The sequence below is a fragment of the Amycolatopsis benzoatilytica AK 16/65 genome (genome assembly GCF_000383915.1).
GTDB lineage: Bacteria > Actinomycetota > Actinomycetes > Mycobacteriales > Pseudonocardiaceae > Amycolatopsis > Amycolatopsis benzoatilytica.
The window spans coordinates 606061-832621 of the sequence record NZ_KB912942.1; the positions used below are offsets into that span (position 1 = coordinate 606061).

The window sequence follows — 226561 nt, forward strand, 5'->3', positions numbered from 1 at the left end:
CGGGCTATCAGGTCAGCCGCGCGATCGAGGAAGGCGTGCTGCACCTCGAATTCGACATCGACCCGACTGAGGAGTCGCTCGCGGTGGCGCGGTCGCGGGAGCAGGCGGCCGAGGCGCGCAGCGTGCACAACCTGCTCCATCCGCAGACCGTCGCGGTGATCGGGGCGTCCGCGGATCCGACGAAGGTCGGGCACGTCGCGTTCGCCAACCTGCTCGCGGCCGACTTCGCGGGCGCGGTCTATCCGGTCAATCCGGAGCACCGGTCGGTGCGCGGGGTGCGGGCGTATCCGTCTGTGCTCGACATCCCGGACCCGGTCGATCTCGCGCTGGTCGCGGTGCCCGCGGAAGCGGTGGAATCGGTGCTGGACGCGTGCCTGGCGAAGGGCGTCAAGACGCTGGTGATCGTGTCCGGCGGGTTCGCGGAGTCCGGTCCGCTCGGACTGCACGCCGAGCTGCGGCTGGTCGGCGAGGCGCGAGCGCACGGGATGCGCGTGGTCGGCCCGAACGCGCTGGGCGTGCTCAACACGGCGAAGGACGTCCGGCTCAACGCGACGCTCGCGCCGAGGCTGCCCAAGCGCGGGCGGACGGGGTTCTTCTGCCAGTCGGGCGCGCTGGGCACCGCGATTCTCGCCGACGCCGGGTCGCGCGGGCTCGGGTTGTCGACGTTCGTCTCGGCGGGTAACCGGGCGGACGTGTCCGGCAACGATCTCCTGCAGTACTGGGAGACGGATCCAGACACCGATCTCGTGCTCCTGTATCTCGAATCGTTCGGCAATCCGCGCAAGTTCGCCCGGCTCGCGCGGCGGCTGGCGCGGTCGAAGCCGATCGTCGCGGTGAAATCCGGGCGGCACGCGGTGCGGCCGCAGCTGGCGGCGACGTCGGCGGAGGTCGACGAGGCCAGCGTGCAGGCCCTGTTCGAGCAGGCGGGCGTCGTCCGGGTCGATTCGCTGGCGCAGCTGTTCGACACGGCGCTGGTGTTCGCGCATCAGCCGCTGCCTGCCGGGCCGCGGATCGGGATTGTCGGGAACTCCAGCGCGATCGGGCTGCTCGCGGCGGACACCGCGCGGGCGGACGGGCTCCGGCTGGCGTTCGATCCGGTCGACATCGGGCCGCAGGCCGGGCCGGACGAGTTCGCCACCGCGGTGCGGGACGCGCTGGCTTCGCCGGAGACGGACGCGTTGATCGCCGTCTTCGCGCCGCCGGTTGCGATCCCGGGTACTGCGTACGCGCGGGCGTTGCGTGAAGCGGTCATAGAGATGGAGCAGTCGAAGCCGGTCGTATCGACGTTCCTCGCCGCGGAAGGCGTTCCGCACGAGCTGGCCGTGCTGTCCGAAGACGGGGTGCCGACACGGGGGTCGATTCCGTCCTATTCGAGCCCGGAGCGCGCGGTGAACGCGTTGGCGCGCGTCGTGCGGTACGCGGCGTGGCGGCAGCGGCCACAGGGCACGTTGATGCGGCCTGGCGGGCTGCACGTGGAGCACGCGCAGGAGATCGTCCGTGAACTGCTGCCGGAGGACGGCGTCTCGACGCTGTTGTCCGACGAAGACGTGGTGCGGCTGCTTCGCTGCTACGGCGTCGATGTCGTGCCGTTCCGGGTTGCGTCCAGTGAGGCCAGCGCCGTCGCGGCGGCGACTGAGCTGGGCTATCCGGTCGCGCTGAAAGCGGTGGACGAGCGGCTGCGGGGAAGGCCGGACCTCGCGGGCGTACGGCTGGACCTTACGTCTGAAGACGCCGTACGGGTCGCATACCGGGACCTGAAGGCGATATCTGGCGATGAAGACCTGTATGTGCAGCAAATGGCGCCGAAGGGCCTGTCGTGCGCCATCGGTCTGCAGGATGACCCGTCGTTCGGCACGCTCGTCTCGTTCGGGCTGTCGGGCTTGGTGAGCACTCTGCTCGGTGACCGCGCGTACCGGGCCGTCCCGTTGACGGACGTCGACGCGGCGACGCTGATTCGTGAGCCGCGCACGTCGCCGTTGTTGACCGGCTACCGAGGCGACGAGCCGGCGGACCTGGCTGCGTTGCAGGACATGGTGTTGCGGGTGGCAGCGCTGGCTGAAGACAACCCCGAGGTGCGCTCGATGTCGTTGGACCCGATCCTGGCCTCGCCGGACGGTGCGTTCGTCGCGAACGCGAGGCTTGTCCTCGGTGCTCCGCCGACGCGACCCGACACCGGGCCGCGTCGGCTAAGGCACATCACGCCGTTGGACTGACCACTAGTTCGCCGAGGTCCAGCAGTTGCGCGGTAGCGCCGCCGCCAACGAATTCCAGCCGTTTCGCAGCGGCGAAGTAGCGATGCACGGGATGCTCCACGTCGATGCCGACGCCGCCGTGAAGGTGCACGGCGGTGTGCGCGACGCGGTGCCCGGCTTCGGCAGCCCAGTACTTCGCCGTGGCCACCTCGGCGGCTGCGGGCAGTCCTTCGGACAGCCTCCACGCGGCCTGCCACAGCGTCAGCCGTACGGCTTCGACGTCGATGTACGCGTCCGCAAGCCGGTGTCGGACGGCTTGGAAGCTGCCCAGCACCTTGTCGAACTGCTTCCGCTCGCGTGTGTAGCCAGCAGTCAGCTCCAGTGCGCGTTCCAGCACGCCCAACTGCTGCGCGCAAGCACCTAGGGCACCGCGTACGCGAAGCTGTTCGGCGACATCGCCGAGCGCGATGCCAGGAGTGTCCGAGAGCGTGACAAGCGCGGCGTCAGCATGGTCAGTCGTCGCCTGCGCCGCTATCGACACGCCAGGCGCGTCTGCGGCGACGATGTACACGCTGTCCGAAGCTTCGACGAGCAAGGCGTCCGCGAAGGCGGCGAAGGGCACTGCGGTCTGCGTACCGGTGAGGCGGCCGTCCGTCGCGACGAAGGAACCGCCCAACGCGACTGCGAGGACACTCTCGCCGCGAGAGACCGGGAGGAGCCAGCGTTCGGCCAGCAGCGGATCGGTCAGCACTGAACCGGCTTGGACGACGGACGGCAAGTACGGCGCCGGTGCGACCGCACGGCCGATCTCGATCAGCACCGAGCACTGTTCCAGCAAACCGAATCCGCCCCCGCCCACGGCTGTGGGCAGTGCGGCGTCCAGTACGCCGGACCGCGCCAAAACTTTCCATAGTGGAGCGTCGAAGCCACCGGAACCGTGGGGTCCCAACGTGTCCGCGGTGACCTGGTCGGCGAGGATCCGGCGGGTCAGTGCGGAAAGGTCTTGCTGTGCTTCGGTGAGGGAGAAATCCACCGGGACTCCTAACGCGTCACGGGCTGGCCGAGGGCGGTCGCGGCGACGATGTCGCGCTGCACCTCGTTGGTGCCGCCGCCGAAGGTGAGGATCAACGCCGAACGGTGCAGCCGCTCCAGTCGTCCGGACAGCACCGCGCCGGGGGAGCCGTCGCGGACCACGGCGGCCGCGCCGACCACCTCCATCAGCAGCCGGTACGCCTCGATCGCCATTTCGGTGCCGTAGATCTTGGTCGCCGACGCCTCGGCCGGGCCGAGTTCGCTCGCGGCCGCGGCCCAGGCGATCTTCCAGTTCCGCAGCTTCAGGTACTCGGCGTACGCGTGCACTCGCGCGAGGTGCGTCCGGACCCATTCGCGCTCGGCCAGCCCCTCCGCGCGAACCCATTCCGTGACGTCGTGCAGGGCTTTCCGCACCGGCGCGGCCGAGGTCAGCGCGACGCGTTCGTGGTTGAGCTGGTTGGTGATCAGCGGCCAGCCGGCGTTCTCGCCGGCGATCCGCGACGAAACCGGCACCCGGACGTCGTCGTAGTAAGTCGCGCTGGTGCCCGGGCCGGCCACCGTGTGCACCTTCGTCCAGGAGAACCCCGGCGCGGAGGTCGGCACGATCAGGATGGACAGGCCCTTGTGCTTGCGCGCCTCCGGATCGGTGCGCGCGGCCAGCCACACGCAGTCGGCGTACTCGATCAGGCTGGTCCACATCTTCTGCCCGTTGACCACGTACTCGTCGCCGTCGCGCGTCGCACGCGTGCGGAGCGAGGCCAGGTCGGTGCCCGCGCCCGGTTCGGAGTACCCGATCGAGAAGTGCAGCTCGCCGGCAGCGATCTTCGGCAGGTAGAACGCCTTCTGATCCGGGGTGCCGAAGCGCATGATCGTCGGGCCGACCGTGTTCACCGTCAGGAACGGCACCGGCACCCCGGCGGCGGCCGCCTCGTCAGTGAAGATCAGCTGGTCGAGCATGCTTCGGCCCTGGCCGCCGTACTCGCGCGGCCAGCCCAGCGCCAGCCAGCCGTCCTTGCCCAGTTGCCGGACAATCTCCTTATACGCCAAGCCGTCGCCGTACTCGCCGCCGGCCGCGGCGAGGCTCTCCCGCCGCGCCGGGGTCATCAGCTCGGCGAAGTACTCCCGCAGTTCCCCGGCCAGCGCCCGCTGCTCGCTGGTGTAGTCGATCCGCACCCGTCACCTCCGACCCGCCGGTCTCGTTGTGGTGTCGTACCGGGCCCCGGCGGTAAGCTAGAACCTGTTCTAGTTGTACCAGGAGCGGCGGGCAGGAGGAAGCATGGAGGTCAGTGTCGACCGGGAGCTGTGCGAGGCGAACGCGGTCTGCGTCGGGTTCGCGCCGGCGGTCTTCGATCTGGACGACGACGAGAACCTGGTGATCGGGCCGATTCCGGAGGAAGAAGTAGAACGTGTTTCGCAAGCGGTGCTGAGCTGTCCGAAGAATGCCCTGTTCACAACCGGTTGATCGGGGCTTGCTCAATACGAGAACAGATTCTAGTCTGTGGTCCGTCAAGCTGGCTTCGACGAGGAGGCGCGCGGCAGTGCTGAACACGAGCGACGACCGGGCTGGTGCGGTCCGATGACACTCGAGGGCAAGGTCGCGGTCGTCACCGGGGCGGGCGCCGGGCTGGGCCGGGCCGAGGCGCTCGCGCTGGCCCGGGAAGGCGCGTCGGTCGTGGTCAACGACATCGCCGAGGCGACCGAGGTCGTCGCGGCGATCGAAGGCGCCGGCGGGAAGGCGCTCGCGGTGGCCGGGGACGTTTCCGAGTCGAGCACCGCTGCCGAGCTGCTGTCCGCGGCGGTGGACCACTTCGGCGGCCTCGACATCGTGGTGAACAACGCCGGCGTGCTCCGCGACCGGATGCTGTTCTCGATGTCCGACGAGGACTGGGACAAGGTCATCGCGGTGCATCTGCGCGGACACTTCCTGTTGTCCCGCAACGCGGCCCGCTACTGGCGCGAGCGCTCCAAAGTGGAGGGACAGCCGGTATACGGCCGGTTGGTGAACACCGCTTCCGAGGCGTTCCTGGTCGGTTCGCCGGGCCAGCCGAACTACTCCGCGGCCAAGGCCGGGATCGCGGCGCTCACCCTGTCCGCCGCGCGCGGCTTGGCGAAATACGGCGTGCGCGCCAATACGATCTGTCCGCGCGCTCGCACCGCGATGACTTCGGGCGTTTTCGGCGAAGCGCCCGCGGATGGCCTGGATCCGTTGTCTGTCGAGCACGTTGCCCCGTTTGTCGCATTCCTCGCCTCGCCGGAGGCGGACGCGATCAACGGTCAGGTGTTCGTCGTGCACGGCGGCATGGTCGCGCTCCTGCGGCCGCCGTCGGTGGAGCAGCGGTTCGACACCGCGAACGGTTCCTGGACCGCCGGAGAACTCGCCGCGACGGTCGGCGCGCACTTCGCCGATCGCGATCCGGAGCGGATGTTCGCCGCGACCGACCTGCTTTCGCTGCCCTGAACCGGAGGACGCATGACGGGAAACCGGCTGGCCGGCAAGGTCGCCCTGATCACCGGCGCCGCCCGGGGCCAGGGCGCGGCGGCGGCACGTGCTTTCGTGGCGCAAGGCGCGCAGGTGGTGATCGCCGACGTGCTCCGCGCCGAGGGCGAGGAACTCGCCGCCGAACTCGGCGACGCGGCGGTGTTCTGTCCGCTCGACGTGAGCGACGAGGACGCCTGGACGGCCGCGGTGGACCGCACGGTCGCCGCGTTCGGGCCGCCGACGGTGCTGGTCAACAACGCCGGGGTGCTGTACTTTTCGGAGCTCGCGAAGACCCCGCTCGCCGAATACGAGCGGGTCGTGCGGGTGAACCAGATCGGGGCGTTTCTCGGGATGCGGTCGGTCGTTGAACCGATGGCGGGGGCCGGTGGCGGCTCCATCGTCAACGTGTCCTCTGTGGAGGGTTTGGCCGGGATGCCGTTCCTGATCGCCTACACCGCGACCAAGTTCGCGATCCGGGGGATGACCAAGGTCGCCGCGCTGGAGCTGGGCGCGCGCGGGATCCGGGTCAACTCGGTGCACCCCGGCATGATCGACACGAAAATGGTGTCCGACGCGGCCGGCGCGGACGTCGACGTGTCCTGGGTGGGCAAGAAGGTGGCGCTGGGCCGGGTCGGCCGGGCCGACGAGATCGCGCCGCTGCTGGTGTTCCTCGGCAGCGACGAGAGCTCCTACTGCACCGGCGGCGAGTTCGTCGCCGACGGCGGGGCGACAGCGACGCACGCGTTGAAACTATGAGCACTCCGGTGCTGGTGCGCCTAGGGTGACCGCAGGGGGCTGAAGGGACAGGAGTGAACACCGCTAACCGAAATCGGCGAGCGGGGATCGGCAACACTCGGGGGTGACTACTGGGAGGTGTGGTGGGCGGCAGCGGCTCGATCACCCTCCCGGGCACCGCGGCGCTGACTCAGGTCGGCAGACTCGCCACGCTGTCCTGGGAGGTGCTGCGGGCGATTTTCAAGCGTCCGTTCCAGTTTCGCGAATGGATCCAGCAGTGCTGGTTCTTCGCCAGCGTCACCATTCTGCCGACCGCGCTGGTCGCGATCCCGTTCGGCGCGGTCATCGCGCTGCAGCTGGGTTCGCTGACCACGCAGATCGGCGCGCAGTCCTTCACCGGCGCGGCCAGCGCGCTGGCGATCGTGCAGCAGGCGAGCCCGCTGATCACCGCGTTGCTGGTGGCCGGCGCCGGCGGAAGCGCGGTCTGTGCCGACATCGGCGCACGCAAGATCCGCGAGGAAATCGACGCCATGGAAGTGCTCGGCGTGAACCCGGTGCAGCGCCTCGTGGTGCCCCGGGTGCTCGCCGCGATCGTGGTGTCGGTGCTGCTCAACGGCCTGGTCAGCGTGGTCGGCGTACTCGGCGGCTACTTCTTCAACGTGGTCCTGCAAGGCGGCACGCCGGGCGCGTACCTGGCCAGCTTCAACGCGCTCGCGCAGGTGCCGGACCTGTGGATCAGCGAGATCAAGGCATTCCTGTACGGCTTCGTGGCCGGCGTGGTCGCGGCGTTCCGCGGCCTGAATCCGGCGGGCGGGCCGAAGGGCGTCGGCGACGCGGTGAACCAGGCCGTGGTGATCACGTTCCTGTTGCTGTTCCTCATCAACGTCGTGCTGACCGCGGTGTACCTCAAAATCGTCCCGGCGAAGGCGCTCTGACATGACCGCCGAGCCGATCGAGCAGCCGCGCACGTCCGACCGGACGCTGGAGATCATCGCGCGCCCCGGCGCGAGTCTCGAAGGACTCGGCAAGCAACTCTCGTTCTACGGCCGGGCGCTCGCCTGGTCGCCGCGCACGATCCGCCGCTACGGCAGGGAAACCACCCGGCTGCTCACCGAAGTCTGCTTCGGCACCGGCGGTCTCGCGGTGATCGGCGGGACGCTCGGCGTGATGATCGGCATGACCCTGTTCACCGGCCTGATCGTGGGCCTGCAGGGGTATGCCGCGCTGAACCAGCTCGGCACCGCCGCGCTCACCGGGTTCATTTCCGCGTACTTCAACACTCGCGAGGTCGCCCCGCTCTCGGCCGGGCTGGCGTTGTCGGCCACGGTCGGCTGCGGGTTCACCGCACAGCTCGGCGCGATGCGGATCTCCGAAGAGATCGACGCGCTCGAAGTGATGGCCGTGCCGAGCATGCCCTACCTCGTCACCACGCGAGTGCTCGCCGGCGTGGCCGCGGTGATCCCGCTGTACGCGGTGGGCCTGCTGTCCTCGTATCTCGCGTCGCGGCAGATCACCGTCTGGCTCTACGGCCAGTCCGCCGGCACCTACGACCACTACTTCACGCTGTTCCTGCCACCGGAGGACGTGCTCTGGTCGTTCGCCAAGGTGATCGTGTTCAGCGTGCTGGTGATCCTTTCCCATTGCTACTACGGCTATACCGCGTCCGGCGGCCCGGCGGGCGTGGGCGTCGCGGTCGGCCGGGCGGTGCGGACGTCGATCGTGCTGATCTCGGTGCTGGACTTCTTCCTCAGCCTGGCGATCTGGGGCGCGAACACGACAGTGCGGATTTCCGGATGAGCACGCGACGGGAGATCCGCAAACGGCTGCAGTACCAGGTGCTGGGCCTCGTTTTCCTGCTCGTGGCCGGACTGTTCTTCACCTTCACCATCGCCGCGTACCGCAAGGCGTTCACGCCGGTCACCATGGTCAAGCTGGAAACCGACCACGTCGGCAGCCAGCTGCGCGTCGGCGGCGACGTGAAGGTGCGCGGGATGCTGGTCGGCGAGATCCGCGCGGTGCGCTCGGCCGGCGACCACGCCGAGCTCGACCTGGCGCTGCAGCCGGACAAGACCGGGGTGATCCCGGCGAACGTGTCCGCGCGGCTGCTGCCGAAGACGCTCTTCGGCGAGCGGTACGTCGCGCTCCAGCTGCCGGCGCAGCCGCAGGCCCCGATCAAGGCCGGCGACGTGATCCCGCAGGACCGCACCAGCAGCGCGATCGAGCTGGAGCAGGTGCTCGACCACGTCATGCCGCTTTTGCAGGCGGTGCAGCCGGAGAAGCTCGCCAGCACGCTCAACGCGGTGTCCACCGCGCTGGACGGGCGGGGCAAGAAACTCGGCGAAACGCTCGGCCAGCTGTCGGACTACCTCGGCAAGCTCAACCCGTCGCTGCCCGACCTCAAGGCCGACATCACCGGGCTGGCCAACGTTTCCGGCATCTACGACCAGGCCGCGCCGGACGTGCTGCAGGCGCTGTCCGATCTCACCACGGCCACCCAGACCATCGTGCAGAAGCAGCAGGGACTGTCCGATCTGTACGCGGCGGTCACCAACGCCTCCACCGACCTGACGAGCTTCCTGGACGTGAACAAGGACAACCTGATCCGCCTCACCACCGCGGTGCAGCCGACGCTGGACGTGCTCGCGAAGTACGCGCCGGAGTACCCGTGCCTGCTCAAACAGCTGGCCGGTTCGGTGCCGACCGCCGAGCTCGCGTTCGGCAAGGGCACCGCGCATCCGGAGGTCAGCCGCGTGACGATCGAGTTCGCCGCGAGCCGCGGCAAGTACCTGCCCGGCGTCGACGAGCCGAAGTACACCGACAAGCGCGGGCCGCGCTGCTATCCGCAGGTGCCCAAGCCCGGGCACTGGCCGCAGTACCCGCCGGACGGCGCGGTGCAGGACGGGGCGAGCAAGCCCCCGCCGCCGCACCAGCCGGACGGCACGCTGCCCGGCCCGGTCACCGACGGCCCGCTGCCCGGCGGCTCCACCTCGACCGGCGGCAGCGTCGTCGGCTCGGCCGACGAGCAGCGGCTGATCGACCTGCTGGCTTCGCCGACGCTGAACGTTACGCCGGACCAGGTGCCCGGCTGGGCCGGGCTGCTGGTCGGGCCGCTGTATCGCGGATCGGAGGTGGAGCTGAAGTGAGGTCGTTCGTTCCGGCCCTGGTCAAGATCCTCGCCTTCGCGGTGGTCACCGTGCTGCTCACCGGAGTGCTCGCGACGACGATCGCGAATACGAACTTCGGCGCGACCAAGGGCTATCTCGCGAAGTTCACCGACGCGTCCGGCCTGCAGGCGGGCGACGACGTGCGGATCTCCGGCGTGAAGGTCGGCCAGGTCGCGCGGATCGGCGTCGACCAGGGCGAGCAGAACTACGCCGAGGTCCAGTTCGTGGTGGAGTCCGGCTACCAGCTGCCGTCGCTGGCCACCGCCACCATCAAGTACCGGAACCTGGTCGGGCAGCGGTACCTCTCGCTCGGCACCGACGTCAGCACCGGCGGCGTGCTCGCCCCCGGCGACACCATCCCGCCGGAGCGGACCAAGCCGGCACTCAACCTGACCGTGCTGTTCAACGGGTTCAAGCCGCTGTTCCAGGCGCTGAACCCGAAGGAGGTCAACCAGCTCTCCGCCGAGATCGTGCAGGTGTTCCAGGGCGAGGGCGGCACGATCACCAGCCTGCTGTCGCACACCGCGTCGATCACCTCGTCGATCGCGGGCAAGGACAAGGTGATCGGCGAGGTCGTCGACAACCTCAACCAGGTGCTGAACACAGTCAACGCGCGCGGCCCGCAGCTGGGCGACCTGATCGACCAGACCCAGCGGCTGGTGAGCGGGCTGTCCGAACAGCGCAAGCCGATCGGCGACGCGGTGGCCGCGCTCGGCGACCTCACCAACGCCACCGCCGGCCTGCTCTCCGACGCCCGGCCCGTCGTCCAGCAGGATGTCGCGGAGCTCGGGAAGCTCTCGAACAACCTCAACGACGCGCAGCCGCTGATCGAGCATCTGCTGCAGGTGCTGCCGGGCAACCTGGAGAAGTTCACCCGGACCCTCAGCTACGGCAGCTGGTTCAACTACTACCTGTGCGGGATCGAAGGCACCGTCGGGATTTCCTCGCTCGACATCACGCTGCCGCTGGTGCCGGTCCCGGGTACGCAACGCGCGCCGAGGTGCGGACCGTGAAACGACTGAAGGAACGGAACCAGGCCAGCGTCGGCGCGGTGACGCTGGTGCTGCTCGTGCTGGTGACCGCGACGACGTACTTCTCGGACAGCATCCCGATGTTCGGCAACGGGACCACCTATTCCGCCGCGTTCGCCGAGTCCGCCGGGCTCGCGCCGGACAACGAGGTGCAGGTGGCCGGGGTCAAGGTCGGCCAGGTGACGTCGGTGGAACTCGGGCACAAGCAGGTGCTGGTGAAGTTCCGGGTGAAGGGCGTGCGGGTCGGCGACGCGTCCACCGCGTCGATCGAGATCAAGACGCTGCTGGGAGAGAAGTACCTCGCGCTGGACACGAAGGGCGGCGGCACCCAGTCGCCGGACGCCACCATCCCGGTGCAGCGCACCCGTACGCCGTTCCAGCTGCAGGACGCGTTCAACCAGCTGTCCACGACGGTCGGCGACATCGACACCAAACAGCTGGCGCAGAGCTTCACGACGCTTTCGGATTCGCTGAAAGACAGTCCGCAGTACTTGAAGGACACGTTGTCCGGGCTGTCGGCGCTGTCGAAGACGGTGTCCTCGCGGGACGCCGATCTGCACGCGTTGCTGGCCAACACCAGCAAGATCTCGAAGACGCTGTCCGATCGCAACGCCCAGGTGCAGCAAGTCATCGGCGACGGCAACCTGCTGCTTTCCGAGCTGCAGCAACGCCGCGACCAGATCAGCGCACTGCTCAAGGGAACCCAGCAGATCTCGCAGCAGCTGTCCGGTCTGGTCGCGGACAACCGCACCCAGATCGGGCCGACGCTCGCCGCGCTCGGGAAGGTCACCGATGTGCTGCAACGCAATCAGGGCAATCTCGACCGGAGCCTGGCTCTGATGGCCCCGTTCGCGCGGGTCGGCGCGAACGCGACCGGCAACGGGCGCTGGTTCGAGGGGTACCTGTGCGGTCTGCTGCCGCCGACCATCACCGCGGCCGGGCTGTCGATCAACCCGGAGGGCTGCACGCCGCCGATCGCCGCGCCGAACCAGGGGGTGGGCGGACGATGACCGCCGCCGACGTACGTTCTCCCGCGGAGGCGTCATGACTGTCGACACGAAAGCCGGCCGGAGCCTGGTCACCTGGCTCGGGATCGCCTGCGTGGCAGTGCTTCTGCTCACCGCCGGCATTTACCTCGTGCTGCGCGACACCGGCGGGACGAAGCTGTCCGCCTACTTCGGCAAGACCGTCGGCCTCTATGCCGGTTCGTCGGTGCGAGTGCTGGGCGTGTCGGTCGGCCAGGTCACCGCGGTGACGCCGGAGGGCCAGGCCGTGCGGGTGGACATGACGGTGAACACCGACGTCCCGATCCCCAAGGACGTCGGTGCGGTCGTCGTCGCGCCCAGCCTGGTCAGCGACCGGTACGTGCAGCTGACCCCCGCCTACGACAGCGGTCCGACGCTGGCGAGCGGCACCGTCCTGGCGCGCGACAAGACCGCGACGCCGGTCGAGCTGGACGACCTCTACGCCAGCCTCGACAAGCTGTCCACCGCGCTCGGACCCAACGGAGCCAACAAGAACGGCGCGTTCTCCGACCTGCTGGACACCGCGGCCGCCAACCTCAAGGGCAACGGCAAGAACCTGAACTCGACGGTCGGGCGCCTCGCCGATCTCGCCGGGACGCTCGACGATTCGAAGGACGACCTGTTTTCGACGGTCAAGAACCTGAACTCGTTCACGTCCGCGCTCTCGGCGAGCGACAGCCAGCTGAACGAGTTCTTCCAGCGGCTCGCCGACGTGAGCGGCTTCCTCGCCGACGATTCGAAGGACGTCGGCGCCGCGCTCGCTTCGCTGTCCACCTCGCTCGGCGACGTGAAACAGTTCGTGTCGGACAACAAGACCCAACTGTCCGCCAACGTCTCGAAGCTCGCGTCGCTGACCAAGGTGCTGGTGGACCAGCGGGCCGCGCTCGCCGAGGTGCTCGACATCGCGCCGACCGGGGCGACGAACTTCATCAACACCTACGACGCGGCGTCCGGCACGATCGCGGTGCGCGACAACCTCAACGAGATCACGAACCCGCCGATCCTGACCGTCTGCCGGCTGATCAGCGCGGGCACGCCGAAGCAGGTCCCGGACACGCTGGGGAACATCTGCAAGAAGCTCGCGCCGGTGCTCGACGGAACGCTCAAGCTGCCGTCCATTCCGCAGGCGCTGAACTCGCTGCAGAACGGCCAGCTGCCGCCGTTGCCGCTGCCGCTGTCCGACGTGCTGACCCAGGGCGGCGGAAAATGAAGCGGCTCCGCAAAACCCTGGCCGGCTCGCTCGCCGGGGTGCTCGTGCTCGCCGGATGCAGCGACGGCGGGTTCAACGGCCTGTACTCGACGCCGCTGCCCGGCGGCCCGGACGTCGGCGACCACCCGTACCACGTGACCGCGTTGTTCACCGACGTGCTGGACCTGGTGCCGCAGGCGAACGTGAAGGTGAACGACGTCCCGGTCGGCCGGATCGACCGGATCTCGCTCACCCCGGACACCCGGTCGGCGCTGGTGTCGATGACCGTGAACGGCGATGTCGCGCTGCCCGCGAATGCGCGCGCCGAGCTGCGCCAGTCGAGCCTGCTCGGCGAGAAGTTCGTGGAGCTGAGCGAGCCGACCGGGGAGAAGCCTGCGGGGAAGCTCGCCGACGGCGCGCAGATCCCGCTGGGCCGCACGAACCGCAATCCGGAGATCGAGGAGGTGCTGGGCGCGTTGTCGCTGCTGCTCAACGGCGGTGGCATCGACCAGCTGCAGAACATCAGCCACGAGCTCAACGACGCGTTGTCCGGCAACGAACCGCAGATGCGCGCGCTGCTGTCCCGAGTGGACGATCTGGCCACCCAGCTGGACGGGCACAAGGCGGAGATCCTGCGCGCGATCGACGGGCTCGGGAAGCTGTCCGCGACGCTCGCCGGGCAGCAGCAGAACCTCGCCACCGCGCTGGACAAGCTGTCGCCCGGGCTGAAGATCGTGGCAGACCAGCGCGAGCAGCTGGTGGGCATGCTGAACGCGTTGAACAAGCTGTCGTCGACGGCGGTGGACACCGTGCACCGCAGCCGCGACCAGCTCGTCGCGAACCTCAAGGCACTGGAACCGACGCTGCGCCAGCTCGGCGCCGCGGGCAAGGACCTGCCGAACGCGCTGCAGATCCTGCTGACCTATCCCTTCCCGGACTACGCGGGCAACGTGATCAAGGGCGACTACGCGAACGTCGACGCGCGCGTCGATCTGGACCTGGACAAACTGGTGCAGAATTTCGCGAACTCGTCGCAGCCGCCGTTCCAGCTGCCGACGCCTTCGCTGCCCGGGGCGAACCCGCCGGCCGCGGGCAACGGCGCGCCACCGCTCTCGCTGCCGCTGCCGGCGAACGGCTCCGGGCCGAGCAAACCGAGCATGGGCGGACCACTGGGCGGATTGCTCGGCGGTCTGGTAGGAGGCGGCGGATGAGGACGCGCAAAACCCGGATCCAGCTGCTGGCGTTCCTGCTGATCGCGGTGGTGTCGGTCGGGTACGCGGGCGGCCACTACGCCGGTCTCGACCGGCTGTTCGGCAATCGCGGCTACCACGTCACGCTGAAGCTGCCCGATTCCGGCGGGATCTTCGTGAACTCCGAGGTGGCCTACCGCGGCGTGACCATCGGCCGGGTCGGGGACCTGACGCTCACCGGGCACGGCATCGACGTCCGGCTCGACATCGACTCCGGCGGCCCGGACATCCCGGCCGCGCTGCACGCGCAGGTCGCGAACCGGTCGGCGGTCGGGGAGCAGTTCGTGGACCTGCTGCCGGACCGCGAGACCGGCCCGTACCTGCGGGACGGTGCGGTGATCACGCAGGATCGGGCTTCGCTGCCCGCGACGCCGGACTCGGTGCTGACGCATCTCGACGGCCTGGTGTCGAGCGTCCGGCCGGAGTCGTTGAAGACCGTGGTGGACGAGACGTACAACGCGTTCGCCGGTGCCGGACCGGAGCTGCAGAAACTGTTGGACAGCACCAGTTCGCTCACCGCGACGGCGGCTCAGTACGTGCCGGACACGCAGGCGCTGCTGGCGAACTCGCGGACCGTGTTCGCCACCCAGGAGCGGCAGGCGCAGAACATCACGTCGTTCGCGTCCGGGCTCAAGACGATCAGCGCGCAGCTGAAATCGTCGGATCCGGCGCTGCGCCAGGTGATCGACGAGGCTCCGCAGGTGAGCCGGCAGATCAGCGACCTGCTGGCGGTCTCCGGGACCGATCTCGGGGTGCTGTTCGCGAACTCGCTCACGACCGCGCAGGTCACCTCGATGCGCACCGACGCGCTTGAGGAACTGCTGGTGGCGTACCCGGTGATCTCGGCCTTCTCGCCGACGACGTCGCCGGACGGCACCGGGCACCTCGGCGTGGTGTTCAACTTCTTCGACCCGCATTCGTGCACGAAGGGCTACGAGGGCACGAAGCAGCGCCCGGCCAACGACACCAGCGAAGCACCGGTCAACATGAACGCCTACTGCGCGGAACCGCCGGGCGGCCCGGTCGAGGTGCGCGGTGCGCAGAACGCGCCGTACGCCGGCAAGCCGCCGGCGATTCCCGCTGCGCCCAAGGCGACCGGGACCGCGGACGGGTCTTCGGCGCAGCAGCTGCCCGGTTTGCTGGGCCAGCTGGGGACGCCGTCGAAGGGCGGGCTCGGCGCGCTGCTGGGCGGTTCGTGATGAACCCGGTCCGCACCGGACGGCTGCTCGGAGTGCTGGCCGTCGTCGCGGTGCTGGCCGCGGCGTGGTTCGGCTGGTCGTGGTGGAACGCCGCGCACGACGACAGCCTGGCGCGCGGCCGCGCCCGGGACGCGGTGCTGGCGGCCGCGAGCGCCGATCTGGTCGCGCTCAACACCATCGACTACCGCACGAGTTCCGCGGACGTGGACAGGTGGATCGCCGCTACCACCGGCCAGTACGGCAAGGACCTCTCCGGCGACCGGCAGATGCAGATCGACCGGGCGAAGACCACGAAGACAGTGTCGACGGCTTCGCTGGTCCAAGCCGCGGTCACGGAACTGGACCCGGCCCCGGGCACGGCGCGGCTGATCGCGGTGCTGAACGTCCGGGTGAGCACCGGGGGCGGCCCCTCGATGGAGAAACAAGCGCGGCTGACGGTGGACTTCGCGCGCGCTGGTGACGAGTGGAAAATCAGCGCGGTGCAGGCGGTGGGCTCGTGAGGTCGCGGACTGTCGCGATGGGAATCGGCGGCGTCGCGGCCGCCTGTGCGGTGTGGTTCGGCGTGCAAGCGTCGCTGCTGCAGCCCGAGGACGACGAAGCGTTGGTCGACCAGGCTGCGACGGCTCAGGTGACGCAGCAGGTGAGCGCTGCGGTGAAGGCGGTTTTCTCTTACGACTACGCGAATCTGGACCGTACCGAGCGCGCCGCGTCGGAGGTGCTGACCGGCGACGCGGTGCGGCAGTACCAGGGCCAGTTCGCGGCGGCGCGGAAGCGGGCGACCGACGAGAAGCTGGTCCGGACGACGACCGTCCGCTCGATCGGAGTCCGCTCGCTGCGCGGGGACGACGCGAGCCTGCTGGTCTTCCTTGACCAGCAAACGATCCTGCCGGGCGGGGGCGTGCCGAAGTCGTCGGTGGGGCAGCTTTCGGTGACGGCGCACCGGGTGGACGGGCAATGGCGGATCACCGGGCTGGATCCGCTGTAGCCCGGCGGGCCGCTATCCGGAGAACGGCCCGCCGTCCCCGAACACCGTGTCCGCGAACCGCTCGCCCACCAGCCGATGCGTCGCCGCGTCCGGGTGCAGCGCGTCCGGCAACGGGTGCGCCGCGAAGTCCTTTTCTCCGTAAAGCGAAAGGCCGTCGACATAGAACAGCGCGGCGTCCCCTCGCGCGGCCACGATCCGCGCCAGTTCCTGCCGGATCACCCGCAGCGTCAGCTTGCCCTCCGCGACCGCGCGAGGATCCCCGGTCGCCCGGAACCGCAGCGATCCGTCGCGGAAGTCCGGTGCTCCCGGCCCGGGAGTGTCCTCGTGGATCGGGCACAGCAGCGGCGAAATCACCGCAAGCGGCGCCTCCGGATGTCCTTCCCGGATGGTGTCGAGGAACCCGTGCACCGCGGGCCCGAAAGCCCGCAGCCGGATCAGGTCCGCGTTCACCAGGTTGATGCCGAGCTTCACGCTCACCAGGTCGGCCGGCGTGTCCCGCATCGCCCGCGAGGTGAACGGGTCCAGCAGGGCGCTCCCGCTGAACCCCAGGTTGACCAGTTCCACTCCGGCGCGCGCGGCGGCCAGCGCCGCCCACGTCGACGCCGGACCGGCCGCACCGGTCCCGTGGCTGATCGAACTGCCGTGGTGCAGCCAGACTCGCCGGGTGACCGGCACCGCCGAAACCGGAGCGTTGGTGCGCAGCGCGAGCAGCCGGGTGGTTTCGTTGTACGGCAGCCAGATCTCGACGTTCTTGTCCCCGGCGGGCAGATCGGAGAACCGGACCGTGCCGGGGGCGCCGGGCTGGGTCGAGCCGGTCCCGGACATCATGTCGAGCGTCAGCACGTCGCCGCCGGAGACGGTGCCGGCGCCGGCGGGCACGCCGTCGAGGATGAGGTCGTAGCTGCCGTCCGGAAGCGGCGGCAGGCCCTCGTAGCCGACTTTCGTGCGGTGCGTGTCCAGCTCGATCACCGTCGCGGAAGTGCGGAACGCCAGCCGCACCCCGGAAGGCTGGGTTTCCGCCATCGCGAGCCGGCTGTCGGTGTTCTGCGCCCTGGCACGGGCGGGCAGCCGGTGCGGCAGCAGCCCTTGCCGGGTGGGTTCCAGTTCCAGCGCTCCGCGCACCAGCTCTTCGCCGACCGGCGTGATGATCCACTGCATGGCGGCGAGTCTGCCAGCGGCGGTCAGCCGTCCCACACCTCGGCGCCCTGCCGGACCACCTCGACCGGGGCGGCCGCCGAAACCGGCCACAGGTCCAGCACGTACCGGAAGTGCTCGCCGAATTCGTGGTCGTGCCACTCCGCGTCCGGCGGACCGCTTTCCACATAGGACACTCGGACTCGGTACCGCCCGGGCGGTACCGCGATCCGGTGCTCGTACCCGGCGTAGTCGGCCGGCCCGGCCAGCGCCGCTTCGCCGCCGGGCAGGTCGAGGTCGGCCTCCACGACGTGGGACGCCTCCGCCCGCAGCGGCGGGGCGGCGGGCCCGATCGTCACGTCCGTCTCGACCCAGTCCGATCGCGCGGTCGCCACGGAGAGCGACGAGGGCTCCACCGCGACGCGCCACCGGGCCACCGCGTCCTCGGTCCACCCGCCGTCGCCGCGACGCCAGGCGCTCTTGTCCCGCAACGAGAACTGCCGCTGATCCGCATGCACCAGGTACCGCACGGAGGTTACGTTAGCCGACCTGAGCCGGGGGTCACCCGAAATGGTTTGCGAGAGCGGTTTAGCGTGGTGGTATGACCACAGCTCCTGTCGACGTCGACACCGCCCGTCGCGACTACGCTGCGCTGGTCGAGCGCGGCCTGTCCCTGGACATCACCCGGGGCAAGCCGTCGCCCCGGCAGCTCGACCTCTCCGCGGATCTCCTCACCCTGCCGAACGGCCAGTACAAGGCCGAGGACGGCACGGACACCCGCAATTACGGCGGGCTCAAGGGGCTGCCGGAGCTGCGCCGCATCTTCGCCGGCGCGCTGCAGGTGCCGGTCGAGCAGCTGTTCGCGGCGGGCAACTCCAGCCTGGAGCTGATGCACGACACCATCGCCCAGGCGATGCTCAGCACGCTGCCGGGCGCGGAGCGCCGCTGGGCCGACGAGCCGCGGATCGCGATGCTGTGCCCGGTGCCCGGCTATGACCGGCACTTCGCGCTCGCCGAGCGGTTCGGCATCGAGCTGATCCCGGTCCCGATGACCGAGGACGGCCCGGACATGGACGTCGTCGAGCGCCTCGTCGCCGAGGACGCCGCGGTCAAGGGCATCTGGTGCGTGCCGAAGTACTCGAACCCGACCGGCGTGACCTTCACCGACGAGGTCGCCCGCCGGCTCGCGACGATGCCGACCGCCGCGCCGGACTTCCGGATCATCTGGGACAACGCGTACGCGGTGCACCACCTCACCGACACCGAGACCCCGGTGGCCGACATCCTCGCGCTCTGCGCCGAGGCCGGGAACCCGGACCGCGTCTTCGTGTACGGCTCCACCTCGAAGATCACCTTCGCGGGTGCCGGCGTCGGGTTCTTCGGGGCGTCCGAGGCCAACCTCGCCTGGTGGCAGGGCGTCCTCGGCAAGCGCACCATCGGCCCGGACAAGGTCAACCAGCTGCGGCACGCGATGTTTCTCAAGGACGCCGACGGCGTCCGCGCGCTCATGCGCAAGCACGCCGAGCTGATCGCGCCGAAGTTCGAGGCGGTCGAGCGCATCCTCTCCGAGGAGATCTCCGACCTCGCCACCTGGACCAAGCCGACCGGCGGCTACTTCATTTCGCTGACCGTGCCCGACGGCACCGCGAAGGAGGTCGTGCGGCTGGCCAAGGAGGCGGGCATCGCGCTCACTCCGGCCGGCGCCACCCACCCGCACGGCGACGACCCGGCCGACGCGGTCATCCGCATCGCGCCGACTTTCCCGGACCTGCCCGAGGTGGAGGAAGCCGTCCGCGGCCTCGCCGTCTGCGTGCGGCTCGCGGTCGCGCAGCGCGCCTGATCATCCCTGGCCCCGTGCCGCCGCCACCCGCTACGGTGGCGGCGGCACGGTCGTATCCAGGGGGGGCACGATGCGGGTTCTGATCGCCGGCGGCGGAGTCGCCGGCACCGTCACGGCGATGGCGCTGCAGCTGGCCGGGCACGAACCGGTGGTGTTCGAAGCGCATCCCAGCGGGGGAGCGGACGCCGGTGCTTTCCTGACCGTCATGCACAACGGGATGGACGCGTTGCGAGCCATCGGCGCCGACACTCCGGTGATCGACGCGTCCTTCGCCGCGCTCGGCGTCGAGGCCATCGGCCCGGATGGCGCCACGGTCGGCACCCGCACCTTCGACAGCGGTCTCGACGGTCCGCGCACTCTCACCCGCGCGGTGTTTTACCGCGTGCTCCAACAAGAAGCGGAACGCCGCGGCATCCAGCTGGTGCACGGCCGCCGTCTCACCGGGGCGACCGGGACCGACCGCGTCACCGCGAGCTTCGCCGATGGCACCACCGAATCGGGTGATCTGCTCATCGGTGCGGACGGTCTGCACTCCGTCGTTCGAACGCTCATCGACCCGCGGGCCGAGCCGCCGCGCTACACCGGCCTCACGGTGGTCTACGGCTACACCCGGGCCGAAGGCCTGCCCGCCGCCCCCGGCGTCTACCGGATGATCCGCGGCAGCCGTGCCGCGTTCGGCTACACCACCGCTCCGGACGGCGCGACTTTCTGGTTCGCTCGCGTCCCGGACGTCGAACGTTCCCGGGACGAGCTAGCCGCCGTCACCCCGGCCGGCTGGCGTGAGTTCACTCACGCCGCGTTCGCCGGCGACCCGTTGCCGTGCGCCGAAATCGTGGCCGCGACCGGTGACGACGTGTACGGCGGGCACTCCTACGACCTGCCGACCACGCGCGTCTGGTCGACCCCGACGATGGCTCTCGTCGGCGACGCCGCCCACGCCGCGTCGCCTGCCGCGGGGCAGGGTGCGTCGATGGCACTGGAGGACTCAGTGGTCCTCGGCCAGTGCCTGCGCGACCTGCCGGACGCACCCGCCGCGTTCGCCGCCTACGAGCGGCTGCGCCGGGCGCGGGTGGAGAAACTGGTCGCGGTCAGCGCGGGCAACGACACCGGCGCGGACCGAGGCTGGGCATACCGGCATCATCTGGACTGGCGAGCGCGAATCACGGCGTGAGCGGGGCACGGACGATACGATCCGCGCATGACTCAAGCTGCCCCACCGCAACAGGCGCACCAGCAGTTCCCCATCCTGCTGTCGACGATGAACGATCTGCCCGGGTACCGGGTGGTCCGCGTGTTCGGCGAGGTCTTCGGCCTCACCGTCCGCAGCCGCAACATGTTCTCCAACATCGGGTCCGGTTTCAAGGCGATGGGCGGCGGCGAGCTCAAGGGCCTGACCAAGCTGCTGTCCGACTCCCGGTACGAGGCGCTCTTCCGCCTGTGCCAGGAAGCCATGAACCACGGCGCCAACGCGGTCCTCGCGCTCCGCTTCGACTGCAACGAGATCGCCGGCACCGCCAGCGAGATCGCCGCTTACGGCACCGCGGTGTACGTGGTCCCGGACGGCGCTCAGCAGGCTCCGCAACAGCAGGCACCGCAACAGCAGCAGGCACCCCAGCAGCAGTACGCGCAGCAGGGCCAGCAGCAGTTCCAGGCCCCGCCGCAGGGCTGACGCCGCCGCCCGCGAGCCCGTGCGTCCGAAGATGTCGTGAAGGACCCCTTGAGGGAATGAGATTCCGGCAAGGGGCCCTTCACGGACGGTCGATCCTGGGCCAGGGCAATAGGCTCCCGGCCGACGAAACGGGCCCGCACCGGAAAAGGCGCGGGCCCGTATTCGCGGAATCCGGGAATCACTTCCGGTACAGCGCCTCGATATCGGACGCGTAGTTCTTGTTCACCACGTTGCGCTTCAGCTTCAGGCTGGGCGTGATCTCGCCGCCCGCCTCGGTGAAGTCGTTGGCCAGCACGGTGAACTTCTTGATCGCCTCGGCGTGCGACACCTGCTTGTTCGCTTCGTCCACCGCCGCCTGGATCTCCGCGCGCAGGTCGGCGTCGTCGGCCAGTTCGGACACCGTCGCGCCGGCCGGCTTGCCGTGCTGGGTCTTCCACGACGGGAAGTACTCCTCGTCCACGGTCACCAGTGCGGCGATGAACGGCCGCTGGTCGCCGACCACCATCACCTGGCTGACCAGCGGCGAGGACTTGATGGTGTCCTCCAGGCCGGACGGGGCGACGTTCTTGCCGCCCGCCGTCACGATGATCTCCTTCTTGCGGCCGGTGATCTTGAGGAAGCCGTCGGCGTCCAGTTCGCCGATGTCGCCGGTGTGGAACCAGCCGTCGGTGAGCGCTTCCGCGCTCGCCTCGGGGTTGTTGTAGTACCGGCCGAACACGACGTCGCCCTTGAGCAGCACCTCGCCGTCGTCGGCGATCCGCACCGAGGTGCCCGCGACCGGGCGGCCGACGGTGCCGACGCGGAACGCCGCGGTGGTGTTCACGTTCGCCGCCGCGGACGTCTCGGTGAGGCCGTAGCCCTCGAACACCGGCACGCCGATGCCGCGGAAGAAGTGCGCCAGCCGCGCGCCGAGCGGGGCCCCGCCGGACACCGCGGCGATGCAGCGGCCGCCGAGCGCGGCGCGGAGCTTGCCGTAAACGAGCTTGTCGAAAACCAGGTGCTTCGCCTTCAAAGCGAACCCGGCGCCGCCGTTCTCCTGCGCCTCGCTGTAGGCCACCGCGGTCGCCTCGGCGGCGTCGAAGATCTTGCCCTTGCCGTCGCTGTGCGCCTTCTGCTTCGCGGTGTTGTAGACCTTCTCGAACACGCGCGGCACGGCCACCACGAACGTCGGCCGGAAGGTGCCGAGGTCGGGCACCAGGTTCTTCACGTCCGGCGTGTGGCCGAGCGTGACCCGGGCGCTGAGCGCGGTGATGGCGATCGCGCGGGCGAGGATGTGCGCCAGCGGCAGGAAGCACAGCAGCGAGTTGCCCTGCTCCATCAGCTCCGGGAACGCCTCGATGTCCGCGCGGATCTCGGCCAGCAGGTTCCGGTGGGTCAGCTCGACGCCCTTGGGCCGCCCGGTGGTGCCCGAGGTGTAGACGATGGTGGCCGTCTCGTTCGCGGTGACGCCGCGGCGGCGGGCGTGCAGGTCCTCGTCGGAGACCTCGGTGCCCAGCGCGGTCAGCCGGTCGACGGCGGGGGAGTCGCCCTCGATCCGCCAGGTGTTCTCCAGCGCGCTCAGCCGCGAGCCGATCTCCTCGACCGCCTTCTGGTGCGTGGCGGTCTCCACGAACACGGCCTTGGCCGCCGAGTCCGACAGGATCCAGTACACCTGCTCGGGCGAGGACGTCTCGTAGATCGGGACGGTCACCGCGCCGGCGGCCCAGATCGCGAAGTCGATCAGAGTCCACTCGTAGCGGGTCTTGGACATCAATGCGACCCGGTCGCCGTGGCCGACGCCGGCCGCGATCAGGCCCTTCGCCACGGCCGCGACCTGGTCCGCGAAGTCCTTCGCGGTCACGTCCAGCCAGGTGCCCTCGACCTGCCGCCGGAAGCTGACCACGTCGGAGAAACGCTCCGCGTTCGCCCAGACGACATCAGCCAGGTTCTCGTCGTCGCTCACCGGCTTGCCGGCGGGGGCGCTGTATTCGCGCACGTGGACCTCCGTGTTCGACGCTGCGATGCGTGCGGTTACCCGCCAGTCAACTTAGCTTGCCGTAGACCTTAAGACCATGCTGGCACGGGTCGCGCGCCGAGGTCGTGACATCGTGTCCGGGTGCACGCACCGCCCGCTCTCGATCTTGTCGACGAGACCTTCCTCGTCGTGCCTCCGTCCACCGTCGCCGCCGCCTTCGCGGACCCGCGCTCCTGGCGCCGGTACTGGCCCGACCTGGAGTTGCAGGTCTACACCGACCGCGGCGACCGGGGCCTGCGCTGGACCGTCACCGGCGCGCTGGTCGGTACCATGGAGGTCTGGCTGGAACCGGTTCTCGACGGCACCGTGCTGCATTACTTCCTCCGCGCCACCCCCGCCGGCCCTGGCGGCGTCCCGCGCGAGCTGAGCCCGCGCGAACTGCGCCGCGAGTTCGACCGGCGGGCGCGCTCGGCGAAGGACGTGGCGCTCGGGCTCAAGGCGATCCTCGAGGACGGGCGCGAGCCGGGGGTGCCGCCCCGGACCGTGTCCGAGCCGGGCGAGTCGGTCGAGTCCGTCGAGTAGGAGGCTCTTGTGCGGGTTCACGTCGTTTCGGACGTGCACGGCAATGCGGACGCGCTGAAGCGGGCGGGGGAGGGGGCGGACGCGCTGGTCGTCCTGGGCGACCTGCTCGACTTCGTCGACTACCACGACCACGACAAAGGCATCATGGGCACGCTGTTCGGCGCGGAGAAGGTCGGCGAGTTCGCGCGTCTGCGCCGCGAAGGCACCCGGGACCAGACTGTCGCCTACTCGCGCTCCCTGTGGGCCACCCTGGACGATCCGGCCGCAGCGGTGCACGAGGCGGTCCACGAGCAGTATTCGACACTGTTCGCCTCGATGACCGCGCCCACCTACGCGATCCCCGGCAACGTCGACGAGCCGTCGGTGTGGCCGGAGTTCGCCGGTGCCGGCGTGCGGCTCGTGGACGGCGAGGTGGTCGTCATCGGCGGCCTGCGGTTCGGCTTCGCCGGCGGCGCGGTGCTGCCGGACGGCGTGGTTCCGCGGCCTCGCAAGGGCGCGGCCTGGCGGCCGTACCTGCGCACGCGTGCGGAGTTCGACGCCGCGGTGGCGCAGTTGGAGCAGGTCGAGGTGCTGTGCACGCACATTCCGCCCGCGGTGCCCGAACTGACCTACGACGTGATCGCGCGACGCTCCGAGGTCGGTTCGGCGGCGTTGGTCGAGCTGATCCGCGAACAGCGCCCGCGCTGGTCGGTGTTCGGGCACGTGCACCAGCCGCTGGCCGCGCGACGGCGGGTCGGCCGGACCGAATGCCGTAACGTCGGTCACTTCAAGGAGACCGGGCAGCCCTACGTGCTGCGCTGGTGACCGCACTGTCCGGCTACGCTTCAGCCCATGGCGGAGCAGTCCACGCAGTCCATCGAGGTCGACGCCGAGCCCGCACGGGTGATGTCGGTGATCTCCGATTTCCCCGCGTACCCGGAATGGGCCAAGGCGGTCCGGGAGACCGAGGTCCTCGCGACCTGCGACGACGGCCGGGCGAAGCAGGTGAAACTGACCCTCGACGCGGGTCCGATCAAGGACGTGTACACGCTCGAGTACGACTGGGACGCCTCCGGCCTCGGCGTCAGCTGGCACCTGGTCAGGGGCCAGATGCAGAAGGCGCAGAACGGCCGGTACGCCCTGGAGCCGCTGGACGGCGGCCGCACCCGGGTCACCTACACGCTGTCGGTGGAGCTGGCGTTGCCGATGATCGGCCTGCTGCGGCGCAAGGCCGAGAAGATGGTCATGGACACCGCGCTGAAGGAGCTCAAGCGCAGGGCTGAGGGCTGAATGCGGATCCTGCTGTTCACCGGCAAGGGGGGTGTCGGGAAGACCACGCTCGCCGCGGCAACCGGCGCCGCCTTGGCAGGCCGCGGCAGGAAAACCCTGGTGGTTTCGACCGACCCGGCCCATTCGCTGGCGGACGCCTTCGGCACGCCGCTGGGCACCGACCCGGCCGAGGTCGAGGGCACCGCCGGGTTGTGGGCCGCGCAGGTGGACTCGCGCACGCTGGCCGACCGGACCTGGCACGAGTTGCGCGGCGAGCTGCGCAAGGTGCTGACCGGAGCTGGTCTGGACATTCTGGACGCTGAAGAGCTGACCGTCCTGCCAGGCGTCGACGAGCTCCTGGCGTTGAGCGAGGTCCAGCGGCTGGCTTCGCACGGGCCGTGGGACACCGTGGTGGTCGATTGCGGCCCGACCGCGGAAACCCTTCGGCTGTTGTCGCTGCCGGAAGCGGTGTCCGGCTACCTGACCCGGATGTATGGCACCCGCCGGGTCGCGGCGTCGATCCGCCGTCTGGGCACGCACCTGGACGCCCTCCGTTCTCTGCTCACCGATCCGGCCGTGACGACCGTGCGGCTGGTGCTGACCCCGGAACGCCTGGTGGTGGCCGAAGCCCGGCGCACCCTCACCTCGCTGGCGCTGCGCGGGATCGCGGTGGACGGCCTGATCGCGAACCGTTTGATGCCCGCGCCCGGGCTCTGGCGCGGCTCGGCGGCGAAGTGGCTGCGGACCCGCCGCGACCAGCAGGACGCGGTGCTGGCCGAGCTGGCGGCGGCCGGCTTCCGCCCCGCGCTCGTGGAACACCGCGCGAGCGAACCCGTGGGCACGACAGCGCTCGCCGAACTGGCCCGCGAGCTGTACGGCAGCCGGGATCCGTTGGCGGGCAACGGAAAACCGGTGACTCCGCTGCTGACAGTGACGGCGGGGACGGCGGGGACGGCAGCGACCTCCCCGGGCGGCGGATTCCGGCTGCGCGTCGCACTGCCGCTGGAGCGGGATTCGGTGCTCGACCTGGCCCGGGTGGACGACGATCTGGCGATCACCGTGGACGGGTTCCGCCGGCTGGTCGCGCTGCCGGAGACGCTGCGGCCCTGCCGGATCACCGGCGCGGAGTCCGACGCGGACGGGCTGACGATCACTTTGGCGGAGGAGCGGGGGCCCGAGTGACCGAAACGGACGAATCCGGCAGTCATGCCGACGGGCTGAAGCTGGCCGAGGAAATCCGGCTGCTGGTCGAGATGGTGATCGAGCGGGCCGCGCCGTGGCTGGAAGGCGTGCTGGCGGCCGGGCACGGCGAGCACCCGGGAGCCGCCGAGCCGGGCGGGTCCGGTGTGGAGGACAGCACTTCGGGATGCGGCTGGTGCCCGCTGTGTGCGATCGTCGCCGTCGTGCGCGGCGAGCGGCCGGAGTTCGTGGCCCGGGTCCTGGACCAGGCGGCCCAGCTCGTCGCGCTGCTGCGGGCAGTGCTCGCGGACCGGTGGGAGCCGGACGAGGGCGTGCACATGCCCGGGTTCCGGCCGGCCGCGCGTCCGCCCGCGTCCGAACCCGCCGCGGCCGCGCCGGCGCCGTCGCGGGTCCAGCACATCGCCGTCCGCAAGCGTGCGGACTGGCGGCCGGAGCGGGAGATCTGATTGCTGACCGTAGGGGTGGACGTCGGCGGCACCAGCGTGCGCGCCGGAGTCGTGGACGAGCGCGGCTCGGTGCTCGACACGGCGCGAGTCGGGACGCCGGGCGAAGAGAACGCGCTCGAGGACGCCATCGCCGGCGTCGTCGAGGACCTGCGCAACCGGCACGACGTCGCGGCGGTCGGCCTGGCCGTCGCCGGGTTCGTGACCCGCGACCGCCGGTCGGTGATGTTCGCCCCGCACCTGGCCTGGCGAGACGCGCCGGTGGCGGACCGGATCGCCAAACGCGTCGGCCTGCCGGTGACGCTGGAACACGACGTCAACTCGGCGGTCGTGGCCGAGCACCGGTTCGGCGCGGCCCGCGGGGCGGGTGTCGCGGCGCTGGTCGCGCTGGGCACCGGAATCGGCGCGGGCCTGCTGCTGGACGGCGAAATCTATCGCGGCGCGTACGGCGTCGCCCCGGAACTCGGCCACCTCACCGTGGTGCGGGACGGCCGCGCCTGCCCGTGCGGCAAATACGGCTGCTGGGAGCGCTACTGCAGCGGCACCGCGCTGGCGGCGACCGCGGTCGAGCTGCTGGCCCGCTACCCTGGCCGCTCGACGGTGCTGTCCCGCGAAATCGCCGGCGACCCGGGTTCGGTCACCGGCCGCCGGGTGGCGCGTGCCGCCCGCGACGGGGACCCGATCGCGCTGCGCGCGATGGCTGAGCTGGCCAAGTGGCTCGGCGAGGGACTCGCCTTGGTCGCGGACGTTTTCGATCCGGAGATCATCGTCATCGGCGGCGGGGTGTCGGAGTCCGCGCCGCTGTTCCTGGACGAGGCTCGCGAGCACTACGCCGGCGCGATCACCGGCGCCCGGCACCGTCCGCTCGCCCGGATCCGGACCGCGCACCTGGGCGACGACACGGCGATCGTCGGGGCAGCGGCGTTGGCGATGGACACGCTGTAGGCCGTTTCGGCAGGCATAGGCGCGAGCCAGGTTGTGTGGAAGGCTTGGTCAGGTGACGCCGATGACTGCCAATCGCTTCGTGCGGTGCTCGTGCGGCAGGCAGCACTGGGGCACCTACGGCGCGGCGGGTCTGCTGCTGTGCGATCCGCGTCGCGGGGTGTTGCTGCAGCGGCGTGCTTGGTGGGTGCACAACGGCAGAACGTGGGCGCTGCCGGGCGGTGCGCTGGAAGCCCGTGAGTCGGTGCGCGACGCGGCCGCCCGGGAAGCGTGGGAAGAGGCCGCGATCCCGTCGTCGGCCTTCCAGGCTCGGTCGGCGTCGGTGCTGGACCACGGGGTTTGGCGGTACACGACGGTGCTCGGCGTCGCGGACAGCGCGGTGCAGGCGCAGGTCGCGAACGCGGAGAGCGCGGAGATGCGCTGGGTGCCGCTGGACGAGGTGGCCGGGCTCGAGTTGCATCGGGATTTCGCCGCCGCCTGGCCGGGTTTGCGCGAACAACTGGGCCGTGAACTGGTCCTCGTGGTCGACGCGGCGAACGTGATGGGCTCGCGTCCGGACGGCTGGTGGCGCGACCGACATGGCGCCGCGGAACGCCTGCGCGACCAGCTGACTGGTCCGGCCGCCCGCGGCCTGCGCGACGACGTGGTGGGCCTCGGCACCGGTTCGACCTGGTCGTGGTGGCCGCGGGTGGTGCTCGTGGTGGAGGGCAAGGCCAGGGGAGTGGAGCCGGTCCCGGGTGTCGAGGTGGTGCCCGCGGAGACCGACGGCGACTCGAAGATCGTCGAGGTCGCCGCCGCCGCGCGGCAGCGGCCGGACGATCACGTCGTGGTGGTGACCGCCGACCGGGAACTGCGCGGCCGCGTCGCGGACCTGGGCGCGCGGGTGCTCGGCCCGGGGGCGTTGCTCCGCGAACTCAACGGCTGAACCATCCGGCCGAACGGACTTGCTTCACTGCCCAGCCAGCTCCGCCACGATCTTCGCGATCCGCCGCTCCCGGGTCTCCGTTCGCTTCGCCGACGTGACCGCCTCCGCCCGTTCTCGTTGAGCGGTGAACGAAAGCCGGTCGAACACCGCGCGCACGCCCGCCTGTTCCATCGCGGCCGCAAGCTCCGCGGGCACCTCGACGGTCCGCTCCGCGAGGTCGGCTTCAAGCGTGACCGCGACCGTCTCCCCGGCGCTGACTCCTGCCGCCTCCCGATTCGCCGCGCTCAGCGGCAGCATGAACTCGCCGCCGTAGACCGCGACGGTGCTGCGATAGGTGTGCGCGCCGATCGTCACCCGGACTTTCGGTTTCCGGCCCTGGCCCAGCGCCTCGACGACCTCGGCGGGCACCCGGAGCCCGGTCGCCGTCTTGCCGTTCAGCTCGACGACAGCGGTGAACGTGTGCGCCATAGCCGCCGAGGCTAGCCGTGCAGGACCCCGTCGCGCATCTCGGTGACCAGCGCGGCGACCACCGCTTTCAGCGATCCGTTGTACTGCTTCGCGACCGCTCGCTGCCGCTGATAGCTGGCCCCGACCTGGAGGATCGTCTCGACATCGCGCAGTTCCCGCACGCAGTCCAGCTTGCGCGCGACTGGTTCCAGCCGGTCCAGCAGTTCGACCAGGTCGTCGGTGACGAGGCGCTCGCGGCCGGCCGCGTCGAGGATGACGATCGCGTCCAGGCCGTAGCGCGCGGCGCGCCACTTGTTCTCCTGCACATGCCACGGCGGCAGCACCGGCAGCTGTTCGCCGTCGTCGAGGCGGGAGCTGAAGTCCTCCACCAGGCACTGGGTGAGCGCCGAAATAGCGCCGACCTCCTGCAGCGTGGGCAATCCGTCGCAAACCCGCATTTCCAGTGTGCCGAAATGCGGTGCGGGCCGAATATCCCAGCGGATTTCGGAAAACTGGTCGATCACGCCGGTGGTGAACATGTCCTCGACGTAACCCTCCAGTTCCGCCCATTCGCGGAACTGGAACGGCAGCCCGGCTGTCGGCAGCTGCTGGAACATCAGCGCCCGGTTCGACGCGTACCCGGTGTCCTCGCCCGCCCAGTACGGCGACGAGGCGGAGAGCGCCTGCAGGTGCGGCGCGTACCGGAGCAGACCGTCGAGCACGGGCAGCACCTTGTCCCGGTGATCGAGACCGACGTGGACGTGCACGCCGTAGATCAGCATCTGCCTGCCCCACCACTGCGTGCGGTCGATCAGCTTCGCGTAGCGCTCCTTGTCGGTTACCTTCTGCCGGTACCACGACGAGAACGGATGCGAACCGGCCGAGAACAGTTCGACGCCCAGCGGGTCGGCGACCCGGTGCACCTCGTCGAGCGCCTCGCTCAGATCGGCCTTCACCTCGCCGACCGTGCGGCAGACGCCACTGACCACTTCGATCGTGTTGAGCAGCAGTTCCTGCTTGATCCGCGGGTGCTCGTCCGCGCCGTCCGGCCGGACGGCGGCGAGCAATTCCTCCGCGACCGATCGCAGTTCGCCGCTGCGCCGGTCCACCAAAGCCAGTTCCCATTCCGCGCCGACGGTGGAGCGACGCGACGCCTGGAACTCGATCCGCATGCCGTCCGGTCAGACTTGGGCGCCGTTGCTGGGGTCCGCGCCGGGCGGAGGGCCCTGGCGCACGCGCAGCAGCAGCAACGCGATGCCGGTGGCGAGTGCGAGGATGCCGAGCGGGGTGGCCAGCGCCGGGCCGACCCCGATCAGATTCGGCACGATCAGCAGCAGGAGGCCGACCACGAAGAACAGCAGCACGATGAAAGCGCCCTTGCGCCAGCGCGGCAGCGGCGGCGGCTCCGGCGGTTCGTAGTGCTCGTCGTCCTCGGCCGGGTCGGCGGAGAAGATGGTGGTGTCCCAGTCGGTGCCGCCGGTGCGCCAGCCCTCGGACGCCGGCTCGGCGGGCTTGGCCGAGGGTTTGCCGTCGCCGGATTTCTCCGGTTTGGCGGGCGATTCGGGCGTACCGGTTCCGGCGTCCGCGGGTCCGGCGCCCGCGAACGGGTCCTCGTCCAGGAACACGCCCACGCCTTCGGCCCGCAGGTCGGCCACGATCTCGGCGAACGTAGCGTCGACGTTTTCAGGTCCGTCCGCGCCTTTCCCCCGGGTCATCCGGCACCCACCTGTCCCGCCCGCAGCTCGCGGGCAAACTCGGCACTGCGGCTGAAGATGAGCTCCGCGTCGAAGTCCTGCGTCGCGACGTGGAAGCTCTTCTCCAGCACCACCTCGGTCACGTTCGAGCTCGCGATCGCGTCGAGAATGATCCGCGAGTTCTCCGGCTCCACGACGTGGTCGACCCGAGAGTGCAGCAGCAGCACCGGCTGCGTCACCTTCGGCAGGTCGGCCCGCACGATCTTCCACAGCTTGGCCAGGCTCGCCGCGGCGCGCACCGGCGTGCGCGGATAGGCCAGTTCGGTCTCGCCCGGCTTCGCGATGTCGTTCCCGATCGCGCGCACAGACGGCACGACGCGGGAGAACAGCGGCAGGATCTTCGCGTCCAGGCTGAGCCGGGTGACCGACGGGTTGACCAGCACGATCCCGGAAAGCTCCGAGCCGAACTCCTCGGCGAGCCGCAGCGCGAGCGTCCCGCCCATCGACATCCCGCCAACGAACACCTGGTCGCATTCCGCGCGCAGCGCCAGCAGCGCTTCGCGGACCGTTCCGTACCAGTCTTGCCAGGTCGTCCGGTTCAGGTCGCGCCACTGCGTGCCATGGCCGGGCAGCAGCGGGCAGCGCACCGCGAAGCCCTCCTGCGCCAGGTGCTCCCCCCAGCCGCGCATGCCGGCCGGCGTCGCGGTGAAACCGTGGCAGAGCAGGAAGCCGGCCCCGGAGGAGCCCGGGAAGGAGAACGGTTCCGCGCCGGCGAGCACGCCCATGACGAACGCCTTCCGATCGAAACGGTGGAGTCCTCCCATGCTCTCACGACGGAGCCGGGTTGTGGGGACGGCTCTGCGAAGCCGGACGCCGCCCGTCCCGCTGTGAGATCGGTCGCTGCCCCCGGGTGACCGCGCGTTCTCGCGTTGTGCCGGCCGGTGCTTGTTCCGTACCCTGACCTGCCGGGGCCCGCTCGGGCAGGAAAGGACTGGAACCCGGTGCTGTACTGGCTGATGAAGTGGGTGTTCATCGGACCGCTGCTGAAGACGCTGTGGCCCACGAAGGTCGTCGGGGCGGAGAACATCCCCGAGACCGGCGGCGCGATCCTCGCCGGCAATCACCTGGCGGTGGCGGACTCGTTCTTCATGCCGCTGCGGGTGAAGCGGAAGGTCACCTTCCCGGCGAAGTCCGAGTACTTCACCGAGCCCGGGTTCAAGGGCCTGCTCAAGAAGTGGTTCTTCACCGGCGTCGGCCAGTTCCCGATCGACCGCTCCGGCGGCAACGCCGCGCAGGCCGCGCTCGACACCGCCACCCGGCTGGTCAAGGAAGGCCACCTGCTCGGCATCTACCCGGAGGGCACCCGCTCCCCGGACGGCAGGCTGTACAAGGGCAAGACCGGCGTCGCCCGGATCATCCTCGACTCGGGCGGCATCGTCGTGCCGGTCGCGATGATCGGCACCGACAAGGTCAACCCGATCGGCTCCAAGATGTGGTGGCCGCGCCGGCTTGAGGTGCGCTTCGGCACACCGCTCGACTTCTCCCGCTACGACGGGCTGGCCGGGGACCGGTTCATCGAGCGCTCGATCACCGACGAAATCATGTACGCGCTGATGGAACTGTCCGGCCAGGAGTACGTGGACATTTACGCGGCGAAGGCGAAGGAACTGCTCGCCGCGGAAGCGGCCGGGGTAAAACCGGCGGTGCCGCCGCAGACCTCGGCGCGCGACGCTGACCGGGTGCCCGAAACGAAGGCGAGCTAGCCGCTCGGCCGGTCCGCCGAGCGGCGCTGATACCTTCTCTCGGTGCGTTTTTTCTACGACACCGAATTCATCGAGGACGGCGTGACGATCGACCTGGTGTCGATCGGTGTCGTTGACGAACGCGGCCGCGAGTTCTACGCCGTGTCCACCGATTTCGACCCTGGCCGGGCCGGGGCTTGGGTACGCGAGAACGTGCTGCCGAAGCTGCCCTCGCCGGCCGACCCGGCCTGGCGCAGCCGGGAACGGATCCGGGCCGACCTGCTGGAGTTCTTCGGCAAGCCGCCGGGCGGGATCGAGCTGTGGGCCTGGTTCGCCGCCTACGACCACGTCGCGCTCGCGCAGCTGTGGGGACCGATGCCCGCGTTGCCCCGGCAGTTGCCGCGGTTCACCCGGGATCTGCGCCAGCGGTGGGAGGACGCGGGGAAGCCCAAGCTGCCGGCCGCGCCTACCGACCAGCATGACGCGCTGGCCGACGCGAAGCACAACCTGCAGCGGTGGGACGTCATCGAGGCGGCTTTTCGGCGGCGGTGACGGCCGGTTCCCGGCCGCCGCGTGGCCGCGGGCTCGGTCCGTGGCCCGGCCTCCGCGCTCCGTGGCAGGTGGTCTGTGAAGGGCCCCTTGAGGGAATCAGATTCCCTCAAGCGGCCATTCACGGACTTGCCGGGATCGGCCGCCGCGTGGCCACGGCCCGTGGGGTCGCCGCCTACGGCGCTGCCCGGCCCCGCGACGGGCGCAACCACTGCCTCGGACGGCCCGGGCCCTTACCGGCGTGCCCGCACCGCCCCGGCCAGCGTGTCCAGCAGGTCCCCGGTCGCGTCCCAGTCCAGGCAGGCGTCGGTGATCGACTGCCCGTAGGTCAGCTCGTCCGCCCGCCCCAGCACCAGGTCCTGCCGTCCGGCCACCAGGTTGCTCTCCATCATCAGCCCGGCGATCCCGCGTTCCCCGGCGGCGATCCGCCCGGCCAGTTCCCGCACGACCTCGCCCTGGCGGACGTGGTCCTTGCCGCTGTTCCCGTGGCTCGCGTCGATGACCAGGCGCTCCGGCAGGCCGGACTTCGCGAGCCGGCCGAGGGTCTCCGCGACCGATGCCGGGTCGTGGTTCGGGCCGGCCGAGCTGCCGCGCAGGATGACGTGGCAGTCCGGGTTTCCGGCGGTCGTCATCAGTGCCGCGAGGCCGTCGGTGTTGATGCCCGGGAACACGTGCGACGCGGCGGCCGCGCGGGTGGCGTCCACGGCCACCTGGATGTCGCCCTCGGTCGAGTTCTTGATGCCGACCGGCATCGACAGCGCGCTGCACAGCTGCCGGTGCACCTGGCTGGCCGCGGTGCGCGCACCGATCGAACCCCAGGTGACGATGTCGGCGATGAACTGCGGGGTGATCGGGTCGAGGAATTCGCAACCCACCGGCAGTCCGAGCGCGGACACGTCGAGAAGCAGCTTTCGCGCCATCCGCAGGCCCTTGTTGACGGCGAACGTGCCGTCCAGGTCCGGGTCGTTGATCAGGCCCTTCCAGCCCAGCGTGGTGCGCGGCTTTTCGAAGTACACCCGCATCACGATGTGCAGGTCGTCGCGCAGCGCCTCGGCCTTGGCGGCGAGGCGGCGGGCGTAGTCGAGCGCGGCTTCGGGGTCGTGCACCGAGCACGGGCCCACGATGACGGCGAGGCGGTCGTCGCGGCCGTCGAGGATGTCGACGGTTTCGGCGCGGCCGTTCTGCACGACCTTCGCGACCGCGGCGTCGACCGGATGGTCTTCGCGCAGCAGCGCGGGCGAAATCAGCGGACTGACCGACGTAGTGCGGCGGTGGTCGAGAGTGCTCGTGTCGGCGGGGGCGGCGACGAGACGGGAGGTCATGGCGCGGGGGTTCCTTTCTGAGGGAAACCGACCCGCGGGGGATTCGCCGAGCCGGTGCGATATCCGGCTCGGGTGGGGGTCAGCGCAGGTTCACGCCGCCGGGCCCACCCGGGGCCGGCTTCGTAAACCAGAAATAGCGCTGCACGCCGCCACCGTAGCACAGCCCGTGCCGGCCCCTGTCCGGACCGATTGGGCAGGTGGTCCGGCCTGCACCGATCCAGATGAAAACCGCTACGCTTGGCGCGGAGCTGTGATCCCTGTAACGAAGACGGAGGAAGCAGATGCGTGTCGGTGTGCTGACGGGTGGCGGTGACTGCCCCGGCCTGAACGCGGTGATCCGCGCGGTGGTCCGCAAAGGCATCGAGGTGCACGACTGGGAGTTCGTCGGTTTCCGCAACGGGTGGCAGGGTCCGCTGACCGGCGACAGCCGGCCGCTCGGCCTCGCCGACGTCGAGGACATCCTCACCCGCGGCGGCACCATCCTCCGGTCGTCGCGCACGAACCCGTACAAGGTCGAGGGCGGGGTGGAGAAGATCCGCCAGGTGCTCGCCGATCAGGGTGTCGACGCGCTGATCGCGATCGGCGGCGAGGACACCCTGGGCGTCGCGAAGCGGCTGACCGACGACGGCATCGGCGTGGTCGGCGTGCCCAAGACGATCGACAACGACCTCGGCGCGACCGACTACACGTTCGGCTTCGACACCGCGGTGTCCATCGCCACCGAAGCGATCGACCGGTTGCACACTACGGCCGAATCGCACCACCGCGCGCTCGTCATCGAGGTCATGGGCCGCCACGCCGGCTGGATCGCGCTGCACTCCGGCCTGGCCGGCGGCGCGAGCGTGATCCTGGTTCCGGAGCGGCAGTTCTCCGTCGACCAGGTCGTGCAGTGGGTCGAGCGCCGGTTCGAGAAGGAGTACGCGCCGATCATCGTGGTCGCCGAGGGCGCGCTGCCCGAGGGCGGCGAGGAGAAGCTCCTGACCGGCGAGAAGGACGCGTTCGGTCACGTGCGGCTCGGCGGCATCGGCAACTGGCTCGCCGACGAGATCTCCGCGCGCACTGGCAAGGAATCGCGGGCTGTCGTGCTCGGCCACGTGCAGCGCGGCGGCACCCCGACCGCGTACGACCGGGTCCTCGCCACTCGCTTCGGCCTGCACGCGGTGGACGCGGTCGCCGACGGCGACTTCGGGGTGATGGTCGCGTTGAAGGGCACTGACATCGTCCGCGTGAAGCTTTCCGAGGCGACCGCCGAGCTGAAGACGGTTCCGCTGGAGCGCTACCAGGAAGCCGAAGTCTTCTTCGGCTGAGAGTTCTCCCGGGAGGTGGGGCTGTCCCCACCGCGCTGCCGGGGGCGTGCGGTATTCCGTGCGCCCCCGGCTCTTTTTAGGCTCGCGGGGTGCGAATCCTCCTGGCCGGACTGGCCCTGCTCTCCACTGTCGCGCTGCCTCACTCCACTGTGGACGGAGTATGGCGCACTGTCGGATACGGGCAGCTCGTCCAAGTGTCCGGCGGAAAACTGAGTACTTACGACGTCACCAAAGTCAGCTGCCTGCCCGGTTCGCTGTCCGGCACCGGCGACGGCACGACCTTCGCGACCAACGAGGGCTCCGTCGTCACGATCCGCCCCGGCGCGATGACGTTCGACGACAATCTGGGCGTGCGATCGCTTCGCCGGGTCCCCGGCGGATTGCCGCGCGAGTGCCGGGTTCCGGCGAATGAGCTGTCCACTTTCGACGTCTTCTGGCACACCTTCGCCGAGAACTATCCGTTCTTCCGCGCGAAAGGCGTCGACTGGCAGTCCGAAGGGGACGCTGCCCGCCGCGAGGTCGCCGCGCACCCAGACCGGCTTTACGACGTTCTTTGCGGGCTGATCCGCCCGCTGCACGATGCTCACGTCGCCTTGTCCGCTCCGGGCCAGCACTGCGCCTCGCCGCGTCCCGGCACCCCGGACCCGGGCAAGACCGTCCCGCGCGCGATCGCCGTCGCCGACGCCAATCTGGGTGTTCCGACGCGAACCTGGGCCGGCGGCGCCCTCGCCTACGCCGATCTGCCCGGCGGTCTCGGGTATCTGCGGATCACCGGTTTCCACGACTACGCCGGCACATTCGCCGAGAGCAGCAAGATCCTGGCCAAGGCGCTGGACGAAATCTTCACGCCGGGCCATCAGCGGTCCGGTTTGATACTCGACTTGCGCGTCAACGGCGGCGGCGACGACCCGCTCGGGCTGCAGGTCGCGGCCCGGCTGACGGACGTCCCGCACTACGCCTATGCCAAACGGGCCCGCAACGACCCGGACGACCCGTCCCGGTTCACCGTTGCGCAGCCGTTTTTCGTCCAGCCCGCCGTCGCACCCCGGTACCGCGGTCCGCTCGCGGTGCTCACCGGCAACCTGGATGTCTCGGCGGGGGAGACCTTCCTGCAGGCACTGCTGAACCGGCAGCCGCGGCCAGTCCTCATCGGACAGTCCACACAGGGCGCCTTCTCGGACACTTTGGACCGGGCGTTGCCGAAACCGGGCTGGACCGTGTCGCTGCCGAACGAGGAGTACCTCGATCCGCACGGGCGCACCTACGACGGCACCGGGATCGGCCCGGACCTCCCGGTCCCGGTGTTCGCCCCGGACGACCTCGCCGCCGGGCGCGATCCAGCACTCGCTCTCGCGCGGCGGGTGCTGGGTCGCTGACCGAGCCGCGATCAGGAGGGCCGCTTTCGCTGCCCCGTCCGCCGGTGGCACCGAGGATCGCGACCGCGGGAAGCGGAAGGGCACGGCGGTTCCGCCCGCCCTTGTTCGCGCCGACTGAGGAGAACGCGGCGGTCCGGCCGTCCGCTCGGATCACCGCGTCCTCCTCAGTCGGCTTCATCGAGCCGTCGTTCCAGCGCGTCGAGGCGGTCTGCCCAGAACTGCCGGTACGGGGCGAGCCAAGCGTCTACTTCGGCCAGTGGTTCGGCGCGCAGCCGGTAGCAGCGCCGCTGCGCGGATACGCGCACCGTCACCAGGCCGGCTTCCCGCAGCACCCGCAGGTGCTTGGACACTGCGGGCTGGCTGAGCTGCAGCTCGGCCACCAGTTCGCCGACCGACCGCTCGCCCTCGAGCAGCAGGTCGAGAAGGGCGCGGCGGCGGGGCTCGGCCAGCACGTCGAAGGTCTGCATCACTCCGGGAATTTGCCCCGCCCCGCATATGCCTGTCAAGGCATGCGGGTACCGACGAATGTCCGTTTTATGGTCTGAACCATTGACCTAGTGGTCTAGTCCATTTACGGTGAGTGCGTCCCGCTCTGTTACCGATCCGTCACCTGTCGTGACTCTTCGAAAGGGAGCCGAAATGCTTCGCTTGCGCAGAAAACGCCTGCTGGCACTGGCCGGGCTGGCGACCGCGGCGTTCGCCGCCGCGGCCGCGCTCGTTCCGGCCGCTTCGACGGCCGCGCCCGCGAGACCGGAGGCGGCGGCCGGGAAGGTGGTCGGGTACTTCACCGACTGGGGCGTCTACGACCGCAACTACCACGTCAAGAACATCGAGACCTCCGGCTCGGCGAGCAAGCTGACGCACATCAACTACGCGTTCGGCAACGTCACCGGCGGCGGCTGCGCGATCGGCGACGCCTGGGCCGACTACCAGAAGACCTATGACGCGGCGGGCAGCGTCGACGGCGTCGCCGATACCTGGGACCAGCCGCTCGCCGGCAGCTTCAACCAGCTGAAGAAGCTGAAGGCCAAGCATCCCGGCCTGAAGATCATCTGGTCGTTCGGCGGCTGGACCTGGTCCGGCGGGTTCGGGCAGGCCGCGAAGAACCCGGCGGCGTTCGCCGACTCCTGCTACAACCTGGTCAACGACCCGAAGTGGGCCGGTCTGTTCGACGGCATCGACCTCGATTGGGAGTACCCGAACGCGTGCGGCCTCACCTGCGACACCAGCGGCCCGGACGCGTTCAAGAAGCTGCTGGCCGCGGTGCGCGCGAAGTTCGGCCCGTCGAAGCTCGTGACCGCCGCGATCACCGCGGACGGCAGCGCCGGAGGCAAGATCGACGCGACTGACTACGCGGGCGCCTCGCAGTACGTCGACTGGTACAACGTGATGACCTACGACTTCTTCGGCGGCTGGGCGGCGCAGGGGCCGACCGCGCCGCACTCGCCGCTTACGTCCTACGACGGCATCCCGGTCAAGGGCTTCTCCAGCGACGACGCGATCCAGAAGCTGAAGACCAAGGGTGTTCCGCCGGCGAAACTGCTGCTGGGCATCGGCTTCTACGGCCGAGGCTGGACCGGGGTGACCCAGTCCGCGCCGGGCGGCGCCGCGACCGGACCGGCACCGGGCAAGTACGAGCAGGGCATCGAGGACTACAAGATCCTCAAGGCGAGCTGTCCGGTCACCGGCACCGTCGCGGGCACCGCGTATGCCAAGTGCGGCTCGAACTGGTGGAGCTACGACACCCCGTCGACCATCGCGGGCAAGACGTCGTATGCGAAGGCGCAGGGTCTCGGCGGCACCTTCTTCTGGGAGCTGTCCGGGGACACCGCGAACGGCGAGCTGATCAGCGCGCTCGCGAAGTAGGTCCGGTGCGGCCGGGGCGCCGATTCTGTCGGCGCCCCGGTTTATCGTGCTGGGGGTGAAGTTCAGCGGATTCGGAGAGCACGCCGTCGAGTTCTACGACGGGCTGCTCGCGGACAACACCAAGGCGTACTGGGACGACCACGTCGAGATCTACCGGGAGCACGTCCGGGATCCGATGACGGCGCTGCTCGGCGAGCTGGAACCGGAGTTCAGCGAGGGCTTCGGCGAGCCGAAGGTGTTCCGCCCGTACCGCGACGTCCGGTTCGCCCGCGACAAGACGCCGTACAAGACCCACTGCGGCGGCGTGATCGAATCCGGCCGCGGCGGCGGCGCGTACTACGTCGAGGTGGGCCCGGCCGGCCTGCGCGTCGGCGGCGGCTGCTTCCACCTGGCATCGGACCAGCTGGCCCGCTACCGCACCGCGGTGGACACCGAGCTGCACGGGCCGGAGCTGGAGAAGATCCTGGCGAGCCTGCGCAAAGCAGGCTGGGAAATCCTCGGCGACCGGCTGAAGTCCCGCCCGCGCGGCTACGCCGAGGACCACCCCCGCATCGACCTGCTGCGCCACCGCTCGGTGTACGCGGCGCGGTCCTGGGAACCGGACGACTTCCTGCACGAACGCGAGGCGCTGGACCGGGTCCGCAAGCACTGGCGGCAGCTGCGGAAGTTCAACGAGTGGGCACGCGACCACGTCGGGATCAGCGAGCAGCCTCGCCGCTGAGGCGGTGGCGGGCGCCGGTGGTGCCGGGCCGGCGACGGGCGGCGGTGGTGCTGAGGCAGTGAAGGGCGGCCGCGGAGCCGGGACGGTGGGCAGGCCCGGAATCGGCGCGCGTGCTCACCCCCTCGGGTGGTTCTCCTTCCCGGTTTCCGTCACCGCCGTACTCGCTGTGCCGGTTACCCCGCACTGAATCCTTCCCGTCCTCTTCCCCGGGAGTTTCGGGATCGGTACAGACGCGAGCGCGTCGAGCGACTAGGCTCCCGGACGTGAGCCGACGCGCGAAGATCGTTTGTACGCTGGGTCCCGCAACGAACACACCGGAAAAGATGCGGGCACTCGTCGACGCCGGAATGGACGTCGCGAGGATGAACTTCAGCCACGGCAGCCACAGCGACCACAAGCAGGTCTATGACCTGGTCCGGTCCGCGGCCGCCGAGGCTGGCCGGGCGGTGGGGATTCTCGCCGACCTGCAGGGACCGAAGATCCGGCTGGGCACGTTCGCCAGCGGATCGGCCGAATGGCACACCGGGGACGTCGTCCGGATCACCGTCGAGGACGTCGCCGACACCCATGACCGGGTCTCCACCACCTACAAGGGCCTCGCCAAGGACGCCAAGCCGGGCGACCGGCTGCTGGTCGACGACGGCAAGGTCGGCCTGGTGGTCAAGGCTGTCGAGGGCCAAGACGTGGTCTGCGAGGTGACCGAGGGCGGTCCGGTCAGCAACAACAAGGGCGTGTCGCTGCCAGGCATGGACGTCTCGGTGCCCGCGCTGTCCGAGAAGGACATCGAGGACCTCGAGTTCGCCCTGCAGCTGGGCGTCGACTTCATCGCGCTGTCCTTCGTCCGCTCGCCGGCCGACATCGACCTGGTGCATCAGGTGATGGACCGGGTCGGCAGGGGCCGGCTGCCGGTCGTCGCGAAGATCGAGAAGCCCGAGGCGGTCTACAACCTCGAGGCCATCGTGCTCGCCTTCGACGCGGTGATGGTCGCCCGCGGCGACCTCGGCGTCGAGCTGCCGCTCGAGCAGGTCCCGCTGGTGCAGAAGCGCGCCATCCAGATCTGCCGCGAGAACGCGAAGCCGGTCATCGTCGCCACCCAGATGCTGGAGTCGATGATCAGCAACTCCCGGCCGACCCGCGCCGAGGCGTCCGACGTCGCGAACGCGGTTCTCGACGGCGCGGACGCGGTGATGCTGTCCGGCGAGACGAGCGTCGGCCGCTACCCGATCGAGACGGTCCAGACGATGGGCCGGATCGTCGAAGCGGTCGAGACCGATTCGCCGGTCGTGCCGCCGCTGTCGCACGTGCCGCGCACCAAGCGGGGTGTCATCTCCTACGCCGCTCGCGACATCGGCGAGCGGCTCAACGCCAAGGCGCTGGTGGCGTTCACGCAGTCCGGCGACACCGTGCGCCGCCTCGCGCGGCTGCACACCCGGCTGCCGCTGATGGCGTTCACGCCGGAGCAGAGCGTGCGCAGCCAGCTGGCGCTCACCTGGGGCACCACGACCCAGATCGTGCCGCGAGTGGACTCCACCGACCAGATGATCCAGCAGGTCGACCACGCGATGCTGGAAATGGGCAAGTACCAGCGCGGCGACCTCGTGGTGATCGTGGCGGGCTCCCCGCCCGGGACGGTCGGCTCGACCAACCTGATCCACGTCCACCGGCTCGGTGAAGACGACCACGCATAAAGGACGTGCCGGAACCCTTGCGCATACAGTTCCGGCATGACTGAGATGGCCAGGAAAGCCGCCACCGGACTCGACACGAGCCCCGGTGGCGGCGGGCAGCCGGTGCTGGACAAGCTCGTCGCGCTGCTCGACCTGGAGAAGATCGAGGAGAACATCTACCGCGGCGTCTCGCCCGCGCATTCGCCGGTGCGGGTGTTCGGCGGGCAGGTCGCCGGGCAGGCGCTCGTCGCCGCCGGGCGGACCGTGCCGGAGGAGCGACGGGTTCATTCTCTGCACGCGTACTTCATCCGCGGCGGCGACCCGAGCGTCCCGATCGTGTACGAGGTGGACCGGATCCGTGACGGCCGCTCGTTCACCACCCGCCGCGTCGTCGCGGTCCAGCACGGCAAGGCGATCTTCTCGCTGTCCGCGTCGTTCCAGAAGGACGAGCGGGGCATCGAGCACTCCGAGACGATGCCGGACGTGCCCGCTCCGGAGACGCTGCCGACCTTCCCGGAACGCACCGCGGGCTACGGCCTGCGCTTCGCTGACCACCCGCGGCCGATCGACATCCGCTACATCAGCGAGCCGCCGTGGGTCACCCGCACCACCGGCGCGCCCCCGGCGAACAACCGGGTCTGGATGCGCGCCGACGGCACGCTGCCGTCCGAGCAGTTGCTGCACGTCTGCGTGCTCACCTACGCCTCGGACATGACGCTGCTCGATTCGGTGCTGGCCCGCCACGGCGTGTACTGGGACGTCGACCAGGTGCTGGGCGCCAGCCTGGACCACGCGCTGTGGTTCCACCGCCCGTTCCGCGCCGACGAATGGTTCCTCTACGACAGCACCTCGCCGAACGCCTCGGGCGCCCGCGGGCTGGCGACCGGCCGGTTCTTCACCCGCGACGGGCTGCACGTCGCCACGGTCGTCCAAGAAGGACTGCTGCGGGTCCGATGAGGGCGCGAGGGGCCACGGAGAGTGGTGATCCGCGCGGGAATGGCCGGAAATCACCCCGCCGCCGAGGCGGAATTGCGCGGGGAAAACACGTCTGAGTAATACTCGGTGCCGGGAGGAAGGTGCCCGGGACCGGTCGGGGGGCGGCCCCGGACACCCTGCCGGCCGGTTTCCCGCGATCCCGCGAAAGGCTCCGGACGGCCGTCGTCTACCCTGCTCAGGGCCGTCGGCGCGGCTTGATTCGCGCGTCGGCCCGCAAGATGCCAGAGTACAAGCGCACTCTGCATAATGCAGGTCGGAAGCAGGCAACGGCACCGTCCGCCCGGGCCGGCGGGAATACCCGGTGTTAATACTCCACTGACTAGCCGATCTGCTGGTTAGATATGCAGTGCGGGCAACAATACGGACCGGAGGTGCTGTCGTGGCGAGAGGCCAGGGACCGACCGTTCGCCGCCGGCGCCTCGCGAGCGAGCTGCGGAGGCTGCGCGAAGCCGCCGACCTCACGATCGACGAGGTCGGCGAAAAGCTGGAGTGCTCGGCGTCGAAGGTGAGCCGGATCGAGACCGGTCACGTCGGCGTCACCCCGCGCGACGCACGGGACATGCTGGCGCTCTACGGCATCATCGGCGACGAGCAGGAGGCGCTCGTCCAGCTGGCGCGCGAAGCCCGCAAACGCGGCTGGTGGCACGCCTACAACGAGGTGTTCACCGGCACGTTCGTCGGTCTGGAGGCGGACGCGAGCTCGCTGCGGGCGTTCCAGGCGCTGCTCGTGCCCGGGCTGCTGCAGACCGAGCGGTACGCGTTCGCGGTGATCCGCGCGCTGCGCCCGGACGCCGAGGAGGCCGAGATCCGCCGCCGCGTGGCCGCGCGGATGGCCCGCCAGCAGCTGCTGAACGAGAATCCTCCGCCGGAGTACTGGGCGGTGATCGACGAGGCGGTGCTGCACCGAGTGGTCGACAGCCCCGAGGTGATGGCCGAGCAGCTGTACCGGATCACCGCCATGGCGGAGAAGCCGAACGTGACCGTTCAGGTCGTGCCGTTCGGCGCCGGAGCGCATCCCGGCATGGAGGGACCGTTCCTCATCATGGGCTTCCCCGAGCAGGCAGACCCCGATGTCGTCTACGTCGACGACAGCACTTCCAGCGGCCTGTACCTCGAACAGCCCGAAGACGTCCGGCGCTACGCGCTGATGTTCGACCACCTGCGCGCAGCCGCGCTCAAACCGGACGATTCGGTGGCTCTGATCACCGACGCGGCCGGCCGGTTCGCCGAACTGGCCGCCGCGGCCGACCAGTAACCGGGGACACTCGCCCCGAGACAGTGAGGATGTGGGGAGCATGAGGCCGGACCTTTCCGGAGCCCAGTGGCGCAAGAGCAGCTACAGCGGCGGAGGCAACGACTGCGTCGAGGTCGCCTTTGTTGACGGCGGTGCCGCGGTGCGCGATTCGAAAGACCCCGAAGGCGGTGCCTTCCGGCTGCCCGCGGCCGGCTGGCAGGGACTGCTCGACGCGGTGCGCGCCGACGCCCCTGGCGAGTCCTGAGCAGTTCGCTCAGCTGAGACCCCTTACCCAGCTCGACCTGGAGATCTCCGGTCGGCTGCGCGGGTAAGGGGTCTTTTCGCGTCCAGGGGTAGGTGATCACCTGATGTCCGGGGCGGCCCCTCAGCACGAAAGTAGACGTCGACAGAGAACGACGCCCGAGCTGGGGAGACAACGATGAGCGACTACAACTGGGACGCGACTCGCGCCGAGGTGGACTACCGGATGGCCGAGCTGCGCCGCAGCGCCCGCCAGGCCCGGCTGAGCCGCGGCAACCGCGTGGTGCGCTGGGTGCGCACGCACCGCACGACGCAGGTCGAGGTGCCGCGTCAGCAACGACGAACCGCGGCGGTGCCGGTCGGGGATCAGCGGACAGCGGCGGTACCGGAGGCGCGCGCCCGACAACACGCGTAAGCCGGGGCTCGCAATGATCGGGGTCGGGACCAGATCGGCCGCTCGCTCCGCCCCATCGTCGGTGAAAGGCCCCTTGAGGGACTTGGGTTCCCGCAAGGGGCCCTGCACGGACCGCGGAGCGGACTGGTCACGGAGATCACGGTCCGAACCGCACATCGCCCGGAAATCCATGCCGGAACTGTCAGAGGGGTAGGCGAGAATGCATCTTGTGCCTCGTCTCGGATCCGGTATCCCGCTCGTAGCCCGCACTCATGAGATGCGGCGGCTGCGTGCCGCCTTCGCGCGCGCGGAGCGCGGGGAAGCAGGGGCGGTACTGATCGCGGGCGACGCCGGCGTCGGCAAAACCCGCCTGCTCACCGCGCTCGGCGAGCACGCCGCGGGATGCGGCGCGCTGGTGCTCACCGGCCGCTGCATCGACGTGCGCGACGGCGGTCTGCCCTACCTGCCGTTCGCCGAGGCGCTCTCGCCGCTCGGGGCGTCGTCCGATCCGGCGGTGGCCGCCGCGGTGCGGGCGCGGACCGCGCTCAGCATGCTGCTGCCGCAAAGCGGCGAGCCGAAGCCGGTGGCGGGGGACCAAGGGCAGGTTTCCGAGGGGGAGCGAGAGGGCGTCCGCCGGATCCGTCCGGAGCAAGATCTCGGTCAGCTCCAGCTGTTCGACGCGGTACTGGGGGTGCTGACCGAGGTCGGCCAGGAGCAGCCGGTGGTGCTGCTGCTGGAAGACCTGCACTGGGCCGATTCCTCTACGCGCAACCTGCTGTCCTTCCTGCTGAGCCGGCTGCGCGCGCAGCGGCTGCTGGTGGTCGTCAGCTATCGCGAGGAAGACGTGCACCGCCGGCATCCGCTGCGCGGCACGTTGTCCGAACTGGTTCGGCTGGCCACTGTGGAGCAGGTGGCGCTGGCCCCGTTGGCACCGGCCGACGCACGCGCGTTCGTGGCGGCGCTCGCCGAGGAACCGCTGTCGCCGGACGTGATCGCGGACATCGCCGAGCGGTCCGAGGGCAATCCGTTCTTCGTGGAGGAGCTCCTCGCCACCGGAACTGACTGCCAAGACCTGCCAGCCGGGCTCGCCGAGGTGCTGCTCGCCCGGCTGGAGCGCTTCCCGGCCGAGACCCGCCGCGTGCTGCGGGTCATCTCGGTGGCGAACGAAACGGTGTCGCACGCGGCGCTCGCGCAGGTCGCCGGCATCGGCGAGCTGGAACTGGACGAAGCGCTGCGCGAAGCCGTGCAACACCACCTGCTGGTGATCGAGGACGGTTTCTACGCTTTCCGCCACGCCCTGCTGCAGGAAGCGGTCTACGCGGACCTGCTGCCCGGCGAGCGCACGCGGATGCACGCTGGTTACGCGGCGCGGATCAAGTCGACGCCGCAAGGTCGCGGGCACGACGCGAAGCTGGCTTTCCACAGCCTGGAGAGCCGGGATTTCGACACCGCTCTTCCCGCTTTGCTGCGAGCTGCCTGCGAGGCGGAGAAGCTGGGCGCCCCCGGTGCCGCGTTGCGGCACATCGAGCAGGCACAGTCCATTTGGGACGCCGTCGCTCCGGAGAACCGCCCCGAAGGCACGAACGAGCTGAAACTGCTCAACGAAGCTTCCTATTTCGCGGGTACGTCGGGCGAGCCGGAACGAGCGGTGGCGTACGCGCGGTCGGCCACCGAGGCGCTGACGCCGGACACCGCGCCGGAGGTGGCGGCGAAGGTCTGGCGTCGGCTGGCAGAGACGTTGCTCGCGCTGGAAGGCACCTTCGACGAGGCAGTACGGTCGATCGACCGGGCGTGGGAGCTGGTCGCCGAGCGGGAGCCGAGTGCCGCGCGCGCCTGGGTGCTGGCGTCGCGTGCCGGGTTCCAGCGGGTGCGGGATCTGCCGGAGGAGGCGATGGACAGCGCGCTCACCGCGGTCGCGGATGCGCGGGCGGTAGGTGCGGTCGGGCCGGAAGCGTCGGCGCTGATCACGATTGGCACGCTCGCGGACAGCGCGGGCGATACGGTGGAGGCTCGCGAACGCTTGCGCGAGGCCGAACGCAAGGCGCGCGAGGCTGGAGCGTTGAACGTAGAGCTCCGCGCGATGTACTTCCTCGCGCTCAGCTATGACGATCAGGCCGAAATGGACTCGGCGCGCGTCCACGCGGCACGGGGCGTCGCGCGGGCGGAGGAGACCGGGCTCACCTGGAGCACCTACGGGTTGGAGTTGCGGGCCCGGCTGCTGTACCTGCGTTATCTCAGCGGGGATTGGCCGAAGGAAGACGCTGCCGGTCGTGCCGGACGCGGGGTGTCGAGCGCGGTCGCCGCCCGGATTATCGCCAACTGGGCGCTGTTCCTGGTGGCGCGCGGCCGGTTCGACGACGTGGCCAAGGCATTGCCTGGCCTTCGGCAGCAGTGGATGGCCGACATCCAGATCGCGACGGCCGCTGGGGACGCGGCGATCGAGCTGGCGGCGTGGCGCGGCGAGCACGTCGAGGCGCTGCGGGTCACCGAGGAGTTGCTGCGGTGGCTGGAGAAGATCGAGCCGATGCTGCTCGGCGGGATCCGGATCGCGGCGCTGGGGCTGCCGTCGGCCGCGACGCTGGCCGCGGAGGCGCGGGCCAAGGGCGACCGGGAGGCGGCGGACGGATTTGTCGCGGCCGGACGGCGGCTGCTGGAGCATGCGCGGCGCTGTGCGGCGGAGGGACATCCGCGGTCGGGGACGATGGGGCCGGAAGGACGGGCGTGGCTGGCCCGGGCGGAAGCGGCGGCGTCCGCGCTGGAAGGGACGGCTGATCCGGCGCTGTGGGGCCAGGCGGCGGAGGCGTTTTCCTACGGTGCGGTGTACGAGCAGGCGGTGTGCCGGTGGCGGCAAGGGGAGGCGTTGCTGGCGGCGGGACAGCCCGGCGCGGCGGAGGTGCTGGAGGCGGCGCATTCGGTCGCGATGACGCTGGACGCGGTGCCGCTGCGGGACGCGGTGCGTGCGCTGGCGCGGCGGGCTCGGGTGGAGCTGGTCGGCGTGGAGGCGGTGCCGCCGGTGCGCGCCGCGGTGAATCCGCTGACCGACCGGGAGCGGGACGTGCTGGAGCGGGTCGCGCTGGGGCGGACGAACCGGCAGGTGGGAGAGGAGCTCTACATCAGCGAGAAGACGGTGAGCGTGCACCTGTCTCGGGTGATGGCGAAGCTCGGGGCCAGCCGGCGGGCGGAGGCCGTGGCCATCGCTTACGACCGGGGGTTGCTGACTGCTCCGCACTGAGGCCGCACTGAGGCCGCATTGTGGGCCGCCAACCGCGCCCATCCAGCTCAGCTTCGGGGTGCCTGACCGGGTCAGGCACCCCGAGTCGTCACCGCCCGGGCAGCCGCCGCAGCAGCTTCATGCTCGCCGTCATCAGCCGAGCCCACAGCGACCCCGAAACACCCTTCGGCGGCCGCAGCCCGATGCCGCGCTGCATGGCGATCGACTGCGGCTCCGTGTACTTGAGCAGGCCCTCCGCGCCGTTGCGCCGTCCAGCACCGGATTCCTTCATGCCGCCCATCGGCACGCCGACGGTTCCGAACGTGGCCGCGTAGCCCTCGTTGACGTTGACCGTGCCTGCCTTGAGCCGCGCTCCGATTTCCCAGCCCGCCCGGCCGTTGCGTGTCCAGACGCTGGCGTTCAACCCGAACGGTGTGTCGTTCGCCCGCTCGATCGCCTCGTTGACATCGGTGAACCCGTAGATCGACACCACCGGCCCGAACGTCTCCGAAGCGAACGCGGTCATCTCGGCGCTCACCTCGGTCAGCACGGTCGGCTCGTAGAACAGCGGCCCGAGATCCGCCCGCGGCCGTCCGCCGGTGAGCACCTTCGCGCCCTTGGCGCGGGCATCTTCCACGTGCGCCGACACCGTCTTCAGCTGGCTGGCTGAGGTCAACGACCCCATTACGGCGCGATAGTCCAACGAACCGCCCAGCCGAAGCGCTGCCGTCCGCGAGACGAACTCCCGGGTGAACTCCTCGCGCACGCTCTCGTGCACGTAGATCCGTTCCACCGACACGCAGAGTTGCCCAGCCGACGAGAAGCACGCCGTCACCGCGCCTGCCGCTGCCTTCGCGATGTCCGCGTCGGGCAGGACCAGCATCGGGTTCTTCCCGCCCAGCTCCAGCGAATAACTGGTCAGCCGTTGCGCGATCCGGCCGGCCAGGTTCTTGCCGGTCGGGGTGGAGCCGGTGAAGCAGAGGTAGTCGCATTCCTCCAGCAGGGCGTCGCCGATCTCCGAACCCCGGCCCAGCACGATCTGCCACAGTCCGGCGGGCAATCCGGCCTTCTCGGCCAGTTCCTGCAGCCACAAGGCGGACAGCGCGGTCTGGTTGTCCGGCTTCTGCACGACCGCGTTCCCGGCCACCAGCGCGGGGAACACGTCCATCGCGGTGAGCGCGAGCGGGTAGTTCCACGGCGAGATGATCCCGACGACGCCCTTGGGATGGCGCAGTTCGCCGGCGCGCGTCAGCCCGGGGATGACGCCGGGCGCGCGCCGGGGGGAGAGGATCTTGGCGCTGTGCTTGCCGTAGTAAGCCGCGACCAGGACGGTGGCGCTGACCTCGTCGAATGCGTCGATCCGGGCCTTTCCGGCCTCGACCTGCACCAGATCGAGCACCTCGGCCTGACGTTCGAGGACCAGGTCGTGCAGCTTCAGCAGGAACTGCTGACGGCGCGACACCGGCAGCGCCGCCCATTCCCGCTGTGCGTCGCGGGCGGACGCGAAGGCAGCGCGCACCTCGGCGTCGCCGGCCTGGGGGAGCGAGGCGATCGCCTCGCCGGTGAACGGCGCCGCCATCCGCACGGGCGCGGAGTCGGCACCGCCGGTCACCCGGGCTACGAGGGCGGCCGCGCGGGCTGCGGACGGCGCGCCGGGAACGCCGCCGACAGTCGAGGGCAGGGGCGGCTCGGTCAGCTTCGCCGGGGTCGTACTCGTCACTGAGCGCACCTTCTTCCATGCGGGCCGGGTGTTACCGACGAGTACACCATACCGGCGGTATGGAAACTAGTCGCCCGAATACAGCAGCACGGCGATCCGCTTCCACTCCTCCAGCAGCTGGCGGCGCCGGCGCGGGTCGCCGCCCAGCTCGGCGTCCAGGGCGAGGCCGCGGGTGAGGTTGACGGTCAGCCAGAACAGCATCTCCGCGCGTTCTTTCGGCAGGTCGCCGGCGACGGTGCTGATGTGCTCCAGCGTCGCCCGGCCCAGCGCGCGGTCGACCGGCCGGATCGCGGAGCGCAGCTCCGGGTCGGTGCGAGCGGCGACCCACAGTTCGGTGACGGCGGTGGAGAGGGTGCCCGAGTAGCCCTCCCAGAGCAGGTCGATCGCTGCCGCGACCCCGGACGCGCCGCCGGGCAGATCGACGAGCGAAGCGGCGAGCTGGGTGCGCAGCTTCGTGGTCAGGTGCTCGACCGCGGCCGCCATCAGCTCGGCCTTGGCGGCGAAGTAGTGCTGCACAGCGCCCTTCGACACGCCTGCGCGGCCGCAGATTTCCTGCACCGACGTGCGCGCGTACCCGATGTCGACCAGGCAGTCGATCGTCGCGTCCAGCAGGGCGGTGCGCGTCTGCTCCCGGCGTTCGGCCTGGGTGCGGTGTCCCCGGGCGACCTCAGTCATCGCGGCTCCTGCTTTACGTACCGGACGGCTCGGATGTACATTCCGGTTAGAACTTACCTGCCAAGCGTCATGTTTTCCAGTCAGCAGGAGGCGTCGCCGTGCCGTTGCAGATCCAGAAGAGCTCGTGGAGCAGCACTACCGAACTCGAGGACCTCCGGGAACTCGCCCGGTCGTTCCTCCAGAAGGAGTTCATGCCGAACCAGGAGCGCTGGGCGGCTGAGAAGAAACTGGACCGGGAGATCTGGAACAAGGCGGGCGAACTCGGCCTGCTCTGCCTTTCCATCCCGGAGGAGTACGGCGGAGGCGGCGGCACTTTCGCCCACGAAGCCGTGCTGTACGAGGAACAGGCTCGGGCCGGGGACAGCGCCTGGGGCGTCACCGTCCACAGTGGAATCGTCGCGCATTACCTGCTGGCGTATGCGTCGGAGGCGAAAAAGCGCGAGTGGCTGCCGAAGATGGCCACCGGCGAGCTGGTCGGCGCGGTCGCGATGACCGAGCCGGGTACTGGTTCAGACCTTCAGGGCATCACCACCCGCGCGGTCCGCGACGGCGACCACTACGTGATCAACGGCGCGAAAACGTTCATCACCAACGGTTTCCACGCCGGCCTGGTGGTGGTCGCGTGCAAGACCGACCCGAACGCCGGCGCGCAGGGCGTGTCTCTGATCGTGGTCGAGACCGACACGCCGGGCTTCCGCCGCGGTCGCGTGCTCGACAAGGTCGGGCTCAAGGGACAGGACACCGCCGAGCTGTTCTTCGACGACGTCCGGGTGCCCGCCGCGAACCTGCTCGGCGACGCCGAGGGCCAGGGCTTCGTCCAGCTGATGCTGCAGCTGCCGCAGGAGCGGCTGATCATCGCGGTGACCGCGGTCGCCGGTCTCGAATCCGCCGTCAACCTGACCATCGACTACACCAAGGAACGCACCGCGTTCGGCCGGCCGATCTTCACCTTCCAGAACACGAAGTTCAAGCTCGCCGAGGCGGCGACCGAAGCCGCGGTCTCCCGCGCCTTCCTCGACCAGTGCATCGAACGGCATCTCCGAGGCGAACTCGACGTGCAGGGCGCGGCGATGGCGAAGCTGTGGACCACCGAGCGGGTGAACAAGGTGGTGGACGACTGCGTCCAGCTCTTCGGCGGCTACGGCTACATGACCGAGTACCCCATCGCGCGGGCCTGGACCGACGTGCGGATCTCCCGGATCTTCGGCGGCACCAGCGAGATCATGAAGGAAATCATCTCCCGCACGCTCTGACCCTCGTCGCTGCCGCGAAAGGACTTTCCCGTGAAGCAAGGTCCGCTTGCCGGGCTGCGGGTGGTGGAGCTGGCCGGTCTCGCGCCCGCCCCGTTCGCCTGCATGATCCTCGCCGACCTCGGCGCCGACGTGATCCGGATCGACCGGGCCACTCCCGGCGCCGACGTGCTCGGCATCCCGAACGACCCGCTCGCCCGGGGCCGCCGGTCCATCGGCGTCAACACGAAAACGCCGGAAGGCGTCGAGCTGGTGCTGCGGCTGGCCGACCGCGCCGATGTGCTCGTCGAAGGCTTCCGGCCCGGCGTCGCGGAACGCATGGGCATCGGCCCGGAGCAGGTGCACGCGCGCAACCCGCGGCTCGTGTACGGCCGGATGACCGGCTGGGGCCAGGACGGCCCGCTCGCCTCGGCTGCCGGGCACGACATCAACTACCTCAGCGTCGCCGGCGCGCTCGACCCGATCGGGCGGGCCGGCGAGCGGCCGGTGCCGCCGCTCAACCTGGTCGGCGACTTCGGCGGCGGCGGCCTGCTGCTCGCCATGGGCCTGCTGGCCGCGCTGCACGAACGCACGACGTCCGGGCGCGGCCAGGTGGTGGACGCGTCGATGGTGGAAGGCGCGGCGCTGCTCACCACGAGCCTGCACGGGATGCGGGCGGCCGGCGTGTGGCCGGGGGAGCGGGGCACGAACCTGCTCGACGGCGGCGCGCCGTTCTACGACACCTACGAGACTGCGGACGGCAAGTACGTCGCCCTCGGCGCGATCGAGATGCGGTTCTGGGCCGACCTGGTCAAGGTGCTCGGGCTGGAGAACGAGGACCTGCCAGTGCACCTCGACCAGAGCCAATGGCCGCGGCTGCGCAAGATCCTGGCCGATGCGGTCAGCCGGTTCACCCGTGCCGAACTGGTCGCCCGCGCGGAAGGCACCGACGCGTGCCTGACCGCGGTCCTGTCGCCGTGGGAAGCCGCCGAACACCCGCAGAACGCGGCGCGCGGCACGTTCGTCGACATCGGCGGCACCGTGCAGCCCGCGCCGGCCCCGCGATTCGACCGGACGCCCCCGGCGACTCCGGAAGCACCGCACGAGAAGGGCTCGGACACCGCGGAGGTACTGGCGGAGCTGGGCTACGACGCGGAAGGAGTGGCCGCGCTGCGGACCGCTGGCGCGATCGCTTGAGCGGCGGGTGAGTGCCGCACCGCCGGGAGATGCCGTGAAGGGAACATTGAGGGACTCAGAGTCCCTCAATGTTCCCTTCACGGACCCGGCCTGCGGGGGCGCGAGGTTCGCGCTCACCCGGGCAGATCGGAGCGGACCACCGAGTAGAGCACGTGGTCGCGCCAAAGCCCGTCGCGGAAGTCGAACCCGCGGAGGACCCCTTCGCGGGTGAACCCCGCTTTTTCGAGCGACCGCTGCCCGGCCCGGTTGCCGACCTCGGTGCTCGCCTCGACGCGGTTGAACTGGGTGTGCGCGAACAGGTAGCGCACCAGCTGCTGCTGTGCCTGAGCGCCGAGGCCGTGTCCGCGCGCCTCCGGCAGCAGGACCATGCCGATGTTCCAGCAGTAGGTGTGCGGGCCGGTCCGGGTGCGGTGCCACGAGACGATGCCGAGCGGGCGCTCGCCGAGCGTCGGGACGAGCATGCCGTGGTCAGTGGTCAGCATGCCGTTGTCGCGCCACTGGCGGCGCAGATAGCCGGGATCGTGCCAGCCGAACCATTGGTGCTCGCCGACCGTTTCCGGGTCGTTGGTGACCGCTTCGAGCAGATCGAGGTCGGACTCGCGCACCGGGCGGAGAGTCACTGCGCCGTCGTCCATCGCGGGAGCTTATCCAGGCCGCTTCCGGTCGCGGTGTCACCCGATGGTGCGCGCCCTCACCCGGGAGTGATCTTTCCGGTGGGTTCTGCGCCGGCGACGGGCCATCCGGTCAGGTGCTCACTAGAGTGGGAGAGGACTCTGCGGGGGCAGGGCCGGCGTCCCGCCCGGGGCCCCGGGGGAGCGGACGGGGATGGAGCCATGTCGAGCGGGCTGAAGAAGATCGTCATCATCGGAGTGGTCGTCCTCGTGCTGTTCTTCCTGATCACGCAGCCGACCCACTCCGCGGACCTGGTGCACCGGCTGCTCGGCTGGCTGAAGGACGGCGCCGAAGCGATCATCACCTTCTTCAAGAGTCTCTTCGCCTGACCTCGGAATTCGATGCCCGCCGGGAGATCTCCCGGCGGGTTTGTCACGCTCGGTCACCTAGTCCTGGGATGCGGCCGTTTCGCTCGACCATCCGGGTGGATTGCCCCCTGAAATCGCCTGGTCATGGAATTTGTCGGGTCCGGGGTATGGCGGAGAAACCCGGTGCCGCCCTACGGTGCTCACATTGCGTGATCAATCGGTTCTCCGATCCCCCGGGAACCGGGTCACGGCGGGCCTTCCGCCTGGTCACGCGTGGGGTGCCAGTCGTGGACGCGCAACGGGGCAGACAGTCGAGGTCTGCCCGTCGGGGACCGATGAGGAGGCAGGGATGACCGGAGATCCCGGAGTGGACGCGTTGATCCGGCAGTGGTCGGCCGAGCGCGAGAAGACCCCCGAGGAGCAGGAGGTCGATCGCATCGCTTCCGCCTGGCTCGCCGACGCGCCGGCCGCTCCGCCCGGCATCCCCGGCCAGCGCGCCCGGTCCGGACCCGCCCGCTGGGCGCCGGTCGAGGCCGCCGACCCCGGCTACCTGGACGCGATGCGCGCCCGGCTGCCGGAGGTCCCGGAAGACCTGCTCGTCGCCGCTGCCGGATGGTGGCAGATGGTCGGCGACGTCGCCGAAGCCGAACAATGGTGGGACGCCGGGATCAGCCCGCTGGACCAGCGAGCCCTGGATTACCGTGCGGCCGGCCTCGCCCCGTCCGACCTGGCCCGTCGGCTCGGTCCGATGACTGTTCTGCAGCACCTGCGCCGCGGCAGCGCGCCGGCCTGGTGTGTCGCCCGGCTCGCCCGCCAGCAGAAACCGGCCTGACGAAGTCGCCTCCGCCCCAGCCGGGGCGGAGGTTTCTTTTCGGAAGTGCGGCTTTCGTTGCGGGGCAGCGGGAATCCGCTCGGCTGGCTGAGGATCTCGGCCTGGCTGAGCCAGGTCGAGCCGAGCGCGATGCCGCGGCGGAGGCTGCCTGGCTGGCGCGGGCCGAGCCGGATTGGCTGGGCGGATGGCTTCCACCTCAGCGCGGCTGAGCGGCGGATGGCGTCGATCCCGGCTCATCTGAGCGGCGGGACAGCGGAAGTTCTCGCGCTTGCGGAATCGGACGGCGCTGCCGCCCATCCGCGGAATTTCTCTCGGGGTGCTCGCCGGAGGCGGGACCGCCGGCCGGTGCCTGTCGATGGCCGAACAGGCGGATCAGCCGAAAAGCCGCGACACCCCGCCAAGCGGATCGATCGGCGCATACCGGGCCGGGTAACCCGGCCGGGTGAGTCCTCTCGGCGGACGGTGCGTCGTTCGAGGCAGGGCAAGCCTGGCTGGCGAGGCCGGATTACTCGGTCGAGTGAACCAGCGTGGCGAGCGACATCGCAGCGCGCGCGTAACGCTAACCTGCGCGGGCTCGTTGAGTGTTGCGAACCCCCACCACGCTGGAGACCGGAGTTTCGTGCCCGCCACCGGACAGACCCCTGACACCGCGCAGGACGCCGACCCGGCGCAGGCCGAGGCCGTCGTACCGGCCGCGGTCGTGTCGCCTGCCGAACCGTCGCCTGCCCGCAAGCGCGGGCCGGGTGCCGCGCTCGCGGTGCGGCTGGCCGTGGTGGTCGCGGTGCTCGCGGTCGCGGGCGGCGGGATCTGGATCGTGACCAGGGCGGCGGCTCCGACCGCCAGCCCCACCACGACCGACATTCCGGCGCTCAGCGTCAAGGCCGTGGACGTGCGGCCGGGCTCGGTCGCACCGGTCAAGGCGATCGTCGCCGGGAACGCGACCGATCAGGGCACCGCGCCGCAGGCCGCGCACTCCGGCGGCGGTGACCCGCTGGAAGGCTGGGCGGCCAAGGTCGCGACGGTGACCGGCATCCCGGCGCGGGCGGTACGCGCGTACGGCAACGCCGAACTCGCGATGCGCCAGGCGGACGCCGGCTGCCGCATCTCCTGGGCGACGCTGGCCGGCATCGGCCGCATCGAGTCCAATCACGGCCAGTACGGCGGCGCGGTCCTGCAGCCCGACGGCCGCCCGTCGAAGCCGATCATCGGCGTCCCGCTCGACGGTTCCCCCGGCGTCCGTGCGATCGGCGACACCGACGGCGGCCAGCTCGACGGCGACCCGTACGCGGATCACGCGGTCGGCCCTATGCAGTTCATCCCGAGCACCTGGCGCAAGTGGGCGGCGGACGGGAACGGGGACGGCCTCGCCGATCCGCAGCAGATCGACGACGCCGCCCTCACCGCGGCCCGCTACCTCTGCGCCGGCGGCCGCGACATGTCGAGCCCGTCGGGCTGGTGGGCGGGGATCCTGTCGTACAACAACTCGACCGAGTACGCGCAGAAGGTCTTCGGCCTGGCCGACGGCTACGCCAAGTCGGCGCAGAAAGTCCAAGCCGGCTGATCACTCCGGACCAGCTCGCGTGAGGCCCCTCGCCGACATCCGATTCCGGCAAGCGGCCCTTCCCGGACCTGGCGAGCCGGGACGCAGGTCACGACCTCGCTGCCTCTCAGGAACCCTCCGCCTGGCCAGTGCTAGCGTCGATGTCGTGCCAGCAGATGTGTCCCCGCTCGGGCGCCGGCTCCTGATCGTCGCCACCAGCGTCGTGAGCCTCGCGCTGTGCTGCGGGCTGGCCTGGTGGCAGTGGGACCGGTTCACCTCGGCCACCGGCACCTTCCAGAACCTGGGCTACGTGCTGCAGTGGCCGCTGTTCGGGCTCTTCCCGGCGTTCATGTTCTGGCGCATCAAGAAGCTGCGCGAACGCGAGGAAGCCGCCGTCGCGGCGGGCGAGACCGTGGACGAAGCTCCGGTCAGCGTGCCCGCGCCGCGCCCGGCCGTGCCCGCGCCGCCCGTCGAAGAGGACGATGAGCTCGCCGCCTACAACCGCTACCTGCGCGAGCTCAACGCCCGCGACCAGCAGTCCTGAACGCCCGCGGAAGTGAGGACGCTCCTATGACCACCAGCACCGACGGTGCCCCGACCAGCCAGACGAAGGTGTCCGGCTCGCTGACCCGGTTCCGGGCCAGCGCGTACGTGACCGGTGTCGGCCTGCTCGCTCTCTGCGCGACGATGGTCATCGAGTACGGCTTCGGCAACGCCACGCCGGCCGCTGTCTACTCGCCGATCCACGGCGTGCTGTACATGATCTACCTGGTCCTCACCATCGACCTCGCGATCAAGGCCCGCTGGTCGATCAAGAGCACGGTGCTGGTCCTGCTGGCCGGGTGCGTCCCGTTCGTGTCGTTCGTCGTCGAGCGCCGGGTGACTCACCGGGTGCAGGCCGGACGCGACATTTTCTGAGCACGAAAAAACCGCGGCACCCGGATTTTCCCGGTACCGCGGTTTTTTCGTGCCAGGGGTCAGGAGCCGAAGCCGATGCCGGTCAGCGACCGGACCTCCATCTCCGCGTGCTTGGCCGGGTCGCCCTTCGCGCGGCCGGCGAACGTGCCGATGGCACCGCACAGGAACGACACCGGGATCGACACCAGGCCCGGGTTCTTCAGCGGGAACCAGTGGAAGTCGACGCTCGGGAAGATCGAGTCCGGCGCACCCGACACCACCGGCGAGAACAGCACCAGCACGACGCATGCGATGAGCCCGCCGTAGATGCTCCACAACGTCCCGGCGGTGTTGAACCGTTTCCAGAACAGCGAGTACAGCAGAGTCGACAGGTTCGCCGATGCCGCCACGGCGAGCGCGAGCGCGACGAGGAACGCGATGTTCTGGCCGTTGGCGAGGATGCCGCCGACGATGGCGAACCCGCCGATCACGACCGCGGTCAGCCGGGCGACCCGGACCTCGTCCTCCGGCTCCGCCTTGCCGCGCTTGATGACGTTCGCGTAGACGTCGTGCGCGAACGAGGCGGACGCGGTCAGCGTCAGCCCGGCCACCACGGCGAGGATCGTCGCGAACGCGACCGCGGAGATCACGCCGAGCAGCACCGTCCCGCCCACGTGGAGGGCCAGCAGCGGCGCGGCCGAGTTCTCGCCGCCGGGCGCGGCCTTGATCTCGGCCGGGCCGACGATCGCCGCCGCGCCGAAGCCGATCACCAGCGTGCACAGGTAGAACACGAACATGCACGCGGTCGCCCACACCACCGAGCGGCGCGCCTCGCGGGCGTTCGGCACGGTGTAGAAGCGCATCAGCACGTGCGGCAGCGAAGCGACGCCGAGCACCAGGGCCAGCGACAGCGACACGAAGTCGAGCTTCGTGGTCCCGCTCTTGCCGTAGGCACCGCCAGGAGAGAGCAAGTCCTTGCCCATCGGACTGTGGTCGGTGGCCGCGCGGAGCAGGCTCGAGAAGCTGAAGCCGTACTTGCCCATCAGGAACACCGTGATCAGTGAGGCCGCGGTGAGCAGGATGGTGGCCTTGATGATCTGCACCCAGGTGGTGCCCTTCATGCCGCCGAGCAGCACGTAGGAGATCATCACCAGCCCGACTACGGTGATCACCAGTGCCTGGCCCCACTTGGAGTGGACGTCCAGCAGCAGTGCGACCAGGCCGCCCGCGCCCGCCATCTGCGCGAGCATGTAAAAGAAGGAGATCACCAGCGTCGACGTGGCCGACGCGGCGCGCACCGGACGCTGCTTCATCCGGAAGCTGAGCACGTCGCCCATGGTGAAGCGGCCGGTGTTGCGCAGCAGTTCCGCGAGCAGCAGCAGGTCGACGAGCCACGCGACGAGGAAGCCGATGGAGTAGAGGAAGCCGTCGTAGCCGTTGATCGCGATCGCGCCGGCGATGCCGAGGAACGACGCCGCGGACAGGAAGTCACCGGACAGCGCGATGCCGTTCTGTCGTCCGGTGAAGGCGCTGTCGGCGGTGTAGTAGCCCGAGGTGGAAGACCGGCGGTTGCCCGCGCGGTAGACCACGAAAAGGGTGATCGCGACGAACAGAGCGAATACCCCGGTGTTGATCAACGGGTTGCTTGCCGAAGCTCCTTCGGCGAGCGAAGTGGTGGTCACTGAGGGGTTCCTTCCGGGACGGCGTTTTGCGCGCGGATCTCGGCCGCGCGCGGGTCCATCTCGCGGTCGGCGAAGCGGACGTACAGCGCGGTGATCGCCGCAGTGGTGACGAACTGGCTGAGGCCGAGCAGCATGCCGACGTTGACCAGGCCGAAGACCGGGGTGCTCATGAAGCCGCTGGCGTAGGCGGCGAGCACGACGTAGGCGAGGTACCAGACGAAGAACCCGATGCTCATCGGGAAGACGAACCGGCGGAACCGGCCGCGCAGGGACCGGAACTGCGGGCTGCGCTGGATCTGCTCGTAGTCCGGCCCGCGCTTGCGGCGCCTGCCCGGCGTGGGGACGGCCTCGGCGTGGTCGAACAGGGCCGGCATCTGGCCGGTGGTCTCGGCCGGGCTCGGCTCACCGGTGGTGCGCGCGACGTTGTGCATTGCTGCCTCCGGCAACTTGCGCGGTGGTGGCGAGGGGCTGCTGCGAAGAGTGCCCGGATCGCCCTTGCGGACTGGGAGGCGGCCATAGTAACGACGGCGGCGGAACGCGGAAAAAGCCGGTTCCCGGGGTTCCCGGAAATGCCTATTCGACCGCTAAATAACGGTAAACAGCGAGTTCAGGGCAGATCACAGCCTGATCACTCGGAATAGTGAGCGGCAATGTAACGGGGAGTTGTCGGCATCCGTGCCGGTTGCGGCAGATGGCGGAGTGACGGGCCGGTCAAGATCCAATACGGTGACCGGTCGTAGCCGCCCGGCGGGGCGGTCGCTCCGGTTCGGCGTCCGGTCGGACGCGCGGACGGGGAATCCCAGGCCGAGAGGGGAGGCTGGCAAAAATCACCGGGTCGAGCGGCGCGTCGCTGCATGTCCACAACATCGGGTTCATCTTGCGAAGGAACCCACCCGATGGGGGCACGGAGCGTAGTCCTATAGGGGGTGATGCTTACCCTGTGTGGGCTAATCGGGTGACGGCCGGACGTCGCAGGCCGGAGCGCCCCGTAACCGGAAATCCCACAGCGGGCGTTCTTGGCCGAAAGCCCGCCGCCGACTCCGCATACTTCGGCTATTTTCCCTGGTCAACCGTCCGATGCGGAACGGAATAACAGTGGCGGCGATTGGTGTACGATTCTTTGGCCCCAGCCGCCCGCAGCGATCGATAGGCGCAGACAAGTTGATCTCGACCACCGCCGTGCAGACCGCAAGTTGCGTCGTGCACGTGCAAAGTCCCGGGAAGCCGCACGGCGCCCCGGCGGGTTCTGGATCAGCCGCGTCGTGCCCGCCTCCGATCGCCGGCGCGGGCAGGCGGACCGCGGCCGGTCGCGCACCGCGCGCAGCCGTCGCGGCAGGGAACCGCCGACGGGCAGCCACGACGCCGGACAGGGAGTCACTTTCGTGACCGTTGCAGGAGAAGGCCAAGTGCCTGTGGAGAAGCTGCTCGGCCGCCCGCCCAAGCGACCGCGCTGGTCCTCGGGCTGGCAGGCAGCGTTGCGCTGGCGGGACTGGAGCCTGCCGGTCAAGCTGTCCGCCGTCACTCTGGTCCCCATCGTGCTCGCGCTCGTCCTGGGCATCACTGCCATCGCGGGCCAGGTCGCGCGATCGAGCGACTACCAGCGGATCGACCGCCTGGTAACGCTGAGCACCGCGCTGCGCACCCTCACCGACGGGCTGCAGGACGAACGCACGGCCACCGCTCAGCAGCTGATCGCCGGCACCGCCGGCGTCACCCCCCAGCTGAAGACCGCGCGCGCCAAGACGGACGCCGCGGTCGCTCCGTTCACCGAGGCCGCCGCCCGGGCGAGCAACGACACCCCCAGCGTGTCCGGCGCGGTCAACTCCGCCAGCGCCCAGGTCAACGAGATCGCCGTCATCCGCCAGCAGGTCGGCGCCGGGCTGCTGGACGCGGCCGAGGCGGTCGGCGACTACAACGCGGTCACCACCACGCTGATCGCCGCCGACTCCGCGGTCGCCGCGGGTTCGAGCGCGGACGCGCTGGGCGGCACGCCGAGCGCGCTGCACGATCTCGAGGCCGCCGAAGAACAAGCCTCGGTCACCCAGGCGTTGGTCGCCTACGGCATCTCGACCGGCGCGCTTACTCCGCAGCAGCTGAGCGACGTCCGCGCCGCCGACCTCCGCTACGACGACCGGCTCGCCGACTTCAACGCGGCCGCCACCGCGCCGCAGCGCCAGGACTTGGAAAGCAGCCTCAAACCGGACACCTCCTACGACCGCAAGCGGATGCTCGGCACCGTGCTCGGCGAACAGGGGATGTCCACTGAGGACGCGCTGAAGCGGCTGTCCGCGCAGGAGTGGAACAACGCCTCGCACGCCGTCACCGAACAGATGTCCGAGGTCGCGGACCGGATGAACGCCGACCTGACGGCGACGTCGTCCGCGCTCGCCTCGGACGCGGGCAGCAGCGCCGGTCTGCTGGCGGTGCTGCTGTTCGTGGCGCTCGCCGCGGCCGCCGCGGTCGTGTTCGTCATTTCTCGCCAGCTGCTGCGCTCGCTGAAGGTCCTGCGGCGCAGTGCGCTGGACGTTGCGGAGAAGGACCTGCCCGAGGCGGTCCGGAACATCCAGGAGGGCCGGGCGCAGAGCGTCGAGGTCGAGCCGGTGCCGGTCAACGTGCAGGACGAGGTCGGCGAGGTCGCGCGGGCGTTCGAGAAGGTGCACAGCCAGGCGCTGAAGCTGGCGACCGAACAGGCCGCGATGCGGGCCGGCTACTCGAGCGTGTTCGTCAACCTGTCCCGGCGCAGCCAGAGCCTCGTGCAGCGGCAGCTGCAGCTGATCGAGCGGCTGGAGCGCGACGAGGAAGACGCGGACCAGCTCGCCACCCTGTTCCAGCTCGACCACCTCGCCACCCGGATGCGGCGCAACAACGAGAACCTGATGGTGCTCTCCGGCGCCGAGCCGGGCCGCCGCTCCGGCCAGCCGGTCCCCACCCACGACGTGCTGCGCGCCGCGGTCTCGGAAATCGAGCAGTACCAGCGAGTTTCCGTGCAGCATCCGCCCGCGGTGAAGATCGTCGGGTTCGCCGCGAGCGACGTCCAGCGGCTCATCGCGGAGCTGCTGGACAACGCGACCGCGTTCTCCGCGCCGGAAACCCAGGTGACGGTCGCGACGCGGCTCGCCGAGGACGGTTCGCTCAACGTCGACATCCTCGACAAGGGCATCGGCATGAACGAGTACGAGGTGGTGGAGGCCAACGGCCGGCTCACCGACTCGGGCTCGGTCGACCTCGCGACGTCGCGCCGGATGGGCCTGTTCGTGGTCGGCCGGCTGGCCGGCCGCCACCGCATCGGCGTGTCGCTGCACGGCGGCAAGGACATCGTCGGCGTCCGCGCCACCGTGGTGGTGCCCGCCGAGCTGGTGATGACCGGGATGCCGGCCGCACCCGGCGTCGCCCCGGAAGGCCACGGGCAGAAGCCGGGCCCGGCGACCAGCTTCGCCGCGCCGCCGGCCGCACCGGGCGGGCTGCCGCGCCGGCAGCGCCCGACCAACGGCTCGGCCCGGCCGGGCCTGGTCCCGCAGCAGGGCGGCAACTTCGACGAGCCGCAGCGGTGGCCCTCGGCGGGCGACCTGGCCGGCTTCTCCGGGGACGCGCGCCCGCCGTCCGACTTGGAAGTGTCCGGCACCGCGCTGTTCAGTCCGATCCCGCGCGACGACGACGGGGCGGCCCCGCCGCCGCCCGCGCCGAAACTGCCGCAGATCGTCAACGTGCCGCCGCCGCGCCCGGAGTCCGAGCCCGAGCCGGAGCCGGCCGCTCCCGCCGAACCGGCGCGCGACGAGCGGGGCAGCGAACTGCCCTCGGGCAAGGACCTGTTCTCCGCCGCCAACGCGACGACGCTGAGCGACTGGTGGAACCAGGCCGCGCAGCAGGTCCCGGAGGTCCCGCCGCCGTCCGCGGCCGAGACCACGATCGAGAACACGCCGATCTTCGACGAGATGCTCTCGGCGTGGTTCCGGTCTCCGGTGCAGCCGCCCGTCGCTGCGGCGTCCTCTGCGTCCGCTGAGTCCTCTTCGGACGAGAAGAAGGCCGAAACTCCCGCGCAGAGCACGGAAACCGCCGACGCCGAACAGCAGCAGCGCAACTGGGACTTCGCCAGCGACGAAAACTGGCGGACGGTTCAGGCACTCTCCCAGGCGGAGCCGACCGCGTTCACGAAGTCGGGCCTGCCCCGACGCCAGCGCGGCGAGAAGCTCATGCCGGGCAGCGCCACGCCGGAGGGTGCGATGCCCGCCGCCGAACCGCAGAGCAGCGACCTCCCGGTCCGCGACCCGGCGGACGTGCGCGGCCGGCTGAACAGCTTCCAGCGCGGGGTGACCCGCGGCCGTCAGGCAGTCGGCGAGACCATCGGCCTCGAGCCGGCAACCGGCGACGCCGCCGGGGTTTCGCCGGACGCCGGCCCGGCGGAAACCGATGCCGTCACGCCGGAGTCTCCGCGCGGGCACGACACCGCGACCCGGCGGCAGGCAGTCGCCGGTGCGGCGTTCGGCGTCGAGAACCGTCCCGGCGGAACGCCGCCGCGCACCCCGGACTCGACCGGCGGCTCGATGTGGTCCGGCTCGCCGTCCGCGCTCGGCAGCGGCCGCCCGCAGACCGGCGACACCGACGAGACCGCCCCGGTCCCGGCCGTGCCCCCGGCGTTCGACCCGGACGGCGGCTGGCCGCGCCAGCCCGCTTCGGCCGTGCGCGCGGAAACCCCGGCGCCGCAACAGCCTCGCGGAGTCCGGCCGGACAAGCCGGACAGCCTGCCCAGCCGGCGCAAGGGCGCGAGCAGCCTCCCGCCAGCTCCGCCGAGCGACCCGAACCAGGTCCCGGCCGCGGTGGCCGGCCTCGAAGCGGCAGTGTCGGGCACGGCCCAGACGCCGACCGCCTCGCAGGCAGCGGCGCAGGCTTCCGCCAACGGGCAGCCGGCGAACGGCCTGGCTTCGGACGCGTCGCAAGACTCCAGCGCACCAGGCAAGGCGGCGGCAGGGCAGGTCGCGGACGCGGCGGAGGCTCCGGCCGAGCCGGCGGACGCCGCCGCACAGCCTCCTGCGGCGCCAGGCGGGCTCCCGGGCGGAGCGACATCCGCCGGATCGGCTCCGGCGCGCGGCCAGCAACCCGTCCCGGGGCAGGGCGCGACGACCGGTTTGTGGGGCCAGCCGCTCCCGCCGAAGCCCGGTGCCGCGACGCCGTCCGCGCAGCAGCAGACCTCCGCCGGACAGAGCGGCCAGCAAAGCGCGACCGGTCAGACCGCACCGGGCCAGACCCCGGCGCAGGGCCAGACCGAGCCGGGCCGGGCCCCGGCGCAGGGCTTGACCGCCGGGCTGGGGCAGGCTGGCGCGCAGGGCTGGGCCGGGATACCCGGTCAAGCAGGTGCACCCGGGCAGTCCGAGACTCCGACTCCGCGGCAGACCGGGACTTCCGGCGAGGCGAACGGCCAGACCGCCGCGGCGGGCCAGGCGAACGGGCTCGGCCAGGCAGGAACGGCCGGGCCTGGCACGCCCGCCCAGCCGACCGCGCCCGGCCAGGCCGGAGAGCCAGGCCGGACCGCCGCGGCGGGCCAGCCTTCCGTGCCGGGCCAGCTGCCTTCCCGGAAGTCCTCCGCACGGCAGAACCCCGCGCAGCCGGCCGGCGCGGACGGCGCCTCGGCTCCGGTCGGAACTCCGGCCGCCGATGCCTCGCCGAACCCGGCGGAGGGTGGCGCGGAGTGGAACTTCGGGTCCGACGACGGGTGGCGAACGGTCCAGTCGGTGTCCCAGTCGGCACCCGCTTCGTTCACTTCGGCAGGATTGCCCCGGCGCCGTCGAGGAGAGCAGCTTCTCCCCGGCAGCGCACCACCGCCTTCCGGGGCGGCGAGTCCCCGTCCGTCCCGCGACGCGCACGACGTGCGCGGCCGCCTGAGCAGTTTCCAGCAAGGGATCCAGCGCGGCAGGCACCGCACCGCGCAGGCCGCTGAGACGAACCACGAAACATTGGAGGGTGAATGACCTCGCCGAATGCGGCCCAGCCGCAGCAGAATCAGTTCGGCTGGCTGGTGAACGACTTCGCCGAGCGCGTCCCCGGCGTCGCGCACGCGGTCGTGGTGTCGGCCGACGGTCTTCTGCTGACGGCCTCCAACCGGCTGCCGCTCGACCGTGCCGACCAGCTCGCGGCCGTGGCGTCCGGGCTGGTCAGCCTCACCCAGGGGGCCGCTCGCTGCTTCGAAGCAGGCGCGGTGCGCGAGACCGTCGTGGAGATGGAACTCGGCATCATGGTGCTGATGTCCATCAGCGACGGTTCGTGCCTGGCCATCCTGGCCGCGCCGAACTGCGACATCGGGCAGGTCGCCTACGAGATGACGATGCTCGTCGACCGGGTGGGTCAGATCCTGACTCCCGAGCTGCGCGCGCAGCTGCAGGGTGCCGGTGGCTCGCTGATCGGCGAACCGGTGGGATGATGGCGCGATGAGCCAGGGGTCCGGATTGTTCGGCGATGAGCCCGGAGACGTCGGCGAGCCCCCGCGCGGGGAGGCGGCCGGCGGCGACGACGGCACGTTCGCCGACGTCCTCAACGGGTTCAGCCTGGATTCGGGCCGCTCGCGCAGAAAGCGGAAGAAGAGCGCCAAAGAAGCGAAGGAATCCGAGTCCCCAGCGCCGCCCGTCGCGGGAGCGCACGCGACAGCGGACTCGCCGGCAGCACCACCGCCGCCGGCCGACCAAGGAGATGGTGTGACCTCTCTCGTCTCTCCACCGGGCAGTACGGACTCCGACGGCCCCAGACCAGGCGGGATCTTCGACCCAGGACCGCCGAGCGGCGAGTTCTCCATGCCCTCGGCGATCGTGCGGCCCGCGTTTCCCGAACCGATGGACCCGGCCGAAGAAACGTCGATCGTGCGGCCGTACGCTCTCACCGGCGGGCGCACCCGGGCGAACTACGCGCTCGAACTGGAGACCTTGATCTCCACGAAAGACCATGTCGCCGCAGGGGGCTTCCCCCAGGCGGCGGCGGAACAGATCGAGAGCATCTCGATCATGGAAGCGTGCCGGACCCCGCGTTCGGTGGCGGAGATCGCGGCGGTGCTGTCCGTGCCGCTGGGGGTGGCCAGGGTGCTGATCAGCGACGCGGCCGACGCCGGACTGGTCACCGTGCACCGGACGATCTCGGGTCAAGAAGGCGCCGAAGCGCACTTGGTGTTGATGGAAAGGGTTTTGAGTGGACTCCGTCGGCTTTAAGGCACCGCGGGAAACCGCGCCCCCGACCATGACATCGGCGAAGATCGTGGTGGCGGGCGGCTTCGGAGCGGGCAAGACGACCTTTGTGGGCTCGGTGTCGGAAATCGTTCCGCTCACCACCGAGGCGATGATGACCGACGCCAGCCGCGGCATCGACAACCTCGACCAGACCCCGCACAAGACGACCACGACGGTCGCCATGGACTTCGGTCGCGTCTCGCTCGACACCGACCTGATCCTGTACCTGTTCGGCACGCCCGGACAGCAGCGGTTCTGGTTCATGTGGGACGACCTGGTGCGCGGCGCGATCGGGGCGGTCGTGCTGGCCGACACCCGCCGCCTCGCGGACTCGTTCGCGCCGATCGACTTCTTCGAAGACCGCGGCCTGCCCTACATCGTCGGCGTGAACACGTTCGACGGCGTGCTCGAACACGACATCAACGACGTGCGCGAAGCGCTGTCGATCGATTCGAGCATCCCGATCGTCCGGTGCGACGCCCGGGAGCGCGAATCGACCAAGCAGACGCTGATCACGCTGGTCGAGTACGCGATGCGGCAGTGGATCGCGTTGCGGGCGGCGAAGGCCGGGCAGGCGCGCTGACTTCGGGCGGCGCTGAACGTGTGGCGGCGCTGAAGGTGCGGCTGGCTTGTGCTTGAAGGTCGCCGAACTGTGTTGGATGGCGCCGACTTCGTCGGCGCGTGCGGGATCTGTGTTGGATTGCGCCGACTTCGTCGGCGCGTGCGGGATCGCGTCGGCGTCTGATGGAGCGGTGCACCCGGCCCGGGGGGCCGTGCGCACCGCTCCATCAGACGCCGACGCGATCCCGCGGTTGGTCGGGTTTGGTCGGGGCGGGTGGTGGCTGGGCGGGGGGCGTTCAGTACTCGTCGTGGCGGCGCCACCAGGCACCGGGGGCGTCGGTGCCGCGCGACTCTTCCTGCCACGCTTCCTGGCGTCCGAAGGGCGTGACGTCGAGGTAGCGCAGGGTCGTGACGAACTGGTCTCCGCCGCGGTTCGACGTGAAATACGTGCGGAAGACGTCGTCTCCGTCTCGGAGGAAGACGCTCACGCCGAAACCGCCGCCGATCCCGCAGTCTGCGAGAAAGTCCGTTCCTGCCGCGGAGGCCCAGGGGACGGTCCAGCCCATGCGGGCCCAGTATCGCTCGATTTCGGCCGGCGTCGCGGGCGCGACGACCTGGAGAGTCACGTCGCGCGCGTTCAGATGCGCGGGGTTGCTCATGTTGTCCACCAGCAGGGAACAGCCCGGGCAGCCGGCTTCGTCGCCGGGAAACAGCATGAAGTGGTAGACGATCAGCTGCCGTCGCCCAGCAAAGAGATCCAGCAGGCTTTTCCTGCCCTCCCGGTCGGTGAACGCATAGTCCTTGCCGAAGCGGACCATCGGCATCCGACGGCGCTCGGCGGCCACCCGGTCCGTCGCCCGGGTCAGCTCCTTCTCCTTGCGCAGTAACTCTTCTCGTGCGCTCGCCCATTCTTCGGGGGAAACGATGCGGGGAAGTGCGGTGGTCATTTCGCTGCCTCCAGGATGCGGTCGAGATCTGCGAAGCCTTGCTGCCAGCCGTCGAAGTGGCCGTCGTGCTCGGCTTGGGTCGGGAACGGCGCTTGATGGAACGTCATCGAGGTCTTGCCCGCCAACTCGGCGAAATCGATCGTCACGACGGTTTCGCCGACCTCGTCTTCCGGGTGCTGCCACTGGAACGTGAAAACGAGCCGGGACGGCGGCGAGACCTCGCGGTAGACGCCGGACACCCGGCGGTCGATGTCTCGTTCCGCGCTGGTGATCCGGCTGTGCCAGACCCCGCCGGGACGCGGGTCGGTGCTTGTTTCCGACGCGACGAACCCGTGCGGGCCGAACCAGGCGGCGAACTGAGCCGGATCGGTCCAGGCACGGAACACCAGATCGCAGGGCGCGTCGAAGACTCGCACGATGGTGAGTCCCCGGTCCGGGTTCGTCATTTTCCGGTCTCCTCCTCTTCCGCCTGAAGCTGCCGCAGGTGCTGGTCCAACCGGTCGAACCCGTCCTCCCAGAACCGCCGGTACTCGGCGACCCAGCCCGCCACGCTCGCCAGCGGTGCGGCCTCCAGGCGGCACGGCCGCGACTGCCGGGTCCGGCCGCGGCTGATCAGTCCGGCGTGCTCCAGCACCTTCAGATGCTTGGACACCGCCTGCAGGCTCACCTCGAACGGCTCTGCCAGCTCGTTGACCGTCGCCTCGCCGCGAGTGAGCCGGGCGAGGATCGCGCGCCGGGTCGGGTCCGCCAGCGCGGCGAACGTGGTGCTCAGCTGATCTGTCGGCATCGGTTCTCAATCACTTGGTTAATTAACTAGCAGGTTGAATATAGCTCGGTCGTCAAGCCTTGAGAGCCGGGTCACTTCCAGCTCCGGTTTCCAATAGTAGGAAGTCCTAGTAAATTGGGGGGATGAGCGGCAGCGACCTGTACCGTCCCGCGAACCCGGTCCGGTTCGTCACGGCTTCCAGCTTGTTCGACGGCCACGACGCCTCGATCAACATCATGCGCAGAATCCTCCAGTCGCAGGGCGCGGAGGTGGTCCACCTGGGCCACAACCGGTCGGTCGACGAGGTGGCCACCGCCGCGATCGCCGAGGACGTGCAGGGGGTCGCCATCTCCGCCTATCAGGGCGGCCACGTCGAGTACTTCAGCTACCTTGTCGAGCTGCTCAACGAACGCGGCGCGGGGCACATCAAGGTGTTCGGCGGCGGCGGTGGCGTCATCGTCCGAGAGGAGATCGACCTGCTGCACTCGCGCGGCGTGGCGCGGATCTTCTCGCCCGAAGACGGCTACGAGATGGGCCTGCCGGGCATGATCAACATGATGATCAAGGCCTGCGACACGGACCTGTCCGCGCAGCCGCCCGCCTCGGTCGACAAGCTGCTCTCCGGCGACGTGCCGGCGCTCGCGCGGGTCATCACCCAGCTCCAGCGCGAAAGCCTGCCCACCGAGTGGCTGTCCGCGATCACCGAGGCCGCCGGTCAGCGGCAGGTGCCGGTACTGGGCATCACCGGCACCGGCGGTTCCGGCAAGTCCTCGCTCACCGACGAGCTGATCCGCCGCTTCCGGCTCGACCAGGAGGACAAGCTTCGCATCGCGGTCCTCGCGGTCGACCCGTCGCGGCGCAAGGGCGGCGGTGCGCTGCTCGGCGACCGGATCCGGATGAACTGCCTCGACGGCTCGCCGGTGTACTTCCGTTCGCTGGCCACCCGCACCACCACCGGCGAGATCCCGGTGGGGCTGAGCGAGTCGATCCTGGCCTGCAAGGCGGCCGGGTTCGACCTGGTGATCGTGGAGACGCCGGGCATCGGCCAGGGCGACGCGGGCATCGTCGACTACGTGGACGAGTCGCTGTACGTGATGACGCCGGAGTTCGGCGCCGCGTCGCAGCTGGAGAAGATCGACATGCTCGACTTCGCCGACGTGGTCGCGATCAACAAGTTCGAGCGCCGGGGCGCCGAGGACGCGCGCCGCGATGTGGCGCGTCAGCTGGTGCGCAACCGCGAGGCGTTCGGCTCCGCGCCCGAAGAGATGCCGGTGTACGGCACCAGCGCGGCGAAGTTCAACGACGACGGCGTGACCGCGCTGTACCAGCACCTGCGCGACCTGCTCGCCGAGCGCGGCCTGTCGGTGTCGGCCGGCACGCTGCCCGCGGTGTCGGGCAAGGTGTCCACCGACGCCAGCACGATCATCCCGGGCAGCCGGGCTCGCTACCTCGCGGACATTTCCGAGACGGTGCGCGGATATCACACGCAGACCGAGAAGCAGGTCGCCGCGGTCCGCAAGCGCGAGCACCTGGCCGAGGCCAAGGCCGCGCTGTCCGAGGTGGATGCGAGCACGGACGCGCTGGACGGCCTGCTGGCCGCTGCCGAGTCCGATGTGGACGGCGAGTCGACAAAGCTTCTCGAGCGGTTCGAGGCGCTGGCCGCCCAGTACCGCGAGGACGAGCTGGTGGTGAAGATCCGGGACAAGGAGCTGCGCACCCAGCTGTGGCGGGAAACCTTGTCCGGCAACCGGATCCCGCGGGTCGCGCTGCCCCGCTACACCGAGTCTGGCGAGCTGCTTTCGTTCCTGCGCCGGGAAAACCTGCCCGGCTACTTCCCCTACACCGCGGGCGTGTTCCCGTTCAAGCGCGAGGGCGAGGACCCGGCGCGGATGTTCGCCGGCGAGGGCGACGCGTTCCGCACCAACCGCCGGTTCAAGCTGCTGTCGGCCGATTCCGAGGCCAAGCGGCTCTCCACGGCGTTCGACTCGGTCACGCTGTACGGCCACGACCCGGACACCCGGCCGGACATCTACGGCAAGGTCGGCACCTCGGGCGTCTCGATCGCGACGCTGGACGACATGAAGGCGCTCTACGACGGCTTCGACCTCACCGCGCCGAACACCTCGGTGTCGATGACGATCAACGGCCCGGCGCCGACCATCCTGGCGTTCTTCCTGAACACCGCGATCGACCAGAAGATGGCCGCGTTCAAGCACGAGCACGGGCGCGAGCCGTCCGAGGCCGAGGCCGCCGAGCTGCGCGAGTGGGCGCTGAAGAACGTCCGCGGCACCGTGCAGGCGGACATCCTCAAGGAAGACCAGGGCCAGAACACCTGCATCTTCTCCACCGAGTTCAGCCTCCGGATGATGGCCGACATCCAGGAATGGTTCATCTCGCACGGGGTGCGCAACTTCTACTCGGTGTCGATCTCCGGGTACCACATCGCCGAAGCCGGCGCGAACCCGATCTCGCAGCTGGCGTTCACGCTCGCCAACGGCTTCACCTACGTGGAGTCGTACCTCGCGCGCGGCATGAACATCGACGACTTCGCGCCGAACCTTTCCTTCTTCTTCTCCAACGGGATGGACGCGGAGTACTCGGTGCTGGGCCGGGTCGCGCGGCGGATCTGGGCCGTGGCGATGCGCGAGCGCTACGGCGCGAACGACCGCTCGCAGAAGCTCAAGTACCACGTGCAGACCTCCGGCCGGTCGCTGCACGCGCAGGAGATGAGCTTCAACGACATCCGCACCACGCTGCAGGCGCTGTGCGCGCTGTACGACAATGCGAACTCCTTGCACACCAACGCGTTCGACGAGGCGATCACCACGCCGTCGGAGTCCTCGGTGCGCCGGGCGATGGCTATCCAGATGATCATCAACAAGGAGTGGGGCCTGTCGAAGAACGAGAACCCGCTGCAGGGTTCGTTCGTGATCGACGAGCTGACCGACCTGGTCGAGGAAGCCGTGCTCACCGAGTTCGACCGGATCTCCGAACGCGGCGGCGTGCTCGGCGCGATGGAGACCGGCTACCAGCGAGGCCGGATCCAGGACGAATCGCTGCTCTACGAACGCAAGAAGCACGACGGATCGCTGCCGATCATCGGCGTCAACACCTTCCGCAACCCGAGGGCCGGCGAGGACGACGTCGAGGTCGAGCTGGCTCGCGCGACCGAGGACGAGAAGCAGTCTCAGCTGCGCCGGCTGGCCGACTTCCAGCAGGGGCACCGCGAGGAGGCGCAGCAGGCGCTCAAGACGCTGCGTGAAGCGGCCACCCGCGGCGGCAACCTGTTCGACGTGCTGATGGATGCCGCGCGGGTGTGCTCGCTCGGTCAGATCACCGAGGCGTTCTTCGAGGTGGGCGGACAGTACCGGCGCAACGTCTGACGCTTCACGCCCGCTCGGCGGCCAATCGCCACACGGGCACCTGGACCCGGCCCTGCTCGTCCGTCTCCAGCGCGGCGAGCGCGGCCGGGTCCGCTCGTTGGTCCGGCGAGAAGGCGGACATGGCTCGCTGCAGCGTTTCGCGCGTCATCGCGGTGACGTAGGCGGCCGGCTCGATCGTGGTGATCGTCCAGTTCCTGCCGACGGTTTCGCGCAGGTTCTGCTCGGTGATCCGGGCTGGTCCGGGGAAATTCTCCGGTACGGCGTCGGAGAAGCAGAACAGGTTCAGCCGGGCGCCGGGCCTGGTCGCGCGGGTGAGCGCGGCCAGGTAAGTGTGGCGGTCTTCTTCGTCGAGGCAGTGGTAGAGCGCGCTGTCGAGGACAGAGTCGAAACTGCCTTCGTACCCGTCGAGACGGGTGGCGTCGGCTTGCGCGAAGGTGACCGCCAGGTCCCGGCTGGCGGCCTTTTCGCGGGCGCGGGCGAGCGCGGTGGGGGCGCCGTCGAGCCCGGTCACGCGGTGTCCGCGCGAGGCCAGGAAGAGCGCGTTTTCGCCTAGGCCGCAACCGATGTCCAGGACTTCGCCGCGGAACGCGCCGGTCGCCTCCAGTGCGACGAGGGCGGGCTGCGGGCCGTCGATGTCCCACGGGACTCTGTCGCCGAGCGGGCTCTCGCCCTGGTACATCTGCTCGAAGTCGGTGTCGGGCATGCCGGACCTCCTATTCAACGACTGATGAGTTCACGCTAGCGGACCGGTCCGGTGCGCTGTCAACCGCGCTGAGGGAATATCGGCCCGGGCCGGCGGGTAGAACGAGGCATGGAATTTGGGATCTCCACGTTCGTGACCGACGAAGGCATCCGTCCCGACGTGCTGGGGGAGGCGCTGGAGGAGCGCGGGTTCGACTCGCTGTTCCTCGCCGAGCACTCGCACATCCCGGCCAGCCGCGAAACGCCTTACCCGGGCGGGTCCGAGCTGCCGCGGATGTACTACCGGACGCTCGACCCGTTCGTGGCGCTCACCGCGGCCGCGGTCAACACGTCCGAACTGGTGCTGGGAACCGGCGTGATCCTGCTGATCCAGCGGGACGTGATCCACACCGCCAAGGAGGCGGCGTCGCTGGACCTGATCTCGCGCGGGCGGGCCGTGCTGGGCGTCGGGGCCGGGTGGAACATCGAGGAGATGACCAATCACGGCACCGATCCGAAGACTCGCGGGAAGCTGCTGAATGAGCAGATCTCGGCGTTGAAGGAGATCTGGGGGCAGGAGCAGGCGGCGTTCCACGGCGAACTGGTGGACTTCGACCCGATCTTCGCGTGGCCCAAGCCGGTGCAGAGCCCGGGAGTGCCGATCTACGTGGGCGGGTCCAGTCCGGCGGCGATCCGCCGGGTGATCGCGCACGCGGACGGGTGGATTCCCAACCCCGCGGTGGATCCGGCGAAGGTGCGAAGCGTGCGGGCCGAACTCGCGGAGGCGGGGCGCGGGGACCTGCCGGTGACGTTGTTCGGCGGGCCGGCCGAGGCGGAGGCGATCCGGGAGTACGCCGAGGCCGGGGTGGACCGCTACGGGATTTCGCTGCCGACCATGCCGGAGGCAGAGACGCTGGCTGCGCTGGACGAGTTCGCGGCGTTGGCGGCGAAGTTCCGCAACTGAGCCGTTCTTGCGTCCGTGAGGGGCTCCTTGCCGGAATCTGAGTCCCTGAAGGGGCCCTTCACGGACTTTGAGTCCCAATGCCAGGAGCTCAAGGCGGCGCTATGAGTGCGGTTTCGCCGGGTCTGCCCAGCATGAAGGGCCTAGCCGGCCCCGGGATGGCTCTGGCGGGGCCTGCGGGCGGCGGGGCCGGGTGTTGTGGTCGGTGAAAGGCCCCTTACCGGACTTGGATTCCGTCAAGGGGCCCTTCGCGGACGTGCTACTTGTCCAGCAGCAGGTGCACGGACAGTTCCAGGCGGCTGGCTACGTCCGCGGCGGAGGCTCGCCTCGTCACCCAGGCGACCAGGTTGGCCATCCACACGTCGGCTACCACGTGGAAGATGTCGCGGTCGGCTTCGGTCGGCTCGTCGATGCCCATCGCGCTGGCGAACATGTCTTCCATCAGTCGGCCGACCAGTTCCACCTCGGCCGCCGCCGACGTGTCGGCGAACATGAACGCGCGCACCATCGCCTCGGTCAGGTGCGGGTCGCGTTGCATCAGCCGGGTGTTGCGGCCCAGGACGAACATCAGCCGCTCGGCGGGGGTTTCGCCGGGGATCGCGCTGCGTTCGATCTTCTCGTGGGCGCGTTCGAACTGCTGGGCCAGGCCGGACACCAGCAGGTGGATCTTCGAGGGGAAGTAGCGGTACAGCGTGCCCAGCGCGACGTCGGCCTTTTCGGCGACCGCGCGCATCTGCACGGCGTCGTAGCCGCCCTTGGAGGCCAGTGCCAGCGTCGCGTCGATGATGCGGCGGCGGCGGTCCCGCTGGGCCGCGGAGCCCAGCTCGTCGCCCATCGCGCCCAGGCCGTTCGCCCGCGGTTTCGCGGCCGGCGCCTTCGCCTTGCCCGGCATCGGTATTCCCCCTGTCTTGCGGAACTCGTTCCAGTTCTCGGCTCAGACTACCTTCCCTGGAGAAAGCTTCAACTCTCGACCCGCTGGCCAAAAAACTGTAACACGTTCTACACTCGCGAGTAGCCCTGGACTCGCGAGGAGGACCGATGCCGGTCGCGCTCACCGAGGAACAAACCGCGCTCGCTGCCGCCGTGCGGGATTGGGCGGCGGCCCACGACCCGGTCGCCGCGGTGCGGTCGGCGGAGGCGGCCGGCGCTGGGCTGCCGGCCGGGTTCGAGGCGCTGGGCCTCGCCGGCGTCGCGTTGCCCGCCTCGGTGAACGGGGCGGACGGGACGGTCGCGGACCTCGCCGCCGGGCTCGCCGCGGCGGCGGAGGCGCTGGTGCCGGGGCCGCTGCTGAGCACCGCGCTGGCCGGGCTGCTCCTGGCCGAGCACGCGAAGGAGCTCGCCGGGGAGATCGCGGACGGGACGGCGCGGGTCGCGGTCCAGCTGGCGGAATCGGCGGCGGTGCCCGGTGCCGACTCGGAGACGTGGCTGCTGCTGCCGCGCGGGGACCGGTATGTGCTGGTACCGCCAGGAGCCGCGGTGGAAGCCTTGGCTCCCTTCGACTTTTCTCGCTCGCTGGGGCGGATCGCCGGTGCCCCGGCGGGGGAAGTCCTCGATCTGCCGGACGTTCGGGATCTCGCGGCGACGCTCGCGGTCGCGGAGGCCGCCGGCGTGGCGCGGTGGTGCCTGAAAACGGCCGTCGAGTACGCGAAGGTCCGGGAGCAGTTCGGCCAGGTGATCGGCAGTTTCCAAGCTGTCAAACACTTGTGCGCGGAGATGCTGTGCCGGGCCGAGGCCGCCGAAGCGCTGGCCTGGGATGCGGCATCGGCGGTCGGCGACCCGTTGGCGGCGGCGAGCGCGGCCGCGGTGGCGTTGGACGCGGCCGTCGAAAACGCCAAGGACTGCATTCAAGTTCTCGGCGGTATCGGGTTCACCTGGGAGCACGACGCGCATCTCTACCTCCGTCGTGCGCTTGCGTTGCGAGAGTGGCTCGGCGGCTCGCGACGGTGGCGCCAGCGGGCGGCGGACCTGGCGTTGGCCGGGAAGCGGCGGACACTGGGCGTGGAGGTCGGCGAGGACCCGGAGGTCACCCGGCGGGCAGCGGAAATCGCCGCGCTGCCCGTGGAAGACCAGCAGCGCGCCCTCGCGGACTCCGGGTTGCTGGCTCCGCACTGGCCCGCGCCGTACGGTCTCGGCGCGGACGCGGCGGCTCAGCTGCGGATCGACGCCGCGCTCAACGCCGCCGAGGTACGCCGTCCGGACCTGGTCATCGGCGGGTGGGCGGTGCCCACGATCCTCGCGCACGGCACGGACGACCAGCGCGCCCGGTTCGCCGCGCCGACGTTGCGGGGCGAGGTGACGTGGTGCCAGTTGTTCAGCGAGCCCGGCGCCGGCTCGGATCTGGCGTCGCTGCGCACCGCGGCGAAACGGGTCGACGGGGGCTGGCTGCTGACCGGGCAGAAGGTGTGGACGTCGCTCGCCCGCGAAGCGGATTGGGCGATCTGCCTGGCCCGCACGGATCCGGACGTGCCGAAGCACAAGGGCATCACGTATTTCCTGGTCGACATGCGGGCGTCCGGGATCACCACCCGCCCGCTGCGCGAGATCACCGGCCGGAGCGTGTTCAACGAGGTCTTCCTGGACGAGGTGTTCGTGCCGGACGCGGACGTGGTCGGCGAGCCCGGCGCGGGCTGGAAGCTGGCGCGCACGACGCTGGCGAACGAACGCGTCGCGCTGGGCCGGGGCTCGGCGGTGGGGGAGAACGTGGAGGTGCTGCTGGAGTCCGCGCCGCCGGACGTGGACCGGGACCGGCTCGGTGCGCTGATCGGGCAAGGCAGCGCGTGTTCGGTGCTGGACCTGCGCGCGGCGGTGCGGCGGCTGGACGGGCTCGGGCCGGGCGCGGAATCGTCGGTGGCGAAGCTGCTGGGAGTACGGCACCGGCAGGAAACGGCCGAATTCGCGCTGTCGGTCTCGGCCGAGCTGGTGGCGGACTCCCCGGCGGCGCAGGAATTCCTGCTGACCCGCTGCCTGTCCATCGCGGGCGGAACGACACAGGTGCTGCTTTCCGCGGCCGCGGAGCGGGTGCTGGGGCTGCCCCGCTGAGCTGGGCGCGACCACGCTGCGCGAGACTGTCGGACCCACCAGCTACCGTGCGTGCGTGGAGTTCAACCAGGACACCCAAGCCACCTACCTTCCCTCGGATCCGCCGAGGGAAGGCGTACTCGCCCTGTGGGGCGACGGGATCGAGGGAGACACCCCGATCCAGCTCGTGCTGCCCGGCGGCGGAAAGTACGCCCGCACCGAGGTCGTGGCGCGGCTGGTCCCGCTGGCCCGCGCCGTCCCGCGGCTGCTGGTGGTGCCGGACGAGGCGAGTCCGGCGCTGGCCGCCTGGTCCGCGGTGGTCAATGCCGGGGTGAACCTGATCGCGCGCGGCCGGCTTCGTCCGGCGGTCACCCCCAGCGGGCTGGCGACCTGGCGGGTAGGTCCGCTGGACGCGGCCGACGAGCAGCTCCTCCGGGATCTCGCCGCCGCGCTGCCGCCGGAAGCGCACGCGCTGCCGCTGTCCGGAGTGAAACGCATCCGGCTGCACTCGCCGGAATCGCTGGTTCGCGCGGTCTGGGACTCGGCAGCGGACGTCCTGGCGCGCAGTCCGGCCGCGGCGGTCGGCTCCGGCGGCGCGGCCTTCGCCGACCCCCAGCCGACGCTGCTCGACGCGGAAAGCGCCGCCTGGCTCGCCGAATTGGAATCCCGCAGTCCGGACGGCGCGCAGTTGCTGCTCCGGATCGAATCGAGCGACGAGGAGTTCGCCGGCGTCCTGGCGGTTCGGTCCACGCTGGAGCCGAGCCTGGTGGTGGAGGCGGCGACGTTGTGGGACGCCCCGGAGGCGGTCCTGCACCGGCTGGGCGATCAAGTGGAAACGCAGCTGTTGCTCGGGTTGCGCCGCGGCGCGCGGGCGTGGCCGCCGCTGGCCCGGGTGCTGTCCGAGCCGGCCCCCACCACGCTTCCGTTGTCCGACGACGAGGTGGTCGACCTGCTCGGCTCGGGCACCCGGGACTTGGCCGCTGCGGGAATCGAAGTCTTGTGGCCCAAGGATTTGTTCGCCGGGGAAGTGCGGGCGAAAGCCAGTGTCACGCAGGCGCCGGCCAGTGAAGCGGGTCCGGCTTTCCCTCTCAACGGGCTGCTGGAGTTCCGCTGGCGGCTCAGCCTGGGCGGCAGCGAGCTCACCGACGAGGAAGTGGCCGCGCTCGCCGAAGCGAAACGGCCGCTGGTCCGGCTGCGCGGGCAATGGGTGCGGCTCGACCCGGCGCTGCTGTCGCGGATGCGGGCGAAACGTTCCCGGCTGACCGGAGCCGAGGCGCTGGCCGCCGCCTTGACCGGAGAGCTGGAGGTCGACGGCGAACAGGTCGAGTTCGCGCCGCAACCCGCTTTGGCCGGACTCGTCGAACGGCTGCGCGCGAACGATTCCGCGCCGGTCGTCGAGCCGGACGGCCTCACCGCCACGCTGCGGCCGTATCAGCGCGCCGGTCTCGGCTGGCTCGCCGCCATGACCAACCTGGGTCTCGGTGCCTGCCTGGCCGACGACATGGGGCTGGGCAAGACGATCCAGCTCATCGCGTTGCACCTGCACCGGCGTGCGCAGGCGGCCGGGCCGACGCTGGTGCTCTGCCCGACCTCGCTGCTGAGCAACTGGGAACGGGAGTTCGGCAAGTTCGCGCCGGACGTCCCGGTGCGCCGGTTCCACGGCGGCGGACGGCACCTGGCGGACCTCGCCCCGGACGAGGTCGTCCTCGCCACCTACGGAGTGCTGCGCCGGGATCGGGCCCTGCTGTCCGAAGTGGACTGGGGAATGGTCGCCGCGGACGAAGCGCAGCATGTGAAGAACCCGTTGTCCACCACGGCGAAGGAACTGCGCCGGGTCCCGGCGGCCGCGCGCGTGGCGCTCACCGGAACGCCGGTGGAGAACCGGCTCACCGAGCTGTGGGCGCTGCTCGACTGGACGACACCGGGCCTGCTCGGCCCGTTGGAGAAGTTCCGGCGCACGGTGGCCCGGCCGATCGAACGCGACCGCGACGCGACGGTCACCGAACGGCTGGCCGCCACGGTGCGGCCGTTTCTGCTGCGCCGCCGCAAGACCGATCCGGACATCGCCCCGGAGCTGCCGCGCAAGACCGAGACCGACCGGTACGTGCCGCTCACCGCCGAGCAGACCACCCTGTACGAGGCGGTGGTGCGGGAGAACCTGGCACAGATCCGCGAGGCGCAAGGCGTGCAGCGACGCGGCCAGGTGCTCAAGCTGCTCACCGAGCTCAAGCAGATCTGCAACCATCCGGCGCACTACCTGAAGGAGGGCGCCGGAGTCCTCGGCGGACGGTCCGGGAAGCTCGCCGCCTTCGAGGAGCTGCTGGACGTCATCCTGGACGAGGGCGAGAGCGTGCTGGTGTTCAGCCAGTACGTCCGGCTGTGCCGGCTGCTGGAACGCCGGCTCGCCGAGCGCGGCGTGCCCACCGCGCTGCTGTCCGGCGAGGTCAGCCCGAAGCGGCGGGACGAGATGGTGGCCGCGTTCCAGTCCGGCGAGGTGCCGGTGTTCCTGTTGTCGCTCAAGGCGGGCGGCGTCGGGCTCAACCTCACCCGGGCGACGCACGTGATCCACTACGACCGCTGGTGGAATCCGGCGGTGGAGGACCAGGCGACCGACCGTGCGTACCGGATCGGCCAGGACCGGCCGGTCCAGGTGCACCGGCTGATCGCGGAAGGCACGCTGGAGGAACGCGTCGCCGCGGTGCTGGAAACGAAACGCGGGCTGGCCGACGCGGTCGTCGGCGCGGGCGAGGACTGGATCACCGAGCTGTCCGACGACCAGCTGGCCGACCTCGTCCGGCTCGGGACCGGCTGATGCCGCCGCGGCGGACGTTCGGGAACCGGTGGTGGGGCCGGGCGTGGCTGGAAGCCCTGGAGCAACGCGCGAGCCTGGACCCGAACCGGCTGCCGCGCGGGCGGACGTACGCGCGCAAGGGCGTCGTGCACCAGTTGACGATCAGTTCCGGCGAGATCTCCGCGTGGGTGCAGGGCAGCCGGGCGGATCCCTACCGGGTCGTCATCCGGATGCGCCAGTTCGATGACCGGGAATGGGACAAGCTGCTCGACGTCGCCGGACGCCGGCTCGGCCACGCCGCCGCCCTGCTCGACGGCGAACTGCCGGAAGAACTGGCCGTCCAGTCCCGCGAAGCCGGCGCGGACCTGCTGCCCGGGCCCGGCGACCTGCGGCCGCGCTGTTCTTGCCCGGACACCGCCAACCCGTGCAAGCACGTCGCCGCGGTGTACTACCTGGTCGCCGACGAGGTGGACGCCGACCCGTTCGTCCTGTTCACCCTGCGCGGCCGAGCCCGGGATTCGTTTTTGGCTCAGCTACGCGAACTTCGGGCGCCGGCGGCCGCGCGTCCGGCTCGTCCGCCGGACGTCGGCCTGACGCCGAAGAAGGCGTACGCACGCCGGGTCGCGCCGCTGCCGCCGCGGCCCGCGATCCCGGCCGAGCCGGGGCGGCCCGCCGTGCTGGACTTGGACCCGCCAGCCCGTACCGGATGGACGGCCGCCGCGCTCGCCGCGCTCGCCGCCGATGCGGCGGCGCTGGCTTTCGATCTGCTGCATGCCCGCGATTCCATGGCGGACTTGACGTTGAGCGAGGACCTGGCCCGCCGCGCGGCTCGTCCGGGCGCGGATGTGTTCGCGCTGGCCGCGGCGGCGGAGCTGGCGCCGTCGGACCTGATCGTGTCGGCACAGGCGTGGCGCGAAGCGGGGCGCGGCGGGCTGGCGGCTCTGCGCGACGTGTGGAGCCCGGGGCCGGGGCCGTTGGCGGCGGCCCGGGCCGAGCTGGCGGAGCTGGCGGGAGAGGTGAAGGTGTGGCGCAACCGCGTGACCGCCGGAGCGGTGCAGCTCCGGTACGGGAAAGACGGCCGCTGGTACCGGTTCGTGCGGGTGTCCGGGCAGTGGTGGCCGGACGGCCCGCCAGCGGAGAGTCCGGTCGACGTGGGCTATCCGCCGGACGCGGAGCACCAGGACGAAGCATGACTCCGCCGCTCTCGCCGTCTTGGTGATTTCCGCATGAATGTGGGGCTTTCCGGCGAGCACCGGTGCCGGGCGCTCGCTTCGAGCGCGTAGCCCAAGACTCCAAGCTCGAACTGCTGACCTCCCCTGCCGGATCAATCAGTCCTCGCGGCGGCAACGGCCCGCGGAGCCGATTTCGGCACCGGCCGTGCCGGAAGGCGCTTCGCGAGTCAGCCCGGCCGAGTCGAAGCGCGCACGACCAGTTCCGGTGCGAGTCGTTCGGAACGCGGTTCTTCTCCGCCCAAGATGGACGTGAGCAGTTCGAGTGCGCGGCTGCCCATTTCGTGCATCGGGGAACGGACACTGGTCAGAGGGATGGGCAGCTCGGCCGCGAGAGGCGTGTCGTTGAACCCGGCGACCGCGATGTCCTCGCCTGGGCGCAAGCCGGCGTCGCGCACCGCGCCCAGTGCGCCGATGGCGGCGAAATCGTTCACGGCGAAGACGGCGGTCGGCCGCGGGCGCTGCCGCAGCAACTGATCGGCGGCCTGGTGCCCGCCGGTGGTGTCGAACGCCGAGCGCAGCGTGGGCACGTCGAAACCCGCCTCCCGGTAGCGGTCCACGAAGCCGGCCGTCCGATCGAGCCCGGTGCTGGCGAACGGTTCGCCCGCGATCACCCCGGCCCGTTCGTGCCCCAGCTGGAGGAAGTGCTCGGCGACGAGCCGTCCGCCCAGGTAGTCGTCGCACGTCACCGCCGGGTGGGTGCCGGCATGCCTGCTGACGAGCACGAACGGGACCTTGCGCGCGGCGATCTCGTCGACGAAGACAGCGTCGCTGTGGGCGTCGCCGAGCACGAGGCCGTCGACCCGGCGGGCCAGCGCCAGGTCCGTCCGCGCGCGCTGCTCGGCCGGCCGGTCGTGGGTGTTCATCACGAAGGTCGCCAGCCCGTGCCGCGCCGCCGCGTCCTCGATTCCCTCGTAGATCGTCGCGAGCACCACATCCGACAGCCGGGGAACCAGTACGCCGATCAGGTTGCTGCGGGCGGTGCGCAGGCTCTTCGCGTGCGGGTTGGGCCGGTAGTCCAGCCGCGCCGCCCATTCGCGGATCGCGTCGGCGGTCTCCCGCGACGCCGCGCGCGCCACTTCTGACGGCGGCCCGTTGAGCACCCTCGACACGGTCGACACGTCCACTCCGGCCGACTCCGCGACGGTCCGCAACGTGGCCGGACGCTTCCCGTCCTGTCGTTTCACCGTCGCCGCCCCTCGTCAGCCGCTCTTGACAGATCACCCTGCACTGAGTTCATACTACTCAAACGATTGACCCAAACGTTTGAGTAGCTCAACCAGGCAAACCCAAACGTTTGTGTAAGAGAGGATTCAGCGTGTCGTCATCCATCGAGGCCGAACCGGGCACGTCGCCGGACAGCGGCTACTTCGCCCGCGTCGGCGTCGTCCAGCTGGCGGCGCAGCTGCGGGCGGGCCGGGTTTCTCCCCTCGATCTGGTCGAAATCGCGCTCGGCGAAGCTGCCCGGACACAGCCGGTGCTCAATGCGTTCGTCACGCTCGACGAAGCAGGCGCCCGGGCGGCCGCGGGCCGGGCGGCCCAGGAACTGGCCGCGGGAACGGACCGCGGACCGCTGCACGGCGTGCCCGTCGCGATCAAGGATGTGATCGACGTCCAGGGCTTGCCGACGACCGCTGGTTCCCGCCACCTCGCCGGCAACATCGCCCGGCAGGACGCCGACTGCGTCAAGCGGCTCCGCGCGGCCGGGGCTATCGTCGTCGGCAAGACCGCCACCCACGAGTTCGCGAACGGCCCGACCGGCGATCGCTCCGCGGGCGGCCCGACCCGCAACCCCTACTCGACCAGCCGCATGGCCGGCGGCTCGAGCAGCGGGTCCGCCGCCGCGGTCGCCGCCGGCATCGTGCCGCTCGCGCTGGGCACCGACACCGGAGGATCGGTGCGTGTTCCGGCCGCCTGCTGCGGGGTCGTGGGTCTCAAACCCACGCACGGAGCGGTTTCCGTGCAGGGCGTTATCCCGTTGGCACCGTCGTTCGACACGGTCGGACCGATCGCCCGCACGGCCGCGGACTGTCACCTGCTGTGGACGGCCTTGAGCGACGGCCCTTCCGCCCACCCCCCGATCGCCACCCCGCGCATCGGCTGGCTGCCGCCCGGCTCGCTCTTCCCGACCACCCCCGAAATCACCGGTCTGGCCAGGGATTTCGCCGGAGACCTCATCGCCGGCGAAGTCTCCGTCCCCGACGCGAAGGAACTGCGCGACGCCTACCAGATCATGCAGGGCAGCGAGGCCTACGCGGTTCACGCGGAACGCCTCGCGGCCGCACCCGAGCTCTACGGCGAGGAAGTCCGCGACCGACTTCGCGCCGGCGGCGAGGTCCGGGGCTGGGAATATGTGCGTGCGCTCGACCTCCGCGACCGCGTTCGCCCGGCCGTAGCCGAGCTCTTCCGCCGCTACGGCTTTCTCGCCCTGCCAACGATCCCGCTCTCTCCGCCGCCGCTGGACAGCCGTGCGGAACCGATCGGCGGGGAGCAGGTGGACGTGCGGGCTGCCCTGCTGGCACTGACCAGTCCGTGGAGCGTCCTCGGCCTGCCCGCCGTCTCGGTTCCCGCCGGTCTCCTGGACGGACTGCCCGCCGGTCTCCAGCTCGTCGGCCCGCCGGGTTCCGAGCGGCAGCTGCTGAGCCTGGCCGAACACTTGCAGACACCCAACCTGTGAAAGGAAAACGAGTCGATATGCCCACCAGCGCCATCGTTGCCGCCGCCGTCCAGTGCGACCCCCAGGTCGGAATGGAAAACAAGGACAAGAACCTTGCCCGGACCCTCGAACTGGTCACCGAAGCCGCCGATCGCGGCGCGAACCTCGTCGTGCTGCCCGAACTGGTCAACACCGGATACTCCTTCGCCACCCGCGAAGAGGCCTACGCCCACGCCGAGGACCTCAGCGGGCCCACGGTGCAGGCTTGGACCGCGCTCGCCCGGGACCGCGGCCTCCACCTCGTCGGCGGCATAGCGGAGGTCGACGGGGTGCGCCTGTTCGACACGTCCGTCCTGATCGGACCCGACGGGCTGATCGGCCACTACCGGAAGACGCACCTCTGGAACCACGAAAAGCTCATCTTCACGCCAGGCGATCGCGGCTTCCCGGTGTTCGACACCCGCATCGGCCGGATCGGGCTGCTGATCTGTTGGGACATCTGGTTCCCGGAGGTGGCGCGCCTGCTGGCCGTGCAGGGCGCCGATGTCGTCTGCAGCACGAACAACTGGGTCTGGACCCCTCCGCCGCTGTTCGACGACGCGGGCCGGTGCATGGCGTCCTATCTGACGATGACCGCCTCGCACGTCAATCACCTGCCGATCGTCGCCGCCGACCGCGTCGGAGAGGAACGCGGCGCGAAGTTCCTCGGCTGCTCGTTGATCACCGGAACCAACGGCTGGCCCGTGAGCGAGGTCGCCGCGCCGGAGGGCGAAACGATCGTCTACGCCGAACTCGATCTCATGGCCACCCGGTCGGCGGCGATCTGGAACCAGCTCAACGACCTGCCGCGCGACCGCCGCACCGACCTCTACGATCCGCTGCTGGGCTACCGCGGCGGCCTGGCCTACCCCCGCTGAGGGCGCGACCATGTCGACGAAACTCGCTGGTACGCAAGCAGGCTCCCGCAGGGCGGCCGGCGTCGGGCGGTGGCTGGCCGGCGGCGCGCTGGTCGGCGTCACGGCCGGACTGGCCACCCTGCTGGCCCGCGGTTCCGGATCGCTGCCGCACCTCCTGCCCGGCTACCTGCTCTGGCAGGAGCAGGCATATCGCGACGTCGCGCAGTTCCTGCGGTGGTGTCTCGGAGACACCACCGAGGCGCAGTTCTACAAGACCGGGCTCGGCGGGCTGGGCTTGCTGGCCGGCGCGGGGATCGCGCACTGGGCGGGGAAACGCAACCGCCGATGGGCTGGATTCCCGCTCGGCTCCGGGCTCTGGCCGTGGCTGACCGCTGCCGCCTTGCTGGGCCTGCTGCTGTCCAACCTCGCCTGGGGCTGGACGCTGAACGCGACCACCATGTGGCAGCCGACTTTCGTTGCGTTCGTGTCGGTGCCGCCCGCGGTCGTCCTGACCTACGGCCGCGGGTGGCGGGTGGCGGTAACCGGTGCTGTCCTCGGTGCCGTCCTCACCACGCCCATGGCGGTGGCGCTGGTGGACTTCGTGTGCCATCCGCTGAACCTGCCCGCGGTCGTCGGCAACGTCACCGCGATGTGGGCGAGCGCTCTGGTGGCTTTCCCGCTCTGCCGTCGCCTGCCATGGCTGCCGTCGCCGGTCGCGCCGCCGCCGTCCGAACCGGCTGCCACGCCCTCCCAGGGACCGGTCTGGGTACTGCGTCGCGTCCTCGCCGATTTCACCGAAGCACCGTTTCACGGCAACGAGATCGCCTCGCTCGGGATGCTCATTGGCACGGTGCTGACCTACGTGCTCAATCCGCTGACGCCGGTTTATGGCAGCCAGTTGCTGCCCGCGCTGCTCAGCGCGCAAGTCCTCACTGCCACCCTCGGCGTGCTGCTCTACCGGCGTCAATGGGCGCGATACGGCTGGTACCCGACGTTTGTGCCCGTCGTGTCCGTTGCCCCGGCGGCCGTGCTCACCTACGGCCCCACGCTCCCGGCGATTCTCGGCGGCGCCGTCCTGGGCGCGCTTGCCGGCCCGCCGCTGGCTGCCTTCGCGTCGCGGCACCGTCCGGCGGGCGTCCACCCGTTCGTCGGAAACGTCTTCTCGATGACGGTTTGCACCGCCGCCGGGATCCCGCTGCTGGGGCTGCTGCCGGGCATCACCTCCTGAAAGGACGCCATGCGTACCCTCCGTTTCGACCGTGACGGAACCATGCTGATCGCCGAACAACGCGACGGCGACGGGCCACCGATCGTCATCGTCCCCGGCGTAATGTCCGACGCACATGCTTGGCGGCCCGTGGTCAGCTTCTTGACGCTGCCCAATCCTGTCGTCGTCCTCAACCGCCGCGGCAGGGTGCCCAGCGGCCCGCTCGGGCCGGGCTACTCGGTGCGCACCGAGATCGACGATCTCCACCATGTTCTCGACGCTCTTGGCCAGGACGTCGAACTTTTCGGCTGGAGCTTTGGCGGTCTCATCGCGCTGGAAGCGGCGACCGAACGTCGCGGCCTGCGCTCTGTCGTGGCATATGAACCGGTGTCGAGCCCGTTCGGCACCGACGCGATCGAGCCCCTGCGCGCCGCGCAGGACGCCGGCGACCTCGACCAAGCCGTCGCGATCGTGAACCGCACGGTGTCCGGCTTCTCCGCCGAGTACGTCGATGCCCTCAAAGAGAGCCCGGTCTGGCCGGCGCTGCGGCCGCTCGCGCACCCGCTCGCCGAGGAACTGGCCGCGCTCAACAGCCACCGCGCGGCGTTGCGCCGCTACCGCGAGATCGACGCACCGGTAACTCTGTTGCTGGGCGAGTTCAATGGAGGAAAACCGCCGTACGGCACCGCCTTCGAAGTATTCCGCCAAGCCCTGCCGCAGGCCCGGCACCTCCGCCTTCCCGGGCAAGGACACCTCGCCCATGCCGAAGTGCCCGACCTCCTGGCCAACCATCTCGCAGAGGCAATCGCCGATCGGCCCGCGTGAGCACGGCGCAGAGCTGTGGCCTCCCGGCGAGCGCGACCGTGCGCACGTGGTCGCCGCCGCCGAGCCAAACGCCATGCGGTGGCGGCGACCAGCCCGCAATCGCCCCAGCGACGCTCGGGGTCAGCGGCAGCCGGGCGAGGACGGCCTCACTCGGCCGAAGCCGCGTCCCCCCGCAGCTCCACGCAGCACCCGCCATGCGGCGCGACCCGGGCGGCGGCCACTCCGGGCACCTCCAGTCCCTCGACCACGCCGCTCAGGAATCGCTCCGTCATCCCGCACACCAGGTCCGGCGCCCGTGTCGTCAGCGGCTGGAACGGGCAGTTCCGCAGCCGCAGGCACACCGGCGTCTCCCGGCTCGGCTCGAAGCCGTGCCGGGTCAGCACTGTCCCGGCCAGGGTGAGCCCGCGTTCCGTTCCCAGCCGGCCGGGGCGGGATCGGGAGCGTTCGGCGGCACCGGCGGCAACGCCGTGCGCCCCGGCTTCTCGCAGCGCGGCGTCGCGGGCCGGTTCGCCGGGGGCCGCGGACGCGACGGCGTCGACCAGGATCGCGGCCAGGACGTCCGGCTGGCGCGGCGGGATCGTGATCGCGAAATCGGTGGCCGCGGGTTCGTAGACCTTCGGTGCGCGGCCTACCTTGCCGGCCGTCTCGTAGCGGGCGTGCAATAGGCCCGCGGCGACGAGTTTGTCCAGGTGGAAGGCCGCCAGCTTGCGCGAGATGCCGACCGCGGCCGCGGCTTCTTCCCGGGTCACCGGGCGGCTGGCGCCGCGGATGAACAGGTACATGCCGCGGCGCAGGTCCTCGTCCAGCGCCGCTACCGCGCGGATCGTGGCCAGGTCGCTCGTCACTCCTCCACGATAACGCCCAGCCGGGTGCCCGGAACCCGCTACCTGGCTTGTTCACCTGGTCACATTGACTCCGCGCGGCGATAAGACCAAGATTTGTGGGCGAAACCCAGCTGCCGGAACCGCCCGGCGCCCGGCCCCGAGGATCGCCCATGCAGTCGTCCGGAACCGCCTTGCGTGTCGTCCACGAGCCCGATCCCGGCCTTGACCTGGTCGAGGCTGAACGTGCGGCCGGGGATTTCCTGCGGGCGCTCGGCATCGAACTCGATTCGGAGAGCCTGCGCGGCACGCCCGGCCGGATGGCGCGCGCGTACGCCGAGCTGTTCACACCGCGGCCGTTCGACCTCACCACATTCCCCAACGACGAGGGCTACGACGAGCTGGTCCTCGCCCGCGACATCCCGGTCCGGTCGGTCTGCGAGCACCACTTGCTGCCGTTCACCGGCGTCGCGCACGTCGGCTACCTGCCCGGCGACCGGATCCTCGGGCTGTCCAAGCTCGCCCGCGTGGTCGAGCACTTCGCCTGCCGCCCGCAGGTGCAGGAGCGGCTCACCAAGCAGATCGCCGGCTGGCTCGGCGACCAGTTGGCCCCGAAGGGCGTCGGCGTCGTGATCGAGGCCGAGCACACCTGCATGACGCTGCGCGGAGTGCAGGCGACCGGCTCGTCGACGGTCACCTCCACCCTCGTCGGCACGCTGCGCGAGGACGCCCGCTCGCGTCAGGAGTTCTTCGCGCTGACCGGGGTCAACGCCTGACCGTGCGCCCAGTCGAGGAAACGCTCGACGCCGTGCACCACGTAGCCGCTGCGGATTGACGGGAACACGTCGAACGCGTGCTGCGCGCCGGCCAGTTCCGCGTACGCGACTGGCTGGCTGGATTTCGCGCGCAGCCGGGCTACGAATTCCCGGGCCTCGGCGACCGGGACCAGCGAATCGTGTTTGCCGTGGATGACGAAGAACGGCGGCGCGTCCTCGGCGATCCGGTCCAGCGGGGACGCCGCGAGATAATCGTCCAGTCGCTGTCCCGGCGCGAACACCCGCCGTGCCAGCAGGCTTTCCAGCCGATACTGGCTTCCCGCGTCGCCGGTGGACGCGGCGATGTCATACACGCCGTAATGCGGCACGCAGGCTTGGACGCTGGTGTCCACTTCCTCGAAACCGGGCTGGAACGCCGGGTCGTTCTGGCTCAGCGCGAGCAGCGCGGCCAGGTGCCCGCCGGCCGAACCGCCGGTCACCGCGACGAAACCCGGGTTTCCGCCGTACTCCGCGATGTGCTCGCGGATCCAGGCGAGCGCTTGCTTGGCGCCGACGACGTGCGCGGGCCAGCGCGACGCCGGGGAGAGCGGGTAGTTGATCGCGACGCACACCCAGCCGCGGCGGGCCAGGTGGCGCATCAACGGCAGGCCCTGCTGATCCTTGTTGCCGATGGTCCAGGCGCCGCCGTGGATCTGCAGCAGAACCGGCGCGTCGCGGACCGGTTCGCGCGGGCGGTAGACGTCCAGCAGAAACCGCTTCCCGCCGGGCGCGTACGCGAGGTTCCGGTCGCGCCGGACGTCCGGGTCGTGCGAGCGGAACGGCATCAGCAGCTGCCGCCACGACGTCACGAACTCGGACGGATCGGCGAGCCCGGCGGCGTAATCCGGGCCGAGCGCCTCGACGAGCGCGGACTCGACCTCGGCGCGTGCGTTGCGGGAGGTGGCGATCAGCGAGGCCAGCCCGGCCGCAGACAGCGCGGCCATGGCCAACCCGGCGCGGTCGCGACGGCTGCCCAGACCGCGGCGCGCGACCTGCTGGATGGTGTCCGCCGCGGTCAGCGCGAGCAGTTGGGGCGCGAGTTCGCCGGTGAGCCAGCCGGCGAAGAACACCGGCACCGCGGTGCGCCGCGGCTTCGGGGGGCGCAGTGCGAGCGCGGTCAGTCCGAGCTGCACTGCCCTGCGGGTCAGGAAGTCCGGTTTCACCTGGCCGATGCTACCTGCGGTGAGCACCGCGTCCCGGATTCTGGCCTACCCTGGCAAGCATGCAGCGACTGAGCGGGCTGGACGCGAGTTTTCTCTACCTGGAGACGTCCTCGCAGCTTCTGCATGTCTGCGCCCTGATGACCCTGGACGGCTCGGCCATGCCGGGCGGCTACTCGTTCCCCGAGTTCAAGCGCAGGCTCGCCGAACGCGTCGCGGTGATCCCGGCATTCCGCCGCAAACTCCACAACCCGCTGTGGAACCTGCACCATCCGGTGTGGGTGGAGGACGAGGATTTCGACCTGGACAACCATGTCCACCGGGTCGGCCTGCCCTCGCCCGGCGACGACCGCGAACTCGCCGAACTGTGCGCGCACATCGCCGGGCAACAGCTCGACCGCACGCGTCCGCTGTGGCAGTTCTACGTGATCGAGGGCCTGGCCGACGGCCAGCTGGCGGTGCTGCTCAAGATGCACCACGCGAGCGTCGACGGGGTAGGCGGCGCGAGCCTGATCGGCTACCTGGCCGGCCTCGAGCCGGACGCCCCGCTGCCCGAGCTGCCGGAAGGCGAGCGGCACAACAACGGCTTGCCCACCCGGGTCCGGCTGCTGCGCGAAAGCGCCGAATCGCTGATGCAGCGTCCGCGCGAGATCGCCGGGCTGCTGCCCGAACTAATCGGGCTGGCACCGAGGTGGCTGGGGAGAACGTTGCGCGGCAAGGGGATGCCCGTGCCGTTCACCGCGCCCCGGACCTCGCTGAACGGCACCATCACCGGCCACCGTTCGGTCGCCTTCGCGCAGCTGGACCTGGACGTGGTGAAGCAGATCAAGAACGCGTTCGGCGTCACCGTGAACGACGTGGTGCTGGCGCTGGTTTCCGGCGCGCTGCGCCGATTCCTGCTCGACCGCGGCGAACTGCCAGCGGAGCCGCTGGTGGCGACGGTACCGGTGTCGGTGCACGAACGATCCGAACGCGATTTCGGCAGCAACCGGGTGTCGGCGTTCTTCGCTTCGCTCCCGACGCACCTGTCCGACCCGGCCGCGCGGGTGTTCTTCCTGGCCGAGACGAACCGGCGGGCGAAGGAACACCACTACGACATCGATGCCGACATGCTGGCCGACTGGGCCCAGTTCTCGCCGGCGACGGTGTTCGGGCTGGGCGTGCGCGCGTATTCCGCGCTGCGGCTGGCCGAGCGGCATCCGGTGGTGCACAACCTGATCATCTCGAACGTGCCGGGGCCGCCGGTGCCGCTCTATCTGCTGGGCGCCCGGATCACCGGGATCTACCCGCTGGGGCCGGTGTTCCACGGCGCGGGACTGAACGTCACGGTGCTTTCCTACGACGGCACGGTAGGCGTGGGGCTGCTGGGGGCCAAGGAATTGGCGAAGGATCTGTGGCCGCTGGCGGATGCGTTGCCGGAGGCGTTGGAAGAGCTGAGCAAGGCCGCGCCGGTGTGACGGGTCGTCCCTAACGCCGCACCACCCGAGCCTTCCTCTTCGCGGTGTGCGGGATATCCGCGAATCGCAGCGTGGCCCGAAGGCTCCGCACCGCCCGGTCCAGCCGCAGCAACGCGACCTGGGACAGCGTGAACAGCTCCTCGACGTTCCACGCCCGCCCGGCGGCGGCGAGCACCACTGTGTCCGGCGCGCCGCCCAACATCCTCCCCGGCGACAACGCCGACACCTTGCCGGCCAACTGCGCCAGCGCATCCGGCTCGTCGTGCAACGCTTCCGCGGAAACCAGCGCTTGCGTGTACAGGTGGCTGGCCGCGGTAGCCCGGCCGAGCCATTTCACGTGGATCAGCTCGTCGTCGGGTCCGAGCAGATCGCACAACTCGAACCGCGGATGCAGCGGTGTGCTCGCGAAATCCTTGTCCAGGCACAGGTATCCCGGCGAACGGGCGGTGACCTGCCGGCAGTAGCGGTGTTCGTCGTCCGGCTGGCCGCTCGGTTTCCACGTGACCTCCGGCCACGGGTGCTTCCGCGCCAGCAGATCGCTGACCTGCTCCCGCATCCGCGCGACGTAGCTCTCGCCGATCCGGTACCAGCGTGACTGATGGAACACATACCGGGTGTGCTCGACGGTCGTCTCGAACACCAGCCATCGCGCGGCCGGCAGCTGCGCGCCAGTCGGCTCCACGCCCGCGTCGTCGGCGCAGGTCGTGATTCTGCCCGCGCGCAAGGCTTTCAGCCGTCGCTCGACCGGGATTCCGGCCAGCCGCGCGGTCAGGTGCTCCAGGTCCAGCCGGCCGCGGACGAGCAGCGGGCCTCCCGGCCCAAGGGTGGTGATCCGGAACGAACCGGCGTTCTCCGCGTCGTTCGCGGCGCCGGACGGCCAAGCCAGGCCGAGTGCGGGGCCGCCGCCGAGTGCCTCGGCGAGGCGGCGTTCCAGTTCCGGCATCAGCGGGTCGTGCCGGTCCATCGGCCGGGTCTGGGAGATGAACCGCAGGGGGGAATCCTCGTCCGGCTCGTCGACCACCGCGCCGACCGCGTCGAGATCGGCCAGGAACGCTTGGGGGTCCTTGGCCAGCGGCGCCCACAGCGAAGTGCCGACCCGGATGCGGTAGCGCTTTCCGGTCACCCGGCCGTACGTCAGGTCGGCCAGGTCCGCGGAACCGGCCAGCCGGTGCACCAGATCGCCGTACGGTTCCAGCCGGAACGCGGACAGTTCGCCACCGCCGGGGATGGAGATCTGGGTGGCGCGGGCGGAGACGTCGAGGGCGGCGCTGGCCACCAGCCCCAGGTCGAACGGGTCGAGCCGGCGGATGCCGAAGCGCAGGCCGAAACCCTGCTCGACGTGCTCGTCGTTGAGCACGAGATGTCCCGCGCCCCAGGTGACCGCGTAGGTCCACGGCGGGCGCGGCACGAGCAGCACGGCGAACGGCAGCGTGGCGGGAAGGTCCAGCGGACCGCCGCCGAGTGCTTCGGCGTGCGGCAGCCAGTGCGGGGCCGCGGTGCGGAACGCGCCGGCCACCAGGCGAGCGCGCGTGCCGGGCAGGTCGACCGGGCGGTCCGCGCTGATCTGGTCCGGGCTGAGCGGGGTCAGCAGCTCGTGGGCTTCCGCGGAACCGTCGAGGCGGAAGAGGGACGCGGGACGGCTGGGAGCGGACATGGACCACCACCGAAAGGAGGGAAATCCAACACGTCCGTCCAGTGTGCGCCACGGCGGTTAATCACGGAGAGAGAATGGAGTGCAAAATTGTGAAGTTCTGCTGAATCGTGCATTCCGGAGAGCGCGAAGGCAAGCTGATGGTAAGGTTTTCCGTTGATGCTTACCAGAACAGGTTTCAGCAGGCCAGGCAGCGCGTGGGTAATCCCGTGATGGCTGTTTACCGTCCGGGCGATGACGGTTTCGAGAAATCATCCGAAGGTGCCGGAAGAACCTGTTCGCCGGGCACCGCTGGGCTGTCCGGGGCGATCTCTCCGCATTGTGGTGACGCATGGTGATCGCGAGTGCGGGCGAGCCCGCCGGGGAATGGGCCGGCCGGGTCGGGAGGCTGCCGCCGGACGGTTCGCGCTGCCGCGCGTGCCCGACTACCCTGGCTGAGTCGTTTCCGGTCGGCCCGCCTGCGGGGGCAGCATGATGACAGTCCCGATGTTCGCGCACGGCGACCGCCTGACCCGTCGGGACCTGGAGACGATCTCGGATGAACGCCGCCGGTACGAGCTGGTCGACGGGACGCTTCTGGTGAGCCCGTCGCCGCGTCCGTTGCATCAGCGGGTGGTCGCGCGTCTCCTGGCCGCGCTCACCCCGGTGTGCCCTGCCGACTGCGAGGTGCTCCCGGCGCCGGTGGACGTGGTGCTCGACGAGTTCACCGTGATGATCCCGGACGTGGTGGTCGGCAGGCGCGAGGCGTTCACCGAACGCGCCCTGGTCGGTGTCCCGGTGCTGGCGGTCGAGGTGGTGTCGCAGTCGAGCAGGCACATCGACCGGTTCCTCAAGCCGGCCCGGCTGGCGGCGGCCGGCTGCCCCTACTACTGGGTGATCGAGCCGGGCGAGCCGACGCTGAGCTGCTTTCGGCTGGAGGACGGCGAATACGTGCTGGACGGCGAAGCGACCGGGGACGAAGTGGTGCGGCTGGAGAGGCCGTACCGGCTGGAGCTTCGTCCGGCGGACCTGGTGTCGACGTACTGAGGCGCTTGCGGTTTTCCTCATTGTCACGGGGCTTTGTTGGCGATCGTGAACACGAGATTGAGCACGCCGACCGGGACGAAGATGGAGAACCACCACTTCAAGCTCTTCAGGCACGCCCCTTTCAGCCACGCCTCGCTACGGCTGTAAATGCCTGCGCTCGTCGCGGCCCAGGCCAAGACGAACCCAAGTGTTGCCAGGTATTGCAGGACCGTTTGTGCCGCACCGTCCACGAGGACCGCGATGCCAGTCAGTGCGATCGCCGTGACGAAGGAGCCCATCGCGAATCTGGTGGCGGAGACTACCCGGTCGAGTCCTTGAGCGACGTCTGTTCGAGCCGAGCCTGGCGCGGCTTCCGAATGGTCACCGGCAGCGGACTTCTTGAGGCGTGCGCCTTTGACCTGCTGCCACGTCGCGGCCGCAGCAGCGGGCAATTGCCGAAGCACCAGCCGTGGCGGACGCGGATACCCGCGTTGGTAAAGCAGGGTTGCGCCGGCGGGACGCATCCGCAGCAGGCCGACTCCACGCTCCCGCCGCTCGACGATCTCGTCCCCTTTGCCAAAGGTCTGCCATCGCTGGATGTCCGGGTTAACGGAATGCCCGAACTCATAGTTCCGCCGTCGGTTGTGATGCCGGCATCGCGACCACTCGCCCGGCACCCAGTTTTGGCAGTCCCGGTTGCGGCTGGTCTTCGGATAGGCGCACTGGACCAGCCAGACGCGACCGCGCAGCACCCAGATCGCGACCGATACCGCTGCGACGTAGATCGGAAACAGCAGGCCGATCCACAATGGCCAAGGCACATTCGACATGGATCCGAGCTGATTCGATACCCATTGCAGAGTTGACGGCAGCAAGGACAGGTAGTCGTTCAACGCGCCCTCCCCGGCGGCGTGGCGACAGGACAGACTACTAGCTGTACTTGATTGATCTGGCCTCGGAAATCCGCTGTCCGGAGAGCAGGGGCATCACCCGTTCGCGCGCCGGCCGTACCCGAGGTGATCGCGCTGTGGCTGCCGTGGCTGATGGGGTTGCGTGCGAGTGGAGTGGGTGGCGGCGGCCGCACTTCCTACTAACCGCGAGTCAGTCTCTCAAGCGGAATCCGCGATCTCGCCGATCTGCTTCCGCCGTCCCGAAATCGCCGCCTGCACCGAAGTGCACGCCGCCATCAGCGCGGCGACGAACTGGTCCGCCGCGAAGACGCACGCGGTGTGCCCGGCCGGGATCTCGTACGTCGCCGCTCCGGCGATCCGCCGCGCCAGGCTGCGCTGGTGTGCCGGGGCGATGAAGCCGTCCCGTGCGGTCACCACGACCGCCGCGGGCAGGTCCAGCGTGTGCAGCCACGGGGTCGAATCGAAGCGGCCGATCTCGTCCAGCGCGACCGCGATCGCCCACGGGCTCGTGGACCGGAACTCCGCCAGCGCCCACCGGTGGTCCTCGAGCCGGGCCAGGCGCTCGCGGCGCGGTTCGCCCGGGACGAGACCGATCCGGGCCTGGTCGCGAAGCAGGTGCAGGGTGCGGCCGAACACGTCGAGCGCGACCCGCTGGCGCAGGCCGCGGCGGAAGTTGCTCGCGGTGGAACAGAGGACGAGTCCGTTGACCCGTTCCGGTGCGCGGTGCGCGGCGAGCTGGCCGACCATGCCGCCCATGGAATAGCCGGCGACGAGGAACTGGTCGATCCCGAGCGTGTCCGCGACCGCTACGACGTCGTCCGCGCAGTCCGCGAGGCTGAACTCGTGCGCGCGGATGCCCTGGCCGTGCCAGCGCTGGTCGAACACGACCACCCGGTGGTTCGCGGACAGCCGTTTCAGCGCCGGATACCAGGTGAGCAGCCCAGTGCAGGCAACCGAGTGCAGCAGGATCACCGCGGGCGCGTGGCGCGGGCCGACGTCCACCACGACGGTTTGGCCGCGTCCGGGCAGCGACAGCGGCTGCGGATCCGGGACACCCGCGGTGGACGGGATCGTCGCCAGCTTGCGGGTGGCCTGCCAGCCGATGTCGCCGAGCGCTGATTTGAGAACCTGTTCCGCATCCACGTCGGCGTCCCGATCCTCTCCGCTTGCTCGGTCAACCTGCGGTCCGACATCGGCGTTTGGGGGTTGCCGAGCGAGCCCATTCCGGCTAAGACTAGAACGTGTTCCACCTAGTTGCAGGGAGACCGGCGTGGACTTCACCCCCGACGATACGCAGGCCGAGATCGCCTCGCTCGCCGCGCAGGTGCTCGGGAAGAGCGACGAGCCCGGCCAGCAATGGCACGCACTCGCCGAGGCGGGCTTGCTGGCGCTGCCGCTGCCCGCGGACCTCGGCGGCGACGGGCTCGGCGTCGAGCACGTCGCCCCGGTGCTGACCGAGGTCGGCCGGGTCGCGGCGGCCGTGCCCGCATACGCGGTGCTGGCGCTCGGCATCTTGCCGATCGAAGCGCTCGGCACCCCGCAGCAGCGGGCCGAGTTCCTGCCGCCGGCCGCGGCGGGAGAGGCCGTCGTCACCGCGGCCCTGCACGAACCGTCCGCGCCGCTGACCTCCATCCCCGGGACCAGCGGCGTGGCGGCGGACGGCGCGTGGACGGTAACCGGCGTCAAGACGCAGGTGCCGTACGCGGCGGAAGCGGTGCGGATCCTCGTGCCGGTGGCGCTGCCGACCGGAACCGGCGTGGCGCTGGTGGACCCGCGGGCGGACGGGGTCCAGGTGCGGCCGGCGCACAACGCGAGCGGGACACCGGAGTACACCGTGCGGCTTGACGGCGTACGGGTGACCGAGGCGGATTTCCTCCAGGACCGGACCTCCGGGCACGCGCTCCAGACGGTGCACCGCTTCGCGTTGGCGGGCGCACTCGCGCTGGGCGACGGACTGCTTGCCGGTGCCTTGGCATTGACCGCGAAGCACGTCGCCGAGCGCACCCAGTTCGGCCGGCCGCTCGCCACCTTCCAAGCCGTCGCGCAGCAGATCGCCGACGTCTACGTCGCCTCCCGCACGGTGCACTTGGCCGCGGTCTCCGCGGTCTGGCGGCTCGCGTCCGGGCTCGACGCGGACACCGAACTGGATATCGCGGCCTACTGGCTGGCCGAGGAAACGCCGTCCGCGCTGGGGATCTGCCACCACCTGCACGGCGGGGTCGGCGTGGACCGGAGCTACCCGCTGCACCGGTACTCCTCGGCGGTGAAAGACCTCGGCCGCGCGGTCGGGGGAGCAGCGCACCGGCTCGGCCGGCTGGGCGAACGAGTGGCGGGATGACCATGCACATCGAACTTACGGCCGCGCAGCAGGAACTGCGGGCACAGCTGCGCGAGTACTTCGCCGGACTGCTGACCGCAGAGGAGCGCAAGGCGTTGCTGCGCGAACGGCACGGGCCGGTGTACCGCGACGTGGTGCGCCGGATGGGCCGCGACGGGAAGCTCGGCGTCGGCTGGCCGAAGGAATACGGCGGCGGCGGTTTCGGCGAGATCGAGCAGCACCTCTTCGTCGACGAAGCCGCCCGCGCGGACGTCCAGTTGCCGTCGGTGACGCTGCAGACCGTCGGCCCGACGCTGCAGGCGTTCGGCACCGAGGAGCAGAAAGCGCGCTTCCTGCCGAGGATCCTGGCCGGGGAAGTGCACTTCGCGATCGGCTACACCGAACCGGAAGCGGGCACCGACCTCGCCTCGCTGCGCACCCGCGCGGTGCGCGACGGCGACCATTACGTGGTCAACGGCCAGAAGATCTTCACCACCGGCGGGCACGACGCGGACTACGTCTGGCTCGCCGTGCGCACCGACCCGGACGCGCCGAAGCACAAGGGCATCTCGATCCTCATCGTGGACACCCGCGATCCCGGTTATTCGTGGACGCCGATCATCACCTGCGACGGCGCGCACCACGTCAACGCGACGTTCTACGAGGACGTCCGAGTGCCGGCGAACATGCTGGTGGGCGAGGAAAACCGCGGCTGGCGGCTGATCACCACGCAGCTCAACCACGAGCGCGTGATGCTCGGCCCGGCCGGGCGCATCGGCGGCCTGCACGACCGCGTCTGGGCCTGGGCGGCCGCGCGCCGCACACCGGACGGGACGCCGTTGCTCGACCTCCCGGACGTGCGTGCGGTGCTGGCCGAGACGTTCGCCGTCGCGCGGGTCAACGAGCTGCTGAACTGGCAGGTCGCGGCCGCGGCGGCGGACGGCTCGGTGGAGATCGCGGACGCGTCGGCGACGAAGGTGTTCGCCTCCGAACGCATCCAGCGGATCGCCCGGCTGCTGGAGGAACTGGTCGGCCGGCACGGAGACCTCGCCGACCCGGACACCGCCGAGCTCGCCGAATGGCTCGACGTGCTGGCCAAACGGAACCTGGTGCTGACCTTCGGCGGCGGCGTCAGCGAGATCCAGCGCGAACTGATCGCCTCCGCCGGACTGAACCTGCCGAGGGTGCCGCGATGACGATCGAGGAAGCCGCCGCGAAAATCGCCGCACGGGGCGCGAGCTCGCCGAGGCTCGCGCGCGACCCGGTGAACCAGGCGATGGTCAACAACTGGGTCGAGGCGATCGGCGACGCCAACCTGGTCTACACCGATCCGGAGTTCGCCGAGACGAGCGTCCACAAGGGACTCGTCGCGCCGCCGGCGATGGCGCAGGTGTGGACGATGCCCGGGCTGCACGGGGTGCGCGGGGACGACGATCCGCTCGGCGCGATCCTCAAGGTGCTGGACGAAGCCGGGTTCACCTCCATCGTGGCCACGAACTCCGAGCAGACCTACCACCGCTACTTGCGGCCGGGCGAACAGGTTTCGACCACGAACGTCCTGGAGGACGTCACCGGCCCGAAAAGGACCGGCCTCGGCGAAGGCTGGTTCGTCACCACCCGCACGAACTGGTACGTGGACGGGGAACTGGTGGCGGACATGGTGTTCCGCGTGCTCAAGTTCCGCCCGCGCGAACCCGAGCCGCCGCCTTCGCCGGTGCTGCGGCCGGTGATCAGCCACGACACCGCGTTCTTCTGGGAAGGCTTGAAGGAAGGCGAGCTGCGGATCCAGCGGTGGGGCGAGGTGCTGCGGCATCCGCCCGGCCCGATGCCGCCGGACGGTTCGCTGGACACGGTGCCGGACTACGTCGTGGCCAGCGGACGGGGAACGGTCTACAGCTTCGTCGTGCACCACCACCCGGCGGTACCGGGCAAGCGGCTGCCGTTCGTGGTCGCGTTGGTGGAACTGGAAGAGGGCGTCCGGGTGATGGCCGAACTGCTCGACGCGGACCCAGCCGAGGTCCGTGTCGGCCTCCCGGTGACGGCCGCGTTCGTCCGGGTCGACGACGAGCTGACCCTGCCCGCTTGGAAGGTGGCGCGATGACCGTCGCAGTCGGGACCGAACTGCCGCCGCTGGTGATCGAGGCGACGCCGACGTTCGTGATCAGCACCGCGCTGGCCACCCGGGACTTCCAGGACGTGCACCACGACCGGGACGCCGCGCTCGCCCGCGGGTCGAAGGACATCTTTCTCAACATCCTCACCGACACCGGTCTCGTGCAACGGTATGTGAGCGACTGGGCGGGTCCGCAGGCGTTCATCCGCTCGATCAAGATCCGGCTCGGGGTGCCGTGCTACGCCGGCGACACGCTCACCTTCTCCGGCAAGGTGACGGCCCGCGACGGCGCGGAAATCGAGCTGGAGGTGTCCGCCGTGGACAGTCTGGGCGCGCACGTCACCGGCACGGTTTCGCTGACACTGCCGGAGGAGGACGCATGACGTTCACCGGAACCACCGCGATCGCCGGGATCGGCGCGACCGAGTTCTCCAAGGACTCCGGCCGCAGCGAACTGCGGCTGGCCTCGGAATGCGTCAGCCACGCGCTGGCCGATGCCGGCCTGAAACCGTCCGATGTGGACGGGATGGTGTCGTTCACCATGGACGGCAACGCGGAGATCGCGCTCGCCCGCGAACTGGGCATCCCGGAGCTGACGTTCTTCAGCCGGGTGCACTACGGCGGCGGGGCGGCCGCGGCGACGGTGCAGCAGGCGGCGATGGCGGTCGCCACCGGGATCGCGGATGTCGTGGTCGCGTACCGGGCGTTCAACGAACGGTCCGGGATGCGGTTCGGCCGGGTGTCCTCGGCGGCCGCGCAGCAGGTCAATTCGTCCGGAGTGGACAATGCGTTCCACTATCCGATGGGCATCGCCACCCCGGCCGCGACGGTGGCCATGGTCGCGCGCCGGTACCTGCACGAATATGGTGCCAGCAGTGCGGATTTCGGCAAGATCGCGGTGATCGACCGAGCCCATGCGGCGACCAACCCGAAGGCCTGGTTCCATGGTCGGCCGATCACGCTGGAAGAGCATCAGGCTTCCCGGTGGGTCGCGGAACCGTTGCACCTGCTGGACTGTTGCCAAGAGAGCGATGGCGGGGTGGCGCTGGTCATCACCAGCCTGGAACGCGCACGCGACCTCCGGCAGGCGCCGGTGGTGGTCGCTGCCGCGGCGCAGGGGAGCGGACCGGACCAGTACGTGATGACCAGCTACTACCGCGACGACCTGGCCGCGCTGCCGGAGATGGGCGTGGTCGGGCGGCAGCTGTGGGCACAGTCCGGAATCGGGCCGTCCGATGTGGACGTCGCGGTGCTGTATGACCACTTCACGCCGTATGTGTTGATGCAGCTGGAGGAACTGGGGTTCTGCGGCCGAGGGGAGGCTAAGGACTTCATCGCCGGGGACACGTTGACGATCGGCGGGAAGCTCCCGCTGAACCCGCACGGCGGCCAGCTCGGCGAGGCCTACATCCACGGCATGAACGGCATCGCGGAGGCAGTCCGGCAGCTGCGAGGGACGGCCGCGAACCAGGTCGGCGGTGCCGGCACCGCGGTGGTGACGGCCGGAACCGGCGTGCCGACGAGCGGTTTGGTGCTGACGGGCGTTCGGTGAGAGGTGCGAGCGGCTTGGTGCTGGGCCGTAGTCCGTGAGGGGCCCCTTGCCGGAATCTAAGTCCCTCAGGGGGCCCTTCACGGCACAACCGTCGACCGAGTCACCGCAGGGTCGCCGCAGGCCCGCCGCAGGGCCGTGACGGAGTACCGGAGCGCCGCTACCCCCGGCAGGATCACCGCTTGTCAGCCCGCGCATAACCCTTGTGGGTCAACGCGGATCACCTTATTGCTGGCTGGTGTCCCACCGCGAGCGCGTGTCACGGTAGTGAGGACCGAGTGACGCAGCGTGTCCGAGAAGAGGTGCGACCGTGTCCGCCACTGCCGTCCCCTGCTGCCCGCGGTGAGCGTGCCGCTGGCGTGGCTGCTCACCGCGCTGTTCGCGTTGCTGGCGCTGCCGTGCGTGTTCCGGCTGGTGAAACTCGACTACGTCCGCCTCGGTGACCGGGTGCGCAACGGCGATCTCGCCGAACTTCTGCTGGTCGTCGCGATGGTGGCGATGCTGTCGCCGGTCGGCGGGCCGATTCCGGCGGCGGGCTGGCAGGCGGTGCTGGTGCTCACCGCGGGCTGGTTCGGCTACGCGGCCTGGCGCGATCGGTCCCACGGCTGCGCTCACCATGCGCTGTCCGCGGCCGCGATGCTGTACATGGTCACCGCGATGCCACACGGCGGCATGGTGCACGGTCCGTGGCTCACGATGTCCACAATGGACGCTCGGCTGGCCTGGCCGGCGGTCGGCCTGGCCGCGGTGGCGTACTTCGCGGTGGACGCGGTCCGCTCCGGCGTGGCGGCGACGCGACTGCGCGGCATCGCCGTCGTCCCCGGCCACCTGTCGCGGACCTGGTGCCGGGCCGCGATGGGCGTGGGGATGGGCTGGATGCTGCTTGCTGCGGTGTAGCGGGTTCACCTGAGGTGCTGCACTTCGCCGTCCGGTGGCACTTCGGCCAGGTTCGGCAGCGCGTCGGCGGGATGCGCGGCGACCCATTCGCGGGTGGCGGCGACGTCGCGCCCCAGCGCGTCGATCAGCTCCTGCGACGACTCGTACGCCTCCTGGCTGCGCAGGTGCTTGCCGAGCCACACGGTCAGCCGCTCGCCGTACAGGTCGCCCTCGAAATCGAGCAGGAACGCCTCGACCAGCCTGTAGCCGTCCGCCCCGTAGTAGGTCGGGCGGCGGCCGACGGACACCGCGGAAGCCACTCGGATGCCGTCCGCCCGTTCCGCCCAGCCGGCCCACACCCCGTCGCCCAGCTCGCCGCGCTGATCGCGCAGCGCGATGTTCGCGGTGGGGAAACCCAGTTCCCGGCCGCGCTTGTCGCCGGGCTCGACCGGGCCGCGCACCACAAAGTAGGTGCCGTCTTGCTCGTCCGCCATGGGACAACCGTATAACGGGTCAGCGGGGCACGAGCACTGTGTCGGCGAGCACAGGAGCGTCGTCTCGCTCCGGTGCGGTGGTGGTGACCAGCAAACGGCCGGTTTCCTGCCAGATCCGCACCCGCAGTCGCTCGCCGGGGAACACCACTCCGGCGAACTTCGTCCCGAATGCCGAGACGCGGTCCGGATCGCCGTCCAGGTACGCGTCCACCACGGCCTTCGCGACCACGCCGTAGGTGCACAGCCCGTGCAGGATCGGCCGGTCGAAGCCGGCGGCCTTGGCGAACGCGGGGTCGGCGTGCAGCGGGTTGCGGTCGCCGCAGAGCCGGTACAACAGGGCCTGCTGGGGCAGCGTCGGCACCTCGAGCACCGTGTCCGGTTCGCGGTCGGGCCACTCGATCCGGTCCGACGGACCGCGTTCGCCGCCGAAGCCGCCTTCGCCCCTGGCGAAGATGCTGGACCGGGCCGTCCACAGCGCAGCGCCCGACTCGTCGACGACCTCCGTCTGCTGCACCAGCACCGCGGCCTTGCCCTTGTCGAACACGTCGACGATCCGGGTGCGCGCGAGGCCCTTGCCCTCGACCGGGATCGGCCGGTGCAGTTCGATCTCCTGCTTGCCGTGCAGCACCTTCGCCAGGTCGATGTCCACGCCGGGGAAGTCCAGCGCGGGCGGCTCGAAGGTGCGCAGGTTCGCCGCGACGGTCGCGAAAGTCGGCAGCACGCGCAGGTCACGCTCGTAGGTGTAGCGCAGCTCGCGCTCGCTCACCGGGTCCGCGCCCGCTCCGACGCCAAGGTGGTAGAGCAGCACGTCGGACGGCGTCCAGGCGAAACTGACCTCGCCGAGATCGGCGCCGATCGCGACCGCGGGATCGATGGGCACTGGCTCTCCTTCACTCGTAGCTGACCGACACCTCGTCCGTCAACGGCACCGACTGGCAGGCCAGCACGATCCCGTCGGCGATGTCCTCGGCGTCCAGCACCTCGTTGTTCAGCATCTTCACCTCGCCGGACACCAGGCGGCAAGCGCACGCGCTGCACTGGCCTTCGCGGCACGAGTACGGCGCGTCGAAGCCTTCGGCGAGCAGGTGGTCGAGCAGCTTTCGCTGCCGCGGCCAGGTGACTTGGCGGGTCTCGCCGTCCAGGTCGACGGTCAGCTCGGTGGTCTCGCCGGACGCCTCGGGCTCCGGTTCCGGCTGGTCCTCGAACGGATTGCCGGTGAGCGAGTGGAACTTCTCGACGTGCACCCGTTCGCGCGGCACGCCCAGCTCGCGCAGCGCGTCCTGCGCGGCGGCCATGAACGGGGCCGGTCCGCAGAGAAACGATTCGCGCGAACTGTACGGTGCGGCGAGCGCGCGGAGCGCGGCAACGGAAGGCAGTCCCTGCACGCTCTCCAGCCAGTGCACGACGGTCAGCCGATCGCCGAACCGGGCCGCCAGGTCGCGCAGATCGGCAGCGAAGATCACCGACCGCTCGTCCCGGTTGGCGTAGACCAGCACGACTCGCCCGGCTCCCTTTTCCAGTGCGGACTTGAGGATCGACATCACCGGGGTGATCCCGCTGCCGGCGGCGAAAAGCAGGAAGTCCGCGTCCAAAGAGGACGGACAGAACACGCCGGACGGGCGGAGCACGTCGATGCTCGCCCCGGCGCGCAGCTGGTCGCAGACCCAGTTCGAGCCGTACCCGTCCGCCGTGCGCTTCACAGTCACCTGCACCCGGCCCTCGTGCGGTGCGCTCGAGAGCGAGTAGCACCGCGCGACGGAACCCGTTTGGTCGCTGGGAATCCGGAGCGTGAGGAACTGGCCGGGGGAGTAGGCGAACCGGTCCGCGTGCTCGGCCGGAACCGTGAACACGATGGACCGGGCGTCCGCGGTTTCCTCGATCACCTCGGCGACGGTCAGCGTCACGACCTCAGTCATGGCCCACCGCCCCGAAACTCCCGTCGCGCACTGAGCTGTCGATGCTGTCCGACAGCTTGTCGCAGGTGTCCAGCAACGCCGTGGTGCCGCCGGCGGCGGCGTGCGCGGCGAACACCGGGCAGCTGGTCGCGGCGTCGGTGGTCCACTGGATGCTGGTGTGCTTCAAGCTGTTCTTCTTCACCAGCACACAGGTCCCGCAGCTGCGGCAAACGTGCGGCCGCAGCCCGGCGGTGAGGAATTCGGTGACTTCGGCGGTCACACCCCGGCCTCTTCCGATTCGGCCGCGGCTTCCGCCTCCGCCCGCTGGCGTGCCAGGTTCTCCCGCACTTCGGCCGACCACGCCTCGTTCGCCTTCGTGGTGTCCACTTCGAACTCGAAGCGGCGGGTCATGTCCTCGGTGACGTCCGCCGCGTCCACGTAGAACTGCTCGTACCAGCGGCGCAGCTGGTAGACCGGGCCGTCCTCCTCGCACAGCAGCGGGTTGTCGACCTTGGTCTTGTTCTTCCAGATCTCCACGTCCTGCAGGAACCCGACGCCGATTCCCTTCGCCAGCTTCGCGGCGATCTTGTCCGCGTGCTCGTCGGAGATGCCGGGCATCTTCTTCACCATGATGCCCCACTGCAGCACGAACGAGGTCGGCGAGACCGGGTAGTGGCAGTTGATCAGCACGTTCTCGATCTCGAAGCCCTGGAAGGAATTCACCAGCCAGTTGATCATGTAGGACGGCCCGAAGTAGGACGCCTCCGACCGCAGCAGGTTCTCCTCGCCGCCGTAGTTGGACGCCATGCCCATGTCCGGACGGCCCTTGGTGTTGAGGTACTGGGTGGCGATGTGGCCCTCGAACACGTTCTTGAAGTAGGTGGGGAAGGCGTAGTGGATGTAGAAGAAGTGCGCCATGTCCACCACGTTGTCGATGATCTCGCGGCAGTTGGCGTTCTCGATCAGGATCGAGTCCCAGGTCCAGTTGCTCCACTCGTCGCTGAACGCGCCCTCGACACGGGGGATCACCACGTTCTCCGGCGGCGGGTTGCCCTCCGGGTCGTGCCAGACGAACAGCTGCTGGTTCTCCTCCAGCACCTGCCAGGACCGGGTGCGCGCCCGCAGCGGGACGCGTTTGGCGTACGGGATCGACTTGCACTTGCCGGTGCCGCTCCATCGCCAGTCGTGGAACGGGCAGGCGATCTCGTCGCCCTTGACCGAGCCTTGGGTGAGGTCGCCGCCCATGTGCCGGCAGTAGCCGTCGAGCACGTTCAGCTTCCCGGCGGTGTCGGCGAAGACCACGAGCTTGGTGCCGAACGCCTGCACCGCGTGCGGCTTCCCGTCGCGGAAGCTCTCGGCCAGGCCGAGGCAGTGCCAGCCGCGGGCGAACCGCGCGGGCGGCGCGCCCGCGTCGATCGTGCGGATCTCGGATCCCTGCGTTGTGGGCGTCACTGCCTGCCTCCCGTGCCGGTCTGATCTTCGTTGGCCAGCGCCTGTGCCGCAAGGTAGCCGAAAACCATCGCCGGGCCGATAGTCGCGCCGGGCCCGGCGTAGGTCCGGCCCATCACGGCCGCACTGGTGTTGCCCGCCGCGTAGAGGCCGGGCACGACGGTGCCGTCCTCGCGCAGGACCCGGGCGTTCTCGTCGGTGCGCAGCCCGCCCTTGGTGCCGAGGTCGCCGGGGACCACGCGAACGGCGTAGTACGGCGCCTTGACGAGTTCGCCGAGGCTCGGGTTGGGGCGGTTGCGCGGGTCGCCGTAGTAGTGGTCGTAGGCGCTCAGGCCCCGCTGGAAGTCCTCGTCGACGCCGTTGCGGGCGAAGCCGTTGAACCGGGTGACGGTCTGCTCCAGCGCGTCGGCCGGTACGCCGATCTTCTCGGCGAGCCCGGACAGCGTCGCGGACTTCGCCACGATGCCCGCCTGGTACCAGCGTCCGGGCAGCGGCTGCCGCGGCCCGAGGCCGGTGAACAGGTAGCGGTCGCGGTAGCGCTGGTCGAAAACCAGCCATGCGGGCACGTGCTGACCTGGCCCGTCGCCTTCGCCGTACATCGCGTGCACGGCTTCGACGTACGGTGCCGATTCGTTGACGAACCGCGTTCCGCCTTCGTCGACCATCAGGCAGCCCGGCCGGGACCGTTCGGCGAGCGCGAACCACGGGCCGCCGGTGAGCGGGAACGAAGGGCCCCACCACGCGTCGTCCATCAGGTCGGTCGCCGCGCCCAGTTTGAGTCCGGCGTTGATGCCGTCGCCGGTGTTCGCCTCCGCGCCGACGGTCCATTCGGTGCCGATCGGCGCGCGCTGGTACTTGGTGCGCATCTCTTCGTTGTGTTCGAAGCCGCCGCAGGCCAGCACGACGCCGCGGCGGGCGCGGAAGACGGTTTCGGTGTCTCCTCGCCGCGCCACGATGCCGGTCACGACGTCGTTCTCGACGTGCAGGTCCAGCAGCGGCGTGTTCAGCAGAACCTCGACGCCAGCGTCCCGCAGTCCCTTGCGCAACCCGGCCGCGAGCGCTTGCCCCATGGACAGCGGCTGCTGCCCGCGGACCCGCCCGGCCAGCCACCTCATGCCCAGCGACAGCAACCGGCCGAAACCGCGCGGGTGCCGGGCGATCAGGCTGAGCCACCGGTAGTCCGCCTGGGTGATCGGCACGCCTAGCGGCGGCGCGCTGTACGGCGGTTCCAGCTGGGCGAGGTCCGCGCCGAGCAGCTTCCCGTCGAGGGCCTTCGGCTCGACGGACCGGCCGCCGGGCCGCCCGCCGGGCGCTTCCGGGTGGTAGTCGCTGTAGTCGCGGACCCACTGGAACTCGAGCGGCGTGTGCTTCGTGACGAACTCCAGCACTTCGGGGCCGTGGTCGAGGAACGTCGTGCGCAGCTGCTCGGGCACGACGTCGCCGACGATCGATTCCAGGTACTGCTTCGCGCGTTCGGGTGGTTCTTCGATGCCCGCGGCCCGCAGCGCGTGGTTGCCGGGCAGCCAGACGCCGCCGCCGGACCGCGCGGTCGAACCGCCGAAGCAGGCTGCCTTTTCCAGCACCACCACGGAAAGCCCGCGGTGGGCGGCGGCGAGCGCGGCGGTCATTCCGGCGGCGCCGCTGCCGGCCACTACCACGTCGTACTCGTCCGACATGCCACCTCACATGCAACGTGTTATCGGCTGAAGCTGGCCTGCTCGGGGCCACTTCTGTCACCATAGACGAGAACGTGTTTCAGTTCTAGGGTGGCGGACTATGGACGAGCTCGGTGCGGACGTCGTGATCATCGGAGCCGGCGCGGCCGGCGTGTGCGCGGCCATCGAAGCAGCCGACGCGGGCGCCGACGTGCTCCTGGTCGACCGCTTTTCCGGCGGCGGGGCCAGCCGGGTAAGCGGTGGCGTGGTTTACGCCGGAGGCGGCACGCCGCAGCAGCGGGCCGCCGGTGTCTACGACAGCGTGGACGCGATGTACGCCTACCTCCGGGAGGAAACCGGCGACGTCGTGACAGAACGGACCTTGCGGCGGTTCTGTGAGGAAAGCGTCGAGCTGGTCGCGTGGCTGGAGCGGCAAGGCGTGCCCTTCGAGGGCAGTCTCTGCGACTACAAGACGTCGTATCCCAGCAACGCGCACTACCTGTACTACTCCGGCAGCGAGCTGTCCGGCGGCTTCCGCGACGTGGCGAAACCCGCGCCGCGCGGACATCGGGTCAAAGGCCCCGGCACGTCCGGGAAGATGCTGATGAAGCAGCTGCTCGCGACGGCGAGGCGGCGCGGCGTGCGGGTGCTGCCCCAGACGCAAGCGGTCAACCTGATCACCGATGACTCGGGCACGGTGACCGGGGTCGTCACCCGGAGCCTGCGGGACGCGCCTGCGACGGTCCGCGCGCGGCATGCGCGGCTCGCGGACTGGGCGGCGAAGCCGGGCATCTATGTGCCCGCGATGCGGCGGTCGCTGCACCGGCGGGTCGAGCGCTTCGAGCGCAGCCACGCGCGTGAGCTGCGGATTGTCGCGCGGCGAGGCGTCGTGCTGGCGGCTGGCGGGTTCATCGTGAACCGGGCGATGGTGCGGGAGCACGCGCCGCTGTATCGCGGCGGACTCGATCTGGGCACTTCGGCGGACGACGGTTCCGGCATCCGGATGGGCGTCGAGGCCGGCGGGCGGACGGCGGAGCTGGACCGGGTGTCCGCGTGGCGGTTCCTCACGCCGCCGACGGCGTTCCTGGGCGGCCTGCTGGTGGACGTGGACGGCCGCCGGATCATCGACGAATCCCGCTACGGTGCGGCGATCGGCGAGCGGATGATCGCCGAGCACGGCGGACGCGGCTGGCTGCTGGTGGACGAGTCGATCGTCGCCGAGGCGCGCCGGGACGGCCGCAAGCAGGGCCAGTGGTTCGCGACGCTGCAGCTGAGGTACCTCCTCGGCAAGGGCCGGGTGACCGGCGCAACACTGGAGGAGGTGGCCGCGCGCGCTGGTGTCGATCCGGCCGGACTGGCCGCGACCTATGCCGCGTACCAGCGCGGCCCGGACCCGGCGGGCAAGCCTCCGGAGTTCGCGCGGCCGCTGGACACTCCGCCGTATTCGCTGATCGACGTGTCGGTGAAACCCAACCTCGGCTACCCGTGCCCGATGCTCACGCTCGGCGGCCTGGTCGTGGACGAGGACACCGGCGCGGTGGCCGGCGTACCCGGGCTGTACGCCGCCGGGCGTACCGCGGTGGGAATCTGTTCCAGGTCGTATGTGAGCGGCCTTTCGCTGGCCGACTGCGTGTTTTCCGGCCGCCGGGCAGGGCGTAACGGCGCGCGGGGGATCGACCGCGTCGACAAAAACGAGAACGTGTTCTAGTCTTGGTCGTGTCGAGCGAGAGAGGACGGCCGATGAGCGAGCTGGCTGCCGTGATGGCGGGGGTGCGCGACCTGCTCCCCGTGCTGCGGGAACGCGCACAGGAGACCGAGGACGCCCGCCGGATCCCCGCCGAGTCCGTGAAAGCGCTGCAGGAGACCGGGTTTTTCCGCCTGCTGCAACCAAAACCGTACGGCGGCTACGAAGCCGACCCGGTCAGTTTCTACACCGCGGTCAAGCTCATCGCGAGTGCCTGCGGATCCACCGGCTGGGTGGCGTCGATTCTGGGCGTGCACCCGTGGCACGTCGCGTTGTTCGACGCGCAAGCCCAGGCCGACGTGTGGGGCGAGGACCACGACGTGCGGATTTCTTCGTCGTACGCCCCGATGGGCAAGGCCACCGTGGTCGAGGGCGGCTACCGGCTGTCCGGCCGGTGGAGCTTCTCCTCCGGCAGCGACCACTGCACGTGGGTGCTGCTGGGCGGGCCGGCGTTCGCCGACGGCAAGCCGGTGGACTTCTGCACGTATCTGGTGCCGATCTCCGACTACTCCATTGTGGACGTCTGGGACACCGTCGGGCTGCGCGGCACCGGGTCCAACGACATCGTCGTCGAGGACGTCTTCGTGCCGAAGCACCGCGCGCTGAGCTTCATGGCGACGTCGAAGTGCAAGACTCCGGGACAGGAAGTGAACCCGGGACCGCTCTACAAGCTGCCCTACGGTTCCGTGCACCCGAGCACGATCACCGCGCCGATCATCGGAATGGCGCAGGGCGCATACGACGCGCACGTGGAGTACCAAGGCAAGCGGGTGCGCGCCGCATACGCGGGCGAACAGTCCAAAGAGGACCCGTTCGCCAAGATCCGGATCGCCGAGGCGGCCAGCGAGATCGACGCGGCCTGGCTCCAGCTGACGCACAACATCGACGAGCTGTACCAGCTCGCTTGCCAGGGCGAGAAGCTGCCGTTCAGCACCCGCCTGCGGGTGCGCCGCGACCAGGTGCGCGGCACCGAGCGGGCGATCTCCGCGATCGACCGGCTTTTCGAGAACTCCGGCGGCCGCGCGCTGCAACGAGGAACGCCGATCCAGCGGTTCTGGCGCGACGCGCACGCGGGCCGGGTGCACGCGGCGAACGATGCTGAACGCGCGTACGTCATGTACGGCACCGGAGCCTTCGGGCTGCCTGTCGAGAATGCGATGGTGTGATGGCTCCCGAAGGTTCCTATGTCGACGTCGCGGGCGGGCTACGCCTGCACTACCACGAATCCGGCGCGGAGAACGCCGAGACGGTGCTGCTGCTGCACGGCGGCGGCCCGGGTGCTTCGGCGTGGAGCAACTTCGGCCGCAACGTGCCGGTGTTCGGGAAGTCGTACCGGACGCTGGCGATCGACCAGCCCGGGTTCGGCCGATCGGACAAGCCAGCGGAGCATCCGCAGTACTTCCGGCACAGCGCGGACGCGGTCGTCGGGCTGATGGACGCGCTGGGCATCGAGCGTGCGCACCTGGTCGGCAACTCACTGGGCGCGGGCGCGTCGGTACGGCTCGCGCTGAACCACCCGGATCGCGCGGGCCGGCTGGTGCTGATGGGCGCGGGCGGGCTGAGCGTCAACCTGTTCGCCCCGGATCCGACCGAAGGCGTGCGGCTGCTGTCCCGGTTCGCCGGCGACCCGACCCGGGAGCGGATGGAAGCGTTCCTGCGGATCATGGTGCACGACCAGAAACTGGTCACCGACGAGCTGATCGACGAGCGCTTCGAGATCGCTCGCACGCCTGAGTCGCTGGCCGCGATGCGCGCGATGGGCAAGTCCTTCACGATGCCGGACTCGTTCGAGGAAGGCATGTTGTGGCGCGAGGCTTATCGCCTGCGGCAACGGGTCTTGCTCGTCTGGGGCCGGGAGGACCGGGTCAATCCGCTGGACGGCGCGCTGCTCGCGTTGAAGACGATCCCGCGCGCGCAACTGCACGTGTTCGGCGGCTGCGGACACTGGGCGCAGCTGGAGAAGTTCGACGAATTCAACCGGCTCGCCCTCGACTTCCTCGGGAGCGTGTGATGGCGATCAGCTCGCTGGCGTATCTGCGGATCGAAGCGACCGACATGGCGGCCTGGCGCGAGTACGGGCTGAAAGTCCTCGGCATGGTGGAAGGTTCAGGCACCGACCCGAACGCGCTGTACCTGCGGATGGACGACTTCCCGGCCCGGCTGGTGATCGTTCCGGGCGAGCGGGACCGGCTTTCGGTGGCGGGCTGGGAGGCCGCGAACGCCGCCGAGCTGGCCGACATCCGCGCCCGGCTCGACGCCGCTTCGGTGCCGTACAAGGAAGGGACGCCGGAAGAACTGGCGGACCGGCGCGTGACGGAAATGGTGCGCTTCGCCGATCCGTCCGGCAACACGCTGGAAGTCTTCCACGGGGTGGCGCTGCAGCACCGGCGCGTCGTAAGCCCGTACGGCCACCGGTTCGTGACCGGCGAACAGGGCTTGGGACACGTCGTTTTGTCGACCCACGACGACGCCGCCGCGCTCGCGTTCTACCGCGACGTACTGGGCTTCCGCCTGCGCGACTCGATGCGGATGCCGCCGCAGATGGTCGGCCGCCCAGCCGACGGCGAACCGGCGTGGCTGCGGTTCTTCGGCTGCAACCCGCGGCATCACAGCCTCGCATTCCTGCCTATGCCGACCCCGAGCGGGATCGTGCACCTGATGGTGGAGGTCGAGGAGACCGACGACGTCGGCTTGTGCCTGGACCGGGCGAAACGCCGCAACGTGCCGATGTCGGCGACGCTGGGCCGGCACGTGAACGACCTGATGCTGTCGTTCTACATGAAGACCCCCGGCGGCTTCGACGTCGAGTTCGGCTGCGAGGGCCGCCAGGTCGACGACCAAGCCTGGATCGCCCGCGAAAGCACCGCGGTCTCGTTATGGGGCCACGACTTCTCGGTCGGAGCACGATGACCGCGGCGGTGCCGGACCGGGAAGCGGCCCCGGCACGGTTCCGCGAAGTGCTCGGCCACTTCTGCACCGGCGTGACCGTGGTGACCGGCATCGCGGCGGACGGCACCGGCGCACCGGTCGGATTCGCCTGCCAGTCCTTCGCCGCGCTGTCGCTCGACCCGCCGCTGGTGCTGTTCTGCGTCGCCCGGACTTCGCGGACCTGGCCGGCCCTGGCCGCGGCGGGAACGTTCGCGGTCAACGTACTCGCCGAAGACCAGCAGGCGGTCAGCGCGGAGTTCGGCCGCCGCGGCGGCGACAAGTTCTCGGCCGTCTCCTGGCAGCCCGCCCCCTCCGGCGCGCCGCTCCTGGACGGGGCCCTGACCTGGGTCGACTGCGAGGTGCAGGCAGTCCACCCGGCCGGAGACCACTACGTGGTGATCGGCCGGGTAACCGCGCTGGGCGACACTTCCGAAGCCCGACCACTGCTGTTTCACCGCGGCCGATACACCGTCACCGAACCCGTGCCGGACGCGCTCGCCGCGCTGATGCCCTGGCCCCGGCCAGACGACTGGCTCTGACCGCCTCGAGAGCGGCCGCGCCGGGGACAACCCGTACGCCGTACCCGAGCCAGCCGGCCACCCGCTCACTTCCAGCGGAAGTGCACGAACACCCGGCCGAAATTGTCCTTGTCCTTCTCCACCCGGTGATACAGCGCCTTCACATCCTTGCGCTCCAAGAACCGCAGCACGTGCTTCTTCAACTGCCCGGACCCCTTACCCGGAATGATCTCGACAAGCGGCGCCTTCTTCGCCACCGCCTCATCGATGATCGCGCGCAGCGCCCGGTCGATCTCCCCGCCGCGGTTGTAGATGTCGTGAAGATCAAGCTTGAGCTTCATGCCTAATAATAGCTGTGTTGGATGGCGCCGACTTCGTCGGCGCGTGCGGGATCTGTGTTGGATTGCGCCGACTTCGTCGGCGCGTGCGGGATCGCCTTCAAGTCGGCGTCTGACGGAGCGGTGCACCCGGCCCGGGGGCCGTGCGCACCGCTCCGTCAGACGCCGACGCGATCCCGCGGGTGGGTCCAGTGGGGGGTGGGGGCTCGGAGGGGGAGGGGTGGGGTGGGGGGTGTGGGAGAGGTGTGTGTGTATGTGGGTTAGGGGTGGGTTTTCCACCAGCCGTCTGGGGCTGGCGGGATCGCGGCTTCGAATCGTTGGCCTGGTTGCGGAATCGCCAACGGGAGATCGTTTGCCTTCGCTTCCCGCCAAACCCGGTCCGCGGGTTCGGACCAGGCATGCGTCGAAAGCATGAACGTCGCCCAGTGCACCGGCACCAGCAATCCGCCGCGCACGTCCAGATGCGCGGCGACGCCTTCTTCCGGCGTCATGTGGATGTCCGGCCAATGCGACGCGTACGCGCCGATTTGGATCAGCGACGCGTCGAACGGGCCGTATCGCTCGCCGATTTCCGCGAAACCGGCGAAATAACCGGTGTCTCCGCTGTAGAAGACCCGGTGCGAGGGCCCGAGAACAACCCAGGATGCCCACAGCGTGCTGTCGTTCGCCAGGCCACGGCCGGAGAAATGCTGCGCCGGCGTCGCCACGAACCGGATTCCGGCGACCGTCGCGTCCTCGTGCCAATCGAGTTCGACGATCCGCGCGGCCGGGACCTGCCACCGTTCCAGATGCGCGCCGACACCCAACGGGACGAGGAAAGGCGCATCGGTCAGCGAAATCAGCGCTTGGACGGTGGGCAGATCCAGGTGGTCGTAATGGTCGTGCGAGATCACGATCGCGTCCACCCGGCCGACACCGCGCAGCGGAACCGGCGGCGCGTGCAGCCGGCGCGGCCCGGCGAAGGACGCGGGCGAAACCCGGTCGCTCCACACCGGATCGCACAGCACGCGGACGCCGTCGATCTCTATCAGCGTCGACGCGTGCCCGTACCAGGTAAGGAAAAGCCCGTCCGCCGACTCGACAGCGGGCGACGCGACGAGCGGAACCGCGCCGACCGGCTTGCGCCGGTCCCGGTCCTCGCCGAACAGGTATTCGCGCACCAGCCTGCCCGGCGAAGAGGGGGTCGAGCGAGTAGGAACGGCATTGTGAAACACGCCGTCCGCGAACTGCGGGGACCGGCGCATCCGCTCGGCACGCGCTCCGGCGGCCTTCGCACCGAAGGCCGCCGGAGTCCACGCTGTGCTGGTCATGCCACCGAGTCTACGAAGCGTTCCTGAGAGGAGCCCCAGCTTCGCGCAGGTGCCGCAGCGTCTGCCGGTAGGACGACACCAGCCCGGTGCGCAGGTAGGGCACGCCGATCTCGGCGCAATACGCCTCGACGACCGGCTGGGCCCGGCGCAGATTCACCGACGGCATGCTCGGGAACAGGTGATGCTCGATCTGGTGGTTCAGCCCGCCCAGCAGGACGTCGAGCACCGGGCCGCCGTCGACGTTGCGCGAGGTGAGCACCTGCTTGCGCAGGAAGTCCAGTTCCGGCTTGCCGGTCAGGGTCGGCATGCCCTTGTGGTTCGGCGCGAAAATCGATCCCATGTAGACGCCCCACAGTCCTTGGTGGACGGCGAAGAACGCCAGCGCCAGACCGGGCGGAAGGACAACGCACAGGGCACCGAGGTAGAGCGCGAAGTGGGCGCACAGCAGAGCCGCTTCCAGGCCCCGGCGGCGCAGCCCAGGACGAGCGACAGCGCGGATGCCCGACCAGTGCAGATTGAGCCCTTCGAGGGTGAGCAGCGGGAAGAACAGCACTGCCTGGTGCCGCCCGACGAACCGGGGCAGGCCACGCGCTTCGCGGGCCTGGCGCTGGGACCAGACGATGATGTCCGGGTCGACGTCCGGGTCCAGTTCCTCGTGGTTCGGATTCGCGTGGTGGCGGGTGTGCTTGTCCATCCACCAGCCGTAGCTCATGCCGATGCCGAGGTTCCCGGCCAGCCGCCCGGCGATCTCGGCCGGCCGGCGCCTGCGGAACGTCTGCCGGTGCGCCAGGTCGTGCGACAGCAGGGCGATCTGGCCGAAAAGGAACGCCTGGAAGACGGCTACCGCGAGCTGCCACCACGAATCGCCGAGCAGCGCGAACGCGACCCATCCGCCGGCGAACAACGCGGTCACCAGCGCGATCCGCACCGCGTAGTAGCCGGGGCGGCGGTCCAGCAGGCCGGCGTCGGCGATCCGGCGCGACAGCCGGGAGAAGTCGCTGCCCGGCCGGGGCGGCGCGTCGAGGACGAGCTTTTCGGTGGTCACTCCGGCGAGTCTGGCGGTCCACGGGCCGGGCCGGAAACCGGGAGCCCCGACTGTCGATGCGGGGGCTGGCCCCACCTCAGCCAGTCACCGGGGCCCAGAAGTCCATCGGCACTGTGCCGTCCGCCCTTCCCGTCTCGCCGAGCAACCGTCCCATCAGCTTCACCGTCCGCAGCGTGACCGCCCGGTTGACGATCTCCAGCCACGGAAGCTTCGCCGCCAGTGCCGCTTCCAGCGCGGTGGCGTCGTGATGGCTGGCCAGCCACGCCACCGCCAGCAGATTCGCCTCGCTGGTCACCGCGGCGCACATACGGATCTCCGGCAGGGTCGCGAGCGAACTGGCGGTCGTCTCGAGCTTGTCCGGCGGCACCCGCAGCCACAGCATCGCGGTGACCGGTGCCGGCGACAGCGGCCGCGCGATCTCGCAGCGAAGCCGAACCGCCCTGTGCGCCACCAACGTCTCCAACCGTCGGCGCACCGTCGTCGCGCCGACCCCCAGCCGAAGCGCCAGCGCCGCGGCCGAGGCACGGACGTCTTCACCGAGAGCCACGACCAGCGCGCAGTCCAAGTCGGTGAACCGAGGGGGCGCGGTCGCGCGCGGCGGCCGATTGGTCAGCGCTTCGCGTTCGACCGGCGAAATCGCGCGTACCCGCCAGCGGCTGCCCTCGGTGAACATCTTCGGCGAGAGGTTGACCCGGACCCCGGTGACGCCCGGCCGGTTCGCCAGCCGGCGCAGCACGTAGTCGGAAAGATCCGACAAGGCCGGGGTGATGACGTGCAGGTGGAGATCGCAGTGTCCGGCCAGGTAGTCGACGGTCGGCACGTGCGGGTCGAGCGCCAGTTCCTGGGCCACCCGCAGCGCTTGGCCGGGCGCGCAGTCGATTTCCACGAACGCCAGCGTCATCTTCGCCAGCAGGTCGCCGCCCGGGTACGCGGTCAGCCAGGCGTGGCCGCGCTCGGCAAGCCCTTCCCAATGCCGCGCCGCGGTGACCGAGCCGATGCCCAGCGCGCTGCCGACTGCCGACCAGGAGGCCCGCGGGTCGGTCTGCAACGCGTCGAGCAGTTTGAGCTCGGTTTCGCTCAACAATGGCGGATCCTTCGCTTCCAGCGCACCGATCCGGCGGATTCATGCGAACTTCCCGGCAACAGCATTCGACACTCCCATCATCGTCGGGCCAGCATAAGTGGACGATCCAGCGAGGGAGACCCATGTCCTTGCGCGCCGACGCCGCCACCCCGCATCCCGAACTCGTCACCCTCCGCCGCAAACCCGAAATCGGCCTCGTCCCGCCCCGCACCCAGGAGACGGTTCTGAGCGCCCTCGACCGGCCGGACCTGGAAAGCACGCTCGGAGAGAACCTCACCGCGGTCCTTCGGAGGAGCGGCGGTCCGGGCGGAACCGTGCTGCTGCGCGGCGACACGGCCGCGCTGCCGGTCACCGCATCGTCCGGCGAGGAGTTCTCGTCGACCAGCGACGACGCGACGCACGCGGGCGGGCACGACCTGCGCACTCCCGGTCTGGCGGGAGCGGTGCGGCCGCTCGCCGACCGCCCGGACAAGCTCGCCCACGGGGCGATACTGCTCGCCGAACCGGCCTGCCGCCGGCTCGCGCTTCTGGCAGCGTGATCGCATGCGCAGCTGCTATCTCCCGCCGGTCTTCCCCGTCCTGGCTCTGGTCCTCATGCCGTTCCTGCCGTTCGTCAACTCCGCCGGGCTGTGGCTCGGCCTGCCGAAAATGATGGTGTGGGGCGGGTTCTGGTGCCTCATGTTCACCCCAGCCCTGCTGCTGTCCGAACGCCTGATGGCGCGCAGCGGCGAGGAGGAGTAACCGATGATCCTCGCCTTCACCCTCGCCGGCATCGTGCTGATCGGCGTGCTCGGTTTCGTCGGCCGCCGCCGTCCCGCCGCCGATCTGGCGGAATGGACTGTCGGCGGCCGGAAGTTCGGCGCGCTCACCATGTGGTTCCTGCAGGCAGGCGAAGTCTTCACCACCTTCACCTTCCTCGGCATGGCCGGGCTCGCGTTCTCCGGCGGCGTGGCCGCGATGTACGCGCTGCCCTATGTCCCGATCGCTTATGTGGTCCTGTTCTTCCTCGCCAAGCGGATCTGGCGGATGGGCAAGGACCGCGGCTACCTGACCCAGGGCGACTTCCTGGAGGACCGTTACTCCAGCCGCGCGCTGGGCACCGTGTCGGCGATCCTCGGCGTCGTGTTCGTGCTGCCGTACCTGCAGCTGCAGATCACCGGCCTGGGCTTGATCGTCCGGCTGGTCACCGGCGACCGCGCGTCCGGCACGCTGAGCATGATCGCCGGCAGCGTGCTGGTGGTCGCGTTCGTGCTGTGGGCCGGGCTGCGCGGGGTGGCCGCGACCTCGTACTTCAAGGACGCGATCATGCTGGTCGTGCTGGTAGTGCTGATCATCGCGGTGCCCGCGCACTTCGCCGGCGGCGTGTCCGGCGTGTTCCGCAAGGTCAACGATCTGCACCCGGAGAAGCTGTTCGTGCACGCCGGGGCGAACGACCACACCTGGTTCATCACCAGCATGCTGGTGAGCGCGATCGGCGTCGGCCTGATGACGCTGCCGCACACCTGGCCCGCGCTGATGTCCGCGCGCGACCCGAAGGTGCTGCGCCGCAACTACACCTGGATGCCGGTGTACGAGCTGTGCCTGCTGCTGCCGATGATCATCGGGTTCGCCGCGATCCTGGTGGTGCCCAAGGGGAGCGACCCGAACGGCGTGCTGCTGACGCTGAGCAAGGACGCGCTGCCCGGCTGGGTGACCGGCCTGGTGGTGGTCGCCGCGACGGCCACCGCGATGGTGCCCGCGGCGGGCATCCTGATCGGCATTTCTTCCCTGGTGGCCAGGAACATCACCCGGGTGCGCAGCGAGCGCAAGCAGTTCTGGATCAACCACGGGACGGTTGTGCTGGCCAGCGCGCTGGCCTTGGTGCTCGGCATCTACCGGCCGGATCTGCTGGCGAACCTGCTGCTGCTCACCTACTCCGGTTCGGTGCAGCTGGCCCCGGCGAACCTGCTGGGCTTCCGGAAGAAGGTCCCGGTAGGCAAGGTGCCGGTGTTCGCCGGCCTGGCCGCGGGCGAGCTGGTGGTGCTCTGGCTGACCTTTGTGGACACCAAGCTGGCCGGCACGGTGAACGTGGGCCTGATCGGCCTCGCCGTCAACGTGGTCGTGCTGGCGGCGGCCGCCCTCGTCGAACGGGCGGCGGCCCGGTCCGGCGAGGTCGTGCGGACGGGAGAACACGTATGACCCGCGTCCTTTTCACCGGCGGCGCGGTGTTCGACGGCACTGGAAGCGATCCCGCGCCCGCGGACGTGCTGGTCGAAGACGGCCGGATCGTCGAGGTCGGCACCGGGCTCGACGGCGACCGCGCGGTGGACTGTGCCGGAGCGACGCTGCTGCCCGGGCTGTTCGACTGCCACGTGCACGTGACGGTGTCCGACATCGGCCTGCTGCCGCGCGTGCAGAAGCCGTTCTCGTACCAGTTCTACGAGGCCGCCCGGAACCTGTGGACCACGCTGAAACTGGGCATCACGACGGTCCGCGACGCCGCCGGTGCCGACTTGGGCATCAAGCAAGCGGTCGCGGACGGCCTGATCCCCGGTCCTCGGATGGAAATCGCTATCGGCCTGATCAGCCCCACCGGCGGCCACGGCGACGGCTGGACGATTTCCGGACACTGCGTGCCGCTGTCGCTGCCGCATCCCGGCCGCCCGGAGGCGCTGGCAGACGGTCCCGACGAGATGCGCCGGGTCGCCCGGACGCTGCTGCGGGCCGGCGCCGACGTCCTGAAGGTATGTACCACCGGCGGCGTGCTCTCGCCTCGGGACGACCCGCGGCACTCGCAGTTCACGCTTGCGGAACTGGATGTCCTGGTCACTGAAGCGACCATGCAGGGCCGGTCGGTGATGGCCCATGCGCAAGGCGCGGAAGGCATCAAGAACGCGGTACGCGCCGGCATCCGCTCGATCGAGCACGGCATCTACCTGGACGACGAAGCCATCGAACTGATGCTGGCCCGCGGCACTTGGCTCGTCCCGACCCTGGTGGCGCCGGTCAACGTCGTCCGCGCGGCCGCCGCCGGCGCCTCGCTGCCGGATGCCGTGGTGGCGAAGGCGAAAGAAGTCGCCGAAGTACACGCGGATTCGGTACGCCGGGCGGTCGCGGCCGGCGTCCGCATCGCGATGGGCACCGACAGCGGCGTCGGTCCACACGGGACGAATCTGGAAGAGCTGGAACTGATGCGGCAGACCGGCATGTCGCCCGGCGACGTCCTGGCCGCCGCGACCTCGTCGGCGGCCCGCCTGCTCGGCAAGGACGCCGAACTGGGCCGGATCGCTCCTGGCCACCGGGCGGACGTCGTCGTGGTTTCCGGCGATCCGTACGACTTCCCGGCGCTGGCCGGGAACATCCGGGAGGTGTGGCAGGACGGCGTGCGCGCCGTGTGAGATCGCGGTCCGCGCGGCATACTTGCCGCCGTGACCGTGCAGACCGAGGAACGCCACGCGTCCTGGCTCGAGCTCTTCTTCGACCTGGTGGCGGTAGCCGGCGTCGCCCAGCTTTCGCACCTCCTGCGCGGAAGCACGACCTGGGGCGACGCCGGCTTGTACGTGGTGTGCTTTCTGGCTTTCTGGACGGCCTGGATGTGCTTCACCGTGTACGGCAACGTCACCGGTGCCGCCGCCCGCACCATGCCGGTGCTGCTGGCGATGGCCGGGCTGGTGTTCATGTCCGTTTCAGTGCACGACCTCGGCAAGCACGCCCAGGTTTTCGCGGTGGCGTATCTGGCGGTGCGCAGCTTGGCGAGCCGAGTCTGGGAAGGCCGGACAAGCACCCGGATCGTCGTGGAATGGCCGGTCGTGCACGCCGGGGTGGGCGTCGTGCCGTGGTTCGTTTCGCTGTGGGCCGACGCCCCGGGCAAATATGGGCTGTGGGCCTTGGGCTTGGCACTGGACTTGCTGATCAGCCTCACCGTGTCCGGCGAACGGTTGGCGCGGAAAGCCGCCTCCCGGGTGTCGCGCCGCGAGCCCGGCGCCCGGACCGCGTTCGCGCACCTGGACCTCACCCATTTTGGTGAACGTTTGGGCCTGTTCACTATCATCGTGCTGGGCGAGGGAGTCCTGACCGTCACCGAGGCGATGGCCGAGACACCGGACTGGCCCGCGCCGCTGTTCTGGACGGTGATCGCGATCCTGGCGCTGCTGGCTGCCTTGTGGGGCGCGGCGCTCTACCAAGGCTTCGCCGGGATCCCGTACCTGCGCCAAACCACCTGGGGCCCACGCAGTTTGCTGCCCGTGCATTGCCTGACCGCAGGATTGCTGGCCGCGTTGGCGGCGGGCCTGGGGGACGTCGTCGAGTCGCTGGAACACGGCGAAATGGCCCCCGGAACCCGATGGCTCATCTGCGGCTGCGTAGCCGCCTTCACGATTATCGGGGCGGTCTCCCGAGCGACTTCGCAACGGTGGTCCCGCTGGGATTACCTGGCTACCGCGGCAGGCGTGGCGATCCCGCTCGCGATCGGCTTCTTCGGTGCGCCCCTGGACCCCGTCAGATTCCTCTGGCTCCTGGTCTTGGCCGTCGCCCTCTCGCTGACGCGAGGCCCGCGCAGGAAATAGCGAGTATTCGGCACTCCCTCGCTTGTCTCAGGTGGTGCGCGCTGAACGGTCCGCTGGCCTATCCGTGAAGGGCCCTTGGGGGAATCCAAGTCCCTGAAGGGGCCCTTCACGGACAGACCGGCACACTGGCCGCCCAGGCATCACGACAGCACCACGTGAGACACGCTTCAGCGATCCGTTCCCCGGGAATCTCACTCCAGCAGCAATTCCCGCAAGGCGGTGCCGAACTTGACCGGATTCCGCTGCGGCCCCAAATGCGCCCCCGGCGTCTCCACGAACGGCAACCCCAGCTCCAACGCCAAAATCTTGGCCGGCTGATAGTGATACCACCCCCGGCTTCCTTCTCCGGCGGTGGGCACGATCTCCGTGCCGGTACGGCGCAACGCCCGCAAATCCGGAAGGTAATCGAAGAACTCCCGCAGTTCCCGGTCGAACAGCCGCAGCCAGTCGCTTTCGTTGGGCAACCGCATCCGGGGAAGATCCGGCAGCGCCGCGCCCGCGATCCCGTCCGCGAACCGCGTGACGGCCCCCATCAGGTCCCCAGCGCGAGCCATCCGGATCTGCTCGGCGGTAGCGTCGAGAATCCCGCCGGCATCCGGCATCAACTGCACCGCGGGCGGTTCGTGCGCGACGAACGTCGTCACCCGATCCGGGTACCGCGCCACCAGATCAAGCCCGATCAACGCCCCCGCGCTGGTCCCGAACATCAACGCGGCGTCGCTCCCGACCGAGTCGAGCACCGCCAGCGCGTCGTCCGCCTGGGTCGCCACCGGCACCGGCCCGGTCGTGGTGTCCGTGCTGCCGAAGTGCCCGCGCCGGTCGTAGGTGACGACCGTGAAGTCCGTGCGCAACTGCTTGATCAAGGCCCGGAACGAATCCGCCCCGCCGGTACCGCCCGGGACGAGCAGCAGCAGCGGACCCTCGCCCGTGATACGGACGGCCAGCTCGCCGTCAGCGACCGGGCAGCGATGGTCGGCAGTCTCCGCGATCATCCCGAAAGTCAAGCACAACCCGGTCCCGGCCAGACCTCCCGGAGGCCAGGTTTCTGTCGGCAGCGGGTGCGACACTGCCGGCATGACAAGTTGGGATGAGTTCGCCGCCGCCGCTCCGTCCCTGGCCTCGCGCGTCCGGGCCCGTTTCGCCGCCGCCGAGTCGCACGTCCTGGCCACGCTCCGCAGCGACGGTTCGCCGCGCGTGAGCGGCTCGGAAATCGACTTCCGGGACGGCGAGGCCTACCTCGGCTCGATGCTGGACGCCCGGAAAGCCCGGGACCTCCGGCGCGACGCCCGGTTCGCTCTGCACGCCTGCCCCGGGATCGAAGAAGGCGGCGACGCGAAAATCGCCGGCCGCGCCGTGGAGGTCACCGACCCGGCCGAGGTGACCCGGGTGCAGGAGGGACAGGAGAGTCACCTGTTCCGGCTGGACGTGCGGGAGGCCGTGCTGACCTGGGTGGAGGAGAACACCCTGGTCGTGGAGTCGTGGCACCCGGGCCGGTGGGAGAGGTTCGACCGGCCGGACAACGGGCCGGCGGTGCACACGGAGCTTGGCTGAGGGGACTGAGCCGCCCGGCCGGTCGGCCTGGGATTCCCGGGCGGCGGCGTGCGTTCGCGGAAAGCAAGCCTAGCCTGGCCGGATGAAACTCACCTCCGTCGTGCTCGACGCGCCGGATCCCCGGATGCTCGCCGAGTTCTACCGGGGCCTGCTCGGCTGGCCGGTCGCCGCCGACGAGCCGGACTGGGTCACCCTGCGTCCGGCAGGAGGAGGGCCCGGACTGTCGTTCCAGCTTGAGCCGCGGCACGTGCGGCCCGGCTGGCCCGCCGGCCCGGGGGACCAGCAGATGCAGCTGCACCTGGACTTCGAGGTCGAAGGCCAGGCGGCGCTGGAGACTGCGGTCGCGAACGCGGTCGCGGCCGGGGCGACGATGGCGCAGGTCCAGCCGCAACCGGACGTCCGCGTCTTGATCGACCCGGCCGGGCACCCGTTCTGCTTCTAGACCGCCGAGCCATAGCGCTGGCCGTGGAGCCGGATCAGCTCACGGCTCTCGTCAGATCCTCTCCAAAACCGTAGCCGTCGCCATCGCCCCGCCGGCGCACATCGTCACCAGCGCCGTCGTCGCGTCCCGTCGTTCCAGTTCGTGCAACGCCGTCGTCAACAATCGTGCCCCGGTGCTTCCGACCGGGTGCCCCAGTGCGATCGCGCCGCCGTTCACGTTCACCCGGGACTCGTCCGGCGCGTGCATCCGCTGCCACGAAAGCACCACTGACGCGAACGCCTCGTTGATCTCGAACAGGTCCACATCCCCGATCTTCATCCCCGCCGCCGCGAGCACGCGGGTGGTGGCCTGCACCGGGCCGTCCAGGTGGTAGTACGGTTCCGCTCCGACCAGGGCCTGCGCCCGGATCCGCGCCCGCGGCCGCAACCCCAGTTCCCGTGCCCGCGACGCGTCCATCAGCAGTACCGCGGCCGCCCCGTCGGAGATCTGGGACGAGTTCCCGGCGGTGTGAATCCCGTCCGGCAGTACCGGTTTCAGCCCGGCCAGACCGTCCACAGTGGTCTCTCTGAGACCCTGGTCCCGGGAGATCACGCCCTCCGCGGTCGGCACCGGCACGATCTCGCGGTCGAAATGCCCGGCTGCCCACGCCGCCGCGGCGTTGGCCTGCGAGCGGGCGCCCAACGCGTCCACGTCGGCCCGGGTGATGCCGCGGCGCTGCGCGATTCGTTCGGCCGCCCCGAATTGGTTCGGCATGTCGATCGACCACGCCTGCGGTTTCGGCGATCCGATGCCTTCGCCGCGGTTCGCGCCCAGCGGCACCCGGCTCATCGCTTCCGCGCCGCACGCCACGCCGACTGTGATCGCGTCCGCCGCGATCAGGCCCGCGATCAGGTGCGCGGCCTGTTGCGCCGAACCGCATTGCGCGTCGATGGTCGTCGCGCCGGTCGCTTCCGGCAGGCCCGCGTGCAGCCACGCGGTGCGGGTCAGGTTGCCGGCCTGCTCGCCGGCCTGGGTCACCGCTCCGCCGATCACCTGCTCGACCTCGGCCGGGTCCACGCCCGCCCGGTCGAGCACCCCGCGCAGCGGCGCGCCCAGCAGTTCCGCCGCGTGCAGGCCGGACAGCCAGCCGCCGCGCTTGCCGATCGGCGTGCGTGTCGCGGCCACGATCACCGGTTCGCCCACGAGTGTCCCCTTCCATGCCGTCTACCAGATCAAAACTAGAACACGTTCCTGTTTTAGGCAAGCGCCCGCATGGCAGCCGAGATGTCGATCTTCGGCGAACGCACAATCACTCACCTGCACTAATCCGGCCTGGAACGGTCAAGTAAACGGGTTTCACCAAAGCGGGTTCCCTGAGTTAACACCGTATGCTCTACTGGGGTCATAGAACGCGTTGCAGTTGGGCATCATCGCCGATCCCGCGCAGGAGGCAATCCGTGGCCGCTCCGCTCTTGCCCGCCGGTTTCGACTTCACGGACCCGGATCTCTACGCCAGCAGGCTGCCGCTGGAGGAGTTCGCCGAACTCCGCCGCACCGCGCCGGTCTGGTGGAACCCGCAGCCGCACAACACCGCCGGGTTCGGCGACGACGGCTACTGGGTGGTCACGCGGCACGCCGACGTCAAGGCGGTCTCGCGCGACAGCGAGCTCTATTCGTCGGAGGAGAAGACCGCGATCATCCGGTTCGACGACCAGATGACCGCCGAGGGCCTCGACGCCAACCGGCTGGTCCTGCTGAACATGGACGCGCCGCAGCACACCAAGCTCCGGCGGATCGTTTCGAAGGGGTTCACCCCGCGCTCGATCGCCAAGCTCGAGGACACCTTGCGCGAACGCGCCGCGCGGATCGTCTCCGAGGCCAAGAAGAAGGGCTCCGGCGATTTCGTCACCGACGTCGCCTGCGAGCTGCCGCTGCAGGCGATCGCCGAGCTGATCGGCGTGCCGCAGGAAGACCGGCAGAAGATCTTCGACTGGTCCAATCAGATGGTCGCTTACGACGATCCGGAGTACGAGGTCGAGCCGCTCACCGCCTCCGCCGAGATCGTCGGCTACGCCTGGAACATGGCCGAGGAACGCCGCCGCTGCCCGATGGACGACATCGTCACGAAGCTGATCCAGGCCGACGTCGACGGCGAAGCGCTCGGCTCCGACGAGTTCGGCTTCTTCGTCATCCTGCTGGCCGTCGCCGGCAACGAGACCACCCGCAACGCCATCACGCACGGCATGAAGGCGTTCCTGGACCACCCGGAGCAGTGGGAGCTGTTCAAGCAGCAGCGCCCGAAGACCGCGCCGGACGAGATCGTCCGCTGGGCCACCCCGGTGGTCGCGTTCCAGCGCACCGCCACCCGCGACACCGAACTCGGCGAAGCGCGGATCCGCAAGGGCGACCGGGTGGGCATGTTCTACAGCTCGGCCAACTTCGACCCGGACGTCTTCGACGAGCCCGGCAAGTTCGACATCCTGCGCGAGGACAACCCGCACGTCGGCTTCGGCGGCACCGGCTCGCACTACTGCATCGGCGCGAACCTGGCCCGGCTGGAGATCGACCTGATCTTCAACGCGATCGCCGACGTGATGCCCGGCATCGCCGAGGCCGCCGCCCCCGAACGGCTGCGGTCCAGCTGGCTCAACGGGATCAAGCACTACCAGGTCCGCTACGCCTGATCGGCGGCGATCGCCGCGCACCGGCATGATGGCCCCGTGCGCACGACGGTGGACGTGGAATTCGGCGTCCGGGTGACGAAACCCGGCCTCGCCGCGATTTCGGTCGCCGCCGTGCGCGCGGACGCCGGCGAGCTCACGGTGTCCGACGCCGGTGCCGCGCGCACCGCCGAGTTCGAGCACGGCACCCGCGCGGAGATCTACGACCTGGCCGCAGGCGAGCACCGCGTCACCTATCACGGCGAACGCGTGCAGCATCGCGGTGCCGCCGAGGAAGTCACCCTCGCCGACATCGCGCGCTACACCCGCCCCAGCCGCTACTGCCCGTCCGACCGGATGGGCGGCCTGCTCCCGCCCGGCATCGGGGAACTGACCAGCCCAAAGGCTCAAGTCCAGGCGATCGTGGAGCACGTCGGCAAACGGCTCGCGTACGTCGTCGGCTCGGGCGCGCCGACTCACGACGCGATCGACACGCTTCTCGCCGGCGAAGGCGTGTGCCGCGACTTCGCGCACGTATGCGTCGCGCTGTGCCGGATCGTCGACATCCCGGCGCGTTACACCTCGGTCTACGCGCCGGGCCTGCAGCCGATGGACTTCCACGCGGTGTTCGAAGCCGGCCTCGACGGCCGGTGGTACGTCTTCGACGCCACCCGGCTGGCTCCGCGTCAGTCGATGCTGCGGATCGCGACCGGCCGTGACGCCGCCGACACGCCTTTCCTCGCCACACTCGGCTGCGAACTCGACTTCCTCGGTGCGACGGTTTTCGCCACCACCGACGGTCCGCTGCCGCGTGACGACGGGCACGCACCGGTCGTGCTCGCCTGACTGCGTGTCTTTTGCGACAAACGCACCGTTGTCTGGGTAGACAGTGAGCGTGAAGCGTTCCCGCAAGACCCCTGGGCCGAGCAGGTGGGCCCGTGCGCGAGCCCGGTACCGCTGGCTGGATCACCTGGCGCGCGCGACGAACCGGTACCTCGACTACGGCGGCTACCACTACGTCGCGTCGATCACCTATTTCAGCCTGCTTTCGCTGGTGCCGATCCTGATGGTGTCCTCGTCGGCCGCCGGGTTCGTGCTGGCGACCCAGCCGCATCTGCTGGACGCGCTGGTCCGGGCGATCTCGGGTTCGCTGCCCGGCCCGATCGGCACGCAGGTGTCGTCGATCCTGACCGGGTTCGTGGAACAGCGCACCGGAGTCGGCGTCGCCGGTCTGGTGGTCGGCCTGTACTCCGGCTGGAACTGGATGAACGCGCTGCGGGACGCGCTCACCGCGATGTACGGGCAGAACCGGTCCGAAGGGCCGTTGCTGCGGACGATCCTGACGGACGTGCTGGCCTTGCTCGGCCTCGGCGCCGCGCTGCTGGTGTCGTTCGGCATCACGGTCTCCGGCACCGCGGTCGGGCGCTCCCTGCTCGCGCTGGTCGGCGTCGCGGACACCGGCTGGGGGCGGACCGTGCTGTCGGTCGCCTCGGTGCCGCTGGCGCTGCTGGCCGACTGGCTGGTTTTCCTCTGGGTGCTCACCCGGCTGCCGCGGGAGCGTGTCGGCTGGCGCAGTGCGATGCGCGGCGCGGTCGCCGCGGCGCTCGGCTTCGAACTGCTGAAGCAGGCCGGCGGGTTCTATCTGACCTTGATCAGCAGATCGCCGTCCGGGGTCGCGTTCGGGTCGGTGATCGGTCTGCTGTTCTTCATCTCGCTGATCGCGCGCATGCTCATCTACATCACGGCGTGGACGGCCACCGCCCGCGATGCGCCCCGCAAGCCGATCCAGCCGCCGCCAGCGGCGCAGTTGCGGCCGATCATCGCGCCCAAGCAACACAATGCCACCGCGGCGGTGCTCGGCGCGGTGGTCGGCGCGCTGGGCACATTGTTCGCGTTACGCCGACGGCGCAAGGACTCGTGAGCGGCTAGCAGTCTCGCATCGTGCTGCCCGGCGGCCTGGGTTGGCGGTCAGTCCGTGAAGGGCCCCTTGAGGGAATCCAATTCCCTCAAGGGGCCCTTCACGGACGGTCATCCGGCCGCACCACCTCAAGCCGGAGAGCAGAGAACCGGCTCAAGTACTCACGAGGGCTTGTCCGAGCCGACCACCCACATGCTGAAGTACTGCGAACCGCCGCCGTACGCGTGTCCTAGCGCGACCCGTGCCCCGTCCACTTGGTATTGGCCGGCGCGGCCCATCACCTGCTTCGCCGCTTCGGAGAACCGCAGCATCCCGGACGCGCCGATCGGATTGGACGACAGCACTCCGCCGGACGGGTTCACCGGCATCCGCCCGCCGAGCGCGGTGTCGCCGGCTTCAGTGATCTTCCAGCCCTCGCCTTCGGCGGCGAAGCCGAGGTTTTCCAGCCACATCGGCTCGAACCAGGAGAACGGCACGTAGATCTCCGCGACGTCCACTTCGGACAATGGATCGGTGATCCCGGCATCGCGCCACAACGCCGCCGCCGCGTCCCGGCCGGCCTGCGGGCTCACCTGGTCCCGTCCGGCGAACGTCGTGGGTTCGGTGCGCATCGCGGTCGCCTGGATCCACGCCGCACCGCCCGGTACCGCGTCCCCGGCCGCCTCGTCGCCGAGCACCATCGCGCACGCGCCGTCGGAGGACGGGCAGGTTTCGTCGTAGCGAATCGGGTCCCACAACATTTGCGATGCCTGCACCGATTCCACCGTGATGTCGGCCTGCTGCAAGTGTGCGTACGGATTCAACGCGCCATTGCGCCGGTCTTTCGCCGCCACGATGGCGCCGATGTGATCCGGTGCCCCGGACCGGCGGATGTACGAGCGCACATGCGGTGCGAAATATCCGCCCGCACCGGCGCCGACCGGCATCTGGAACGGCGGCAGAATCGACAGGCCCCACATCGCGTTCGATTCGGACTGCTTCTCGAACGCCACCGTCAGCACGCGTCGATGCACTCCGGACTGGACCAGCGAAGTGGCGACCAGCGCCGTCGAACCGCCCACGGAACCTGCGGTGTGCACGCGCAGCAACGGTTTCCCGTTCGCCCCCAGTGCGTCCGCGAGGAACAGTTCGGGCATCATGACGCCCTCGAACAAATCCGGTGCTTTGCCGATGACGACCGCGTCGATGTCGTCCCAGCCGACCTGCGCGTCCGCCATCGCCCGGTCGATCGCTTCCCGGAGCAAGCCGGCCATGGACACGTCAGTGCGCTTCGCGCGGTGGTGCGTCTGCCCGGTCCCGAGCACCGCGGCGAGCTGTTTCGTCATCGTGCCTCCAGCACAGCGAGGAGATTCTGCTGCAGGGCGGGTCCGCTGGTCGCGTGGGCGAGCGCCTTGCCCGCTTCGCCGCGGTGGATTCGCGTCGCTGCCTCGCCGATCCGGGCGAGGCCGGCGGAGAACATCGGATTCCCGGTGAGCGCCCCGCCGGACGGGTTGATCCGCACCCTGCCGGAGAGGCCGAGTTCCTGGCGCAGGATCAGTTCCTGATGGGTGAAGGGCGCGTGCAGCTCGGCGAGTTCGACTCCGTCGAGATCCAGCGGCGCGGCGGCCGCGGCGGTTGACGGCGAACGGGTCAGGTCTCGCGCGCCGAGTACCGGGGAGTCGATGCGGTGCTCCAGCCCGGTGATGATCGCGGGCCGGTCGACGAGGTCTCGCGCTCGTTCCGCGGAGGCCAGGATCATCACCGCGGCGCCGTCGGTGACCGGCGCGATGTCATGCGCGCGAAGGGGATCCGCGACGTACGGGGTCTCCAGCAGATCGGCGGGCTCGACGATGCCGGACACCTGGGCCGCCGGGTTGTCCGCCGCGTCCGCTCGGGACCGGGCCGCGACCTCGGCCAGGTCCTTTTCCGACCACCGTCCCGCTTCGAGCCCCAGCCGGGCTTGCAGGCCGGCGATGGCGAGGGTGTCCGGCCATAACGGGGCGACGACGTACGGGTCCAGCTGCATCGCCATCACCCGGCGAAGCTGGCCCGCGCTGGACTTGCCGAAGCCGTACACGAGCGCGGTGTCCACCTCGCCGGTACGGATCTTCAGCCATGCCTCGTACAGCGCCCAGGCCGCGTCCATTTCCACATGGGACTCGTTGATCGGCGGGAACGCGCCCAGCGCGTCCACCGCGGCGATGAACGAAAACGCGCGCCCGGCCAGGTAGTCCGACGAGCCGGAGCACCAGAATCCGATGTCTTGTTTGGACAGTCCGGTGGCGGCGAACGCCTCGGCCAGGATCGGCACGAGCATCTCGACGCCGTTCGTGGTGCCCGGCGTCTCCCGGACGTTCGGCGCCTGCGCGAAACCGGCTACGGCGACTTCAGGCATGGATCCTCACAGCGCTGGTCTTCACGGCTGGTCCTCACAGGTGGTGGGCGAAAGTCTCGTATGCGGCGTCCGGTTCGCCGGTGGGCTCGAAGTGGCTGATGTTCTCCAGCGACGTCCACCATTCCTCGCGCGGCCGCCAAGCGGCCCGCACGCGCATCCCCATCCGGACCTCGTCGGCGGCGCACCCGAGAACCAGGTGCAGGAACGCGATGTCGGCCCCGTCGAGCAGGATGTACGCCGCGACGTAAGGCGGTTTGATGCGCTGGCCGAGGAAGGGCACGTTGACGATGCAGAAGGTGGTCACGATGCCGGTGTCCGGCAGTTCCACCTCGTCGGTGGTCGGCACGCCGTCCACCGGGCAGGCGCCGCGTGGCGGAAGGTAGACCTTGCCGCACGCGGGGCATCGCTGCCCGAGCATCCGCCCCTCGGCGAGCCCGCGCAGATACCGGCTCTCCTCCGGCGAAGCGGAATGCTGGTACTTCAAGTGCACCGGCGTGATGATCACGCTGACCGGTGCGCCTTCTTCGCGCTCGGCGACCGGAGGGGGAGCCTCGGTCGGCTCGGTGTCCGGTGCCTCGGCCGGCAGGAAGTACGCGATGTCGCGGATGTGGCCGACGGTTTCGTCCGCCCACCGGACCCGCACCCGCTGTCCACTATGGACATTGTCCGGCGAGCCGGCGTCCAGCGCGTGCAGCAGGCTGGTGTCCGCGCCGTCGAGTTTCACCAGCACCCAGGCGAACGGACGCGACAACGGCTGGCCGTCGAGCGGCTGCGCGCACCAGGACCAGGAAACCACGGTGCCTTCCGAGCCGACCGGCACGAACTCCGTCAGCGGGTCCGCGGTCGCCGGGTCGTACTCGACCGGTGGCACGTGCACGCGTCCGTCGCTGCCGCGCACGCCTTCGATCCGGCGTTCGCGCAGTGCGTTGACAAAGCGGCCGAGCACCGGCCCGGTCGAACGGGTGTAGTCGAAGCCGACGTTGAGCGGCGCTGACAGCGGGGCATCCGAAACCGTCACCATCTGAGTGAAACACGTTCTCGAATTGGAGGCAAGGAAGAGGCGTGCAGACGGTTGTGCATGAGTGGAACGCGTTCTAGGTTTGAGAGATGGACCTGGGACTGTGGACCATCGCCGCGGCCGAGCCCGCCCGGGTGGCGCTGGTGGATCCGGACGGGCGGGAAATCGGCTACGGCGAACTGGCGGCGAAAGCCAACCGGTACGCGCTCGGCTTGCGAGAGCTGGGCCTGGGGGTCGGCGACACTGTCGTGCTGCTGCTCCCGAACGGCGACGACCTGGTGGCCGCGTACTTCGCGGCGATCCAGACCGGCTTGTACGTGGTGGTGGTGAACTGGCATCTGGTAGGCCCGGAAGTCGCGTACATCCTCGGCGACAGCGGCGCGAAAGCCTTCCTGGCGCACGAGAGATTCGCCGACGTCGCGGTCGCCGCGGCGGACGAGGCCGGGCTGCCCGCCTCCGCCCGGTTCGCGGTCGGCGCGGTACCTGGCTTCCTGCACGTCGAGGAGCTGGGAGCCGGCCTCGGCGACGGCCGCCCGGATGCGCGTACCGCCGGCTCGCCCATGCTCTACACCTCTGGCACCACCGGTCGCCCCAAGGGCGTCCAGCGTCCGCTGACCGGCGCGGACCCGGATCAGGTGCCCGCGGCGTCGACGTGGTTCTTCGGGGTGTTCGGCCTTCAGCCCTTCGACGGCCACGTCCACTTGTGCGGCTCCCCGCTTTATCACACGGCGGTGCTGAACTTCGTGGCGATTTCGCTGCAGCTGGGCCATACCGCGGTGCTGATGGACCGGTGGGACGCCGAGGAAATGTTGCGCCTGATCGAACGCCACCGCGTCACGCACAGCCATATGGTGCCGACGCAGTTCCGCCGGCTGCTGGCGCTGCCGGACGACGTGCGGGCCAAGTACGACCTGTCTTCGCTGCGCGTGATGATCCACGGTGCGGCACCGTGCCCGCTTGAGGTCAAGCGGCAGATGCTCGACTGGTGGGGCCCGGTGGTCACCGAGTACTACGCCGCGACGGAGGGCGGTGGCACGGTGATCAGCGGAACGGACTGGCTGCGCAAGCCCGGCTCGGTCGGCCTGCCCTGGCCCGGTTCGACGATCAAGATCCTGGACGACGCCGGGAACGAGCTGCCGGCCGGCGAGGTCGGCACCGTGTACATGAAGATGGGCGACTCGAAATTCGAGTACCACCGGGATCGCGCCAAGACGGAAAAGGCACGGGTCGGCGACCTGTTCACGCTCGGCGATGTCGGACATCTGGACGACGACGGCTACCTGTTCCTGCACGACCGGAAGGCCGACCTGATCATTTCCGGCGGGGTGAACATCTATCCCGCCGAGATCGAGGGCGAACTGGTGATGCACCCGAAGGTCGCCGACGTGGCCGTCTTCGGCATCCCGCACGAGGACTGGGGCGAGGAGATCAAGGCCGTCGTGCAACCGGCGGACGGGATCGACGGCGGGCCGGAGCTGACCGCGGAACTGCTGGCCTACGCGGAAACCCGGCTGGCGCGCTTCAAGCTGCCCCGGACGGTGGACTATCTCGCGGAGCTGCCTCGGGACCCGAACGGCAAGCTGTACAAGCGAAAACTGCGCGACCAGTACGTGTCCTGACCGTTCCGTGAAGGGCCCCTTGCGGGAATCAGATTCCCTCAAGGGGCCTTTCACGGAATCGGTGTCGAGCGGTGCCGGCCGAGAGTGAGAGTCGAGCCGCGCCGGCCGAGAGTGAGCGTCGAGCGGCGCCGGCCGAGAATCGGCGTCAGCGGCCCTGGAACTCCGGCTTCCGCTTCTCCGCGAACGCCTTCGGCCCTTCCTTCGCGTCCGCGGACGCGAATACGCCGATCCCGTACTTCGCGTCGAGCTGGAACGCCTCCTCCTCGTGCATTCCCTCGGTGTCGCGGATGGTCTTCAGGATCGCCCGGACCGCCAGCGGCCCGTTGGAGTTGATCATCTCCGCGAGCTCCAGTGCGCGAGTCAGCGCCTGCCCATCCGGCACTACGTGCCCGATCAGTCCGATTTCCCGTGCCTCCGCGGCGGTGATGTGCCGCCCGGTCAGCAGCAGATCGGCGGCGATCGTGTACGGGATCTGCCGGGGCAGCCGCACCGCCGAACCGCCCATCGGGAACAATCCCCAGCGCGGCTCGGAAACCCCGAACTTCGCGCTCTCCGCGGCCACCCGGATGTCCGTTCCCTGCAGGATCTCCGTGCCGCCGGCGATCGCCGGGCCCTCGACCGCGGCGATCAGCGGCTTGGTCAGCCGCCGCCCCTTCAGCAGGCCCTCGATCCGGCTGGGATCGAATCCGCCGGAAAACGCCTTGTCCGGCGAGCTGCGCGCCATCGACTTCAAGTCCGCCCCGGCGCAGAACGCCCCGCCCGCCCCGGTGAGCACGCAGCTGCGCACCTGGTCGTCGGAATCCACCCGGTCCCACGCCTCGACCATGATCGACAGCATCTCCCCGGTGAGCGCGTTGCGCGCCTCGGGCCGGTTCATCGTCACCACGAGCGTGTGGCCTTCAAGCGAGACGAGCGCGTGCGGTTCAGCCACCGGCGGTTCCTCCTCCAGGACGAGGTCATTGCCCAGAACGATAACATGTTCTACTTTGGGCGGGTGGCACTCAACATCGCGGATCTACTCGAGCACGCCGTCGACGCCGTGCCGGAACGCGTCGCGGTCGTGTGCGGCCAGCGCCAGGTCACCTTCGCGGAGCTGGAACAGCGCGCGAACCGGCTGGCCCACCACCTGGCAGCGCACGGCGTGGGACCCGGCTCCCACATCGGTGTCTATTCCCGCAACTCCATCGAAGCGCTGGAAACCATGTTCGCCGCGTACAAGCTGCGCGCGATCGCGGTGAACGTGAACTACCGCTACGTCCACGGAGAACTGCGCTATCTGTTCACCAACGCCGACCTGGTGGCGCTGGTGCACGAGCGCAGCTACGCCGACCGGGTGGCCGCGGTACTCCCGGAGGCGCCGAAACTGAAACACGTTGTAGTCGTTGAGGACGGTTCGGACGCGCCGTACGAGACGGGCGTCGAGTACGAAGCGGCGCTCGCCGGGCAGTCGCCCGAACGCGATTTCGGCGAACGCAGCGCGGACGATCTGTACATCCTCTACACCGGCGGCACCACCGGCTACCCCAAGGGCGTGCTCTGGCGGCACGAGGACATCTGGCGCGCGCTGGGCGGCGGCATCAATTTCGTCACCGGCGAGTACGTGCCGGACGAATGGACGCTGGCCGAACAGGGCAAGGCCGGCTCGCTCGTCCGGCTGCCGGCCGCGCCGCTGATCCACGGCGCCGCCCAGTGGGCCGCTTTCGGCGCGCTGTTCACCGGCAGTCCGGTGGTGTTCGTCCCGCAGTTCGACGCGCACGCGGTCTGGCGCGCGGTGCAGGAACACAAGGTCCAGGTGCTGACCATCGTCGGCGACGCGATGGCGCGTCCGCTGGTCGAGGCGTACCGGGAAGGCGATTACGACGCGTCTTCGCTGGTCGCCGTTTCCAGCCACGCGGCGCTGTTCTCGCATTCGGTGAAGCAGGAGGTGCTGACGCTGCTGCCGAACGTCGTGATCACCGACGCCATCGGCTCGTCGGAAAGCGGCTTCACCGGAATCGGCATGGTGGGCAAGGATTCCGACCACACCGCCGGTCCGCGGGTCAGCTTCGGCAAGGACGCGATCCTGCTGGACGACGACGGCAACCTGGTCGAACCGAAGGCCGGCGCGGTCGGCCTGATCGGCCGCCGCGGCCACGTGCCGCTCGGCTACTACGGCGATCCAGAGAAGAGCCGCACGATCTTCACCGAAATCGACGGCGTCCGCTACGTAGTCCCCGGCGACTACGCGCGCTATGAGGAAGACGGCACCGTCACCTTGCTGGGCCGGGGATCGCAGTGCGTGAACACCGGCGGCGAGAAGGTGTATCCGGAGGAGGTCGAGGGTGCGCTCAAGTCGCATCCGGACGTCTTCGACGCGCTCGTCATCGGCGTCCCGGACGACCGGCTTGGCCAACGCGTCGCCGCGGTCGTCCAGCCGCGCCCCGGCGTGCGACCGGATCTGGCGGCGCTGGAAGCGCACGTGCGCACCGAGATCGCCGGATACAAAGTGCCGCGCTCGGTGTGGCTGGCCGAGGAAATCGGCCGTTCGCCGAGCGGGAAGCCGGATTATCCGTGGGCCCAGCGGTACGCCGCCGAACACGAACCCGCCTAGGAGGGCACATGCGCACATCGTTGTGCGACCGGTTCGGCATTGAGGTGCCGATTTTCGGCTTCACCCCGTCCGAACACGTCGCGGCCGCGATCAGCCGGGCCGGCGGCATGGGCGTGCTCGGCTGCGTCCGGTTCAACGACGCCGCCGAACTCGACGCGGTGCTGTCCTGGATGGACGAGAACACCGACGGAAAGCCGTACGGGGTCGACATCGTCATGCCGGCGAAGATTCCGTCCGAAGGAACCCAGACCGACCTCACGAAGCTGATCCCGGACGGGCACCGGGCCTTTGTGGACAAGGTGCTGACCGACCTGGCGATCCCGCCGCTGCCGGAGGACACCGACGAGCGAGCCGGCGTCCTCGGCTGGCTGCACTCGGTCGCGCGGTCCCATGTGGACGTCGCGCTGAACCATCGGATCAGCTTGATCGCCAACGCGTTGGGCTCGCCGCCGGCGGACGTGATCGGCCGGGCGCACGACGCCGGAGTCCCGGTGGCGGCGCTGGCCGGGAAGGGCGAGCACGCCGTCCGGCACGTCGACAACGGCGTGGATCTGGTTGTCGCACAAGGCCACGAGGCCGGCGGGCACACCGGCGAGATCGCGACGATGGTGCTGGTCCCGGAGATCGTGGACGCCGTCGGCGACCGCGCGCCGGTGCTGGCCGCCGGCGGAATCGGCTCCGGCCGCCAGGTCGCCGCGGCGATGGCACTGGGCGCGTCGGGGGCGTGGATGGGCTCGTACTGGCTGGCGACCGAGGAATACCTCCAGACCATGCCCGATTCGGCCGCGATGCAGACCGCGCTGGTCGAGGCGACCTCCGCGGACACCGTCCGGACCCGGATCTACACCGGCAAACCCGCCCGGCTGCTCAAGACCCGGTGGACCGAGGCGTGGGCGGCGCCGGGAGCGCCCGAGCCGCTGCCGATGCCGCTGCAGAATCTGCTCGTTTCCCAGGCGCACAACCGGATCCACGCGGCCGCGGACAAGACCGTGGTGTCCATGCCGGTGGGCCAGATCGTCGGCCGGATGGACCGGGTGCGGCCGGTGGCGGAGGTCATGGCGGAGCTGGTGCGGGGCTTCGACGACACGGTGTCGCGATTGGACAAGCTGCGCTGAGGCCCGGCGCCTGGATCGGCTGGCTTGGCCTCATCGCCGATCCAGGCGCTGCGCGATGAACAGCGCCGCCCGGTCGAGTGCCTGATCCGCCTCGTCCAGCGAGCCGGCGAACGCCTGGAAGACATGCGGCACGTCGGCGGTCACGTCCAGCACCACATCGACCTCCGCCGCCCGCGCTCGTTCCGCGAGCCGGACCGCGTCGTCCAGGAGGAGTTCGTTCGTGCCCGCCTGCAGCAGCATCGGCGGGAAGCCGGTCAGGTCCGCGTGCACGGCCGGGGCAAGCAGCGGCTGGTCCGGGTCCGCGCCGGCCAAGTACATCTCCGCGGTGCGGCCGAGGCTTTCCCGGGTGAAGAACGGGTCGATCCCGTCCTTCGCCGTCATCGTGGCTCCGGACCGGGTGTGGTCCAGTCCTGGGGAGAACGCCACGATCCCGGCGGGCAGCGGCACACCCGCGTCGCGTGCGGCGAGACAGGTCGTGACGGTCAGTCCGCCTCCCGCGGAGTCTCCGGCGAAGACGATTTCGGCCGGGTCGGTGTCGTCCAGCAGGTGACGGTAGGCGGCCAGGCAATCGTCGATCGCGGCGGGAAACGGGTGCTCGGGAGCGAGCCGGTAGTCGAGCGAGATCGCGCGGACACCGGTGCGCTTCACCAGATTCGCGGTGAGCGCCATCGCCGTCCGCGGCGAGCCGAGCGAGAACGATCCGCCGTGGAAGTAGAGGATCGTGCCCGGGCGGGCGCCGCTGTGCGGTTCCGCCAGAACCGCCGGCCGTCCGCCGAGTTCGGCTGGCGTCTGGGTCACCGCCGGAATCGGGAACGCGCTCATCATCGCGGCGAATCCGGCCCGCATCCGCTCGACCGGCTGCGGATCGAACCCTTGCGGGGCCTGCCGCAGCATCTCGTCGACGGCACGTCGCTGGGCCCTGCTCATTCATCCCCCTGAAGGTTCTGCGGAAGTAGCTTCCGCGACATGTATTAGTAGACTGTATGCCATGGCAGGTACTTCGGCAACCGTGCAGCTCTTCGACCATCTCGTACGCTGCGAGACCAGGCTCTACAACGCGGTGGGGGAGCGGCTCAGGGCCGAGCACGGCATTGTCGCGTCGCAGTTCGAGTTCCTGCAGTACCTGGGACGGCATCCGCGGTCCCGGGTCGCGGACCTCGCGGCGAACTTCGCGGTCGGCATCGGCGCCACCAGCAAAGGCATCGACCGGCTCGAAGCCCGCGGCTGGGTGCGGCGAGCGCCGAACCCGCAGGACCGGCGTTCCTCGCTGCTCGAACTGACTCCGAGCGGCCGGGACCTGGTGGGCGCGGCGGAGGAGACGTTCCAGGCGCAGCTGGAAACACTGCTGGCGTCAGCGATCGGGAAAGAGCAGGTCGACGCGCTGCTCCCGGTGTTCGCCGCCCTGCGCGACGGGTTGGAGCGGGGCAACGCCGGAATGCCCGCGGGGTAGCGCGCGAGGAGGGGTTCTCCGCCTGAGAGTCAGTGCGCCAGCACGAACTCGCCGCCCGCGGCGAGCGCTACTTCCGGACCGAAGAGCCGGGCCGGAGTGAACGCGCCCGGCCGTCCCTCGCCCTTTGCCAGCCGCAGAGCGACCTCGGTCACCGCGCCGACGGTGAACGTCATGCCGTCGCCGGTCCGCAGCCAGCCCTCGCGCACGTCACCGGACGGCCATTCGACTCGGGCGCGTCCCCATGACGATTGACGCGGTCGCTCCTTGGCTTCGGCAGCGGTGACCTGGGCAAGCCGCCGAGTAGCGAAACTGGCCGCGCCCGGCAGTCGCAGCGCGGCGCCGACCAACGGCAGGGCCGCTCGGGCCGCTGGGTTGCCCGGCACCAGTGCGGAGGCTCCGATCACCGAGGGCGCGCCACTGGTCTGCCAGGCGGCGAACAGCTCGCCGCTGCCCAATGCCGCGGTCGTGACCGCGTCGCCGTCCGGGGTGGTCAACCGCTCGGCGGCGCGGCCGGCGCGGGCGCGTGCCAACCGGCCCTGTCGGACTTCGCGGCCGCCGTCGAGCAGCGAATGCACGATGGTGGCGGCCAGCGCTTCGCCGAGCGGCCCGGGTTCGATCGCGACGGAAGCGATCGCGTCCACCCGCACCCGCGTTGGTGTTTCCTTTCCGGTCAACAGATGCAGCAGGATGCCCTCGGTCGCGAGCACGCCGAAGCCCGCGCCGGAAACCAGCGTGCGACCGGTGGCCGCGGCCTCCTGGTGCATGCCGTGCAGCAGTTCGAACGCGCTCAACTCGTCGGTGACGTCGACGTAGTGCGTGCCGGGCGGGCACGCTCGGGCGACCTGCGGCGCGGTGATCGCGAACGGGCCGACTGTGTTGAGCACGACTGCCGGTGCCTCGGTGGCGATCCGCTCGCAGATCTCGTCCAACGAGCCGGTCACCGCGCGGGAGCCCGGGCTGGACTGGGCCAGTCGCTCCCGGCTGCGGCCGGTCACCACCGTCTCGACCCCTGCCTGCCGGAGCCGTTCCGCCGCCGCCCGGCCGACCCGTCCGGTCGCACCGAGCACCCAGATCTCGCCTGTCATGGTCGCCTCCTGTTGCGATGGCACGTCGTGTCATCACTATGCCACCGCATGGCACGACGTGTCATCACTAGGATGTGCGGCATGGGTCGATGGCAGCCGGGTGCGCGGGAGCGGCTCGAACAGGCCGCGCTCGAACTCTTCGTCGAGCAGGGCTACACCGAGACGACCGTTCCGCAGATCACCGAGCGCGCCGGTCTCACGACCCGAACGTTCTTCCGGTACTTCGCGGACAAACGCGAAGTCCTGTTCGGCGGCGAGGACCAGGTGCCCGAGCGGGTGGCCCGCCTGATGGCGGAGGCCCCGCCTTCGCTCGGCCCGATGGACCTCATCGCGGACTGCTTCGGGCCGGCCGTAGCGAAGCTGTTCGAGGGCCGCAGCCTCGACTACCTGCTCCGCCGCCGCTCGTTGATCGACGCCGAACCGGCGCTGCACGAGCGCGAACTGCGCAAGTTCGCGCTGCTGGCGAAGGCGCTTGAGCAAGGCTTCCGAGACCGCGGCGCAGACGACTTGAACGCGAGGCTGGCCGCGGAGATCGCGATGGTCGCGTTCCGGGTAGCAGTGACCCGTTGGCTGGACCAGAACGGCTCGCCTGGCCTGGACGTCGTGCTGAACGAGACCCTGGCGGCGATGCGGCACCTGGCGGGCACGCCGTCGGCTTAGCGCGGGGTCTCGCCTGGTGCAGTCAGGATGCTTGGGTAGCCGACGGCCAGTTGCCGGTCTGTCTATGAAAGGCCCCTGAGGGAATCCAAGTCCCTGAAGGGGTCCTTCACGGACAGACCAGCGGACGTTCGGCGCGCACCCTGTCCGCAACGCGAAATCGGGTGCGGCTCCCGGCAAGGCTCCGCACCCGATTTCGGTTCCGCGTCAGATCTTCGCGGCCGCCGAGGCGATCGTGGATGCGAAGGTGCTCACCTCGGTGTACACGCCCGGTGCGTTCGGCCGGGCACAGCCGGTGCCCCAGCTGACGATGCCGACCTGGATCCACTGGCCGGAGCCGTCGCGGCGGAACATCGGGCCGCCGGAGTCGCCCTGGCAGGTATCGGTGCCGCCGGTGTCGACGTTGCCCGCGCACAGTTCCGCGGACTTGTTCAGCGACGCGTAGTCGCCGCCCTGGGCCTGGCAGGTCGCGTCGTCCACGAACGGGACGGTGGCCTTCAGCAGGTACCGCTGCTGCGCGCCGCCTTCGGTGGCCGCGCCCCATCCGGCGATGGTGAAGGTGCCGTTGTTGTTCTCCGCGGTCTTCGCGATCGGCAGCGTCGGGATGCCGCTCACCGGGCTCGCCAGTTTGATCAGCGCCCAGTCGCCGCCGGTAGCGGTGTCGTACGTCGGCGAGCGGTAGACGTAGGTCGAGCGGACCTTCTTGGCGCTCGAGCTTTGCAGGTCGACGACGCCGAGGGTTGCCGTGATCGACGAGTCCGCGCCGGTCCGGTCCACACAGTGCGCGGCCGTCAGCACGATCTGGTTCGTGTACAGCGCGCCGCCGCAGCCCATCGAAAGCCGGACCATCCATGGGAATTCGCCCTGGCTGGCGCGAGTGCCGCCGACCACCTGGACGCCGTCGGCCGACGCGGGGGTCGAAGCGGGCGTCGACGCCACGGCGGGCGTGGCGAGCCCGGCTGCCGCGGCGAGCGCCGCGGCGCCGGTGAAAGCTCGGGTGAGCATGCTGAAGATTCGCTTGTCGGCCAAGGGGATCGTCCTTCCGGTGTCCACAGTGGAGCTATCGCTCCGGGGGCGGCGGGGAGGTGTCTTTCGGTGATGGACCGACTACACCAGAGTGCCGGTAAGCGGACAACCAACTTTCTTCGGATCTTTCGGATTCTTCACCGATCGGGCCGATACCGGGCAGTCTCCTGGGCCGCAAAACCCTGTCTTGACCAGTAGGTCTTTGCCGAAGAGCGGGCGTCTCCCAGGTCCGGCGCGAGGGGGACTTTCGCGCATCGACTGGATGGGGAGCGCCGCGCACTGGGACGCGGGGGCCTGGAAAGCGGCAGCTAGTCCACGAAACCAGCAGTGGGTAAGAAGCGAAAGCGAACAACGCCAATCCGGCGCTGAGATGGGGAAACGCGCGGTCCGGAGAATCCGAAGAAGGAAACCAATGCCAGCGCAAAGAGTGTGCTGAACGAAGTCGCCAACGCCGGGCGGGGCACGGATGCGGCGAACGGTCAAGGCCGTCGCAGAGCAGCTCGCGCGCTTGCCGGTGACGAATCGCCGGCCGCCAGGTATTCCCAGAATTCACCGAGCCGAACGCCGCTGTACATGTGAGTTGGCGGGTTTATGGCATCGCGGGCCCCTCCCGGCGGTCTCATTTCGCGGGCAAGGGAACTGCACCGCGCCCGGTTGGCATAAGCTCAGGTCTCGTGCCCAAGTCTTCGCCGCTGTCCCGCCTGTCCGCCGACGGACCGGTTCGCGACGGCATTCCCGATCACGGCCGAGTGCCGCGCTACTACGCGGTGAAGGTCGAACTGCTCGCGGTGATCGCCGAATTGGGCGAAGGCAGTGTCCTGCCGACCGAGCGCGAACTGTGCGAACGATTCGAGGTGTCCCGCGCGACGGTCCGCCAGGCGGTGAGCGAGCTGGTGCTCGAAGGCAGGCTGTCGCGCAAACAGGGCAGCGGTACCTATGTCGCGCCGCCGAAGCTCGTCCAGCCGCTCGCTCTGGTCAGCTACACCGAAGGGCTGCGCCGCCAGGGGATCCGGCCGGGCCGCACGCTCATCACGCTCGAACGCCGGTCCGCCGGCACCGCGTTGGCCGTCGACCTGAAGATCGATTCCGCCGCCGAGGTCATCCACCTGGAGCGCGTGCTGCTCGCCGACGACGAGCGGGTGGGCCTCGAATCGACATTCCTGCGCGCCGACCGGTTCCCGACCCTGGCCGAGACCTTCGATCCGGAGCGCTCGCTGTACGCGTATCTGCGCGAGGAGCTCGGCGTGGTGTTCGACGGGGCTGAGGAGCGGGTCGAGACCGTGCTGGCCTCACCCCGCGAGGCCCTTCTCGTCGGCACCAACCCGGCGTTGCCGATGCTGCTGATGCACCGGGTTTCCTGGGGTCCGGACGGCGAGCCGTTCGAACGCGTCCGCTCGCTGTTCCGCGGCGACCGGCTGAGCTTCGTGACGAAGCTGGGCCGCGTCGAGTAGCAGTCACGTTCCGTGCCGCCGTCTCGTCCCTCCTCTGAACGGAGGGAATCATGGAAATCGCACTGTGGACTGTCCAGATCGCGCTGGCCTTGCTGTTCGCCCTGTCCGGCGCGCTGAAGTCGACGATGTCGCACGACCGGTTGCTCGAAACCGGGCAGACCGGCGCGGCCGCGTACCCGATGCCGGTGGTGCGCTTCACCGCGATCTGCGAACTGGCCGCCGCGCTAGGTCTGATCCTGCCCCGGCTGACCGGGATCGCTCCGGTGCTCACCGGCTGGGCCGCGGTCGGTCTGGCGGTGGTGATGGCCGGCGCGATGGCGATGCACTTCCGGCTCGCGCTCACCGAGCACCGGTCGGCCGAGTACCGCAATGTCGCGGCGAATGTCGTGATCCTGGCGGGATGCGTGTTCGTCGCCGTCGGCCGGTTGTGAAGATAACAGAAAGGTAACTCATCCGATCCAATATTCGAGGCTCCTTCATCTGGCATTCCCCAAGCCGACAAGCTCCGTTGAGGGCGGCCAGCGACTGTTGCGGCCGTGCGAATCCTCATCGTCGGCGGCGGCGTGCTCGGCACCCTGCACGCCTGGCAGGCCGTTGAGCACGGACACGAAGTCCTTCAGATCGAACGCGAACCCGAAGCGCGCGGAGCCTCGGTGCGCAACTTCGGCCTGGTCTGGGTAGGCGGCCGCGCCGCTGGTCTCGAGCTGGCCACCGCGGTGCGCGCCCGCCGGCTGTGGGAGCGGATCGGCGAGCGCGCGCCCGCGCTGGGTTTCCGGCCCAACGGCTCGCTTACCGTCGTCCGTGCGGACGCGGAGCTGGCTGTCGCACGGGAGGTCGTCGCGGGTCCGGATGCTGCCGAGCGTGGCTTCAAGCTGCTCGACGCCCACGAGACCCGGGCGCTGAACCCGGCGCTGCGCGGCGAGTTCGCCGGCGCGCTGTACTGCGAGCGCGACGGTGTGGTCGAACCGCGGACCGCGCAGCCCGCCCTGCGCGAAGTCCTCGAAGCGAGCGGCCGGTATCGCTGGCTGCCCGGTCGCGAGGTGCGGAACCTGACCGCCAACGGCGTCATCGACGACCACGGCGAGCGGCATGAAGGCGACGTCATGATGTTCTGCACCGGTGCCTGGCTGGGCGGCCTGGTCCGCGAGATCGCCGGCGAGCTCCCGGTGCGTCGCGTCCGGCTGCAGATGGCGCAGACCGAACCGCTTGGCGAAGCGCTGCCCACCAGCGTCGCCGACGGCGACAGCTTCCGGTACTACCCGGCCTACCGGGGCGCGGCGCTCGACGCGTTGAACGAACGCCAGCCGCAGGGTGAAACCGCCACGCGCAACGCGATGCAGCTGCTGATGGTGCAACGTCGCGACGGTTCGCTGACCATCGGCGACACGCATGAATACGAGCAGCCGTTCTCCTTCGACGTCACCGAAGACCCGTACGAGCACCTCTCCGAAGTGGCGAGCAAACTGCTCGGCCGGCCGCTGCCGCGGATCCGCCGCCGCTGGGCCGGCGTGTACGCCCAAGCCATCGATTCCGCCGCGATCGTGCACCGGGAACGGCTTTGCCACAACGCTTTCCTCGTCACCGGCCCTGGCGGCCGGGGGATGACCTGTTCGCCGGCGATCGCCGAAGACACCGCAGAGGAGCTGGGCTGGTGACCACCGAACTCGTCGTGCTCGACCTGGCCGGAACGACCGTCGCGGACGACGGACTGGTCGAACGCGCCTTCACCGCGGCGATCGCCGCCGCCGGAGTGTCCGAAGAGGACGAACGTTACCCGGGAATGCTCGGCTACGTCCGGGAAACCATGGGCCAGTCCAAGATCACCGTCTTCCGCGCGCTGCTCGGCGACGAGGAGCGCGCGCGGAAGGCCAACACCGAATTCGAAGCCGCGTACGGCCGTCTGGTCGACGCGGGCGAATGCATACCGATCGCCGGTGCCGAGGAAACCATTCGCGGCCTGCGCGAAAAGGGCGTCCGGGTCGCCCTCACCACCGGGTTCGCCCGGGCCACCCAGCGCGCACTGCTCGAAGCACTGGGCTGGAACGACCTCGCCGACCTCGCACTCGCGCCAGGGGAGGGCGTGCGCGGCCGGCCCTACCCCGACCTCGTCCTCGCTGCCGCGCTGAAGCTGCAGGTCACCGACGTCCGCAACATCGCGGTCGCCGGCGACACGCCCTCGGACGTCCGGACCGGTCTCGCCGCCGGTGCCGGGATCGCCGCCGGAGTGCTCACCGGTGCCGGCAACCGAGCCGACCTCGAAGCGGCCGGTGCCACCCACGTCCTCGACTCCGTCTCCGCCCTCCCCGCCCTGCTCGACCACGCAGAACCTGAAGGAGCCACCCAGTCATGAACATTCGGAAAGCGACTGTCGTCGCACTCGTCGCGGCCCTCGCCGGCCTCCTCGCCGCGTGCGGCGGCACCGGCGGCGCGTCCAGCGACAAGACCGTCACCATCTACACCGCCGACGGCCTCGAAGACTGGTACGCCGCCCGGTTCGCCGAGTTCAAGCAGCAGACCGGCATCACTGTCCATGCGGTCACCGCCGGTTCGGCCGAAGTCGTTTCGCGTGCCGCCGTTCGTGCAGCAGGCGGCGAAGGAAGGTCTGCTGGCCCAGTCCTCGCCGAAGGGCACCGACCAGGTGCCGGCCGCGCAGAAGGACCCGCAGGGCCGCTACTACGCGATGATGAGCAACTACCTCAGCTTCATCTACAACCCGAAGCAGGCGAATCCGGCCCCGAAGGCGTGGAACGACCTGCTCGACCCGAAGTACCAGGGCAAGCTCCAGTACTCCACGCCCGGCGAGGCCGGCGACGGCACCGCGGTCCTGCTGCAGGCCCAGCACGTGTTCGGCGACCAGGGCGCGCTGGACTACCTCGGCAAGCTGCAGGCGAACAATGCCGGCCCGTCCTCGTCCACCGGCAAGCTGCAGCCGAAGGTCGCGAAGGGCGAGATTCTGGTGGCGAACGGCGACCTGCAGATGAACCTCGCCGAGATCGACAAGAGCGGCGGGTTCCAGGTGTTCTTCCCGGCCGACGCACAGGGCAAGCGGTCCACCTTCGCGCTGCCGTACTTCGCCGGCCTGGTCGCCAACGCGCCGCACGCGGACAACGCCCGCAAACTGCTCGACTTCCTCTTCTCGCCGGAAACCCAGGCAAAGGCGAGCGACGCGTACGGCATCCCGGCCCGCGCGGATGTCAGGGCACAGGGCCCGAAGGCGGAGAAGGTCACCGCCGCGATGTCCGGCGTGGCCGTCTGGAACCCGGACTGGAACGCCGTACTGGGCCGGCTCGACGCCGACCTCGCCGCCTACCGCAAGGCCACCGGGCAGTGACTCCGGCGGTCGAATTCCGCGGCGTATCCGTCCACTTCGGAGCGACGCAAGCGCTTGCGCCGCTGGATCTTTCGGTCGCGCGCGGCGAGACACTGGCGCTGCTCGGACCGTCCGGTTCGGGCAAGTCGACCGCGCTCAAGGCGCTCGCCGGTTTTCTCCGGCCGAGCGCCGGGCGGGTGCTGCTGGACGGGCAGGACGTCACCGACCTGCCTCCGCACCGGCGCGGACTCGGCGTGGTGGTGCAGAGCTACGCGCTGTTCCCGCATCAGCGGGTCGCCGACAACGTCGCGTTCGGGTTGAAGGCGCGGAAGATGCGCCGGCCGGACGTGGCGCAGCGCGTCGGCGAGGTGCTGGAACTGGTCGGGATGGCCGCCTACGCCAAGCGCTACCCGCGCGAATTGTCCGGCGGACAGCAACAGCGGGTCGCGCTCGCCCGGGCGCTTGCCATCCGGCCGAATGTCCTGCTGCTCGACGAACCACTGTCCGCTTTGGACGCCGCGCTGCGCGAGGACATGGTCGCCGAGCTGCTGCGGCTCAGGGCCGAACTGCCGGACACTACGCTGATCTACGTCACGCACGACCAGAGCGAAGCACTCGCGCTCGCCGACCGGATCGCCGTGCTGTGCGATTCCCGGCTGGTCGAACTCGGCCCGAGCGAACAGCTTTACCGCCGCCCGGCCGCCGAGTTCACCGCCAGCTTCCTCGGCGCGGCGAACCTCATCCCGGTCGAGCTGGTCCGGGCAGACGGCGCGGTCGCGACAGTCCGGCTGGCCGGGCGCGAGCTGACCGCCGAGCCGTCCGGCGAGCTCGGACCGGGGCGGCCGGTGGCGCTCGGCGTCCGGCCGCACCGGATCTCGGTCGGCGAGCCCGGCCCGGGCGCCTTCGAAGCGCTCGTTCGCGGAGTGCAGTGGCGCGGCACCGGCTACCGGCTGGACCTGCGGCTCACCGACGGGGCCTGCGACCTCCGCGCCGAGGTGCCCGACCGCCCGGTGCTGCCGGCGGTGGGCGACCGGGTCGGAGTGTCCATTCCGGACGGCTGCCCGCTGGTCGGAGTCGGCGGATGACCGGCCTCGCGGTGTCCGCACCGACTGCCGGGCCCGCCGCTCGCCGCCGTTGGCGACCGCGCCGGTACCGGGTCGGCTGGCTGCTGCCGCCCGCGATCGTCGTCGCCGGCTTCTTCGGCTACCCGCTGGTCCTGGTGCTCCTGCAGTCGTTCACCGCGCCAGACGGCCGGTTCGGGCTCTCGGTGTGGACGCGGGTGCTGTCCTCGCCGGAGTTCGGCAGCGCGGTGTGGCAAACCATCCTGCTGGCCTTGGGTTCCACTGTCGGCTGCGCGCTGCTCGGCGCATTCCTTGCCCTGGTGGTCGCGTTCGTCCCCATTCCGGGCGCGACAGTCCTGGCTCGCCTGGTCGACACTGTGCTGGCGTTCCCGTCGTTCCTGATCGCGCTGGCGTTCACGTTCCTCTACGGCGGCGCGGGAATCTTCGGCGCCGCCGGCTTTCTGTACTCGCCGTGGGGCGTGCTGCTGGCCGAAATCACCTTCTACACGCCGTTCGTGATGCGGCCCGCGCTCGCCGCGTTCGGCCAGGTCCCGTCGGCGCAGCTGGAAGTGGCGGCGAGCCTCGGCGCGCGGCCGGGCCGGGTGCTGTGGCGGGTGGTGCTGCCGGAGGCATGGCCGTCGCTCGCGTCCGGCGCGTGCCTGGTGCTGCTGCTGACGATGAACGAGTTCGGCATCGTGCTGTTCCTCGGCGCCAAAGGCGTGTCGACGCTGCCGATGCTGGTGTACGGCAAGGGAATCGTCACGTTCGACTTCCCGGCCGCTTCGGTGGTCGCGGTGGTGAACGTCGTGTTGTCGCTGCTGCTCTACTCGGTTTACCGGAGAGTGGCCGGGAGAGGAGGCCGTCGTGCTGCTGTGGACGCGGCGTAGCCGGTTGCTGGTGTGGCTGGTGTTCGCGGTGGTGTTCCTCGGCGTCATCGCGGCACCGCTGGGGATGATCGTCCTGGCGTCGTTCGCCGGCAGCTGGACCGGAGTGCTGCCCACCGGTCTCACCGGAGCGAACTACGCAGACGCGCTGTCCGGCGACACCTTCGCCAGCCTTTCGGTGAGCGTGCAGACCGGCGTGATCACGTCGCTGGTCTCGGTGCTCATCGGCAGCTGGGCCGCGCTCGCGGTGGACCACGCGCCGCCGCGGCTGCGCAAGATCGCGGACTCGCTGTTCCATCTGCCGATCGCGGTGCCGTCGGTGGTGCTGGGCCTGGCGCTGCTGGTCGCGTTCAGCCGCCCGCCGGTCGCGTTCAACGGCACCCGCTGGATCGTGCTGGCCGGACACCTGATGATCCTGCTGCCGTTCGCCTACAGCACGGTCTCCGCCGCGTCGCAGCGCGTCGACCCGCTGCTCGCCCAAACGGCGGCCAGCCTCGGCGCGCGCCCGCTGCGGGTGCTGCTGCGGGTCCGGGTTCCGGTGCTGTTGCCCGCGATGTCGGCTTCGGCCGGTTTGGCGCTGGCGATGTCGATGGGCGAGCTGGGCGCGACGATGATGCTGTACCCGCCGGACTGGAAGACCCTTCCCGCGACGATCTTCTCGCTGACCGACCGCGGGCAAGTCTTCCTCGCGTCGGCGAGCACGGTGTTGCTGCTGGTGGTGACGCTGGCCGGGCTGGTGCTGCTGGGACTGGCCAGGGGCCGGGCTTCGGCGCGGTGAAAACATCGGCGCGGTGAAAATAATCGCCCGGCCCGGGATGCAACCTCCGGGGGCGGTGCTCCGTCCGTCCGGCATGCGGATTACAGGGAAAATCCTCGGAGCGGGCGCGCTGTTGCTCATCGTGACCGCGTGCGGCGGCGGGGCGACGTCCGGGGCGGGCTCGCCGAGTTCGTCTTCGGCCCCGTCTTCTGGGACGGCCTCGACGCCGGTTTCGGTGCCGTCGTCGGTTTCGGTGGCACCGCCGCCATCCGGTGCGCCGCCGAAGAGCCAGCCGACTCAGAGCGTTCCGCCGGGCGACACCGCGCTCGCGCCGGGGCAGCTCGACGCGTCCGCGTTGCCGGACGGGTACCCGCACGACGTGAGCCTCGCCAACGGCGGGACGGTGGTCGTGATCCAGGCGGAGGAGGCCGGCTGCAACAAGCTCAGCGCGAAGGCAGGGGAGCAGACGCCGAGCCAGGTCGTCATCCTGGTGACCGTCGCCAAGCCGCCGCGCGGGCAGATGTGCCCGTTCCACGTGCGGGAAGTGACGCTGACGGTCCCGTTGTCCGCGCCGCTCGGCGCGCGGAAATTGGTGCTGCGGCCGGGACCGTGAAGATCAGGTGCAACCCGGTGGCGCGATCGTTCCGTCTGGAGGACATGAGGTACTCGACGAAGGTGATCGGAACGGCTCGAGTGACTGGACTGGCGGCGGTGTTCGCGCTGGCGGCCGCGTGCGGAGGCCAGGCGAAGATGGCTGGTTCGCCTGAGTCCACGGCACCGGCCCCGTCCTCAGCCCCGTCGGCGCCCTCTTCGGCCCCGGCGAAGCCGCAGTTCAATCCGCCGGCGGGGGCGGTGCGGCTCCCGGCATCGAAGGTGGACGGTTCGGCGCTGCCGAAGGAATTCCCGAAGGAGGTTTATACGTACCAGGGCGGGAAGGTGCTGATCGTCCGGGCGGAGGAAGGCGGTTGCGGGCACGCGCTGGGGGATTCGGTCGAGCAGACCGCGCAGCGGGTGGTCGTGGACCTGAGCGAAACCAAGGCGCAGACCGGGCAGATGTGCACGATGGATCTGCGGCATCCGGTGATCTCGGTGCCGTTGGCGGCGCCGCTGGGGGATCGGGTGGTGGTGCTGAAGCAGTCTCCGCCTCGGTGACTGTTTCCGTGGACGGCGCCGCGGCCGTCGGGCGACTCGCCGGGGGGCTGGTCGGCGGTCGCGGCGGGCGAAAAGGCCGTGAAGGGCCCCTTGCGGGACTTGGATTCCGTCAAGGGGCCCTTCACGGACGTGTTGCGGTGCGCGCGGTCCGGGACCGGCCTACGCTGCGGCCATGGGAACCCGACAGGTTTCGCGCAGCGCCGTGATTGCCGCTGCGCCGGAGCAGATTTTCTCGTTGCTGGCCGACCCGGCGCAGCATCCGCTCATCGACGGGTCCGGCACGGTGCGAGCCAGCCGCGGGTCGGCGCCCGCCCGGTTGTCGCTCGGGGCGGAGTTCGGCATGGAGATGCGGATGGGCGCGCCGTACAAGATCCAGAATACCGTCGTCGAGTTCGAGGAGAACCGGCTGATCGCCTGGCGGCACTTCTCCGGGCATCGCTGGCGCTGGCGGCTCGAGCCTGCCGGTGACGGGCGCACCGAAGTCACCGAGACGTTCGACTGGTCCACGGCGCGGTCCCCGCTCGCGATTCAGCTGATGGGGTTTCCGAAGCGGAACGCGGACGCGATCGAGAAGACTCTCGCTCGGCTCGACGGGATGTTTCCGGGCTAGCCCATCGCGTCGAGGGCGGCGCGGAGCATCGCACCAGCCGCGAAGGTGCAGGCCAGTGTCACGCCGATGCTGATCAGGAGCGCTCGGCCGCCGTCGAGGCGTAGGCGGGCCAGGCCGTAGGCGGCCAGGCCCGCGAGTAGGCCCGGGACGACGACCCAGGCGGCGTAACACCAGCCGAGTGCCAGACCGGTGCCCGCGCTCAGCGCTGCCGCGGCGGCTGGCGCGGGGCGGAAGTGGCGGCGGGCCAGCGCGAATACCGCGCCGCTGGCGGCGATGCCCCCGATCGTCGCGGGTACTGCCAAGAAGACCGCGATGTTCATCCTGCCTCCCGGGATTGCTCAGCCGGAGGACGCGCGGACGCTTCGGAAGTTGCCGCGCGGTACGGGCGCGGTGCGCGCGGGCCGGGTCCGGCGGCCGGAAAGGCAAAACCCGGACTGTCCATTGCGGACAGTCCGGGTTTCTGGTAGCTCAGCGGAAGCTGATCTGCAGCACCGGTTCGCTGGTGGCGGCGAAGAAGTCGTTGCCCTTGTCGTCGATCACGATGAACGCCGGGAATTCTTCGACCTCGATCTTCCAGACCGCTTCCATCCCGAGCTCGGCGTACTCGAGAACCTCGACCTTCTTGATGCAGTCCTTCGCCAGCCGTGCGGCCGGACCGCCGATCGAGCCGAGGTAGAAGCCGCCGTGTTCCTGGCAGGCGGCGGTGACCTGCTTCGAGCGGTTACCCTTCGCCAGCATCACCAGCGAGCCGCCGGCGGCCTGGAACTGGGCGACGTAGGAGTCCATCCGGCCGGCGGTCGTCGGTCCGAACGAGCCGGACGGGTAGCCGTCCGGGGTCTTCGCCGGGCCGGCGTAGTAGACCGGGTGGTCGCGCAGGTACTGCGGCATCTCCTCGCCGGCGTCGAGCCGCTCGGCGATCTTGGCGTGCGCGATGTCGCGCGCGACGACCAGCGGACCGGTCAGCGAAAGCCGCGTCTTCACCGGCAGCTGCGCCAGCTGCGCGCGGATCTCGTCCATCGGCTGGTTGAGGTCGACGGACACCACCTCGTCGGACAGGTCGTCCTCGGTGATCTCCGGCAGGAACCGCGCCGGGTCGCGTTCGAGCTGCTCGATGAACACGCCCTCTTCGGTGATCTTCGCCTTCGCCTGCCGGTCGGCCGAGCACGAGACGGCGACGCCGACCGGGCAGCTCGCGCCGTGCCGGGGGAGCCGGATGACTCGGACGTCGTGGCAGAAGTACTTGCCGCCGAACTGCGCGCCGATGCCGAACTGGCGCGTCATCTCCAGCACCTGCTGTTCGAGATCGCGGTCGCGGAACGCGTGGCCCAGCTCGGACCCCTCGGTCGGCAGGTTGTCCAGGTAGCGCGCGGAGGCGAGCTTGGCGACCTTGAGGTTGAACTCGGCCGACATGCCGCCGACGACGATCGCCAGGTGGTACGGCGGGCACGCGGCGGTGCCGAGGCTGCGCAGCTTTTCGTCGAGGAACCGGGCGAGCCGCTTCGGGTTCAGGACCGCCTTGGTTTCCTGGTAGAGGAAGGTCTTGTTGGCGCTGCCGCCGCCCTTGGCCATGAACAGGAACTCATACGACGGATCCGCCGAGGCGGAGTCCTTGTGATACAGCTCGACCTGTGCCGGGAGGTTCGTACCGGTGTTGCGCTCTTCCCAGAAGTTCAGCGGAGCCATCTGCGAATAGCGCAGGTTCAGCTGCTGGTAAGCGTCGAAAATGCCCTGCGAGAGCGCCCGCTCGTCGTCGCCGCCGGTGAGCACGCCCTCGGTGCGCTTGCCGATCACGATCGCGGTGCCGGTGTCCTGGCACATCGGCAGCACGCCGCCGGCCGAGATGGCCGCGTTGCGCAGCAGGTCCATCGCGACGAACCGGTCGTTGCCGCTGGCCTCGGGGTCGTCGACGATCGCGCGCAGCTGCTGCAGATGTGACGTGCGCAGCAGATGCTGGATGTCGGTGATCGCCGTGCGCGCCAGCGTGGTGAGCGCGTCCGGGTCGACCTTGAGGAACTTTCGCCCGGCGGCTTCGACGGCCTCGACGCCGTCGGCGGTGACCAGCCGGTACTCGGTGGTGGTGTCCTTGCCGAGCGGCAGGACTTCGGTGTGCTGGAACGTGGTGGGCGGCACAGCGAGGCTCCTTTGCCCTGATTCGGGATTGGCCCACGGTACTCAGCGGGAACCGGAGCTCCGCACGGGTGCGGGGACGCTGTGGGGTACAGCACGCTGAAACGGGTGATCGCTGGGCGGGACGCGGGCACCGGGTTTTCGGCGCCCGCTTTGTCCGGGCATGGTCGGGAGGCCGGGCCCACCCCGACGGACCCGACCTCCCGGGGAAAGCGGGCCGGATGCGCACACACCCGCCCCGCGTGTCTAACGGGACCCCCGCCGGCGCGTTGACCGGACGCCGCACAGCGGGGGTCGCGGCCGTTTGCTACCCGCTGAACCGCTCCGCCAAACGCGGGCCGCTCGGAAAATCCACAATCGGGCGCGCAGCGCGGTGACGAGGTTGCGCTGAGTGGCAGGCAGGAAGGGATGAAAGGGATTTACCGGGACTGAGAGGGGCGAGCTGCGGTGCCGCTGGGGCTGGTGGTGTCAACGATGCTGAAGTGACTAATGAGTCTCTAGAGACTGAAGGGATTGATGTGGCGATTTGTCGGCAAATCTTCTGCAGTAGCACAGGGGATGGGTGCTGAGTCGCCTGAAACCGGTGGCGGGACAGACGCCCGCCTGCTGCCAGAGAGGACGGGCCGAAGACTGCCCGGACGGGCGACCCCAGGTGGGCGAGGCGCCGACGGTCTCGGCGAGCGCGCCGGGCGATGGCGGAGTGTCCGAGGTGCTGAAGTCGCGCCCGGGCGATGGCGGAGTCCCGAGGAGCGGAAAGCGCGCCCGGGCGACGGCGGCGTGCCCGAAGCGCTGAATACGACGGAACCCTGGCTCGGAAGTCCGAACCAAGGGTTCCGTGCGATGAATGATCCAGTCGCGGTCGATGCCATTCCGCGGGTGATCCCGCCCCGGGAATGCCTGGCTTGCGCGACCGAGCGAACCCGCCGCGCATCCTGCGGCGGGGTCACTCGAATGCGGACTCCGCCTTTGCCCCGATTCGTCTTCCCCCGCATTCGGATCCATTGGTTCCGAATGCCGATCTTCCGGCCGCCTTCCCGGGCCCTCGGCGCGAGGATTCGCCGGACAGAAGGGGTCGCCTCGCAATGACCGCCGTCCAACCAGTTGGCATCATGCGGCCGAAGCTGCCGAATCACATCCGATTGTCCGAATCGGCCCCGATTGTCCTGTCTGCGCCGCGGTCCGGACCGGGTGCGCCGATCGGGCGTGGCAACCCCGAAGTGCCTGCTGCCCAGCCAGTGCGCCCGAAAAAACCGGACCACCCGGTCAAGTTCACTCGCCGAGCCAACCCGACCTCGTCAGCCGTGCTCGATCAAGCGGTCCGAGCCGGCCCCCTTCTGCCAAGTCGTCCCTCCGGAGGCCGGGCCCCGATGCCGGCCCCGGAGGGAAAAACTCAGCTCGCGTAAGCCCGCAGCCGGTCCGCTCGCTCGCCTTGGCGGAGCTTCGCCATGACCTCGCGCTCGATCTGGCGGACGCGCTCGCGCGACAGGCCGAAGTGCTTGCCGATCTGGTCGAGCGTGCGCGGCTGGCCGTCGTCGAGGCCGTAGCGGAGGCGGATGACGTGCTGTTCGCGGTCGTCGAGCGTCGCCAGCACACGCCGCAGGTCGTCCTGCAGCAGGCCGGAGATCACGGCGCTCTCCGCGTCGGTCGCTTCGCTGTCCTCGATGAAGTCGCCCAGCGGGGCGTCTTCCTCGGCGCCCACCGGCATGTCGAGGCTCACCGGATCGCGGGACTGGTCGAGCAGGTCGGAGATCTTGTGCACCGGAATGCCCGATTCGGCGCTGAGCTCCTCGTGCGTCGCGTCGCGGCCGAGCTGCTGGTGCAGGTCGCGGCGGATCCGGGCGAGCTTGTTCACCTGCTCCACCAGGTGGACGGGCAGCCGGATGGTGCGGCCCTGGTCGGCCATGCCGCGGGTGATCGCCTGGCGGATCCACCACGTGGCGTAGGTGGAGAACTTGAACCCCTTGGAGTAATCGAACTTCTCCACCGCGCGGATCAGGCCCAGGTTTCCCTCCTGGATCAGGTCGAGCAGCGGCATGCCGCGCCCGGTGTAGCGCTTCGCGAGCGACACCACCAGGCGAAGGTTGGCCTCCAGCAGGTGGTTCTTCGCGGTGTGGCCGTCTCGCACCAGCGCACGCAGCTCCTTGCGGCGCAGCGGCGTGAGGCTGTCGGCGGTGTCCAGCATGTGCTGGGCGAACACCCCGGCTTCGATCCGCTTCGCCAGCTCGACCTCGTCGGCCGCGCTGAGCAGCGCGGTCTTGCCGATGCCGTTCAGGTACACCCGCACCAGGTCGGCGGCCGGGCTCTGCGCGTCGAGGTCGGCGTCGGTGAGCGCCCCCACGCTCGCCCGCTCCTCGGTCTGCTGTGCTGGAATCCCGCGCTCGCGAATCCCGCGCGCTTGGCGTTCGAGAGTCTGGACTGACATTCTGCCTCCCCGGTCACGGGCTGAACGTGTCTCGCCGGCACCTGCGGGACGGGGCCTGTGGAATCCCGTGTCCGCGGGCCCAGCCGGCTTGGCTGGACATCGGGTCTAACGCTCCGGGCGGTTCAAACGTTCCCGGCTCGCTGAAATGAGGACGGTCAGCCCCGCCCCGCGGTTGCTCCACCAATACTGAGGTTTTCCTGAGAACTGCGGGGCCGGCGGAATTGCTCGCGAATCGCATGTCCTGCAACGAATGCTACCCGCGGATTTGCGAGGTGGGCTAAACCTCCACAAGAACCGTGAACGGACCGTCGTTCACGCTTTCCACCGCCATCTCCGCGCCGAACCGTCCGGTCGAGACCGTCGCGCCGCGGTCGCGCAGGCCGGCGACCACCGCGTCCACCAGGGGTTCGGCGGCTTCCGGCCGGGCCGCCGCCGTCCAGGACGGGCGGCGGCCTTTGCGAGTGTCGCCGTAGAGAGTGAACTGCGACACCACGAGCAGCGGGGCACCGGTCGTCGCGCAAGATTGTTCGTCGCGCAGCAGCCGGAGTTCGTGGAGTTTGCGCGCCATCGTCTCGGCTTTGCCGGCGTCGTCGTCGGCGTGCACGCCGAGAAGAACGAGCAGTCCCGCTCCGTTGATCTCTCCGACAATCTCCCCCGCTACCGTCACGCTCGCGCGGGTTACCCGCGCTGCGACCGCCCTCACCGCGCGGAACCCGGCACGAGCATTCCGTGCCGCACGAGTTCGCGGATGATCGGCAGCGCCGCAGCGGTCAGCTCGTCGGCGTCGAGGCCCTGCGCGGCCGACAGCAGCTCCAGCAGATCCGACAGCGGCAGCGCGCCCCGGCACCCGGCCAGCAGCCGGGTGGTGAGCTCGTCGACCTCGTGCTGCCAACCCGGCCCGTCCGTACGGTGCAGCCGGCGCACGGTCGTCTCCCAGCCCTCGTCACCGGGGGAGTCGACACGTTCGAGCAGCACAGTGTCCGGGACGCGGAAGGCGACATCCAACACCGCGTCGCCGTGCGTGCGCAGCCACTCGACACGGTCGAGCCAGTTCGCCGCTTCGGGGCCCAGTGGGTCGTCGTAAGCCTGACGCAGGTCTTCGCAGACGACAGTCGGCGTCTGACCGTTCGCGCGACGCAACGTGACAAAGCCGAAGCCGATGCCCTGTACGTCGTTCGCGGTGAACCAGTCGAGCCACGCGGCGGCCTTCGCCTGTCCTTCGGGCGAGCGCGGGTCGATGCCCTCGTCGCGCAGCCAGGTGCCGACGTACAGACCCGGGTCGGCGACGTCGCGCTGTACGAACCACGCGTCTGTCTCAGCCGGCAGCCATCGCGCGACGCGGTCGCTCCAGTCTTCGCCGCGACGGTGCATCCAGGACGCAAGCAGCTGCCCGGTGCCACCGTCGTTGAGGAAGCTGGGCAGTTGGCGGATGACCAGCGCGCTCGCGTCGTCGCCGGCCAGCCCGGAGTCGCGGTAGGTGTAGTCGACGCGCGGCGGCCCGACCACGAACGGCGGATTGCACACGATCTGGTCGAACCGGCGGCGCGCGACCGGCGCGAACCACTCGCCTTGCAGCAACTCCGCTTCCAGCTCGTTCAGCCGGAAGGTGCCCGCGGCGAGCGCGAGCGCACGGGCCGAGACGTCGGTCGCGGTGATCTTCTTGGCGTGCCGGGTCGCGTGCAGCGCCTGGACGCCGTTGCCGGTGCCGAGGTCCAGCAGGCTGCCGACCGGGCGGCGGCTGGTCGCGCGGATCAGGCTCAGCGACGCGTGCCCGACGCCCAGCACATGGTCCTCGGGCACGACGTGACCGAGGAGGTCGGCGTCGAGGTCGGAGACGACCCACCAGGAGCCTTCCTCGTCGCCGTGCGGCCGGATGTCGAGCGCGGCGCGGAACTCCTCGCCGACGGTCCGCAGGATGCCCGCTGCCACCGCGTCGGCGGCGCTGAGCGGCGCGAACGCGGAGGTGACCGTCTTCTCCGGCTCGGCGAGGCCAAGCAGGAACAGCCGGATGAAGACGCCGAGATCCCCGGCGTCGAGGCTGGCGCGGCGGGCTGGCTCCGGCTCGCCGCGGCCGAGCGCCGCGTGCGCTGCGCCGCCGAGCGCGTCGACGACGCCGTCAGCGTCGTAGCCGGTGCGGCGGAAGGCTTCGCGAAGCCGCGCGCAGACGTCGTCGGAAAGGTCAGGGAGAGGCGTGTTCGTGCTCACGGTGGGTAAGCCTGCCACGATGGGCATCGTGACCACCGAGACCACCGGCCGTGTCCTCGCTCCACTCGAGGCGGCACTGCCTGAGCTTGAAGCGCTGTATGTCGATCTGCACCGCCATCCGGAGCTCGCGTTCGCCGAGACCCGCACAGGCGCGGAGCTGGCGCGACGGCTGACCGAAGACGGCTTCGAGGTGCACACCGGCGTCGGCCAGACCGGTGTCGTCGGCGTCCTGCGAAACGGTGACGGGCCGACGGTGCTGCTTCGCGCGGACATCGACGCGCTGCCAGTCGAAGAGCAGACGGGGCTCTCGTACGCGAGCACGGCGCGCGGCGTCGACTCACAGGGCCGCGACGTGCCGGTCATGCACGCGTGCGGCCACGACATGCACGCGACGTGGCTCTCGGGTGCCGCGCACCTGCTGGCTGCTTCGCGCGACGAGTGGTCCGGCACGCTGCTCGTGGTTTTCCAGCCCGGTGAGGAAGTCGGAGACGGTGCCGCCGGGATGGTCCGCGACGGTCTGTTCGACCTGGCCGGCCGCCCGGACGTGGTCTTCGGCCAGCACCTCGTGCCTGGCCCGGCCGGGTGGGTGCTCACTCGCCCCGGGGTGATCATGGCGGCCACCGACACGCTGCGCGTCACCCTGCACGGCCGCGGCGGCCACGGTTCGCGCCCGGAGACCACCGTCGACCCGGCCGTGCTGGCCGCGTCCGTGGTGCTCAAGCTGCAGACCATCGTGTCGCGGGAGACCGCGGCGACCGAGCCCGCGGTGGTCACTGTCGGGTCGATGCACGTCGGCACCGCGGCGAACGTGATCGCCGATCACGCGGTGCTGGAGGTCAATACCCGCGCGTTCGACGACGCGGTGCTGCTGCGCCTGCGCAAGGCAGTCGAGCGGATTGCGAACGGCGAGGCGGCCGCCGCCGGAGCGCCGCAGCCGCCGACGGTCGAGGTGGTCGCGTCGTATCCGGTCACCGCGAACGACGACGCCGCTTCCGACGAGCTGACCGAGGTGTTCCGCGCGCACTTCGGGCCGGCCGCGACCATGCCCGCTCCGCTGGTCACCGGCAGCGAGGACTTCAGCGAGTTCGGCCGCGCGGCCGAGGTTCCGTCGGTGTTCTGGCTGGTCGGCGGCCTGGACCCGGAGCAGGTGATCACCGCGATGACCGAGGGGCGGTTCGAGACGGACATCCCGTCGAACCACTCGTCGAAGTTCGCGCCGGTGCTGCACCCGACCCTGCGGACCGGGGTCGAGACGCTGGTCGTCGCGGCTTTGTCCCGGTTCACCCGGCCGGGTGTCGCGGACGGGCGGCGAGTGGGAGAATGAGCGTCGGAGGTGGTGCTGTGACCGCACCTGCCCACGGGCCGGACCCTCGCCCGGACCCGGTGCTGATCACCGAGGCCGCGCCGTCGCTGGACGATCAGCTGGCGGCACGGAAGCGGAAGTACGTCATCATGATGGTCTGCCGGATCCCGTGCCTGGTCCTGGCCGGGCTGACTTATCACACGTGGTGGCTGGCGATCATGTTCCTGGTGATCTCGGTGCCGCTGCCGTGGGTGGCGGTGCTGATCGCCAACGACCGGCCGCCGCGGAAAACGGAGAAGGTGAACCGGTTCTCCCCGGACGCTAAGAAGATCGAGCACAGCAAGCACCAGGTGATCGACGGCTGATCCCGGCGGGCGCTGTTCGTCGCCGGGCCGGAAGCCCGTGAAGGGCCCCTTCCCGGAATCTGGTTCCCGGAAGAGGCCGTTCACGGACTGTCGCGTTCTGGCCGTGCTCAGGGCTGCGGGCCGACGCGGCTTACCGCCAGCGCGCCCAGCCGGGTGCCGGCTTCCAGAACGTCCACTGTGGACTTCTGGGCCAGCCAGGTGGTGAGGACGCCCGCGTCGAAGGCGTCGCCGGCGCCGGTGGAGTCCACGCAGTCCGCTTCCACCGCGGGCACGGAGACGACGCCGTCCGGGTCGATCCAGCTCGCGCCGCCCAGACCCGCGGTCACCACGACCGCGCCGACGGCGTTCAGGAGTTCGGCGGCGGAAGCCGGGTCCGCCGAACCGGTGAGGGCGAGAAGCTCCTCGGTGTTCGGCATCAGCAGGTCGGTTCCGCGGACGTCGTCCAGGAACGCTGCCGGGTCGTGGATGTGCGCTGCCGCCTGCGGGTCGACCGACGTGGTGAGGCCGGCTTCCTTGGCCGCGGCCAGCGCGGCCAGGCCGGCCGGTCGCGACGACGGGTCCAGCAGGACGTAGCCGGACAGGTGCAGGTGGCCGGCGCCGGCCAAGGCGTCCGGGGTGACGTCTTCGGGAGCGAAGCGTTTGTTCGCGCCTCGGTCGGCGAGCATGCTGCGCTGGCCTTCGCCGTCCACGAGGACGACGACGCAGCAGGTCGGCGCCTCCGGGTCGGTCGCGAACGCGCAGCGCACTCCGGCCGCTTCGAGTTCGGCGCGGATCAAGCGGCCGCCGGAGTCGTCGCCGATACGGGCGACCAGGGTGGTGTCCGCGCCCAGCGAACGCAGCCAGAGCGCGGTGTTCGCGCCGGCTCCGCCGCCGGTGAAGCGGATGTTCGCGCGGGCGTCGCCGCCGTGCGGGAGGGGTTGGTCGTGTCGTGCGACGACGTCCAGGCCGGCGTCGCCGACCACCACGATGCCGGTCACGACAGCGCCACCGCCACCTCGGTCGCGAGCTTCGCGTTGGACAGCACCAGCGCTTCGTTCGCGTCGATGCTCACGCCCTCGCTCGCGGTGTGGAAGTGCTCCAGCAGCACCGGTGTCACGTCCGCGCCGTGCACGTGGCCCGCTTCCAGCTTCGCGAGGCCCTCGCGCAGCAGCCGGTCGTGCAGCTCACGGTCCATTTCGGACTCTTCCGGGATCGGATTCGCCAGCAGCACCCCGGAATTCGCGTAGCTGCGGTGCGCCGCGATCACCGCGGCGGCCTGCTTCGCGTCGTCCACCCGCCAGCCGAGCCGGTGGCCCGACGAACGAAGGTAGAAGGCGGGGAAGTCGTCGGTGCGGTAGCCGAGCACCGGGACCGAGTTGGTCTCCAGCACCTCGAGCGTCGCGGCGATGTCGAGCACCGACTTCACGCCCGAGCAGACGACCACCGTCGGCACCTTGGCGAGCACGCCGAGGTCGGCCGAGACGTCCCAGCTCCGCTCCGCGCCCAGGTGCACGCCGCCGAGGCCGCCGGTGGCGAACACGCCGATCCCGGCCGCGGCGGCGAGCGCCGAGGTGCCGGCGACGGTCGTCGCGCCGGAGCGGCCGAGGCCGATCGCCGGGCCGAGGTCGCGCAGGGAAAGCTTGTCGAGACCGGCGTCCGGCGCGCAGACGCGCTCCAGTTCGGCGGGGGAGAGGCCGATCACGGCCCGTCCGTCGAGGACGGCGATGGTGGCCGGCACCGCGCCGCCGTCGCGGACGACCTGCTCGACGCGGCGGCCGACGTCGAGGTTGCGCGGGTAGGGCAAACCGTGCGAAAGGATGGTGCTCTCGAGGGCGACGACGGGGTGACCGTCACGCAACGCCGAAGCGACTTCCTCGTGGATGAAAAGCGGAGTGGTCTGGGTGGTCACAGAGGGACATCATCTTTGATCGCCGCGGGCGGCGCGGCATCGGGTCAGCTCTGCCCGCGGATGCCGTCGGGTCGCGGCTTCCCAGCGTGACCGGGCAGTCTCGGTGAGGTACAACGGCACGCGCGAGGGCAGCTTTCCAGCGCTGCGGCGGCGCGTCGTCTTCTGGCGCTTCGTTATTGGACCTGGCCGGGTACGGCGTCGTAACAACGTCGTCTCGCGGCTCGCTCGTCGGGCAGCGCTGCGGCGAGCTGCTCGGGCGTCGCGCGCGACGGCGGTGGCGTGCGACATCCCGGCTCTCGGCGGTCCAGCGGCAGGTCAGAAGACGGTATCCGGGGATTACCGGGGGCGCGTCGCTGAGGCATGATGGTGGGGTGAGCACCGAGACGCTGACCAAGCCGGAGACCGACAGCACCGAGTCGACCGACGACGACTCCCCGAAGATGTTCCACTACGTGCGCAAGAACAAGATCGCCGAAAGCGCGGTCATGGGCACGCACGTGGTGGCGCTCTGTGGCGAGGTCTTCCCGGTCACGAAGTCGCCCAAGCCCGGGTCGCCGGTGTGCCCGAAGTGCAAGAAGATCTACGAGGGCCTGCGCCCCGGCGGCGACGACTGACCTGCGCGCCAACCGGCCTCGCCCGCCGGTGGCTGCTGCGCGAAACCGTCCGTGAAGGGCCCCTTGAGGGAATCCAAGTCCCTCAAGGGGCCCTTCACGGACTGGGAGCGGGGAGCCGCGGGTTCCCCGGCGTCCCGTTCTCCGGGAACAAATGTGAAAATCCTTCACTCGGTGGCTGTGCACCCGGGGAGGAACTGGTAGATCTTCATCCGGCCAGTCGCCTCCCCGCAGGAGTCCTCCCATGCGCAGAACCGGCATCGTGTTGTCCCTCGTCGTCCTGCTCTCCGCGTTCAGCACCGTCGCGGCAGGCGCCGCCAGCGCGGTCACCGGCTGGACCACCGTCGGCTCGGACCGGGCTCGGCCGCTCGACGAGAGCCAGGGGCTGGCCACCGTGGAACGGCCTTCGGGCACGAGCATCCGCTACACCGGCATCGGCACCATCGACCCCGGTCTCGCGGCCAAGGGCTGGAACCACATCGGCGACCCGGGGTCGGCGAAGGGCTGGTACGTCGAGCCGTACCAGCGCGACGACCGCGGGGCGAAGCTCTTCCGCGTCGAGGCGCCCGACGGCAGCCGCGCCGACTACCAGCACGCGCTGGAGTCCTGGGAGGCCAACAACAACTCCTTCGCCGCGGTATCGCCGGACGCGCGCTGGATGGTGTCCGGCGAGTGGGGCACGATGGACCGCCTGCTCGTCTACCCGATGCCGGGCGTAGCGGCCACCGATCCCGGGCAGAACCTGCCGTACGCGTCGGCGATCCGGCTGGACCACCCGGTGCGCGACGTCCAGGGCTGCGACTTCGTGTCCGCCACCCGGCTGATGTGCTCCTCCGACGACCCTGAGGGCAGCCTTTTCGGCACCACCAAACCGCTGCTGCAGGTCGACCTCGCCGCGCCGGTTTCCGGTTCGGACGTCACCGGGCACGTCACCTCGCTCGGCCAGCTTCCGCTGGAGAGCGGCTGCAGCGGCAACTTCGAGGTCGAGGGAATCGACTACGACGAGCGCGACGGCACCCTGCGCGTGGTCGTGATGTCGCCGAGCGTCTGCATCGCGTTCGACAGCAAGACCTGGCGGTTCCGGCAGGGCTGAGGCGGGCGGTCAGCGCTGTGAAGGACGGTTGCGCGGTTCCGGGCCGGACGACGGCCCGGAACCGGCGGTGCGAGGCCGTTCGGCCGGGCGGGTCCGTTCCTGCGCCGGGGGACGCGGGCCGTCCGGTGCCGCGAACTGCGCGGTTTCCGAAGCGGTCTCCGGTTCGGCCTGGCCCAGCTCGGTGCCGTGCACGTCGCCCGGAGCGCCCTCCTCGTGCTCGTCGGGATGCCGTTTCGGCCTCCGCAGCGGCATTGTCGTGCGGTCCCACAGCCGGCGGCCCTCTTCGGCGCGCAGCCGTTCCGTCGCGCGTTCCATTTCCAGCCGTCGCCACTTGCGCCGCTGCCGGCGGGTCGCCTTGGCCGGCCACAGCTCCTGGATCGCGCTGTTGAAATATGCCCCGCCGACCACCGCGAGGCCGATGAAGAACATCAGCAGCAGGAACGCGATCGGCGCGGCCAGCGCGCCGTAGGTGTAGCCGGTCTTGGTGATCCAGTTGAGGTAGATCCGCAGCCCGATGCTCGACACCAGGAACACCACGCCGGCCAGGATTGCGCCGGGCAGGCCGCGGTGCCAGGGCAGCCGTCGCGGCAGGGCGAGCTTGTACAGGGTGGTCAGCGCCAGCACGATCATCACGCCCAGCACCGGGTAGTACAGCGCGCCGACCCAGGACGTGACGGTCGGGCGCCAGTCGAGCGGGAAGAACTCCGGCAGCAGGTCCGGGCCGATCGCCAGCAGCGGCAGCCCGATCACCAGCCCGATCAGCGCGCACAGGTACAGCAGCAGCGCGAAGATCCGCTGCCAGACCTCGTTGCGCACGCCGTACTGGTCGTGCGCGACGGTGATCGCGTCCACGAACGACGACATCGCCGACGAACCCGCCCACAGCGAGATGACGAAGCCCACGGACACGATCTCGCCCTTGCCCACGGTGAGGATGCTGTTCACCGTCGGCTCGATGATCTCCTGCACCACGTTCGCGCTGAACACGGTGTGGCAGAAGGTGATGATCCGGTCGTGCACGGCGGTGACCACGCCCTGGCCGAACCACTCGCCGATGAACCCGACGCTGCCGAGCAGCCCGAGCAGCAGCGGCGGGAGCGACAACGTCTGCCAGAAGGCGGCCTCGGCCGCTTCGGAGAAGATATTGCCGTCCCACGCTTTCGCGAGCGTGCGGGTCAGGAGCCGCCACGGCCCCCTGCGCACGGTCTTCTCCGGCGCTCTCTTCTCCGGCACTGCCTCGCCGGCGTCCGGTCTCACCTCGCCCATGGTGTGTCCCAGCATGGTCTATCCGCGCCGTTTTGGCTCGTCGCCCCCGCTGAGCGCGGGCGTGTCGGGGGACACCACCCGTGGCGGTGGCGGGCGCCGGCGGGGACGGAAGGTAAGCTGGCCGACGTGCCCTCATCGCGGCGCCCGGCGGCGAAGCCGGTGCCACCGTGGGGGTTTTCGCACGTCACGGCCGCGCGGAGCGGCCCGGGAAGGGGGTGAGCGCAGTCATGTCCGAGACGAACCAGCAGGTGCTCGGGGCGCCGCCCGCCGAGAAGGACGCCACCGCGCGTCCGCTGCGCGCCTGGCAGCGGCGGGCGCTCACGAAATACCTGTCCGGCAAGCCGAAGGACTTCCTGGCGGTCGCGACGCCGGGCGCGGGCAAGACCGTCTTCGGTCTCCGGATCGCCGCCGAGCTGCTGTCCGACCGCACCGTCGAAGCGGTCACCATCGTCACGCCGACCGAGCACCTGAAGCACCAGTGGGCGTCCGCGGCCGCGGCGGCGGGCATCCCGATCGACTCGAACTTCCGCAACACCACCGGCGTCACGTCGTCGGACTACCGCGGCGTCGCGGTCACCTACGCGCAGGTCGCCGCGCACCCCACGCTGCACCGGGTGCGCACCGAGAACCGCAAGACGCTGGTGATCCTCGACGAGATCCACCACGCGGGCGACGCGAAGTCCTGGGGCGACGCGACCAGCGAGGCGTTCACCCCCGCGGTGCGCCGGCTCGCGCTCACCGGAACCCCGTTCCGCAGCGACGATTCGGCGATCCCGTTCGTCACCTACGAGCCGGACGCGGGCGGTTTCCAGCGCAGCAAGGCCGACCATTCCTACGGCTACTCCGACGCACTGGCCGACGGCGTGGTCCGGCCGGTCGTCTTCCTCGCCTACTCGGGCGAAGCGTCCTGGCGCACCAGCGCCGGCGAGGAGTTCACCGCTCGGCTGGGCGAACCGCTTACCGCCGAGCAGAACGCTCGTGCCTGGCGGACCGCGCTGGATCCGTCCGGCGAGTGGATCCCGGCGGTGCTGCAGGCCGCGGACACCCGGCTCAGCCAAGTCCGCCAGTCCATCCCGGACGCGGGCGGCCTGGTGATCGCCACCGACCAGGAGACCGCGCGCGCCTACGCCAAGATCCTGGAGCGGATCTGCGGCCAGACGCCGACGCTGGTGCTGTCCGACGACCCGAAGGCGTCCGGGCGGATCAAGGAGTTCTCCGAGACCACCGAACGCTGGATCGTCGCGGTCCGGATGGTGTCCGAAGGCGTCGACGTGCCGCGGCTGGCCGTCGGGGTGTACGCGACCAGCGCGTCCACCCCGCTGTTTTTCGCACAGGCCATCGGCCGCTACGTGCGGGCGCGGAAAAAGGGCGAGACGGCGAGCATCTTCCTGCCGAGCGTGCCGGTGCTGCTGGAGCTGGCCAGCGAGCTGGAAGCGCAGCGCGACCACGTGCTCGGCAAGCCGCACCGGGAAAAGGAAGGCTGGGACGACGAGCTGCTCGCCCAGGCCAACCGCACCGAGGACGAGCCGGGCGAGGAGGAGAAGGCGTTCACCTCGCTGCACGCCTCCGCCGAGCTCGACCAGGTGATCTACGACGGCAACTCGTTCGGCACCGCGGTGTTCTCCGGCTCCGACGAGGAACAGGAGTACCTCGGCCTGCCCGGGTTGCTGGAACCGGACCAGGTCCGCGCGCTGCTGCGCAAGCGGCAGGAAGAGCAGATCACCGACGAGAAGCGGCGCAAGCCGAAAGCCGAGGAGCCGGCGGCGCCGCCGGTCCGGTCCCAGTCGGTCGCCGAACGGCTGGGCTCGCTGCGCAAGGAACTCAACGCGCTGGTCGGCGTGTACCACCACCGCACGAAGAAGCCGCACGGCGCGATCCACAACGAGTTGCGCCGCCAGTGCGGCGGTCCGCCGACCGCGATGGCGACGGTGGAACAGCTCGAGGAACGGATCGTCACGCTTCGGTCTTGGTAGCGCGTGACCCAGTAGCCGGACAAAACCGGACAACTTCCCGAACGGTACTTTCTGGTCGGGTGTGCCGGATCCGGTCAGCTCTCGAGGTTGACGCGATTCTCCGCAAGCTACGCAGCGTGCCCGTCATTCCGGCGGGCACGCTGACCGTGCCTGGTTGCCCGTCACCCGCGCTTGTCCGGTTTTTGTCCTGGTAGGACGCGTCGACAGTCCGTTCGCCTGCTCCCGCCTGGGCGGCTCGGTCGCGCGCACCGACGAAACCGGACGGCCGGTCGTCACGCAGCGTGCGTGGCGGCGGTCACTCCGTCGCCGTGCACCGCCATTCGGGCCCGTGTTGCCGAACCGTGTCCATTTGGTGTCAGTTAATCGATCAGACTGTCTTCCCTCGGGCCGTTCGGCGGCATATGTTGTCGGCCACAACATATGTGCGACGGTGCACCGGGGCCTTCTCCGGATCACCCCGCGAGCATGATCGGAGAAGGAACGAGGATGCGCACCAGAACCCTTACCCTCCTCGCCGCGACGGTGAGCGCCGGCTTGGCGCTGACCGCGTGCGGCGCGAACAGCTCAGGTTCCGGGAACTCAGGGAACAACAGCTCCGCGTCGGCTCCGGCGGGCGGCGGCGCCAACGGCAAGGTCGGCGTGATCCTTCCGGAGACCGCCACCTCTGCTCGCTGGGAAGCCTTCGACAAGCCGATGCTGCAGGCTGCGCTCTCCGCGCAGGGCTTCAGCGCGGACATCGAGAACGCCCAGGGCGACAACCAGAAGTTCTCCACCCTCGCCGACGGCTTCATCAGCCAGGGCGTCAAGGTGCTGATCATCGCCCCGTCCGACCCGGCGGTCGGCGCGGCGATCGAGGCCAAGGCGAAGACCGCGGGCATCCCGGTCATCGACTACGACCGTCCGAGCCTCGGCGGTTCGGCCGACTACTACGTCTCGTTCGACAACGAGAAGGTCGGCGAACTTCAGGCGCAGGGCCTGGCGGACGCGCTGAAGAGCAAGCCGGGCGCGAACGTGGTGCAGATCGAGGGCGCGCCGACGGACAACAACGCGACCCTGTTCGCCGCGGGCCACGACAAGATCCTGAAGCCGCTGTACGACTCGGGCGCGCTCAAGCTCGTGCAGAAGCAGGCCATCGACAACTGGGACGCCCAGGTCGGCGGCACCACCTTCGAGCAGATCTTCACCCGGGTCAACGGCAAGGTCGACGGCGTCCTCGCGGCGAACGACGAGCTGGCCGGTGCGGTGATCACCGTGCTGAAGAAGAACGGCCTCAACGGCAAGGTCCCGGTCACCGGCCAGGACTCGACCGCGGCCGGTCTGCAGGCGATCCTGCGCGGCGACCAGACGCTGACCATCTTCAAGCCGATCAAGGAAGAAGCGGACAACACCGCGAAGCTGGCCGCGGCGCTGGCCAAGGGCGACAAGGCAGCGGCGGACGCGATCGCGACCGGCAAGCTGCACGACCCGAAGAACAACCGCGACCTGAAGTCGGTGCTGCTCACGCCGCAGCTGATCACCGTCAAGGACATCAAGACCGTGGTCTCCGCGGGCTACGTCAAGGCGTCCGCGATCTGCACCGGCGACCTCGCCGCCAAGTGCACCCAGTACGGCATCTCCTGACGCCTTACTGTGCTGAAAGTTGCTGGTCCGGCCACCGCCACGGCCGAACGACTCCGCCGCGACGGTTACCTGCCGCTTCGGAATCGGCCCGCGTTGGCCGGATCAGCAACTCCCCGCCAGAGCAACCGGGCCGGGACGCGTTCCTCTGACACGCGTCCCGGCTCGGTCCCCACGCGAGAGACAAGCGAACCCATGAGCGAGCCCATTCTCGACATCACCGGCCTGAACAAGAGTTTCGGCCCGGTCCACGTCCTGCACGACGTGGACTTCACCGTGCGGGCGGGCGAAGTGACCGCGCTCGTCGGCGACAACGGGGCCGGCAAGTCCACTTTGGTCAAATGCATCGCAGGCATCCACCCGTACGACACCGGTTCGGTCCGGTTCGACGGCGCGGAGGTGCACATTCACGGTCCGAAGGACGCCGCCGAGCTCGGCATCGAGGTCGTCTACCAGGACCTCGCGCTGGCCGACAACCTCGACATCGTGCAGAACATGTTCCTCGGCCGCGAACGCGGCAACAGCTGGCTGCTCGACGAGGCCAGCATGGAGAAGGCTGCGCGCGAGACGCTGGCCTCGCTCGGCGTGCGCACGGTGAAGTCCGTCCGCAGCCTGGTTTCCGCGCTGTCCGGCGGGCAGCGGCAGACCGTCGCGATCGCGAAATCGGTGCTGTGGAACAGCAAAGTCGTCATCTTGGACGAGCCGACCGCCGCGCTCGGCGTGGCGCAGACCAAGCAGGTGCTCGACCTGGTGCGCCGGCTGGCCGAACAGGGCCTCGGCGTGGTGCTGATCAGCCACAACATGGCCGACGTGTTCGAGGTGGCCGACCGGATCAACGTGCTCTACCTCGGCCGGCTCGTCGCGGAGGTCCAGACCAGCGACGTCACGCACGGCCAGGTCGTCGAACTCATCACCGCCGGCCGGTCGGGCGACCTCGGCCTGGCCCGTCCCGAAGCTGTCGCGCTGTGACCGAGAAAGAACCTGCCATGACCGAAACTTCCGAGAAGCCGCAGACGCCGGACGCGCCCTCCGGGGCGATCACCGACTTCGGCATCGACACCACTTCGATGTCCACCGGCGAGGCGATCCGGGACTACTTCGCGCGGATGAAGGCCGGGCAGCTCGGCTCGATTCCCGCCGTGCTCGGCGTGATCGTGCTCGCGATCCTGTTCAGCGCGTTGTCCGGTGACTTTTTCACGCTGCGCAACATCGCGAACCTGCTGGCGCAGGGCGCGGGCCAGACCATCATCGCGATGGGCATCGTGTTCGTGCTGCTGCTGGGCGAGATCGACCTGTCCGCGGGCACCGCGTCCGGCGTGTGCGCGTCGCTGATGGCGCTGCATTACGTCCACAATGGAAACCTGCTGGGCTCCATGGGCACCGGCGTGTTCATCACGTTCCTCGCGGTGCTCGTGCTCGCCGTGGTGCTGGCGCTGCTGCAGAGGATCTGGGCCGGAGCGGCGATCGCCCTCGTCGGTATCGTGGTGATCCTGATCGGCGCGCCGGTGAACGCATGGGTCGAGATGGTCATCGCGATCTGCACCGGCACCGCGATCGGCTGCATCACCGGTTTCCTGGTGTCGAAGATCGGCATGCCGTCGTTCGTCGTCACGCTGGCGCTGTTCATCGTGTGGCAGGGCGTGATCCTGCAGTTCGTCGGAGAGGGCGGCACGCTGCCGATCAGCACGAACGACACGCTCAACGCGGTCGCCAACGGCAACCTTTCGGTGCTGGGCAGCTGGGTGATGTTCGTGGTCGCCGCCGGCGGTTACGCCCTGCTCGCGCTCGGACAGCACTTCTCGCGGCGGAAGCGCGGGCTCGTGGTGCAGCCGACGGCGATCGTGCTGGCGAAGGTCGGCGCTGTCGCGGTCATCGCGGCGGTGGCGACCTACTTGCTCACCGTCAACCGGGCGTCGAACAGCCTCGTGGTGATCCAAGGCGTGCCGTATGTGGTGCCGATCGTCCTGGTCCTGCTGGTCGCGGGCACCTACGTGCTCAACCGCACGCGGTACGGACGTTACCTGTACGCGGTGGGCGGCAACAAGGAAGCGGCGCGCCGGGCCGGCATCAACGTGCCGAAGATGCGCACCAGCGTGTTCGTGATCAGCTCGTCGTTCGCGGCGATCGGCGCGATCGTCTACTCGTCGAAGCTGGGCGCGGTGAACGCACAGGCCGGTGGCCTGAACACGCTGCTGTTCGCGGTCGGCGCCGCGGTGATCGGCGGAACGTCGCTGTTCGGCGGCAAGGGCCGGATCATCGACGCCGTCATCGGTGGCGCGGTGCTGGCGATCGTCAACAACGGACTGGGTCTGCTCCAGCAGCCGCCCGCGGTGGTCAACATCGTCACCGGTCTGGTGCTGATGCTGGCCGCGACGGTGGACGCGTTGTCGCGTCGGCGGGCTGAGTCGTCCGCACGCTGAGGGCTGATGGGAAGATGATCCGGTGAGCAGCTCGCCCGTCGCCCGCCCGGACGAGGTGCGTCGGCACAACCGCACCACACTGTTGCGACTGCTGCACGTCGGCGGGCCCAGCACCCGGGCGGCGCTGGCCACCGAACTCGGGCTCAACCGGAGCACCATCAAGACGCTCGTCGACGGCCTGGCGGAAGCCGGGGTAGTCGAGGAGAGGGTGCCGAGGCCAGGGCGAGGGGCGGGCCGCCCCTCGCTCCTGGTCCTGCCCCAGCCGCACGCGGCGGTGGTGCTGGCGGTCGACGTGCAGGTAGAGCACGTGGCCATCGCACTGGTCGGGCTGGGCGGGCAGATCCTGGGCCGTAACAGCTGGAACCTGCATGCCCGCACCCGGACCCCGGACGAGGTGATCACGCACGTGATCGAATCGGCCCGGGTCCTGGCCGCGGACCTGGACCTGGAACCGGCCGGGGTCGGAGTTTCGGTGCCCGGCGTGGTGCGCCGGGCCGACGGCCTGGTCCACGAGGCCCCCAACCTGCGCTGGACCAACGTGGCGCTGGGGGACCGGTTGTCCGCCGTCCTGCGCATCCCGGTGCTGGTGGCCAACGACGCGGAACTGGGCGCGGTGGCCGAACACCTGCGAGGAGCCGCCCGCGGCTCGTCGGACTCGGTCTACGTGTCCGCGGACGTGGGCGTGGGCGGCGGCGTGATCTCCCAGGGCTCGTCCCTGCGAGGTGGAGCCGGCTACGTGGGCGAGATCGGGCACATGGCCATCCGCCCCGGCGGCAGCCCCTGTTACTGCGGCAGCAGCGGCTGCTGGGAAACGGAAATCGGCGAGGCCGCCCTCTGCCGTGCGCTGGGCCTGCCGGCAGACACCACCCGGGGCGCAATCCTGGTGGAGCTGCGAGAGCTGGCGCAGGACCCGGTTGCCGCAGCGGAACGCCTGCACGAGTACGCAGAGTGGCTGACCCTCGGCCTGCTCAACGTGGTCAACCTGCTGGGCCCGGAACTGGTGGTGCTGGGCGACCTCCTGACCGTGCTGCCCGACTCGCTGATCCGCTCGATCACCGACGAGGTCAAGCGGCGAAGCCTGGTCTCCCGAGCCGCGGGCGGTACCCGGATCGTCAGCTCCGCCCTAGGCGCGGACGTCAAGCTGCTGGGCGCCGCCGAAGTTGCCTTCGAAATGGTGCTGGACACCGTCTGACCGCCGCTTCGCCCGTCCGTGAAGGGCCCGTTGAGGGAATCCAATTCCCTCAACGGGCCCTTCACGGACGGGCACGGTGCCGGGACGGGCCCGGAAAGCCCGAGAGGCGGCAAGCGCAACGCGCTTGCCGCCTCTCGGGCGAAACGAATCGGACGGGTGGACTACTTCTGGATCTCCGCGGCCAGTTCCTTCAACTTGGCCTCGTGCTCACGGGCGTGGTGCCCGCAGAAGAGCAGCTCGCCTCCTGAGCTAAGGACAGCGCGTACCTGTGCTGCTGCTCCGCACCGGTCGCATCGGTCGAGGGCGGTCAATTCGGGGCGGGTGAGCGTCGGCGTTGTCATGGGGGTCTCCCTCCGTCCCGGCACCGGTCGCCCGGTGCCTCGATCCAGCTACGCCCACTTCGGTCCTGATGCCTTCGGCGGGATCGCGTCCGGCTCCGCGGTGTTCGTGCTTCTACTGTTGCAGACGTTTGGCGGCCCGCAAGTGTTCCCGCGCCGGTGGGAGGTGCGTCACCCCGAATTAGCCCGGTTGCCGCAGCGGAATCTCATCCTGTAGGAGCAAGCCGCCCGACTGTGTGCGTTTTCCGTGGTCAGGCACCATGCCGGAGTGGGCTTCGCACTCTCCGGGAAACGCCTTGGCAGGATTCCGGCTCCGGTCTTGTTCGTTCTCAGCGGAATTTCGATGTATGCCGGAGCGGCCGTCGCGGTCGGTCTTTTCGGGCACGCTTCTCCGTCCGGAGTCGCCTGGCTGCGCTGCCTCGGCGCGGCCATGGTGCTCCTGGTGTGGCGTAGACCACCGAAGGAGGCATGGCGGGGCAGGAGACTGCTGCTCGCGGGCACTTTCGGCGTCGTCACCGCCGGGATGAACGTGGTCTTCTACGAGGCCATCGCGCGGTTGCCGCTGGGCACCGTCGTCGCGCTGGAGTTCGCCGGCCCGGTGGCCGTCGCCGCGATCGGGTCCCGAAACCGGCGCGATGCGATCGCACTCGGGCTGGTGGCCGCCGGGGTGGTCGCGATCGCCGACGTGCGGATCGCGGGCAGCCTGCTCGGCCTGGTGTTCGCGCTGGCCGCGGCGGCTGCCTGGGCGGCGTACATCGTGCTGGGGAAGCGGGTCGCGATCGGCGGGGACGGGATCGATTCGCTCGCGGTCGGGTTCGTGGTGGCGACGGTCCTGCTCTCCCCGCTCGCGCTCGGTGCCGCCCAGGTGTGGGGTTCGCCACGAATGCTGGTGCTCGGAATCGGGGTCGGCGTGCTGTCTACCGTCGTTCCCTATGGGCTGGACCAGGTCGTTCTGCGTCGGCTGGGCCGGGCGCGCTTCGCGGTGCTGCTGGCCTTGCTGCCGGTGACCGCGAGCGTGGTCGGGTTCGTGGTGCTCGCTCAAGTGCCTGGCGTCGTGGAGTCGCTCGGGACCGTCGCGGTGATAGCCGGGGTCGCGTTGCGCAGCCGGGAAGACACCGGTCCGATCACGGAACCTCCTGGCTGAACAGCCGCGGATGGCTTGCCGGGCCGTCGGCCGCGATACTGGGGGGCGCGAGGAGGTTCGTCATGACCAAGGCGGCGTCGGCGGCGGCGAAGGACCTGGCCGCGGCGGGGGTCAGCGGCGTCCACCTGTCGTGGGCGGACAACAACGGAATCCCGCGTTCGCGGATCGTCCCGATCGGCGGGCTGGCCGACGCTGCGGTCCGCGGGGTAGGCGCGACCTCGCTGTTCGCGGTGTTCGACAGCCACGACGCCATCACCTACGCCCACTCCGGCCTCGGCACGCCGTCCGGCGACATCCGGCTCGTCCCGGTGGTGGAGCGGCTGCGCAGGCTCGCCGGGCAGCCCGCGCTCGCTTGGGCGCCGGTGCGGCAGGTCGCCGCGGACGGGTCGCCCTGGCCCTACTGCCAGCGTTCGGTGCTGGAGCGGCAGGTCGCCGAGGCAGCGGCGCAGGGGCTCGAATTCCGCGCCGGGTACGAGCTGGAGTTCATGGTCACGCCAGCCGGCAGCGCGGACGTGATGTCCGCCCCTGGGCATCCCGGACCGGCCTACAGCCCGCACGCGCTGGTCGGCCTCGACGAGTTCGTGGCCACGCTGCTGCACGATTTCGCCGCGAACGGCCTGCGGATCGGCCAGTTGCACGCGGAGTACGGCGTGGCGCAGCTGGAACTCTCGCTGGCCGCCACCGATCCGGTCGCCGCGGCCGACGATCAGCTGCTCGCCCGTCAGACCATCCACGCGGCCGCGCGCGCACACGGTCTCGCGGCCAGTTTCGCGCCGCTGGTCGGGCTCGCCACCGCGGGAAACGGCTGGCACCTGCACACTTCCGTCTGGCGAAAAGACCGCAATCTCCTGACCGGTCCAGGTGTTCCGGAGGGCGAAGGCGCGGGTTACGTCGGCGGGCTGCTGCGGGATCTGCCCGCGCTGACCGCGATCACCGCGCCGAGCGTCCCGTCGACGATGCGGCTGCGGCCGGGGTTCTTCGCCGGCGCCTATGCGTTCTGGGGCGTGGAGAACCGCGAGGCACCGCTGCGGTACGTCCCGGGGTCGGCGTTGCTGGGCGTCGATCACGCGAATATCGAGCTGAAGACGTCGGACGCGTCCGCCAATCCGTATCTCGCGCTGGCCGTGGTCCTCGCTGCCGGGACGGCCGGTATCGCGGAGTCGGTGGTGCCGCCGGAACCGATCGCGGAGGACCCGGGAAGCTGGAGCGAAGGCGAGCGGGACACCCGGGGCGTGCTGCCGCTGCCCGCGCATACGTCCGAACAGGACAGTGCGCTGCTGGCGAATCCGCGGATAGCGGGGGTTTTGGGCAACGAACTGCTCGGCGCGTTCCGGGCGGTGCGTGCTTCGGACGCGGCCTGGGCCGCGCAGCGGGCACCCGAGGAGATCGTGGCGGCGCATCTGTGGCGGTACTGAATACGGGGCTTTCCGACGTCCATTGGCTGCCGGGCGGCGCACAACTGGTGGCCGAAGCGCGTGCCGAACTGCCGCAGAAGGACGGTCTCGCGGCGGCCTTCACGGCGCTGGTGGCGTTGCGCGCGGCGGGGATCCCGGTGCTCGACCAGGACGAAGTCGCGATCGCCGCCGGTACCGTGCGCGCGGCCATCGCGCCGCCAGAAGGAGCCTTGCCCCGCAACGACTTCCGGCTTGCGGTACCGCTCGGCGAAGCATCCGGCACTTCCGTGCGAGGCTTGGCCGCGGCGATCCGTCGGCTGTCCGGCGGCCGGCTGGCGGTGGTCCCGGCGGCGGGGGAGTGGCGCCCGGAGACGGTGTCGGATCTGCTGCTGGGTTTGTGGGAGCTGCCGCGGGTCGCCGTGCTGGCTCGGCTCGACCCGGCGGAACTGGGCTCGCCGGATACGCCCGAGCGCGCGCTGCTGGACTATCTCGACACCGGAGTTCCTCCACTGTGGACGAACCGGTGGCGGCCGCCCGCGCCGCATCACGTCCTGATCGCCGGTGTGCGGCTGGGCGCGGAAGGCACCTTGCTGTCCCTTGTCGACACCTACCCCGAACTCGGCGACAACGGCGTGCACGACCAGCCGGTGGAGTGGGTCGCGGCGGGGCTGGAGTCGGTGTTGCTGGTAGCCGATTCCGTTCACGAGGCCGTGTTGGCGCAGGCCGCGCGTTACGCAGGGCTGCGCTGATCGAAGCGCTCTTGCGCGTCGAGCAGCTCTTCCCAGTGCTCGGCGACCCAGTCGTACAACCCCTGCAGCGGCGCCATCATGCTGCGGCCCAGCGGAGTCATCGCGTACTCCACGCCGAGCGCCGGATCGGCGTGCACGGTACGGGAGACGAGACCCGCGCGTTCCAGGTTGCGCAGCGACTGGGTGAGCACCTTCGGCGTGACCCGTCGCAGCGGTACCCGCAACTCGGAAAACCGGCGCGGCCCGTCGTCAAGGCAGCGCAGGACGAGCGCCGCCCACTTGTCCGTGAACCGGAACGGCACCAGGGTCGACGGGCACAGCTCTTCGAACAGATCAGGCGGCAATGGCTGCCGAACCGGCATGGCGGTCTCCTGTCGCAGTATCCCGGAGGGAACCGGCTCCCTGGATACCTTCCAGAGCACCGAGTCTCCAGGAGGTATTCCCACCATGAGCAAGATCGTCATCTTCGGAGCAGGCGGCCGGGCCGGACGGCAGGCGGTCGCCGAGGCGCGCCGCCGCGGACACGACGTCACGGCGGTCGTCCGCGACCCCTCGCGCTACGCCGATTTGGGCGCCGTCGCGGGCGACGTCACGAACGCGGCGGACGTCGCGGCCTTGGCGGCCGGCCACGACAGCGTCATCACCGCTGCGGCGGTGTATGGCGCAGGCACTGACCCGGACGCGTTCTTCACCGGCTCTGCCCGCGCTCTGATCAGGGGGCTGCGGGAGGCCGGCGTGGCGCGGCTGGTCACCGTCGGGCTTTCCGCGCTGCTGACCGGTGCCGACGGCGTCCCGTTGCTGGACGCGATTCCCGCCGAGTTCCGGCCGTTCTGCGAGGCGCACGCGGCCGGGCTGGCGGTGCTGGCGGCCGACGGCGGGGCGCTGGACTGGGTGTACGTGAGCCCGTCCGGCGACTTCGATCACGAGGGAGCACGGACCGGCCGATACGAAATCCGTGACCACGGCGATCTCTCGGTTCGGATCTCCTACCCGGACTTCGCGGTGGCGCTGCTGGACGAGATCGAGAATCCGCAGCACCACCGCGTTCACCTGGCCGTGGCCTGACGTGTTCCCGGTGCGCGGACTACGACTTCTCCGACTCCGTTTTCTTCTCCGCATACCGGGAATGCTTGCGGCCGTAGAAGAAGTAGATCAGCAGCCCGAGCACGAGCCAGGCGGCGAACCGGAGCCAGGTCAGCACGTCGAGGTTCAGCATCAGGTAGAAGCACGCCAGCGCGGCGATGATCGGCAGCACCGGCGAGAACGGCACGGTGAACGGCCGGTGCAGATCCGGACGGCGTTTGCGCAGCACCGGCACCGCCAGCGCGACGATGATCATCGCGGACAGCGCGCCGATGCTGACCATGTCGGCCAGTGCCGAGATCGGCACCAGCGCGGCCAGCACGGCGATCAGCGCCGCTCCGATGATCGTCATCCGGTGCGGAGTGCCCCAGCGGGGGTGTGCGGTGCCGATCGCTTTCGGCAGCAGTCCGTCGCGGCCCATCGCGAAGCCGATCCGGCCGATGGTGACCAGTTCGACCATCATCACCGAGGTCAGGCCGGTGACCGCGCCGAGCGAGATGAGCGCGCCGATCCAGTGCTGGCCGACCCGGTCGAACGCGGCCGCGAGCGGCGCGCCGGTGTCGATCTCGGTGTAGGGGACCATGCCGGTGAGCACGACCGACACCCCGAGGTAGAGCACCGCGCACACCGCCAGCGCGCCGAGAATGCCGACGCGGAGGTCCTTGCGCGGGTTGAGGGTCTCTTCGCCGAGGTTCGCGAGCGCTTCGAACCCGGTGTAGGCGAAGAACACGACCGCGGCGGCGGTGACCATGCCGGCGATGCCGTATACCGACTGCTCGAGGCCGAGCGCGGCCTGGACCACCGGCTGATGCAGTGCGTTCGGGCTGCTCGACGGCGGCTGTGCGGGCGGAATGAACGGGCTGAGGTTCGCGCTTTTCACGAAGAAGACGCCGACCGCGAGGATCAGCACGCACACCGCGACCTTCACCAGCACCAGCAGGTTCGTGAGCCACGCGGACTCCTTGATGCCGACCACCGCGACCACTGTCAGCACCGCGATGATCAGCACCGCGCCGATGTTGACGGTCGCTTCCTCGCCGAACCACTGCGGCGACAGCCCGAGCAGATTGGCCAGGTAGCTGGACCAGCTGCGGGACACCACCGACGCACCGAGTGCGAACTCCAGCAGCAGGTCCCAGCCGATGATCCAGGCGAAGACCTCGCCGAGCGTCGCGAACGCATAGGTGTAGGCGCTGCCCGCGGTCGGCACGCTGGACGCCAGTTCGGCGTAGCAGAGCGCGGCGAGCCCGGCGACCACCGCACCGATCACGAACGACAGCGTGACCGACGGCCCGGCGTGTGTCTTCGCTTCGACCCCGGCGAGGGTGAAGATGCCGGTGCCGATGATGATCCCGACACCGAACCCGACCAGGTCGCGTCCCCGCAGCCGCCGTTTCAGCTCGCCGGAGTCTTGGCGCTTCAGTACCTCGTCGACGTCGAGAGTTCTCCGCACACCCATGGGAGAACGTTAGAAGGTCACGGCGGTCCGCGCAGATCGGCTAACCGGGTGGCTCGATTCCGTGGTCCTGGGCGAGGATGGCTGCCTGGACCCGGGAGCGCAGGCCGAGTTTGGCCAGCACCCGCGACACATGCGTCTTCACCGTCGCTTCGCCGATGAACAGCCGCGTGCCGATCTCGGCGTTCGACGAGCCCGCGCCGAGACAGCCGAGGACTTCGCGCTCGCGTTCGGTCAGCTCGGCGAGGCCGGCCGGCAGCGCCGGGCGCGACGCCGGAGCACTGGCGAACGCGCTGATCAGCCGCTTCGTGACCTGCGGCGCGAGCACCCCTTCGCCGGCCGCGACGAGCCGGACGGCCTCGATCAGCCGGGGTGCCTCGACCGATTTCAGCAGGAACCCGGCGGCCCCGGCGCGCAGCGCGGCGTGCACGTATTCGTCGAGGTCGAAGGTGGTGAGCACGAGGACCTCGGCGAGGCCCTCGGCGATCAGCTGGCGGGTGGCGGTGATCCCGTCGGTGCCCGGCATCCGCACGTCCATCAGGACCACGTCCGGCCGCAGCGCGCGGGCCTGACGCAGCGCGACCTCTCCGTCGGAGGCTTCGCCGACCACTTCGATGCCGTCGGCGTTGCCGAGGATGAGGGCGAGCCCGGCGCGGATGGCCCCGTGGTCGTCCGCGACGAGGACTCGGATGGTCATGGTCTTCCTTCGGCGAGCGGGAGCACGGCGTGGACCAGCCAGCCTGGCCCGGACGGACCTGCCTGCAGCGTGCCGCCGACGGCGTGCGCGCGCTCGCGCATGCTGGGCAACCCGTGCCCGGTGCCGTTCGACCGCGGCGCTTCGCCGGGCAGTTCGTTGCTGATTTCGACAGTCAGTGCGCCTTCGGCTACCCGCAGCTTCACCGTCACCTGGCCGCCCGGCGCGTGTTTGACCGCGTTGGTCAGCGCCTCCTGCGCGATCCGGTACGCGGTCAGATCCACCGCGGTCGGCAGCGCGACGCTGTCGTCCACAGCGGAATCGACCAGGACGGTCATGCCGGCCGCCCGGGCGGATTCGACCAGCCGGGTCAGTTCGGCGAGGCGGGCCGGCGCGGTCACTTCGTCGGTGGCGGACTCCGACCGCAGCAGGCCGATCATCGCGCGCATTTCCTCCAGCGCGCGCACGCTGTTCTCCCGCACCGCGACGAGCACGGCCTGCGCGGTTTTCGGATCGTCCGCCATGGACAGTGCGGCTTCGGACTGGATGGCGATGGCGGACAGGTGCCCGGCGATGACGTCGTGCAGGTCGCGGGCCATCCGCGAGCGTTCGGCCGCCACCGCCGCCTGCCGGTCCAGCACGGCGATGGTGGCGAGCTGCTCGGCGTTGGCGCGTTCGGTCGCCGCGATGTCGCTCTGCTGGCGCACGTTCGCGCCCCACCACACCGGGACCAGCAGGAAGGACAGCATGCTGAACGCGCCGAGCATCGCCGCGCGCCAGCCGGACCCGGCGAGGAATCCGAACAGCACGGTCAGCGCGGCCGCGGCGGTGATGCCGATCAGCACCCGGTTCGTCCGGCGGGAGCCGTAAAGCATCGCGGTGTAGAGGAAATCCGTGTACGCGACGACGATCGGCAGCGACGGGCCCAGGGTGATGTCGACGGCCAGCACCGCGGTCGCGACCAGCAGCCCCCACGGCACTTTCCGGCGCAGGAACGAGGTCGCGCACATCGCGGCCAGCTCGGCGAAGCGGACCCAGAGCGGGCACACGTCGCCGCCCGGCTGCAGCCGGTGGATGCCGGAGAGGTACACCAGCGTGCCGCCCGCGAACACGGCCAGCGCGATGAGAGCGTTCTGCTGCCACACCGGAAGGTCGCGCGGCCGGGGGACGTCTCGCAGTCGCACCCGACCATGACAGCACACTGCGCCGCGGTATGCGTCCTACGAAATGATGACTCCCCGATCGTGCTGTCCGGTGACGCGCGCGCCCGTCCGCAGGCGCGAGAGTGGAAGCATGGACGTGATTCTGGACAGCCCGCTGACCGTCGCGATCGTCGCGTGCGAGATCGGCTTCTGGCTTTTCATCGCGGCTGGTCTGGTGACCCGTTACGCGCTGCGGAAGCCGAAGGCCGGTGCGGTGCTGCTGACCCTGGTGCCGGTGGTGGACCTGGTGCTGCTGGTGGTCACCGTGCTCGACCTGCTCGATGGCGCGACGCCGAGCGCGATGCACGGCCTGGCCGCGGTCTACCTGGGTTTCTCGGTGGTGTTCGGTCCGTCGATGGTGCGCTGGGCCGACGTCCGGTTCGCGCACCGGTTCTCCGGCGGGCCGGCCCCGGTCAAGCCGGCCGGGGCGGCGAAGGCCCGCCACGAGTGGCGAGAATGGGCGAAATGCGTGCTGGCCTGCGCGATCAGCGCCGGGCTGCTGCTGCTCGCGATCCTGATCGTCGGCAATCCGGAGCAGGCCGCGCCGCTGTGGGGCTGGCTGCCGCAACTGGGCGCGGTCATCGCGGTCTGGTTCCTGGCCGGTCCGCTGTGGCAGCAGGTGTTCGGCTCGTCCAGGAAGAAAGCGGACGTCTCGGAGCGGAAAGAAGACGCGCGCCGATGATCGAGCTGATCGGCATCCTGCTGGTGGTGCAGGGCGGCGGCGGGCTGATCAACCGGCTCGCCGGGGCGGGCCACCCGAGCTGGTTCGTCCAGTTGCACGTCCTGCCCGCGCAGTTCCACGTCGTCGCGAGCCTCGTCCTGCTCGCCGCGGGCGTGGCGGTGCTGTTCGCGCACCAAGCCCGGAAACGCCGTCGCGGCTGAGCGCCGGAGGTATCCTCGAAGACATGGCGACTGGGCCGGTCGTGCTGTTTGCCGTGGTCAGCGTGGCGCCTTCGGCGCTGTGCTGGGCGGTGCTGCGCCTGCCCGCGCTGTGCCGGCGGCTGCGCCGCGCCGCTCCGGTGCCGTCCGGTCCGCCGATCGAGCAGGTGGCCGCGGATCTGCGCCGGGTTCGCCGGACGCTGGCCGCGCTGCCGCCCGGAACGCCCGCGGCGCGCCGGATCGGCGCCCGGCAGGCGTACGACGAACTGCTGGTCACGGCCTGCCGGGAAATCGGCGTGGCGGACCGGTTCGCCGCGGTCCCGGAAGGGATCGAACGGGACCTGGAACGGCTGCGGCTGGAGGAATCGCTGAGCCGTAAAGGATTCGTGCTCTCCTGAGCGGGGTGGCAGGATGCCCGGGTGGACTTCCAGCCCAAAGACCGGCCTGCCGACGCGTTCCAGCGATCTCTCACCGCGGATCAGATCGAACTCGTGTGCCGCCGGATGCTGGGCAGCAGTGCCCGCTCCGCGGTCGAGCTCGGCTGGGGCGGGTACAACACGACCTACCGGGTCGAGCTCGCCGACGGTCCGGTGATTCTGCGCGTCGCCCCGGAACCCGCACGGCAGACGCGGATCGAGCACGAATTCATGCGCAACGAGTACTTTGCCGCACCGTATTTCGCACCGATTGGCGCGTTGTTGCCGAGGACTCTCGCGGCCGATTTCACCCATCAGGCGATCGGCCGCGACTACGTTCTGCAGGAGGTGCTGCCGGGCCAGCCCGGGCCGGAAATGCTGTCCGCGCGGGAGCCGGCCGCGCGGGTGCCGTATTTCCACCGGCTCGGCGAGATCACCCGGGCGATCCACGAGGTGCGCGGGCCGGGCTTCGGGTTGGTGGCGGGGCCGCACTTCGAGAGCTGGAGCGAGGCGCTGGTCTCGTACTTCCTGGACAACGCCGAGGATGCCGAGGACGCCGGGCTCGACGGGGCCGATCTGCGGGAGGTCGCGGCGTGCGCTTCGCGGGATGCCGACCTGCTCGACGAGATCACCGAGCCGCGGCTGCTGCACGGAGATCTGTGGCATGTGAACGTGATGCTGACGCCGGAGCTGGACATCGTCGGGGTGTTCGACCACGACCGCAGCTGGTGGGGAGATCCGGCGGCGGATTGGACTGTCCACATGGCGTCGGCGAAGCCGGGGACGGAGCGGGACGCGTTCTGGGACACCTACGGGCGGCCTTCGTCCTCGCCGGAGGCTCGGCGGCGGGGGTTGTACTACCGGGCCCGGCACATCGGTGCGGTGCGGCTGGAGCGGCAGCGGCTGGGCAAGGAAGGGCGGGTCGAGGAGTCCTATCCGGAGATGGCCGAGGTGCTGGCCGAGCTGGCTTGACCGTCTCGGCAGCGGTCGGTGCCGGGAAGCCGTGAAGGGAACATTGAGGGACTCTGAGTCCCTCAATGTTCCCTTCACGGACCAAACCGGGGATCAGAGAGAAGGGTCTGAGCCGCGCAGAGCGGCCCACCAGAAGCCGAAGGCCGCGATCAGCACGGTGACGGTCAGCCAGCCGGCCAAGCCGCTTCCGTCCACGAAAGCCCAGAAGGCGCCTACGACCGGTGCTACGGCCAGGGCCGGCAGGTCTGCCCGGAACTGCCGCGGCAGCCCGACCGGGCTGGCAGCTGCGGCCGCCCGTGCCTCGTCCGGGGCGGACGGGTTGTCCGTTCGGCGGCCGCGCGGCTCGGTCGTGCGCACCGCACCTGCCGGGTACAGCACTTCGCCGTCGATGCGGACCGCGACGTGCCGGTCGGTACGGAGGTCGCCCAATACCTCGACTCGTGCCGGGGAGGGCAGGCCGATCAGAGCCGGCGAGAAGTACACCGGGATCCACTTCGGCGTCGCGGTGTCGGTCTCCAGCCACGAGCGGGTCAGCAAACCGCGCTGGACCTTCAGCCGCCGCATGGGCACCGAGGCACCCGGCTTCCGCCGCGACGGCTGCACGAAGCGCGTGAAAATCAGGAATCCGTCCACTGCCAGCATCGCCAGCGCCGACACGACAGTGACCGTCGCGTAGGTGCTCGCCCGGTCGGCGGTGACCAGCGGGGTCGCGCCGGGGGCGACCGCGCGGGACGGCGCCGCCGGGTCGTAGCGGACCGGGACCTTGGCGCCGAGCGCCGGGGGAGTGGTGTCCAGCTCGACCGCTGCGCTCGCCTCCGGCTGGTCGGGTACCGGGAACCGCACGGTGATCGTGCTGTCGTCGACGCGGGCCACGACGCCGACCGCGTTCGCGCTCAACCCTTGCAGCCGGGCACGGGTGCCGTTGTACTCCAGCAGTTGCACCACGAACACCACCGCGCACGCGAGGAACACCAGCGCACTCGCCGCGAGGATGTGCCGTATCGGCCGCAGCTGCAGGAACTTCCGCACAGATCTCACCTTAACTGTCTAAAAAGGAAGGAGCGGCGCGGGGAGTCCGCGCCGCTCCTTCGTTCCCGCTAGGGGAAGGTCACTTCATGAACCCGATCTTGGGGTAGTCGTACGGGTTGTTCGCGTAGCCCGGCGAACCGAAGTTGGCCACCGTCTTGCGAACGGCGAAGGCACCGACCGACTGGAAGATCGGAAGCTGGTGGCCCAGCGCCCAGATCTCCTTGTCCGCGGCGTTGATGTCCGCGGCGCGCTGCGTGTCGTCCAGTTCCTGGGCCGCCTTGTCGAGCAGCTGGTTCAGCTGGTCGTCGCCGATGCGGCCGTAGTTCTGGTTGATGTTCTTCGGGTCCAGGTAGTAGATGCCCTTGCTGCCGCCGATCGGGAACGAGTTCGAGATCCAGCGGAACAGCGTGAGGTCGAAGTTGCCGACGTTCACGTAGTTCTTGAAGAACTCGGTCGACGGGACCGCGACGATGTCGATGCCCACGCCGATCGCCTTCAGCTGCGACTGCAGGATCTGGGCGGTCTGCTGGCTGATCGGGGTGCCGGTCGGGATCACCAGGCGCAGCTTCAGCTGCTTGCCGTCCTTGGCGCGCAGGTCGCCGGACTGCTTCCAGCCCAGCTTGTCCAGCTCGGCCTTGGCCGCGTTCTGGTCGAACTTGTACGGGCCGCTGTTGTCCTCGTAGGTCTTCGAACCCTTGAGGTACAGGTGGTTGCCGATCGGCGTGGTGTCCTTCTGCATCTGGCCGAGGATCGACTTGGCGATGGTCACCGTGTCGACGCCGCGCATGACCGCCAGCCGCAGGTCCTTGTCCGCGAGGATCGAGGACGAGGCACCGTTGAGCGTCATGTGCGTGTAGTCGGGGTAGGCCGACTGGCGCACCACCGCGTTCGGGTCCGCCTGGGCCCGCTTGAACGCGTTGATGTCGTTGTTCAGCGGGTAGTAGTCAATCTGCCCGTTGGCGAACGCATCCGCCAGCGCGGGACGGTCCACGACCTTGTAGGTCACGGTGTCCAGCTTCGGCTTGTCACCCCACCAGTTCGGGTCGCGCTCGAAGACCGCGGTCTTCGCCGTCGGGTCGACGCTCTTGATCTTGAACGGGCCCGCGGTGATCAGCGCCTTCTGCGCCCAGCCCTTGTTGAAGGTGTTCGCGTCGCTGTTGAGCTCCTTCGGGTACAGCGGCGAGAACAGCGACTTCCACTCCGCGAAGTGCTTGCCGAAGGTCACCTTGACGTCAAGGTCGTCAGTGCCCTTTTCGACTTTGGTGATGTCCTCGTAGCCGGTGGTGCTGGAGACCTGGTAGGCGGTGTCCTTGCCGTTGAGCGCCTTGGCTTGCGCGGCGAAGTCCTCCCAGGAGAACTGGCGCCCGTTGCTCCACTTGGCCTTCGGGTTGATCTTGTACTCGATGACCTGCGGGTCCTTGCTGACGATCTCGGCCGAGGTCAGGTAGTTCTTGTCCAGGCCGACCGTCGAGTCCGCGTTCTGCGGGAACGGGTAGGGCAGGATCGCACCGAACATGCTGGCGCCGTCCAGGACCGTGCCGTCGACCTCGTTGTAGTTCCAGTTGTCCGGCAGCTGGTCGACCGGCCACTTGAAGTCGCCGCCGTCCTTCAGCTTGTCCAGCGGCTGCTCGTTGATGTCCGCGGTCTTGACGCTCGACGTGCCGGTGTCCTGCAGCCCTTTGCCGTCGCTGCCGCTGCCGCCGCCGCAAGCGGCGAGCAGGAGCCCCAGAGCGGCAACGGGGGCCACGAGTGCGGCCATTCTCCGTCGCATGTGTCTACCTTCCTTCTTCTGGTGTGCCAACGGATTGTGGCTACACAACTTCGCGGGTTTTGGCGTAGTGGCACGCCACGTCGTGGTCCTGCGCGCGGGATTCGCGCGGGGGTTCGACGTCGACGCACTTCTTCTTGTCCTCTTCGGACAGTTGGGAGAAGACGAAGCACCGGGTGCGGAACCGGCAGCCAGACGGGGGATTCGCCGGGCTGGGCAGGTCGCCGGTGAGGATGATCCGGCCGCGCTCGCGCTCCTTGGCCGGGTCGGGGATCGGGATCGCGGACAGCAGCGCCTGCGTGTAGGGATGCTGCGGCGCCTCGAAAACCGTGCGGACGTCGCCGATCTCGACGATCTTGCCCAGGTACATCACCGCCACCCGGTCCGCGATGTGCCGGACCACCGACAGGTCGTGCGCCACGAACAGGTAGGACAGGCCCAGCTTGGCCTTCAGCTCGTCCAGCAGGTTGATCACGCCGGCCTGGATGGACACGTCGAGCGCGGACACCGGCTCGTCGAGCACGATCAGCTTCGGCTCCAGCGCGAGCGCCCGAGCGATGCCGATGCGCTGGCGCTGCCCGCCGGAGAACTCCGCCGGGTACCGGTCGGCGTGCTCGCCGCGCAGGCCGACCAGCTTCAGCAGCTCCGGAACCCGCTTGTCGATCGCCGCCTTGGCGATGCCGTGGGTGACCATCGGCTCGGCGATGATCTCGCCGATCGGCAGCCGCGGGTCGAGCGCGGCCATCGGGTCCTGGAACACCACCTGCAGGTCGCGGCGGATCGACTTGCGGTCCTTGCCCGCGAGCTTCGCGACGTCCTTGCCGAGCACCGCGACCGAACCGTGCGCGGGCGCGGCCAGCTCCAGGATCTCCATCAGCGTGGTCGACTTGCCGCAGCCGGATTCGCCGACCAGGCCCAGGGTTTCGCCCTCGACGATGTCGAAGGTGATCCCGTCGACCGCGCGCACCGTGCCGACCTTGCGCTTGAACACGGTGCCCTTGGACACCGCGTAGTGCTTCTGCAGGTCCCGCACGTCCAGCACGGTCGAGCGCTGCGTCCGCGGCACCGAAGCGACCGCGGCCTCCTCGATCACCTCGGCCCCGTACACCTCGGCGGCGTCCGCGTCGGTGCGTTCGAGCTCTTCGGTACGGATGCAGGCGGCCCGGTGCGTCGTGTCGACCGGCGCGTTCGGGTTGCCCGGCGTGATCGTGAACAGCTCGGGCTCGGCCGTGCGGCAGGCGTCGATCGCCAGCGGGCAGCGCGGCGCGAACGGGCAGCCCCGCGGCAGGTCCACCAGCGACGGCGGCTGGCCCTCGATCGGGACCAGCGGCTGCTTCTCCCGCGCGTCCACGCGGGGGATCGAACCGAGCAGCCCCAGCGTGTACGGCATCCGCGGCTGGGCGTAGATCGTGTCGACCGGACCCTGCTCGACCGCGCGCCCGGCGTACATCACCATCAGCCGGTCGGCGAACCCGGCGACCACGCCGAGGTCGTGGGTGATGATCACGATGCCGGCTCCGGTGACCTCCTGCGCCGTCTTCATCACCTCCAGCACCTGAGCCTGCACCGTCACGTCGAGCGCGGTGGTCGGCTCGTCGGCGATGATCAGGTCCGGGTCGTTGGCGATCGCGATGGCGATCACCGCGCGCTGGCGCATGCCGCCGGAGAACTCGTGCGGGAACGCCTTCGCTCGCGCCGCGGCGTTCGGGATGCCGACCAGGTCGAGCAGTTCGACCGCCCGGTTGTTGGCCTGCTGCTTGGTCATCGAGCCCTTGGCGTGCACCAGCAGCGCCTCGGCGATCTGCGCGCCCACGGTGTACACCGGGGTCAGCGCCGACAGCGGGTCCTGGAAGACCATCGAGATCTTCTTGCCGCGGATCTTCGACAGCGAGGTGTCGGACTTGCCGATCAGCTCTTCGCCCTGGAACCGGATCGAGCCGGAAACCCGGGCCTGCGGCGGCAGCAGCCCCATCACCGCGAGCGACGACACGGACTTGCCCGAGCCGGACTCGCCGACGATGCCGAGCACCTCGCCCGCCGCGACCTGGTAGTTCAGCCCGCGCACCGCGTGCACGCGGCCGGACTCGGACGGGAAGGACACTTCGAGGTCGGAGACCTCGAGCACGGTGCCGGTGGGCTTGCCCGTTTCCGCGCTCAGTTCGAGTGCGGTGCTCATTTCGCCTCCGCGGGAAAAAGTACGTCGGCGGTGCTCATGCTTCTGCTCCCACGGTCTGCGCAGACGAAGAGGACGTCTTCGCGGTGTTTTCCTGGATCCGCTTGCGTTCCTTGCGCCGCGAACGGCTGGACGACGGGTCGAGCGCGTCGCGCAGTCCGTCGCCGACGAAGTTCACCGCGAGCACGGTGAACACCAGGAAGCCGGCCGGGATGTAGAACAGCCAGGGGAACGTGCGAACCGCGTCCGAGCCGGTCGAGATCAGCGTGCCCAGCGAAACGTCCGGCGCCTGCACGCCGAAACCGAAGAACGACAGCGACGTCTCGGTGATGATCGCGACGCCGACGTTGATCGTCGCGTCGATGATCAGCAGCGACGCCATGTTCGGCACGATGTGCTTGAAAATGATCCGCCACGGGGACTGGCCCATGAACTTCGCGGCCTTGACGAACTCGCGCTCGCGCAGGGTCAGCGTCATGCCGCGGACGATGCGGGCGGTGATCATCCACTGGAACAGCGCGATCAGCCCGACCAGGATCAGCCAGGTCTTGCCGCGGAAGGCGGGCGACAGGATCGAGATGATCAGGAACGGCGGCAGGATCAGCAGCAGGTCGACGACCCACATCGAGATCCGGTCGGTCCAGCCGCCGAAGTAGCCGGCGGCCGCGCCGACGATCGAGGCCACGCCGGTGGAGAACAGCGCGGCCAGCAGGCCGATGGTCAGCGACTTCTGCAGCCCGCGCATGGTCTGCGCGAACATGTCGCCGCCGATCTGGTTGGTGCCGAACCAATGCGAGCCGTCCGGCGGCATCAGGGTGGCCATCGAGTCGAGCTCGTCGTAGCCCCAGGGGGTGTACCAGGTGTAGGTGAAGGCCGCGACGTAGAACAGCAAGATCACGACGAGCCCGGCGAGCGCGAGCTTGTTGCGGAAGAACCGGCGCGCGACGAGCTTGCCGCGGCTGGAGGACTTCGCGGTCTCCTCGTTCTCGGCCTGGGTGGCGGCGACGGCCGAATCGGCGAGGTCGGCCTCGTTCAATGGGGCGGCCATCAGATCCTCACCCTCGGGTCGAGCGCGGCGTAGAGCACGTCCGCGAGCCAGCCGGCGAGCAGCACGCAGAGCGCGATGAACAGGGTCACGGTCGTGACGATGTTGGTGTCCTGCTTCTGGATGCCGGTCACCAGCCAGTCGCCCATGCCGTACCAGCCGAAGATCTTCTCGGTGAAGACACCGCCGGTGATCAGCAGGCCGAAACCGAACGCGAACAGCGTCGCCATCGGGATCAGCGCGGTGCGCAGGCCGTGCTTGAACAGCGCGCGGCGGCGGGTGAGGCCCTTGGCCTGCGCGGTGCGCAGGAAGTCCGAGCCCAGCACGTCGAGCATCGCCGAACGCTGGTAGCGGCTGTAGTAGGCGACCTGGGTCAGCACGATCGCCAGCGTCGGCACGATGATGTGCTGCAGCCGGTCGAGCAGCACGTCGCCGAATCCGCCGTCGACGCTGCCGCCCTCGCCTTGCACGATGAAGAACTGGTACCCGTCGAGCAGGTTGTCGTTCACCGACTGGGCGCCCGCCTTGAGCACCGTGGCGATCACGAACACCGGCGTGGACAGCACCACGAAGGAGAACGTGGTGGCGAGGTAGTCGCTGATCTTGTACTGGCGGATCGCGCTGACCACGCCGACCAGCACGCCGATGATGATGCCGAGCGTGATGCCGAGCAGGAACAGCCGGAGGCTGACGCCGGCGCGGCGGAACAGTTCGTCGGTGATCGCCTGGTCGGCGACGGTGCGGCCGAAGTTGCCCTGGATCACGCCGCCCAGCCAGGTGATGAACCGGTGCGGGATCGCCTGGTCCAGGTGCAGCTCGGCGGCCTTCGCGTCGATGGTCGCCTGCGGGGCGGGCGGGTTGCGCAGCTTCAGCGCGTCCAGCGGGTTGAAGGACAGCGACGCCAGGGAGAACGCCGCGAAAGTCGCGACGAGACAAAGGGCGACGTAGTTGACGAGTCTGCGGAGGAGGAACCCGATCACAGTTGCCTCGCTTCACCGGGGCCGGAGGATCCGCTCCGTGCCGCCGGGCATCCCTGACTCGCTCGCGATTGAGTTTTCATCGAAAACACTGGGCGCTGCTGCCTTCCAATACTGACGCTCGTTGTGAGCGCAGCATAATCTCGATCACTGGCCGCGATCTTCGTTTTCAGGCAACCAAACAATCACGATTTTCGCAGTCAGGCGGTGAACAACCGACTTTCGCATGTTGCGCAGGTCCCGGCGTCGCGGTGGGTGCCGGGTCGTGCACCGGCGATGAGCATTCCGGAACGGTTCCGGGGGTTCCGGGTGAACGGATGTGAACGGTAAACGGGCGGCGCTGCGAACAACCGGTCGGAAAACCGCCCTCGGGGCATCGGCGAGGAGTCCGTCCGGCAGCGACGATTTCGTTTGTGGTGCACGGGAATAAGCACGATCGCGTGCCCCGCTCGTCCTCCGGTCCACTGTGGCTGGACGGCGCACCGGGCCGGAATAACCGCCGGAGTGCGCTGGGAATTGCAGGGCGGCGCGCATTACCCGGAAACGGAAAAACCCCGCCTCCGCGAACGCGGGACGGGGTTTCTCTCCGATGCCGGGACTGGTTCAGTCCAGGTAGTCGCGCAGCACCTGCGAACGCGACGGGTGACGCAGCTTCGACATCGTCTTCGACTCGATCTGCCGGATCCGCTCGCGCGTGACGCCGTAGACCTGGCCGATCTCGTCGAGGGTGCGCGGCTGGCCGTCGGTGAGGCCGAAGCGCAGCCGGACCACGCCCGCCTCGCGCTCGGACAGCGTCTGCAGTACCGACTGGAGCTGGTCCTGCAGCAGCGTGAACGACACCGCGTCCACCGCGACGACCGCTTCGGAGTCTTCGATGAAGTCGCCGAGCTGCGAGTCGCCCTCGTCGCCGATGGTCTGGTCCAGCGAGATCGGCTCGCGCGCGTACTGCTGGATCTCCAGGACCTTCTCCGGCGAGATGTCCATCTCCTTGGCGAGCTCCTCGGGCGTCGGCTCGCGGCCGAGGTCCTGAAGGAGTTCGCGCTGTATGCGGCCGAGCTTGTTGATGACCTCGACCATGTGCACCGGGATCCGGATGGTGCGGGCCTGGTCGGCCATCGCGCGGGTGATCGCCTGGCGGATCCACCACGTGGCGTACGTGGAGAACTTGTAGCCCTTGGTGTAGTCGAACTTCTCCACCGCGCGGATCAGGCCGAGGTTGCCCTCCTGGATCAGGTCCAGGAACGCCATGCCGCGGCCGGTGTAGCGCTTGGCCAGCGACACGACCAGCCGGAGGTTCGCCTCCAGCAGGTGGTTCTTGGCCCGCTCGCCGTCGCGCACGATCCACTTGAGGTCGCGGCGCATCTGGGTGACGAGCTTCTCGCCCTCCTCTTCGGCGGTGCGCACGCGCTCGGCGGCGTAGAGCCCGGCCTCGATCCGCTTGGCGAGCTCCACCTCCTCCTCGGCGTTGAGCAGCGCGACCTTGCCGATCTGCTTGAGGTAGGCGCGGACCGAGTCGGCCGACGCGGTGAGCTCGGCGTCCTTGCGCGCCTGGCGCAGCGCCTCGGACTCCTCCTCGTCCCACACGAAGTCCGGGTTGTCCGAGGACTTGCCGCCCTTTTCCGAGGCGGCGGCGCGGCGACGGGCAGCAGTGGTGGCGCCTGCCGCGTCGGTACCCGCTTCCTTGCTGTCGGCCTCGTCCGCGTCGTCGGAGTCGTCGGAGTCGTCGTCATCGTCGTCGGTGCCGTCGTTGACCGACTCGTCGACCACGTCGACCTCGACCTCTTCGAGATCGGACAGATCCGGGGTCTCCAGGTCGGCGTCGTCGAGATCGACGGGGCCGTCGGGATCGCCGTCGTCGGTCGAGCCCTTGGCGGCGGCCTTCTTCGCCGGTGCCTTCTTGGCCGGTGCCTTCTTGGCGCCAGCCGGCTTGGCGGCGGTCTTGCGCGCCGGGGCCTTCGCCGCTCCGGTGGCTGCCTCGTCGGCCGGCTCGCCGGCTGCGGTCGCTGTCTTCGTCCCGCTTCGGGTTGCGGTTCTTGCGGCTGCCACTTACGCCCTTTCGCAGCGGTCGATCATGACGAGCCGAGATGATCCCACCTCAGCTGCCTCACATACGGGGAACACGCTCTGGGCCTGCGGTTTTCGGTCCGCAGCTCCTGCGCCGCGTTCCATTGTAACGACGTCGGCCGAGTGCGGCGCGAAGCGATCACCCTCCGGCCTGCCGGACGGCGCCTTTCCGTGACCGTTCCGAGACGGCCGCGTCAGTGCCCGGCGCTCTCCGCGGCGGCCGCGGCGGCGCCGACGATGCCCGCGTTGTTCTGCAACGACGCGACCGCGACCGGCGTGCGGATGTCCAGCAGCGGCACCCACTTCTCGGCCTTCTTGCTGACCCCGCCGCCGACGATGAACAGATCCGGCGCGATCAGGTTCTCCAGCACCGAGAGGTACCGGTGCACCCGCTTGGCCCACTCCGGATAGGAAAGCCCCTCGTTGTCCTTCACGGAGGCGGCGGCGCGCTTCTCCGCGTCGTGCCCGTCGACCTCGAGGTGGCCGAATTCGGTGTTCGGCACGAGCTTGCCGTCGTGGAACAGCGCGCTGCCGATGCCGGTGCCGAAGGTCAGCAGCGCGGTCACGCCGACGCTGGCGGCCGGGTCGCCGAACCGGATCTCGGCGAGCCCGGCGGCGTCCGCGTCGTTCAGCATCGTGACCTCTTCGACGCCTTTGCCGAGCCGCTTCGCGAACAGCGACTCGGCGTCGGTGCCGATCCACTTGTGGTCGATGTTGGCCGCGGTGTACGCGGTGCCCTTCTTGACGACCGCGGGCAGCGTGACGCCGACCGGCCCGTCCCACTGCGCCACACGGAGGATCCCGGCGACCACGTCCGCCACCGCGTCCGGGGTGGACGGCTGCGGAGTCTCGATCCGGTGCCGCTCCCCGATGAGCTCTCCCCGTTCCAAATCGACCAGCGCGCCCTTGATCCCGCTGCCGCCGATGTCGATTCCGAAGCCTCGGGTCGCCGTCACTGACGTGGTCCCTTCTCGCACGATTCAGAAGTCTGCTGCGGAGACTTTAACCGGATGTGGTGACATGGCGGGCGTGGGAGTTGACGAGGCGACGCTGAACGACCTGAAGAACACCGCTGAGCAGGTCGGAGTCGAGGCCGCGCACCTGGTGCGCTCGGCGTGGATGCGGATGCAGTCCGGCGGCTCGGTCGCGGTGGACACGAAGTCGGCGGAGACCGACGTCGTCACCGCGGTGGACCGCGAGTCCGAGGAGCTCGTGCGCACCCGTCTGGGGCGGCTGAGGCCCGGCGAACCGGTGCTGGGAGAGGAGGGCGGCGGCGAACTCGGCGGCGGCGTCACCTGGGTCGTCGACCCGATCGACGGCACGGTGAACTTCCTCTACGGGCTCCCGGACTTCGCCGTCTCGATCGCCGCGCAGATCGACGGGGTGTCGGTCGCCGGCGCGGTCGTGGAACCGGTCAGCGGCCGCCGCTGGACCGCGGTCCGCGGCGGCGGCGCGTGGCTCGACGGGCGGCAGCTGACGGTGTCCGCACCGGAACGGCTGGAGCTGTCCCTGCTCGGCATCGGGTTCTCGTACTCGCAGGAGCGCCGGGTCCGGCAGGGCGCGCTGGCCGCGCGGATGGTGAGCCGGGTGCGCGACGTCCGGCGGCGCGGCTCGGCTTCGCTGGATCTGTGCGCGGTGGCGGCCGGCTGGCTGGACGGGTTCTTCGAGCACGGCCTGCACCGCTGGGACTGGGCGGCGGCCGCGCTGGTGGCGCAGGAGGCCGGCGCGACCGTGCTGCTGCCGGGTGACGCCGCGGACCTGGGGGAGGACGCGACGTTCGCCGCCGCGCCGTCCGTGGCCGCGGACCTGCGCGCGGCGCTGGCCGCCTCCGGTGCGGCAGAGGTCTGACGATCCCAGCCGTGTCCTGCCGCTCGCTCAGCGCTGCGGCAGGGCACGGCCGGGAAGGGCCCCTTGAGGGACTTGGATTCCCTCAAGGGGCCCTTCACGGACGCTGGTTCGGGTCAGCAGGTGACGTTGCGCGCCGATGCGAGCAGCGTCTGGTCGACCACCGGCGCGCTCGCCCCGGCCGACTGCTCGCTGCTGCCGCCGCCCTGGTGCGACTGGGACCAGGCGGTGAGCTGCTTGAGCACCTTGACCGCCTCCGGCCGCGGCTGGATGTCGGTGAAGAGCTTGCCGGTGGTCAGGTCGACGCTGGCGTCCTTGCGGTTGTCGCGGACCAGTTCCGCGCACGGGACGACCAGGCTGACCGTGCGGGCGGCCGCGGCGCCGTTATCGCCGAAGCGGATCTGGCCGCGGCAGCGCGCGTCGCCCTTCGGGTACGCCGGGTCGTTGCCCGGGTCGCCGATCGCGGTGAAACCGAGTTCGCGCAGCGCGGTCGACGCGATGCCGCCCTGCCCGCGCGTGGTGCTCGCGTTGAGCACCTTCAGCGCGACCTTGTCCGGAGGAACGGGTGCGCGGTTGTCGAGGCCGTTGTGCGGCACCTGGGTGTACGTGACGCCGGGCGGGGCAGTGGGCTCCGGTGTGCAGCGCACTGCTTCGTCGATGTCGCCGCGGCCGACCACTGCGTGCACCCACACGAACACCGCGCCGAGCGCGAGCACGCCGATCACGATCAACGCGGGCAGCGGCCGGTGCTTGCGATAGGGCCGCAAATCACGACTTCCCGACCCGTTCCCCGACGCCACCCGCCCTGTCCCTTCCCCTCGCGGAAACCCGTCGCGGAATCCCCGTCCGCGCCGTGCCGTAACGACCAGCGTACGCACCGGCGTCCGCAGGTGGTGAGCCTAAACACCGGCCGCGGCGGCCGGTGGCGCGGGTCACCCTCTCCTGGAGCGCGTATTTCCCCTGCGGCGATCGCACCACGGAGTCGTCCGCGGCGGCAAGCGGACGCGGCGCCCGGGTGACGTTCCCGACCCCGGGGCAACCCGATCGGAGGGACCCTTCTCACCTGCGCGTTCCCCCTCTCGGGTGACGATCGCGAGGCAATCTCCGACTCGGTGCGAGACGCGTTCGGCGGTGAGCTACCCTTCCCGGGCTCCGGCCGCCGGACGAGCGCCCGAGGGGCTGAGACCTCGGTCACTCGCAGGCCGGGCACAAACAGGGGCGCTGGAACGTTGACCAGCGGCACGGCCGGTACCGGGCTTCCGGGATCGGTGCAGGACGAGATGCTGATATCGCAGGGGTGAGGACACCATGGCTACCGACTACGACGCTCCGCGCCGCAGCGAAGCCGACGAGCTGGCCGAAGACTCGTTGGAGGAGCTGAAGGCCCGTCGCAACGAGAACCAGTCCGGCGTCGTCGACGTCGACGAGGATGCGACCGCGGAGAACTTCGAACTGCCCGGCGCGGACCTGTCCGGGCTTTCCGGGGAAGACATGACCGTGAAGGTCGTGCCGAAGCAAGCGGACGAGTTCACCTGTTCCGTCTGCTTCCTGGTACACCACCGCAGCAGGCTCGCCGAGGACAACGGCGGCCGGCTGATCTGCCGCGACTGCGCCTGACCTGGGGATTCGAGGGGAACCACGGGGAACACGGGGACGCACGGCCGCGGCGCGCACCAGAGCCGGGGAACAGAGGGGTCGGCCTTCGGGCCGGCCCCTTTCCCGTGCGCTCGGAAACCGTACGTCCGGTCCGCCGCGAACGACGACTTGACGGAATCCAAGTCCGTGCGCAGCTCTTCCCGGACTTCCGGCAGGTCCGCGGTGGGAGTCAGGCGCCGCGCAGCAGTTCGGCGACCTTCTCCGGCTTGCGGGTGCTGAACAGCCAGTACGGCGTCGGGTCGGCCGGGTCGGTCAGGGTCAGCCGGATCGCCGGCCCCACCCAGCCGCGGTGCACCACGAACGCGGCCGGGTCGCCGTCGCGGCCCAGCGCGTGCCGCTTCGCGTCGCCCTGGACGATCTTGATCTCGCCGACGTAGCGCAACGGCAGGTGCGCGTCGCCGACCCACAGCTCCGGCTCGTCCCCGCCGGTGATCCGGACCCGGGCGCGGCCGAGCGACAGCAGCAAGGCGGCCATCACCGGCACCGCGATGCCCAGCGGGATCCACATCGGGATCGACGGATAGCCGAGGTGGACCTCGACGCCGAGCAGAATGGCCCCGGCCATCGGCAGGATCCAGCCCCACCACGGCAGGTACAGCCGTTCGGAGTGTGCGACGACGCCCGTCGCGGCGGTGTTCACGCGGTCAGCCACGGGACAAGGGTAGTCTCGCCGCCCGTGTCCAGCGTTCAGGTCCTCCTTCAGCGGCTCGACCCCGGCGTCCCGCCGCCCGCCTACGCCCGGCCCGGCGACGCCGGGGCCGATCTCGTCACCACCTCGGATATCGTGCTCGGACCCGGCGAACGCGGGGTCGTCGGCACCGGGGTCGCGATCGCGCTGCCGCCCGGGTACGCCGGGTTCGTGCACCCGCGCTCCGGGCTCGCGGCTCGCGTCGGCTTGTCGGTGGTGAACACTCCCGGAACGATCGACTCGGGCTACCGCGGCGAGATCCGGGTGTGCCTGGTCAACCACGACCCGCGCGAGAAGATCGTGCTGTCCCGGGGCGACCGGATCGCGCAGCTCGTCGTGCAGCGCGTCGAGCACGCCGACTTCGTCGAGGTGGCCGAACTGGGCGAGACTGAACGCGGCGCCGGAGGTTACGGCTCGACCGGCGGGCACGCCACACTGGTACCCGGCGCCGGAGACACCGGCGCGGGCACCGGGGAAGGAACGGAACGATAGTGGGGATTTTCGGACGCAAGCGCCGGTCCGGCGGGGACGAGACCGGGGGCGTCACCTCCGAGGACGCCGAGCGCGACGTCGACACCGCCGGCGAAGCCGACGACGTCCTCGACGACGCCTTCGACGACCAGCTTTCGGCGACGCCGGACGGCCCCTTCGACGTCGCCGACGCCGAGGAGGACGGCATCCCTCGGATCGACCTCGGCTCGGTCAAGGTGCCGGTGCCCGACGGGTCGCAGGTGCAGGTCGAGATGGACCCGGACGAGGGCGGCGTGCGCGCGGTGCACGTCGTGACCGAGATCGGGCAGATCACCGTGAGCGCGTACGCCGCGCCCAAGTCCGGCGGGCTGTGGCGCGAGGTCAGCGACGAGCTCGCCGACCAGCTGCGGACCGACGGGGCGAAGGTCAACGTCGGGCGCGGCGAATGGGGCATGGAGCTTTCCGCCATCGTCGGCGACGTGGCGCTGCGGTTCGTCGGGGTCGACGGGCCCCGGTGGATGCTGCGCGGGGTGATCGCCGGGCCGCAGTCGACGGCGGCACAGGCGCCGGAGGTGCTGCGGGCGATCGTGCGGGCGACGGTGGTGGACCGGGGGAATTCGCCGATGCCGGTGCGGACTCCGCTGCCGATCACGTTGCCGGAAGCGGTCGCGCAGCACATCGCCGAACAGCAGGGCTGACCGCCGCTTCCCCCGTTCCCCGTACCCCGTCCGTGAAGGGCCCCTTGAGGGAATCAGATTCCCTCAAGGGGCCCTTCACGGACTGGCTCGGCGGTCAAAGCGCGCAGGTAGGCCAGCACAGTCGCCCGGCCGAGCGATTCCGGGTCCGTCCCCATCGCGGCGAGCGTCGTCTCGCCGTATTCGCCTCGGGGGAGTGCACCCGCCCAGGCCCGGGCCACCGCGGCCGGATGGATCGGGTCGTCGGTGCACGCACCGATTCCGGCCGGGACATCCAGACCGCGCAGCAGCGCGAGCTCGGGGGCTGGTCGTCGTGCGGCGACGCGCAAGCCGGCGGCCAGTCCATCGCCGTGCCCGCGCCACGCGCGGCTCAGTTCCGCGGCGAGCCAGGGCGGGCTGCCCGCTTCGGCTTGCGCGATCGCCGCGTCGACGCCCTTCTCGGCCACCAGATCGGCGGTGAGCGTCGCGGCAAGCGCTGCGGGTGCTGGTCCGGGCTCGCCGTTCCAGGCGGGGAGGGCGGCCAGCAGACCGGCGCAACGGCCGGGATTCGCGACCGCCCATTCGGCGGCCAGGTGCGCGCCGAAAGAGATCCCGCCCACGAGGAGGGTCCCGTATTGGTCCGCCAGACGGTCCAGTTCGGCGAGAAAGCCGTCCACTACGGCGGCGCCGGGGAGCGGCTTTGGCGTGGTCAGAGGCAGGCCCAGGGCGGCGAGCGGACCGCCGAACACCGCCCGCACGAAGACCTCGTCGGAGCCCGTTCCGGGCAGCAGGACGGCGGCGGGAGGACGGATTGCGGACGTCACGTTGCGATCTTGCCGCAAACCCGTTTCCCTTGCTGAGACCACAGCTACGCTGGAAGAGCACGGGCCGAACGAAGTCGGGGGCCCCGGAGCACAGGAGCACGCCATGTCCGCCAAAGACGGCGGCTACTTCAGCCGGTTGGTTCGCAAGCTGACCAGCGACGTCGAGGATCTCGACGCCGACGAAATGTCCGAGCGGTCCGGTGCCGAAGGCGCGCAGCGTGCCTGCGATTGCCGGTCGGGCGAAGAGGTGACCGTGCTCGGCAGACTGCGCAGCGTCGAGCTGTCCCCCACCGACGGACCCGCCTCGCTGCAGGCGGAGCTGTTCGACGGCACCCAGGGCGTGACGCTAATCTGGCTGGGCAGGCGCCGGATCCCCGGCATCGAGCCAGGCCGCACTGTCAAGGTCCGCGGCCGGATGGCCGAACGGGACGGGCAGAAGGTGCTCTACAACCCGTATTACGAACTCCAGAGCCCGGTAGGGTGATCAACACTCGTGACTGAACCCGCTCCTCGCGACGAGAAGGCCGTGCCCGGAAGCGGGGACGACGACCGCCAGCCCACCCTGATGGAACAGATGGGCGGGGTATCCGGCCTGTTCTACTCGTCCGTGCCGGTGATCGTGTTCGTGCTGCTGAACGCGATCTTCGGGCTGACCGCGGCGATCTGGGGCTCGATCGGCAGCGCCGTCGCGATCACCGTGCTGCGCGTGGTCCGCAAGGAGCCGCTGCAGCCGGCCATCTCGGGTTTCTTCGGCGTCGCGGTCGCGGCGTTCATCGCGTTCCGCACCGGCTCGGCGAAGGGGTTCTTCCTCTTCGGCATCTGGGCCAGCCTGCTCTACTGCGGCGTGTTCGTGGTGTCGGTTCTGGTGCGCTGGCCGCTGGCCGGTGTCATCTGGAACGCCCTCAACGGCACCGGCACCGGGTGGCGCCAGGACAAGCCGTCCCGCTACGGCTACGACGTCGCGACGCTGGCCATGGCGGTCATCTTCGCCGCCCGGTTCGTGGTGCAGCGCTGGCTCTACGACGGCAACCAGACCGGCTGGCTGGCGTTCGCGAAGATCGCCATGGGCTATCCGCTGTACGCGATCGGCCTGCTGGTCGTCGTGTGGGCGGTGCGGCGGTCGGACAAGCGGCTGAAGGCGCTCGCCGAGAACGAGCCGGAACCGGAGACCGACGCACAGGCGGAGGCCAGGCTGCGCGAGAAATACGCGCAGGCCCCCACCCCCGAATCCTGACAGCCGCCGCCCCAATGTGGCATTGGGTGCATGCAACGCACCCAATGCCACATTGGGTGCGTCAGATGCACCCAATGTGGCATTGGGGCGGTCAGTAGCCGAGCGCCGACCGGATTTCCGGCTCCACGTCCGAAGTCGCCACGAACAGCAGTTCGTCGCCGGCCTCCAGCGGGTCCTCCGGCTGCGGCACGATGACCCGGTCGCCGCGCAGGATGGTCACCAGCGCCGCGTCGCGCGGCAGCGCCAGTTCGCTCACCGGCTTGCCGGCCAGCGGCGTCTCCTCCGGCAGGGTGAGTTCCACCAGGTTCGCCTGCCCCTGACGGAAGGTCATCAGCCGCACCAGGTCGCCGACGCTCACCGCTTCCTCGACCATCGCGGCGAGCATCCGCGGCGTCGACACCGCGACGTCGACGCCCCACGCGTCGGTGAACAGCCATTCGTTGGCCGGGTTGTTCACCCGCGCCACCACCCGGCGCACCGCGAACTCGGTCTTCGCCAGCAGCGACACCACCAGGTTGGCCTTGTCGTCACCGCTCGCCGCGATCACCACGTCGCAGCGTTCGATGCCGGCCTCCTCGAGGATCGACACCTCGCAGGCGTCGCCCAGCACCCAGTCGGCCTGCGGCACGGATTCCGGCTCGAACTCGTCGGCGTCCCGCTCGATCAGCATCACCTGGTGGTTTGCGTCGATGAGCTCGGCGGCGATGGACTGCCCGACGGCGCCCGCGCCCGCGATCGCGACCCGCATCAGTTCTCCTCCTCGGGGGCGCGAGCGGCCACGCTCGTCACGTCTCCGACGGTGCCCGATCGCGCCGCCACCCATACGTCGTCGTCGGCCTGCACGACGGTTTTCGCGTCCGGCAGCACCGGTGTGCCGAACCGCATCATGAACGCCACCCTGGCCCCGGTCGCTTCCTGCAGTTCGCGCACGCTGCGGCCGACCCAGCCCTCGTGCAGCGGAAGCTGCAGCAGTGCGACATTGCCGGACGGGTCGCGCCAGGCGGAGGCGACGCCGTCGGGCAGCAGGGTGCGCAGGAACCGGTCGGTCGTCCACGGCACGGTCGCGACGGTCGGAATGCCGAGCCGTTCGTATACCGCGGCGCGCTTGTGGTCGTAAATGCGCGCGACCACATGTTCGATGCCGAAGTTCTCGCGCGCGACCCGAGCGGAAATAATGTTGGAATTGTCGCCGCTCGACACAGCCGCGAACGCGCCCGCGCGCTCGATTCCGGCTTCGATGAGCACTCGGCGGTCGAATCCGACCCCGACGACCTGCTGGCCCTGGAAGTCGCTGCCCAGCCGGCGGAACGCCTGCTGGTTCTTGTCGATGACGGCCACTTCGTGGCCGAGCCGCTCCAGCGCCGCGGCCAGGGACGCGCCGACCCGGCCGCATCCCATGATCACCACGTGCACGCTTAGCCTCCTAGCAGGGGGTGGATGACCCGTTCGTGGGTACCCTCGGACACCAGCGCCGAACCTACCTTGCCTTGTCCCTGCCCGTTAGCTCTGCCTTCCTCCTCGGCCCCCGCGCCCAACGGAGAAGCCGCGCTTCGCTGTACATTCTGCAGGTGTCGAAGTTCCCGACCGTGCTGAAGCGGCTGGTCCTCGGACGTCCGTTCCGCAGTGACCGTCTCTCCCACACACTGTTGCCGAAGCGCATCGCGCTGCCGATTTTCGCCTCTGACGCGCTGTCCAGCGTGGCGTACGCGCCGGAGGAGATCTTCCTGACGCTGAGCGTCGCGGGCCTGTCCGCATACGCCTTCGCGCCGTGGATCGGCGTCGCGGTCGCGCTGGTCATGCTGGTCGTCGTCGCCTCGTATCGGCAGAACGTGCACGCCTACCCGAGCGGCGGCGGCGACTACGAAGTCGCGACCACCAACATGGGCGGCAAGTTCGGCCTCACGGTGGCGAGCGCGCTGCTGGTCGACTACGTGCTGACCGTCGCGGTGTCCACTTCGTCCGGTGTCGCGAACATCGGCTCCGCGGTGCCGTGGGTGGCCGATCACAAAGTGATCACCGCGGTCGCGATCGTGGCGATTCTGACCGCGCTGAATCTTCGCGGAGTGCGCGAATCCGGCAAAGCGTTCGCCATCCCCACCTATGGATTCATCGCCGGGATTCTGCTGATGGTCGCCTGGGGTCTGTTCCAGGCCGCGACCGGCACCGAGATGCGGGCCGAGAGCGCCGGGTTCACCCTGCACCAAGAGGGCAGCTGGGCCGGGTTCGCGTTCGTGTTCCTGATCCTGCGGTCGTTCTCCTCCGGTGCCGCGGCGCTGACCGGCGTCGAGGCGATCAGCAACGGCGTGCCCGCGTTCCGCAAGCCGAAGTCGAAGAACGCCGCCACCACGCTGCTGCTGATGGGCGTGCTCGCGGTGACCATGCTGGTCGGCATCATCACGCTCGCGGTCGTCACCAAGGTGAACTTCGCCGAGGATCCGGCGCGGCAGCTGGCCGGCGCGCCCGCGGGCTATGAGCAGAAGACGATCGTCGCGCAGATCGCGCATGCGGTGTTCGCCAGCTTCCCGCCGGCGTTCTACTACATCTCGTTCTCCACCGGCATCATCCTGCTGCTGGCCGCGAACACCGCGTTCAACGGATTCCCGGTGCTCGGCTCGATCCTCGCCCAGGACCGCTACCTGCCGCGCCAGCTGCACACCCGCGGCGACCGGCTCGCGTTCTCCAACGGGATCCTGTTCCTCGCGGTCTTCGCGCTGGTGTTGATCATCGCGTTCGACGCGGAGGTCACCCGGCTGATCCAGCTGTACATCGTGGGCGTGTTCGTGTCGTTCACGGTGAGCCAGGCGGGCATGATCCGGCACTGGAACCGGCTGCTGGCCAAGGAGACCGACCCGGGCGCGCGGCGGCGGATGCGCCGCTCTCAGACGGTGAACGCGATCGGCCTGACGATGACCGGCACCGTGCTGGTCATCGTGTTGATCACGAAGTTCCTGCTCGGCGCGTGGATCGCGATCGCCGCGATGGTGGCGATCTTCGCGCTGATGACGGCGATCCGGAAGCACTACGACCGGGTGGCCGACGAACTGAAGGAGATGGGCGAGGCGTCGACCGTGCTGCCCTCGCGCAACCACGCCATCGTGCTGGTGTCGAAGCTGCACCGGCCGACGCTGCGTGCGCTGGCCTACGCGAAGGCGATGCGCCCGGACGTGCTCGAGGCGGTTACTGTCAACGTGGACGATGTAGACACCCGGCACCTCACCCAGGAATGGGAAGAGCACAAGTTCAAGGTGCCGCTGAAGGTCGTCGAGTCGCCGTACCGGGAAATCACGAAGCCGGTCTTGGACTACGTGAAGCGCGTGCGCGGCGCCAATCCGCGCGACGTGGTCACGGTGTTCATTCCCGAGTACGTCGTCGGGCACTGGTGGGAGCAGGTGCTGCACAACCAGAGCGCGTTGCGGCTCAAGGGGCGGCTGTTGTTCCAACCGGGCGTGGTCGTGGCGAGCGTGCCGTGGCAGCTGGAGTCGTCGGCGAAAGCGGCCGCGCGGCTGCGCAAGACCCGTCCGTCCGCCGGTGACGTGCGACGCGGCTTCGCGACCGGTGCGCCGAGGCCCGCTGACGCGGCCAAGCCGGCCCCTGTAACCAAGGAGAATTCTGAATGAGCTGGCTAGGGCGCACCCTGGAGCTGGAAGTCGGCCCGGTGGCGCACGGCGGACACTGTGTGTCGCGGGCAGACGGCCGGGTGGTGTTCGTCCGGCACGCGCTGCCCGGCGAACGCGTGCGCGTCGAGGTGACCGAGGACAAGGGCGGCTCGTTCTGCCGCGCGGACGCGGTGGAAGTCCTGGAGGCGTCCGCGCATCGCGTCACGCCGCCGTGTCCGCTCGCCGCTCCCGGCGGCTGTGGCGGCTGCGACTGGCAGCACGCGTCGCCGGAGTACCAGCGCTCGCTGAAGGCGGCCGTCGTGGCTGAGCAGCTGCAGCGGCTGGCCGGCGTCACGCGCGACGTGGTGGTCGAACCGCTGGACGAGAATCCGCTCGGCTGGCGCAGCCGCGTCCGCCTGGTCGCCGGCCGGGACGGTCGGGCCGGGTTGCGCGCGCACCACAGCCACCGCGTGATCCCGCTGGACGACTGTCCCATCGCCGTGCCCGGATCGCTGGACACCGCGTTGAGCAAGCGCTGGCGTCCCGGCACCGAACTGGAGGTGACCAGCGACGGCGAAGGCCACCTCCACCTTCGCGAACTCGCGACGGTGCGCGGGCGAACCCAGGGCAAGCAGCTCTCCGGCGGGCTGGCGGTGCAGCACGCCGCCGGCCGCGAATGGCGGCTGGACGCACACGGCTTCTGGCAGGTCCATCCGCGCGCCGCGGACGTGCTCGCGCAGGTCGTCGGCGACTGGGCGGAAGCGCCGAACGGCGGGGTCGCCTGGGACCTCTACGCGGGCGTCGGCCTGTTCGCCGCGGTGCTGGCCGAGCAGGTCGGTCCGGACGGCCGGGTGCTGGCCATCGAATCCGGCCGCCGCGCGGTCGCCGACGGCGAGCGGAACCTGGCCGATCTGCCGCAGGTGAGCTGGCAGACCGGGCGGGTGGAGCACGTCATCGAAGACGCCCCGACGCCGGTCGACGTCGTGGTGCTGGACCCGCCGCGCAAGGGGGCCGGCCGTGCCGTGGTCGAGGCGATCGCGGCGGGGGAACCGGACCGGGTCGTGTACGTGGCGTGCGACCCGGCGGCGCTTGCGCGGGACGTGGCGTTCTTCGCCGAGCACGGGTACTCGTTGACCGATTTGCGGGCGTTCGACGCGTTCCCGATGACGCATCACGTGGAGTGCGTCGCGCTGCTGCAGTGAGTCTGGCGGCGGCGAGGTGCCGTCAGGTCGACCGCTGCACCGCGGCGGCCGCCGCGAGCCCCGTCGCGACCAGTACGAGCCCGGACACCAGCAGGACCCACGCCCCGACCGCAGGCGACACTCCTGCGGACGGGGCGAGGTCGTCGTCCTTGGGCAGCGTGACGATCAGGTAGCGCAGCAGAATGCCGGCTACCGCGATCCCGGCGAGAGTCGTGAAGGCGAGCGGCTCGTCCTGGCGCCGTCGCAGTGTGAGGACCGCCAGCCCGAACGCGAACGCGAGCGCACCCGCGCAGGCCAGCCGGAGCCCGAGGTCCAGGTCTGGCTCGGCAGCCCCCGGCGGAAAGTGCGCAGGCAGGTAGTGAGCGGTCGGCAACGCAAGCCCGACGCCGCCCCCGACCGCGGCGACCGTCCCGGCCCACCCGAGCGCCCGATTGCCTGCCATGCAACGAAGTTTACGACTCGTGCCGGGCGGTTCCGGAGAATTTTCCGGGTCGACCGGCACGAGCCTGCAGTGTGACGGTGGTCACAATTTGGCCACTTGAGAACCTCTCCGCGCCGCTGGGCGACTGACCGGATGCGCATCACGGCAGGTGCGCCACCCGCCGGCTTCGGCCGGCCGGTCTCGAAGCGGAGGGGCAGGCATGTTTCGGCACAGGCTTACGCGGGCGGTCGCGGCAGGAGCGCGGGCCGCGCGAGGGCTCACCGGCTGGCCCGGGCGAGCGCCCGCGGGCCTCTCAGCCTCGGTCCTCCTTCAGCAGATCCGCGCACTTCTCGCCGATCGCCATCGTCGTGATGCACGGGTTCACGGTCACCAGGAACGGCATCACCGAAGCGTCCGCCACCCGCAACCCCTCCACTCCGCGCACCCGCAGCCGCGCGTCCAGCACCGCGTCCGGGTCGCCGTCCGCGCCCATTCGGGCGGTGCACGCCGGGTGGTACACCGTGTTGTGCGTCTTGCGCAGGTAGTCGGCGATCTCGTCGTCGGTGGTGCAGTCGCGGCCGGGCGCGAGTTCCGTCCCGGCCCACTCGTCGAGGGCCGGCTGGGCGGCGATCTCCCGGGCCAGCTTCACGCCGTAGGTCATCACCCGCATGTCGTATTCGTCGGTGAAATACCGCGGGTCCACGCGCGGCTTGTCGCGGAAGTCGCGGGTGCGCAGCCGCACGGTGCCGCGGGAGCGGCTGCGGGTGACGTTCGGGGTGAGGCAGAAGCCGTTCTCCGTCGTCGGATAGCCGTGCCGGACGGTGTTCAGGTCGAACGGCACCGAGCCGTAGTGGAACATCAGGTCCGGGCGGTCCAGGCCGTGCTCGGTCGTGGTGAAGATGCCGATCTCCCACCACTGCGTGGATTCGGTGGCCATCGGCTGCAGCGCGTCCCACATCACCAGGCCCTCGGGGTGGTCCTCGAGGTTCGCGCCGACGCCGGGCGAGTCTACCAGCACGTCGATGCCGACCTCGCGCAGGTGTTCGGCAGGGCCGATGCCGGACAGCATCAGCAGTTTCGGCGTGTCGATCGCGCCGGAGCTCACGATCACCTCCCGGCGCGCGGTGATCGTGCTGTGGTGGATCAGGTCCGCGTCCAGGATTTCCACGCCAGTGCACCGGCGTCCGTCGAAGACCAGCCGCTTCGCCCGCGCGCCGGTCCGCACCTCCAGGTTCGGCCGCTTGCCCAGAACCGGGTGCAGGTACGACACCGACGCCGACGAGCGGGTGCCGTCCTCGCGGGCGTTGATCTGGAACCAGTTCGCGCCGTGCGTGACGGTCTTGCCGGAGTTGAACTCGGCGGTCGGGATGCCCGCCTGCGCGCAGGCGGCCAGCAGCGCGACGCCGGTCGGGTCGCGCGGCGGCACCGACCGGATGGTCACCGGGCCGGAACGGCCGTGGTGCCCGCCCGGGCCGTCGTTGGTCTCCAACCGGCGGTACAACGGGAAAACGTCCGCCGCGGACCAGCCGGGCAGTCCCATCGCGGCCCACTCGTCCAGGTCCTCGGCCGGCGCCCAGAACGCGATGCACGAGTTGTGCGACGAGCACCCGCCGAGCACCCGGGCGCGGGCCTGGCGCAGGAAGGAGTTGCCCGCTTCCTGTGGCTCCACCAGGTAGTCCCAGTCGTACCCGGACTCCAGCAGGCCCATCCAGCGGGTGAGCTCGAGCACCTCCGGAACGTCCACATCGGACGGTCCGGCCTCGAGGACGCAGACCGTCGCGCCCGGGTCCTCCGACAGCCGGGCGGCCACCACCGATCCGGCCGTGCCGCCGCCGACCACCACGTAGTCGAATTCCGCACCGCTCACCGGGAAACCTCCTCGTCGGACGCGAGGGCGGCGGCGTGGTCCGCCAGCACCCCGACCTTGTGTCGTTGCACGAACCAGTAGTAAGCGAAGCCGCCGGCCGCGAAGACGCCGACGAACAACACCGAAATCCATTTCAGGTACCAGTGGAACGGAGGGGACGCGTTGTAGATCTCGTTGCGCGGCCAGGCCAGGTTGATCGTCATCGCGCCGCCCCACAGCACCGCGAGCACGTTCACCGGCAGGCCCCAGCGGCCGAGGGAGAACCGGCCGGACGGGGCGTCGCTGCGCGGCCAGCCGCCGCGCAGCCGGCGGATCAGCATCGGGACGGTGACCAGCAGGTAGGCCAGATAGATCAGGATGATCGCGAGGCTGGTGACCGCGGAGAAGATCTGCGTGGAGTTGATGTTCAGCACCAGCAGGGCCACCGCGAGTACGCCGATCACGATCGCGGGCAGCACCGGCGTGCCGGTCTTCTTGTTGACCCGCGCCAGTTTCCGGCCGCCGGGCAGGGCGTTGTCCCGGGCCATCGCGAACGCGATCCGGATCGCCGCGGTGTGCACGGCCAGCACGCACACCGTGATCGCGATGAACACCACGAACAGGAACACCCGGCCGATCGCCGGGCCGAGCGCGTCGGTCAGCACGTACTGCAGGCCGACCGTGCCCAGTTCCGGTGCGTGGATGCTGCCGACCGCCATCAGCGCGAACAGAATGATCAGTCCGCCCAGCACGAACGACGCGATCAGCGCGCGCAGGATCGCCTTCGGCGCGTTTCGATGCGGGTTCAGCGACTCCTCGCCGAGCGAGGCGGCGGTGTCGAAGCCGTACATCACATACGACGAGGCGATCCCGGCGATCAGGAACGCGCCAAGGTACCCGGACGAATGCCCGGCCTCGGTCCCGTTCGTCTGGGTCACCACCGACGGGCCGCGCACGAAATGGAACGCGAGGAACACCACCAGCAGCACCGCGAAAAGCAGCTCGACGAACACGCCCGCGCTGTTGATCCGGGCCATCAGTTTCACGCCGAACGCGTTGACCAGCGTCGTGAACGCGATCAGCACGGTCGCCAGCAGCACGCCGTTGGCCGCGTCGCTGGTGCCGGTCCCGTCGCCGATGAACTGGAAGAACTGGGTGATCTGCGGCAGCGTCCGCTGGTAGGCGAGCGCGGTCGCGGAAATCGAGACGATCGAGGCGAGCAGCATCATCCAGCCCGCCATCCAGGCGATGTGCGGATTGCTGAGCTTTTTCGTCCAGTTGTAGATCGAACCGGCGACCGGATACTGCGCGGCCAGTTCGGCGAAGCAGAGCGCCACCGTCAGCTGCCCGAGGAACACCGCCGGCCAGGACCACCAATACGCCGGCCCGCCTTCGGACAGCCCCAGGTAGGAAAGCTGGAACACCCCGGTCAGCACCGAGATGTAGCTGATCCCGGCAGCGAAGGTGTGAAAACTGCCGAGCGTTCTCTTGAGCTGGTTGGTGTAGCCGAATTCGCCGAGTTCCTGGTCGCCGGTGTCGGTCAAGGGCACGAGATCCTTTCGATGGGGTTCGCGTGCGCAGGGGCGGCCGGGCAACGCAGGCCCCGGTCCGGCACGCGCCCGCGCACCCGGGGGATCAGCCGGAGAACCAGCGCTGGGGGCCCGGCCTCAGGTTCTGGTAGATGTGCTTGGCCTCGGTGTACTCCGCCAGCCCGGTCGGGCCGAGTTCGCGGCCGAAGCCGGACTGCTTGTACCCGCCCCATTCGGCCTGCGGCAGGTACGGGTGGTAGTCGTTGATCCACACCGTGCCGTGCCGCAGCCGGTTCGCCACCCGCTGGGCGCGCGCGGCGTCCTGGGTGAAGACCCCGCCGGCCAGGCCGTAATGGGTGTCGTTGGCGATGCGGACCGCGTCGTCCTCGTCGGTGAACGTCTCCACGGTCAGCACCGGGCCGAACGACTCCTCGACGACGGCGGTGCTGCCTTGCCGCACGTTGTCGAGAATCGTCGGCAAGTAGTAGAAGCCCTCCTGCAACGCCGGATCGTCCGGGCGCTTGCCGCCGGTGCGCAGCACCGCGCCTTCCTCGATCGCGGTGGCGACGTAGCGCTCCACCTTTTCCCGGTGCGCGGCCGAGATGAGCGGCCCGGTCTCGGCGTTCTCGTCGAACGGCCCGCCGAGGCGGATCCGCTCGGCGCGGCGCACCAGCTCGTCGACGAACTCGTCGTGCCATTCGCGCTGGACGATCAGCCGCGCGCCGGCCGAGCACACCTGGCCGGAATGCAGGAACACCGCGGTCAGCGCGTAGTCGACCGCGGTTTCGAAGTCCGCGTCGGCGAACACGACGTTCGGGTTCTTCCCGCCGAGTTCGAGCGCGACCTTCTTCACCGTCGCCGCCGCGTTCGCCGCGATCACCTTGCCGGTGGCCAGCCCGCCGGTGAACGAAACCAGGTCGACGTCCGGATGCGTGGAAAGGGGCGCGCCCGCCGTCGGGCCGGCGCCGAGCACGAGGTTCGCGACGCCGCCGGGGAGTCCGGCCTCGGAGAGCAGCTTCATGAAGAGGATCGACGTGTGCGGCGTCAGCTCGCTCGGCTTGAGCACGAACGTATTGCCCGCGGCCAGCGCCGGCGCGATCTTCCAGACGGTCTGCAGCAGCGGGTAGTTCCACGGCGTGATGAGGCCGCAGACGCCGACGGGTTCGTAGACGATCCGGCTGAACGAGTCGGCGCTGCCGGTGTCCACGACCCGGCCCGCCTCGTTGCCCGCGAGCTTGCCGAAGTAGCGCAGGCAGGCCGCGATGTCGCTCATGTCGTAGCGGCTCTCCACCAGGCGTTTGCCGGTGTCGAGCGATTCGGCGCGGGCGAACGCCTCGGCGTCCCGGTCGAGCAGGTCGGCCGCGTGCAGCAGCAGGTTCCCGCGCTCGGCGGCCGGGGTGCCCGGCCACGGACCGGTGTCGAACGCCCGGCGGGCAGCGGCGATGGCGGCCTCGGTGTCCTCCGGCGCAGCCTCCGCGACCTCGGCGACCAGGCTGCCGTCCGCGGGGCACCGGATCTCGCGCCGGCCGCCCGCGCGCGCGTCCACCCATTCGCCGCCGATGTACAAGTCCGCCATGGGGTCCTCTCGGGCTCGGGGTCCGTCCGGGATTATCGCGAACACGCGGGGTGACCGCGAGTTGACCGACCGAGCAGGTGATCTTCCCCGCACGTGGAGTTGCGGACCGGCGGCGGCTGTGCTCCGGGCGGCGGGGGGCCGGACCGCGGTAGCGGCCGTCCGTAGACTGGCCGGACCGGCGGAGAGAAGACACGGGCGAGGTGGAGCGGTGACCATGCTGGACTCGGTGCACGGACCGGCGGACCTGAAGCGCATGAGCGTCGAGGACCTCGGCGAGCTGGCGGCCGAGATCAGGGACTTCCTCGTCGACAAAGTCCGCCGCTCGGGCGGGCACCTCGGCCCCAACCTGGGCGTCGTGGAACTGACCCTCGCACTGCACCGGGTGTTCGACTCGCCGCGCGACGCGATCGTGTGGGACGTCGGGCACCAGGCGTACGTGCACAAGATCGTCACCGGCAGGCACGACCAGTTCGACAAGCTGCGCCAGCAGGGTGGCCCCACCGGGTACCCGTGCCGCAGCGAGAGCGAGCACGACCTGGTGGAGAGCAGTCACGCGTCCGCCGCACTGTCCTATGTGGACGGAATGGCGAAGGCGTTCGAGCTGTCCGGCGGCCCGCGCCGGCACGCGATCGCGGTGGTCGGCGACGGCGCGCTGACCGGCGGCATGTGCTGGGAGGCGCTCAACAACATCGCCGCGCGCAAGGACCGACCGGTGGTGATCGTGGTCAACGACAACGGCCGGTCGTACTCGCCGACCATCGGCGGGGTGGCCGACCATCTCGCGTCGTTGCGGCTGCAGCCGGGCTACGAGCGGCTGCTGGACGGCGGCCGCGAGCTGCTGCGCAGCACCCCGGTGGTGGGCAAGCCGATCTACGCGGCGCTGCACGCGGCGAAGGCGGGCATCAAGGACGCGCTGAGCCCGCAGATGATGTTCTCCGACCTGGGCCTGAAGTACCTCGGACCGGTCGACGGGCACGACCTGGTGGCGCTGGAGAAGGCGTTCCAGAGCGCCCGGGTGTTCGGCGGCGCGGTGATCGTGCACGTGGTGACCGAGAAGGGCCACGGCTACGCGCCCGCGGTCAACAACCAGGCCGACCAGATGCACCAGACCGACCCGATCGACCCGGAGACCGGCCTGCCGCCGGTGAAGGGCCCGAGCTGGACCGGCGTGTTCGGCGACGAACTGGCGAAGATCGGGGCGGAGCGCGAGGACGTCGTGGCGATCACCGCCGCGATGCTGCGCTCGACCGGCCTGGAGAAGTTCGCCGAGCGCTTCCCGGACCGCTGGTTCGACGTCGGCATCGCCGAACAGCACGCGGTGACGTCGGCGGCCGGGCTCGCGATGGGCGGCTGTCACCCGGTGGTGGCGCTGTACTCGACGTTCTTGAACCGCGCGTTCGACCAGGTGCTGATGGACGTGGCGCTGCACCGCCAGCCGGTCACGCTGGTGCTGGACCGGGCGGGCATCACCGGCCCGGACGGCCCGAGCCACCACGGCATGTGGGACCTCTCGCTGCTCGGCATGGTGCCTGGGATGCGGGTCGCCGCGCCTCGCGATCCGGGAACTCTGCGCGAGGAACTGCGCGAAGCGGTCGCGATCCAGGACGGCCCGACCGCGCTGCGGTTCTCGAAGGGCAGCGTCGGCCCGGACGTGCCCGCGGTGGAGCGGATCGGCACGGTCGACGTGCTGCGCCGTCCTTCGGCGTCCACGGACGTGCTGCTGGTCGCGGTGGGCCCGTTCGCGCAGCTGGCTCTGTCGGCCGCGGACCGGCTCGCGGACCAGGGCATCGGCGTGACGGTCGCGGACCCGCGCTGGGTGGTGCCGGTACCGGCCGAGCTGGTGGCGCTGGCCGAACAGCACAAGCTCGTGGTGACCGTGGAAGACAGCGGTCGGCACGGCGGATTCGGTTCCGCACTGGCCGCGGTGCTGCGGGATGCGGAGTGCGACGTGCCGCTGCGCGACCTCGCGGTGCCGCAGGCGTTCCACGACCACGGCACCCGGGGCGAGGTACTGGACCGGATCGGCCTGACCGCCCAGGACGTGGCGCGCCGGATCACGGAGTGGGCCGCGGGACGGCTCGGATCGGACTCGGACGTCGAGGAGACGACCGGCGGGAAGCCCCGCGCCTGAGTTGAGCCCGTGATGGCTTTCAGTCCGTGAAGGGCCCCTTGAGGGAATCCAAGTCCCGCAAGGGGTCCTTCACGGCCCTGGCTGGTGGTGTGTGGGAATCCGAGTCCTGCGAGGGGCCCTTCACGTCCTTGTCGTGCAGCTCTGCCGCGGCCACGGGAAAAGAAAGAGCCCCACGTACCCGCGAGCGGAGCTGAATCACGGATGCTCAAGGTGGGTCGGGGCGAACATCTTCAGCACCGCGGGAAGAACGACGACCGAAGGGCCGGGCATGCGCAGCGCCTCAGCGAGATCGGCGCGGACGGTGTCCGCGGTGGTGCGCCGGGCGGGGACGCCGAACGACTCGGCGAGCGCGACGAAATCCGGCCGGGGCAGCTCGGTCGCGGTGGTCTGGCCGAACGCGTCGGTGAGGTACTCGCGGAGGATGCCGTAGCCGCCGTCGTCGACGATCAGCCAGGTCACGTCGAGCTGGTGCTGCACGGCGGTGGCGAGCTCGGCCAGCCCGTACATCGCGCCTCCGTCGCCGGACACGGCCAGCGCGCGGATGCCAGCCGCGGCCGAGCCGAGCGCGCCGGGCAGGCCGTAGCCGAGGCCGCCGGCGCCCTGCGCGGTGTGGATCGGCGCGTGGTCGGGGTTCCAGGCCGACCACGCCCAGTACGCCGCGATGGTCATGTCCCAGAAGGTTTGGGTGCCTTCCGGAAGCGCCGCCTGGATGTCTTCGATCAGCTTCCGCTCCAGTTCGAGCGGCTGCTCGGACAGCCGGGCTTCGACGCGGGAGAGGAGATCCTTGACCGCCGCTTCGGCCCGGCCGTCCGCGGGGCGCGGCGTCAGCTGGTCCAGCAGCGCGCGGAGGGTGGGCCGGACGTCGGCGTGCAGCGCGAGCGCTGGGTAGTTCGACTCCAGCTTGCCGAGGTCCGCCTCCACCTGCACGAGCCGCCCGCGGGGCGCGAACTCGCGGTAATTGCTGGACAGCTCGCCCAAGCCGGAGCCGAGCACCAGCAGCACGTCGGCGGCGGACAGGAATTCCGTGGTGTGCCAGTCTTCCAGCCAGGATTGCGCGGAAAGCTCGTGGTCCCAGGCGAAGACACCCTTGCCGCCGAACGTCGACACCACTGGCGCGCGAAGGGTCTCGGCGAGCTGGCGAAGTTCGTCGTGCGCACCGGACCGGAGCGCGCCGCCGCCTGCGAGAATGACCGGATTCTCAGCGGTGGCAAGGAGTTTCGCCGCTTCCGCCACCAGCTCCGGCAGCGGTTCGAGCGGTGCCGGGACCGCGGTGACCGTGGTCAGCGGCGGCAGAGTCGCCGCGGCGAGCAGCACGTCTTGCGGGATCTCCACCCACACCGGTCCATACGGTGCGGTGGCGGCAGAGGCCCACGCCTCGCGCACCGCGGTCGGGATCTGGCTGATCGACCGGACCACGTGCACCGACTTCACGACGCCCGAGAAGCTGGCCTGCTGATCGGGCAGCTCGTGCAGGTACCCGTGCCGTCCGCCGCCGAGGCCGGCCACCGGGACCTGGCTGGAGATCCCGAGCACCGGCACCGACGCGGCACGCGATTCCTGCAGTGACGCCAGGGTGAGCAGCGCGCCGGGGCCGGTCGACACGATCATCGGCGTGACCGGCACCGGGCCGTGCGGATCGGCGGCCAGCCGGGCGCGCGCGTGTCCGTCCGCGGCGAAGGCGAGATTGTTCTCCACCCGCGCGCTGATCACGCGCACGTCGTCGGCCCGGCGGAGCGCCTCGAACAGGCCGAGCGCGTGCTGGCCGGGCAGTCCGAACACGGTGTCCGCGCCGAGGGACCGCAGCGTTTCGACGACGACGTCGCCACCGATCCGGGTCATGCGTCGCGTCCGAGCGCCAGCAGGCTGACCAGGTCGTAGGCGACGTGCGAAGCGGCGATCGCGGTGATCTCGGCGTGGTCGTAGGCCGGAGCGAGCTCCACGACGTCCGCGCCGACCAGGTTGAGCCCGCGCAGTCCGCGGAGGATCTCCAGCAGCTCGCGGCTGGTCAAGCCGCCCGCTTCGGGGGTCCCGGTGCCGGGCGCGTGCGCTGGGTCGAGCACGTCGATGTCCACGGACACGTACAGCGGACGGTCCCCGATGCGCTGCCGCAGCGCGTCCACCGTCTCGTCGACGCCTCGCCGCAGCACGTCGCTGGAGGTGACGATGCCGAAGCCGAGCCGTCGGTCGTCTTCGAGGTCGCGCTTGCCGTACAGCGGACCGCGCGTGCCGACGTGCGACAGCGCGCTGGTGTCGAGAATGCCTTCCTCGACAGCACGACGGAACGGCGTGCCGTGCGTGTACGGCTCGTTGAAGTAGGTGTCCCAGGTGTCGAGGTGTGCGTCGAAGTGCAGCAGCGCGACCGGACCGTGCTTCTTCGCCGCCGCGCGCAGCAGCGGCAACGCGATGGTGTGGTCGCCGCCGATGGTCACTAACTGGGTGTCGCCCGCGGTGAGCACTTCGGCTTCCTGCTGCAGCTTCTCGATCGCTTCGCCGATGTGGAACGGGTTCACGGCGATGTCGCCCGCGTCCACCACCTGCTTCTCCGCGAACGGAGACACGTCCAGCACCGGGTGGTACGGCCGCAGCAGCCGGCTCGCCTCGCGGAGCGAAGCCGGACCGAACCGTGCGCCGGGACGGTACGAGACGCCCGAGTCGAACGGCACGCCGACCACCGCCACGTCAGCGTTCGACACCTCGTCGATCCGCGGCAGCCGGGCGAAGGTAGCGAAACCGGCGAAGCGCGGGATCTGCGACGAGTCGACCGGGCCGACCGGACGCTGTTCACTCACTGGGCCAACTCCTGTCGTGTTCCGGATGTGCTGAGATCTTCAGCGGCTGCGGGGTTTTCGGACCCGTGAAGACGTTGTGTCCACACGGAAAGAATGCTGTCCGGCGTGCGCGGCGTCACGAGACTGACAGCGACGTACACGATCAGGCTGACTCCGAGACCCCAATAAATCGGGCTGTTGGCTGCGACGCCGTCGATGATCATGAAGGCGATGACGGACACCGTGCCGGTCACCATCGACGCGTACGCGCCTTCGCGAGTACCGCGCTTCCAGAAGAGCGCGCCGATGATCGTCACCAGCAAGCCGCCGACGAGGATGTCGTACGCGATAGTGAGCGCGTTGACGACGTCGTCCACCAGCATCGCGATGCCGATCGCGACAATGCCGAGCACCAGCGTCGTGACGCGGTTGCGCAGCACCTCGCCGCTCTTAAGACCGACCTTGCGCAGCAGGTCCGACGTCGTCGTGGTGGCGCAAGCGATCAGCGCGCCGCTGGAGGTCGACATCAGCGCGGACAGCGCCGCGGCGAGCACGAGACCGCGTACGCCGGTGGGCAACAGCCGTTCCGCGATCGTGGCGAAGGCGTCCTGCGCGCTGCCGAGATCCGGGTACAGCACCTTCGCCGCGGTGCCGATCAGTGCGCCGGCGATGCCGTACACGAGGCAGTAGACGCCGGAAATGATGCCCCCACCGGTCGCGATCTTCGGCGTGCGCGCGGTGAACACCCGCTGCCAGATGTCCTGCCCGATCAGCAGGCCGAACGTGTAGATCAGGAAGTAAGTCAGGATCGTCTCGCCGCCGATCGAGGAGAACTCGAAGTACGACGCGTCCAGCTTCTCGGCCATCCCGCCGAAGCCGCCCGCGGAGACGACCGCGATCGGCAGCAGCACCAGCAGGATGCCGACGGTTTTGATGACGAACTGGGCGATGTCGGTCAACGTGATCGACCACATGCCGCCGAGCACCGAGTACAGCACCACGATCGACCCGCCGAGGGCGATCCCGGCCCAGCTGGGGATCGAGAACAGCACCTTGAAGATGGACGCGAAGGCCAGCGTCGAGGTGACCGTGAGCATGAGCGTGTAGCCCCACATCACCGCGCCGGACACCGCGCTGGCGCGGCCGCCATAGCGCAGGTCGAGCATCTCGCCGACGGTGTACACGCGCAGCCGCACCAGCCGTCGCGCGAAAACCGCGTGCAGCACGAGGATCCCGACGCCGATGGTGATCACCAGCCAGGCGCCGGAGATGCCGTAGGTGTAGCCGAGCTTCACGCCGCCGACCGTGGACGCGCCGCCGAGCACGACCGCGGACATCGTGCCGGAGTACATGAACCAGCCGAGCCGCCGCCCGGCGACCAGGTAGTCGGACTTGGTCTTGGCCAGCCGGAGGCCGATCCAGCCGACCCCGATCATGCCCGCGATGTACAGCGCGATCACCGCATAGTCGCCGCCCACGGGTCCTCCTAGAAACAGGGTGGGTTCTTGCCGGACACCGTAGGTCCGGCCGACCTCACGACGGGATGGGACCATCTATCCCGGAATTTGCGGGAGGTTGGTTCAAATGACCCAGCGGGATGCTGTCGTACCAGTTGAGGTGACGGTTCCATTACGCACTGTTGTCGGCAACCCGGAGCTGGCGCTTGAGACAGTGCCCGAAACGCTGCTCCCGGGCGCGCTGGACCGGCCGGTGCGCTGGGCGCACGTCAGTGAGCTGGCCGATCCGGCGCCGTATCTCGTCGGGGCGGAGCTGGTGCTCACCGCGGGCGTGAACCTTCCGCGGGACGCGGACCGCTACGTGCGGAGACTGTGCGACGCGGGCGTGGCCGCGCTGGGTTTCGGCCTCACGCCGACCGTCTCGGAGACCCTGCCGTCCGCGTTGCGCGACGCCTGCGTCAAGAACGGGCTCCCGCTTCTCGTCGTGCGCCCGGCCACGCCGTTCTTGGCGATCAACCGCGCGGTCGCGGTCGCGCTCGCGGAGGCGGAGCGGCACGAGGAACGGCGGCTCGCCGAAGCGCGCGAGGCGTTGACTCGCGCCGCGGGCGGCGGTCTGGGCGAACTGGTCGCCGCGCTCGCCGGTCGGTTGCGCGCGTGGGTCGCTATGGTCGGCGCTGGCGACGTGCTGGCCGCGGGCTACGAGGCTCCGCAGCCGTTGCCGCTGCCGGTGAAGAAACTTCTCGCGACCCTGCGGTCCGGCACCGGAATCCGGATCGCCTCGACGGACTTGCCGGACGGCACGCACATCGTGGCGCAGCCGGTCTACCCGCAGGCGACCGCCGCGCACCTGGTCGTGATCGGGCGGGCGGACCGGTTCGGCAGCGGGGACCGGGCGATCCTGGCGGTCGGCGCGGCGCTGCTCGGGCTGGTCGGGAGGGCCGGTTCGGACAGTGCGGAACTGGGCGCCGCCGCGACCGCGTTGCTGCTCGGCGGCGCGAGCGCGGAGGCGCTCGCCGGAGTGGTCGGCAGCGATCAGGCCCGGCTTGTCGCCGGAGTCGCGCACCGCAAAGGCCCGGACGCGCTGTCCCAGCGGCCGGATTGGCTGCGCGCGCGGCTCGACACTCCGCTGGTGCGAGTGCTGCCCGGGCCCCAGTTCTACGCGATCGCCGGAGACGAGCCCGCCGACCTCGACGGACTGCTCGAACACGGCTGGCTCGCGGTCGCCGGTCCGCCGCGCCCGGCCGCGGACCTGCCCGCCGCGGTCGCGGAGACAGAACTGCTGCTGGCCCGCGCCCGTGCGTTGTCCCGTCCGCTGGCCGCCGGCGCCGATCCGCTCGGATTCGACCAGCTGGTCCCGCCGGACGCGGCTGGCGCGTTCGCCGAGCGGCTGCTGGCTCCGCTGAAGGAACTGGACCGCGCGCACGGACGCGAACTGGTGCCGACCTTGCGGGTCTGGCTTGCCCACCATGGCAGCTGGGACCGCACCGCCGCGGAACTCGGTGTGCACCGCAACAGCGTCCGGCACCGGATCGGGCAGGTGGAGCGCGCGCTGGACGTGCGACTGGCCGACCCGGAGACCCGGATGCGGCTGTGGTTCGCGCTGCGCTGGGGCTGAGCGTGCATACATCGCCTACCGCGGCCTCGGCACGTCGTGAAGGGAACATTGAGGGACTCAGAGTCCCTCAATGTTCCCTTCACGGACCGCAAAGCTGACCAGCGCCGGCTGAGTGTCCACTGAGGTCTCTCAGGTGCTCTCAGGAAACTGTGGGATTGTGGTCTGGTGCGAGTTCTGGTAGTCGAAGACGAAGAGCCGTTGGCCGATGCGATCGCCCGCGGGCTACGTCGCGAAGGCATGGCCGTCGACATTGCGCTCACCGGCGACGACGGACACGAAAAGTCGTCCGTCACGCGGTACGACGTGGTGCTGCTCGACCGCGACCTGCCCGGCATGTCCGGCGACGACCTGTGCCGCGAGATCGTCGCCTCCGGCGAGCTGACCCGGGTCCTCATGCTCACCGCGAGCAGTTCGGTGTCCGACCGGGTGGACGGCTTGTCCTTGGGCGCGGACGACTACTTGGCCAAGCCGTTCGCGTTCCCCGAGCTGGTCGCGCGCGTGCGGGCGCTGGGCCGGCGCGCGACGCCCGCCGCGCCGCCGCTGCTCACCGCGGGCGACGTCGAGCTGGACCCGGCGAAGCGCACCGTCCGGCGGGCGAGCGGGCCGGTCGAGCTGACCCGCAAGGAGTTCGGTGTGCTCGAGGTGCTGCTGTCCGCGGCCGGTTCCGTGGTCAGCAGCGAGGAACTGCTGGAACGGGTGTGGGACGAGAACGCCGACCCGTTCACCACCACCGTCCGGGTCACGGTGATGACCTTGCGCAAGAAGCTCGGCGAACCCGGCATCATCGAGACCGTGGTCGGCTCGGGCTACCGGGTGCCGGTGGCCGGCGCCGAGTGAAGCTGCCCGGCGCCCGCAGCCTGCGGGTGCGCGTGACGGTGCTGGCGACGGTCCTGGTCGCCGCCGCGGGCCTGCTGCTGCTGTGGCTCGCCTGGACGCTGGTCGGCGACGCGGTCGACGCGGTGCCGCACATGCCGCCGGGCACGATCGTGCGGGTCGACGGAGTCGATGTCGACGCCTCGACGCTCGCGCAGCACCTGCGCACGCACGCGGTCACCCGGGTGCTGATCTTCGGCTCGCTCGCGTTCTGCTTCGTGGTGGCCGCCGCGGCGATCCTGGCGTGGACCTTCACGTCCCGCGTGCTGCGGCCGCTGCGCGAAATCACCGGTACCGCGCAACGGCTGTCCATCGAATCGATGGGGGAGCGGATCGGCGAGATCCGCTCCCGCGACGAGCTGGCGGAGCTGGCCCGGACGTTCGACGACATGCTCGACCGGCTGCAGGACGCGTTCGACTCGCAGCGGCATTTCGTCGCCAACGCGAGCCACGAATTGCGGACGCCGCTGTCGGTGATCCGCACCGAGCTGGACGTGACGCTGTCGGACGAGCACGCCGACGAGGCGGAGTTCCGCCGGATGGCCGGAGTCGTGCTGGACGCGACGGAACGGGCCGGCCAGCTGGTGAATTCCCTGCTGCTGCTGGCCCGCACCGACGGCGCGGGCCTGGCGACGCGGGAACTGGTCGACCTGCCGGTGCTGGTGGAACGCGCGTGGGCCGCGGTACGCGCGGAGGCGGAGAAACGGAACCTGCGCGCGGAGTTCTCGATGCAGCCGTCGCCGGCGATCGGAGACCCGGCGCTGCTGGAACGGATCGCGGGGAACCTGGTGGAGAACGCGGTGCGGCACAACGTGGACGGCGGATGGATCGAGGTGACCACCGAGCCTGGCGCGCAGTGGTCGACGCTGCGGGTCCGGTCGTCGGGAGGGCTGCTGGACCCGGCGTCGGTGCCGGAGCTGTTCCAGCCGTTCCGCCGCGCGGGGGTGGCCCGGACGGCCCGGTCGGGGGCGGGGCTGGGCCTGTCGATCGTGCGCGCGGCGGTGCAGGCGCACGGCGGAACGGTGACGGCAGAGCCGGTGGTCGGCGGCGGGCTGTCGGTGACGGTGCGGCTGCCGACGACGTAGCATCGTTGTAGCACATTCTCAAAAAGGTGCTACATTGGTCGTTATGGTGCGCACTATCGGCCAACGGGAGCTGCGCAACGACAACGCGGAGATCATGCGGCAGGTGGCCGCGGGCGAGGAATTCATCGTGACCCGCAACGGAACCCCGGTCGCCGACCTGGTGCCGCACCGCGCCGAAGAAGCACAGCCGGAGCGGACGCTCGGCGAGATCCAGGAAGCGTTCCGCGGGCTGCCGCCGATGGACAGCGCCGAATGGCGCCGCGAGCGAGAGGCCGATGACGCGGTCTTCGGGCCGGACAACCCGCTCGACCCCGAGGAAGGGCAGTGACCTCTCCGTCCAGAGTCCTGCTCGACACCTCCGTGGTCATCGACCTCGAACGGCTGGACCTGGGCACGTACGCGTCCGCGGTGCCGGTGATCAGCTCAGTGACTCTCGCGGAGCTGGCCTACGGCCTCGCGACCGAGGACCCGATTCAGCTCTCGGAACGGGTCGAGCGTTATCACGCCGCACTCCAGTACTTCCCGGTGCTGCCGTTCGGCGTCAGCGAAGCCAAGATGTACGGCACGGCCGCCGCGCTGGTCCGTCGGTTCGGCCGGAATCCGCGCCCGCGCCGGCTGGACCTGCAGCTCGCCGCGACCGCCGCGGTGCACCGGATCCCGCTGCTGACCCGGAATGCGAAGGACTTCGCCGGGCTCGACCGGCTGCTCACCGTCGTGGACGTCTGAACCGGCAGGCGCGGCGGTGACCGCACCTGCCGGCGACCGTCCTCAGCGGACGTCGACGAACGTCGGGTTCCCGTACAGCCAAAGGTCTTCGTACGGGTCAGCCTGCCCCACCACGTCCATCGCGGGCTCGATCCCGCCCGGCACGTGCCGTTTTCCGTCCGTCCCGCGCACACGCACGTAGAACGGCTCCCGCACGTTCGGGAACGTGTGCTTGAACATCACCCGCCGTCCGGCGTAGCCGCGCCAAGGCTCGAACGACTTCGCTACCCGCGTGCCAGGCGCGGTCATCGTGTCCCGATCCGCCGCCGGACCGGTGACCGGCCCGCGGATCAGGTCCAGCCGGCCCAGTTTCGGCACCGAGCCGGATCCGTTCGGCCGGTTGGCGGTCACCGCCGACACCACCACGGTCACCGTCGAGCCGCGGCGCACGCGCAGCCGTCCGCCGAAGGTTTCGCAGCCGCCGTCGCCGTACACGCCGACTTCCAGCTGCTGCACCAAACCGCCGTGAGACAGCCAGATCCGGCCGGCGCGCAGGCCCTCCAAGACACCCTCGAAACCCGGTCGGCGCACGCCGACGACAGTGCGGCTGAACTCGCCGGGGTAGAAGTCCGCGTACGGCGCGAAAAGCTGCGGCGTTCCGCTGTCCACCGGGTCCGGGTACTTGCCGTTCTGCTCGTACCATCCGTCCGGCACCTGGGGGCGCACGAGCTGGTCGCCGCGGTTGTAGTGCGAGTCGGAGTTCGTGGTGATCCACCACGGTTTCCCTTCGGCCAGCAGGGAATCCCACAATCCGCCGACCTTCGCGGCGGTCCAGTCCCAGCCGCCGTACGTGCGATACGCCTCGGCCGGGAAACCGGGCCACGAGTTCGCGCCGGGGTCGTTGACGTATCCGCCGCGCGCGCCGCCGTTGCCGTTCGGTTTGGGGAAGCCGTCCGCCTGCGCGCCGGGCGCGCCTTCCATGCCGATCACGATGCCCGGCGCGGTGTCGCGGTAGTTGCGCAGTTCGTGCGGCGAGACCCGGCCGTTGCGCAGCGGGTGGTTGACGAACACCACCGGAGCGTGGATCCGGCGCTTGCGTTCCTGGTCAGCCAGCCAGCGCAAGCCCTTGAGCGCCAGCTCTTCGTGCTCCGGGGAAGACGATTCGCTGCCGGTGAGCCGCCAGTCGAAGCTGCGCTCGAACTCGCGCAGCACGGTCGCCTGGTCGCGGCCGGCCTGGAAGAACAGCGTGGCGTGCTCCGCGCCCGGCACGTTCCACTCCATGCCGTGCCACAGCAGCAGGTCCGGGTGCCGGCGCTGCGCGGCGAGCACGTCGCGGGCAGTGGGCTCCACCGACGACTTCTCGTGCGTCGCGTGCCCGTGGTCGGTGAAAACGACCCACTTCGCGCCGTGTTCGCGGGCGCCGGAGGCGATCCGGTCGATGGTGTACATCGCGTCGTACGAGTACTGGCTGTGCGTATGGTGGTCGCCGACCACCCACTGGTAGTGCCGGCCGAACAGCCGGTTGAGGTCGACGTCGAGGTCCAGTCCCAGATCGAGGCCGCTCGCGTCGGCTGGTCCGGCTGCCAGCACCGGCACCCCGGCCGCCGCCGCGCCGATCAGCCCGGCGCGCTTGAAGAATCCGCGACGGCCGACGCCGTCCGGTTCGGTGGTGTTCATCCTGCTCCTGACCTGCTGTCGTGATTCGGCAGGACGGTATGGGGCAGCGGTGAACGGCCGGTGCCCGGAAGATCACGGATGGGGGCCGGGGCGAGGAAGCTTCCCGCTCGCCCGACTACCCGTCTGCGGCAGTGCCTTGGACCGACGCGCTCCCGACTGGTCCGGGAAGGGCCCCTTGCCGGACTTGGATTCCCTCAAGGGGCCCTTCACGGACGCTCGGGCCGGGCCGCGAAACCCTTCGGCGGGGTTGGGGGCGCGGGTACGAAGAAGCCGCCCCCGCGCAGGCACGGGAGCGGCTTCGTCAGCAGCTGGTTACGCCACCGGCACCGAGGCGACGCCCGGGGAGAGGAACGGCTTGCCGTTCACCCGCTCCGACACGCCCGCCCGGTCCAGGTACGGCGTGATGCCGCCCAGCCAGAACGGCCAGCCCGCGCCGAGGATCAGGCACAGGTCGATGTCCTGCGCCTCCGCGACCACACCCTCGTCGAGCATGATCCGGACTTCCTCGGCGATCGCGTTCAGCGCGCGGTCGCGGACCTGCTCGGCCGTGGACGGGCTGTCGCCCTGCTTCCACAGTTCGGCGACCTCCGGGTCGACCGACGGCTTGCCGGTCGCGTCCCAGGTCCAGACGCCCTTCTTGCCCGCCTTCACGAACTTGTCCAGGTTCTCGCTGACCGTGAAGCGGTCCGGGAACGAGCCGTGCAGCGTCTCCCCGACGTGCAGCGCGATGGCCGGGCCGACGAGCTGCATCAGGTTCAGCGGCGACATCGGCAGGCCGAGCGGTTCCAGCGCGGAGTCGGCAACGTCGAACGGCGTGCCCTCGTCCACCGCCACCAGCACCTCGCCGAGGAAGCGCAGCAGCAGCCGGTTCACGACGAACGCGGTCGCGTCCTTCACCAGCACGCTGGACTTCTTCAGCTGCTTGCCGACCGAGAACGCGGTCGCCAGCGCCGCGTCGTCGGTCTTCTCGCCGCGCACGATCTCCAGCAGCGGCAGCACGGCCACCGGGTTGAAGAAGTGCAAGCCGACCACGCGCTCCGGGTGCTGGAGCTTCGAGGCCATCGCGGTGATCGACAGCGAAGACGTGTTGGTGGCCAGGATCGCCTCGGCGGAGACGTGCTGCTCCAGCTCGGCGAACACCTGCTGCTTCACACCCAGCTCTTCGAACACCGCCTCGATCACGAAGTCCGCGTCGGAGAAGGCGGCCTTGTCGAGCGAGCCGGTGACAAGCGCCTTAAGCCGGTTCGCGCCGTCCGGCGACACGCGCTTCTTCGCGAGCAGCTTGTCGATCTCCTCGTGGACATAGCCCACGCCCTTGTCGATCCGTGCCTGGTCGACGTCGGTGAGCACCACTGGCACCTTGAGGCGGCGCACGAACAGCAGGGCCAGCTGACTGGCCATCAGGCCCGCACCGACGATGCCGACCTTGTTCACCTTGCGCGCCAACGATTTGTCCGGCGCACCGGCCGGCCGCTTGGCCCGCTTGTTGACCAGGTTGAACGAGTAGAGCCCGGCCCGCAGCACGTCCGACATCAGCAGCTCGGCTAGTCCGTCGGTCTCCGCCGCGTAACCGCGGTCGAGATCGTTCTCCCGTGCCAGCTCCAGCAGTTCGACCGCCTTGGTCGCGCCCGGCGAGGCACCGTGCGTGCGACCGTCCACAATGGCCTTCGCGCGCGCGATGGCCGCGTCCCACTCCGCGCCGCGGTCGATTTCTCGACGCGCCGGGGTGATTTCGCCGTTGACCACCTTCGCCAGCCACAGCAGCGACTGCTCCAGGTAGTCCGCGGAACCGAAGACCTCGTCGACGATGCCGAGTTCGGCGGCCTTGCGCACGTTGAGCATCTTGTTCTGCGCCAACGCGTTCTCGATGATGACGGTGACCGCGGCGTCCGGGCCGATCAGGTTGGGCAGCAGCTGCGTGCCGCCCCAGCCCGGGAACAGGCCGAGGAACACCTCGGGGAACGCGATCGCCGCGGTGTTCTCCGACAGCGTCCGGTAGTGACACGACAGCGCGAGCTCGAGCCCGCCGCCCATCACCGCGCCGTTGACGAAGCCGAACGTCGGGATCTTCGACTCGGCGAGCCGGCGGAACACGTCGTGCCCGGTCTGCGCGATCTCCCGCGCCAGCTTCGGGTCCGAGACCGCCTCGACGCCGGAAAGATCCGCGCCGACCGCGAAAATGAATGGCTTGCCGGTGACCGCGATCGCGGCGGGCTCGGCGGCGAACGCCTTGTCCAGCGCGGCGTTCAGCGCCACGAGACCCTGCGGGCCGAAGGTGTTCGGCCGGGTGTGGTCGTGGCCGTTGTCCAAGGTGATGAGCGCGACCGGCTTGTCCAGCCCGGGAACCTTGACCAGGTTGGTGACCGCATTGGTCACGACCTCGTCCGGGAACGCGGCCTTCGCCTCTTCAGCGGTGAAAGTCATTACTTCGCCCCCTCAGCGCCGGTGTAGGCCGGGTTTTCCCAGATCACGGTGCCGCCCATGCCGATGCCGATGCACATCGTGGTGAGGCCGTAGCGCACGTCGGGGCGCTCGGCGAACTGGCGCGACAGCTGCGTCATCAGCCGCACGCCGGAGGAGGCCAGCGGGTGCCCGCAGGCGATCGCGCCGCCCCACTGGTTGACCCGCGGGTCGTCGTCGGCGATGCCGAAGTGGTCGAGGAACGCGAGCACCTGCACCGCGAACGCCTCGTTGATCTCGAACAGGCCGATGTCGTCGATGGACAGGCCGGTGCGCTTGAACAGCTTCTCGGTGGCCGGTACCGGTCCGATGCCCATCACCTCCGGCTCGACGCCGGCGAACGAGTAGCCGACCAGCCGCATCCCGATCGGCAGGCCCAGCTCGCGCGCGGTGTCCTCGTCGGCGAGGATCGCCGCGGTGGCTCCGTCGTTGAGACCGGCCGCGTTGCCCGCGGTGATCCGGCCGTGCGGGCGGAACGGCGTCTTGAGCTTCGCCAGCTGCTCGACGGTCGTGCCCGGGCGCGGCGGCTCGTCCTCGGTCGCCAGACCCCAGCCGAGTTCCTTCGACTTGGTGGCGACCGGCACCAGCTCCGGCCCGATCTTGCCGGTCTTCACGGCCTCGGCGTAGCGCTCCTGGCTGCGCGCGGCGAACGCGTCCGTGCGCTCCTTGGTGATCTCCGGGAACCGGTCGTGCAGGTTCTCCGCGGTCTGGCCCATCACGAGCGCGGTCGGATCGACCAGCTTGTCCGCGACGATCCGGGGGTTCGGGTCGACGCCCTCGCCCATCGGGTGCCGTCCCATGTGCTCGACGCCGCCGGCGATGGCGATGTCGTACGCGCCGAAGCCGATGCCGCTCGCGGTGGTGGTCACCGCGGTCATCGCGCCCGCGCACATCCGGTCGATCGCGAAGCCGGGCACCGACTTCGGCAGCCCGGCCAGCAGCGCGGCGGTGCGGCCGATGGTCAGGCCCTGGTCGCCGATCTGCGTGGTCGCGGCGATCGCCACCTCGTCGACGCGCTCCGGCGGCAGCTCGGGATGCCGCCGCAGCAGCTCGCGGATGGCGTTGACGACGAGGTCGTCCGCCCGGGTCCCGGCGTACATGCCTTTGTCGCCCGCCTTGCCGAAGGGCGTGCGTACCCCTTCGACGAAGACGACGTTGCGCACCCCTCGCGCGGTGGGCGCGAGCGGCGGCGTAGCTGGTGCGGCCACGAATGCTCCTGAAGTCGAGAGTGTTCCTGTCCGCACCCTAGCCCTTGTTACCCGTCGGTAACCAGGGGAGTGGCCCGGTCGAGTGGGGGACGGCACACTCTCGGGGAACTGCGGCTCGGGACGCACTGCCAGGCTCGGGGTGGACTGCGAGGCTCGGGACGCACTGCCAGGCTCGGGCCGGGCACCATCGAAGGGGCGGGGCGGCTGGCGAAGAGCTGAGCCCTCCGGACGGGCAGACTGTCCAAGTGGGATTCCTCCGAGGGAGAGCGGCACCGGGCGAAGACCTCGCCGCGCTCCGAGCCGCCCTGGCCAAGGCGCGCAATCCGGCGAGCGTGCAGAACCTGCGGCGTCGCCTCCAGATGGGCCAGTTGCTGGTCAAAGAGGCGGACTGGCCCGCCGCCGAACGGCACTACGCGGACCTGGTGCCCGCGTTGACCGATACGTTCGGCCCGCGTGAGCCGAACACCCTTGCCGCGTGGGCGAATCTGGCGTACTGCCAAACGATGCGGGGCCGCCCGGCGGAGGCGATCCCGCTGCTGGAACGCACTGCGGAGCTGTACGAGGAAACCTGGGGAGCGCGCCAGCCGGCCACGTTCCAGACCCAGCTCTTCCTCGCCGAGGCCTACGGCGTGGCAGCGCACTACGAGGACGCGCTCGCGGTCGTCGACGCGCATGTGGACTACTGCACCGCCGAACTCGGTCCGGCCCACCGGCGGACGAAAACCGGCCGGCGGCGGAAGGTCGTCCCGCTGCGCGCGCTGGCCCGATACGCGGCGGCGGAAACGCTGCTGTCCGACGAGGATTCCCTCGCCGACACCGTCGAGGAACGGGACGCGGTCCGCGCACTCCGGCTGGTAGTGCAAGCCGAGAGCGGCAACGCGGCGTCGACCGTCGGCCCGGTCCGCGAACTCTGCGCCCAGCGGCCGTCGGCAACCCTGCGGGAATGCCTGGCCACCGTTCTCCTGGAGGCCGGGCAAGCGGCGGAGGCGGCGGAGCTGCTTCGAGACGCCTTGGACGAGTTGCCGGTGCGGAGACGAGGCGCGCTGCAGCTCCGCAGTGCCCTCGCCCAGGCCGAGCTGGAGAGCGGCAACCTTGTCGAGGCGGAGCACTCGGCGCGGACAGTACTGGCTGCCGGGGCATGGCCCACCGGGCATCCGACCGTGCTCGGTCTCCGCGCGACGCTGGCCCGAGCCGCTGCCCAACGCGGTGCACAAACCGGCGCGGCGGAAGAACTGCGGGCGGTCGTGGCCGGGCTGACCGCGGTGCTCGGCGACGAGCATCCGCGTACCGTTCAGGCCGCCGCCTGGCTGGCGCAGTGCTGAAGTGCCGCGGATCCGGTCCGGACCCGCGGCACTTCTGGCATCACTCCGTCGAGTCGTCCCGCACCGGGATCGGCGTCCCGTCGTGCAGGTGCGGTTCGCGCAGCTTGAAGATCTCCTCGAACTCCTGCATCCGCGCCGCCCGATAGCCGGGGACGCCTGCCGGGTCGAAGCGGTAGAAGCCGGCGCCGTCCTGGAGACCCCGGCGGTGCTCGGTCATGTTCCGCTCGACGATTTCCGGTGCCTGGAAGCGTTCCCCGAGCTCGCCGGACAGGTAGCGCGACGCGTAGTACAGGATGTCGCCGCCGCCCCAGTCGATGAACTCCAGCGGCCCGAGCACGGAGAAGCGCGGCCCGAGCCCGGCCCGCACGGCGAGGTCGATGTCGGCGGCTTCGGCCACCCCCTCCTCGACCATCCGCGCTGCTTCGTTCATCAACAGTGCCTGAAGGCGCGGCACGATGTATCCCGCGGCTGGCCCGCACACCACCGGCACCTTGCCGATTTCGCGCAGCAGCCCGGTGAGCGTTTCGACCGCGGCCGGATCGGTGTCGTCGCTGCGGCTGACCTCTACCAGCGGCATCAACTCGGCCGGGTTCAGCCAGTGCGCGTTGACCACGCGCTCCGGGTGCGTGGCGAGTTCGGCGACCTGGGTGACCAGGAAGGTCGAAGTGGTGGACGCGAGCACGGCCGTCTCCGAGACCTGGTCGCCGAGCCAGCCGAAGACCTCGCGCTTGACGTCCATGACTTCCGGCACCGCCTCGAACACCACGGTCGCGTCGGCGAGTTCCTTGGCCGACCGGTCGCCCAAGGTCAGCTTCTCCAGCGCGCCGGCGTGGCCGAACGTCGCCCGCAGCCGGTCGGCCAGGCGCGCCCGGACTTCTTCGCGGCGGGCTTCGCGCTCGTCCTCGGTACGGTCCTTGACGTCGGCGAGCAGGACCGGGTGTCCGGCGCCGAGGAAGGTCAGCGCGATGCCTTCGCCCATCCGGCCCGCGCCGACGACGGCGATGCTCATGCCTGGACTCCGTTCCGCAGCAACTGGTTCAGCCCGTCCCGGTCCAGCTCCGCCAGGCCGAGGTTCTCGAACGTCCGGCCCTCGGCGTAGAAATCGCGGCCGGTCATCGCGGACCCTATGGCGAGCAGCCCGGCCGCGACCGGCGTCGCGACCCCGGCCCATCGGCCGGCCGAGACCAGCAGCGACAGGCCGAGCCGGGTGTCTTCCAGCATGTACCGGTGCGAGCCGAGGTCGATCTTCTCGCGCCAGTCGCCGCTGTCGGTCACCTTGTCGTGCGCCGCGCGGCCGTACATCCACTCCTCGCCTTCGGTCGCGTAATGGTCGGCCAGCGGGAAGTGCGGCGCGCTGTAGCCGAACGCCTCGCGCACCGCGATCCGCTCGGCGTCGAGCGCGTCGGTGACCCGGCGGATCGACGGCTGGGTGCCCTCGTTGTGGATGTCCCAGGACGCGAAGTGCTCCAGCGGACCAGCGTTCATCGTGATCAGCGGCGGGTGGATGATCGGGCCCGCGTTCATCAGCGCGCCGCTCAGCCCGTCGCCGGCGTCCTCGACGCTCGGGTACGCCTGCCGCAGGACCTCGAACGCGCTGTCGGCGAGCCGCCGGGGGAACACCCCGGTGGGCAGCCGGGTCGCGTAACCGCTGATCACGACCTCGCTGTCGCCGTGGCGGCGCGCGAGGTAGGGCAATGTGCCTGCTTCGGCGAACGCGATGTCCGCGGGACCGTCCGCCGCGGCGACCGCCTGCGCGAACACCATCGAGCCGAACGTGCCCGGCGGCAGGAAAACCACCTGGCCCTCGGTCAGCAGCGGCGCGAGCCGGGGAGCCAGGTCGTCGTGCGTGGTCGAGGGGAGCGGGATCACGATGAGGGCCGCGTCTCGCACGGCATCGGCGAGGTCCGCCTGCGGGTGGATCTGCCCGGCAGCGTCGCCCACCGGCACCGCGCGGGCGCCTCGGTGGTCCCGGACGCGCACCGCGCCCGCCGCCCGCAGGGCTTCGAGTTCCTCGGTGTTGCGCCGCCACCAGCGCACCTCGTGGCCGTGCTCGGCGAGTTCCGCCGCCGTGGCCCAGGAACCGTGCCCGCCCCCGAGTACCGCGATCTTCACCAGTTCTGCTCCTGTCTCGTGCTTGTGCCTGCCCGGGGCATCGTTTCGCCACCGGCCCGGCCCGGCAAGGCCGGGGTGATCGGCTTCCGCAGTCTCGCTTGCCTTCGGGCCCGGCCTCAATCAGACTTCCGCCACATGGAAGCCCGACCGACCGCGGCCGCGCGGCTGCTGTCGGTCCTGGACTGTTTCAGCGCGGAGGCGCCGAGCCGCTCGCTCACCGAGATCGCGCGCACCGCCGGTCTTCCGCTGAGCACCGCGCACCGGCTGGTCGCCGAGTTGACCGCGTGGGGCGCCCTCTCCCGCGACGACCACGGCGACTACCACCCGGGACTGAAGCTGTGGGAACTCGGTTCGCTCGCTCCTTCGCGCGCCTCTATGCGGGAGATCGCCCTGCCGTACCTGGGCGACCTCTTCGACGCGACCGGCGAGAACGTGCACTTGTCCGTACTGGACGGTGCGGACGTGGTTTTCCTGGCTCGGCTCACCGGCCACCGGGCGGTCGGCATCCTGACCACGACCGGCAGCCGCCTGCCCGCGACGACCAGCGCGACCGGCCGGGTGCTGCTCGCGCACGCCGCGGCGGACGTCCGGGAATCGGTCCTGACCGCGCCGATCGCGGCCGAGACCTCGCATACGACGACCGATCCGGCAGTCCTGCGCGCGCAGCTGGCCGAGATCGCCCGGACCGGATACTGCGTGGCAGACCGGCAGCTGGCCGACGACGCGGTCGCGGTGGCCGCGCCGATCCGCGACTCGTCCGGCCAGGTCATCGCGGCGGTCGCCGTGGTCGGCCGCCGGGAAACGACGTCCGTCGCGCATCTGGTGCCCGCGGTGGTCACGACGGCTACCGGGGTCGCCCGCTCGCTCGGCTACCGGCGGCCGGTCCGGCACCGGGCCTGAATGCCGTGAAGGGAACTTTGAGGGACTCAGAGTCCCTCAAAGTTCCCTTCACGAACGGCTGGTCAGGAAGCGGTGCTGTGCAGCGCCTTGGTCAACGCCGTGACGGTCAGCTCCACCTGCCACGGCCGGGCCCCGCCAGCCCGCAGTGCGTCGGCGACCGAGTCCTCGGCGAGGTCGGCCGGCGGACGCCAGCAGGTGCGCCGGAGCAGGTCCGGCAGCAGCAGGTTCTCCACCGGCAGCCGCCGGTCCTCCGCGATCGCGGCCAGCGCTGTGCGGGCGGCGGCGAGCCGGGCGGCGGCGTCCGGGTCCTTGTCGGCCCAGCGGTTCACCGGCGGCGGCCCGTCGGTCGGCTGGTTCGGGCTGGGCAGCTCGCTCGACGGCAGCTTCTTCGCCGCTTGCAGGTGCCGCAGCCAGCTCGCCGTGTACTTGCGTTGCACGCGTCCGCTGAACACCGGCAGCGCCTGCAGTTCCTCGATCGTCTTCGGGTCCGCCGTGACCGCGTTGATGATCGCGCTGTCCGGCAGGATCCGGCTCGGCGCGCGGTCGCGTTTGCGGGCCAGCTCGTCTCGGGCCTGCCACATCTCCCGCACCGCGGCGAGACCGCGCGGGCTGCGGACTTTGTGCACGCCGGACGTGCGCCGCCATGGTTCGGCGCGCGGCGCGGGCGGCGGCGCGGTGCGGACCGCCTCGAACTCCTGCTCCGCCCACTCCAGCTTGCCCTGCTCAGCCAGCTCGGTTTCGAGCTTCGCGCGCAGTTCGTTCAGCAGTTCGACGTCGAGCGCGGCGTAATTGAGCCAGTCGACCGGCAGCGGCCGCTTCGACCAGTCCGCGGCGCTGTGCCCCTTCTCCAGGGTGTAGCCCAGCAGCCGCTCCACGAGCGTGCCCAGCGCGACGCGTTCGTACCCGGCCAGCCGTCCGGCCAGCTCGGTGTCGAACAGCGAACGCGGGCGCAGGTCCAGTTCCGCCAGACAAGGCAGATCCTGGGACGCGGCGTGCAGCACCCACTCGGTGTCGTTGAGGACTTCGCGCAGCGGGGCGAGGTCGTCGGCGAGCGCGATCGGGTCGACCAGCACCGTGCCGGACCCTTCGCGGCGAAGCTGGACGAGATAAGCCTTCGGCCAGTAGCGGTAGCCCGACGCGCGCTCGGTGTCGACCGCTACCGCGCCGGTGCCCGCGGCGAGCCGCGCGCACGCTTCGGCGAGCGCGGCCGGATCGGCCACCACGGGAGGGGTGCCTTCGGCCGGTTCGCGCAGCAGCACTGGCGGCGGTCCGGAATCCGCGGTGATCGGTTCTCCGGTCCGGGGTCCGTCCGCCTGTGCAGTTCCCATGTCCGACGACCCTACGGGACGAGCGGACCGCGCCTGGTCCGCCCGCCCCGCAGGGTCGTGGTTCGTCGTCGTCAGCGGATCACGCCGGCTCGCATCGCCAGCGCGACCATCTGCGCCCGGTCGCCCGTGCCGAGCTTGCGCCCGATGCGGGACAGGTGGGACTTGACGGTGAGCGCGGAGAGGGAAAGTTCCTCCCCGATCTCCTTGTTCGACTGCCCGTCC

213 protein-coding genes and 1 pseudogene (2 of these 214 running past the window's edge) are annotated in these 226561 nt (G+C 70.1%); 129 read left to right on the forward strand and 85 right to left on the reverse strand.

The window, feature by feature from the left end; genetic code table 11:
* Nucleotides 1-2213, forward strand: partial view of a bifunctional acetate--CoA ligase family protein/GNAT family N-acetyltransferase gene (locus AMYBE_RS0102830; RefSeq protein ID WP_020657819.1) — the 3' portion only. It extends 649 nt beyond the left edge of the window; 2213 of the gene's 2862 nt are visible here — the last part of the coding sequence; its start codon lies off the left edge, out of view; the stop codon is at nt 2211-2213.
* Here AMYBE_RS0102830 and AMYBE_RS0102835 read toward each other — a convergent pair.
* Nucleotides 2197-3225 (reverse strand): acyl-CoA dehydrogenase family protein, encoded by a 1029-nt coding sequence (locus AMYBE_RS0102835; protein WP_020657820.1) that lies wholly within the window; start codon nt 3223-3225, stop codon nt 2197-2199. The two genes, AMYBE_RS0102830 and AMYBE_RS0102835, sit on opposite strands and share 17 nt — an antisense overlap.
* Before the next feature lie 8 nt (nt 3226-3233).
* Complete coding sequence (locus AMYBE_RS0102840) at nt 3234-4397, reverse strand: acyl-CoA dehydrogenase family protein (RefSeq protein ID WP_020657821.1); 1164 nt, start codon at nt 4395-4397, stop codon at nt 3234-3236.
* A 103-nt stretch (nt 4398-4500) separates the two neighbouring features.
* On the opposite strand from AMYBE_RS0102840, the gene AMYBE_RS0102845 reads away from it, so the two are divergent.
* From AMYBE_RS0102845 to AMYBE_RS0102905, 13 genes are all read left to right on the forward strand, one after another.
* A complete protein-coding gene (locus AMYBE_RS0102845; protein WP_020657822.1) occupies nt 4501-4686 on the forward strand; it encodes a ferredoxin in 186 nt (61 codons plus the stop codon).
* 114 nt (nt 4687-4800) lie between these two features.
* Nucleotides 4801-5682 carry a 3-oxoacyl-ACP reductase gene (locus AMYBE_RS0102850; protein ID WP_020657823.1) on the forward strand — a complete coding sequence of 294 codons (882 nt, stop codon included), beginning with the start codon at nt 4801-4803 and terminating at the stop codon, nt 5680-5682.
* 12 nt (nt 5683-5694) lie between these two features.
* Nucleotides 5695-6459, forward strand: coding sequence for a glucose 1-dehydrogenase (locus AMYBE_RS0102855; RefSeq protein WP_020657824.1), 765 nt, complete (start codon nt 5695-5697; stop codon nt 6457-6459).
* Between the two features lie 119 nt (nt 6460-6578).
* Entirely contained in the window at nt 6579-7373 is a 795-nt protein-coding gene (locus AMYBE_RS0102860; protein ID WP_020657825.1) for an MlaE family ABC transporter permease, read from the forward strand.
* Nucleotide 7374: 1 nt separating this feature from the next.
* Nucleotides 7375-8235 carry an MlaE family ABC transporter permease gene (locus AMYBE_RS0102865; protein WP_020657826.1) on the forward strand — a complete coding sequence of 287 codons (861 nt, stop codon included), beginning with the start codon at nt 7375-7377 and terminating at the stop codon, nt 8233-8235.
* On the forward strand, nt 8232-9581 hold the full coding sequence (locus AMYBE_RS0102870; RefSeq protein WP_020657827.1) for an MCE family protein: 1350 nt from the start codon (nt 8232-8234) through the stop codon (nt 9579-9581). The genes AMYBE_RS0102865 and AMYBE_RS0102870 overlap by 4 nt, the downstream gene beginning before the upstream one ends.
* Nucleotides 9578-10615, forward strand: coding sequence for an MCE family protein (locus AMYBE_RS0102875; RefSeq protein WP_020657828.1), 1038 nt, complete (start codon nt 9578-9580; stop codon nt 10613-10615). The genes AMYBE_RS0102870 and AMYBE_RS0102875 overlap by 4 nt, the downstream gene beginning before the upstream one ends.
* On the forward strand, nt 10612-11643 hold the full coding sequence (locus AMYBE_RS0102880) for an MCE family protein (RefSeq protein ID WP_020657829.1): 1032 nt from the start codon (nt 10612-10614) through the stop codon (nt 11641-11643). The genes AMYBE_RS0102875 and AMYBE_RS0102880 overlap by 4 nt, the downstream gene beginning before the upstream one ends.
* Before the next feature lie 34 nt (nt 11644-11677).
* Nucleotides 11678-12868 (forward strand): MCE family protein, encoded by a 1191-nt coding sequence (locus tag AMYBE_RS0102885; RefSeq protein ID WP_020657830.1) that lies wholly within the window; start codon nt 11678-11680, stop codon nt 12866-12868.
* Nucleotides 12865-14058 (forward strand): MCE family protein, encoded by a 1194-nt coding sequence (locus tag AMYBE_RS0102890; RefSeq protein ID WP_020657831.1) that lies wholly within the window; start codon nt 12865-12867, stop codon nt 14056-14058. The genes AMYBE_RS0102885 and AMYBE_RS0102890 overlap by 4 nt, the downstream gene beginning before the upstream one ends.
* Entirely contained in the window at nt 14055-15296 is a 1242-nt protein-coding gene (locus AMYBE_RS0102895) for an MlaD family protein (RefSeq protein WP_020657832.1), read from the forward strand. The genes AMYBE_RS0102890 and AMYBE_RS0102895 overlap by 4 nt, the downstream gene beginning before the upstream one ends.
* On the forward strand, nt 15296-15796 hold the full coding sequence (locus tag AMYBE_RS0102900) for a hypothetical protein (protein WP_020657833.1): 501 nt from the start codon (nt 15296-15298) through the stop codon (nt 15794-15796). The genes AMYBE_RS0102895 and AMYBE_RS0102900 overlap by 1 nt, the downstream gene beginning before the upstream one ends.
* A 17-nt stretch (nt 15797-15813) precedes the next feature.
* Entirely contained in the window at nt 15814-16281 is a 468-nt protein-coding gene (locus AMYBE_RS0102905; protein WP_020657834.1) for a hypothetical protein, read from the forward strand.
* A 12-nt stretch (nt 16282-16293) separates the two neighbouring features.
* Here AMYBE_RS0102905 and AMYBE_RS0102910 read toward each other — a convergent pair whose 3' ends face one another.
* Together AMYBE_RS0102910 and AMYBE_RS0102915 are read right to left on the reverse strand one after the other, a co-directional pair.
* Complete coding sequence (locus AMYBE_RS0102910; RefSeq protein WP_034287802.1) at nt 16294-17439, reverse strand: GDSL-type esterase/lipase family protein; 1146 nt, start codon at nt 17437-17439, stop codon at nt 16294-16296.
* 23 nt (nt 17440-17462) lie between these two features.
* Nucleotides 17463-17945 (reverse strand): hypothetical protein, encoded by a 483-nt coding sequence (locus AMYBE_RS0102915; RefSeq protein WP_020657836.1) that lies wholly within the window; start codon nt 17943-17945, stop codon nt 17463-17465.
* A 71-nt stretch (nt 17946-18016) separates the two neighbouring features.
* Here AMYBE_RS0102915 and AMYBE_RS0102920 point away from each other — a divergent pair, with 71 nt between their 5' ends.
* The 3 genes from AMYBE_RS0102920 (at nt 18017) to AMYBE_RS0102930 (ending at nt 20924) form a co-directional block, all read left to right on the forward strand.
* Entirely contained in the window at nt 18017-19255 is a 1239-nt protein-coding gene (locus AMYBE_RS0102920; protein ID WP_020657837.1) for an aspartate aminotransferase type Ic, read from the forward strand.
* A 70-nt stretch (nt 19256-19325) separates the two neighbouring features.
* Complete coding sequence (locus tag AMYBE_RS0102925) at nt 19326-20426, forward strand: FAD-dependent monooxygenase (RefSeq protein WP_020657838.1); 1101 nt, start codon at nt 19326-19328, stop codon at nt 20424-20426.
* Between the two features lie 27 nt (nt 20427-20453).
* The gene (locus AMYBE_RS0102930) at nt 20454-20924 is read left to right on the forward strand and encodes a YbjQ family protein (RefSeq protein ID WP_020657839.1); all 471 of its coding nucleotides are present in this window, start codon (nt 20454-20456) and stop codon (nt 20922-20924) included.
* Between the two features lie 178 nt (nt 20925-21102).
* Here the strand turns inward: AMYBE_RS0102930 and AMYBE_RS0102935 are convergent, their stop codons facing one another.
* On the reverse strand, nt 21103-22899 hold the full coding sequence (locus AMYBE_RS0102935) for an AMP-dependent synthetase/ligase (protein ID WP_020657840.1): 1797 nt from the start codon (nt 22897-22899) through the stop codon (nt 21103-21105).
* A 120-nt stretch (nt 22900-23019) separates the two neighbouring features.
* Between AMYBE_RS0102935 and AMYBE_RS0102940 the strand changes: the two genes are divergently transcribed.
* From AMYBE_RS0102940 to AMYBE_RS0102970, 7 genes are all read left to right on the forward strand, one after another.
* On the forward strand, nt 23020-23460 hold the full coding sequence (locus AMYBE_RS0102940) for a hypothetical protein (RefSeq protein ID WP_020657841.1): 441 nt from the start codon (nt 23020-23022) through the stop codon (nt 23458-23460).
* Between the two features lie 9 nt (nt 23461-23469).
* On the forward strand, nt 23470-24264 hold the full coding sequence (locus AMYBE_RS0102945) for a metallophosphoesterase family protein (protein WP_020657842.1): 795 nt from the start codon (nt 23470-23472) through the stop codon (nt 24262-24264).
* Nucleotides 24265-24291: 27 nt separating this feature from the next.
* Entirely contained in the window at nt 24292-24729 is a 438-nt protein-coding gene (locus AMYBE_RS0102950; protein WP_020657843.1) for an SRPBCC family protein, read from the forward strand.
* Nucleotides 24730-25890, forward strand: coding sequence for an ArsA family ATPase (locus AMYBE_RS0102955; protein WP_020657844.1), 1161 nt, complete (start codon nt 24730-24732; stop codon nt 25888-25890).
* Nucleotides 25891-25961: 71 nt separating this feature from the next.
* Entirely contained in the window at nt 25962-26354 is a 393-nt protein-coding gene (locus AMYBE_RS0102960; RefSeq protein ID WP_084470333.1) for a hypothetical protein, read from the forward strand.
* 15 nt (nt 26355-26369) lie between these two features.
* Complete coding sequence (locus AMYBE_RS0102965; protein ID WP_020657846.1) at nt 26370-27296, forward strand: ROK family protein; 927 nt, start codon at nt 26370-26372, stop codon at nt 27294-27296.
* A gap of 52 nt (nt 27297-27348) precedes the next feature.
* Nucleotides 27349-28218 carry an NUDIX domain-containing protein gene (locus AMYBE_RS0102970; RefSeq protein WP_020657847.1) on the forward strand — a complete coding sequence of 290 codons (870 nt, stop codon included), beginning with the start codon at nt 27349-27351 and terminating at the stop codon, nt 28216-28218.
* A 24-nt stretch (nt 28219-28242) separates the two neighbouring features.
* Here AMYBE_RS0102970 and AMYBE_RS0102975 read toward each other — a convergent pair whose 3' ends face one another.
* Genes AMYBE_RS0102975 through AMYBE_RS0102990 form a run of 4 tightly spaced genes read right to left on the reverse strand, consistent with a single transcriptional unit; the run spans nt 28243 to nt 31144 of the window.
* Entirely contained in the window at nt 28243-28686 is a 444-nt protein-coding gene (locus AMYBE_RS0102975) for a YdeI/OmpD-associated family protein (protein ID WP_020657848.1), read from the reverse strand.
* 11 nt (nt 28687-28697) lie between these two features.
* Nucleotides 28698-29837: a glutamate--cysteine ligase gene (locus AMYBE_RS0102980; RefSeq protein ID WP_020657849.1), complete on the reverse strand. Its 1140-nt coding sequence runs from the start codon at nt 29835-29837 to the stop codon at nt 28698-28700.
* A gap of 9 nt (nt 29838-29846) precedes the next feature.
* Nucleotides 29847-30380: a hypothetical protein gene (locus AMYBE_RS0102985; protein ID WP_020657850.1), complete on the reverse strand. Its 534-nt coding sequence runs from the start codon at nt 30378-30380 to the stop codon at nt 29847-29849.
* On the reverse strand, nt 30377-31144 hold the full coding sequence (locus AMYBE_RS0102990) for an alpha/beta hydrolase (protein WP_027927324.1): 768 nt from the start codon (nt 31142-31144) through the stop codon (nt 30377-30379). Before AMYBE_RS0102990 ends, AMYBE_RS0102985 begins: the two co-directional genes overlap by 4 nt.
* A 216-nt stretch (nt 31145-31360) precedes the next feature.
* Here AMYBE_RS0102990 and AMYBE_RS0102995 point away from each other — a divergent pair, with 216 nt between their 5' ends.
* The gene (locus AMYBE_RS0102995) at nt 31361-32122 is read left to right on the forward strand and encodes a lysophospholipid acyltransferase family protein (RefSeq protein WP_020657852.1); all 762 of its coding nucleotides are present in this window, start codon (nt 31361-31363) and stop codon (nt 32120-32122) included.
* Between the two features lie 42 nt (nt 32123-32164).
* Nucleotides 32165-32653 (forward strand): polyadenylate-specific 3'-exoribonuclease AS, encoded by a 489-nt coding sequence (locus tag AMYBE_RS0103000; RefSeq protein WP_020657853.1) that lies wholly within the window; start codon nt 32165-32167, stop codon nt 32651-32653.
* A gap of 230 nt (nt 32654-32883) precedes the next feature.
* Here AMYBE_RS0103000 and AMYBE_RS0103005 read toward each other — a convergent pair whose 3' ends face one another.
* Nucleotides 32884-33972, reverse strand: a complete 1089-nt coding sequence (locus tag AMYBE_RS0103005) for a 3-deoxy-7-phosphoheptulonate synthase (protein WP_020657854.1) — start codon at nt 33970-33972, stop codon at nt 32884-32886.
* A 281-nt stretch (nt 33973-34253) separates the two neighbouring features.
* On the opposite strand from AMYBE_RS0103005, the gene AMYBE_RS0103010 reads away from it, so the two are divergent.
* Entirely contained in the window at nt 34254-35279 is a 1026-nt protein-coding gene (locus tag AMYBE_RS0103010) for a 6-phosphofructokinase (protein ID WP_020657855.1), read from the forward strand.
* Between the two features lie 89 nt (nt 35280-35368).
* Nucleotides 35369-36655 (forward strand): S41 family peptidase, encoded by a 1287-nt coding sequence (locus AMYBE_RS0103015; protein WP_027927325.1) that lies wholly within the window; start codon nt 35369-35371, stop codon nt 36653-36655.
* A 164-nt stretch (nt 36656-36819) separates the two neighbouring features.
* On the opposite strand, the gene AMYBE_RS0103020 is transcribed toward AMYBE_RS0103015, so the two are convergent.
* Entirely contained in the window at nt 36820-37122 is a 303-nt protein-coding gene (locus AMYBE_RS0103020) for an ArsR/SmtB family transcription factor (protein WP_020657857.1), read from the reverse strand.
* A gap of 172 nt (nt 37123-37294) precedes the next feature.
* Between AMYBE_RS0103020 and AMYBE_RS0103025 the strand changes: the two genes are divergently transcribed.
* From AMYBE_RS0103025 to AMYBE_RS0103060, 8 genes are all read left to right on the forward strand, one after another.
* Nucleotides 37295-38521 carry a glycoside hydrolase family 18 protein gene (locus AMYBE_RS0103025; RefSeq protein ID WP_020657858.1) on the forward strand — a complete coding sequence of 409 codons (1227 nt, stop codon included), beginning with the start codon at nt 37295-37297 and terminating at the stop codon, nt 38519-38521.
* 55 nt (nt 38522-38576) lie between these two features.
* Nucleotides 38577-39242, forward strand: coding sequence for a DUF2461 domain-containing protein (locus AMYBE_RS0103030; RefSeq protein ID WP_020657859.1), 666 nt, complete (start codon nt 38577-38579; stop codon nt 39240-39242).
* Between the two features lie 263 nt (nt 39243-39505).
* Nucleotides 39506-40930, forward strand: coding sequence for a pyruvate kinase (gene pyk, locus AMYBE_RS0103035; protein ID WP_027927327.1), 1425 nt, complete (start codon nt 39506-39508; stop codon nt 40928-40930).
* Between the two features lie 36 nt (nt 40931-40966).
* Complete coding sequence (tesB, locus tag AMYBE_RS0103040) at nt 40967-41866, forward strand: acyl-CoA thioesterase II (RefSeq protein WP_027927328.1); 900 nt, start codon at nt 40967-40969, stop codon at nt 41864-41866.
* Between the two features lie 418 nt (nt 41867-42284).
* Nucleotides 42285-43160: a helix-turn-helix domain-containing protein gene (locus tag AMYBE_RS0103045; protein ID WP_020657862.1), complete on the forward strand. Its 876-nt coding sequence runs from the start codon at nt 42285-42287 to the stop codon at nt 43158-43160.
* Between the two features lie 40 nt (nt 43161-43200).
* Nucleotides 43201-43404, forward strand: coding sequence for a DUF397 domain-containing protein (locus AMYBE_RS0103050; protein ID WP_020657863.1), 204 nt, complete (start codon nt 43201-43203; stop codon nt 43402-43404).
* A gap of 174 nt (nt 43405-43578) precedes the next feature.
* Nucleotides 43579-43815: a hypothetical protein gene (locus tag AMYBE_RS0103055; protein ID WP_020657864.1), complete on the forward strand. Its 237-nt coding sequence runs from the start codon at nt 43579-43581 to the stop codon at nt 43813-43815.
* A 199-nt stretch (nt 43816-44014) separates the two neighbouring features.
* A complete protein-coding gene (locus AMYBE_RS0103060; protein WP_027927329.1) occupies nt 44015-47026 on the forward strand; it encodes a helix-turn-helix transcriptional regulator in 3012 nt (1003 codons plus the stop codon).
* Between the two features lie 88 nt (nt 47027-47114).
* Here AMYBE_RS0103060 and AMYBE_RS0103065 read toward each other — a convergent pair whose 3' ends face one another.
* Complete coding sequence (locus tag AMYBE_RS0103065) at nt 47115-48725, reverse strand: succinic semialdehyde dehydrogenase (RefSeq protein ID WP_020657866.1); 1611 nt, start codon at nt 48723-48725, stop codon at nt 47115-47117.
* A gap of 66 nt (nt 48726-48791) precedes the next feature.
* Entirely contained in the window at nt 48792-49400 is a 609-nt protein-coding gene (locus AMYBE_RS0103070) for a TetR/AcrR family transcriptional regulator (RefSeq protein WP_020657867.1), read from the reverse strand.
* A 98-nt stretch (nt 49401-49498) separates the two neighbouring features.
* Between AMYBE_RS0103070 and AMYBE_RS0103075 the strand changes: the two genes are divergently transcribed.
* Nucleotides 49499-50653, forward strand: coding sequence for an acyl-CoA dehydrogenase family protein (locus AMYBE_RS0103075; RefSeq protein ID WP_020657868.1), 1155 nt, complete (start codon nt 49499-49501; stop codon nt 50651-50653).
* Between the two features lie 30 nt (nt 50654-50683).
* Entirely contained in the window at nt 50684-51826 is a 1143-nt protein-coding gene (locus tag AMYBE_RS0103080) for a CaiB/BaiF CoA transferase family protein (RefSeq protein ID WP_020657869.1), read from the forward strand.
* A gap of 113 nt (nt 51827-51939) precedes the next feature.
* Here AMYBE_RS0103080 and AMYBE_RS0103085 read toward each other — a convergent pair whose 3' ends face one another.
* A complete protein-coding gene (locus AMYBE_RS0103085; protein WP_020657870.1) occupies nt 51940-52461 on the reverse strand; it encodes a GNAT family N-acetyltransferase in 522 nt (173 codons plus the stop codon).
* Nucleotides 52462-52659: 198 nt separating this feature from the next.
* Between AMYBE_RS0103085 and AMYBE_RS45385 the strand changes: the two genes are divergently transcribed.
* The 5 genes from AMYBE_RS45385 to AMYBE_RS0103115 all read left to right on the forward strand — a co-directional run bounded on the left by AMYBE_RS45385 (nt 52660) and on the right by AMYBE_RS0103115 (nt 56096).
* Nucleotides 52660-52827 carry a hypothetical protein gene (locus tag AMYBE_RS45385; RefSeq protein WP_020657871.1) on the forward strand — a complete coding sequence of 56 codons (168 nt, stop codon included), beginning with the start codon at nt 52660-52662 and terminating at the stop codon, nt 52825-52827.
* 328 nt (nt 52828-53155) lie between these two features.
* Nucleotides 53156-53638 carry a hypothetical protein gene (locus AMYBE_RS0103095; RefSeq protein WP_020657872.1) on the forward strand — a complete coding sequence of 161 codons (483 nt, stop codon included), beginning with the start codon at nt 53156-53158 and terminating at the stop codon, nt 53636-53638.
* Between the two features lie 619 nt (nt 53639-54257).
* On the forward strand, nt 54258-55199 hold the full coding sequence (locus tag AMYBE_RS0103105) for a lytic transglycosylase domain-containing protein (RefSeq protein ID WP_020657874.1): 942 nt from the start codon (nt 54258-54260) through the stop codon (nt 55197-55199).
* Between the two features lie 145 nt (nt 55200-55344).
* A complete protein-coding gene (locus AMYBE_RS0103110; protein ID WP_027927331.1) occupies nt 55345-55722 on the forward strand; it encodes a hypothetical protein in 378 nt (125 codons plus the stop codon).
* Between the two features lie 26 nt (nt 55723-55748).
* On the forward strand, nt 55749-56096 hold the full coding sequence (locus AMYBE_RS0103115; RefSeq protein WP_020657876.1) for a DUF3817 domain-containing protein: 348 nt from the start codon (nt 55749-55751) through the stop codon (nt 56094-56096).
* A gap of 59 nt (nt 56097-56155) precedes the next feature.
* On the opposite strand, the gene AMYBE_RS0103120 is transcribed toward AMYBE_RS0103115, so the two are convergent.
* Both AMYBE_RS0103120 and AMYBE_RS0103125 read right to left on the reverse strand, forming a co-directional pair.
* Nucleotides 56156-57757, reverse strand: coding sequence for a solute symporter family protein (locus AMYBE_RS0103120; protein WP_020657877.1), 1602 nt, complete (start codon nt 57755-57757; stop codon nt 56156-56158).
* Nucleotides 57754-58188: a DUF485 domain-containing protein gene (locus AMYBE_RS0103125; RefSeq protein WP_020657878.1), complete on the reverse strand. Its 435-nt coding sequence runs from the start codon at nt 58186-58188 to the stop codon at nt 57754-57756. The genes AMYBE_RS0103120 and AMYBE_RS0103125 overlap by 4 nt, the downstream gene beginning before the upstream one ends.
* A gap of 951 nt (nt 58189-59139) precedes the next feature.
* Between AMYBE_RS0103125 and AMYBE_RS0103130 the strand changes: the two genes are divergently transcribed.
* Genes AMYBE_RS0103130 through AMYBE_RS0103145 form a run of 4 tightly spaced genes read left to right on the forward strand, consistent with a single transcriptional unit; the run spans nt 59140 to nt 65545 of the window.
* Nucleotides 59140-63720 (forward strand): sensor histidine kinase, encoded by a 4581-nt coding sequence (locus tag AMYBE_RS0103130; protein ID WP_245573147.1) that lies wholly within the window; start codon nt 59140-59142, stop codon nt 63718-63720.
* Nucleotides 63717-64169: a roadblock/LC7 domain-containing protein gene (locus AMYBE_RS0103135; protein ID WP_020657880.1), complete on the forward strand. Its 453-nt coding sequence runs from the start codon at nt 63717-63719 to the stop codon at nt 64167-64169. The genes AMYBE_RS0103130 and AMYBE_RS0103135 overlap by 4 nt, the downstream gene beginning before the upstream one ends.
* A gap of 7 nt (nt 64170-64176) precedes the next feature.
* Nucleotides 64177-64944, forward strand: coding sequence for a DUF742 domain-containing protein (locus tag AMYBE_RS46005; RefSeq protein WP_020657881.1), 768 nt, complete (start codon nt 64177-64179; stop codon nt 64942-64944).
* The gene (locus tag AMYBE_RS0103145; RefSeq protein WP_084469861.1) at nt 64925-65545 is read left to right on the forward strand and encodes a GTP-binding protein; all 621 of its coding nucleotides are present in this window, start codon (nt 64925-64927) and stop codon (nt 65543-65545) included. Before AMYBE_RS46005 ends, AMYBE_RS0103145 begins: the two co-directional genes overlap by 20 nt.
* A gap of 274 nt (nt 65546-65819) precedes the next feature.
* Here AMYBE_RS0103145 and AMYBE_RS0103150 read toward each other — a convergent pair whose 3' ends face one another.
* The 3 genes from AMYBE_RS0103150 to AMYBE_RS0103160 are packed head-to-tail and all read right to left on the reverse strand — an operon-like array spanning nt 65820 to nt 67257.
* On the reverse strand, nt 65820-66470 hold the full coding sequence (locus AMYBE_RS0103150) for a DUF899 domain-containing protein (RefSeq protein ID WP_020657883.1): 651 nt from the start codon (nt 66468-66470) through the stop codon (nt 65820-65822).
* The gene (locus AMYBE_RS0103155; RefSeq protein WP_020657884.1) at nt 66467-66916 is read right to left on the reverse strand and encodes an SRPBCC family protein; all 450 of its coding nucleotides are present in this window, start codon (nt 66914-66916) and stop codon (nt 66467-66469) included. Before AMYBE_RS0103155 ends, AMYBE_RS0103150 begins: the two co-directional genes overlap by 4 nt.
* Nucleotides 66913-67257, reverse strand: coding sequence for an ArsR/SmtB family transcription factor (locus AMYBE_RS0103160; protein ID WP_020657885.1), 345 nt, complete (start codon nt 67255-67257; stop codon nt 66913-66915). The genes AMYBE_RS0103155 and AMYBE_RS0103160 overlap by 4 nt, the downstream gene beginning before the upstream one ends.
* Before the next feature lie 122 nt (nt 67258-67379).
* Between AMYBE_RS0103160 and icmF the strand changes: the two genes are divergently transcribed.
* On the forward strand, nt 67380-70619 hold the full coding sequence (gene icmF / locus AMYBE_RS0103165) for a fused isobutyryl-CoA mutase/GTPase IcmF (protein ID WP_020657886.1): 3240 nt from the start codon (nt 67380-67382) through the stop codon (nt 70617-70619).
* 4 nt (nt 70620-70623) lie between these two features.
* Here icmF and AMYBE_RS0103170 read toward each other — a convergent pair whose 3' ends face one another.
* Nucleotides 70624-71322, reverse strand: coding sequence for a class I SAM-dependent methyltransferase (locus tag AMYBE_RS0103170; protein ID WP_020657887.1), 699 nt, complete (start codon nt 71320-71322; stop codon nt 70624-70626).
* Between the two features lie 108 nt (nt 71323-71430).
* Between AMYBE_RS0103170 and AMYBE_RS0103175 the strand changes: the two genes are divergently transcribed.
* Nucleotides 71431-72264: an LLM class F420-dependent oxidoreductase gene (locus AMYBE_RS0103175; protein WP_020657888.1), complete on the forward strand. Its 834-nt coding sequence runs from the start codon at nt 71431-71433 to the stop codon at nt 72262-72264.
* Between the two features lie 256 nt (nt 72265-72520).
* Here the strand turns inward: AMYBE_RS0103175 and kstR are convergent, their stop codons facing one another.
* Nucleotides 72521-73153: a cholesterol catabolism transcriptional regulator KstR gene (gene kstR, locus AMYBE_RS0103180; RefSeq protein WP_020657889.1), complete on the reverse strand. Its 633-nt coding sequence runs from the start codon at nt 73151-73153 to the stop codon at nt 72521-72523.
* Between the two features lie 146 nt (nt 73154-73299).
* Here kstR and AMYBE_RS0103185 point away from each other — a divergent pair, with 146 nt between their 5' ends.
* From AMYBE_RS0103185 to AMYBE_RS0103195, 3 genes are read left to right on the forward strand one after another with little or no spacing between them, the layout of a single operon-like run.
* A complete protein-coding gene (locus AMYBE_RS0103185; protein WP_020657890.1) occupies nt 73300-75300 on the forward strand; it encodes an acyl-CoA dehydrogenase family protein in 2001 nt (666 codons plus the stop codon).
* A gap of 55 nt (nt 75301-75355) precedes the next feature.
* Nucleotides 75356-78091 carry a DEAD/DEAH box helicase gene (locus AMYBE_RS0103190; protein WP_020657891.1) on the forward strand — a complete coding sequence of 912 codons (2736 nt, stop codon included), beginning with the start codon at nt 75356-75358 and terminating at the stop codon, nt 78089-78091.
* A complete protein-coding gene (locus AMYBE_RS0103195) occupies nt 78091-79263 on the forward strand; it encodes an SWIM zinc finger family protein (protein ID WP_020657892.1) in 1173 nt (390 codons plus the stop codon). The genes AMYBE_RS0103190 and AMYBE_RS0103195 overlap by 1 nt, the downstream gene beginning before the upstream one ends.
* A 206-nt stretch (nt 79264-79469) precedes the next feature.
* On the opposite strand, the gene AMYBE_RS0103200 is transcribed toward AMYBE_RS0103195, so the two are convergent.
* A complete protein-coding gene (locus AMYBE_RS0103200; RefSeq protein WP_020657893.1) occupies nt 79470-80486 on the reverse strand; it encodes a LacI family DNA-binding transcriptional regulator in 1017 nt (338 codons plus the stop codon).
* 131 nt (nt 80487-80617) lie between these two features.
* On the opposite strand from AMYBE_RS0103200, the gene AMYBE_RS0103205 reads away from it, so the two are divergent.
* The 4 genes from AMYBE_RS0103205 to AMYBE_RS0103220 are packed head-to-tail and all read left to right on the forward strand — an operon-like array spanning nt 80618 to nt 84883.
* A complete protein-coding gene (locus AMYBE_RS0103205) occupies nt 80618-81976 on the forward strand; it encodes an amidase (RefSeq protein WP_020657894.1) in 1359 nt (452 codons plus the stop codon).
* A gap of 17 nt (nt 81977-81993) precedes the next feature.
* Nucleotides 81994-82872 (forward strand): nitrilase family protein, encoded by an 879-nt coding sequence (locus tag AMYBE_RS0103210; RefSeq protein WP_020657895.1) that lies wholly within the window; start codon nt 81994-81996, stop codon nt 82870-82872.
* Nucleotides 82873-82882: 10 nt separating this feature from the next.
* The gene (locus AMYBE_RS0103215; RefSeq protein ID WP_020657896.1) at nt 82883-84079 is read left to right on the forward strand and encodes a hypothetical protein; all 1197 of its coding nucleotides are present in this window, start codon (nt 82883-82885) and stop codon (nt 84077-84079) included.
* Nucleotides 84080-84088: 9 nt separating this feature from the next.
* Nucleotides 84089-84883: an alpha/beta fold hydrolase gene (locus AMYBE_RS0103220; RefSeq protein WP_020657897.1), complete on the forward strand. Its 795-nt coding sequence runs from the start codon at nt 84089-84091 to the stop codon at nt 84881-84883.
* Between the two features lie 146 nt (nt 84884-85029).
* On the opposite strand, the gene AMYBE_RS0103225 is transcribed toward AMYBE_RS0103220, so the two are convergent.
* On the reverse strand, nt 85030-85728 hold the full coding sequence (locus tag AMYBE_RS0103225; protein ID WP_020657898.1) for a helix-turn-helix domain-containing protein: 699 nt from the start codon (nt 85726-85728) through the stop codon (nt 85030-85032).
* A gap of 149 nt (nt 85729-85877) precedes the next feature.
* On the opposite strand from AMYBE_RS0103225, the gene folE reads away from it, so the two are divergent.
* On the forward strand, nt 85878-86480 hold the full coding sequence (gene folE, locus AMYBE_RS0103230) for a GTP cyclohydrolase I FolE (RefSeq protein ID WP_020657899.1): 603 nt from the start codon (nt 85878-85880) through the stop codon (nt 86478-86480).
* On the opposite strand, the gene AMYBE_RS0103235 is transcribed toward folE, so the two are convergent.
* The gene (locus AMYBE_RS0103235) at nt 86444-87682 is read right to left on the reverse strand and encodes an alpha/beta hydrolase (protein ID WP_034286718.1); all 1239 of its coding nucleotides are present in this window, start codon (nt 87680-87682) and stop codon (nt 86444-86446) included. The two genes, folE and AMYBE_RS0103235, sit on opposite strands and share 37 nt — an antisense overlap.
* 59 nt (nt 87683-87741) lie before the next feature.
* Between AMYBE_RS0103235 and AMYBE_RS0103240 the strand changes: the two genes are divergently transcribed.
* Nucleotides 87742-89136 carry a WS/DGAT/MGAT family O-acyltransferase gene (locus AMYBE_RS0103240; protein ID WP_020657901.1) on the forward strand — a complete coding sequence of 465 codons (1395 nt, stop codon included), beginning with the start codon at nt 87742-87744 and terminating at the stop codon, nt 89134-89136.
* A 10-nt stretch (nt 89137-89146) separates the two neighbouring features.
* On the opposite strand, the gene AMYBE_RS0103245 is transcribed toward AMYBE_RS0103240, so the two are convergent.
* Complete coding sequence (locus AMYBE_RS0103245; RefSeq protein WP_020657902.1) at nt 89147-90790, reverse strand: TIGR04141 family sporadically distributed protein; 1644 nt, start codon at nt 90788-90790, stop codon at nt 89147-89149.
* Between the two features lie 483 nt (nt 90791-91273).
* Between AMYBE_RS0103245 and AMYBE_RS0103250 the strand changes: the two genes are divergently transcribed.
* Nucleotides 91274-91813, forward strand: coding sequence for a Uma2 family endonuclease (locus tag AMYBE_RS0103250; protein WP_020657903.1), 540 nt, complete (start codon nt 91274-91276; stop codon nt 91811-91813).
* Nucleotides 91814-91836: 23 nt separating this feature from the next.
* On the opposite strand, the gene AMYBE_RS0103255 is transcribed toward AMYBE_RS0103250, so the two are convergent.
* The gene (locus tag AMYBE_RS0103255; RefSeq protein WP_154676110.1) at nt 91837-92685 is read right to left on the reverse strand and encodes a hypothetical protein; all 849 of its coding nucleotides are present in this window, start codon (nt 92683-92685) and stop codon (nt 91837-91839) included.
* 216 nt (nt 92686-92901) lie between these two features.
* Nucleotides 92902-93846, reverse strand: coding sequence for an alpha/beta fold hydrolase (locus AMYBE_RS0103260; RefSeq protein ID WP_020657905.1), 945 nt, complete (start codon nt 93844-93846; stop codon nt 92902-92904).
* Nucleotides 93847-93973: 127 nt separating this feature from the next.
* Here AMYBE_RS0103260 and AMYBE_RS0103265 point away from each other — a divergent pair, with 127 nt between their 5' ends.
* From AMYBE_RS0103265 to AMYBE_RS0103290, 6 genes are all read left to right on the forward strand, one after another.
* The gene (locus tag AMYBE_RS0103265) at nt 93974-95041 is read left to right on the forward strand and encodes an acyl-CoA dehydrogenase family protein (RefSeq protein ID WP_020657906.1); all 1068 of its coding nucleotides are present in this window, start codon (nt 93974-93976) and stop codon (nt 95039-95041) included.
* Nucleotides 95042-95043: 2 nt separating this feature from the next.
* The gene (locus tag AMYBE_RS0103270) at nt 95044-96216 is read left to right on the forward strand and encodes an acyl-CoA dehydrogenase family protein (RefSeq protein ID WP_027927333.1); all 1173 of its coding nucleotides are present in this window, start codon (nt 95044-95046) and stop codon (nt 96214-96216) included.
* Entirely contained in the window at nt 96213-97121 is a 909-nt protein-coding gene (locus AMYBE_RS0103275) for a bifunctional MaoC family dehydratase N-terminal/OB-fold nucleic acid binding domain-containing protein (RefSeq protein ID WP_020657908.1), read from the forward strand. The genes AMYBE_RS0103270 and AMYBE_RS0103275 overlap by 4 nt, the downstream gene beginning before the upstream one ends.
* Nucleotides 97118-97516 carry a MaoC family dehydratase gene (locus AMYBE_RS0103280; protein WP_020657909.1) on the forward strand — a complete coding sequence of 133 codons (399 nt, stop codon included), beginning with the start codon at nt 97118-97120 and terminating at the stop codon, nt 97514-97516. Before AMYBE_RS0103275 ends, AMYBE_RS0103280 begins: the two co-directional genes overlap by 4 nt.
* A complete protein-coding gene (locus AMYBE_RS0103285) occupies nt 97513-98685 on the forward strand; it encodes a lipid-transfer protein (protein WP_020657910.1) in 1173 nt (390 codons plus the stop codon). The genes AMYBE_RS0103280 and AMYBE_RS0103285 overlap by 4 nt, the downstream gene beginning before the upstream one ends.
* Nucleotides 98686-99030: 345 nt before the next feature.
* The gene (locus tag AMYBE_RS0103290; protein WP_084470338.1) at nt 99031-99579 is read left to right on the forward strand and encodes a DUF5134 domain-containing protein; all 549 of its coding nucleotides are present in this window, start codon (nt 99031-99033) and stop codon (nt 99577-99579) included.
* A gap of 5 nt (nt 99580-99584) precedes the next feature.
* Here the strand turns inward: AMYBE_RS0103290 and AMYBE_RS0103295 are convergent, their stop codons facing one another.
* The 6 genes from AMYBE_RS0103295 to kstD are packed head-to-tail and all read right to left on the reverse strand — an operon-like array spanning nt 99585 to nt 105072.
* Nucleotides 99585-100052 carry a riboflavin kinase gene (locus AMYBE_RS0103295; protein ID WP_020657912.1) on the reverse strand — a complete coding sequence of 156 codons (468 nt, stop codon included), beginning with the start codon at nt 100050-100052 and terminating at the stop codon, nt 99585-99587.
* Nucleotides 100053-100071: 19 nt separating this feature from the next.
* The gene (locus AMYBE_RS0103300; protein WP_020657913.1) at nt 100072-100932 is read right to left on the reverse strand and encodes a MaoC/PaaZ C-terminal domain-containing protein; all 861 of its coding nucleotides are present in this window, start codon (nt 100930-100932) and stop codon (nt 100072-100074) included.
* A gap of 10 nt (nt 100933-100942) precedes the next feature.
* Nucleotides 100943-101968 carry a ferredoxin--NADP reductase gene (locus AMYBE_RS0103305; RefSeq protein WP_020657914.1) on the reverse strand — a complete coding sequence of 342 codons (1026 nt, stop codon included), beginning with the start codon at nt 101966-101968 and terminating at the stop codon, nt 100943-100945.
* On the reverse strand, nt 101961-102227 hold the full coding sequence (locus AMYBE_RS0103310; protein ID WP_020657915.1) for a hypothetical protein: 267 nt from the start codon (nt 102225-102227) through the stop codon (nt 101961-101963). The genes AMYBE_RS0103305 and AMYBE_RS0103310 overlap by 8 nt, the downstream gene beginning before the upstream one ends.
* Nucleotides 102224-103399, reverse strand: a complete 1176-nt coding sequence (locus AMYBE_RS0103315) for a 3-ketosteroid-9-alpha-monooxygenase, oxygenase component (RefSeq protein WP_020657916.1) — start codon at nt 103397-103399, stop codon at nt 102224-102226. Before AMYBE_RS0103315 ends, AMYBE_RS0103310 begins: the two co-directional genes overlap by 4 nt.
* Nucleotides 103396-105072 (reverse strand): 3-oxosteroid 1-dehydrogenase, encoded by a 1677-nt coding sequence (kstD, locus tag AMYBE_RS0103320; RefSeq protein ID WP_020657917.1) that lies wholly within the window; start codon nt 105070-105072, stop codon nt 103396-103398. Before kstD ends, AMYBE_RS0103315 begins: the two co-directional genes overlap by 4 nt.
* 100 nt (nt 105073-105172) lie before the next feature.
* Between kstD and AMYBE_RS0103325 the strand changes: the two genes are divergently transcribed.
* From AMYBE_RS0103325 to hsaB, 5 genes are read left to right on the forward strand one after another with little or no spacing between them, the layout of a single operon-like run.
* On the forward strand, nt 105173-106759 hold the full coding sequence (locus AMYBE_RS0103325) for an FAD-binding protein (protein ID WP_020657918.1): 1587 nt from the start codon (nt 105173-105175) through the stop codon (nt 106757-106759).
* Nucleotides 106760-106791: 32 nt separating this feature from the next.
* Nucleotides 106792-107961 carry a 3-hydroxy-9,10-secoandrosta-1,3,5(10)-triene-9,17-dione monooxygenase oxygenase subunit gene (gene hsaA / locus AMYBE_RS0103330; protein ID WP_020657919.1) on the forward strand — a complete coding sequence of 390 codons (1170 nt, stop codon included), beginning with the start codon at nt 106792-106794 and terminating at the stop codon, nt 107959-107961.
* Nucleotides 107961-108806, forward strand: coding sequence for a 4,5:9,10-diseco-3-hydroxy-5,9,17-trioxoandrosta-1(10),2-diene-4-oate hydrolase (hsaD, locus tag AMYBE_RS0103335; RefSeq protein WP_020657920.1), 846 nt, complete (start codon nt 107961-107963; stop codon nt 108804-108806). The genes hsaA and hsaD overlap by 1 nt, the downstream gene beginning before the upstream one ends.
* Nucleotides 108806-109705 carry an iron-dependent extradiol dioxygenase HsaC gene (gene hsaC, locus AMYBE_RS0103340; protein ID WP_020657921.1) on the forward strand — a complete coding sequence of 300 codons (900 nt, stop codon included), beginning with the start codon at nt 108806-108808 and terminating at the stop codon, nt 109703-109705. Before hsaD ends, hsaC begins: the two co-directional genes overlap by 1 nt.
* Nucleotides 109702-110262, forward strand: a complete 561-nt coding sequence (gene hsaB / locus AMYBE_RS0103345) for a 3-hydroxy-9,10-secoandrosta-1,3,5(10)-triene-9,17-dione monooxygenase reductase subunit (RefSeq protein WP_020657922.1) — start codon at nt 109702-109704, stop codon at nt 110260-110262. Before hsaC ends, hsaB begins: the two co-directional genes overlap by 4 nt.
* A 65-nt stretch (nt 110263-110327) precedes the next feature.
* Here the strand turns inward: hsaB and AMYBE_RS0103350 are convergent, their stop codons facing one another.
* The 4 genes from AMYBE_RS0103350 to AMYBE_RS0103365 form a co-directional block, all read right to left on the reverse strand.
* Nucleotides 110328-110582 (reverse strand): Smr/MutS family protein, encoded by a 255-nt coding sequence (locus AMYBE_RS0103350; protein ID WP_003092780.1) that lies wholly within the window; start codon nt 110580-110582, stop codon nt 110328-110330.
* Between the two features lie 257 nt (nt 110583-110839).
* On the reverse strand, nt 110840-111889 hold the full coding sequence (locus AMYBE_RS0103355) for an MBL fold metallo-hydrolase (protein WP_020657923.1): 1050 nt from the start codon (nt 111887-111889) through the stop codon (nt 110840-110842).
* A gap of 10 nt (nt 111890-111899) precedes the next feature.
* On the reverse strand, nt 111900-112934 hold the full coding sequence (locus tag AMYBE_RS0103360; protein ID WP_020657924.1) for a fatty acid desaturase family protein: 1035 nt from the start codon (nt 112932-112934) through the stop codon (nt 111900-111902).
* 76 nt (nt 112935-113010) lie between these two features.
* Nucleotides 113011-114015 carry an Lrp/AsnC family transcriptional regulator gene (locus tag AMYBE_RS0103365; RefSeq protein ID WP_245573149.1) on the reverse strand — a complete coding sequence of 335 codons (1005 nt, stop codon included), beginning with the start codon at nt 114013-114015 and terminating at the stop codon, nt 113011-113013.
* A gap of 125 nt (nt 114016-114140) precedes the next feature.
* Here AMYBE_RS0103365 and AMYBE_RS0103370 point away from each other — a divergent pair, with 125 nt between their 5' ends.
* Genes AMYBE_RS0103370 through AMYBE_RS40835 form a run of 5 tightly spaced genes read left to right on the forward strand, consistent with a single transcriptional unit; the run spans nt 114141 to nt 118562 of the window.
* Complete coding sequence (locus AMYBE_RS0103370; protein WP_020657926.1) at nt 114141-114557, forward strand: hypothetical protein; 417 nt, start codon at nt 114141-114143, stop codon at nt 114555-114557.
* 4 nt (nt 114558-114561) lie between these two features.
* Nucleotides 114562-114759, forward strand: coding sequence for a hypothetical protein (locus AMYBE_RS0103375; RefSeq protein WP_020657927.1), 198 nt, complete (start codon nt 114562-114564; stop codon nt 114757-114759).
* 3 nt (nt 114760-114762) lie between these two features.
* On the forward strand, nt 114763-116196 hold the full coding sequence (locus tag AMYBE_RS0103380) for a sodium:solute symporter family protein (protein WP_020657928.1): 1434 nt from the start codon (nt 114763-114765) through the stop codon (nt 116194-116196).
* A complete protein-coding gene (locus tag AMYBE_RS0103385; RefSeq protein ID WP_020657929.1) occupies nt 116193-117395 on the forward strand; it encodes a metal-dependent hydrolase family protein in 1203 nt (400 codons plus the stop codon). The genes AMYBE_RS0103380 and AMYBE_RS0103385 overlap by 4 nt, the downstream gene beginning before the upstream one ends.
* 30 nt (nt 117396-117425) lie before the next feature.
* Nucleotides 117426-118562 carry a low temperature requirement protein A gene (locus tag AMYBE_RS40835; RefSeq protein ID WP_020657930.1) on the forward strand — a complete coding sequence of 379 codons (1137 nt, stop codon included), beginning with the start codon at nt 117426-117428 and terminating at the stop codon, nt 118560-118562.
* Between the two features lie 191 nt (nt 118563-118753).
* Here AMYBE_RS40835 and AMYBE_RS0103395 read toward each other — a convergent pair whose 3' ends face one another.
* Nucleotides 118754-119554, reverse strand: coding sequence for an alpha/beta fold hydrolase (locus AMYBE_RS0103395; RefSeq protein WP_027927336.1), 801 nt, complete (start codon nt 119552-119554; stop codon nt 118754-118756).
* 82 nt (nt 119555-119636) lie between these two features.
* Here AMYBE_RS0103395 and AMYBE_RS0103400 point away from each other — a divergent pair, with 82 nt between their 5' ends.
* A complete protein-coding gene (locus AMYBE_RS0103400; RefSeq protein WP_020657932.1) occupies nt 119637-120113 on the forward strand; it encodes a pyridoxamine 5'-phosphate oxidase family protein in 477 nt (158 codons plus the stop codon).
* An 82-nt stretch (nt 120114-120195) separates the two neighbouring features.
* Nucleotides 120196-120555 (forward strand): VOC family protein, encoded by a 360-nt coding sequence (locus AMYBE_RS0103405; protein ID WP_020657933.1) that lies wholly within the window; start codon nt 120196-120198, stop codon nt 120553-120555.
* 51 nt (nt 120556-120606) lie between these two features.
* Here AMYBE_RS0103405 and AMYBE_RS0103410 read toward each other — a convergent pair whose 3' ends face one another.
* A complete protein-coding gene (locus AMYBE_RS0103410; protein WP_020657934.1) occupies nt 120607-121737 on the reverse strand; it encodes a steroid 3-ketoacyl-CoA thiolase in 1131 nt (376 codons plus the stop codon).
* 254 nt (nt 121738-121991) lie between these two features.
* Here AMYBE_RS0103410 and AMYBE_RS0103415 point away from each other — a divergent pair, with 254 nt between their 5' ends.
* The 3 genes from AMYBE_RS0103415 to AMYBE_RS0103425 are packed head-to-tail and all read left to right on the forward strand — an operon-like array spanning nt 121992 to nt 125115.
* A complete protein-coding gene (locus AMYBE_RS0103415) occupies nt 121992-123218 on the forward strand; it encodes a cytochrome P450 (protein WP_020657935.1) in 1227 nt (408 codons plus the stop codon).
* Between the two features lie 36 nt (nt 123219-123254).
* Nucleotides 123255-124040 carry a transglutaminase-like domain-containing protein gene (locus AMYBE_RS0103420; RefSeq protein WP_020657936.1) on the forward strand — a complete coding sequence of 262 codons (786 nt, stop codon included), beginning with the start codon at nt 123255-123257 and terminating at the stop codon, nt 124038-124040.
* 43 nt (nt 124041-124083) lie between these two features.
* Nucleotides 124084-125115 (forward strand): YhjD/YihY/BrkB family envelope integrity protein, encoded by a 1032-nt coding sequence (locus tag AMYBE_RS0103425; protein WP_020657937.1) that lies wholly within the window; start codon nt 124084-124086, stop codon nt 125113-125115.
* A gap of 158 nt (nt 125116-125273) precedes the next feature.
* Here the strand turns inward: AMYBE_RS0103425 and AMYBE_RS0103430 are convergent, their stop codons facing one another.
* Genes AMYBE_RS0103430 through AMYBE_RS0103440 form a run of 3 tightly spaced genes read right to left on the reverse strand, consistent with a single transcriptional unit; the run spans nt 125274 to nt 128507 of the window.
* The gene (locus AMYBE_RS0103430) at nt 125274-126437 is read right to left on the reverse strand and encodes a thiolase domain-containing protein (RefSeq protein WP_020657938.1); all 1164 of its coding nucleotides are present in this window, start codon (nt 126435-126437) and stop codon (nt 125274-125276) included.
* On the reverse strand, nt 126434-127486 hold the full coding sequence (locus tag AMYBE_RS0103435) for a thiolase domain-containing protein (RefSeq protein ID WP_020657939.1): 1053 nt from the start codon (nt 127484-127486) through the stop codon (nt 126434-126436). The genes AMYBE_RS0103430 and AMYBE_RS0103435 overlap by 4 nt, the downstream gene beginning before the upstream one ends.
* Nucleotides 127487-127520: 34 nt before the next feature.
* Nucleotides 127521-128507, reverse strand: coding sequence for a Zn-ribbon domain-containing OB-fold protein (locus AMYBE_RS0103440; RefSeq protein ID WP_020657940.1), 987 nt, complete (start codon nt 128505-128507; stop codon nt 127521-127523).
* An 86-nt stretch (nt 128508-128593) separates the two neighbouring features.
* On the opposite strand from AMYBE_RS0103440, the gene AMYBE_RS0103445 reads away from it, so the two are divergent.
* Nucleotides 128594-130123 (forward strand): acyl-CoA synthetase, encoded by a 1530-nt coding sequence (locus AMYBE_RS0103445; RefSeq protein WP_020657941.1) that lies wholly within the window; start codon nt 128594-128596, stop codon nt 130121-130123.
* Nucleotides 130124-130268: 145 nt separating this feature from the next.
* Here the strand turns inward: AMYBE_RS0103445 and AMYBE_RS0103450 are convergent, their stop codons facing one another.
* Entirely contained in the window at nt 130269-131054 is a 786-nt protein-coding gene (locus tag AMYBE_RS0103450; RefSeq protein ID WP_020657942.1) for a crotonase/enoyl-CoA hydratase family protein, read from the reverse strand.
* A gap of 63 nt (nt 131055-131117) precedes the next feature.
* Here AMYBE_RS0103450 and AMYBE_RS0103455 point away from each other — a divergent pair, with 63 nt between their 5' ends.
* Nucleotides 131118-132713 (forward strand): acyl-CoA synthetase, encoded by a 1596-nt coding sequence (locus AMYBE_RS0103455; protein WP_211226793.1) that lies wholly within the window; start codon nt 131118-131120, stop codon nt 132711-132713.
* Between the two features lie 8 nt (nt 132714-132721).
* A complete protein-coding gene (locus AMYBE_RS0103460; RefSeq protein ID WP_020657944.1) occupies nt 132722-133828 on the forward strand; it encodes an NAD(P)H-dependent flavin oxidoreductase in 1107 nt (368 codons plus the stop codon).
* Between the two features lie 30 nt (nt 133829-133858).
* Here AMYBE_RS0103460 and AMYBE_RS0103465 read toward each other — a convergent pair whose 3' ends face one another.
* Nucleotides 133859-134755 carry an alpha/beta hydrolase gene (locus tag AMYBE_RS0103465; protein WP_027927340.1) on the reverse strand — a complete coding sequence of 299 codons (897 nt, stop codon included), beginning with the start codon at nt 134753-134755 and terminating at the stop codon, nt 133859-133861.
* Nucleotides 134756-134816: 61 nt separating this feature from the next.
* Between AMYBE_RS0103465 and AMYBE_RS0103470 the strand changes: the two genes are divergently transcribed.
* Nucleotides 134817-135278 (forward strand): MarR family winged helix-turn-helix transcriptional regulator, encoded by a 462-nt coding sequence (locus AMYBE_RS0103470; protein WP_027927341.1) that lies wholly within the window; start codon nt 134817-134819, stop codon nt 135276-135278.
* 29 nt (nt 135279-135307) lie between these two features.
* Here the strand turns inward: AMYBE_RS0103470 and AMYBE_RS0103475 are convergent, their stop codons facing one another.
* Nucleotides 135308-136363: a saccharopine dehydrogenase family protein gene (locus AMYBE_RS0103475; protein WP_020657947.1), complete on the reverse strand. Its 1056-nt coding sequence runs from the start codon at nt 136361-136363 to the stop codon at nt 135308-135310.
* Between the two features lie 81 nt (nt 136364-136444).
* Here AMYBE_RS0103475 and AMYBE_RS0103480 point away from each other — a divergent pair, with 81 nt between their 5' ends.
* Nucleotides 136445-137023, forward strand: coding sequence for a TetR family transcriptional regulator (locus tag AMYBE_RS0103480; protein ID WP_020657948.1), 579 nt, complete (start codon nt 136445-136447; stop codon nt 137021-137023).
* Nucleotides 137024-137227: 204 nt separating this feature from the next.
* On the opposite strand, the gene AMYBE_RS0103485 is transcribed toward AMYBE_RS0103480, so the two are convergent.
* The gene (locus AMYBE_RS0103485; protein ID WP_020657949.1) at nt 137228-138049 is read right to left on the reverse strand and encodes a trypsin-like serine protease; all 822 of its coding nucleotides are present in this window, start codon (nt 138047-138049) and stop codon (nt 137228-137230) included.
* Between the two features lie 671 nt (nt 138050-138720).
* Between AMYBE_RS0103485 and AMYBE_RS0103490 the strand changes: the two genes are divergently transcribed.
* The 11 genes from AMYBE_RS0103490 (at nt 138721) to AMYBE_RS0103540 (ending at nt 147271) form a co-directional block, all read left to right on the forward strand.
* Nucleotides 138721-139497 carry a GntR family transcriptional regulator gene (locus tag AMYBE_RS0103490; protein ID WP_020657950.1) on the forward strand — a complete coding sequence of 259 codons (777 nt, stop codon included), beginning with the start codon at nt 138721-138723 and terminating at the stop codon, nt 139495-139497.
* A 50-nt stretch (nt 139498-139547) separates the two neighbouring features.
* Complete coding sequence (locus AMYBE_RS0103495) at nt 139548-139928, forward strand: DoxX family protein (RefSeq protein WP_020657951.1); 381 nt, start codon at nt 139548-139550, stop codon at nt 139926-139928.
* Nucleotides 139929-140033: 105 nt separating this feature from the next.
* A complete protein-coding gene (locus tag AMYBE_RS0103500; protein WP_020657952.1) occupies nt 140034-141152 on the forward strand; it encodes a TIGR03364 family FAD-dependent oxidoreductase in 1119 nt (372 codons plus the stop codon).
* Nucleotides 141146-141847, forward strand: coding sequence for a phosphonatase-like hydrolase (locus AMYBE_RS40840; RefSeq protein WP_034287817.1), 702 nt, complete (start codon nt 141146-141148; stop codon nt 141845-141847). Before AMYBE_RS0103500 ends, AMYBE_RS40840 begins: the two co-directional genes overlap by 7 nt.
* A 216-nt stretch (nt 141848-142063) precedes the next feature.
* On the forward strand, nt 142064-142828 hold the full coding sequence (locus AMYBE_RS40845; RefSeq protein WP_020657954.1) for a 2-aminoethylphosphonate ABC transporter substrate-binding protein: 765 nt from the start codon (nt 142064-142066) through the stop codon (nt 142826-142828).
* Nucleotides 142825-143892 carry an ABC transporter ATP-binding protein gene (locus AMYBE_RS0103515; protein ID WP_020657955.1) on the forward strand — a complete coding sequence of 356 codons (1068 nt, stop codon included), beginning with the start codon at nt 142825-142827 and terminating at the stop codon, nt 143890-143892. The genes AMYBE_RS40845 and AMYBE_RS0103515 overlap by 4 nt, the downstream gene beginning before the upstream one ends.
* On the forward strand, nt 143889-144755 hold the full coding sequence (locus AMYBE_RS0103520; protein WP_020657956.1) for a 2-aminoethylphosphonate ABC transporter permease subunit: 867 nt from the start codon (nt 143889-143891) through the stop codon (nt 144753-144755). Before AMYBE_RS0103515 ends, AMYBE_RS0103520 begins: the two co-directional genes overlap by 4 nt.
* Nucleotides 144733-145530, forward strand: a complete 798-nt coding sequence (locus AMYBE_RS0103525) for an ABC transporter permease (RefSeq protein ID WP_020657957.1) — start codon at nt 144733-144735, stop codon at nt 145528-145530. Before AMYBE_RS0103520 ends, AMYBE_RS0103525 begins: the two co-directional genes overlap by 23 nt.
* 73 nt (nt 145531-145603) lie before the next feature.
* Nucleotides 145604-146122 carry a hypothetical protein gene (locus AMYBE_RS0103530; protein ID WP_020657958.1) on the forward strand — a complete coding sequence of 173 codons (519 nt, stop codon included), beginning with the start codon at nt 145604-145606 and terminating at the stop codon, nt 146120-146122.
* Nucleotides 146123-146139: 17 nt separating this feature from the next.
* On the forward strand, nt 146140-146661 hold the full coding sequence (locus AMYBE_RS0103535) for a hypothetical protein (RefSeq protein WP_245573150.1): 522 nt from the start codon (nt 146140-146142) through the stop codon (nt 146659-146661).
* Nucleotides 146662-146833: 172 nt separating this feature from the next.
* On the forward strand, nt 146834-147271 hold the full coding sequence (locus AMYBE_RS0103540) for an SRPBCC family protein (RefSeq protein WP_020657960.1): 438 nt from the start codon (nt 146834-146836) through the stop codon (nt 147269-147271).
* On the opposite strand, the gene AMYBE_RS0103545 is transcribed toward AMYBE_RS0103540, so the two are convergent.
* The 5 genes from AMYBE_RS0103545 to AMYBE_RS0103565 form a co-directional block, all read right to left on the reverse strand.
* On the reverse strand, nt 147268-147591 hold the full coding sequence (locus AMYBE_RS0103545; protein WP_020657961.1) for a hypothetical protein: 324 nt from the start codon (nt 147589-147591) through the stop codon (nt 147268-147270). The two genes, AMYBE_RS0103540 and AMYBE_RS0103545, sit on opposite strands and share 4 nt — an antisense overlap.
* 148 nt (nt 147592-147739) lie before the next feature.
* On the reverse strand, nt 147740-149401 hold the full coding sequence (locus AMYBE_RS0103550; protein WP_020657962.1) for a fumarate hydratase: 1662 nt from the start codon (nt 149399-149401) through the stop codon (nt 147740-147742).
* Nucleotides 149402-150788: 1387 nt separating this feature from the next.
* Nucleotides 150789-151820: a sigma-70 family RNA polymerase sigma factor gene (locus AMYBE_RS0103555; RefSeq protein ID WP_027927342.1), complete on the reverse strand. Its 1032-nt coding sequence runs from the start codon at nt 151818-151820 to the stop codon at nt 150789-150791.
* A 277-nt stretch (nt 151821-152097) separates the two neighbouring features.
* Nucleotides 152098-152523, reverse strand: a complete 426-nt coding sequence (gene dtd, locus AMYBE_RS0103560; RefSeq protein WP_027927343.1) for a D-aminoacyl-tRNA deacylase — start codon at nt 152521-152523, stop codon at nt 152098-152100.
* On the reverse strand, nt 152520-154025 hold the full coding sequence (locus tag AMYBE_RS0103565) for a DUF7782 domain-containing protein (protein WP_020657965.1): 1506 nt from the start codon (nt 154023-154025) through the stop codon (nt 152520-152522). Before AMYBE_RS0103565 ends, dtd begins: the two co-directional genes overlap by 4 nt.
* Before the next feature lie 19 nt (nt 154026-154044).
* On the opposite strand from AMYBE_RS0103565, the gene AMYBE_RS0103570 reads away from it, so the two are divergent.
* Both AMYBE_RS0103570 and AMYBE_RS0103575 read left to right on the forward strand, forming a co-directional pair.
* Nucleotides 154045-155349, forward strand: a complete 1305-nt coding sequence (locus AMYBE_RS0103570; RefSeq protein WP_020657966.1) for an amidohydrolase — start codon at nt 154045-154047, stop codon at nt 155347-155349.
* A 17-nt stretch (nt 155350-155366) separates the two neighbouring features.
* Nucleotides 155367-155693 carry a DUF3099 domain-containing protein gene (locus AMYBE_RS0103575; RefSeq protein WP_027927344.1) on the forward strand — a complete coding sequence of 109 codons (327 nt, stop codon included), beginning with the start codon at nt 155367-155369 and terminating at the stop codon, nt 155691-155693.
* Nucleotides 155694-155800: 107 nt separating this feature from the next.
* Here AMYBE_RS0103575 and AMYBE_RS0103580 read toward each other — a convergent pair whose 3' ends face one another.
* Both AMYBE_RS0103580 and AMYBE_RS0103585 read right to left on the reverse strand, forming a co-directional pair.
* On the reverse strand, nt 155801-156670 hold the full coding sequence (locus AMYBE_RS0103580) for a carbohydrate kinase family protein (RefSeq protein ID WP_020657968.1): 870 nt from the start codon (nt 156668-156670) through the stop codon (nt 155801-155803).
* Nucleotides 156667-157581 carry a pseudouridine-5'-phosphate glycosidase gene (locus tag AMYBE_RS0103585; protein ID WP_020657969.1) on the reverse strand — a complete coding sequence of 305 codons (915 nt, stop codon included), beginning with the start codon at nt 157579-157581 and terminating at the stop codon, nt 156667-156669. Before AMYBE_RS0103585 ends, AMYBE_RS0103580 begins: the two co-directional genes overlap by 4 nt.
* A gap of 371 nt (nt 157582-157952) precedes the next feature.
* Here AMYBE_RS0103585 and AMYBE_RS0103590 point away from each other — a divergent pair, with 371 nt between their 5' ends.
* Nucleotides 157953-158195, forward strand: a complete 243-nt coding sequence (locus AMYBE_RS0103590; RefSeq protein ID WP_020657970.1) for a DUF3039 domain-containing protein — start codon at nt 157953-157955, stop codon at nt 158193-158195.
* Between the two features lie 241 nt (nt 158196-158436).
* Nucleotides 158437-159285, forward strand: coding sequence for a hypothetical protein (locus AMYBE_RS0103595; protein WP_020657971.1), 849 nt, complete (start codon nt 158437-158439; stop codon nt 159283-159285).
* Between the two features lie 9 nt (nt 159286-159294).
* Here the strand turns inward: AMYBE_RS0103595 and AMYBE_RS0103600 are convergent, their stop codons facing one another.
* Entirely contained in the window at nt 159295-160551 is a 1257-nt protein-coding gene (locus tag AMYBE_RS0103600) for a YihY/virulence factor BrkB family protein (protein WP_051124883.1), read from the reverse strand.
* A 227-nt stretch (nt 160552-160778) separates the two neighbouring features.
* On the opposite strand from AMYBE_RS0103600, the gene AMYBE_RS0103605 reads away from it, so the two are divergent.
* The 5 genes from AMYBE_RS0103605 to AMYBE_RS0103625 all read left to right on the forward strand — a co-directional run bounded on the left by AMYBE_RS0103605 (nt 160779) and on the right by AMYBE_RS0103625 (nt 167753).
* Nucleotides 160779-162524 carry a DEAD/DEAH box helicase gene (locus tag AMYBE_RS0103605; protein ID WP_020657973.1) on the forward strand — a complete coding sequence of 582 codons (1746 nt, stop codon included), beginning with the start codon at nt 160779-160781 and terminating at the stop codon, nt 162522-162524.
* 486 nt (nt 162525-163010) lie between these two features.
* A complete protein-coding gene (locus tag AMYBE_RS0103610) occupies nt 163011-164144 on the forward strand; it encodes a sugar ABC transporter substrate-binding protein (RefSeq protein ID WP_020657974.1) in 1134 nt (377 codons plus the stop codon).
* A 192-nt stretch (nt 164145-164336) separates the two neighbouring features.
* Entirely contained in the window at nt 164337-165110 is a 774-nt protein-coding gene (locus tag AMYBE_RS0103615) for an ATP-binding cassette domain-containing protein (protein WP_020657975.1), read from the forward strand.
* A 17-nt stretch (nt 165111-165127) separates the two neighbouring features.
* Entirely contained in the window at nt 165128-166561 is a 1434-nt protein-coding gene (locus tag AMYBE_RS0103620; protein ID WP_020657976.1) for a sugar ABC transporter permease, read from the forward strand.
* Between the two features lie 22 nt (nt 166562-166583).
* A complete protein-coding gene (locus AMYBE_RS0103625; protein ID WP_020657977.1) occupies nt 166584-167753 on the forward strand; it encodes an ROK family transcriptional regulator in 1170 nt (389 codons plus the stop codon).
* A 161-nt stretch (nt 167754-167914) separates the two neighbouring features.
* On the opposite strand, the gene AMYBE_RS43770 is transcribed toward AMYBE_RS0103625, so the two are convergent.
* Nucleotides 167915-168094 carry a DUF7455 domain-containing protein gene (locus tag AMYBE_RS43770; protein ID WP_027927345.1) on the reverse strand — a complete coding sequence of 60 codons (180 nt, stop codon included), beginning with the start codon at nt 168092-168094 and terminating at the stop codon, nt 167915-167917.
* Nucleotides 168095-168434: 340 nt separating this feature from the next.
* On the opposite strand from AMYBE_RS43770, the gene AMYBE_RS0103635 reads away from it, so the two are divergent.
* The 3 genes from AMYBE_RS0103635 (at nt 168435) to AMYBE_RS0103645 (ending at nt 171378) form a co-directional block, all read left to right on the forward strand.
* A complete protein-coding gene (locus AMYBE_RS0103635) occupies nt 168435-169235 on the forward strand; it encodes an EamA family transporter (RefSeq protein ID WP_020657978.1) in 801 nt (266 codons plus the stop codon).
* Nucleotides 169236-169297: 62 nt separating this feature from the next.
* Nucleotides 169298-170650 carry a type I glutamate--ammonia ligase gene (locus AMYBE_RS0103640; RefSeq protein WP_020657979.1) on the forward strand — a complete coding sequence of 451 codons (1353 nt, stop codon included), beginning with the start codon at nt 169298-169300 and terminating at the stop codon, nt 170648-170650.
* The gene (locus tag AMYBE_RS0103645) at nt 170638-171378 is read left to right on the forward strand and encodes a DUF6885 family protein (RefSeq protein ID WP_020657980.1); all 741 of its coding nucleotides are present in this window, start codon (nt 170638-170640) and stop codon (nt 171376-171378) included. The genes AMYBE_RS0103640 and AMYBE_RS0103645 overlap by 13 nt, the downstream gene beginning before the upstream one ends.
* On the opposite strand, the gene AMYBE_RS0103650 is transcribed toward AMYBE_RS0103645, so the two are convergent.
* Nucleotides 171360-171740 (reverse strand): winged helix-turn-helix transcriptional regulator, encoded by a 381-nt coding sequence (locus AMYBE_RS0103650; protein WP_020657981.1) that lies wholly within the window; start codon nt 171738-171740, stop codon nt 171360-171362. The two genes, AMYBE_RS0103645 and AMYBE_RS0103650, sit on opposite strands and share 19 nt — an antisense overlap.
* Here AMYBE_RS0103650 and AMYBE_RS0103655 point away from each other — a divergent pair.
* Nucleotides 171739-172443 carry an NAD(P)-dependent oxidoreductase gene (locus tag AMYBE_RS0103655; RefSeq protein WP_154676111.1) on the forward strand — a complete coding sequence of 235 codons (705 nt, stop codon included), beginning with the start codon at nt 171739-171741 and terminating at the stop codon, nt 172441-172443. The genes AMYBE_RS0103650 and AMYBE_RS0103655 overlap by 2 nt on opposite strands.
* A gap of 19 nt (nt 172444-172462) precedes the next feature.
* Here AMYBE_RS0103655 and AMYBE_RS0103660 read toward each other — a convergent pair whose 3' ends face one another.
* From AMYBE_RS0103660 to AMYBE_RS0103670, 3 genes are read right to left on the reverse strand one after another with little or no spacing between them, the layout of a single operon-like run.
* A complete protein-coding gene (locus AMYBE_RS0103660; RefSeq protein WP_020657983.1) occupies nt 172463-173920 on the reverse strand; it encodes an APC family permease in 1458 nt (485 codons plus the stop codon).
* Between the two features lie 40 nt (nt 173921-173960).
* A complete protein-coding gene (locus AMYBE_RS0103665) occupies nt 173961-174614 on the reverse strand; it encodes a response regulator (RefSeq protein WP_020657984.1) in 654 nt (217 codons plus the stop codon).
* The gene (locus AMYBE_RS0103670) at nt 174611-175795 is read right to left on the reverse strand and encodes a sensor histidine kinase (RefSeq protein WP_051124623.1); all 1185 of its coding nucleotides are present in this window, start codon (nt 175793-175795) and stop codon (nt 174611-174613) included. The genes AMYBE_RS0103665 and AMYBE_RS0103670 overlap by 4 nt, the downstream gene beginning before the upstream one ends.
* 109 nt (nt 175796-175904) lie before the next feature.
* Between AMYBE_RS0103670 and AMYBE_RS40850 the strand changes: the two genes are divergently transcribed.
* The 4 genes from AMYBE_RS40850 to AMYBE_RS0103690 are packed head-to-tail and all read left to right on the forward strand — an operon-like array spanning nt 175905 to nt 178080.
* Nucleotides 175905-176495 carry a hypothetical protein gene (locus AMYBE_RS40850; RefSeq protein ID WP_020657986.1) on the forward strand — a complete coding sequence of 197 codons (591 nt, stop codon included), beginning with the start codon at nt 175905-175907 and terminating at the stop codon, nt 176493-176495.
* Nucleotides 176492-176695, forward strand: a complete 204-nt coding sequence (locus AMYBE_RS0103680) for a hypothetical protein (RefSeq protein WP_020657987.1) — start codon at nt 176492-176494, stop codon at nt 176693-176695. Before AMYBE_RS40850 ends, AMYBE_RS0103680 begins: the two co-directional genes overlap by 4 nt.
* 23 nt (nt 176696-176718) lie before the next feature.
* A complete protein-coding gene (locus AMYBE_RS0103685) occupies nt 176719-177090 on the forward strand; it encodes a hypothetical protein (RefSeq protein WP_020657988.1) in 372 nt (123 codons plus the stop codon).
* Between the two features lie 21 nt (nt 177091-177111).
* Nucleotides 177112-178080 carry a phosphotransferase family protein gene (locus AMYBE_RS0103690; protein WP_020657989.1) on the forward strand — a complete coding sequence of 323 codons (969 nt, stop codon included), beginning with the start codon at nt 177112-177114 and terminating at the stop codon, nt 178078-178080.
* Between the two features lie 93 nt (nt 178081-178173).
* On the opposite strand, the gene AMYBE_RS0103695 is transcribed toward AMYBE_RS0103690, so the two are convergent.
* The 7 genes from AMYBE_RS0103695 to ppgK form a co-directional block, all read right to left on the reverse strand.
* Nucleotides 178174-179109, reverse strand: coding sequence for a DUF3592 domain-containing protein (locus tag AMYBE_RS0103695; protein ID WP_020657990.1), 936 nt, complete (start codon nt 179107-179109; stop codon nt 178174-178176).
* A gap of 79 nt (nt 179110-179188) precedes the next feature.
* Nucleotides 179189-180880 carry an ABC transporter family substrate-binding protein gene (locus AMYBE_RS0103700; RefSeq protein WP_027927347.1) on the reverse strand — a complete coding sequence of 564 codons (1692 nt, stop codon included), beginning with the start codon at nt 180878-180880 and terminating at the stop codon, nt 179189-179191.
* Nucleotides 180881-180920: 40 nt separating this feature from the next.
* A complete protein-coding gene (locus AMYBE_RS0103705; protein ID WP_020657992.1) occupies nt 180921-183053 on the reverse strand; it encodes an ABC transporter ATP-binding protein in 2133 nt (710 codons plus the stop codon).
* Nucleotides 183054-183087: 34 nt separating this feature from the next.
* Entirely contained in the window at nt 183088-184098 is a 1011-nt protein-coding gene (locus AMYBE_RS0103710; RefSeq protein ID WP_020657993.1) for an ABC transporter permease, read from the reverse strand.
* Nucleotides 184098-185075 (reverse strand): ABC transporter permease, encoded by a 978-nt coding sequence (locus tag AMYBE_RS0103715; protein ID WP_020657994.1) that lies wholly within the window; start codon nt 185073-185075, stop codon nt 184098-184100. Before AMYBE_RS0103715 ends, AMYBE_RS0103710 begins: the two co-directional genes overlap by 1 nt.
* 600 nt (nt 185076-185675) lie before the next feature.
* Nucleotides 185676-187118: an RNA polymerase sigma factor gene (locus tag AMYBE_RS0103720; protein WP_020657995.1), complete on the reverse strand. Its 1443-nt coding sequence runs from the start codon at nt 187116-187118 to the stop codon at nt 185676-185678.
* A 212-nt stretch (nt 187119-187330) separates the two neighbouring features.
* On the reverse strand, nt 187331-188092 hold the full coding sequence (ppgK, locus tag AMYBE_RS0103725) for a polyphosphate--glucose phosphotransferase (RefSeq protein WP_020657996.1): 762 nt from the start codon (nt 188090-188092) through the stop codon (nt 187331-187333).
* Between the two features lie 64 nt (nt 188093-188156).
* Here ppgK and AMYBE_RS0103730 point away from each other — a divergent pair, with 64 nt between their 5' ends.
* The gene (locus AMYBE_RS0103730; protein ID WP_020657997.1) at nt 188157-188984 is read left to right on the forward strand and encodes an inositol monophosphatase family protein; all 828 of its coding nucleotides are present in this window, start codon (nt 188157-188159) and stop codon (nt 188982-188984) included.
* 113 nt (nt 188985-189097) lie between these two features.
* On the opposite strand, the gene cei is transcribed toward AMYBE_RS0103730, so the two are convergent.
* Nucleotides 189098-189781 (reverse strand): envelope integrity protein Cei, encoded by a 684-nt coding sequence (gene cei, locus AMYBE_RS0103735; protein WP_027927348.1) that lies wholly within the window; start codon nt 189779-189781, stop codon nt 189098-189100.
* Between the two features lie 508 nt (nt 189782-190289).
* On the opposite strand from cei, the gene AMYBE_RS0103740 reads away from it, so the two are divergent.
* On the forward strand, nt 190290-190598 hold the full coding sequence (locus tag AMYBE_RS0103740; protein WP_013224476.1) for a DUF4193 domain-containing protein: 309 nt from the start codon (nt 190290-190292) through the stop codon (nt 190596-190598).
* 208 nt (nt 190599-190806) lie between these two features.
* Here AMYBE_RS0103740 and AMYBE_RS0103745 read toward each other — a convergent pair whose 3' ends face one another.
* Complete coding sequence (locus AMYBE_RS0103745) at nt 190807-191289, reverse strand: DUF3093 domain-containing protein (RefSeq protein ID WP_020657999.1); 483 nt, start codon at nt 191287-191289, stop codon at nt 190807-190809.
* Between the two features lie 24 nt (nt 191290-191313).
* Here AMYBE_RS0103745 and dut point away from each other — a divergent pair, with 24 nt between their 5' ends.
* Together dut and AMYBE_RS0103755 are read left to right on the forward strand one after the other, a co-directional pair.
* Nucleotides 191314-191817 carry a dUTP diphosphatase gene (dut, locus tag AMYBE_RS0103750; RefSeq protein WP_020658000.1) on the forward strand — a complete coding sequence of 168 codons (504 nt, stop codon included), beginning with the start codon at nt 191314-191316 and terminating at the stop codon, nt 191815-191817.
* Nucleotides 191817-192494 carry a DUF3710 domain-containing protein gene (locus AMYBE_RS0103755; protein ID WP_020658001.1) on the forward strand — a complete coding sequence of 226 codons (678 nt, stop codon included), beginning with the start codon at nt 191817-191819 and terminating at the stop codon, nt 192492-192494. The genes dut and AMYBE_RS0103755 overlap by 1 nt, the downstream gene beginning before the upstream one ends.
* A 53-nt stretch (nt 192495-192547) precedes the next feature.
* Here AMYBE_RS0103755 and AMYBE_RS0103760 read toward each other — a convergent pair whose 3' ends face one another.
* Nucleotides 192548-193294 (reverse strand): hypothetical protein, encoded by a 747-nt coding sequence (locus tag AMYBE_RS0103760; protein ID WP_020658002.1) that lies wholly within the window; start codon nt 193292-193294, stop codon nt 192548-192550.
* 103 nt (nt 193295-193397) lie between these two features.
* Between AMYBE_RS0103760 and AMYBE_RS0103765 the strand changes: the two genes are divergently transcribed.
* A complete protein-coding gene (locus AMYBE_RS0103765; protein WP_009075573.1) occupies nt 193398-193778 on the forward strand; it encodes an OB-fold nucleic acid binding domain-containing protein in 381 nt (126 codons plus the stop codon).
* A 9-nt stretch (nt 193779-193787) separates the two neighbouring features.
* Entirely contained in the window at nt 193788-194528 is a 741-nt protein-coding gene (locus AMYBE_RS0103770) for a DUF3159 domain-containing protein (RefSeq protein ID WP_027927350.1), read from the forward strand.
* A gap of 91 nt (nt 194529-194619) precedes the next feature.
* Here AMYBE_RS0103770 and AMYBE_RS0103775 read toward each other — a convergent pair whose 3' ends face one another.
* Both AMYBE_RS0103775 and AMYBE_RS0103780 read right to left on the reverse strand, forming a co-directional pair.
* Nucleotides 194620-195276 (reverse strand): potassium channel family protein, encoded by a 657-nt coding sequence (locus tag AMYBE_RS0103775; protein ID WP_020658004.1) that lies wholly within the window; start codon nt 195274-195276, stop codon nt 194620-194622.
* On the reverse strand, nt 195276-195941 hold the full coding sequence (locus tag AMYBE_RS0103780; RefSeq protein WP_020658005.1) for a potassium channel family protein: 666 nt from the start codon (nt 195939-195941) through the stop codon (nt 195276-195278). The genes AMYBE_RS0103775 and AMYBE_RS0103780 overlap by 1 nt, the downstream gene beginning before the upstream one ends.
* Before the next feature lie 155 nt (nt 195942-196096).
* On the opposite strand from AMYBE_RS0103780, the gene AMYBE_RS0103785 reads away from it, so the two are divergent.
* Nucleotides 196097-198145 (forward strand): APC family permease, encoded by a 2049-nt coding sequence (locus AMYBE_RS0103785; protein ID WP_020658006.1) that lies wholly within the window; start codon nt 196097-196099, stop codon nt 198143-198145.
* Nucleotides 198142-199326: a class I SAM-dependent RNA methyltransferase gene (locus tag AMYBE_RS0103790; protein WP_020658007.1), complete on the forward strand. Its 1185-nt coding sequence runs from the start codon at nt 198142-198144 to the stop codon at nt 199324-199326. Before AMYBE_RS0103785 ends, AMYBE_RS0103790 begins: the two co-directional genes overlap by 4 nt.
* A gap of 22 nt (nt 199327-199348) precedes the next feature.
* Here AMYBE_RS0103790 and AMYBE_RS0103795 read toward each other — a convergent pair whose 3' ends face one another.
* From AMYBE_RS0103795 to AMYBE_RS0103810, 4 genes are all read right to left on the reverse strand, one after another.
* Nucleotides 199349-199768: a hypothetical protein gene (locus tag AMYBE_RS0103795; protein WP_020658008.1), complete on the reverse strand. Its 420-nt coding sequence runs from the start codon at nt 199766-199768 to the stop codon at nt 199349-199351.
* Nucleotides 199769-200060: 292 nt separating this feature from the next.
* On the reverse strand, nt 200061-201614 hold the full coding sequence (locus AMYBE_RS0103800; RefSeq protein ID WP_020658009.1) for a GMC family oxidoreductase: 1554 nt from the start codon (nt 201612-201614) through the stop codon (nt 200061-200063).
* Entirely contained in the window at nt 201611-203137 is a 1527-nt protein-coding gene (locus tag AMYBE_RS0103805; protein WP_020658010.1) for an APC family permease, read from the reverse strand. The genes AMYBE_RS0103800 and AMYBE_RS0103805 overlap by 4 nt, the downstream gene beginning before the upstream one ends.
* A gap of 91 nt (nt 203138-203228) precedes the next feature.
* Nucleotides 203229-204698 (reverse strand): aldehyde dehydrogenase family protein, encoded by a 1470-nt coding sequence (locus AMYBE_RS0103810; RefSeq protein ID WP_020658011.1) that lies wholly within the window; start codon nt 204696-204698, stop codon nt 203229-203231.
* A 208-nt stretch (nt 204699-204906) separates the two neighbouring features.
* Here AMYBE_RS0103810 and dxs point away from each other — a divergent pair, with 208 nt between their 5' ends.
* Nucleotides 204907-206829, forward strand: a complete 1923-nt coding sequence (dxs, locus tag AMYBE_RS0103815; RefSeq protein WP_020658012.1) for a 1-deoxy-D-xylulose-5-phosphate synthase — start codon at nt 204907-204909, stop codon at nt 206827-206829.
* A 195-nt stretch (nt 206830-207024) separates the two neighbouring features.
* On the opposite strand, the gene AMYBE_RS0103820 is transcribed toward dxs, so the two are convergent.
* From AMYBE_RS0103820 to AMYBE_RS0103830, 3 genes are read right to left on the reverse strand one after another with little or no spacing between them, the layout of a single operon-like run.
* Complete coding sequence (locus tag AMYBE_RS0103820) at nt 207025-208668, reverse strand: thiamine pyrophosphate-binding protein (RefSeq protein ID WP_020658013.1); 1644 nt, start codon at nt 208666-208668, stop codon at nt 207025-207027.
* Nucleotides 208665-209618, reverse strand: a complete 954-nt coding sequence (speB, locus tag AMYBE_RS0103825; protein ID WP_020658014.1) for an agmatinase — start codon at nt 209616-209618, stop codon at nt 208665-208667. Before speB ends, AMYBE_RS0103820 begins: the two co-directional genes overlap by 4 nt.
* Complete coding sequence (locus AMYBE_RS0103830) at nt 209615-211075, reverse strand: sodium:solute symporter family protein (protein ID WP_020658015.1); 1461 nt, start codon at nt 211073-211075, stop codon at nt 209615-209617. The genes speB and AMYBE_RS0103830 overlap by 4 nt, the downstream gene beginning before the upstream one ends.
* A gap of 106 nt (nt 211076-211181) precedes the next feature.
* Here AMYBE_RS0103830 and AMYBE_RS0103835 point away from each other — a divergent pair, with 106 nt between their 5' ends.
* The 5 genes from AMYBE_RS0103835 (at nt 211182) to AMYBE_RS0103855 (ending at nt 215353) form a co-directional block, all read left to right on the forward strand.
* On the forward strand, nt 211182-212669 hold the full coding sequence (locus tag AMYBE_RS0103835) for a PucR family transcriptional regulator (RefSeq protein ID WP_027927351.1): 1488 nt from the start codon (nt 211182-211184) through the stop codon (nt 212667-212669).
* Between the two features lie 165 nt (nt 212670-212834).
* Entirely contained in the window at nt 212835-213506 is a 672-nt protein-coding gene (locus AMYBE_RS0103840; protein WP_020658017.1) for a response regulator transcription factor, read from the forward strand.
* Nucleotides 213503-214627, forward strand: a complete 1125-nt coding sequence (locus AMYBE_RS0103845) for a sensor histidine kinase (RefSeq protein WP_020658018.1) — start codon at nt 213503-213505, stop codon at nt 214625-214627. The genes AMYBE_RS0103840 and AMYBE_RS0103845 overlap by 4 nt, the downstream gene beginning before the upstream one ends.
* A 43-nt stretch (nt 214628-214670) precedes the next feature.
* Nucleotides 214671-214955 carry a type II toxin-antitoxin system Phd/YefM family antitoxin gene (locus AMYBE_RS0103850; RefSeq protein ID WP_020658019.1) on the forward strand — a complete coding sequence of 95 codons (285 nt, stop codon included), beginning with the start codon at nt 214671-214673 and terminating at the stop codon, nt 214953-214955.
* On the forward strand, nt 214952-215353 hold the full coding sequence (locus AMYBE_RS0103855; protein WP_020658020.1) for a type II toxin-antitoxin system VapC family toxin: 402 nt from the start codon (nt 214952-214954) through the stop codon (nt 215351-215353). Before AMYBE_RS0103850 ends, AMYBE_RS0103855 begins: the two co-directional genes overlap by 4 nt.
* Nucleotides 215354-215395: 42 nt before the next feature.
* Here AMYBE_RS0103855 and AMYBE_RS0103860 read toward each other — a convergent pair whose 3' ends face one another.
* The 3 genes from AMYBE_RS0103860 to AMYBE_RS0103870 all read right to left on the reverse strand — a co-directional run bounded on the left by AMYBE_RS0103860 (nt 215396) and on the right by AMYBE_RS0103870 (nt 220632).
* Nucleotides 215396-217009: a PHP domain-containing protein gene (locus AMYBE_RS0103860; RefSeq protein ID WP_020658021.1), complete on the reverse strand. Its 1614-nt coding sequence runs from the start codon at nt 217007-217009 to the stop codon at nt 215396-215398.
* Nucleotides 217010-217321: 312 nt separating this feature from the next.
* A complete protein-coding gene (locus AMYBE_RS0103865) occupies nt 217322-219433 on the reverse strand; it encodes a 3-hydroxyacyl-CoA dehydrogenase NAD-binding domain-containing protein (RefSeq protein ID WP_020658022.1) in 2112 nt (703 codons plus the stop codon).
* Entirely contained in the window at nt 219433-220632 is a 1200-nt protein-coding gene (locus tag AMYBE_RS0103870) for a thiolase family protein (protein ID WP_020658023.1), read from the reverse strand. The genes AMYBE_RS0103865 and AMYBE_RS0103870 overlap by 1 nt, the downstream gene beginning before the upstream one ends.
* A gap of 290 nt (nt 220633-220922) precedes the next feature.
* Here AMYBE_RS0103870 and AMYBE_RS0103875 point away from each other — a divergent pair, with 290 nt between their 5' ends.
* A complete protein-coding gene (locus AMYBE_RS0103875) occupies nt 220923-221999 on the forward strand; it encodes a tetratricopeptide repeat protein (RefSeq protein ID WP_020658024.1) in 1077 nt (358 codons plus the stop codon).
* Nucleotides 222000-222039: 40 nt separating this feature from the next.
* On the opposite strand, the gene AMYBE_RS0103880 is transcribed toward AMYBE_RS0103875, so the two are convergent.
* A complete protein-coding gene (locus AMYBE_RS0103880; protein WP_020658025.1) occupies nt 222040-223008 on the reverse strand; it encodes a 3-hydroxyacyl-CoA dehydrogenase NAD-binding domain-containing protein in 969 nt (322 codons plus the stop codon).
* Nucleotides 223005-224111 (reverse strand): NAD/NADP-dependent octopine/nopaline dehydrogenase family protein, encoded by a 1107-nt coding sequence (locus AMYBE_RS0103885; RefSeq protein ID WP_020658026.1) that lies wholly within the window; start codon nt 224109-224111, stop codon nt 223005-223007. The genes AMYBE_RS0103880 and AMYBE_RS0103885 overlap by 4 nt, the downstream gene beginning before the upstream one ends.
* 135 nt (nt 224112-224246) lie before the next feature.
* Here AMYBE_RS0103885 and AMYBE_RS0103890 point away from each other — a divergent pair, with 135 nt between their 5' ends.
* Nucleotides 224247-225011: an IclR family transcriptional regulator gene (locus AMYBE_RS0103890; protein WP_020658027.1), complete on the forward strand. Its 765-nt coding sequence runs from the start codon at nt 224247-224249 to the stop codon at nt 225009-225011.
* A 62-nt stretch (nt 225012-225073) separates the two neighbouring features.
* Here AMYBE_RS0103890 and AMYBE_RS0103895 read toward each other — a convergent pair whose 3' ends face one another.
* Nucleotides 225074-226339 (reverse strand): ribonuclease D, encoded by a 1266-nt coding sequence (locus AMYBE_RS0103895; protein ID WP_020658028.1) that lies wholly within the window; start codon nt 226337-226339, stop codon nt 225074-225076.
* A 71-nt stretch (nt 226340-226410) separates the two neighbouring features.
* Nucleotides 226411-226561 (reverse strand): annotated as a pseudogene (locus AMYBE_RS0103900) (response regulator transcription factor); it runs 567 nt beyond the window's last position.

Bases quoted from the DNA above. Each gene is read 5' to 3' on its own strand.
- AMYBE_RS0102845 (WP_020657822.1), top strand. From the start codon at position 4,501: ATGGAGGTCAGTGTCGACCGGGAGCTGTGCGAGGCGAACGCGGTCTGC.
- AMYBE_RS0102850 (WP_020657823.1), top strand. From the start codon at position 4,801: ATGACACTCGAGGGCAAGGTCGCGGTCGTCACCGGGGCGGGCGCCGGG.
- AMYBE_RS0102855 (WP_020657824.1), top strand. From the start codon at position 5,695: ATGACGGGAAACCGGCTGGCCGGCAAGGTCGCCCTGATCACCGGCGCC.
- AMYBE_RS0102865 (WP_020657826.1), top strand. From the start codon at position 7,375: ATGACCGCCGAGCCGATCGAGCAGCCGCGCACGTCCGACCGGACGCTG.
- AMYBE_RS0102870 (WP_020657827.1), top strand. From the start codon at position 8,232: ATGAGCACGCGACGGGAGATCCGCAAACGGCTGCAGTACCAGGTGCTG.
- AMYBE_RS0102885 (WP_020657830.1), top strand. From the start codon at position 11,678: ATGACTGTCGACACGAAAGCCGGCCGGAGCCTGGTCACCTGGCTCGGG.
- AMYBE_RS0102890 (WP_020657831.1), top strand. From the start codon at position 12,865: ATGAAGCGGCTCCGCAAAACCCTGGCCGGCTCGCTCGCCGGGGTGCTC.
- AMYBE_RS0102895 (WP_020657832.1), top strand. From the start codon at position 14,055: ATGAGGACGCGCAAAACCCGGATCCAGCTGCTGGCGTTCCTGCTGATC.
- AMYBE_RS0102900 (WP_020657833.1), top strand. From the start codon at position 15,296: ATGAACCCGGTCCGCACCGGACGGCTGCTCGGAGTGCTGGCCGTCGTC.
- AMYBE_RS0102905 (WP_020657834.1), top strand. From the start codon at position 15,814: ATGGGAATCGGCGGCGTCGCGGCCGCCTGTGCGGTGTGGTTCGGCGTG.
- AMYBE_RS0102910 (WP_034287802.1), bottom strand. From the start codon at position 17,439: ATGCAGTGGATCATCACGCCGGTCGGCGAAGAGCTGGTGCGCGGAGCG.
- AMYBE_RS0102920 (WP_020657837.1), top strand. From the start codon at position 18,017: ATGACCACAGCTCCTGTCGACGTCGACACCGCCCGTCGCGACTACGCT.
- AMYBE_RS0102925 (WP_020657838.1), top strand. From the start codon at position 19,326: ATGCGGGTTCTGATCGCCGGCGGCGGAGTCGCCGGCACCGTCACGGCG.
- AMYBE_RS0102930 (WP_020657839.1), top strand. From the start codon at position 20,454: ATGACTCAAGCTGCCCCACCGCAACAGGCGCACCAGCAGTTCCCCATC.
- AMYBE_RS0102950 (WP_020657843.1), top strand. From the start codon at position 24,292: ATGGCGGAGCAGTCCACGCAGTCCATCGAGGTCGACGCCGAGCCCGCA.
- AMYBE_RS0102955 (WP_020657844.1), top strand. From the start codon at position 24,730: ATGCGGATCCTGCTGTTCACCGGCAAGGGGGGTGTCGGGAAGACCACG.
- AMYBE_RS0102960 (WP_084470333.1), top strand. From the start codon at position 25,962: ATGGTGATCGAGCGGGCCGCGCCGTGGCTGGAAGGCGTGCTGGCGGCC.
- AMYBE_RS0102975 (WP_020657848.1), bottom strand. From the start codon at position 28,686: ATGGCGCACACGTTCACCGCTGTCGTCGAGCTGAACGGCAAGACGGCG.
- AMYBE_RS0102980 (WP_020657849.1), bottom strand. From the start codon at position 29,837: ATGCGGATCGAGTTCCAGGCGTCGCGTCGCTCCACCGTCGGCGCGGAA.
- AMYBE_RS0102985 (WP_020657850.1), bottom strand. From the start codon at position 30,380: ATGACCCGGGGGAAAGGCGCGGACGGACCTGAAAACGTCGACGCTACG.
- AMYBE_RS0102990 (WP_027927324.1), bottom strand. From the start codon at position 31,144: ATGGGCGTGCTCGCCGGCGCGGAACCGTTCTCCTTCCCGGGCTCCTCC.
- AMYBE_RS0103005 (WP_020657854.1), bottom strand. From the start codon at position 33,972: ATGACCTCCCGTCTCGTCGCCGCCCCCGCCGACACGAGCACTCTCGAC.
- AMYBE_RS0103010 (WP_020657855.1), top strand. From the start codon at position 34,254: ATGCGTGTCGGTGTGCTGACGGGTGGCGGTGACTGCCCCGGCCTGAAC.
- AMYBE_RS0103020 (WP_020657857.1), bottom strand. From the start codon at position 37,122: ATGCAGACCTTCGACGTGCTGGCCGAGCCCCGCCGCCGCGCCCTTCTC.
- AMYBE_RS0103025 (WP_020657858.1), top strand. From the start codon at position 37,295: ATGCTTCGCTTGCGCAGAAAACGCCTGCTGGCACTGGCCGGGCTGGCG.
- tesB (WP_027927328.1), top strand. From the start codon at position 40,967: ATGACTGAGATGGCCAGGAAAGCCGCCACCGGACTCGACACGAGCCCC.
- AMYBE_RS0103050 (WP_020657863.1), top strand. From the start codon at position 43,201: ATGAGGCCGGACCTTTCCGGAGCCCAGTGGCGCAAGAGCAGCTACAGC.
- AMYBE_RS0103055 (WP_020657864.1), top strand. From the start codon at position 43,579: ATGAGCGACTACAACTGGGACGCGACTCGCGCCGAGGTGGACTACCGG.
- AMYBE_RS0103060 (WP_027927329.1), top strand. From the start codon at position 44,015: ATGCATCTTGTGCCTCGTCTCGGATCCGGTATCCCGCTCGTAGCCCGC.
- AMYBE_RS0103070 (WP_020657867.1), bottom strand. From the start codon at position 49,400: ATGACTGAGGTCGCCCGGGGACACCGCACCCAGGCCGAACGCCGGGAG.
- AMYBE_RS0103085 (WP_020657870.1), bottom strand. From the start codon at position 52,461: ATGGACGACGGCGCAGTGACTCTCCGCCCGGTGCGCGAGTCCGACCTC.
- AMYBE_RS45385 (WP_020657871.1), top strand. From the start codon at position 52,660: ATGTCGAGCGGGCTGAAGAAGATCGTCATCATCGGAGTGGTCGTCCTC.
- AMYBE_RS0103095 (WP_020657872.1), top strand. From the start codon at position 53,156: ATGACCGGAGATCCCGGAGTGGACGCGTTGATCCGGCAGTGGTCGGCC.
- AMYBE_RS0103115 (WP_020657876.1), top strand. From the start codon at position 55,749: ATGACCACCAGCACCGACGGTGCCCCGACCAGCCAGACGAAGGTGTCC.
- AMYBE_RS0103125 (WP_020657878.1), bottom strand. From the start codon at position 58,188: ATGCACAACGTCGCGCGCACCACCGGTGAGCCGAGCCCGGCCGAGACC.
- AMYBE_RS0103135 (WP_020657880.1), top strand. From the start codon at position 63,717: ATGACCTCGCCGAATGCGGCCCAGCCGCAGCAGAATCAGTTCGGCTGG.
- AMYBE_RS46005 (WP_020657881.1), top strand. From the start codon at position 64,177: ATGAGCCAGGGGTCCGGATTGTTCGGCGATGAGCCCGGAGACGTCGGC.
- AMYBE_RS0103150 (WP_020657883.1), bottom strand. From the start codon at position 66,470: ATGACCACCGCACTTCCCCGCATCGTTTCCCCCGAAGAATGGGCGAGC.
- AMYBE_RS0103155 (WP_020657884.1), bottom strand. From the start codon at position 66,916: ATGACGAACCCGGACCGGGGACTCACCATCGTGCGAGTCTTCGACGCG.
- AMYBE_RS0103160 (WP_020657885.1), bottom strand. From the start codon at position 67,257: ATGCCGACAGATCAGCTGAGCACCACGTTCGCCGCGCTGGCGGACCCG.
- icmF (WP_020657886.1), top strand. From the start codon at position 67,380: ATGAGCGGCAGCGACCTGTACCGTCCCGCGAACCCGGTCCGGTTCGTC.
- AMYBE_RS0103170 (WP_020657887.1), bottom strand. From the start codon at position 71,322: ATGCCCGACACCGACTTCGAGCAGATGTACCAGGGCGAGAGCCCGCTC.
- AMYBE_RS0103175 (WP_020657888.1), top strand. From the start codon at position 71,431: ATGGAATTTGGGATCTCCACGTTCGTGACCGACGAAGGCATCCGTCCC.
- kstR (WP_020657889.1), bottom strand. From the start codon at position 73,153: ATGCCGGGCAAGGCGAAGGCGCCGGCCGCGAAACCGCGGGCGAACGGC.
- AMYBE_RS0103185 (WP_020657890.1), top strand. From the start codon at position 73,300: ATGCCGGTCGCGCTCACCGAGGAACAAACCGCGCTCGCTGCCGCCGTG.
- AMYBE_RS0103195 (WP_020657892.1), top strand. From the start codon at position 78,091: ATGCCGCCGCGGCGGACGTTCGGGAACCGGTGGTGGGGCCGGGCGTGG.
- AMYBE_RS0103210 (WP_020657895.1), top strand. From the start codon at position 81,994: ATGCCCACCAGCGCCATCGTTGCCGCCGCCGTCCAGTGCGACCCCCAG.
- AMYBE_RS0103215 (WP_020657896.1), top strand. From the start codon at position 82,883: ATGTCGACGAAACTCGCTGGTACGCAAGCAGGCTCCCGCAGGGCGGCC.
- AMYBE_RS0103220 (WP_020657897.1), top strand. From the start codon at position 84,089: ATGCGTACCCTCCGTTTCGACCGTGACGGAACCATGCTGATCGCCGAA.
- folE (WP_020657899.1), top strand. From the start codon at position 85,878: ATGCAGTCGTCCGGAACCGCCTTGCGTGTCGTCCACGAGCCCGATCCC.
- AMYBE_RS0103240 (WP_020657901.1), top strand. From the start codon at position 87,742: ATGCAGCGACTGAGCGGGCTGGACGCGAGTTTTCTCTACCTGGAGACG.
- AMYBE_RS0103245 (WP_020657902.1), bottom strand. From the start codon at position 90,790: ATGTCCGCTCCCAGCCGTCCCGCGTCCCTCTTCCGCCTCGACGGTTCC.
- AMYBE_RS0103250 (WP_020657903.1), top strand. From the start codon at position 91,274: ATGTTCGCGCACGGCGACCGCCTGACCCGTCGGGACCTGGAGACGATC.
- AMYBE_RS0103270 (WP_027927333.1), top strand. From the start codon at position 95,044: ATGCACATCGAACTTACGGCCGCGCAGCAGGAACTGCGGGCACAGCTG.
- AMYBE_RS0103275 (WP_020657908.1), top strand. From the start codon at position 96,213: ATGACGATCGAGGAAGCCGCCGCGAAAATCGCCGCACGGGGCGCGAGC.
- AMYBE_RS0103280 (WP_020657909.1), top strand. From the start codon at position 97,118: ATGACCGTCGCAGTCGGGACCGAACTGCCGCCGCTGGTGATCGAGGCG.
- AMYBE_RS0103285 (WP_020657910.1), top strand. From the start codon at position 97,513: ATGACGTTCACCGGAACCACCGCGATCGCCGGGATCGGCGCGACCGAG.
- AMYBE_RS0103295 (WP_020657912.1), bottom strand. From the start codon at position 100,052: ATGGCGGACGAGCAAGACGGCACCTACTTTGTGGTGCGCGGCCCGGTC.
- AMYBE_RS0103305 (WP_020657914.1), bottom strand. From the start codon at position 101,968: ATGACTGAGGTCGTGACGCTGACCGTCGCCGAGGTGATCGAGGAAACC.
- kstD (WP_020657917.1), bottom strand. From the start codon at position 105,072: ATGTCGGACGAGTACGACGTGGTAGTGGCCGGCAGCGGCGCCGCCGGA.
- AMYBE_RS0103325 (WP_020657918.1), top strand. From the start codon at position 105,173: ATGGACGAGCTCGGTGCGGACGTCGTGATCATCGGAGCCGGCGCGGCC.
- hsaA (WP_020657919.1), top strand. From the start codon at position 106,792: ATGAGCGAGCTGGCTGCCGTGATGGCGGGGGTGCGCGACCTGCTCCCC.
- hsaD (WP_020657920.1), top strand. From the start codon at position 107,961: ATGGCTCCCGAAGGTTCCTATGTCGACGTCGCGGGCGGGCTACGCCTG.
- hsaC (WP_020657921.1), top strand. From the start codon at position 108,806: ATGGCGATCAGCTCGCTGGCGTATCTGCGGATCGAAGCGACCGACATG.
- hsaB (WP_020657922.1), top strand. From the start codon at position 109,702: ATGACCGCGGCGGTGCCGGACCGGGAAGCGGCCCCGGCACGGTTCCGC.
- AMYBE_RS0103350 (WP_003092780.1), bottom strand. From the start codon at position 110,582: ATGAAGCTCAAGCTTGATCTTCACGACATCTACAACCGCGGCGGGGAG.
- AMYBE_RS0103355 (WP_020657923.1), bottom strand. From the start codon at position 111,889: ATGACCAGCACAGCGTGGACTCCGGCGGCCTTCGGTGCGAAGGCCGCC.
- AMYBE_RS0103370 (WP_020657926.1), top strand. From the start codon at position 114,141: ATGTCCTTGCGCGCCGACGCCGCCACCCCGCATCCCGAACTCGTCACC.
- AMYBE_RS0103375 (WP_020657927.1), top strand. From the start codon at position 114,562: ATGCGCAGCTGCTATCTCCCGCCGGTCTTCCCCGTCCTGGCTCTGGTC.
- AMYBE_RS0103380 (WP_020657928.1), top strand. From the start codon at position 114,763: ATGATCCTCGCCTTCACCCTCGCCGGCATCGTGCTGATCGGCGTGCTC.
- AMYBE_RS0103385 (WP_020657929.1), top strand. From the start codon at position 116,193: ATGACCCGCGTCCTTTTCACCGGCGGCGCGGTGTTCGACGGCACTGGA.
- AMYBE_RS0103395 (WP_027927336.1), bottom strand. From the start codon at position 119,554: ATGATCGCGGAGACTGCCGACCATCGCTGCCCGGTCGCTGACGGCGAG.
- AMYBE_RS0103400 (WP_020657932.1), top strand. From the start codon at position 119,637: ATGACAAGTTGGGATGAGTTCGCCGCCGCCGCTCCGTCCCTGGCCTCG.
- AMYBE_RS0103405 (WP_020657933.1), top strand. From the start codon at position 120,196: ATGAAACTCACCTCCGTCGTGCTCGACGCGCCGGATCCCCGGATGCTC.
- AMYBE_RS0103430 (WP_020657938.1), bottom strand. From the start codon at position 126,437: ATGACGAAACAGCTCGCCGCGGTGCTCGGGACCGGGCAGACGCACCAC.
- AMYBE_RS0103435 (WP_020657939.1), bottom strand. From the start codon at position 127,486: ATGCCTGAAGTCGCCGTAGCCGGTTTCGCGCAGGCGCCGAACGTCCGG.
- AMYBE_RS0103440 (WP_020657940.1), bottom strand. From the start codon at position 128,507: ATGGTGACGGTTTCGGATGCCCCGCTGTCAGCGCCGCTCAACGTCGGC.
- AMYBE_RS0103445 (WP_020657941.1), top strand. From the start codon at position 128,594: ATGGACCTGGGACTGTGGACCATCGCCGCGGCCGAGCCCGCCCGGGTG.
- AMYBE_RS0103460 (WP_020657944.1), top strand. From the start codon at position 132,722: ATGCGCACATCGTTGTGCGACCGGTTCGGCATTGAGGTGCCGATTTTC.
- AMYBE_RS0103465 (WP_027927340.1), bottom strand. From the start codon at position 134,755: ATGAGCAGGGCCCAGCGACGTGCCGTCGACGAGATGCTGCGGCAGGCC.
- AMYBE_RS0103470 (WP_027927341.1), top strand. From the start codon at position 134,817: ATGGCAGGTACTTCGGCAACCGTGCAGCTCTTCGACCATCTCGTACGC.
- AMYBE_RS0103475 (WP_020657947.1), bottom strand. From the start codon at position 136,363: ATGACAGGCGAGATCTGGGTGCTCGGTGCGACCGGACGGGTCGGCCGG.
- AMYBE_RS0103480 (WP_020657948.1), top strand. From the start codon at position 136,445: ATGGGTCGATGGCAGCCGGGTGCGCGGGAGCGGCTCGAACAGGCCGCG.
- AMYBE_RS0103495 (WP_020657951.1), top strand. From the start codon at position 139,548: ATGGAAATCGCACTGTGGACTGTCCAGATCGCGCTGGCCTTGCTGTTC.
- AMYBE_RS0103520 (WP_020657956.1), top strand. From the start codon at position 143,889: ATGACCGGCCTCGCGGTGTCCGCACCGACTGCCGGGCCCGCCGCTCGC.
- AMYBE_RS0103530 (WP_020657958.1), top strand. From the start codon at position 145,604: ATGCGGATTACAGGGAAAATCCTCGGAGCGGGCGCGCTGTTGCTCATC.
- AMYBE_RS0103540 (WP_020657960.1), top strand. From the start codon at position 146,834: ATGGGAACCCGACAGGTTTCGCGCAGCGCCGTGATTGCCGCTGCGCCG.
- AMYBE_RS0103545 (WP_020657961.1), bottom strand. From the start codon at position 147,591: ATGAACATCGCGGTCTTCTTGGCAGTACCCGCGACGATCGGGGGCATC.
- AMYBE_RS0103555 (WP_027927342.1), bottom strand. From the start codon at position 151,820: ATGTCAGTCCAGACTCTCGAACGCCAAGCGCGCGGGATTCGCGAGCGC.
- AMYBE_RS0103570 (WP_020657966.1), top strand. From the start codon at position 154,045: ATGGGCATCGTGACCACCGAGACCACCGGCCGTGTCCTCGCTCCACTC.
- AMYBE_RS0103595 (WP_020657971.1), top strand. From the start codon at position 158,437: ATGCGCAGAACCGGCATCGTGTTGTCCCTCGTCGTCCTGCTCTCCGCG.
- AMYBE_RS0103600 (WP_051124883.1), bottom strand. From the start codon at position 160,551: ATGGGCGAGGTGAGACCGGACGCCGGCGAGGCAGTGCCGGAGAAGAGA.
- AMYBE_RS0103605 (WP_020657973.1), top strand. From the start codon at position 160,779: ATGTCCGAGACGAACCAGCAGGTGCTCGGGGCGCCGCCCGCCGAGAAG.
- AMYBE_RS0103610 (WP_020657974.1), top strand. From the start codon at position 163,011: ATGCGCACCAGAACCCTTACCCTCCTCGCCGCGACGGTGAGCGCCGGC.
- AMYBE_RS0103615 (WP_020657975.1), top strand. From the start codon at position 164,337: ATGAGCGAGCCCATTCTCGACATCACCGGCCTGAACAAGAGTTTCGGC.
- AMYBE_RS0103620 (WP_020657976.1), top strand. From the start codon at position 165,128: ATGACCGAAACTTCCGAGAAGCCGCAGACGCCGGACGCGCCCTCCGGG.
- AMYBE_RS43770 (WP_027927345.1), bottom strand. From the start codon at position 168,094: ATGACAACGCCGACGCTCACCCGCCCCGAATTGACCGCCCTCGACCGA.
- AMYBE_RS0103635 (WP_020657978.1), top strand. From the start codon at position 168,435: ATGTATGCCGGAGCGGCCGTCGCGGTCGGTCTTTTCGGGCACGCTTCT.
- AMYBE_RS0103640 (WP_020657979.1), top strand. From the start codon at position 169,298: ATGACCAAGGCGGCGTCGGCGGCGGCGAAGGACCTGGCCGCGGCGGGG.
- AMYBE_RS0103655 (WP_154676111.1), top strand. From the start codon at position 171,739: ATGGCGGTCTCCTGTCGCAGTATCCCGGAGGGAACCGGCTCCCTGGAT.
- AMYBE_RS0103650 (WP_020657981.1), bottom strand. From the start codon at position 171,740: ATGCCGGTTCGGCAGCCATTGCCGCCTGATCTGTTCGAAGAGCTGTGC.
- AMYBE_RS0103660 (WP_020657983.1), bottom strand. From the start codon at position 173,920: ATGGGTGTGCGGAGAACTCTCGACGTCGACGAGGTACTGAAGCGCCAA.
- AMYBE_RS0103665 (WP_020657984.1), bottom strand. From the start codon at position 174,614: ATGACCATCCGAGTCCTCGTCGCGGACGACCACGGGGCCATCCGCGCC.
- AMYBE_RS40850 (WP_020657986.1), top strand. From the start codon at position 175,905: ATGGACGTGATTCTGGACAGCCCGCTGACCGTCGCGATCGTCGCGTGC.
- AMYBE_RS0103680 (WP_020657987.1), top strand. From the start codon at position 176,492: ATGATCGAGCTGATCGGCATCCTGCTGGTGGTGCAGGGCGGCGGCGGG.
- AMYBE_RS0103685 (WP_020657988.1), top strand. From the start codon at position 176,719: ATGGCGACTGGGCCGGTCGTGCTGTTTGCCGTGGTCAGCGTGGCGCCT.
- AMYBE_RS0103700 (WP_027927347.1), bottom strand. From the start codon at position 180,880: ATGCGACGGAGAATGGCCGCACTCGTGGCCCCCGTTGCCGCTCTGGGG.
- AMYBE_RS0103705 (WP_020657992.1), bottom strand. From the start codon at position 183,053: ATGAGCACCGCACTCGAACTGAGCGCGGAAACGGGCAAGCCCACCGGC.
- AMYBE_RS0103710 (WP_020657993.1), bottom strand. From the start codon at position 184,098: ATGGCCGCCCCATTGAACGAGGCCGACCTCGCCGATTCGGCCGTCGCC.
- AMYBE_RS0103730 (WP_020657997.1), top strand. From the start codon at position 188,157: ATGGCGGGCGTGGGAGTTGACGAGGCGACGCTGAACGACCTGAAGAAC.
- AMYBE_RS0103740 (WP_013224476.1), top strand. From the start codon at position 190,290: ATGGCTACCGACTACGACGCTCCGCGCCGCAGCGAAGCCGACGAGCTG.
- AMYBE_RS0103765 (WP_009075573.1), top strand. From the start codon at position 193,398: ATGTCCGCCAAAGACGGCGGCTACTTCAGCCGGTTGGTTCGCAAGCTG.
- AMYBE_RS0103775 (WP_020658004.1), bottom strand. From the start codon at position 195,276: ATGCGGGTCGCGATCGCGGGCGCGGGCGCCGTCGGGCAGTCCATCGCC.
- AMYBE_RS0103790 (WP_020658007.1), top strand. From the start codon at position 198,142: ATGAGCTGGCTAGGGCGCACCCTGGAGCTGGAAGTCGGCCCGGTGGCG.
- AMYBE_RS0103795 (WP_020658008.1), bottom strand. From the start codon at position 199,768: ATGGCAGGCAATCGGGCGCTCGGGTGGGCCGGGACGGTCGCCGCGGTC.
- AMYBE_RS0103810 (WP_020658011.1), bottom strand. From the start codon at position 204,698: ATGGCGGACTTGTACATCGGCGGCGAATGGGTGGACGCGCGCGCGGGC.
- AMYBE_RS0103820 (WP_020658013.1), bottom strand. From the start codon at position 208,668: ATGACCCGGATCGGTGGCGACGTCGTCGTCGAAACGCTGCGGTCCCTC.
- AMYBE_RS0103835 (WP_027927351.1), top strand. From the start codon at position 211,182: ATGACCCAGCGGGATGCTGTCGTACCAGTTGAGGTGACGGTTCCATTA.
- AMYBE_RS0103850 (WP_020658019.1), top strand. From the start codon at position 214,671: ATGGTGCGCACTATCGGCCAACGGGAGCTGCGCAACGACAACGCGGAG.
- AMYBE_RS0103860 (WP_020658021.1), bottom strand. From the start codon at position 217,009: ATGAACACCACCGAACCGGACGGCGTCGGCCGTCGCGGATTCTTCAAG.
- AMYBE_RS0103865 (WP_020658022.1), bottom strand. From the start codon at position 219,433: ATGACTTTCACCGCTGAAGAGGCGAAGGCCGCGTTCCCGGACGAGGTC.
- AMYBE_RS0103880 (WP_020658025.1), bottom strand. From the start codon at position 223,008: ATGAGCATCGCCGTCGTCGGCGCGGGCCGGATGGGCGAAGGCATCGCG.
- AMYBE_RS0103890 (WP_020658027.1), top strand. From the start codon at position 224,247: ATGGAAGCCCGACCGACCGCGGCCGCGCGGCTGCTGTCGGTCCTGGAC.
- AMYBE_RS0103895 (WP_020658028.1), bottom strand. From the start codon at position 226,339: ATGGGAACTGCACAGGCGGACGGACCCCGGACCGGAGAACCGATCACC.